We start from the raw sequence: 225,482 nt of genomic DNA on the forward strand, positions 1-225,482 counted from the left end.
GCGCCTGCCACAGCGCGCCGACCGCCGCCATCTCGAGCAGGCCGCCGATCGCGCCGCCATGCAGGAAGCCGGGGCGGCCGAGCACATCGGGGCCGAAGGGCATCACCAGCACCGGCGCATCCTCGCCCGGTTCGACCGTGAGGCCGAGCAGTTCGGCATAGGGGGGCAGGATCACCGATAGCCCTCCGTCGCCATGAAGGTACCGGCGACATGCGCGATCGGGTCGTCCGGATCGCCGTCATGCGCCTGGCCGCGCACGAACGCGATCGAGCGGGTCAGGCGGTAGCATTCGCCGCGTCCGATCACCGCGCGCCCGGGCGTTGCGGGGCGCAGATAGTCGATGCGCAGGTCGAGCGTCGCCTGGGGCACGAAGGCGCCGGCGCGCAGCCAGACCGAGACGGCGGTGGCCATGTCCATCAGCGCCAGGATCGGCCCCGACGCGAGCACGCCCGACGCCGGGTCGCCGATCATGTCCTCGCGGTACGGCAGCTCGAGCTCGGCCCAGTCCGGGCCATGGTCCCGGTAGCCGATGCCAAGCCGCGTGCCATGGCTGGCGAAGCGCAGCTCGAAGAAGCGCAGGGGATCGAAGGTGGAAGGGGCCGCTTGGCTCATATGCCCGGCCCTAGCGCGGCGGCGGATGGCACGCAAATGGGGGCAATTACACGCTTGTAAGATGCACCATATCGACCCGCCCCTAGCCTCCCCTTTGTCGGGTCCTTCCCGGAAGAGGGGGAAATATGGGGTTGCTGAAGATCGATCTCGGCGAGATCGCCGAGCTGGGTACCAATGTCGCGATGCACGGCACGCTGGCCGCCGTGGATCGCGACGTCGATGACCTGTTCGAGCTGATCGTCGGCATCGCGATCCTGATCTACGAGATGGTGCCCGACTTCGCATGAACGGGATCGACGCGGCCACCCGCGCCGCGATCGTCACCGCCCGGGCTGCGGCGCCCGGCACGGTACGGGCGTGGCGGGAGGGGCCTGCCTATCGCACACTCGCCGCCCGCTTCGCCGGCTGCGCCGCCGGCAATGGGGAAGCGGCGATGGCCCTTGCCGCGGAGATGCTATGCGACGCCGGCTGGGCCGATGCGCTGCTCCGCCCGCTGGTCGAGGCGCTTGAGGCCGACCCGCTGTTCGAGCCGCCCTTCCGGGTAAGCCGCGACCCGCTGCGGATCGGCGCGGTGCTGTTCGAATGCCCGGCGGTGAAGCTGTCCGCCAGCGTCACCAGCTCGACGGAGATGCAGCGCAGGCCCGCACCTACCAGCTGCACCTTCACCGGCCGGCTGGCAGTGACGCGCTATGTCCGCGCGGGTGGCGCCACGCTGCGGCGCTGGCGTACGGCCCCTGCCGAGGCTGAATTCCGCGCCGACACCGCTCCGCCCTGCCGGGAGGAAGCGCCGCTCCGCCTGGCCGACGGCGCAGTGGTGGCGATCGACGGACGCAGCGAAGCGCAATTGCTCGCCGATCCGACCCGCGACGTGGTCACGCTCGTCGCCACCGCTCGTGCCGGGGCGCCACTGATCCGGGAGCATGCGATCGCGGATGGCCGGTTGCTCCGTATCGCCAGCGGCGACGACCGCGCCTCGCGCACCGAGATGCTGCTCGCCTTTCTCCGCCTGGCCAACCGCGCCGATGCCGGCCCCTGCTTCGAGCAATCGACCCATGACCTGGCCTTCCACCTGCGCTGGGCGGCAATGCGCGAATGGCTGGCGCTCGACGCCCGCGCCGCCCTTCCGCGGCTGGGAGCAATGGCGGAAAGCGACCCCCATGCGGAGGTGCGGGAGGCAGCGGGCCGGACGCTGGCGAGAGTGCGCGCAAAGCAGGAAACGCCATGCCCCGTCTGATCGATCCCGGCACGGGCGATGCGATCGGCCTCGACGATCTGGTCGAAGCGCTCGACGCCAACCCGGTCGATGCCCGCGACGAAGACGCCTTCGCCAGCTGGGGACCGCTGCTTGCCCGACTGGGCCGCGACCCGGATTTCCTCGCCGATCTCGCCATCGCCGAGCTCAAGGCGAATTGCGCCGGGCAGGTCACAGGCAATGGTTATGGCGCCCAGGTCTTCCTGCTGCGCCCGCCCAATGGCCGCTATGTGCTGCGCGCCAATTTCTGGCCGGCACGCGAGGACCCGGTAACCCGCGCCAGCGGCCCGGCGGCGTTCTTCTATGATCTGCCGCACGATCACAATTTTCCATTTCTCACATGGGGTTATTGCGGCCCGGGCTATTGGAGCGACTATTATGAATATGATGTCGCGCCGCTGGCCGGATTGCCCGGGGAGGATGCGGGGCTGCGCTTCGTCGAACGCTCGCGGCTCGCGCCGGGCAAGCTGATGCTCTACCGGATGCGGCGCGACGTCCATGTCCAGCTGCCGCCGGACAGCATGTCGGTCTCGCTCAACATCCTCGGCGCCGATCCCGCCCAGCCCTGGCTCGACCAGTATTGCTTCGACACCGCACGCGGCACGATCGCGCGGGGCCTGACGGTGACCGCGGCCGAGGCGCTGGTCGGGATTGCCGTGCATCTCGGCAACGGCCTCGACCTGGCCGAGCGCTTTGCCCGCGACCACCCCTGCTCCCGGATGCGGGTGACAGCGCTCGACGCCCTCGCCTCCGCGCTGCCGAGCGAGGCGACGGCGCGCCTGGAGAAGGCGGCGGACGATCCCGACCGTCTCGTCGCCGGTCACGCCCGGGCGCGACTGGGTCCGTAACGGACATGATCGCCACGGAAACGGAGCTATCGCCGTTACCCTCGCACCGTGACCGCCATCGTCGCCTGTAATCTGGAGATGCCCGGCCTGGCCGAAGCCGCCGCCGCACGCGGCCTTGGGCTGGTGCGGTTCGTACCCGGCGTGGCCGCGGATGCGGCGCTGGTGAAGGGAAGGCCCGAGACAATCGCGCGCATCCAGGCGATCGGATGGCAAGGACCATTGCTGCTCCTGCTGGCCGACAGCGACAGCGTGGCCCTGGCGCTCGATGCCGGTGCCGAGGATGCGATGCCCGCCTCCGCCAGCGTCGAGGAGATCGCCGCCCGGCTTGCCGCGCGCATCCGGCGGCGGCCCGAGATCGTGCTCGGCGAACTGCGCATCGATCAGGTGGAGCGGCGGGTGACGCGGGCGGGCCATCTCATCCGGCTGCTGCCCCGCGAATATGCGCTGCTGCTCCATCTCGTCCGCCAGGGGGAACGGCCGAGCGGGCGAAATGAACTGCTGTCCGCGGTGTGGGGGCTGGGATTCGATCCTGGCACCAACGTTGTCGAAGTTCATGTCTCAAGACTGCGTGCAAAGCTCGATCGCGGCTTCGCGATTCCGATGCTGCGCACCGACAAGGGGCGCGGCTACCGGTTGTGCACGGCGTGATCGCGCCGCTATCGTGGTCCCCATATAAGGGAGAGAGCCAAGCCATGACCGAGCAGCGCGTCACGATCGAGATCCACGAAGGCGTCGCCGACGTAAGGCTGGCCCGGCCGGACAAGCTCAACGCGCTCGACCCGGCGATGTTCACCGGCATCATCGCCGCGATCGCCCGGCTGGAGCAGGAACCCGGCCTGCGCGCCGTCGTCCTTTCCGGCGAGGGGCGCGGCTTCTGCGCCGGGCTCGACATGGCGAGCATGGCGCAGAGCGGCCTGGGCGGCGCCAAGGACCTCGACATCGCCGCGCGCACCCACGGCCTGGCCAATGACTATCAGCAGGTCGCCTGGGGCTGGCGCACCCTGAAGGTACCGGTGATCGCCGCGCTCCACGGCGTCGCGTTCGGCGGCGGGCTGCAGATCGCCAGCGGCGCGGACATACGCATCGCCGCACCTGGCACCCGCCTCTCGGTGATGGAGATGAAATGGGGCATCGTGCCCGACATGGCCGGCTATGCGCTGTGGCACGGCAATGTCCGCGACGACGTGCTGCGCGAGCTGGCCTATACCGCCCGCGAGTTCGAGGCGGAGGAAGCCCAGCGACTCGGCTTCGTCACCCGCATCGCCGAGGACCCGCACGCCGAGGCGATGGCGCTGGCGCAGGCGATCGCCGGGCGCAATCCGCACGCGATCCGCGCCGCCAAGCGCCTCGCCAACCTGGAGGGCGATGCCGGCGACATCCTGCTCGCCGAGAGCCGCGAACAGGCCGCGCTGCTGCGCACGCCCAACCAGATGGAAGCGGTGATGGCGAACATGCAGAAGCGCCCGCCGGTGTTCAAAGACTGACGTCGATCGCCTCGACCCGGTCGGGATAGAAAGCGAGATGGCCGCGGATCGCCTCGACCGCGGCATAGGGCGCCTCATAGCTCCACACCGCATTCTCCACGCCGCCCACGATCGAATAATAGGACGCGTCGCCCTTGTACGGGCAGTAGCTGGCATGCGCGGTCCGCTCGAGCTGCGCCATGTCGGCATCCTCGCGCGGGATATAGAGGACCGGCGGATAGCTGGCCTCGCGCAGCTCGAGCGGACCGCGCGTATCCGCGATCACCTTGCCGGCGGCGCGGACCACGACATGCGCGTCCGAACGCGTGATCGTGATCGGATGATCGCGCCCGGGAATCAGGATCGGCTTGCTCACCATGCACCACCTCCGGCAGGCGATATGGGGCGGCGCGAAGCCATTGCAATCGCCCCGCCACGCCGCCATACCGCATCTTCGAAAAAGAACCGGGAAAGGGTGCCAGCATGCGTGAAGCAGTGATCGTCTCGACCGCGCGAACCGGGGTCGGCAAGGCGGGCCGCGGCTATTTCAACGACACCGAGGCCCCCGTTCTCGCCGCGCATGTGATGAACGCCGCGGTGGAGCGCGCCGGGATCGATCCGGCGCGGATCGATGACGTGTTCTACGGCATGGGCAATCAATGGGGCACCGAGGGCGGCAACATGGCGCGGATGGCGCTGTTCGCCGCCGGGCTGCCGCATAGCGTGCCCGCCTTCAGCCTCGACCGGAAATGCGGATCGGGGCTGACCGCGATCGCCCTCGCCGCGCGATCGATCATGACCGACGAGATCGACGTGGCGCTGGCCGGCGGCATGGAATCGATCAGCCTGACGATGAAGAACGCCCCGCGCTATGTGAACCAGTCGGTGATCGGCAAGGTGCCAGCGGCGTACATCCCGATGATCGAGACCGCCGAGATCGTCGCCGAGCGCTATGGCATCAGCCGCGCGGCGCAGGACGAATTCGGCGCGATGAGCCAGCAGCGTGCCGCGGCGGGGCTGGAGAACGGCGCCTTTGCCGAGGAGATCGCGCCGATCACGGTGGAGAAGGCGCTGTTCGACAAGGAAGGCAACCGCACCGGCAGCGAGACGGTGACCGTCACCCAGGACGAGGGCATCCGCGCCGGCACCACTGCCGAAGTGCTCGCCGGGCTCAAGACCGTCTGGAAGGACGGGCAGTTCGTGAAGGAAGGCAAGTACATCACGGCGGGCAATGCCAGCCAGCTTTCCGACGGCGCCGCCGCGCAGATCCTGATGGAACGCAAGACCGCCGAGGCCGAGGGCAAGGAGATCCTGGGCATCTATCGCGGCTTCCAGGCCGCCGGCTGCGAGCCCGAGGAAATGGGGATCGGCCCGGTCTTCGCGGTGCCGAAACTGCTCAAGCGCGCGGGGCTGACGGTCGAGGATATCGGCCTGTGGGAGATCAACGAGGCGTTCGCCAGCCAATGCCTCTATTGCCGCGACACGCTGGGGATCGATCCCGACAAGCTCAACGTCAATGGCGGCGCCATCGCGATCGGCCACCCGTTCGGGATGAGCGGATCACGGCTGGTGGGCCATGCGCTGATCGAAGGACGCAAGCGCGGGGTGCGCTATGTCGTGGTGTCGATGTGCACCGCCGGTGGGATGGGGGCTGCGGGGCTGTTCGAGATTGTTTGAGGTTTTCGCCACCCGCTGACCAAAGCCATCATCCCGATGTCCTGCTGCTCCCCGGCGAAGGCCGGGGCCCAGGGTCACAAGCGGAACGGCGGAGAAACCCTGGGCCCCGGCTTTCGCCGGGGAACTGAAGGAACCGATGCCGATCAGCCTATAACCCCACCGCGTCCGCCGCGCGCTTTTCCGCCGCCGCATGCAGATCCCAGAAATTGTCCACGGGCTCGCCGGCCAGGCGCCGCTGCAGCACTTCGAGATGGGCGCCCCAGCCGCCGCCGAAGTTGCGCGCATCCGCCGCCCCGCGCAGGCGATTATGGGTGAGCACCAGCCGGGTGCGGTCGGGGGCGAAGGCGAAGAGCTCGATCGTCACTTCGCCGGCATCGCCATTGTCCCAGGTGAAGGCGAGGAAATGGGGCGGCTCGAAGCGGGTGATCGTCTCCGACCAGGCCTTGCCCTGATTCTTCGCATAGCGCTCCGGATCGGGAACATCGCCGTCGGACAGGTTGCGATGGTTGAAGGTCATGCCGAGCTTGCCGCCGACCTGCGGCTCGGTCGGCCCGCCCATGAACCAGCGGGCGCGCAGCTCGGGATCGACCAGATATTGCCAGACGGTCTCGATCGGCGCGGCAAGGTCGCGCTCGAAGCGGAGCATCTGCGGGGTGATCGTGTCGGCGGCAAGCGTATCAACCATCGTGCTTCTCCGTGATGCGGCCCAGGCCTTCGAGGATCATCGTCCAGCCCTTGCGGGCCTGGTCCTCATAGGCGGCCCAGGCGGGGTCCATTGCGTGGGTGAGAGTGAGCGTGCAGCCGCTGTGGCTGGGCGCGATGTCGATCGAGACGCGGGTCCATTCGCTTTCCTCGGCCGGTCCCGCCGCGAAGCGGAAGACGAGGCGATGCGGGCGCTCGATGACTTCGAAGTGCAGCCGATGGGGCACTTCCCCGGTGCCGCGCCGCTCGACGATCAGCCCTTCGCCGCCGACCCGCGCGTCGATCTCGCAGCGGACCATCTCGCCGTCCGGCGTGGCGAAGAGGAAGCGCGCCGCATCGGCGGGATCGAGCCAGGCATCGAACACGCGCTCGGCCGGCGCTGCGAATTCGCGAGTGATGCTGAGGATCGGGGCGCTCATGCGAGGTTGACCTGCCAGGAGACACCGAACCGGTCGTTCAGCCAGCCGAAGCGGCGGCTCCAGCCGTAGTTGTCGGGCGGCATCAGTACCCCGCCCCCTTCGGACAGCGCCGTGAACTGCCGGTCGAACCCGGCTTCGTTCTCGACATCGAGGAAGAAGGACCAGCTCGGCGTGAAATCGAAGCCGTGCGTGATGAAGCTGTCATGGATCATCACCGCCTGGCCGGCGATCACCGCATGCGCGCGGAGGATCGTGCCTTCGGGTCCGGGCCCGTCGGGACCGAAGCGCTCGACCGACTCGATGCGGCTGCCGGGCACGGTCTCGATCCAGAAATCGAGCGCGGCCTGGGCCTTGCCGTGCTGGAACATCAGGAAGGGGGTGGCCCGGGTCATGAGCGGATCGCCTTCTGGTCCGCGGCGATGATCGCTTCGAGCGCATCGAGGCGGACGGTCCAGAACTTCTCCCATTGCTTCAGCCATTGCTCGGCTTCGGCAAGCGGCGTGGGCTTGAGTGCGCACATATAGCTGCGTCCCACCTTGCGCCGCGCGACCAGCCCCGCGCCCTCGAGCACCTTCAGGTGCTTGGACGCGCCGGCGAAGCTCATCGCGAAGGGCTCGGCCAGTTCGCCGATCGATTTCTCGCCGGCGGCGAGATGGGCGAGCATGCCGCGCCGCGTGGGATCGGCAAGGGCGTGGAAGGTGGCGTCGAGTCGATATTCAACCATGTGGTTGAATATCTGCCTGACGGACGAAATAGTCAACCACTTGGTTTAATGTTTTGCTTCACCTTCTCTACTCCCCTCCCTGCAAGGGAGGGGTTGGGGGTGGGTTGCGCCTCCGGTCTTCCGGAGGCGCCCGGCGAGACGGCATCCCGAAAAAGAAAAGGCCGGGCATCGAGCCCGACCTTTTCTAACCCACCCCTAGCCCCTCCCTTGCAGGGAGGGGAATGTCCGATGCCCGCTTACCCCTCGGCCGGCACCGGTGCGCGGGCGGCGCGGATGCTGTCCCAGGCGTAGAGCGCGCAGCCGGCCCAGATCAGCGGGAAGGCGACCAGATGGACCGTGCGCAGCGGCTCGCCCAGCGCCAGCGCGACGAAGAATTGCAGCGTCGGCGCGATATATTGGAGCAGCCCCATCATCGACAGCGGCAGCAACCGGGCGGCGGCGGCGAACATCAGCAAGGGCGTGGCGGTGATGACGCCCGCGGCGACGAGCAGCGCGTTCTGGCTGGTGGAGACACCGAAGCCGCTGGTCCCCTGCCCCGCCGTATAGGCCAGCCAGACAGCGGCGAAGGGAATGAGCAGGATCGTCTCGACCGTGAGCCCGCCGAGCGAATCGATCGCCACCACCTTGCGGACCAGGCCGTAGAAGCCGAAGCTCAATGCCAGAGCGAGCGAGATCAGGATCGCTCCCCCGCCCTCCAGCGCCATCACCAGCACGCCGGCCGCGGCGATACCGATAGCCACGCCCTGCCAGCGCCGCAGCCGCTCGCCGAGCACGAGCATGCCGAGCGCGACATTGACCAGCGGATTGATGAAATAGCCGAGGCTCGCCTCAAGCACATGGCCGGTCTCGACCGACCAGATATAGACGAACCAGTTGATCGCGATCAGCGCGGCGCTGGCGCAGAGCAGGAGGAGGGTACGGCCGCGGGCCGCGCGCCAGATGTCGCCCGCCCGGCCGAACGCGAAGACCAGCACGCCGAGCAGCAGCACCGACCAGACGATGCGATGGGCGAGGATCTGGAGCGCCGGCACGTTCGACAGGATGTGGAAATAGATCGGCAGGAAGCCCCAGATGCCATAGGCACCGACCGCAAGCGCAAGGCCGCGATTGGCGGAAGCGCGGGCGGGATCGGCGGACACGGGACTGGTGCTCATGCCGCCTCCTTGCGCGGACCTTCGACGGCGCGCAAGCAAGCCTCGCTTTGCCGTCGCAAAGCGATTGCACCGAAATGCTTCCTCGCTACTCTTGTCAGACAAGAGGGGGAATCATGTCTGACGAATGGGATCGGGAAGGCCCTTATGGCCATCCGGTAGTCGCGACTCTGGTGGGAGGCGCCATCTTGGTGCTGGCCGCCGTGCTGGGGCCGCATTTCTGCGAGCCCGTGCCGCTGCCGGCGCTGCTGGTGGGGGGTGCCGCCGCCGGGCTGGTGCTGTGGCTGATCGGATTCCTGGTGACGACGCGCCATGCCGGGCTGGGCTGGAAGCTGGGCTCGCTGGCGCTGCTGATCGGCGCGGGCGCCGGGGCGGCGCTGGTTGCGCATGGCCAGTTCCAGACGCGGTCGCGCGCCGATGCCAGCAGCTTCGCCGACATGGAGCTGGGCACCGACGGCACGCCGTCGCTGCCCGCCGGCGCGGCATCGCGCGGGCCGGTCTCGAGCCTCTATCTTTCGTCGATCAAGGAAGACCAGGCCGCGGTGCGCGCCTATGGCGAGGCGCTGGGCAAGTTCGGCGCGGGGGCGCTGACCAGCCCCTATATGCTCCAGCAGAACCCGCAGGTGATCGGCCATTGCGGCGATATCGCGCAGGTCCGCGCGCTCGCCGCCGAGCAGAGCATGGCGCGGCTCGCCCGGCGCAAGGCGCTGGCCGAGGCGATCGGCGGCGCGAGCCTGCCCAAGGCCGCCAAGCTGGGGATCGCGAAGATCGCCGGCGATGCGCAGGCCGACCCGCTGCTCGCCAACCAGCAGGCGATGCTCGATGCGACCGGCGAGCTCTGCACGCTGCTCGCGCGCAAGAGCTGGGGCAATGCCAATGGCTATTTCGGCTTCGGCAGCGGCAGCGATGCGGCGGCGTTCAAGGCATTGAGCGCGAGGCGCCAGGCGATCGCCAAGGAGGCCGAGGCGCTCGACCGGGCCGCGCGCGAGCGGATCCTTGCCGGGCGCGAGCAGGTGCGCACCGCGCTGAGCCGCTCGATCTACGCGGGGGAATAGGGCTCAGCCGCCGATCCGCAGCCAGAGCGCGGTCGCGTCGTCCGAGGTCTTGAAGCGCGGGAAGCGGGTGCAGACGGCATCGCCCTGCTCGATCGCGCGCAGCTCCTCGGCGATGGCGGCGAGGCCGCGGTTGCGGATCGCCTCGACGAGCGTGGTGTCGTCGTACGTGCCGTAGCTGTCGATCAGCGCGGCATAGCCGTCGCTCATCAGGAAGAGCTCGTCGCCCGGCGCACAGGCGATGCTGGCGCCGGCGACTTCCGACATATGCTCGGGATCGACGCTGAGCACGCGCATGCCGGGGCGGCCGCGGGTGGCGCGGAGATTGGCGAGGATCGGGGCGGAGCGCTTGGGGCTGCCTAGGCCGTGCACGGCAAGGCTGGCGGCGCGTTCGGCCTCCGAATCGCGGATCTCGCGGACCGGGCCGAGCCGGGTGACCGGGCCGCCGGACCAGAGGAAGCCGACACAGTCGCCGAGCCAGCCGATCTCGAGCACGCCCTCGCCGAGCCGGGTGGCGAGCGAGGAGGCGAGCGGATATTCCCAGCGATCCTCGGGATCGCGGGTGCGGTCGCGCTCCCAGCCGGCGAGGATCGCATCGCCGACATCGCCGAACAGCGCTTCGACCGACGCGGCCGGGGAGACGGTGAAGGCACCGTGCGCGATGCTCGCCAGCCAGGCCGCGCCGCCCTGGCTGCCGACCAGCCCGGGCGGGCCGAGATCGGTCGCGCCGTCGATCACCCAGGCATGGCCGCGCACGAAGCCGGCGCGGTCGTCATTGGGAACGGAGACATCGCCGGCAAGGCTGATCGACTGGAGGAGATCGAAGTGCATGATCCCCTCCTAGCAGGCCGGCATGACACCTGTCAGTCGCCTGGTGGCGGGCGATGCGCGATTTCGACGAGTATCTTGCCGGGCGCGATGAAATAGAAGGCGAAGGCGCCGCGCTGGTGGACGGGCGGATCGCCGGCCAGCCCCTCGGCGGCGAGCCCGGCGTGGAGCGCGGTCACCGCCGCCTCGTCGGCCAGGTGGAAGCCGATATGGAAGCCCTCCGGGAAACGCTGCGCGCCACCACGCTGGAGGCGGCTGAGCACCAGCACGAGGCCGGCGCCGTCGACAAGGATCGACAGGCCATTGTCGCCCAGGGTCTGGACGTGGCGAAAACCCAGCCAGCGCTCGAAAAAGGCGCGGGCCTCGGCGATGTCGGGGACGGGCAGGTCGAGATGGTTCAGGCGCATTGAGTCGTTCCTCAAGTTGAGGCCCGGCGCGTGCGTGGGATCGTTCAGGTCACACCCGCCGAGCCACCGGCGCGGAAGTGCGCCGGCGTCTCGTCGCGGGTCCCCTTGCGGGGTACAGGTTCTCCGCGGAGCGGAGCGACCGGGCTTACCTATCCGGTCCATGGCCCTTTATCGACGGGTGGATTTTGCGGGTTCGCGGCTGCCGCGTCAACCGGCGGGACGAACCATGTAGCGGGCGTCGGTGCCATAGCTGGCGAGCTTGGCGCGGAGTTCGGGGCTTTCCTGGGGCACGAAACCCTGGGCCTGCCAGAAACTGGCGGATTCGTTGACCGAGACCAGCGCGATCGGCGCATCGACCTGCGCGAACAGCAGGGCGAGACCGGCGCGGGCGTTGCCGCCGCCGCGCGCCTCGGGAAGCAGGGCGAGGTCGTGGAGGTACCAGCTCGCCCGGCTCCCGGGCAGCGCGCCGAGCAAGGTGTCGAGCGGCGGGATCGCCCCTTGCGGCCAGGGATAGGCGATGAGGTATCCGGCCACGCCGTGCGCGCCATCGAGCACGAAACAACTGTCCGGCGCGAGCGCGAGCCGCTCGGCGAAACAGGCCCGCCCCTCGGGATGGTCCGGGAAGGCGATGCGGGCGACCGCGACGACACCGTCGAGGTCCCCCGCCTCCATCGCCCGCCAGCGCATCAGTCGGCGAACAGCAGCACGGGAGTCTCGACCAGCTTCTTCACCGCCTGGACGAAGCTCGCCGCATCCCAGCCATCGACGACACGGTGATCACAGCTGATCGACAGGTTCATCAGCTTGGCACGGACGATCTCGTCACCCTGGAAGATCGGGCGCTCGACGATCTTGTTCGGACCGATGATCGCGACTTCGGGACGGTTGATCACCGGCGTCGTGGCGATGCCGCCGAGCGGGCCGAGCGAGGTCACGGTGAGCGTGGAGCCGGATAGCTCCTCGCTCTTCGCCTTGCCGGTGCGCGCAGCCTCGGCGAGGCGCGAGATCTCGCTGGCGAGCTGCCAGACATTCTTGTCCTGCGCATCGCGGATCACCGGCACCATCAGCCCGGCATCGGTCTGCGCCGCCATGCCGAGATGGACACGGCCATGACGGGTGACCACGCCGGCCTCATCGTCATAGCGCGCGTTGATCATCGGGAAGTCGGGCAGCGCCCGGCAGATCGCGACGATCAGGAAGGGCAGCATGGTCAACTTGGGGCGCTGGCCACGATTGTCGTTGAGGTCGGCGCGCATCGCCTCGAGCGCGGTGACGTCGATCTCGTCGACATAAGTGAAGTGCGGGATCTGGCGCTTCGATGCGGCCATGTTCTCGGCGATGCGGCGGCGCATGCCGATGACCTTGATCGGCTGATCCTCTCGCGCACGCGATGCATGCGGGGCGTGATAGCCCTGGGCGTTGCCGTAGCGCAGATAGGCGTCGAGATCGGCGTGGCGGACATGATTGCCGTCCGCCTTCACGCTGGCGAGGTCGATGCCGAGATCCTTCGCGCGCGCGCGGACCGCGGGGCTGGCGAGGACCTGCTTGTGCGGGGCCGGCTCGGGCAGGGCGACGGGCGCGGGTTCCGGAGCGGGAGCGGGCGCCGGAGCAGCCTCGGCAACTTCCTCGACGCCCGGCGTTTCCGCCTCGACCTGATCCTCGACCGAAGTCTCGGCAGCGGCGGGTGCGGCCTCTTCGGCATCGCCCTCGACTTCGATCACCATCAGGCCCGAGCCGATCGCGACCATCTCGCCGACTTCGCCGGCCAGCGCGACCACCACGCCGGAGACGGGCGATTCCATCTCGACCGTGGCCTTATCGGTCATCATGTCGGCGACCTGCTGGTCCTCCGAGACGCGGTCGCCGACCTTGACGTGCCAGGCAACGATCTCGGCCTCGGCAATGCCTTCGCCGATATCGGGCAGGCGGAACGTGAAGCGTGCCATGCGGATCAGTCCTTCAGGATCTTCTTGAGGGCGGTGCCGATACGGACCGGGCCAGGGAAATAGGCCCATTCCAGGCTATGCGGATAGGGCGTGTCGAAGCCGGTGACGCGTTCGATCGGCGCTTCGAGATGGTAGAAGCAGCGCTCCTGCACCTGCGCCGAGAGCTCGGCGCCGAAGCCCGAGGTGCGGGTCGCTTCGTGGACGATCAAGCAGCGGCCGGTCTTCTTCACCGATTCCTCGATCGTCTCGATGTCGAGCGGAACAAGGGTGCGCAGGTCGACGATCTCGGCGTCGATGCCGAGTTCCTCGACCGTGTTGGCGACGACATGGACCATCGTGCCATAGCAGAGGATCGTCACAGCCTCGCCCGGGCGGACGACCGAAGCCTTGCCCAGTTCGACGCGGTAATGGCCCTCGGGCACCTGGGCGCCGGGATGATCGGCCCAGGTCTTGGCCGGGCGGTCATAATGGCCGTGGAACGGGCCATTGTAGATGCGCTTGGGCTCGAGGAAGAGCACGGGATCATTGTCCTCGATCGCCGCGATCAGCAGGCCCTTGGCGTCATAGGGCGTCGAGGGGATCACCGTCTTCATGCCCGAGACGTGGGTGAAAATGCCTTCGGGCGACTGGCTGTGCGTCTGGCCGCCGAAGATGCCGCCGCCATAGGGCGAGCGGATCGTGATCGGCGCGGTGAAGTCCGCCGCCGAGCGATAGCGCAGGCGCGCCGCTTCGGAGACGAGCTGGTCGAGCGCCGGATAGATGTAATCGGCGAACTGGATCTCGGGGACCGGGCGCAGGCCATAGGCGCCCATGCCGATCGCGACGCCCATGATGCCGATCTCGGTGATCGGGGTATCGAAGGCGCGGGTCTTGCCGTACTTGGCTTGGAGCCCGGCAGTCGCGCGGAACACGCCGCCGAAATAGCCGACATCCTCGCCCATCACGACCACGTTCGGATCGCGCGCCATCATCACGTCCATGGCGGAGTTGATCGCCTGGATCATGTTCATCTGGGTGATCGCACCCGTCTCGGTGACCATCTCGGTCATGCCTGTGCCTTGCGAAGGGTCCAGCGGTCGCCCGCCGAAGGTTTCCATGTATCGAGCTTGCGGCGCGCGCCGGCATCGCCCAGGCCATAAGCCTCGACGAACAGCTTCACTGGCGCCTCGGTGCGCGGGAAGCGGACGGCATCGTCGACAAGCTGGTGATCGCCGCCCTCGACGACCAGCGCATAGGTTCCGGCCGGTGCGGTCTCCGCCGGGAAGAGATGCTCGCTCGCCGGGGTGGCATGGCCCATGACCGGCGGCAGCGCGTCCGCCGTGCCGGTCACCATCATCACCGGCACCTGGACGCTGCTATACGCACTGTCCGGAACCAGGCCGGGCTGCTTGCCGGGCGACGAGAAGCCGAGCACCGCCTTCACCGCAGGGATGCGTCCCTTGAAGTTCGGAAGCGCACCACCGAGGCACAGCGAGGTAAGCGTGCCGTAGCTGTGCCCCGCCGCGATCACCGGCAGCACGGGAAAGGCCCTGGCGGCATGGGCAGCGGTGGCGCGCATGTCGGCCAGCCGTTCGGTGAACGAGGACAGGAAGGTGAACTTCTCGCGCTCAGGATAGTGCATCGAATCGACATGCAGCGGGGCAAGCACGACAAAGCCCTCGCCAAGCAGCACCGAGATCAGCCGCGCATAGCGCTCGGGCCAGGAGCCATGGCCGGTCGAGAACAGCACCACGCCCCGGGGGCTGGCCGGCTTCCAGATCAGCAGCTTGGTCGAGCGCGTCGGCGAGACGGCGAGGTCGATCGTCTCGGGATCGCCGATCGGGGCGGCGTGGAGCAGGCCGGGCGGGAGCAGCGCAAGCGCGCCGAGCGCGCAGGCCCCCTTCACCAGCGCGCGGCGGGTAAGAAGCTGGTTCACAGGCCGGCCGCCTTCTGCTCGTCGAGCATCTGCTGCTGCTGTTCGCGGAGGTGCCAGGGGATCGTCTCGAACACGCCTTCGAACATCGATTCGAAGGGCTGGTGCATGCCGTGGCCGAGGATGCCGTTCTTCTCGGCTTCCTTCTGCGACGCCTTGACCAGTTCGGCGAGCTCGAGGTCCTGCGCGGCGTGGCGCTCCTCGTCCCATTCGCCGAGCTTGATAAGATGCTCCTTGAGGCGGCGGATCGGATCGCCGAGCGGCCAGGCATTGGGCTCGCCAGCCGAGCGATACGCCGTCGGGTCGTCCGAGGTCGAATGGCCTTCGGCGCGATAGGTGAAATGCTCGATCAGCGTCGGGCCCTGGTTGGTCCGCGCACGCTCGGCGGCCCACTGGGTCGCGGCATAGACCGCCAGCGCGTCATTGCCGTCGACGCGGAGCCCCGCGATGCCATAGCCGATCGCGCGCGCCGCGAAGGTGGTCGCCTCGGCACCGGCGAAACCAGAGAAGCTCGAGATCGCCCACTGGTTGTTGACGACGTTGAAGATGACCGGCGCCTTGTAGACAGTCGCGAAGGTCAGCGCCGAGTGGAAGTCGCCCTCGGCGGTCGAGCCCTCGCCGCACCAGGTGGCGGAGATGCGGGTGTCGCCCTTGGCCGCGCTCGCCATCGCCCAGCCGACGGCCTGGGGATATTGCGTCGCGAGATTGCCCGAGATCGAGAAGAAGCCATACTCCTTGGAGGAGTACATGATCGGCAGCTGGCGGCCTTCGAGCGGATCGGCCTTGTTCGAATAGATCTGGTTCATCATCGACACGATCGGATAGCCGCGCGTGATGAGGATCCCCTGCTGGCGATAGGAAGGGAAGCACATGTCGTCGCTCGCCAGCGCGCTCGCTGCGCCGATCGACACCGCCTCCTCGCCGGTGGACTTCATGTAGAAGCTGGTCTTGCCCTGACGCTGGGCGCGGAACATGCGCTCGTCGAAGGCGCGGGTGAGTGCCATCGCACGGAGCATCCGGCGCTTGGCATCGGCATCGAGCCGCAGATCCCAGGGGCCGACGGCATTGCCTTCGTCATCGAGGACGCGGACCAGCCCGTACGCCAACTCGTGGAAGCTGTCGGCACGGTCGGCGGTGTCGGGCCGGCGGGTGGCACCGGCGGGCGGCACCACGATGTCGCTGAAGTCCGCTTCGTCGCCCGGGCGGAAGCGCGGCTCGGGCACGTGCAGCGCAAGCGGGGGCAGGTTGGCGCGATCGCGCTCGCTCACATGGACTCTCCGGACATAGGTTCCCGTTGCCAAACGCTCGGGAATCACGTTTCGCACCTTTGTTATAAAATTTCAAAGCCCCGTGCAAGTAGGTCAGCGGTGCTGACCTGAAATGCCGGGTGGAAGGATGGGAATTCGGGACGGGCAGCACTGCCCAGAACGGTTCCCCGGCGAAGGCCGGGGCCCAGGGTTTCTCTGCCGTCTCGCTCCGTTACCCTGGGCCCCGGCTTCCGCCGGGGAACTGACCATATTCAGCTACGCGACCGGAAACCCGCGCCGCTTGAACAGCGCCGATACGTCCGGATCACGCCCGCGGAAGGCGCGGTATGCCAGCTTGCGGTCGGTCTCGTTGCCGGTGGAGAGCAGGGTGGCGCGGAAACGGTCGGCCGTGGCCTTGTCCCAGACATTGCCGGTTTCCTGGAACGCCGCCCAGGTGTCCGCGTCCATCGTCTCCGACCAGAGATAGGAGTAATAGCCGGCCGAATAGGCGTCCGACGAGAAGAGGTGGCTGAACTGCGGCAGCCGGTGACGCAGCACGATCTCCCTGGGCATGCCGAGCGCGGCGAGCGCTTCCTTCTCGAACGCGGCGATGTCGGTGACCGGCACTTCGCGATCATGCAGCTGCATGTCGAGGATCGCGCAGGCGAGATACTCGACCGTGTCGAAGCCCTGGTTGAAGGTGGAGGACTTCTCGATCTTGTCGACCAGCGCCTGCGGCATCGGCGCGCCGGTCTTGTAGTGCTTGGCGTATTTGTCGAGCACGTCGCGGGTGAGCAGCCAGTTCTCGTTCACCTGGCTGGGATACTCCACGAAGTCGCGCGGCGTGCCGGCGAGGCCCGGATAGGTGATGTTCTGGAGCAGGCTGTGGATCGCGTGGCCGAACTCGTGGAACAGCGTGGTCGCATCGTCGAGGCTGATCAGCGTCGGCTCGCCGGCGCCGCCCTTGACGAAATTGTTGTTGTTCGAGGCGAGCGTGTTGCGGGTGCCGCCGAACTTCTGCTGGCCGCGATAGCGCGTGGCCCAGGCGCCGGAGCGCTTGCCCGAGCGGGCATAGCCGTCGAAGTAGAAGATGCCGATATTCTTGCCGGTACGCGTGTCGGTAACCTCGAAGGTGCGCACTGCCGGGTCGAACACCGGCACGTCCTTCACTTCCTTGAAGCCCAGGTCGTAGAGCCGGCCGGCGGCGTAGAAGGCGCCCTGGAGGATGTTGTTCAGCTCAAGATACGGTTTCACTTCGCTTTCATCGAGGTCGTACTTCGCCTTGCGGACCTTCTCGGCATAGAAGCGATAATCCCAGGGCTCGATGGTGATCTTCGGGCCTTCCCCCCTGGTGCCTTCGGCGTCGGCCAGCGCCTGCATGTCGGCGACTTCTTCCGCTACGCGGGCGCGGGCGGCGGGCCAGACCGCCATCATCAGCTTCATCGCATTGGCCGGGGTCTCGGCCATGGTGTCGTCCATGCGGTAATAGGCGTGGTTCTTGAAGCCGAGCAGCGTCGCGCGCTGCTGACGCAGCTTGAGGATCTCGGCGATGCCGGCCTTGTTGTCGCTGGCATTGCCATTGTCGCCGCGCGAGACGAAGGCGCGCCAGACCTTTTCACGCAGGCCCCGGTTGGTCGAGTAGGTGAGGAAGGGCGAGACCGAGGAGCGGGTGTTGACCACCGCCCAGCCGGCGACCTTGCGCTCTTCGGCCGCGGCCTTGAGCGATGCCTTGAAGCTGTCCGGCAGGCCGGCGAGCTGGGCCTCGCTGTCGAGGACGATCCAGGTCTCCTCGTCGGCGAGCAGCTTGCGGCTGAAATCGGAAAAGGCCGAAGCGAGCGCCTGGTTGAGGCGGCTGACCTCGGCGCGCTCGGCATCGGAGAGCGCGGCGCCGCGGCGGACGAAGCCGCGATAGCTCCGCTCGAGCAGACGAAGCTGCTGGGCGTCGAGCTTCTGCCGGGCGCGCGTGTCATACGCCCCCTTCACCCGGGCGAAGAGCAGGGGATCGAGGAACAGCTCGTCATTCGCCTTGGTGAGCTTGGGACTCCACTCGCGGTCGATCGCCTGGACCTGCTTGTCGGCGAGGTTGCTGGTGTAGACGCCCCAGGCCGACAGGACCCGGTCCATCGTGTCCCCGGCCTTCTGCATCGGCTCGATCACGGTGTGGAAGGTGGAGGCGCTGCGCGCGTTGCGGATCGCGTGGATTTCCTGGCGCTGCTCGGCGACCGCGACTTCGAAGGCGGCGGGGAACATTTCGGCCTTGAACTTGTCCCAGGGGGGCACGCCGCCATAGCCGCCCGGCCAGGGCTTGAGCAAAGGCGATGCATCGACGGGTTCGGCAGCGTGGGCCATCAGGCTCCCCAGGAAAGGCGTTGCAAGTGCGGCACTGGTGCCGAGAAGCGCCTGGCGGCGGCTGAAGTTGCGGATCATCTGCGCAGGGTCCCCTGAATTCTGTGATTGCGGCAAGCTTAGGGGGCTCGCGCGGAATGGCAATTGACTCTGGACGAATAGGGAACACAATAGGAACATTCCGTTCCCCCGAGTCGTGAGGCCATGGCCGATCCTGCCGTCCTGAAGCAATTGCGCGAGAGCCTGAAAGGGCTCGAGACCGGCGGATTCCGCCGGCGCCCGGCATTGCCCTTCGGGATCCCGGCGATCGATTCGCGGCTGGCGGACGAGGGGCTGCGGCTCGATGCGCTGCACGAGGTTGCGGCCGGCACCAGCGACATGGCGGATGATTGCGCGGCCACCCTGTTCCTCGCCGGCATCGCCGCGCGCGCCTGGGGCCCGGTGCTGTGGGTGGTCCGGCGCCGCGACCTGTTCGCGCCGGGGCTCGCCCAGTCGGGCCTCGATCCCAAGCGCCTGATCTATGCCGAAGCCAAGGATGATGCCGAGCTGCTCGCGGTGATGGAGGAAGGGCTGCGCCATCGCGGGCTGGGTGCCGTGATCGGCGAGGCCAAGCGCGCGGACATGACCGCGACCCGCCGCCTGCAGCTGGCGGCCGAGGGCGGGCGGACGATCGCCCTGCTGATGAAGCGCGCGGCCCGCGAGGGCAGCGATCCGATCGCCATGCCATCGGCCGCGGTGACGCGCTGGCGGGTGACCTGCGCGCCTTCGACGCCGCTGCCCGTGGCCGGTGTCGGCCGGCCGCGCTGGAAGCTGGCGCTGGCACGGCAAAAAGGGGGAGAAGGTTTCGAGACAATCGTGGAGGCATGCGATGCAACGGGTCGCTGCGCTCTTCCTCCCGTTATGGCCGATCGAAAGGCTGTGGCGGGCGGAACGGCGCCCCGCCGCGCAGCCTGACGCGCGCGCCCTCCCCACGCCCCAGGCGCCGCTCCGCAAGCCAGCACAGCATGAGGGCCATTGGCGGCCGGGCGCGAAATGGGCGCGGGAGGATGCCCCCGCGCCGTGTGCGGCCGGAGGCGCAGGGTCGTCGAACGCCTTCACTCCGCTGGTCACCTCGATCCGCAACGGCAGCCGCATCGAGATCGCCGCCGCCTGCCCCGCCGCCCAGGCGCTGGGGCTGCGGCCCGGCATGGCGGTGACGCAAGCACGCGCGCAGGTACCCGGACTCGATATCCGCCCCGCCGATCCCGAGGGTGATCTCGCTTCGCTCACAAGCCTCGCCATCCTCGCCGCCCGGCGCTGGTCGCCCTGCGTGGCGCTGTCGGGCGAGGACGGGCTGTTCCTCGATCTCTCCGGCACCGCGCATCTGTTCGGCGGCGAAGCGAAGATGGCGCGACACATCGTCCGCCTGCTCGCCCGCGCCGGCTTCACCGCGCGGATCGCGATCGCCGACACGCCCGGCGCCGCCTGGGCATTGGCGCGCTATCATGGCCATTGCCTCTGCCCGCCGGGCGAACAGGCGCGTGCGCTGGCCGGGCTGCCCACCCCGGCGCTGCGCATCGATGAAGCCGCAGTGGAACTGCTCAAGCGATTGGGGGTCGACCGGATCGGTCAGCTCGCCGCCCTGCCCCGCGCGCCGCTCACGCGCCGCTTCGGCGCGGCGACGGTCCTGCGGCTCGACCAGGCGCTGGGCCGTATCGCCGAGCCGCTCGATCCGGTGACCCCGCCCGAAAGCATCGCCGTGCGGCAGCGCTTCGCCGAGCCGATCGCCAGCGCCGAGGCCATCGAGCATTGGCTGGGCCAGCTCACCCCGCGCCTTGCCGCCGCGCTCGAGGACGAAGGGCTGGGCGTGCAGGCGCTCGAATGCATCGCCGATCGGATCGACGGGGTCCCGCAACGCATCCGCATCGGCCTCGCCCGACCCAATCGCGATCCCGCCCACCTGCTCCGCCTGCTCAAGCGGCGGATCGAGGATGTCGAGCCGGGCTATGGGATCGATGCGATCACCCTGCATGTCCGCCGCGCCGCACCGCTCGGGCCCGAACCGGTGGTCGAACGGCTCGACGAGGAAGCGGCGCCCGACATCGCCACGCTGGTGGACACGCTGGCGACACGGATCGGCCAGGACGCGATGTGGCGGATGCGTGCCGTGGAAAGCGACATGCCCGAGCGTTCGCTGGCACGGGCGCCGGTGCTCGATCCTCCCATACGCAGCGGCGAGCGGCCGAAGGTCGACGATGTCCGCCAGCTCGATCGCAGCGCCACGCTCCATCCCTGGCATCCCGCCTGGCCCAAGCCCGCCCGGCTGCTGCGCCGGCCCGAACGGCTCGATCACGTCATTGCCGAACTGCCCGACCAGCCCCCCCGCCGCTTCACCTGGCGCGGGCGCCCGCACCAAGTGATCCGCGCTGACGGACCCGAGCGGGTGCAGGGCGAATGGTGGAAGCGCGATGCCGAGCGGCTGAGCGTGCGCGACTATTTCCGCGTCGAGGACGAGGACGGCCGCCGCTACTGGCTGTTCCGCGCCGGCGATGGCGAACGCGCGGTCACCGGCGACCTCAGCTGGTATCTCCATGGGGTGTTCGGATGACCTATTCCGAGCTCCAGGTGACGACGCATTTCTCGTTCCTGCGCGGAGCGTCCTCACCCGAGGACCTGTTCCGGCAGGCCGCCCTGCTCGGCCTGCCGGCGCTCGGCATCGTCGATCGCAATTCGGTGGGCGGCGTGGTGCGCGCGCTGGTGGCCGCCGAGCAATTCAGCGCGCTCGGCGTGCCGATCCGGATGATCGCCGGCTGCCGGCTCGACCTGGTCGATGGCAGCTCGGTGCTGGTCTGGCCCGAGGATCGCGCGGCTTGGAGCCGGCTCACCCGGCTGCTCACCCTCGGCAAGTCGCGCGCCGATGCGCAGAAGGGCGAAAAGGGCCAATGCTTCCTCCATTGGGACGATCTGGCCGACGCCGCGCAGGGACTGGTCGGCGCGCTGGTTCCGGGGCTGGCCGATACCGGTGATCCGGTTTCGCTCCGCTGGATGGCGGACATCTTCGGGGCGAGCGGCCATCTCTGCCTCACCCAGCATCGCCGCCCGGGCGACGCACTGCGACTGCACGAACTCAATCTTGCCGCCGAGCGCTTCGGGCTCACCCCGCTCGCCACCGGCGATGTCCTCTACGATACGCCCGACCGGCGGATGCTGCAGGACGTGGTCACCGCGATCCGCGAGAAATGCACGATCGACGAACTCGGCTTCCGCCGCGAGCGCAACGCCGACCGGCACCTAAAGTCGCCCGCGGAAATGGCGCGACGCTTTCGCGACTATCCGCAAGCGCTGGCGGCTTCGGAAGCGATCGCCGAGCGCTGCACCTTTTCGCTGCGGGACCTGAAACATCAATATCCCGAGGAAGAAGTCATCGATGGCCGCACCGCGCAGGAAGCGCTCGCCGCGCTCGCCTGGAACGGGCTCAAGCAGAAATTCGCGGGCAAGCCCTCGCAGGCGCATCAGGACCTGCTCCGGCACGAGCTCGGGCTGGTCGAGCAGATGGACTATGCGCCCTATTTCCTCACCGTGAATTCGATCGTCCAGTTCGCGCTCAGCCAGCAAATCCTCTGCCAGGGGCGGGGCAGCGCCGCCAATTCGGTGATCTGCTTCGCGCTCGGCATCACGTCGATCGATCCGATCGTCCACCAGCTGCTGTTCGAGCGCTTCATCTCGACCGAACGCAAGGAGCCGCCCGACATCGACGTCGACTTCGAGCATGAGCGACGCGAGGAAGTGATCCAGTGGATCTATGACAGCTATGGCCGCGACCATGCCGCGCTGACTGCCGTCGTCATCCGCTTCCGCTCGCGCAGTGCGCTGCGTGAAGTCGGCAAGGCGATGGGCCTTCCGGAAGACATGACCGCGGCGCTCTCCTCGCAGGTCTGGGGTTGGTCGAACGACGTCGACGACAAGCATGCCGACGCGCTCAACCTCGATCGCAGCGACCCGCGGCTGGCGCTGACGCTGGAACTGGCGCGCCAGCTGGTGAACACACCGCGCCATCTGTCGCAGCATCCCGGCGGCTTCGTGCTGACCCGCGACAAGCTGCACGACCTGATCCCGGTCGAGCCCGCGGCCATGGCCGAACGCCATGTCGTCGAATGGGAGAAGCTCGATATCGAGGAGCTGGGCTTCATGAAGGTCGATATCCTCGGCCTCGGCATGCTCGGCTGCATGCGACGCACGTTCGACCTGCTGGCGGAGCACAAGCGGACCTACCTGACATTGGCCTCGCCGAAGATGCAGGAGGAAGACCCCCTGACCTTCAAGATGATCCAGCAGGCGGACACGCTCGGCGTGTTCCAGATCGAGAGCCGCGCGCAGATGTCGATGCTGCCGCGAATGAAGCCGGTCTGTTTCTACGACATCGCCATCCAGGTCGCGATCGTCCGGCCGGGGCCGATCCAGGGCAACATGGTGCATCCTTATCTGAAACGCCGGCAGAATCCGGAGCTGGTCGATTATCCTTCGCCCAAGCTGAAAGCGGTGCTGAAGAAGACGCTGGGCGTGCCGCTGTTCCAGGAACAGGCGATGCAGGTGGCGATCGTCGGCGCGGACTTCACGCCGAGCGAAGCCGATCGGCTGCGCCGGGCGATGGCGACCTTCAAGTCGAGCGGCGACATCGGCGAGTTCGGCCCGAAGCTGATCGAGGGCATGCGCAGGAACGGGATCAACGAGACCTTCGCCGCGCAGATGGTCGAGCAGATCAAGGGCTTCAGCAATTACGGCTTCCCCGAGAGCCACGCCGCCAGCTTCGCCAAGATCGCCTATGCCTCGAGCTGGATGAAATGCCATCACCCGGACGTGTTCTGCACCGCGCTGCTCAATGCGCAGCCGATGGGCTTCTACGCGCCCGCGCAGCTGATCCGAGATGCCTGCGCCCACGGTGTCGAGGCACGCGCCGTGTGCATCAACGACAGCGACTGGGACACGCGGATGGTGCCCGAGGGACCGAACCCGCGCGAACAGGACCCACGTTTCTGCGGCACCGAGGCGGATTGGAAGAGCCTGCAGCCGATCCGGCTCGGCATGCGGATCGTGCAGGGGCTGGCGCAGGAAGATGCGCGGAAGGTCCTCGAAGCCCGTGCAGAAGCCCCCTTCACGTCGATCGAGGATATCTGGCGCCGCTCCCGGGTGAAGCCGGCCGCGCTCGAGCGGCTGGCGCGTGCCGATGCCTTCCAGGCGCTCGGCCTCAACCGGCGCCAGGCGCTCTGGGCGATCAAGGGGCTCAGCCAGGCACCGCTCGACCTGTTCGCCGCTGCCGATGCACGCGAGGGTGCAACCGTGGCCGAAGTGGTCGAGCCGCAGGTGGCCTTGCTGCCGCTGAGCGCCGGCCGCGAAGTGGTGGAGGATTATCGCGCGACCCAGCTCTCGTTGCGCGCCCATCCCCTCACTTTCCTGCGTGATCGCCTGGCGGCACGACGGATCGCGCAGTGCGCGGACCTGCTGAACATGAAGGATGGCCAGAGGGTGGAAGTCGCCGGACTGATCCTGGTCCGCCAGCGGCCGGGCAGTGCCAAGGGCGTGGTGTTCGTGACCCTGGAGGACGAGACCGGCATCGCCAATGCCGTGCTCTGGGCGGACCGGTTCGAGGCCAATCGCCGCACCGTGATGTCCGCCACGATGCTGGCGATCAAGGGCAAGGTGCAGCGCGAGGGGATCGTTATCCACCTGGTCGCCGAGCAGATCACCGACCTCACTCCGTGGCTGCGCGAAGTCGGCGAGCTCGAACTTCCCCGCATGACCATGCCCGGTGACGGCGCCACGCATGGCGGCGAGATCGATCCACGCGACCGGCTCAAGCTGCCGCGCCAGCGCGCGCTCGAAAGCTGGCCGCCCCGCCGCAGCCTCAAGACGCCGGACCTGATCCCGGTACGCTCAAGGGACTTTCACTGATGCCTGGAAACCGTTTCTTCTATGCGCTTCGTCCCTCGCCGCTCGCCCGCAACCTGATCGGGGTGCAGCGCGACCAGTTGGGGCTGGCCGAGACCATCGTCGAGAATGACCGGCTGCACATCACGCTCGGCATCACCGAGGATTATGCGCGCCAGCCCTATGCCGAGATGAAGCGGCTGATCGAGATCGGCGAGCAGGTCTCCGCCGCGCCGGTGCCGGTACGGCTCGACCGGGTGTCCGCCGGCAACGAGACGATCGCGCTCAAGCCCAGCCGCAGGATCGATGCATTGGCCGAACTGGGGCGCAAGCTGCAGGGCGGGCTACGCCACGCGGGACTGCTGCGCGGTGCCTGGGATTTCCACCCGCACGTCACTCTGCTCTACCGCAAGGGCCGGCCGTTCACGCGGACGATCGAGCCGATCGGCTGGGACGCGACCGACTTCGTGCTGATCCATTCGATTCTGGGCGCGCACCGACATATCGAACTGGGCCGCTGGCCGCTGATCGAACGGCAGGGCGGGTTCGGCTTCTAGAAACCCAATCCCAGCTGCGGAACGTCACGGGTGACCACGCCGTCCCGCACCTCCACACCCTCGATCGCGAGCATCTGCGCCTTGGAATGCGAACCGCCGGGCGCCGAGAAGCCGCCGATCCGCCCGTTCGCCGCCGTCACCCGGTGGCAGGGGATGATCAGCGGCACCGGATTGGCTGCCATCGCCTGGCCGACATCGCGGGCGAATTCAGGGCCGGCGTCGAGCAGCTTCGCGATCGCGCCATAGGTCGCCGTCTCGCCCCAGCCGAGGCGGCGGACCGCGGTGTAGACCCGCTCGAAGAAGGGCTGCTGCACGCCCAGATCAACCGGCACGTCGCCGAAATCGACGCGTCCTCCGGCGAAATAGCGCACCGCGCCGTCGATCACCGCCCGTACCGGCAGGGGTGGCGGCGCCGCCCCGGCATCCGGCAAACGCCGAAGCAGCGCCCGCTCCGCTTCCCGCGCGCTGCCGGCCGGCAGCCGGAAGCTGCAGACGCCCGTGCCGTTCCAGCCGATGGCGGCGAAGCCCGCCACGGTCTCGAACACGGTATAGAAGCACTCGTCGGCCATGCGATGGAGATCGGCACTCGTTCCGCCGTTCGCAACCGGCTCAGCGCTCGTTGCGACGCCAGGGGCGGCCACGCCCGATCGCGCGCGCATCACCAAAGGGTAGCCGCGTCTCGAAGCGATCGAGCTCCAACCCGGAATCGTTGTCGCCGAGCATCTGGGCCCGCCGCAGCCACAGGCGGTAGCCGTGCAAATCCCCGATGTTGAACCGGCTCATCGCAAGATTCTGCGCGGCAAGGCACGCATAAGGGCCACCCCGCATCCACACACGCCGGTAGAGCCAGGCCGGTGTTCCCGCCCGAGACATCACGCCCAGGTCCGCCGGATCGTTGCCCTGGCTGAACAGCCCGGCCAGTTCCAGCATCGCATGCGCATGACCGCGCCGAGCGAGATGGCGGAGGATCGGCCGGTAATGGCCATTGGCCCGCCGCTGCATGATCGCGCGGGCGCGCTCGAACAGCCGATCCTCCCGCGTCATTCAGCCCCCGACGGTCTGCTCGATCACGCCGAAGATCGGGTGGTGCTTGTCGTCCTCGGCCCAGATGCGAACCGTGTCGCCCTTCTTGAGGAACGGCGTGACCGGGGCGCCGCCGCGGATCGTCTCGATCGTGCGGATCTCGGCGAGGCAGGAATAGCCGACGCCGCCTTCGCTCACCGGCTTGCCCGGGCCGCCATCCTCGCCTCGGTTCGAAACCGTGCCCGAGCCGATGATCGTGCCGGCGCCAAGCTTGCGCGTCTTGGCGGCGTGGGCGACGAGCGTGCCGAAATCGAAGGTCATGTCGACGCCGGCATCGGCCCTGCCGAAAGCCTGGCCGTTCACATCGACCATCAGCTTGCGGTGCAGCTTGCCGTCCTGCCACCAGTCGCCCAGCGAATCGGGCGTGACGAAGACCGGCGAGAAGGCGCTGGCCGGCTTGGACTGGAAGAAGCCGAAGCCCTTGGCGAGCTCGCCCGGGATCAGGTTGCGCAGGGAGACGTCGTTGGTGAGGCCGACCAGGCGGATCGCGGCGAGCGCCTCTTCGCGCGAAGCCCCGAGCGGCACGTCGCCGGTGACGACCACCACTTCGCCCTCAAGGTCGCAGCCCCAGCTCTCGTCGGCGAGCGGGATCGCGTCGCGCGGACCGAGGAAGCCGTCGCTGCCGCCCTGGTACATCAGCGGATCATGCCAGAAGCTGTCGGGCATCTCGGCATTCCGCGCCTGACGCACCAGCGCGACATGGTTCACATAGGCCGAGCCGTCCGCCCATTGGAATGCGCGCGGCAGCGGCGCTGCGGCGAGCCGCTCGTGGAAACGCTCGCGCGGGATCACCTCATGATCGAGATCGGTCGCGAGGTTGCGCAGATCGGCTTCCACCCGGTCCCAATTGTCTAGCGCCGCCTGCAGGGTCGGGGCGATCATGTCGGCACTGGCATACCAGGCCAGGTCGGTGGAAACGACGACCAGCTTGCCGTCACGGCCGCTCTTCAGGCTTGCGAGCTTCATAAGTCTCTCCTTTGCCCCATCCATAGCCGTCCGCGCGGCCAAGTCGAGTTGATCCAGTCAGTTGACTCGGCCGCGCACGCCCCGCATCGAAGGGTCATGGGGGCTGCGTTGCGCTTTCTGGATCACGAAGGCGAGATGGCGGCGCGGATTCGTGCGTTCGACTGGTCGAACCATGTGCTCGGCCCGCCCGAAACCTGGCCCGAGGCGCTGAAATTCGCGCTCGACGTGGCACTGGGCTCGACCTTCCCCACCGCGGTCTATTGGGGGCCGGAGCTCTTCCTTCTCTACAATGACGCCTGGGCGCCGATCCCGGCCGAGCGGCATCCCTGGGCATTGGGCCGGCCCGGCGGCGAGGTATGGGCGGATATCTGGGATATCGTCGGCCCGCAGATGCGCGAAGTGCTCGACACCGGCCGCGGCTTCGCGATCTACGACCAGCGCCTGATGATGGCGCGGAACGGTCGCCCGCAGGAAACCTGGTGGAACTACAGCTTCACCCCGGTGCGCGATGCCGAAGGCCGCGTCGCCGGCATGCTCAACCAGGGCAATGAGACCACGCGCACGGTGCTCGCCGAGCGCGCACGGCTCGCCGAAGTGGCGCGTCTGCGTGACCTGTTCGAGCAGGCGCCGGGGGCGATCGCGCTGCTTCACGGGCCCGAACATCGCTTCGAATTCGCCAATTCCGAATATCTCGCGCTGGTCGGCGGCCGGCCGGTGCTGGGGATGACCGTCGCCGAGGCGCTGCCCGAGGTGGTCGACCAGGGCTTCGTCTCGCTGCTCGACAGCGTCTATGTGAGCGGCGAGCCGTTTCGCGCCGACGGCATTCCGGTACTGCTCCAGCGCCAGCCCGGCGCACCACCCGAAACGCGTTTCCTCGATTTCGTCTACCAGCCGATCAAGGACGCAAACGGCAACCCGACCGACATCTTCGTTGCCGCCAATGACGTCACCGAGCGGACCACCGCCGAGGAAGCACTGCGCCGAAGCGAGGAGCGCCTGCAGCTGGCGCTGAACGCCTCGCTCGGCGTCGGTACCTGGGTCTGGGACGTGCCCGCTGACCTGGTGACCGCCGATGCGCGCTTCCTGCGGCTCTACGGAGTGGACGAAGCGCTTGCCGGCAAAGGCACCCCGATCGAGCAGTTCTTCATCAACGTGCACCCCAAGGATCGCCCCAGGCTCGAGGCGGGAATCGCCCGCACGCTGCGGGAGCGCGTGCCGTTCAACGAGGAATATCGGCTGCTCCAGCCCGACGGCACCGCGCGCTGGGTGAGCGCGCAGGGGCGGGCGACCTTCGACGAGAATGGCGATCCGCTGCGCTTCCCCGGCGTCGCCTTCGACATCACCGAGCGCAAGCTGGCCGAGGAAGCCGCGCGCGACGCCGCCGAGGAGCTGCGCGAAGCGAACGAGGCCCAGGCATTCCTGGGCGCGTTGGCCGATCAGCAGCGCACGCTCGATACCGCCGATGCCGTGATGCGCTTCACCGCCGCGGCGCTGGGCGAGCAGATGGGGCTCGACCGGGTGAGCTTCTACCGGGTGCACGGCGCCGAAGTGCGCTTCGGCCCCTCCTGGGCCAGCGACCGGCTGGCGCCACTTGAAGGCACGCTGGCGATCGAGGCGCTGGGCGACAATGCCCGGGCCTATCGCATCGGGCACAGCGTCGTGCTGGACGACATCGCGAGACAGGCGCCCGGCCTCGCCCATTTCGCCGGTGCCGGCGTCGGCGTCCCGCTGCTGCGCGGCGGGCAATGGGTGGCCGTGATGTCGCTCAATACCGCCGAGCCGCGCCGCTGGTCGCCCGAGGAAGTCGCGTTCATCGAAGCGGTGGCAGAGACGACCTGGGATGCTGTGGAGCGGATCGAGGCAGTGGCGGCACTGCGTGAGAGCGAGGCCAAGTTCCGCGCCATCGCCAATTCGATCGACCAGATGGTGTGGTCGACCCAGCCCGACGGCTATCACGATTACTATAATGACCGCTGGTACGAATATACCGGCGTGCCGGCGGGCAGCACCGATGGCGAGGCCTGGAACGGCATGTTCCACCCCGAAGACCAGGAACGCGCCTGGGCCGTCTGGCGCCAGAGCCTGGCCACCGGCGCGCGCTACCGGATCGAATATCGGCTCAAGCATCGATCGGGCCGGTATCGCTGGGTGCTCGGCAGCGCCCAGCCGGTGCGCGACGAGCAGGGCGCGATCACCCGCTGGTTCGGCACCTGCACCGACATCCAGGACATCGTCGACGCGCGTGAAGTGCTCGCCCGGTCGCGCGAGGCACTGGAAGCAGCGGTGCGCGAGCGGACCGAGCAGTTGATGGCAGCCGAGGCACGGTTGCGCCAGGCACAGAAGATGGAGGCAGTGGGCCAGCTGACCGGCGGCATCGCCCATGACTTCAACAACATGCTCGCGGTTGTGATCGGCGCGCTCGACCTGCTCGAGCGCCGCGTGAAGCAAGGCAACCGCGACCTCGACAAATATATCAGCGCCGCCCGCGAAGGCGCAAACCGCGCCGCCACGCTCACCCAGCGGCTGCTCGCCTTCTCGCGCCAGCAACCGCTCGCGCCGATGGCGATCGATGCCAACGAGATGGTGCACGGGATGATCGAGCTGCTCGTCCGCACGCTGGGCGACGATGTCACGGTGGAAACCGTGCTGCCCGCCGGCGTGTCGCCGCTGCTCGCCGATCCCAACCAGCTCGAGAATGTCATCCTCAACCTGTCGGTCAATGCGCGCGACGCGATGCCGCATGGCGGCAAGCTGGTGCTTGCCACCGCCAATGCCCGGTTCGAGGCGGCCGAGGCGGCGGAGCTGGAACTGCAGCCCGGCGACTATGTCGAGATCGCAGTGACCGACAGCGGCACCGGCATGACACCCGAAGTGGCAGCCCGCGCCTTCGATCCCTTCTTCACCACCAAGGGGGTGGGCAAGGGGACCGGGCTGGGCCTGAGCCAGGTGTTCGGCTTCGTCCGCCAGTCAGGCGGCGCGGTGGGGATCGATACCGAGGAAGGGCGCGGCACCACCGTGCGGCTCTATCTGCCGGCCCATTCGGGCGCCGCGCTGCCGCCGCGCACCGAAACCCCGGCCGCCGCCCCGGCACGAGGACATGAGGGCGAACTGGTGCTCGTGGTCGAGGACGAGGAGCGGGTACGCAACTTCTCGCTCGAGGCGCTGCGCGAGCTTGGCTACCAGGTGATCGGCGCACGCGACGGGCCCGAGGCATTGCGGCTGATCGACACCGGGCTGCGCGTCTCGCTGCTGTTCAGCGACGTGGTGATGCCCGAGATGACCGGCCGCGAGCTGGCGGAGCATGCGCGCGCCAGGGTGCCGGGGCTCAAGGTGCTGCTGACCAGCGGCTATGCCCCGGAAACCGCCCGGGTGGCCGGCGAGACGATCCTCGCCAAGCCCTTCGACCTGGACCGGCTTGCCGCCGCGGTGCGCACCGCGCTGGACGCATAAGGCCTTGACCGAATCGCGCATGCAGGCCATGCGCGCCGCGGCTTCGGCGCCCTGCGCCCCCGCCCCCGTAACGCCCAGCCGCCGAGTCCTGTCGAAGGGCGGCTTGTGGCCCGCCCCGGCAGGCGGAGACGTGTATCCATGGCAAATGTAGCGGTTATCGGCGCCCAATGGGGTGACGAAGGCAAGGGCAAGATCGTCGACTGGCTCGCCGAACGTGCCGACATGGTCGTGCGCTTCCAGGGCGGCCACAATGCCGGCCATACGCTCGTCGTCGGCGAGAATGTCTACAAGCTCTCGCTGCTCCCCTCGGGCATCGTGCGTGGCACGCCCTCGGTGATCGGCAATGGCGTGGTGCTCGACCCCTGGGCGCTCAAGGCCGAGATCGAGAAGCTGCGCGGCCAGGGCGTGGAAGTGACGCCCGACACGCTGAGCATCGCCGATACCTGCCCGCTGATCCTGCCGCTGCACGGCGAGCTCGACGGGCTGCGCGAGGACGCCAGCGGCGCCGGCAAGATCGGCACCACACGCCGCGGCATCGGCCCGGCCTATGAGGACAAGGTCGGCCGTCGCGCGATTCGCGTCTGCGACCTGGCGCATCTCGGCGAGCTCGAGCCGCAGCTCGATCGCCTGCTCGCGCATCACGACGCGCTGCGCGCCGGCTTCGGCGTCGGCCCGATCGACCGCGCCGCGCTCGTCCAGCAGCTCGAGGAAATCGCCGGCTTCGTCCTGCCCTTCGCCAAGCCGGTGTGGCGCGACCTGAATGCCGCGCGCGAGCGTGGCCGCCGCATCCTGTTCGAAGGCGCGCAGGGCGTGCTGCTCGACATCGATCACGGCACCTATCCGTTCGTCACCTCGTCGAACACCGTGGCGGGCACGGCTTCGGCCGGATCGGGCATCGGCCCGGCAGCGGTCGGCTTCGTGCTGGGTATCGCCAAGGCCTATACCACTCGCGTCGGCTCGGGCCCGTTCCCGAGCGAGCAGGACAACGACGTGGGCGAGCGGCTCGGCACGCGCGGCCATGAGTTCGGCACCGTCACCGGGCGCAAGCGCCGCTGCGGCTGGCTCGATGCAGTGCTGCTGCGCCAGTCGGCAGCCGTGTCGGGCATCACCGGCATCGCGCTGACCAAGCTCGACGTGCTCGACGGGTTCGACGAGATCCGGGTCTGCACCGGCTACAGGCTGCACGGCGAGGAGATCGACTATTACCCGTCGAACGCCGCCGATCAGGCCGCGGTCGAAGCGGTGTATGAGACGATGCCGGGCTGGCAGGAAACCACTGCGGGTGCGCGCAGCTGGGCCGAGTTGCCGGCTGCTGCGATCAAATATATCCGCCGCGTGGAAGAGCTGATCCGCTGTCCGGTGGCGCTGGTTTCGACCAGCCCCGAGCGCGAGGACACGATCCTGGTCCGCGATCCTTTCGCGGACTGATCTGGCCTGGTCCGCGATCCTTTCGCGGACGGATCGAAGCAAGGCTATGCGCTACCCGTCCGGCCAGAGCGGGTAGCGCAACGCCCCGTGGCTTAGTTGGGCTTCTTCTTCTTGCCCTCATATTTGCGGTCCCGCTTGTCCGCTTCGGTGGATGCCGAAGCATCCTCGGCGGGAGCAGCGGGATCCGGGGCCGTCGTGGCCGTGCTGGCGTCCGGCGTGGATGCCGGCGCGTTGGCGCTCGGATCGGGCGCCGGCGCGGGGGCGGGCGTCTCGGTCGGCGTCGTCGTGGTGGACGGATCGGTAGGAGTGGTGGTCTGGGCGAAGGCCGCCGGAGCAGCAAGCAGCGCCGCGGCGCCGATCAGGGTTTTGAGCAACATAACTGGGCAATCCTCCTTCGGTTTTTGCCGAGGACCGTTGGAGCGGCAGCACATGTCTGGATTGTTTCCACGCATTTCAGCCAACCCTGCGAGGCACACGGCTGGGCAGTGAACAGAGCCGGAAGAGAGATGGGCCGAAATGTGGCAGACAAGTAAAAGCCGGCCGGATCCATCGATCGGGCCGGCTTTCAAAGCCTGAACCGGTTTCCGTCGTTACCGAACGAATCAGCCCACCTGGGCGCGGTGGAGCAGCTTCTGGTCGGCCAGGACCAGCGCCATCATCGCCTCGACCACAGGCACGCCGCGAATGCCGACGCAGGGATCATGCCGACCCTTGGTGCGGATCTCGGCCGCCTCGCCGGCGCGGTTGATCGTCTCCACTGGCGTCAGGATCGAGCTGGTCGGCTTGAACGCCGCGCGAACCCGCACCGGCTGGCCGGTCGAGATGCCGCCGGCAATGCCGCCCGCATGGTTGGCGAGGAACTCGGGACCATCGGCGCCGGGGCGCATCGGGTCGGCATTGGCCTCGCCCGTCGCCAGCGCGGCCGCGAAGCCGTCGCCGATCTCGATGCCCTTCACCGCGTTGATCGACATGATCGCAGCGGCAAGCTCGCTGTCGAGCTTGGCATAGAGCGGCGCGCCCCAGCCCGCCGGCACGCCGGTAGCCTCGCAGGTGACCGTGGCACCCAGCGACGAGCCGGCCTTGCGCGCCGCGTCGACCAGCGTCTCCCACTGGGCCGCTGCTTCGGCATCGGGGGAGAAGAAGGCGTTGCGGTCGATCTCGGCGGCATCGAAGCGCGAATAGAGGATCGGCGCGTGGCCGATCGCCTCGACCCAGCCGGTGATCGTCACTTCGGGAATGACCAGCCGGGCGATCGCGCCCGCCGCCACCCGCGCCGCGGTCTCGCGCGCCGAGCTGCGCCCGCCGCCGCGATAGTCGCGGAAGCCGTATTTGGCGTCATAGGCATAGTCGGCATGGCCGGGGCGATAGGCGACCGCGACTTCCGAATAGTCCTTCGAACGCTGGTCGACATTCTCGATCATCAGGCTGATCGGCGTTCCCGTCGTCCGCCCCTCGAACACGCCGGAGAGGATGCGGACCTGGTCCGGCTCCTGCCGCTGGGTGGTGAAGCGTGACTGGCCGGGGCGGCGCTTGTCGAGATAGGGCTGGATATCGGCTTCGGACAAGGCGATCCCCGGCGGGCACCCGTCGACGACGACGCCCAGCGCCGGGCCATGGCTCTCGCCCCAGGTGGTGAAGCGGAAGACGCGTCCGAAGGTATTGTAGCTCATCGCCTTGCTACTGTCCGATCCCACAAGGTTTTGAAAGCGAGAAGCACGGGGATGGCGACCACCAAAGAGAGCGCGAAAACGCCAAAACCCGCCAGTGAGAAGAAGGAGAGATCGAGCAAGTTCAGGGCGGCCCAAGGGAAGAGGGCCAGAATATACAATCCAGGCAGCCCTCTCGCGGCCTGCAGCAACGCCGGCCCTGTCGGCACCCGTGATTTGCGGCCCATAGCGAACCGATCCACCCCCCACGAGAGCGGCAAGACAAACAGGAAGAGGTTGGCATTCAGCTCAAACATCGCGGCTCAACCCTGTGAACGCCTGCGCATGCGTCGCGGCGCCGCGCACCCCGCACGGCATGGCGCCACCCTGAAGCGGCAGCGCCATCAGATACTCACCGGCATAGGGCGAGGCAAATCCCTGCGCCCATTCGGCCACGAAACCAAAGCGCTCATAATAGCCCGGCTCGCCCAGCACGAAGCAGAGCATCGCGCCGGCAGCCTGCAGCTGCGCGATCCCGGCCTGGACCAGCGCCTCGCCGACACCCTGCTGGCGCCAGGCCTTTTCCACCGCCAGCGGCGCCAGCGCGACGGCGGCGATGGCCTTGCCGGCGATCTCCACCTCCATCCGGCTGAACGCGACCATGCCGGCCAGCGCGCCGGTTTCCTCATCGTCGGCCACCAGCGTCAGCACCATGTCGCCGTCGATGCACAGCCGCTGGACCAGCCGCGCCTCGTCCTCCGCCGGGAAGGAACGGCGCAGCAGCGCGTCGATCGCCGCCACGTCCCCGCCGGTAGCGGGGCGCACGACGATGCTCACGAGAGCGCGATGTCCGGCGCGTCCTCGGCCTTCATGCCGATCACGTTGTAGCCCGCATCCACATGGTGGATTTCGCCGGTCACGCCAGCGGAGAGATTCGAAAGCAGGTAGAGGCCCGCGCCGCCGACGTCCTCGATCGTCACGGTACGGCGCATCGGCGAGTTCAGCTCGTTCCACTTGAGGATATAGTTGAAGTCACCGATACCGCGCGCCGCCAGCGTCTGGATCGGACCGGCCGAGATCGCGTTCACCCGGATATTCTCCGGGCCCATGTCGACCGCGAGATACTTCACGCTGGTCTCCAGCGCGGCCTTGGCGACGCCCATCACGTTATAGTGCGGGATCACCTTCTCGGCGCCGTAATAGGTCAGCGTCAGGATCGAGCCGCCCTCGGGCATCATCGCGCGCGCGCGCTTGGCGACGGCGACGAGGCTGTAGGCCGAGATGTTCATCGTCATCAGGAAATTGTCGAGCGTGGTATCGTAGAACTTGCCGCGCAGCTGCGACTTGTCCGAGAAGCCGATCGCATGGACGACGAAGTCGATCGTCGGCCACTTCGCCTTGAGCGTGTCGAACGCCACATCGAGCGCGTCCATGTCCGACACGTCACAATCGATCAGCGTGTCCGAGCCCAGCTGCTCGGCCAGCGGCTTCACGCGCTTCAGCAGCGCATCGCCCTGATAGCTGAACGCCAGCTCGGCGCCCTGCTCGCGCAACTGCTTTGCGATGCCCCAGGCGAGGCTCTTGTCATTGGCGAGGCCCATGATCAGCCCACGCTTGCCCTGCATCAATCCGGTCACGACGCGCTATTCTCCATTCTTACGCGGCTCCTCTAGACCCGTTTCGGGCGTTTCCGCCAGAGCCGCATTCAACTCGGCGCCGACTACCAGCCCCAGCCCAACGAGGAAGAAGAAGATCAGTGCGATCATCACGCCTGCAAGGCTTCCATAGGTCAGATCGTAATTTCCCAGCGTACCGAGGATTTTGGGCAACAGGGCGGTAACCAGCAACCACCAGGCCGCGGTGAACAGCGCGCCGGGCCATTTCGGGCATTTGCTCTTCCGGTAGCGGCTGGGCGTCAGCGAGTAGAACAGGATGTAGAGCGCGCCGAACAGCGCCACCGCCGGCGCGATCTTGGTGAGCGAGACGATGCGCTGCGCCTCCGACGCCCAGGGGAAGATCGTGTAGAGGAACTGCTCGACGCCGGTGAGGATCACCTGGAAGCTGAACGCCGCCATGGTGATGATCACCGAGGCGATGATCATCCCGATCGCCCCCAGCCGATATTGCCAGAAGGGCGTGCTCGAGCGGACGCCGTACGCCTGGCGGAGGATGCCGCGGATCGTCTCGATGAAGCCGGCGACCGTCCACAGGCCGACGATCGCGCCGAACCAGAGCAGGTTGCCCGTCCGCGCCATCAGCACGTCGGACACCGGCTTGCGCAGCAGGTCGGCGACGTCGGGCGGCACGGTGTGGAGGAACGCCTCCAGCGTGTGGATCCCCTCCGAGCTGCGGCCGAACAGCTGGGCGATCGCCGCCGCGACGATGAAGAAGGGGAAGAGCGTTACCAGGCTGAGATAGGCAAGGTTGCCGGCATAGGTGAAGCCGTCGTTGAACGTGCCGATCACCACACGCTTGGTGACATGCCAGAATCTGGGGCCCAGGCCGATGCGGGCGAGCAGGCCGAGGATGCGGGATCCAAGCCCCGGCTTCGCCTGCGCGGCGCCCGTATCTTCCCCTGTCGTCACAAGGCGTTAGACGCCCATGCGGCCACGCGGGTTCCCCTTGTCGGTCCAGCCCTGGGCGAACTCGATCAGCGCATCGTCATTTACCGGCAGCTCGACCATCAGCGTGACGAGCAGATCGCCGCGGCCGCCACCGGTTCCTGGCGCCTTCTTGTGGAAGCCGCGGCCCTTGAGACGGAGCACCTTGCCCGAGGACGAGCCCTTGGGAACCTTGAGCATCACCGCGCCGTCCGGCGTCGGCACGCGGACCTCGGCGCCGAGCACGGCTTCCGACAGGGTGACCGGCAGGTCGAGCCGGATATCGTCGCCCTGGCGCTCGTAGAAGCGGTGCGGCTGGATCTCGATCGTGACGATCGCATCGCCCGGCTCGCCGGCGCCTTCCTCGCCCTTGCCGGCGAGGCGCATCTGGGTGCCGGTCTCGACGCCGGCGGGAAGCTTTAGGTCGAGCGTCTTGCCGTCGCGCAGCGTGATGCGCTGGGGGGCGAGCTTCGCCGCATCCTCGAACGACACCGCGAGGCGATAGGCGACGTTCGCGCCCTTGGGCGCCGCGCGCCGGCCGAAATCGCCGAAGCCGCCCGAGAAGCCGCCGCCACCGCGCCGACCACCCATGCCGCCGAACAGCCCCTCGAAGATGTCGCCGAAGCCGCCGCCATCGCCGCCGCCGAAATCGGCGCGGAAACCGCCCTGGCCGGCGCCGGGATTGCCGCCGCCAAAGCCACCGCCGAAGCCGGCGCCGAACGGATTGACCGGATTGCCCTCGCCATCGATCTCGCCGCGATCGAAGCGGGCGCGCTTGTCCTTGTCGGTCAGCAGGTCATAGGCCTGGGTGACCTGGCTGAACTTCTCCGCCGCCTTGGGATTGTCCTTGTTGCGGTCCGGATGCAGCTCCTTGGCGAGCTTACGATAGGCCTTCTTGATATCGGCCTCGCTCGCGCCACGTGCGACATTCAGGACGGAATACGGATCAGCAGCCATCAAAACCCCTTTGGACGCGCCGTATTTCGGCGTGTCTGGTTCCTAACGCAAGAGTTGCGGATAAAACTCCCGCCAGCGAGAAAGCCGACTGTTCCAGCGCTTCCCCGGCGAAAGCCGGGGCCCAGGGCCGCAAGGGACATGGCTCCGTTACCCTGGACCCCGGCCTTCGCCGGGGAGCAGAGAAGGGAGGGGAATTAGGTGCCCGCTTCCTCCAGCGGCTCGACATCGACGGACACATGCATGTCCTGCGCGCCCGAGCCGAGCACGATGCCGTCGATCGGGGCGATCTCGGCATAGTCGCGGCCGATCGCCATCACGACATGGTCCTCGGCCATCCAGATGCCGTTGGTGGGATCGACGCCGACCCAGCCGAGATCGGGCCCGGCCCAGACCAGCACCCAGGCATGGGTGGCATCGGCGCCGACCAGCCGGGGCTGGCCCGGCGGCGGCAGGGTGCGCAGATAGCCCGAGACATAGGCCGCCGGCAGCCCGGCGGCGCGCAGGCCCGAGATCATGATCTGGGCGAAGTCCTGGCAGACCCCCCGGCGCTTGTCGAAGGCGGCGCGCGGCGGCGTATCGACCAAAGTCGCGCTCGGATCGAAATCGAATTCGCGCTGGATGCGGGTGGCGAGCGCATAGGCGGCTTCGAGCACGCCGCGATCCGGCGCGAGATCGGGGGCGCACCACTGCGCGATCGCGCCATCGAGCGGGATCTGCGGCGACGGGAAGAGATAGGATGCCGGGCTGGCCGGCGAGGCATCGCGGCTCTCGCGCGCCAGCCGCGCGATCCCTGCCAGCGTCGGATCGGACGACGACGGCACCGGGATCGGGCGCTCGACCCGGATGCGCGCGCTGCTCTCGATCGTCAGCGTGCTGGTGGCGTTCTCCATCACCAGCCGCACGACATTGGCGAGCCCGGCTTCGGCCCGCGCCGGAAAGGTGCGCCCGCCCGGCTCGACCGACAGCGCATAGTCGAGCACTTCCTGGCCCGACCAGAGGATCGGCTTGAGCCGCAGATTGCACCGCGCGAAGCCGACCGGCTGCGCATAGTCGAACCGGGTGACGTGGCGGATGCGGTAGAGCATCAGGCGAGGACGAGCCCGGCGGCGCGCAGCGGCTCTGACCCTTGCAGGAAATAGCGGCGCGCGATCGCGTCCGACAGATTGGCGAGGCGCTGCTCCAGCACGGAAAGCAGGGCGTCGTCCATCCGGGTCGCATGCGCGGTGACCAGGATGGCGGCCAGCTCGCGCGCCTGCTCCTGCTGCGGCTCGGCCAAGCCGTCATCGGACAGCACCGGCAGCTTGTTGAGATGGCCCGAGATCGCCGCGACCTGATAGGCGATGCCGCGCGGATTGCCCGGATCGAGCGTGACCAGATCGAGCACCGGCACCCGGGCGATGCCGGTCAGATAGCGCTGGCGATAGCTGATCTGGCTGTCCGCCAGGTCGAGCAGCGTGCCGAGATCGTCGCTGGTCGCATCCGGCCGGCCAAAGGCGCGCAGGAAGCCGAGCGTCGCCATCGCCCGCTCGACGCGCCGGCCCATGTCGTGGAAGCACCAGGCATCGGTGCGGCCCATATGCTCGGCGGCGAGCCCGGCCAGCGCCGAATAGCGCCGCTGCAGCGAGCCGGCTTTCTCCAGCAGCGTGCCGCGCGTCGGGAAAGGCGCGTCGAGCAGCCGGACCATGTCAGCGGCAAGGCGGTCGCGCGAGACCTGGCCGATCAGCCGGGCCTGGGCGTTGATCGAGGCGACGCTGTACCAGCCCTCGCCATCCTCCAGCGCGGCGCGGGCGAGATGGGTGAGGTCCGAGCGCTTGAGGCCGGCCGGCGCGGGTGCGGCGTTGCTGCTCACCAGGATGTCGGTCAGCTTGCGCACCGTATCGGCGGCGAGCGCCGCGCCGGTATCCGCGCTGATCGAATTGCCGAGCAGCACCCGGATCACCCCGAGCTGCGCCTCGCCGCGCTCGAGATAGCGGCCGAGCCAGAACATGTTGTCGGCCACCTGGCTGGGCAGGGTCCCCGGATTGCGGCGCAGCTGGGTCGAATCGCCCGAGGGCAGCAGCGACACCGGCTCGACCGGATCGGGCCCATGGACGCAGACGTCGGCGGACCACATGCCCTCGCCCATCACCGCGGCGCGGGCATCGGCATGCTCGCCGATCCGGGCGAAGCCGCCGGGCAGCACCGTCCAGGCGCCATCCGGCCCACGCGCCGCGAACACGCGCAGGGTGAAGGGGCGCGCGGCCAGCCGGTCCTCCGCGACCACCGGCATGGTCGAGAGATGGACGACTTCCTGTCCGACATAATCCTGCGGCCGGCGCGCCATGTCGGCGAGCAAAGCGGCGCGCGCCTCGCCCTGAATGGCGGAGCCCAGCACCGCCTTGGCCCCGGGCAGGCCGAGCGGCGGGACGCCGAAGGCGGACTTGACCAGCAGCCGGTCGAGCTCCGCCTCGACATGCGCGCGGGCATCGTCCTGCCCGCACCACCAGGTGGCGATATTGGGGAGCTTGAGCCCCTCGCCGGTCAGCAGCTCGGCGAGCCGGGGGAGGAAAGCGGCAAAGGCCGGCGCCTCGAGCAGCCCGGCGCCCGGCGCATTGGCGATGACGACATTGCCCGCGACCATCGCATCGACCAGCCCCGGCACGCCGATCGTCGAATGGCTGTCGAGCGCGAGCGGATCGAGCAGGCGCGGATCGAGCCGCCGCCACAGCGCATCGACGCGCTTCAAGCCGGCGATGGTGCGGACATAGAGCTTGTCGTCGAGCACCGCGAGATCGGCACCCTCGACCAGCAGCCAGCCGAGATAGCGGGCGAGATGCGCCTGCTCGGCATAGCTCGGGTTGAGCCGGCCGGGCGTGAGCAGCGCGATGCGCGGCTCGGCGCGGCGGCAGCGCGCGGCCAGCCCTTCGCGGAAGGCCGCGAAGAAGGGCGCGTGGCGGGCGATGTTGAGCCGGGTCTGGAGCCCGTCGAGCGTCTGCGCCATCGCCAGCCGGTTCTCGAGCGCATAGCCGGCGCCGGCGGGCGCGCGCAGGTGATCGGCGAGGACGCGCCATTCGCCGTTGGGCCCGCGGCACAGGTCGATCGCCAGCGCCTGGAGATGATAGCCGCCCGGCGGCACCGAATTGGCGAGCGGGCGCAGGAAGAAGGGGCTGCCGGTGACGAGCGCGGCCGGCACATGCCCGTCGGCGACCAGCCTGCCCGGGCCGTAGAGATCGGCGAGCACCTGCTCCATCACTTCGGCGCGCTGGGCGATGCCGGTGGCGATGCCGTCCCATTCGGCCTGGGGGATCAGCAGCGGGATCGGCGATAGCGGCCAGGGGCGCTCCTCGCCTTCGCCGGCGATGCGGAAGCCGGTGCCGATATCCTCGGCATGGCGATGCGCGCGTTCTCGGGCGGTCTCGAGATTGTCGCCGGCGAGCCCGGCCAGTTCCTCGAACACGGCGGACCAGGCGTCTCCGGCGGCGCCGCGCGCGCAGAGCACGTCGTCGCGCGGGGCGGACGCGCAATAGTCCGCGATCCACCGATCGGCGATCGTTCCCGCGTCGAACAGAGGTGCGGCGCTGCTCGCCAAGCTTTCGTCCCCAGCTATCCGGGGCGACTAGTGGGGCAATCGCTGCTGCGTGGCAACATGGGATGCGTACGTACGGCCATGCCGCATACGCATCCCGTTGCCGATCAGCGGACGAAGGTCAGCGTCGAGATGTGCATCACGCTGGCGACGTCCTGGCCGCTCAGCTTCGCCGGGGCGGTCTCGGTGTGCGAGGCGCTGACCAGATAGCGGCCGGCGCCGAGCTGCGGCACGGTGATGCGGCCCGCGGCATCGGTGGTGAAGCTCTTCTGCCAGCGATCGGGGGTGATGATCGACAGCTTGGCGTCGGCGAGCGGCTTGCCGCGGAAGAACAGGGTGAACTGGTCGCTGTTCGCCGCCACCGGCACCAGCTCGAGATCGAGCTTGTGGCTGGTCTCGCTGCGGCCGGCGCGGGCGTAGAAGATCGCGCCCTGCTTCGCGTCGCCGGCCTGCCAGGGCGCGAACACCGCATCGTCGCGCACCCGGACATCGCCGGTGCCCGGGATCGCGGCTTCGATATGGTTGGCGCGGCGGGTGAGCGCGCCCGTGCTGCCGACCAGCTGCGGCTTTTGCAGCTTGGGGAATTCGGGGTCGCCCTGGGCGGGCACCGCTTCGTTGGGCTCGCCCAGATAGATGCGCGCCGGGCCCTTGCCGTCATGCTCGACCCAGATCTCATGCGCCACGGCCGGCGCGGCGATCAGCATCGCGGCGGCGGCAAGCAGAAGCTTCTTCATCGTCACTCTCCTAGCCTGGGACGAGGGAGGCGCCGGACACGCCTCCCTGCCCCCTTATCAAAAGCGGTAGCTGGCGCCGACCGTGAAGTTGCGCGGCGCGCCGTAGCGATACTGGCTGAACGTGCCCATCTGGCTGTAATAGGTCTTGTCGAGCAGGTTCTCGACATTGGCCTGGACCGACAGATTGTCGCTCACCGCATAGCGCGCCATCAGGCTGACCAGCGCGAAGCCGCCCTGCTCGAAGCGGAAGGGCGCGCCGGTGACCGGGTTGGCCGCGACGGTATAGGCTTCGCTGCGATAGTTGACGCCGCCGCCGAAGGTCAGGCGATCGAGCGTGTAGGTGGTGAACAGCTTGAGCAGGCGGCGCGGCTGCTCGGTATTGGCGGCCACGTCGTTGCGGTCCTCGGCCTTGAACTGGCTGTAGCCGAAATTGATGTTCCAGCCGGGGAGCAGCTTGCCGGTCGCCTCGATCTCGAAGCCCTGGCTGGTCACGCCCTGCGCGGCGACATAGGTCTGCTGCGGCAGGCCGCCGCCCGGCGGGGTGACCATGATGTCGGGCTGGCCGACATTGTCCTGCTCGATGCGGAACAGCGCGACCGAGGTCTGCAGCGCATCGTTGAAGAAGGCGCTCTTGAGGCCGACCTCATAGGCCTTGCCCTCGAGCGGCGCGATCAGCTCGAGCGTGCGGGTGCGCAGGTTCTGGGGCTGGAAGATCCGGGTGTAGCTCGCATAGAGCCGGTGGTTCGAGGTGATGTCGAGCAGCGCGCCGACATAGGGGATGAACTCGTCGCTCTTGCCGTAGTTGCTCGAGCCGCTCCACGCGAAGCCGCGCTGGTGCCAGCTGGCGAGGCGGCCGCCGGCGATGATCTTGAGCGGATCGGCGATGTTGAGGCGGACCGCGCCATAATAGCCGGTCTGCTCGATCCGCTCCTGCTCGTTGCGCACCGCCGTGGTGCCGAATACCGGCTCGGGGAAGAGCGCGCCTTCGCGGCCCAGGACGGGCACGTTGGTGGCCCAGGAGTTCAGCCCGGTGCCCCAGGCCGGGTTATTCTCGGTATAGGGCGCCACGAAATTGTCGGTGTAGCGGTTGAGCACGCTGTGCAGCGCGCCGAGCACGACTTCGTGATCGCGGCCGAACAGCTTGACGCTGCCCTTGATCTGCCCGTCGAAGCTTTCCTGCGTGCTCACGCCCTTCGACTTGTAGGGGTTGCTGCTGGCGATCGTGCCGGTCGCGCGATCGGCAGTGCCGTACATGTAGAGCAGCTGGGTATCGCCGGTGTTGCGCAGCTGGTTGTAGTTGGCGGTGATGCTCCAGCGATCGCCGATCTCCTGGCGGATCGTGGCGAAGATGTTGCGGTTGGTCGAGTTCCAATAGGTCCAGTCGGCCGCGGTGGTCTGCGAGCGGTCCAGGTCGGTGGTGACCGATCCGTCATTGTAGAAGGTCGGCAGCGCACCCCAGGTCGCGCCCTTGGGCTTGGTGTCCTGATAGCTGATGCCCGCGCGGACCAGCGTGGTGTCGGTCACATCGGCATCGACCACGCCGTAGAGCACGTACTTCTTGGTGTGCAGCAGATCGGTGAAGTTCTTGCCATTCTCGTAGCGGCCCACCGCGCGAACGCGGATGCGACCATCCGCGTCGAGCGCGCCGCCGACATCGGCCGAGACGCGATAGGTGTTCCAGCTGCCGGCGCTGGCGTCGACATAGCCGGTCCATTCCTTCGCATCGGCATGCTTGCGGACAAGGTTGACCGAGGCCGAGGGATCGCCGGCACCCGAGAGCAGACCAGTCGCGCCGCGCACGATCTCGACGCGCTCATAGATCGACATGTCGATGCTGGTCTCGCCATTGCCGCCGGCGAGCGTCCAGGCGGCGGGAACGCCGTCCACCTGGGTATTCCGGATCTCGAAGCCGCGCGCGTAGAAGGTGTTGCGGACGTCATCGACTTCGTTGACCGCGACGCCGACCGCGTTGTTGATGACATCGGCGACGCTGATCAGATTCTGGTCGAGGATGCGCTGGGCGGTGACGATGCTCACCGATTGCGGCGTCTCGCGCACGGTAAGGCCCAGCCCGGTCGCGGTGTCGATCTTGTCGGGGATCGTATAGCGGCCGCTGACGACGATCTCCCCATCCTCCGCCGGCTTCTGCGCGTCCGCCGTCTGGGCGAAGGCGGGCGTGGCGAGCGCGCACAGCGCGGCACCGAGCGAGAGGGTAAGCTTGAACGTCAAGATTGCAGATCCCTTTTCCTGCGGATGGTGCGTCGCGCTTCCGGCGACGTCGCGCAGGGCCCTAATACTATTGAGAATCGTTTGCAATACATCTTCACTTCCTCGTGAATGCGCGTTGCGCAAGCGCGGTTGCGCGGCGGCAAACCTTTGGATGATTGGGAAGACCGGTTTCCGGGCGCATATCCGCGAGCATCCCGCCCTCCATTGGAGTTGCGCCCCATGCCCCCGATCCCGCTCGACCGCCGCGGCTTTTCCCGTGCCGCGCTTGCTTCGCTTGCCGTGACGCTGGCCGGCCCTGCGCTCGCTCGCCCCGCGCCCGTGAAGGCGCGCAACGTGGTGCTCGTCCACGGCCTGTTCGCCGATGGCTCGTCCTGGTCCGAAGTGATCCCGCTACTCCAGGATCGCGGGCTCAACGTCACCTCGGTGCAGAACCCGCTGACCAGCCTGCCCGACGCGGTGGCCGAGGCGACGCGCGTGCTCGATCGCCAGGACGGGCCGACGGTGCTGGCCGGGCACAGCTTCTCGGGCATGATCGTCACCGAGGCGGGCATGCATCCGAACGTGTCGTCGCTGGTCTATGTCGCCGCACGCGCGCCCGATGCCGGCGAGGATTATGCGGCGCTCGCCGCGAAATACCCGACGTCGCTGGCGAGCGCCGGCATCGTCTATGACGGCGACGAGGGCCGGCTGGGCGAAACGGCGTTCCTGCGCGATTTCGCCGGCGACCTGCCGCCCCGCAAGGCGAAGGCGCTCTTCGCGGTGCAGCAGCCCTTCCACAAGCTGCTGCTGACCGGCCGAACCACCCAGGCGGCGTGGCGCAGCAAGCCGAGCTGGTATGCCGTCTCGACCGAGGACCGCACGATCAACCCCGATCTCGAGCGCTTCATGGCGAAGCGGATGGGCGCGACGACGATCGAGCTCAGGTCGAGCCATGTCTCGCTGATCTCGCATCCGCAGGCGATCGCGCGCCTGATCCTGGAGGCGGCGGGGCAGGTTTAGGAGACATCGACGTTCAGGGGCTGTGGCGAGCGATTTCCGCAAATGCCGCGTCACCCCGGCCTTGTGCCGGGGTCCACCAAGTCTCCCGCTCTGCCGGGCGAGCCTCCTGTCCAGCACCTGCCTCCCGGTGGACCCCGGCACAAGGCCGGGGTGACGGTGGGCGTCTGAGCCCGGCGGCAATCGGGCTTGCGGTTTTCATCGAACCCCGACACCAATCCGCACAAACAGGGCGGAGAGGCTAGTGACGGAACGCGCAGGAACGCCGGCGGCAGGGGATGCCGCCGCGACCATCGACACGGAAACCCCCGACCGGACCGCCACCGGCAAGGAACATTTCGAAGTCCTGGACGGCCTGCGCGGGACCGCCGCGCTGATCGTGGTGATCTTCCACATCCAGGGCATCACCGTGATGTGGGACGGCGCCAAGGTGGTGCTGCACCACGCCCCGCTCGCGGTGGATTTCTTCTTCGCGCTGTCGGGCTTCGTGATCGGCTATGCCTATGACGATCGCTGGGAGCGGATGACCACCGGCCGCTTCATCGCGCTACGGCTGATCCGGCTGCACCCGCTGGTGATCCTCGGCGCCTTGCTCGGGCTGGCGAGCTATCTGTTCGATCCCTTTGCCGGCAAATTGCAGGCGGTGCCGCTGGCCTCGGTGCTGGGCGCCTTTGCGCTGTGCCTGTTCGCGCTGCCGAGCTGGCCGCTGGCCAATCGCTGGACCGACACCCACCCGCTCAATGGGCCGATCTGGACGCTGTTCCAGGAGTATATCGGCAACCTCGCCTATGCACTGGTGCTGCGCCGGCTGCGCGCGCGCTGGCTCGCGCTGCTGGCGGTGGCGAGCGGCGTGGTGCTGGCGGTCGGGGCGACGCTGCACGGCACGCTCGACCAGGGCTCCTATTGGGAGACCTTCTGGATGGCGCCGGTGCGGCTGTTCTTCCCGTTCCTCACCGGACTGTGGCTCTACCGGGTGCGCGACCGGCTGCCCGATATAAGGATCGGCTGGTTGCCGCTGTCGATCGCGATGCTCGCCGCGATCGCCGCGCCGACGCTGCCGCCGGTGGGCGGGATCAAGATCAACGGGCTCTACGAGGCGCTGGTGGTCATCCTGATCTTTCCCGCGATCCTCGTCGCGGGCCGCCATTCCGAGGCGGGGCGCGGCATGCTCTGGCTATGCAAGGCGAGCGGGCGCATCTCCTACCCGATCTACATCACCCATTTCCCGTTCCTCTATCTCTGGATGAACTTCGTCGCGACGGGGCATGCATCGACGGGCCAGCTGCTCGCGATCGGCACCGCGCTGGTGCCGTTGCTGCTGCTGGTGGCCTGGCTGGCCTATCGCTTCTGGGACGTGCCGATCCGCACCCGCCTGGGCGTCTGGCTGCGCGCGCGGGGCTGAGGATCGGCGACCCCCGGCCCCGCGCACCGGTTCAGCGGGTAGCGGGCGTCGCCACGGCGGGAGCAGGCGCCGGTGCCGCGACCGGCTGCGACGGCAGCTCGGGCAGGTCCTCGACGCCGGGCAGGTCCCAGCGATCCATGGTCATCGCCGAGCAGGCATAGGTGGCGCGATCACGCAGCGGCGCCGGTTTCAGCGACGCGGCGAGCGCGGGCTGGCCGGCGCTCAGCACGCCGCGCGCATCCTCGATGTGCGAGGTCCAGGCCATGGCGTTGAGCCATTCGCCGTTCGCCAGCCCCACGCCCATATAGGGCACGAAATCGCCCAGATAGACGGTGTCGCCCGCCTCGACATGGAAGGTCGGCGCGCCGAAGCAATAGGTGTTCGAGCTCGGCAGATTGCCCGCCGCGCTCGACGAGATCACATAATCGCCCGGCGTGATCCGCATCGCATGCACCTCGTACAGCGCCTTGCGATCCTTGGTCCTGGCGTTCAGCGTATAGGTCGTCGTGTCGCCGGTCTTCTTCCAGTCCTTGGGCCGGTAGAGCAGGTCGCGGACGTTCACGTCATAGCGGGTGATCGAGAAATTGCCCGACTTGCCGGCGCTGCCCTCGTCCGGGCGGCGGAAGCCGAAGACGAGCACCGCCTCGCCGGGCGCGACCACCACGGGCACCTTGGGATCCACCTTCTTGCCCAGATAGAGCGTGCCCGGCCCGCTGAGCGGCGCATCGAGCTTGAGCTTGCGATCGGGCCCGATCACGAAGCTGGTGCGCTCGGTGATCCCGCCCATCACCTGCTGCGCGCCGACGATCGAGTTGAAATAGTCGTTGCGCTGGGCATCGGTCATCGCGCCGACCTTCGCGGCGGTGTCCGACGGCACGTCTATCAGCCGCCAGCCCTTGATCAGCAGGCAGGCGCGGCGATTGGCGCGGCGCTGCTTGCCCTGCGAGATCGCGCTGCCGATCAGCCCGCCGATCAGCCCGCCCGCGCCCGCCGCGACCGGCGAGATGATCTGCGGATTGTAATAGACCGGGATCATCCCGCCCGGCGTGCGCGATCCGCGCGCGATCAGCCGGCAATCCTGCCAGTCGGCGTCATATTGCGCGCGGGTGGCGCCGGGCTTGTTGTAGAAGCGGGTATCCTTGAGGTCGCGCGCCGCGTCCTCGGCGATTTCCTCGGGCGTATCGTCGGTTGCGGCCGGTTTTTGCGGCACCGGCGCGGGCTTGACCTCATCGATATGGGCGTAGGTCACTGCCTGGCCATGGGCCGATTGCACGGTGAACGCCGCGGCGACGGCCGCGGTCACAAGAAGCCTTGAGCGCATACATCCCCCTATTTGCGCATTTTGGAATAGGGAGGATTAACCAGCTTTGGGACCTCGTCCAGACGGAGTTTCAACCAGTTGCGGGCTATCTCAAACGTCCGGCAGCACCTGGTCGGCAAGCCCCCAGCCCCGCAGCGCACGCCCGGTGGCACGCGCCAGCAGCTCGGCACTGTCCCGGATCGAGAAATGCCTGGGGCTGTCGATGTCGCGCAGCTCGCTCCACGTCACCGGCGCCGCCACCGGCGCGCCTTCGCGGGCGCGGGCGACATAGGGAAGCACGGCGGTGCTGCCGCGCTGGTTGCGCAGGTAATCGATGAAGATCCGGCCCTTGCGGCTCGCTTTCTTGAGGTTGGCGGTGAAGCGCTCGGGCTCCGCCTCCGCCAGCGCGCGGGAGAAGCGCTCGCAGAAGCTCTTCGCCGCGGGCCATTCGGCTTCAGGGGTCAGCGGCACCACGACATGCACCCCCTTGCCTCCGGAGAGCAGCGGCCAGCTGGTCAGCCCGAGCTCGGCGAGATGCTCCTTGATGTCCGCCGCCGCCTTCTTCACGTCCTCGAAGCCCAGCCCCTCGTCGGGATCGAGGTCGAACACCAGCCGGTCGGGCTTCTCGACATCGGCGACCAGGCTGCCCCAGCCGTGGAACTCGATCGTCCCCATCTGGACGCAGGCCAGGATCCCGTCGACATCGCCCAGATAGAGATAGGGTTCGACCGAGCCGTCCTTCTCGCGGATGTCGACATGGTGGACATGCTCGCCGAAGCTGCCGGCGTCGTGCTTCTGGAAGAAGCATTGCCGCGCCCGGCCCTGCGGACAGCGCACCAGGCTGATCGGGCGATTGGCGAGCCAGGGCAGGGTGATCGGCGCGGTGGCGAGATAATAGTCGGCCAGGTCGCCCTTGGTGAGATCGTCGCCGGGGAAGATCACCCGCTCGCGGCTGCTGATCTTCACGGCGGAGACGGGCGATTCGGGTAGCTTGGCGGGCCTCTCCGCCACCACGTCCTTCACCTTCTTGTCCTCGCGCAGGCCGATGAAGCTCGCATGGCGCACGACATTCTCGGCGGTGAATTCGGCAAAGGCGATCTCGGCGACCAGCTTGGGCTTCACCCAATGCGCGCCGCGCGCTTCGGCTTTCGGCACCGCGGCGGCCGGCTTGTCGGCGGCGATGCTGTCGAGCCGTTCGCGCAGCGCGTGCAGCGTGTCGGTGCTGAACCCGGTGCCGACCTTGCCGGCATAGACCAGCCCGTCCGGCCCGTTCAGCCCGAGCAGCAGCGAGCGGAAGCCGCGTCCCTTCGCGCTCGACGGCAGCCAGCCGAGGATGACGAACTCCTGGCGGCGGATGCACTTGGTCTTGAGCCAGGCCTTGGTGCGCGTGCCGCGATAGGGCGCGTCGGCGCGCTTGGAGACGACGCCCTCATAGCCTTCGCGACACATCGTCTCGAACAGCTTCTCGCCGCTCCCCAGCACATGCTCGGAAAACTGGATACGCGCATCCGCCCCCGCCAGCAGCGCGCGCAGCCGTTCCTTGCGGGCGAGCTGGGGCAGCCCGGCCAGGTCCTCGCCATCCGCCTCGATCAGGTCGAAGGCGAACATCACCAGCCCCTCCCCGCCGTTGGACAAGGCTTCCTGGAGCGAGGAGAAATCGGGTTTCCCGTCCTTGAGCGCGACGATCTCGCCATCGATCAGCGCCGGGCCGGGCAGGCTGGCCGCGGCTTCGGCGATGCCGGGGAAGCGATCGGTCCAGTCGAGCCCGGTGCGGGTGTAGATCCTCGGGCCCTTGTCGCCGAGGCTCAGCAGCGCGCGATAGCCGTCATATTTCACCTCGTGCAGCCACTGGTTGCCCGCCGGCACGGTGTCGACCAGCGTGGCGAGCTGGGGCTTGCGGAATGCGGGATTCTTGCCCTTGCCGTCACCCCGGCGAACGCCGGGGTCTCGTGCGCTGGCGCCAGCCGCCTGAGATCCCGGCGTTCGCCGGGATGACGGTTTGGAGGGGGCCTTCTTCCCCTCCGCGATCTCCTGCATCGTCCGCCCGGTCTTCACGCTGGTCAGCCCGGTCTCGACCAGAGCGTCGGTGGCGCCGGCATATTGGTCGTCGATCTTGCGGAGCAGCCAGTTCTCGTTCTTCTCGCGGCCGCGCGGCTTGAGGCGGATCAGCAGCCACTCGCCCCGCATCCGCTCGCCGTCGAGGGTGAAGTGGAGATGGCCCTTCTCCAGGTCCTTTTCGCTCTTGCCCTTGATCGGTGCCCAGGTCCCGTCGTCCCACAGCATCACCGTGCCGCCGCCATATTCGCCCTTGGGGATCACGCCTTCGAAATCGGCATAAGAAAGCGGATGGTCCTCGGTGCGCACCGCCAGCCGCTTCTCGTCCGGATCGAGGCTCGGCCCGCGCGTCACCGCCCAGCTCTTGAGCACGCCGTCGATCTCCAGCCGGAAATCCCAATGCAGGCGTGTCGCGTCGTGCTTCTGGACGATGAAGCGATGGCCCTTGCCCTTGGCGACCTTGCCCGCCGGCTCCGCAGTCTTCGCGAAGTCGCGCTTGGAATTGTATCTGGCGAGGGGGTCAGTCTTGTCGGCAGCCATATCTACCTCGTCATCCCCGCGCAGCCGGGGATCCAGAGCCAAGAGCGTCGCGCGAATTACCCTGGATCCCCGCCTGCGCGGGGATGACGGGAAGGAGGACCGTCACGCCCGCTTCTTCGCCGGGGCCTTGGCTGCCGGCTTGGCCTTCGCCGGCGCCCGGGTCTTCGCCTCGGGCTTCTCCAGCGACTTCTTGAGCGCCGCCATCAGGTCGACCACGTTCGAGCCGCTGCTCTCCTTGCCGTCGCCCGCATCCTCGATGATCTTCCTGCCCTTCGCCTTCTGCTTGCGCGCGATCAGGTCGCGGAGCGCATCGACATAGCGGTCGTGGAATTTCTTCGGATCGAACGCCGCGACCTTCTTCTCGATCAGGCTCTCCGCAAGCCCGAGCAGCTCGGGATCGGGCGCGTCATCGGGGATGTCGCGGAAATAGCCCTGCGCCTTGTTGACCTCATCGGCATAGCGCAGCGTCTCGAGCACCATGCCGCGCCCGCACGGCTTGAGGCTGACGACATATTCCCGCCCGCGCATCGCCAGCTGGCCCAGCCCCACCTTGCGGGTGCGCCGCAGCGCCTCGCGCAGCACGATGAACGCTTCCTCGGCCAGGTCGTCCGCCGGCACGACGAAATAGGGGCGTTCGTAATAGAGCACGTCGATCTCGTCGGCGTCGACGAACTGGGTGAGCTCGAGCGTCTTCTTCGATTCGAGCTTCACCGCATCGATCTCGTCCTGCTCGAGCAGGACATATTCGCCCTTCTCGACCTCGAACCCCTTCACGATCTCCTCGGGCTCGACCGCGCCGACACCGGGGGCGACCTTCTCATATTTGATGCGCTTGCCGCTCGGCTCGTGGATCTGGTGGAAGCTGATCTGCGCGCCCGATTTGGTCGCGGTGTAGATCTCAACCGGGATCGACACGAGCGCCAGCCGTATCTGTCCCTGCCAATAGGCGCGCGCCGCCATCTCGCTCTCCTCGTTGCGAAGCCGATTCAATGTGCCAGCAAAGGAGTCGTTCCTCGACAGCTATTCGGCGGAAGCGTAGAGCCCCGGGCCATGAGCACCGATCCGTTCGAACTGTTCGACAGCTGGTACCGGGAAGCGCGGGAGAGCGAGCCCAACGACTCCAACGCGATGACGCTGGCAACCGTGAGCGCGGACGGCCAGCCTTCCGCCCGCATCGTCCTGTTGAAGGGCCATGGGCCGGACGGTTTCGTCTTCTACACCAACCGCGAGAGCCGCAAGGCGCAGGAGCTGCACGAAGGCGCGAAGGTCGCCCTGCTCTTCCACTGGAAGTCGCTGCGCCGCCAGATCCGCATCGAGGGCGGTGTCAGCTTCGCCACCGATGCCGAGAGCGATGCCTATTTCGCCAGCCGCGCGCGCGACTCCCAGCTCGGCGCCTGGGCATCGGACCAGTCCCACCCGCTCGACAGCCGCGAGACGTTCGAAGCCCGTTTCGAGGAAGTGAAGGCGCGGTTCGCGGGCCAGGACGTGCCCCGCCCGCCGCATTGGGGCGGCTACCGCGTCACTCCGACGCGAATCGAGTTCTGGCAGGACCGTGCCCACCGCCTGCATGAGCGCCGGCTGTTCACCCGCGCCGGCGCCGGCTGGTCCGAGGGCCTGCTATATCCATGAGCTCCTGGCGATGAACAACCTCGCCCGCCGCGCCGCGCTCGCCAGCGTCTGCTCCGCAATCCTGCTGGGCGCGCTCAAGGCATGGGCCGCCTGGACGACCGGGTCGGTCGCCGTGCTCGCCAGCCTGGCGGATTCGGTGCTCGACCTGTTCGCCTCGCTGGTGACGCTGGGTGGCGTCCATTGGGCCTCGCAGCCGGCCGACGAGAATCATCGCTTCGGCCATGGCAAGGCCGAGGCACTGGCCGCGCTGTTCCAGGTCGTGGTCATCGCCATCTCGGCGCTCGCCATCCTGATCCGGGCGATCGAGCGGCTGCAGACCGGCGATGTCTCCGCCTCGCCCGAATCGGGCATCGTCGTCAGCATGATCGCGATCGTCGTCACGCTCGCGCTCACCCGCTACCAGCAGCATGTGATCGACCAGACCGGCTCGATCGCGATCGGCGCCGACCGCATCCACTATACCTCGGACCTGATGCTCAACGCCGCGGTGATCGCCGCGCTCGCGCTCGATGCCTGGGGCCTGCGCGGCGCGGACCCGGTGTTCGGCATCGCCATCGCCTTCTGGCTGCTGTTCGGCGCCTGGCGTGCTTCGGAGGCTGCGATCGACCAGCTGATGGACAAGGAATGGCCCGAGGAGCGCCGCCGCGCCTTTGTCGAGGTTGCCGCGCGCAATCCTGCGCTCAAGAGCCTGCACGACCTGCGCACCCGCTCCAGCGGCAATCGCGACTTCGTCCAGTTCCACATCTCGATGAACCCGGCGATGACGATCCTCCAGGCGCATGACGTGGTCGAGGCGCTGGAGACGGAGCTGGGCGCGGCCTTTCCGGGCACCGAGATCCTGATCCATGTCGACCCGGACGGCCATGTCGACGAACCCGAAAACCCGATGACCGAAGCCAATTTGTTGAAGGACGCCGAGTGACCCTGCCTTTCGCCCAGATCGATGCCTTTGCCGACCGTCCCTTCACCGGCAACCAGGCCGCGGTGATGCCGCTGGAGGCCTGGCTGCCCGACGAGACGCTCCTGGCGATCGCGGCGGAGAACAACCTTGCCGAGACGGCGTTCATCATTCCCGATGCGAGCGGCGAGGCCGATTTCGAGCTGCGCTGGTTCACGCCCGCCGTCGAAGTCGCGCTGTGCGGCCATGCCACGCTGGCGAGCGGCCATTTCGTGCTGTCGGCCGATCCGGCGCGCGAGGGCGTGACCTTCCGCACCCGCAAGGCCGGCATCCTCGAAGTGCGCCGCGACGGCGATGCCTATGCGATGGCGCTGCCCGCCTATCCGCCCGAGCCCGCCGAGGTGCCCGGCCTGCTCGAGGCGCTGGGCGTCGGCATCGGCGAGACGCTGCGCCATCCCAATGGCTATGACCTGACCGTGCTGGAAAGCGCCGAGGCGGTGCGCGCCCTCAAGCCCGATTTCCGCAAGCTCGCCGCGATCGGCGACACGCTCAACATCGTCACCGCGCCGGGCACCGATACCGACGTGGTCAGCCGTGTCTTCGCGCCGGCGGCGGGGATCGACGAGGATCCGGTCACCGGCTCGGCCCATTCGGTGCTGACGCCCTATTGGGCGAAGCGCCTCGGCCGCGACACGTTCAGCGCCTATCAGGCCTCGGCGCGCGGCGGCCACATCGCCTGCGGGCTTGCCGGCGACCGGGTGATCCTGGGCGGCAAGTGCGTGACGGTGATCGTCGGCGCGTTCGCGCTCGAGGGCGCCGGCTAGGGCCTAGCGCTTGCGCACGAACTCGGCGCGCAGGACGAGGCCCTTGATGCCTTCGTACTTGCAGTCGATCTCCTGCGCGTCGCCGGTCAGTCGGATCGACTTGATCAGCGTGCCGCGCTTGAGCGTCTGCCCGGCGCCCTTGACGGTCAGGTCCTTGATCAGCGTGACCTGATCGCCATCTTGCAGCAGGTTGCCGACCGAATCGCGGACTTCGACCGTCTCGGCGGCGCCGGCTTTTGCGGCGGCCTCGGCGGCGGGGATCCACTCCCCGCTCGCCTCGTCGTAGATATAGGCGTCGTCGCTCACTTGAAGGCCCTTGCGATCAGGGCGTCGGTCGAGGGATCGAATCCCTCCCCACCCGCGCCCGCCGCCTTGGCCATTTCCTTGCCCAGCTCGACACCGAACTGGTCGAACGCGTTGATGCCGAGCAACACCGCATTCACGAAGGTGCGCTGCTCATAGAATGCCAGGACCGCACCCAGCGTACGCGGATCGACGGTGTCGAGCAGCAGCGTCGCCGAGGGGCGATCGCCCGGATAGTCGCGTGCCAGGTCGTCATTCTTGCGACCGGCCATCAGCGCCGCGCCCTGGGCGAACATGTTGAGCAGCAGCTGGCGGTGATGCTCTTCCGCGAGGCCGTCGCCCGGCTCGATCGATCCGATGAACTCGAGCGGCACCAGCCGCGTGCCCTGGTGGAGCAGCTGGAAAACCGCATGCTGGGCATCGGTGCCAACGCCACCCCAGGTGATCGGCGCGGTCGGATAGGTCACCGGCTCGCCCTCGGCGGTCACGCGCTTGCCGTTCGATTCCATCTCGAGCTGCTGGAGATAGCTCGGCAGCAGCGCGAGACGCTCGTCATAGGCGAAGGTGGCACGCGTCTCGCAGCCGCGGACCTGCGTGTAATAGAGGTCGGCAAAGGCGGCGAGGACCGGCGCATTCGCCTCGAACGGGGCGAGGCGGAAGTGGCGGTCCATCTCGGCCGCGCCTTCGAGCAGTTCCTCGAACGCATCCCAGCCCAGCGCCAGCGCCGCCGGGAAGCCGATCGACGACCAGAGCGAATAGCGCCCGCCAACGGATTCGTTGAAGGGCAGCACGCGGGTCTCGTCGATGCCGAACGCAATCGCTTTTTCCGGCGCCGCGGTGAGCGCCACAAGCTTGCCGTACGGATCGGCGACGCCGCCCTGCATCAGCCACGAGATCGCGCTCTCGGCGTTGAGCATCGTCTCGGTGGTGGTGAAGGTCTTCGAGGCGATCGCGATCAGCGTGGTAGCCGGATCGAAGCGATCGAGCGCGGTCTCCAGCGCCACGCCGTCGACGTTCGAGACCACCGCCACTTCATACCGATCGGCGTCGCGGCCGAGCGCGTCGACCAGCAGGTCCGGACCCAGCGCCGAGCCGCCGATGCCGATATGGATGATGCTGCGCACCGGGCCAAACGCCTCGGCCTCGATCGCGTCGATCAGCGCGCGCATGCGGGCGTGATAGGCCTGGGCGCGGGCGACGCTGTCGGGCGAGCCTTCGCCGCGCTCGGCGGTGTGCTCTACGGCGCGGCCTTCGGTGACGTTGATCTTCTCGCCGGCGAACAGCGCGTCACGCTTGGCGACCAGGCCCATGTCGGCGGCGATCTTCGAGAAGGCGGCGATCAGCTCGGGCGTCAGGTGCGTCTTCGACCAGTCGAAGTGGATGCCGGCGACGTCGGCGGAAAGCTTGGCGACACGATCGGCGTCGCGCGCGAACAGCTCGGTCAGCGTCGAGGCTTCGAGCGATTTAACGGCGGACCAGTCGGGCAAGCTCATGTTCATCTCCAATTGCGACAAGCTGCCCCTATCGTCCCATTCTCTCCACCGCCACTCCATTCATCGGCTTGACCTCACCGCCCGGCCCAAGCAGAGCAGCACCCCATGGAAAACACGCCTGCCGATTCCCTCGACGACAAGCCCGCCACCCCCGCCAAGGCGGCCGTGGAGGACAAGCCCAAGAACGAGTGGAAGGAGCTTGGCGTCTTCCTCGTCAAGCTGGCGCTTATCGTGTTCGTGGTGCGCAGCTTCATCTTCTCGCCCTTCTCGATCCCGTCGGAATCGATGATGCCGCGGCTGCTGATCGGCGACTATCTGTTCATCACCAAGTGGAACTACGGCTATTCCAAGCACTCGTTGCCGTGGAGCCTGCCGCTGATCCCGGGCCGCATCTTCCCCGGAACGCCTTCGCGCGGCGACGTGGTGGTGTTCAAGGCGCCGGGCCATAATGGCGAGGACTGGATCAAGCGCGTCGTCGGCCTGCCGGGCGACAGCGTCCAGGTGGTCAACGGCCAGGTGATCCTGAACGGCAAGGCGGTGCCCAAGCAGAAGGTCGCCGATCTCGAGCTGCCGATCACGCCGAACTTCACCAACTGCCCCACCCTGTTCCAGAGCGTGAGCGCCAAGGGCGACGCGGTCTGCAAGCTGCCGCGCTTCCGCGAGACGCTGCCGGGCGGCAAGAGCTATGACGTGCTCGACCAGGGGCTGACCCCGCAGGACAATACCGAGGTCTATCATGTGCCCGCCGGCCATGTGTTCCTGATGGGCGACAATCGCGACAATTCGACCGACAGCCGCTTCTCGCAGCCGCCCGAGGGCCAGGGCATCTCCTATGTCCCGCTCGAGAATATCGAGGGCAAGGCGGTGCTGAGCTTCTGGTCGACCGACGGCAGCGCCAACTGGTTCCTGCCTTGGACCTGGTTCACCGCCGCGCGCTGGAGCCGCATCGGGGAAGGCTTTTGAGCGCTCCCGACCTCGGGGAGTGGATCGCGAAGACTTTCGGCCAGCGCCCTTCTGACCTGGCCCCCTATCAGCGCGCGCTGACGCATGGCAGCCAGGCGGCGGAGAATTACGAGCGGCTCGAGTTCCTGGGCGACCGGGTGCTCGGCCTTGCCATCGCCGAATGGCTGTACGAGCGCTTCGCCAGCGAACCCGAGGGCGCGTTGTCGCGGCGGCTCAACGCGCTGGTGACGGGGGCGATGTGCGCCGATGTCGCGCGCGAAGTCGGCGTGCCGGTGCTTCTCCGCCTCGGCAAGCAGGCGCGCGGCGATGGCGCTGCGGACAGCGACAATGTGCTGGGCGACGCGATGGAGGCGCTGATCGGCGCGCTCTATCTCGAATTCGGCTTCGCGCCGGCGCGCGACTTCGTCCGCAAGGCCTGGGCCAGGCATATCGACGCGCACGCCAGCGCGCCGCGGCATCCCAAGTCGGCGCTGCAGGAATGGGCCGCCGCAAACAATCGCCGCCCGCCCGAATATGTGGTGACCGACCGCTCGGGCCCCAACCACGCACCTCGCTTCACGGTGAAGGTGTCGATCGGCAGCTTCGCCGACGCCGAGGCCCAGGGCACGAGCAAGCAGGACGCGGAAACCGCGGCCGCGGCGGCACTGCTGGCGAAGCTCAAGGCTTGATCTCCCCTGCACAAGGCAGGCGCATTGGAAAACGATATGACTGATACCCCGGAAACCCAGCACTGCGGCCTGATCGCGATCGTCGGCGCGCCGAACGCCGGCAAGTCCACGCTGGTGAACGCGCTGGTCGGCCAGAAGGTCGCGATCGTCAGCCCCAAGGCGCAGACCACGCGCACCCGGGTGATGGGCATCGCGATCGAGGGCGACGCGCAGCTGATCCTGGTCGATACGCCGGGCATCTTCACCCCTGAGCGCCGGCTCGACCGGGCGATGGTCGCCGCCGCCTGGGAAGGCGCCGAGGGTGCGGACCTGATCGCGCTGATCGTCGACGGCAAGGGCGGCATCGGCCCCAAGGTGCAGACCGTGATCGAGAGCCTGAAGGGCCGGCGCGAGCGCAAGATCCTGATCCTCAACAAGGTCGACGTCGCCGACAAGCCGCGCCTGCTCGGCCATGCGGCGAAGCTCAACGAGCTGCTGCCGTTCGACGAGACCTATTTCGTCTCGGCCCAGACCGGCGACGGCGTGCCCGAGCTGAAGGCGGCGCTCGCCGCCGCGATGCCCGAATGCCCCTGGCACTTCCCCGAAGACCAGGTGAGCGACGCCACCGACCGCATGCTCGCCGCCGAAGTGACCCGCGAGCAGCTCTATCTCCAGCTCCACCAGGAGCTGCCCTATTCCTCCGCGATCGAGACCGAGCAGTACAAGGAGCGCGAGGACGGGTCGGTCGAGATCCACCAGCAGATCCTGGTCGAGCGCGAGACCCAGCGCGCGATCGTGCTCGGCAAAGGCGGCACCCGGATCAAGGAAATCGGCGCCCGGGCCCGCGCGGAGCTCTCCCGTCTCATGGGCGTAAAGGTTCATCTCTATCTTCACGTGAAAGTAAGGCCGGAATGGCAGGAAGACCGTTCGCTTTACCGTGAGATCGGGTTGGACTGGGTCGAGTGACGAAGAAGCTCAAGGTCGCCATCGTACAGGATTCGCCGGTTCCCCTCGCCATCGGCGCGGGGCTGGACAAGGCTATCGCGAAAGCACGCGAGGCGATCGAGAAGGGCGCGCGCGTCGTCGCCTTTGGCGAGGGTTTTCTGGGCGGCTACCCGGCCTGGCTCGACCAGGTCGCCCCGGCGCGACTCTGGGACCATCCCGGCACGCGCGAATTGCACGGCCTGCTGCTCGACCAGGCAGTCCGCGGCGAGGACCCGCGCTTTCAGCCGCTGCAATGGACCGTGGACATCGCCGACGTGGCCGTCTCGATCGGCGGCTATGAGCGCGTCCGCCAGAGCCTCTACGCTACCCAGTTCCTCTTCCGCCCCAAGGCGCCGGTGCTGCGCCATCGCAAGCTGATCCTCTCGCCGGCGGAGAAGCTGATGCTCGGCCAGGGCGACGGCTCGACCATGGGGCTGCACGAGGCCAAATGGGGCAGGATCGGCCAGCTCGCCTCCACCGAGCACTGGATGCCGCTCGCCCGCGCGGCAATGCATCATGAAGGCGAGACGGTGCACGTCGCCGCCTGGCCCGAAGTGGGCGACATCGCGATGCTCGCCTCGGCGCATTATGCCTTTGAAGGCCGCGCCTTCGTGCTGGCGGCGGGCACCATCCAGTACAAGCAGGAGCTGATCGCCGGCTATGAGAAGGCAGGTGGGGACGGATCGGCGCGCAAGCTGCTCGACCGGCTGCCCGACGGCCAGATCCAGCACGGCCACAGCGCGATCATCGCACCCGACGGCGTGGTGATCGCGCAGGCCGGCACCGCACCCGAGATCCTGATCGCCGAGATCGAACTGGACGAAGTCGGCCGTGGCCTGGCGACGATGGACGTAGATGGCGCCCAGGCGCGGCACGATGTGTTCGAGCTGTCGGTCGATCGCCGCGCCCGCGCCGGCATCATCGAGAAAGGGGACAGCGAGGCGGCCTGATCAGGCCAGCATCGCATCCACCCATTCCGGCACCAGCGTACCCGCCGGCCCCAGCCGCGTTTCGCCGAACCAGTGGCTGCCGGCGCTCGGGTCGAGGTTGAGTTCCAGTGTCTGCGCCCCGTGATAGCGCGCCGTCTGCACGAACCCGGCCGCCGGATAGACCGCGCCCGACGTGCCGATCGAGACGAACAGGTCCGCATCCGCCAGCGCCGCCTCGATCACGTCCATGTGATAGGGCATCTCTCCGAAGAAGACGATGTCGGGCCGAAGCGCCGGCGTGCCGCAATTGGGGCATTGGGTGCCGGGCGGCAGGTTGTCTTCCCACTCCACATTGTCCCCGCACGCCGCGCACAGCGCCGACTTCAGCTCGCCATGCATGTGGAGCATCCGGTTGGCACCGGCGCGCTCGTGCAGATCGTCGACATTCTGGGTGACGATCAGCAGCTGCCCGGACCACTCCGCATCGAGCCGGGCCAACGCGACATGCGCCGGATTGGGCGCGACCTCGGCAAGCTTGGCCCGCCGCGCATCGTAGAAGCGATGGACCAGCTCGGGATCGTGCGCGAGCGCCTCGGGCGTGCAGACATCCTCCACCCGATGCCCTTCCCATAGCCCGCCGGGGCCTCGGAATGTGGCGATCCCGCTCTCCGCCGAAAGTCCGGCGCCGGTGAGGATGACGATGTTCTGGATGTCGCGCATGGGGACAGGATAGGAGCGAAGTGCCCTGGCCGCTACCGGCTCAGCGCTGGTGCGATGCCTTGAACATCTCGTCGAGCGCGCGGTGCAACGCAATGGCGGCGGAACTCCAGCAGCCATAGTCTTGCGGTACCGCCCATGTGCCGGCGCCGCTGGTCAGCACCATGATCGGCGTGCCGCCATTGCTGACGATGATATCGCCACGCTTGCCGGCGCGGCAGGCATCGAGGCCCTCTTCCTGCGCGCGGCCATAGGCTTCGCGGATGGCCGAAAGGCGCGCCGCATCGACCTGGCCGTGCTCGATCGGACGCACCAGCTTCGGATCGCGGCACGCCGCTCGTGCCGCCCGCGGGGTGAGCGTGTAGTCGCCTGTGTGCAGATCGACCCGGACATTGCCGGCGGGGCACCATTCGGAATGGCCGATAGTAGCGAAGATCACGGGGATGCCAGTGGCATAGTCCGCAGGAGCGGGAGCCGGCGACGGCGCCAGGAGGAGCAAAGCTGCGGGGAGTCCCATCATGTAAAAATCCTCTCATCCCCAACCCGATTCGGCAACGCCGCCGCGCCGTCCGATTGTTCCGATCCCGTGCATTTGCCCCAAGCTCGCCGCAAATCAGGGTCTACCTTCCGCCCATGCTCGCAGCTCTCCTTCTCGTCGTCTTCACTGCGCAGGATCGCGCGCCGATCTTCCCCAGCCCCGATGATGCGGGCGACGCCGCGATGGTACCGAAACGCCCCTGTCGGCCAGGTGGCGATACGATCACCGTGTGCGGCAACGCCAACGGCAACCGCCTCCCTACGCTCGACGAGGCACGCTGGGCGGAGAAGCCGCTGCGGCCGGACTTCCGCCTGCCGGGCGGCGGCAGCGGCACCGTGGCCGCGGTGCAGCGCGAGCTGCCGGGCGCCAAGGGCGTGGGACTGATGGTCACCGCCACCATTCCGCTTGGCAGGAAGCCGAAAAAGCCGGACGAAGCCGCGCAATAATCCATCGCGCTTGAGCCCAGCCTGTGCCAGAGGGACGGGCATGACCAGCATCGGCATTTACGGCAGCCTCGGCCGGATGGGGCAGGCGATCGCGGCGGTGGCGCCGGAACTGAACGCGAAGGTCGCCGGCGGTGCCGATGCGCAGGACGATCCCGCGACGATCGCGGCGCGGGCGGACGTGCTGATCGACTTCTCCGCCCCCCAGGCGCTCGAGGCACATCTCGCCGCCGCGCGCGCGGCGGGCAAGCCGATCGTGGTGGGCACCACCGGCCTCTCGCCCCAGCATCACGCGCTGATCGACGAAGCCGCCAAGGATATCGCGGTGCTCCAGACCGGCAACACCTCGCTCGGCATCGGCCTGCTCCAGCGGCTGGTGCGCGAGGCGGCGGCGCAACTCGGGCCTGACTGGGACATCGAGATCGTCGAGATGCATCATCGCCACAAGGTCGATGCACCCTCGGGCACCGCGCTGATGCTCGGCAAGGCTGCGGCGGCAGGCATGGGTACGACGCTGGCCGAGGCCGAAGTCACCGATCGCGCCGGCACGGTGGGCGCCCGCGCCTCGGGCACGATTGGGCTGGCGAGCCTGCGCGGCGGATCGGTGGTGGGCGATCACAGCGTGGTGTTCGCGACCCAGGGCGAGCGGATCGAGCTCACGCACCGCGCGGACGACCGCGCGATCTTCGCCCATGGCGCAGTGAAGGCCGCGCTGTGGCTCGCCGGCAAGCCTGCCGGCCGCTATTCGATGGACCAGGTGCTGGGCGGGTGAAGCGCGAAGACGTCTTCGAGTTCTTCTCGCGTCTCGCCGCGGACAATCCGCACCCCGAGACCGAGCTCGAATATGTCAACGACTTCACGCTGCTGGTCGCGGTGGTGCTCTCGGCCCAGGCGACCGATGCCGGGGTGAACAAGGCGACGCGCGCGCTGTTCCGCGAAGTCGACACGCCGGACAAGATGGTCGCGCTCGGCGAGGACGGCCTCAAGCAGCACATCAAGACGATCGGGCTGTTCAATACCAAGGCGAAGAACGTCATCGCCCTGTCCGAGGCACTGATCCGCGATCATGGCGGCGCGGTGCCGGCGGACCGCGATGCGCTGGAGGCACTTCCGGGCGTCGGCCGCAAGACCGCGAATGTGGTGATGAACACGGCGTTCGGCGCGGAGACCTTCGCCGTCGACACGCATATCTTCCGCGTCGGCAACCGGACCAAGCTCGCGCCGGGCAAGACGGTGCTCGCGGTCGAAAAGAAGCTGGAGAAGGTGGTCCCCCAGCCCTTTCGCCTGCACGCCCATCACTGGCTGATCCTGCACGGCCGCTACACCTGCAAGGCACGCACCCCCGAATGCTGGCGCTGCGTCGTCGAGGACCTTTGCCCCTACAAGCCCAAGACCGCCGCGCCGAAGAAGCCGAAGACGGCGCCCGCGCATTGAGGGGCTGGCGCGGCCGCAAAGGCTTTGCTAGGCGCCCTGTTCCAGGCACCCGTAGCTCAGCTGGATAGAGCGCTGCCCTCCGAAGGCAGAGGCCACAGGTTCGAATCCTGTCGGGTGCGCCACAACAAACTATAAGACATTGTAATAACCCGCGTTATTGTTTGACCCTCATCTTTTCATAACATTTTCCCTAAGGCGGACTCCTGCTAGGTCGTGAACCCATAAAAGGCGGGCCGTGAATCGGCGGTCCCCGTCGCTCGCCTAACTCTGCGCGCGCTCGAACTGGCTCGCGAATTTGACATTGCAGGCATGCAAGTCGCCTTCGGGTGTTATCACCAGCTCAGTGATGTTGGCGCGTTGGAAGTCGTCCTCGGCTGCTTGATCATTTATCTTCAGGCTCAGCCCCTGCGGAAGCAGCTTGCCAACGGAACAATGTTTTCTTCTTGCTCCGAGATATAACGTTCGATTCGCGCCGCTTGGTCTTCCATGCGCTCTGTGTCCTAGAGGATCTGAGGCTTCTTCTCAGACTGTGCTATACTGCTACGCGCTCCTGGTAACTTCCGTGCCTTGGGGGACGGCTAGCGGTCTTCTTGCTCCGCGCGGGCATTTCCGCCAGCATTTGCACCGGGAGGGCAAATGCCGGAAGGAATAGAACAGAAAGCGATGCTGATCTTGGAGATCGGCTATTATGGGCTTCCTGACGCGCGGAGCGCAGGCACCGTAATCGAGCGTTTGGCAAATGCATTCGCCCAAGAGACGCGGAGTACGGCGCCGGGCAACCGACTTGAGATCGCATATCTGCAGATCGCAAGTCTGCACGCCTTTCTCGAGCTCGCGAACACGGTCGCCGACCTGTACGAGCAGCGCAAATTGCTTGGCAATTTTGTCCAAGGAATCGCTACCTCCATACAGTTGATACTCGCCACCGGGGTCGACCCGGTACCGCTGTCAGCCTCGGTGAGAACCTTTCTAAAAGCTCTGGTAGCGCCAATGAGCCGCGGGGAGGCCAGCCACGCAAAGGTCTACGTGCGCGGCAACAACAACACGGTAGTCTTCATCGACGGCGCGCAGGCTGAGCAAATCGCGCGCTTCCTCGAACCCGCAAAAAAGGCCACAGATAGCGCCCTTGTGGGGGCCGAGGTTCCCGAACCTGAAGGCGCACCTTCGACCGTTCGGCGGTTCGCAGGTGCGTACATGGATAGCCCACTGCTTGTCGTGCGTGAGCCGAACGAACAGCCCGCCCTTCCTGAGGCACCAACCCTGCGGGATGCAGAACCTCGTGTTGCTACGCTGGTCCGGATGGGCCCGGCGACCTATGTGCGCCCGCATGGATCCGGTGGGCTTATGGTACCTGTGGCAGGGCCGCAGCCACCATTCGATCGTGCTGAGCCCGGGACCATGGTTGATGGGGTACTTCATTTCTCCGGCACTACGCCGGCTTTGTTCGAGATCACCGGCTTCTACAGACCCAAGCTCCACATGCTTGAGGACGGGCTCGACATCGGCCGCCTCTCACGACGCCCGATCGTGTTCCAACCCGGACGGAAGGATTGGAACCGCGCTCGCCATGGAGTCGAGTTCAGCGGCTACGACGACACAGAGCAGGTACCATTTCTGATCAGCGTCGAAGCTCTCGGGGAACTGGGCGGAGTGCAGGGAGCGTTGCCGTCTCGCGAGGATGCCCTTCAGCTGTTTGACGATCACTCCGACGAGATCTTTGCGAACGCGGCAAAAGCCTATGCAGACGGGCGACCACTCAGCTCTGGCCACATCCTGCTCACAACCGCAGACTTCCTGCGGAGACCGCTATGACGCGACGCGGCACCCCGGGGATTGCCCGGGGCGCCTTCCATTAGGCCGTAGACTCATGAAAGCGGCCTGTCAGCAAACACCCAATCCCGGTCGTTTCGGTCCAAATTTGCGACGCCGAAACCAGTCTGGCAGCAAGCGCCCCAGTTGCTGACGCCGGCCAACGTTCAGTGCGCCGGTCTGTAGCGCTCAATTTCTCCCGCATCGATAGCGGCTCGAGTTCGCGATTTCAGCACGGACATGCCCTCACTGACTGTTGCTCTAATCAAGGCGGGTGGGCGCTCTTCCCGAGGCAACCGGACGAGCGCAACAAATTGCTCGCCGGTCTCCCGCCAACTGATTTCATATCCCCCGTAGAGTTCGCTGAAGACGACCATCGGAGTAGCATAGCCGGATGCGCGCGATGTCCGCTAGCCACCCAACGTCGGCCGTCCAACGGAAAAACGATCGATCCGAAACCGGACAGTCGGCAAACGCCCCGCTTGCGGCCGGTCGCACGCTGTATCGAAGCTGCTAGGCTTGACCCTGACGGCCGATGGATTTCATATGAAAGAAGCCCTGAACGACAACGCGACAGCTTTCACACCTTCCTAACGGGGTATTGGAATCAAATGGCCGACGAGCTGTACTCCAGCTTCGAAGAGGCTCTATTTGACTTCCGCGTTACCGAGGGCGATCTACCTTACCAACGCCTTATCGGCGAGCTTAAGGCTCTCCGCGCCGCCGGGCGCTTTCTGCCTGTCGCACGCGTTCAATCCGCATACGATAATCCATTTTGGAAAGGGTATGGGCGAATTGTCGTGCTGGAAGACCTAGCGACAATTGGCATCAAGCCTAACGACGGCATCTAACCACCCACTTCCGGACCTTAGTCAGCTAGACTAGGATGAGGTGATGGGTACGCGCTACACCATGTTGCGAGAGGCAGTTGCCAACCTAGCCGCATCGGCGGAGGCGCAAGTTTCATATCTTGATAGCAGCTTCTCAGGCCTAACAGGAGGCAAGAGCGCTGAGGCTTACGGCAACTTTGAGCTCGCGATGGAGTTTGACGATAGCTTTGTAGCTGTCGGTCACATGCTTGAGTTCGGCGAGATCAGTCAGGATGAGGTCGATGCCCTCCAAACTCTTGATGAGCTGTTGAGCTGTTGGAGCGGCCCGTCATACGAGGACTTCTGGGTGCGGGAAGCCTTATTTGAAGACCCGCGCTGGCAGGCGATCCGTTCAAGAGCTGCCGAGGTGCTAGCGCTCCTGCCCGATGAGGCGCGAGAAAGCGATTACACTCGCAGCCTGACTGTCGGCAAACCACCCAATCTCGGTCGTTTCGGTTCAAATTTGCGACGCCGATACCGGTCGGGCAGCTAGCGCCCCAAATCCAGCCGCGCGAGCTTATTGATCCGTATCCTGAAAGCCGCCGTTCATTGCGGTTTCCGGCCGCGCCCGCCAGACCTTGCCGGGATCGATTTACCGTGTTCGGCCCACCAAGTGGCGAGCGCTTCCATTGTGGGGCCTAGCCCGCGGGCCTTGGCCGTCATCTCATACTCGACGCGCGGGGGCACCTCGGCAAAGACTGTCCGAGAGATCAGCCCATCGGCCTCCAACTCGCGAAGTTGCGCCGTGAGCATATGTTGCGTGATGCCGGGGATGGCCTTGCGCAGTTCGCCAAAGCGGTGAACCCGCTGGTGGAGCAACCACATGATCTCCAGTTTCCATTTGCCCGAGAGCATCGCGAACGCGCGGCGCATCTCATCCTGCATGGTGAACGCACCGTCTTCCAATAGTCAGGTTCTCCATACTAGCTGTTGATAATTCATCCTACTTGTGGCGAATCATCCAATAGCCCATCTTCTATACAGCTAGCCGGCGTCGCTGAGAACGCCCGGCCACCAATCGTCATTCAACGACCCGACTTCGCGTGCCTGTGCCGCGGAAAGGAGGATCATGCCTGCGAGTTACGTATACTGGATCAGTACCGCGCTATTGTCGCTGCTCTACTTGTCGTCAGCCGCCTTGTATGTGTCGAAGCCAGCCTTTGTGCGCCAGGCACAGGCCGATCTCGGTTATCGTGCCGAGCATCTCGTTCCGTTCATGGTGGTGGTGAAGATCCTGGGGCCGGTGGCGATCCTGTCGCGTGTCAGCGTGCCGCTCAGCGACCTCGCCTATGCCGGCATCCTTTACCATCTGCTGCTGTCAGGCATGGCGCATCTGGGCGTCGGCAAGCCGAAGGGCGCCATCCCGGCCATCATCGGCCTCGCGCTGCTCGCGGCCTCGTTCACGACGCAGAACGCCGCCCGTGAAGCCGCTTCCCCCTATGCGCCGCAATCCGGCGCGCATCACCTCATCACGAAAGGATAACTCCCATGGGTCGCCTTGAAGGAAAGGTCGCGATTGTTACCGGCGCCAGCCGCGGCATCGGACGCGCTACCGCCAAGCTGTTCGCTGCCGAAGGCGCGAAGGTCGCAGTTCTGTCGCGCACCGCCGAAAGCATCGCCAAGGTGGTCGCCGATATCGAAGCCGCTGGCGGCATCGCTCTCGGTATCTCCTGTGACATCAGCAACGGGCAGCAGATCGAAGCCGCCGTGGCGCAGGTCGCCGCCGAATATGGCGGCGTCGATATCCTCGTGAACAACGCTTTCGATCCGTCCGTGGTAAGTTCACCGATCATCGATCTGTCGATCGAACAGCTGCAGCGAAACTTCGACACCGGACCGATCGCCCATCTTCGCATGATGCAGGCTTGCTTTCCCTACCTTAAGGCGAGCGGGGCCGGGCGGATAATCAACTTCGCGTCGGTGGCCGGCGTCATCGGAATGGTGCCGTACGGCCCCTACGCGATGGCGAAGGAAGCAATCCGCGCATTGACGCGCGTCGCCGCGCGGGAATGGGGGGCATATGGCATTACCGTCAACAACGTCCTGCCTGTCGCCAACACCTATGAAGAGATGACCGAGGCCGGTGTGCCGGCCCCCAGCACGCCTCTGCGCAGACTGGGAGACCCGGAGGAGGACGTCGCGCCGGTTGTCCTCTTCCTCGCCAGCCGGGATGCGCAGTTTCTCACTGGCTACAACCTATCGCCCGATGGGGGGATGATGATCGACAGCGCGCGATAGCACGTAAGCGGCTGGCAGCTAGCCGTGCGTTCCGTGCGATAGCTGCCAGTCCGAAATCCACCCATCGTCGGCCGTTCGGGCGCTGCATGGCGCCTACTGTAAGCGGCCAGGCTGGGAGCGCCCCAAAGTAGGCCGTTCCCAGCCTTGTAGTCCTTGCCCGAAAGCGGCCAATCCTTCAGCGTGGCTTGATGAAGAGTGATATCAAGCTGTGCGTGACGGAAAATCTGAAAGGGCACCTCGACCCATATATGGGTGCCAAGGGTTTCACGCGTGGGTCCAACAGCCTATTCTACAAGCGAAAAATCGGTGATGCAGCGCAGAAGCTGGATCTTCGGCTAGAGGTTCATCCGAAGGATCAGCCTACCGCGTCGGCGGCCCTATATCCATTCATGCAGATCGACATTCCTACCGTGGACGATGTGCTTCAGGACATGATTGGTGACGACCTAGGCCTTCTGGAAGGAGTGACTGCCGGCGTTACGCGGCAACCAATTGGCTTCACTTCGGCCAAGGCTGATCCGGGGCGCTGGTATATCTATCAGCGAGACTCCGTCGAGGAGATAGTCAGGGAGGCGCGCGCGTTCATCGAGCGATGGACAATGCCGGTTTTGGACAACTACGCATCTCCAGAACAAGTGGTGGCCGCTGACGAGGAGGGCGACGAGCGATTGGCGCGAGATCGAGCTCAGACGATGAGGATCGTTGCAGCGGCGCTCGTGATTGGCAGAAAAGACTATGCTCGGGAGGTACTGGAAAAGCGGCTCGGGGCGCCCGGCGCTCGGCGTCGTTTCCAACGGGTTTTTGAATACGTAGAGAGGTATCGCTAGCAGCAGCTTATGTGGCGAGCCGCTCAAAGGGCGCCGGTCAGCTTCCCACCCATTCGCGGTCGCTCAGCCGGGCATCAGCCCGTCCAAGAGCGGACAGGCGGCACGCGCCCCACTTGCGGACGTTCGCCTGTCACGTGCCAGTTAGGCGATCCACTCGCGATGCTGTTCAATCATGCTTTCCGACGCCCATTCTTCAAGTGAATTGAAAACGCCGGTTGCGGGCCACGCCGGATCGGGCTCTTCGCCCTGCGCCCAAGTTAGATGGACCTCGGCCAATCTGCCGTCAGACAGCTTGAAGAGCGCATCATCGCGGTCAAAGCGACGGGCCACAAGCTCACCTGTCAGGCCTCTGAGGATATGCTGGGGCCCAATCTCACGGACAAGCTGGCGCTCCCAGCCAGCCCGATACTCGGCCTTTTTCTGCTCAGGCCAATCCAAATCTGTGATTGCCACCCACGGCTCAAGCCACTCCATAACTCCGCCTTTTGGAGGAGCCGTCCGTCAGAGTCTATGACCGCTTTCCACCCAATAGCGGCCATCGAGCGAACCGTGCATAGTCGCGAATATGACCTGCGTAAGAGCACTTTCTATAGGGACCATCATTTTCGCGGCGGCTATCCTCGCGGCGGGCGGATGGGTCGCATTTGATCGATCCAGCGCGTTGTCGACCGCCTGCAAGATAGGGCTACCTAATTTTTCGCGCCCTGTGGAGGTGCCCGACTCCATGGTTGGCTGTGCGTTTGTTCGGAAACCTGAGCAACTTGCTGGAACGGTACTCCTAGACCATCACGGCGGCTCACTCATCATCAAAGGTGCAGACAAGGCCATAGCATTCGTTTGGAACGATGCCTTCCGACGCGAGCCACTTTATGGACGCTTTATAGCCGAGAAGGAACGCGCATTTTTGCGGGACTGCGTGACCGCCGTGTCGGTAGAGGCAGTGGGTCGCCTCGCGGACACTCCGGGCGATATGTTGGGCGACCGCAAATTCTTCGTCGAGCATCTGCTTGCAGTTGGGCCTCCCGAAAGGGACGTTATCGCCAGAGTGCCGAAGAATCTGCCACCGGAGCGATGTCCGCATGCGAACGGCAGCTAACCACCCAATCTCGGACGCTCGCCTCAAAAGCTGCCGTCTATGGGTTCGGGCCCGGATCACGCGCCCCACATCCCGGGATCTGGGTCCGGCACGAAATCGTCATTGGCGCCGCTTAGCTGTCGACGTGGCGGCAGGGTTGCCCTGCAGGCGCTCGTCGCCAGCGCTGGTGACATCGGTACAGCGGATGCTATCTCCCTCACATGAGGGAACGGCACCAGACGGCTCTGCGCATGCGCGAGGAGGGCGCAACATTCCAGGCGATCGGCGACGCGCTGCACGTTAGCGCCAGCCGGGCGAACGTCATCTATCAACGGGCGTTGGAGATCCAGGCGGAAGAGGCAGCCGGGATGAGCTTGGCGGCGATCCGGATCCTGCGCAACTATCGAGGCGACCTGCACGAGCTCGCCTCCTTTGCTGAGCGAGATCCGCATGGTGCGTGCACGCTGCTGATCCAGGAGCCCAATTGCCTCCGCCGGCACGCGTATCAGATCATCGCCTGGCTCACGGCCGGCAACCGCGAGAAGCCCTGATCAGGCGCGTGCGCGAGATCGCTGCCACCGCCAGGTGAAGTTGCGAGCAGGGCCACCGCTTACCATATTTCCGCGTCGCAGAGACTGCATAGCTCTACTTGAAGAAGGAGGGTGAACTCGATGCTAGTGGCGGCGCAACAGGCTATCGTGCGCAAGGCCGGAGCTGCGAAAGCCGTGGTCCAACTCGTCGGCCAATCCGAATGTCTGAACTTAATCGTCAAGGCAGCTGATGAGTTCGGTATTTCAGCCGAACCTGCTGCCGGGGATTTCCACATCATTGTTATTCCGTGGTCGGCGATCACAACGCTATCGTTCGACAGATGAAACTCGATGCGTCGCCGTGAGCGCCGCGGCGCTCTCCGGCGGCGCTTTCCAAAACCGGCCGTTCCGCTTTCACCCAATATCAGCAGATCGACCCGGTACGCCGAAAGCAGTCGTTTATGGGTTCACGACCTAGTTCCGCCTATCTCTCCCCAAACCCGAATCAGCGAAGGTTGCGGGAATAGCGTTGCGATGCCAGCTTGGCTCGCCCACCGAGCTTGGCGAAGTGAATCGGTCACCCCTCCCGCCGATACACGCCGCAGTCCATTGCCAGACATCGCGCTTGCGCGCCGTGGTCCGATTGCCATTTGCGTCATAACTATAGGCTTCATAGTCGTTGGCATTGACAGCGCCCGCAGTCGACATCGCCGTCGCAGGCGTTGACGGATTGAAGCCGGTCGGCGCCGTTGCGGATGGAAATTGCCACTGAGCCTGGCGATCGAATTCGTCCCAGGTCAGTCGGGCCTTATTGCCGTTGGCATCTACGACATATTCCTGCTTGCCGTTGGGCGTATAGCTGTAAGTGACATAGGCTTGCTCGACGCCCGTGGCTGTCGCCTTGCGCACCTGCACCAACTGGCCAGCATCGTCATAGAGGTTCTTCGTAATCCGGTCGATGGGATTGGAAGGGTTGCTCTGAGTGCAAGCACTCGCAGGCAGGCTGCCGAACGATCCCGGATCCATTCGAACCGCAGTACATTGCAGGCGGCCTACCACGTCGTAGCTGTATTGCGTGACCTGATAGACCGTGCCAGCAGCGGAGACGCTTTCCTTCACTTTGCGATCCAGCAGATCATAGCTGACATCTGTAACCTGTTGGACAGCAAATCCCGACCAACTCACCGGCGCAATCGTCTCTGATTGCCAGCTAGATAGCGCGCCTGCCTCCACCCTCACCAAACGGCCTTCGCTGTCATACGTATTGCGCACTGCCAGATGGTGCAGCGGGCCGGAGCCGTCGGGGTCCGGTGCGATCGTGCCGGTGACCCGATGCGCCAGGTTGTAGCGCGTCCCATTGGTGAAATCCGACGCCGCCGACTGCGCGAACGCCGTGATAGGTGTGAACAGAGCGGCCGAGCAAAGCAGCCGAGCGACAATCTTTTCCATGGTTGCAGCTCCCTGCGTGCGGATCACGAGCAGCTCGACAAGCCGGCACGCGGCTTGGTCTCGTAAATCTTGTTGCCGTACTGATGTAGCCGTAGCAGGTGCGCAGGCTGAAGCCCCCTTCGATGTGCCTAACAGATGCGAGAAATATTTCTAAAATATGTCCAGAACCGACAATGAGCTATTTTGAAGAGCCTAGTTAGAGACCGTCGATAGAGTTGAAATTTGTTTGGAGGTCCTATTGCAAGGACCGCACCGATTCGCTTGAAGCATAACTCGAATCGGGGGGACGGCTGATGATGTGGTCAAGTGCATTAAGGCTAATCTCGCGGGGGTTGCCGAGCGCCTTTGCGGCTCTGCCGCTAACGGCCGCGGCTCAAGAACTGAGTGGAGACCCAGCCGGCTCCGGCGTCATCGTCTCCGCAGTCAACTGGCTGCAAGGCACTTTGCTCGGCACCGTGGCAACTGTCGTCGCGGTGATCGCGGTCGCGTCGGTGGGTTTCCTGATGCTCACCGGCCGGATCAACTGGCGCTACGGCGCAACGGTGATCCTGGGCTGCTTCATCCTGTTCGGCGCCGCGAGCATCGTCGCGGGTATCCAGTCGACCGCACAAGCAGGTCTCTAAAGTGAACGGACTGGAGCGCGATCCGCTGTTCGTGGCGCTCACGCGACCGCAGATGTTCGCGGGCGTCACCTATAGCTATTTCGTCGCCAACGCGATCATCGCCACCGAGCTGTTCCTGATCTTTAAGTCCTTCTGGGCACTGGTCGCGGCACTCGTCATCCATCTGATCGGCGTGCTCGCCTGCCTGCGCGAACCGCGCTTCTTCGATCTGTGGCTGACGCGCGTGAGCCGCTGTCCGCGGGTGCGCAACTACAAGATCTGGCGATGCAATTCCTACCGGCCCTGACCCGCGATCCCAAGGTGATTGCAAAAGAGGCGCCGGCAGGAAAGCACCTGCCCTATGCCGCACAGATCGACGATCATACGATCGAGACGCGCGACGGCATGCTTTGCCAGGTCATTCACCTGCGCGGGCTATTGTTCGAGACCGCCGACACTGAGGAACTCAACTATCGCAAACTCCTGCGCGACGCGGTGCTGCAGTCGATCGGGTCATCGCGTTTCGCGGTCTATTATCATGTCGTCCGCCGTGCGATCGAACCCGAGCTTGACGGCACTTTTCCAGACGCCTTCTCGACCCGGCTTGACGCGGCCTGGCGGACGCGGCTCGCCCAGCGTAGGCTCTACACCAACGACCTGTTCCTGACGCTGGTCCGGCGCCCGCTCCAGGGCCGGATGGGCCTGCTAGACCGACTACGCGGCAGCTCGGCCGCTGCTAATACCGCACAAGACCTGCGCGCGCTCGATACGGCACGCGAAGCGTTGATCGCCGCGCTCGGCAGTTATGCGCCGCGCCTGCTCTCGGTCTACGAGACACCGCAAGGCCATTGCTCTGAACCACTCGAATTTCTTGCCTCGCTCTACAATGGCGAGGTCCGGCCGATGCTGCTGCCGACACAGGATCTGGGCGCCTATCTGCCCTGGCGCCGGATCAGCTTTGGCCAGGAGGCAATCGAGCTGGGTGCCGCCGGCCCCTCCCCGCGCAGCTTCGTCGCGATGGTGTCGATCAAGGACTATCCCGGACAGTCGGCACCGGGGATGCTCGACGAACTGCTCCGCCTGCCCTTCGAGATCACCATTTCGCAGAGCTTCGGTTTCGTCGAGCGCCGGGCGGCGCTGTCGAAGATGAACCTGGCGCTGCGGCGGATGCGCTCAGCCGAGGACGAGGCAGTCAGCCTGCGCGCAGATCTCTCCACTGCCAAGGACGAGGTTGCCGCCGGGCGTGCCGGTTTCGGCGAGCATCACATGACCATCGCGGTGCGGGGCGAGACGCTGGCCGAAGTCGATCAGGGCGTGGCCGAGGTCCAGGCGACGCTCGCCGATCTGGGCATCATCGCGGTGCGCGAGGAGATTGCGCTGGAGCCCGCCTTCTGGGCACAATTCCCCGGCAACTTCAAATATATCGCGCGTCGCGGCCTGATCTCGACAGCCAATTTCGCCGGCTTCGCCAATGGCCACAACCTGCCCCACGGCAAGGCAAGGGGCAATCACTGGGGCGACGCGGTGACTCTGCTCGAGACCACCGCCGCCGGCCCCTACCACTTCAATTTCCACCACGGCGACCTGGGCAATTTCACGGTCATCGGCCCCTCGGGCTCGGGCAAGACGGTGGTGCTTAACTTCCTGCTCGCCCAGGCCCGCAAGTTCGCGCCCAGGATCATCTTCTTCGACAAGGATCGCGGTGCCGAACCGTTCCTGCGCGCGATCGGCGGCCGCTACGACGTACTGCGACCGGGCACATCCTCTGGGCTCAACCCGCTACAGATCGAGGACAGCCCTGCCAACCGCCAGTTCCTGATCGACTGGGTGGCGCTGCTCGCCGGCGGCGCCGATATCGAGGATCTCGCCCGGATCAAGGACGCGATCGACGCCAATTTCGGCCAGCCTGTCGCGCAGCGGCGGTTGCGTCATCTGGTGGAGCTGTTCCGCGGTGGACACCGCCCGCACGGTGCCGATCTCTGGGCGCGGCTGCGCCCCTGGTGGGGCGATGGCGAGCGTGCCTGGCTGTTCGACAATGAAGAAGACCTGACCGACCTGTCCGCCGACACGGTGGGCTTCGACATGACCCAGATCCTCGACGATCCCGCGGTGCGCACCCCGGCAATGATGTACCTGTTCCACCGGGTCGAGGAACGGCTGGATGGAACACCGGCGATCATCGTGGTCGATGAAGGCTGGAAAGCCCTCGACGACGATGTGTTCGTCCGCCGGATCAAGGATTGGGAAAAGACCATCCGCAAGCGCAACGGCATCGTCGGCTTCGCGACGCAGAGCGCGCAGGATGCGATCGAGAGCCGCATCGCCAGCGCGATCATCGAGCAGGCTGCGACCCAGATCTTCATGGCCAATCCCAAGGCCCGCCATGCCGATTATGTCGAAGGCTTCGGGCTGACCGAGCACGAATATGATCTGGTCCGCACCCTGCCCGACAATGCACATTGCTTCCTGATCAAGCACGGCAATGAAAGCGTGGTCGCACGACTGAACCTGAGTGGCGAGCGCGAGTTGCTCACCATCCTGTCGGGCCGCGAGCGCACCGTGCGTCTGCTCGATCAGATACGTGCCGAGCATGGCGAGGATCCTGCCGACTGGCTGCCACGGCTGCTGGAGGTCGCATGAGCAGTTGTCCCGGCATCACCGATGGCGCCTATCTCCAGAGCGTCCTGACCTTTGTCGATTGCCAGGCACAGACGATTGGTGCCGCCGGCTACCAGGCCGCCGCAGCGCCGGGATCGCCGCTGTCTCTGCTGCTGACCGGGCTGGTTACCCTGTTCATCGCCTTTTACGGCTATCGGCTGCTGTTCGGCGACACACCCAATGTCCGCGAAGGCGTGCTGGCGCTGGTCAAGATTGGGGTGGTGCTGGCGCTCGCCACCAGCTGGGGCGCCTATCGCACCCTGGCCTATGACGTTGCGATGCATGGGCCTGCCGAGCTCGCAGCAGGCGCCGGTGGGCCAGCGGGGCTGCCCGGCACTACCGGCGGGCTGACCGAGCGACTACAACAGGTCGATAATGCGCTCGTCGCGCTGAACGCAGTGGGCACCGGTCCTGCCGGCGTCACCATGCGCCCTGCCCTGGATGCAAACGGCCAGCCGGCACTGGTCCAGCAAGGCAATCCGGAGCCTTCCAGCATTATCGGGCCCTTCGCGCTCGGTACCGCGCGGACCACCTTCCTGACCGCAACCATCGCCGCCTATGGCTCGGTCCGGCTGATCGCCGGACTGCTCCTCGCAATTGGCCCCTTCTTCATCGCGATGCTGCTGTTCGAGGGTACGCGCAGCCTGTTCGAAGGCTGGGTGCGCGGGATGGTCGCAGCGATCCTCGGCGCAATGGCCGTCACGATCCTGCTGGGCGTCGAACTCGCCTTGCTGGAGCCGTGGCTCACCACCCTGCTTGAGCGACGCCAAGGGGGGCTGCCCATTGGCGGCGCGACTAACGAGCTGTTCGTCACCATGCTGGCCTTTGGCCTGGCGCTGCTGGGCGGGCTCGGCATGGCCGCGCGCGTCGCCATGGCGTTCCGAATCGGCGCGGTATGGCGCAGCCTTGCCGAGCGCGTCGGCGCGGCCTCAAGCCTGCTCGATCGCACCCAACCAACACCGCTGCCCGAACGACGCCAGCCTCCTGCCGAGCAGCATTCGCGTGCGGCCGCTGTCGCCGAAGCCGTGGCGCGCATCCAGCGTCAGGAAGCCGCACTTGCCGGGGGTGGTGGCGCGGCACCGCGCACACCGCAGGCCGGCGGCCTGCGTGACCTGCCTTCCAGTGCGCCGACGCCACTCGGGCAAAGCCATCGCCGAACCCGCAGCCGGGTATCGGCCAGCGCCACACGACGGGACCGCAAGCAATGAAGAAGCAGGCGCGTGAAGCGCTCGACGCCTATTACCGCGAAGCAGGCAGCTGGGCCGAGGATAATCGGGCCGCGCTCGGCCGCTCGCGGCGCACCGCCTGGATCGTCGCCGGCGTCGCAAGCGCGATCGCGCTGATGGAAGCAGCCGCACTGCTCGCGCTGACGCCGCTCAAGACGGTCGAGCCCTATACGCTGCTCGTCGATAAGCAGACCGGTTATGTCCAGGTGCTCAAGCCGCTGGACGCGCAGCAGGTCAGCGCCAACGCAGCGCTCACCCAGTCCTTCCTCGTCCAATATGTGATCGCACGCGAAAGCTTCGACGACGCCACGCTTCAGGCGAATTACCGCAAGGTGTCGCTGTGGTCCGAAGGCGAGGCGCGCAAGGCCTATACGGGCTTCATGCAGGCCAACAATCCGGACAGCCCGCTCGTCCGCCTGCCGCGCACCACCGTGGTAGAAACGAGGGTGAAGAGCGTGTCGCCGCTTGGTAACAACGGCGCATTGGTGCGCTTCGAGACGATCCAGCGCGATGCCAATGGCGCGGTCCAGCCGGCGCGCGCCTGGGTCTCCGTGGTCCGCTATCGCTATTCGGGCGCGCCAATGAGCCTTGAGGACCGGTTCATAAACCCGCTCGGCTTTGAAGTGACCCATTACCGCCGCGACGCGGAAGCGCTGCCATCGACGGAACCCGCGCCCGCTACGCCCGCACCGGTCGTGGCGACCACGGCGCCGACTGCTCAGACGCCTCCCTCGGCCATGCCAACCCCACAGGCGCCTGCGCGATGAGGGCTCTGCTAGCCTCCGTTCTGTTGCTGATCCCGCTTGCTGCACAAGCGCAGGTCCGGCCGCAGCCGGGCATGGGCAACGCACATATCCAGACGGTGGACTATCGGCCCGAGCAGGTGGTGTGGCTGGAAGCCGCCCCCGGCTACCAGGTGACGATCGAGCTGGCACCGGACGAACAGGTCGAGAATGTCGCACTGGGCGACAGCGGTGCCTGGCAGGTGACCGCCAATCGCCGTGGCGACCGGCTGTTCGTCAAGCCGGTGCGCGAGGGCGTTTCCACCAATATGCTCGTCATCACGGACACCCGGACCTATAACTTCCAGCTCTCACCGCTCTCGGACCCGCGCCCCGACACCGCCTGGTCGATCAAGTTCCGCTACCCCGCTGCGCTCTCCGAAAGCCCTGTCTCCGCAAGCGAGGAGAAGGTAGTCGGACGCTACCGAGTGCGCGGCAACGCGGCGCTCCGTCCAAGTGCGATCCATGACGACGGTATTCATACCTATATCGAATGGCCCGAAGACCAAGCGCTTCCTGCCATCTACGCCCTTCATGGCCGTAGCCAGGAGACGCTGATCAACGGCATGATGCGCGACGGCCGGATGGTGATCGACAGCATCCAGGACCGGCTGGTGTTTCGCATCGACGACCGCCGCGCCGAAGCCGTGCGGGTGGTGAGCGAGAAATGAGCGGGACCACCCCTTCCTCGGTGCCCACAACGCCAGTGGACAGCAATGTGCTTCCCGTGATTGCGCGGCCACGCTCCGGCCCGCCGGTCTGGGTGCTGGTGCTTGTTGCGATCGGAATCGGCGTTCTGCTGTTCTCGGTTCTCGATGCGCGTCGCCGCGCGCTCAGTGCGCCTGCCATCCGTCCGCGGATCGCTGACGCAGTGTCGGCGCCTTCCGGGGTAGCCCCGCTTTATATCCCGCCAGTTGCAGAACCGCAGCTGGCCCCATTCCCGCTAGTCATGCCGACACCGGGCCCGATCACGCCACCGATCCAGCCGCGCCAGCAAGCACCGGTCATGCCGACCTATACCGCACCGCAGCCCAGCTATCAGATACCGTCGCAGGCCCAGTCGCCTGCTGCTCCGGCACGCATTGCCACCGAGCCGATGCTGGTGATCGACAACACCGCAGGCACCATCAAGGCCTCGGGTGAAGCGTCCGGCCAGGCAGCCGGGACACCCGGCCAATCAGGTGCGAAATCGGCGGTTGCCGGAACGCGTACTGGTGCGGGCGTCCTCTCCAACAAGGCGACGACCGTCCCGCAAGGCACCCTGATCCCGGCGGTGCTGGAAACCGCGCTCGATTCCACCAGTCCCGGGCTGGCGCGCGCGATCGTCTCGCGCGACATCCGGGGCTTTGACGGCAGCCGCATCCTCATCCCGCGCGGCAGCCGCCTGATCGGCGAATATGGCTCGGACACCGAGAATGGTCAGAAGCGCATGCTGGTCAACTGGATCCGGCTGATGCGCCCGGACGGCGCCACCATCGCAATTGGCTCGCCTGCCACCGATCCGCTGGGCCAGGGCGGTATCCGCGCCAGCGTCAACTCGCATTTCTTCGAGCGATTTGCCGGCGCGATCCTGCAATCGGCACTCGATGTCGGCGTCAACCTCGCCTCGCGCGCGGCTGACAGCCAGGTGATCGTGGCACTTCCCGGCAATGTCAGTGGTGCCGCGCGCGCCACCTCGCCTGCCACCATCAAGCCCACGCTCAAGGTCAAGGCAGCGAAGAGCATCTCGATCTTCGCTGCGCGCGACCTTGATTTCACGGGCGTCGAAAACCGGTGAGCAAGGCCGCGCCCGCAAACGACACCCCGGTCTATCTGCGAGCCTATCTCGCACCGCTTGCGCCCGTGCTGGCCCGGCCGGACGTGACCGACATCTATGTGAACCGCCCGGGCGAGGTCTGGGCCGAGACCCTGGGCGGCGCCGTCGAGCGCCACGAAGCGCCAGATCTCGATACCGCGACACTGGAACGGCTCGCCCGCCAGATCGCCGCGATCTCGCATCAGGGCATCAGCCGCGAACATCCCCTGCTTTCCGCCAGCCTTCCCGACGGCTCGCGCGTCCAGATCGCGGCGCCGCCGGCCACCCGCGGATCGATGGCGATTGCCATCCGCAAACACGTCTCGTCCGACCTGGCCTTGAGCGACTATGTTGCCGCTGGTGCCTTTGCTGACACCAGCAGGCGGACCGTCGCCGGCAAGTCCGAAACCGATCTGCGTCTCGCAGAACTGCTCGAAGCTGGTGACATCGCCGGCATGCTCGCGGCCGCGGTAAAGGCGCGCAAGAACATCCTCGTCTCCGGCGGCACCTCAACCGGCAAGACCACGTTCCTCAATGCCTTGATCCGTGAGATACCGGCAGAGGAGCGATTGATCCTGATCGAGGACACGCCCGAGCTGCACCAGCATCACGATAATCTGGTCGGCCTGCTCGCCGTGCGCGGTGCGCTGGGCGAGGCGCGCATCTCGGCAACCGACCTGCTGGCGGCATCGCTGCGCATGCGTCCCGATCGCATCATCCTGGGCGAGCTACGCGGAGAGGAAGCCTATACTTTCCTGCGCGCGATCAACACCGGCCATCCCGGCTCGATGACCTCGGTGCATGCCGACAGCGCCGAGCGCGCGATCGAGCAGATCGTGCTGCTGGTGCTCCAGGCCGGCACCCAGCTCAGCCGCGACGACGTCCGCCACTATGTGCGCAGTACCGTGGATGTCTATGTCCAGCTTGCCCGCACCCGCGGGCAGCGACGCGTGGCCGAGGTGTTGCTCGCATGATTACGCCTTCGCTTGCCGATCCGGCGGGATCGAGTCCGCTCGTTGCGGCGGTTCAGTGGATCGAAGGTGTGGCGGTAGGGACGATCGCGACCAGCATTGCGCTCATTGCGGTCGCGAGCGTCGGCTTCCTGATGCTGAATGGCCGCCTGCCTATCCGGCGCGGGGTGACCGTGATCACCGGATGCTTCATCCTGTTCGGTGCGCAGACAATCGCTGCCGGCATCCTGGGAGTGGTGCAGCTGGATGCTCCAACGGCATCTTACCGAGCGCAGGCAACCCCTTCGCTGCCTCCATCGATCCCGACACCCAAAACCGCACCCCCCTATGATCCCTATGCCGGAGCGGCTGTGCCGCAGAGATAGCAAGCGCGCCCTAAAGCCAGCGCTTCAAACACCGGCGGGCGTGTTTGCGACCCTGGTGAGAACTTGTCGGGTATCCGGCGCGAAACTGAGCAAGGAGTACACGGGTGAATCTCAGGCACCGCTGGTTATGATCCATACTCCGGGGCGATAGTCGCATCTTGGTGGGATGTGTTCTTTTCAAGGGTATCGGCAGCAGTCAGCTGCAACGCGCACCCGGCCTTACATGAGCCAAGCCATTTTCTTGCTGGGCAATTGACAATCGAAAAGCGTGCACAAATAGGTGCGACCTTTCCGGGGCGGGGTTACCATGACAAAATTTGTTCGTTTCCGTTCACTTCTGATGTGTTGCTCAGGCGTTTCGCTGTCTGTCCTTACAGCGTGTGGTGGATCCTCCTCGGGTTCAGTGACGTCCCCTGTAGTCGTGGCACCAACTCCGGCGCCGACCCCTACCCCAACTCCGACGCCACCGGTCGTCGGGATGAAGTCGGAAACCATAGCGGTGCTGGAGAACCCCTGGTCCCTGGCATTCCTGCCGGACGGCCGGATGCTTGTCACTTCGCGGCCACCAACGGGAAAAGTGAACAATCCGATCACGCCAGGTACGCTGCGGATTGTTACCCAAGCAGGTGTTGTCTCTGACTCGATCAGCGGGCTCCCGACCAATGTCGGCCTGCTCGATGTGGTTCTGGATCCGCGCTACACCAGCAACAAGCTTGTCTACATCTCGTTCATGGAGCGGGATCCGACAGCGCCTCGCGTAGGGCGCGCCGCAGCCGACCTATCCATTGATCCCGCGGGTCTCGCTGTGATGCGCGGGGCGCTGGTCTTCGGAAGCGATGGTATCGCAAAGCTTCAGGACGCCCAGGTCATCTGGCGCCAGATTCCAAAGATCGCGACGCCAGCCGGCTCGGGAGAGCCTGGTGGGCGTATGACCTTTTCTCCGGACGGCACCTATCTCTTCGTGGCGGCAGGCGATCGACAGGAAATGGAGGCGCCCCTGATCCAGACGCTCTCCAATACCATTGGCAAAATCATTCGGATCTATCCCGATGGCAGCATTCCAGCCGACAATCCTTATGTAGGACGCCCTGACGCCAAGCCGGAAATCTGGAGCTGGGGACACCGCAATCCTTACGGGCTCGCATTCAGTCCGTCAGGTCAGCTCTGGGAACATGAGATGGGGCCGATGGGGGGCGATGAATTCAACGCCATCGCCTCGGGCAGCAACTATGGCTGGCCGCTTGTGTCCTATGGTGATGACTATAGCGGAACTCCAATCCCGAAGCCGAGTGCCGGCGATGGATTCGCGGCCTCCGCCCTCTGGTGGGTTCCTGTCATCGCTCCTTCAGGGATGATCTTCTACACCGGAGGCCTTTTCGGCGATTGGAAGAACGACGCCCTTATCTCAGGGCTGCAGTATCACGGGCTCGTCCGCGTTCGCATCAATGGCTCCAAGGCGACCGAGATGCAGCGAATAGACCTCGGCAGCCGCATCCGTGGGCTCGCGCAATCAAGCGATGGAAGCATCTGGGTTGTGGAAGACCAGCCTAGTGGCGCGCTGCGCAAGCTGACCCCGATTTTCTAACTTGGCTGCTGATCCATTGATCTGATCGGCTGAAGAACGCCCTGCGCCTTCCTGAAGGCGCAGGGCACATATCAAACAAGCACCGCCCTTATTGAAGTCTTGTTCGATCCGCCCCTCGATCTCCATCATCATCTCGACGCCTTCCGAGGCATCGCCTGCCGTCGGCCCATAATGCGCGGTAAAGCCGCGTCGGGCGCTTACGGATAAGCGATTTGCAGTAGGGCGTCGGTGTTGGACATCGGAAGCTTAGAGGAAAGATGGGCGCGATCAGAAATGACTGTTCGTGGGCCGGCAGCAGACAGTCCGCTTCGGGGAGCCACGCGGCGATCGACGTCGAATAGAGGCTCTCGGTGAACCGATGTCCGGGATCTACGCCGGCTGCACACGTGCGCACTGATGCGCCAGTATCAAACCAATGGTTTGAATCAGCTTATCGTATGCACAGGCTATCCCGACATCGTTCGGCTCCAACCCGGAAAGGCCACTTTCAGCCGCTCGATCGTGTAACGCCACTTGGTCGTCTTCGGCGCGCAGACGGTGTTCTGGTTCGGGCGCCGCGGCCGGCGAAGCGGCTTGCTGGCTTCTCGCGCCATCGGCCGCCAAACCGGATGTGCAGCTGCGACAATTTTCTCCAAACTCATCCTACCATTTAACGCCCATTCCGCATATGGAATGAGTCGCTCGGCATTGGCATGCGATAAGGGGGTGTGCGTGCGGTATTTTAAGCGGCTGGCTTTGCCGGCCTGTTTTATTGTTCTCGGCATCACGACGCTTTCGGCCACGGCAGCGCCGCCACTGGGGAACGACCTGGGCAACTACGCTGGCCCGGGGCCAGTTCGACTTGGTGGCCCTGCCGGTACCTCCGCTTTGATGACTACCTCGTCATCCTCTGCGGGCGAGACGGTGAACTACACCTACGACGAACTTGGGCGCCTGATTAGCGTGAAGCAGGAAGGCACCGTCAACAACGGTGTTGAGAGCAATTACAGCCTTGATAAGGCTGGGAACCGCACGAACGTCAAGGTCACTGGCGTTCCCTGAGACACCCCGGGTTTCCGTCTCGATTTCCATTTGAACCTGCTCGCCAACGCGCGGGCAGCGCGGTCTTTTGTGGGGAATTTATGCGCAGTTTTCGCCGATATGCGGTTTCGGTCGTGGCGTTGTTGGCGAGCCAGGCGGCTCATGCTCAGAGCATGGCGCCGGTTGATCCGATTCCTCCGGTTGCGACGGTCGATGAGAATGGCGTCGATATGACGGCCGGTGTCGCGCGAATTCCGATCGAATTGTTACCCTTCACCATGTCGCCCAACGGAGCACCGGTATCGGTCAACATAACCGGCCCTGGCGGTGGGATTGCTAACGCAGCGTTTACAGCGGGAATGGGCGGTGCGGTAAATGCTGGCCTGTCGACCTCCTATGGGGCTGAGAACGGATCCTATCCTTTCGGCAACACAAAAATGCCCGACGCGAATGGGCTGGTGCCCCAATTGGATTGGAACGGCGGACTCTCCTCTGCGCCGCCTACGGCGCAGTCGGATGGCTCCTACATCTTCATGCCTGAGTCCCTGGAACGAGGGCAAGATAGTCCGCTGGCTATCATTCCTGCGGGAAGCGGCGGCAATCAGGCGAATACTCAGATATTCTCGATGCGCGGCACGCGCATGGTCGTCGGATCCTTGGGGCAGGCGACGCAGATTATTTTCCCCGACGGCGAGAAATGGGACCTCTACTACAATACGGTTACTTATGCGGGTGGCTCCGCATTTCCCGGATCGACCTTTCCGATTTTGCCCTCGAGGCCTGCTGCCCGCCTGAAGTTCCTGATCTCTTCGAGGGGTTATGGAATACAATATTCTTACCTTCGGGACAGCCTTGCTGGCACCAATTCTTACAATGAAATGGAATGGGCCGCGCCCACCCGAATTGTTTTCTTCAATCGGGCGAAGATTTTTTGCGATCCGAGCACGTTGGTGGACTGTGGTTCCCTATCTTCTCTGAATTCCTATGCGACGATCGAGTACAATAACGCCACTCCCTCCGTCATTTTCAAGACGCCAAAGAACAGAACTGGGGTGAAGATCGCCTTCACGGCCAGCGCTACGACCGTGGAGGATATGGCAGTTCCAGGCTCTGCCAGGACCTACACCGGCGGACAGATGACGCATAAGTTAGTCACGTCCGCCTATTCCGGTCCGAACGGAAATTTCCAGTATAGTTACGCATATTGGACGCAAGAGGGAGAACCATGCCCTTGTGATGGTGGCACCACCGCCGAAAGAACCGACCCTCTCGGTGGATCGATAAGCACTGGTGGTGACATCAATTATTCGATGCCGGGCTATTTGATCGATGCGGCCGGGCTAGTCAGCAATTACGAGTGGAGGCGCGGTAAGCCGGTCGGTTTGATTCGTAATTCCGCGTTCGGCGCGCCCTTCAGCTCTGTGGGGTTCCAAGCGGACAACCGGGGTAATATTAAGAAGCAGACGCTCATTCCGTCCGACACCAGCGCGCCGATCACACTATATACCAAGGTGTTTTCGTCTGAGTGCTTGAATCCCAAGACGTGCAACAAGCCCACTAGCATCACGGACGGCAAGGGCAACGTCACGGCGTATACCTATAGTTCGGATCATGGCGGCGTCCTAACTGAGGTCGCGCCCGCGGTCGGCGGCGTTTCGCCGGTCAGGCGTTACGCCTATGGGCAGCGTTACGCGTGGATCAAGAATGCCTCAGGTGGTTTTGTGCATGCTGGAGATCCAGTCTGGCTGCTGCTGAGCGAGAAAACCTGCCGGACCACCGCGACAAATGTAGCTGCCGATAGTTGCGCGGGCGGGGCCTCGGATGAGGTTGTGACCAGTTACGACTATGGCCCGGATACCGGCCTTGTCGGAAATAACCTTCTCCTTCGAGGCAGAGCCGTGACCGCCGACGGCGTGACGCTGCGGACCTGCTACGGTTACGACGATAACGGCAACAAGATCTGGGAAACGAGTCCGCGCGCGGGCTTGGCGACCTGTGACTAAACCCACCGCACAGAGGCTGGCGATATGAACAAGATCATTCGCGCGCTGATAGGCGCGGCAGCATTTGCTTCAATGGGTGCGGCGGCTCCGGCCCTGGCCCAGTCATCCCCGTCGGATTTTACCAGTGGAGCGCGATATGATGACGCTGGCCGCCTCACCGGCACGATCGCGCCAGATCCGGATGGCCCTAGCGGGGGCCTTCGCTACATGGCTGTTCGCAATAGCTACGACTCTGCCGGCCGCCTTATCAAGATTGAGAAGGGCGAGTTGGCGAACTGGCAGGGCGAGACGATTGCGCCCCAATCCTGGGCCAACTTCACCGTCTCCATGCAGGTCGAGACGACGTACAACGCGCTGAACGGGAAGCTGAAGGAGACGGTCTCCGCTGTTTCGGGCGTTACTGCCACCCCCTATCAGGTAACGCAGTACAGCTATGACGTGATGGGCCGTCTCGAATGTACGGCGATCCGCATGAACCCGGCGGCGTTTGCATCGCTTCCGGCTAGCGCGTGTTCTCTCGGCGTGGCCGGCAATCAGGGCCAGGATCGGATTACCAGGAACGTTTATGACGTAGCTGGGCGGGTTACTCAGATCCGCAAGGCGGTAGGGACAGGCCGTGAGCAAGCCTATGTCACCTATGGCTATCGCTACGACAGCAAACAGGAATATGTCGTCGATGCCAACGGCAACAAGGCACGGATGATCTACGACGCCTATGATCGGCAGTCCCAATGGCAGTTCCCCTCGGCGACTGCGCCGACGGGCTACAATCCTTCCACTCCGGCTAACGCGCTGGCGACATCGGGCGCGGTCAACACCAATGATCGCGAGGAATATGGCTATGATGCAAACAACAATCGCGCCTGGCTTAGGAAGAGAGATGGGCGCGTCTTCCTCTACGGCTACGATGCGCTCAATCGATTGACCTCAAAGGTTGTGCCGGACGCGTGTGTTGCGGGCTACGCCTGTACGAACGTGCCGGCTTCGATGACGCGAGACGTCTATTACAATTATGACCTGCGCGGCCTGCAGACGTCCGCACGCTTCGACAGCGCAAGCGGCGCGGACGCGGTGATCAATGCCTATGACGGCTTTGGGCGAATTTCCTCCAGCACCACGAGCATGGGCGGCACCAGTCGGACCTTGACCTACCTCTACAATGGGGACGGCAACCGGACGCGTATCACGCATCCCGACGGTGCCTATTTTTCGATGGACTATGATGGTCTTGATCGAATGAGCGCCGCGCAGTGGTGGGGCCCAAACAGTGGCGCCGTGCCGTTCATGGGGATCAACTATGATCCATTGGGCAGGCGTCTTTGGACAGCGCGGGCCAGCAGTGCCACCAGCTATAGCTACGACGGCATCTCGCGTCTTTCTGGCCAGAGCCAGACTTTCGCTGGAAGCGTGGGTAATTTGAATACTGGCTTCAGCTATAACGCGGCAAGCCAGATCACGAGCGTCAGCCGAGATAACGCAGCCTTCGTGTATTCCGGGCAAGCGAATGCCGATCGCAATTACACCGTCAACGGATTGAACCAATATGGTTCTGCGGGCGGCGTTGGATTTGGCTATGATTCTAACGGCAATCTGACCGCCAGCGGCGGTATCGCCTTCACCTATGATGCTGAAAATCGGCTCGTGGTGGCGTCAACGGGTGCGCAACTTACCTACGATCCGCTCGGGCGCCTCTACGAAACGTACAGCCCGACCACCGGGGTAACGCGCTTCCTATACGACGGGGACAGGCTTGCCGCGGAATATGATGGCAGCGGCGCGATGCTGCGGCGCTACATGTTCGGACCCGGTGTGGATGAGCCCATCCTGGTCGATGAGGGTGGTACTCTCAACTGCTCGGGAACGAAGGTGTTGCACACCGACCATCAGGGGTCGATCGTTGCGCAGGCCGATTGCTGGGGTAACCGGACCGCTATCAACACCTATGATGAATACGGCATCCCTAAGAACAGCGTGAATGGCAACAGGGAGCCATATGGGCGGTTTGCTTATACCGGTCAGGCTTGGATCCCCGAGCTTGGAATGTACTACTACAAGGCTCGCATCTATTCGCCTACACTTGGCCGCTTTATGCAGACCGATCCGATCGGTTATAAAGATCAAATCAATCTCTATACCTACGTATCCAATGATCCTTTCAATATGCGCGACCCAACAGGCATGTGTCCGCCATGTCTTGCGCCCGTCGCCTATGTCGCGGTGGCCGAGGTAACTCCAATTGTCGTTAGCCTCGCTGTGGTTACTGCCACGGCAATTGCGGCCAACAATTTTCCGGTACTGGATTACAAGGCTGGTGTGCTCCAGCACACAATGACAATTGGTTCGTACTGGATGGAGCAATCCGGTGAGGGGCGTGAGTCGGCGGAGTCTGACGAGTCCCCGACTGAACCGGATCGTACTGCTGAGGATCCTTTGCGTCAGGATAAGAATGGCAGGCCGGAAGTCGATCCCGAAGCTGCGGGAAGGGCCCACACACAGCTTGGCACAAGAAGCGGTCGGCGTACGGGGCCATATCGCCAAGGAAGGGAATTTGACGAAGAGGGTAATCCGGTTCGTGACGTCCATGTGTCGGATCACGGAAGGCCAGATACCCACACCAATCCGCACGAACACGTTTTTGTCCCAAATCCGACCGGCGGCACTCCTCAGCGCGGTCCCGCGCAGCCATTCTAATCCAGGATATCTTTATGCCTCTGTACGCCTTCAAAGTTAGAGAACTGGCTACGTCAGGGGGCGCAATTCAGCAGATCCTGCCCCTTATGATCGAATCCATTCCTGATGAAGTTCGGAAGCTTCAATGGTATATTTTTGACGACGACGTTGTAGTTTTAGAGCAAAGCACACTCCAAGATTTTAGACATAATTCTGATACTGCGATGAATTGGAGTGCGCTTGTGGATAAAATTTCAGTTATAGAAAGCGCGTTCAATATAATTATAGTTGGATACGGATTTAGCGCGCCAATTTCTGAAATTGAAAAATTATATGATACCTCGAATTTCGAAGGAAATTTTGTAAGCGTCAGTCTATTTGATGGATGTGAGTGGAGAGTTTCCTCTAACATACTTGACGTAATAAAAAATATTGTTGAGAAAGTATTATAATTTTATCTGCCATATTGGTACTTTTATAGTTAGGTATGCCGCGCCCTAATGACTGAAGAAATTTCAGTCCACTCGCGGAGGTGGCCTTTCTCGTTCAGGAACTGAGCCCTATCATACTGCTAGTCATTACTCGCGCGCGCCGACCGGTGTGCGACCAGTTCGAGGCGCTATGCTGCGAACGAACCGCGCTTTCTCGCTTGGTTCATGCGAAAAATGACGGACGCTACACCCGTGCGCATGGCTCAAGTCTCGCCCGCAACTCCGCGTAAGCGTCATCGTGAGAACGCATGAGTGGATCCCATTGATTCTCTTCGGAACTCGGTTCGACGCGACCTTGGAAGCAAGCGGTCTCGTTGTGAGGCGCACCGAACACATCCTCATATCGTGCGACAACTTTGATGGCGATGAAAGTCGCGCCCCGATCACAGCAGCGAGTTTGTCGCGTTCGCCGAAATTGATCCCTAAGGGATAAGTGTCCCAACTTTCGGCTGCTGCGATATCCTGACGCCAGTGCGACTTGCTCAGATCAGGCTCTTCTCCCACCATAATATACCGATCGGCCTGGCCTTCTGTGTAGGTTTGAACGATCGCGCTTGATAGCCAGGGGACACGTCGCGCTGGCGACTGGCCGGAATTTCGGAATATGGCCTTGGTGGCCAACGATCCCGCAAGAGTGAGTTCGCATTCAAGACTCTCGATGACCAAGTACGCACGCGCCTGCGCCCGCGCAACGTTCGTCCGTCCCGGCACCGCGTGGGCAGACGTGGCGAGGCTATGCCGTTCGGTGACGACGACGAGGAGGATGCGATCTACCGAACCGATATCCAGATCGCCGCGGTCAACTCGCTCAGCGCCGTGATGGCAGTGATGCGGTGGCAGCGCTGGATGAACTACTTTCGCGACGAACGCGGCGAGATGAACTCGGTTTACATGATCGAAGGTAATAACATCGCCAATCGGCCTGCGGCATGAGCAGGGTGGAAAGGCTCAAAACAGTCTTTGTGGACGAGATTCCAGAGATCCTCGAAGATGGAGTCCTGTATGTTTCTCGCGCATGCAAAGTCGCCCTGCATAACTGCGCTTGCGGATGCGGCGAGGAGGTGTCAACGCCACTCGTGGCAACCGAATACAACCTCACTATGGAGGGGAATGACGCATCTGTCTGGCCCTCGGTCGGCAATCACGATTTTGCCCGTGCCTCACACTATGTGATCCAGCAGGGTCGGATCGTGTGGGCAGGACAGATGAGCAGGGGGGCAATCGAGAAGGGACTTCAACGAGATCGCGAGCTGAAGCGTCCCAACGTGAGCGCCGCCCCGGTTCGTCCTCCTTCAATCACGATATGGTCACTTCGTCGGATCTGGAATTGGCTGAAGACGATGTGCAGTACGATATTCGGTTAAGCCCCCCCCCCCCAACGGATGACGGCTTTCAGGGTTCTCGATCTATCGCCTAAACGACCGATATTGGGGCGCTTTGCTGCCTGTCCGCTTTCGGATCGACCGTCTCACCGCCGAACGGCCGACTATGGGTGGTTAGCTGCCGCTGTGAGGCGTCGCCGCTTCCACGCGCCGCCGCTCTACTAATTCTGTTCTCGTCTGCCTTTCCAGCGTTCCATCCGGGCGCTGGATCTCCAAAGCTATCGTCTTCGTACGCTTTGTTGGAACTCCAGCATCGTCGGTCGCCCAGGTCACGGAAAGAGACCCTGATACCCGTTCCTTGCCCCGCTCGCGAAGAGCCGCCTCCAAGCTGATCGGTTTCTGCGTTATCGCTCCGACTGCGACATCGGATTCGGCGCGCTCGAGGCGGACCTTGTCGGGATCGACTTTGGCAACCACCTTGAAAGTCGCGCCGGCGGATTCACCTTCTATCCTGCTGATCGGCTGGGCCTCGACGGCCCATGCGTCCAGATACTGGGCGCCGGGATGAAGGTCTTGCGAGGTCAGATCGTACTTTGCCAGCAGTTCAATGACCGACTCCGGATCGCATTCAATGTGGAAGGCATTCCAAGTAAATATCCATTGTCCGCAGACCGTCCGGTCCCATTTGGCCGCCTTGAGCCAATGATCGAGACGGCGTTCTAGCTCACGAGTATTGAGCAGTTTTATTGGGCCATTTGAGGGCTTGAATACGCGTGCTGGGAACTGCCAGTTGCTGGCGCGGTCTTGGGATGTTGCGTCATCGGGCAGATCATATTCCAATTCGATGCCGCCGTCCCTTCGGGCGATCACGCTTTCGATCAGCCTAACCGTGCCTTTCGAATTTCCGGACGATCCGTCGCTCGCTTCCTCAGACGTCTTGTAGCTTTGCGTGATCAAGTAGGCTTCCCCCGCGCGCGAAGTTGTCGGGGAATCCTGCGCGAGGGAAGGAACTGTCGGCGAGAGCAGGAGCGCAATGGCAGCCGCTGTTATGCTCGGTTTCATGACGACCAAACTGCCCCGATCATATGCGGCCCGCAAGGTCTGCTAATGGGGCGTTTGCAGCCTGACCGCTTTCGGATCGACCGTCTCACCGCCGAACGGCCGACGAAGGGTGGAAAGCCGACGTAGCGTCTCGAAGGATTTCACAGTAAGCTCCAGCAATGACGCCGGAGCATTACCGAGTTCGGATTGAAGGCCAGCGCGTGCTTATTGCGGTCGCAGGCGATGAAGTGCTGGCTCGCATTCACGGAAATCTGCTCGAAGTCGGTGCCCGTGCAGTGGGGCCGTCAGCGTGGCTCTGCGACGGAGACGTCTCGGTGCAACGATTATCGGAAGCGATTGGCGAACTTGGCAAGGACGAGGTTGTTTATCTCGCCGCTAACGGAGCCGAGCGGATCGAGTTCGGCTTTCTGGTCGCCCCCAAGATAGACGGTGGCATCATCGTCACACCATAGTCAATGTCTGCAATTGGGGCGTGAGCAGCCTGACTGCTTTTGGATCGGCCGCTTCGCCGCCGAACAGCCGAAGATGGGTGGAAAACGCACGTTTCGACGGGCGACTTGATCGGTCGCCCCTCGGCCGGGTCCGGCGAAAACACCCGTTCGCGTTAGACAGGCCGTTTCCGGAGCCGGACGTCGTTCGTCGGGTCAGGAGCAGGGCATCGTCGATGCCCGCAAGCTCTTGTCGTGATTTGGATCCTGGCGGGACCGGGCGATATCGGAATCGCCCGGTTGATCGGCCTTCAGACCATCGCGGTGTCGGTCCTCATTTCTTGACCACGGGCGTGATTTCCAACGCGCCCGGTTCGACGATATTCACACCCGAGAAGACCATCATCCCGCCACGGAATTCGATAAGATCGTAATCCTTGTAGCGACCCAGAGTAAATCCCCGCCACTTCAAGGGCTTGCCGACAAACGGTAGCAAACCGTTGGTGGCGACCTTGGCCTCATCGCTGCGCGTGAAAGGCTGCGAACGATCGAGCAGCATCACATTGATGGCGGTGTCGAGCTCGGCCGTCAGGAGTTCCTTCAGGCGGGCGCCGTTATTTTCGGTCAGGCCCGCAAGCGGCAGCGCCTTACCTTCACAGCAGAAATATTTGATCGCCTTGCCAGAGTCGTCGCCGATCGCGACCTTCGTCTTCAGCACGATATAGGGGCGAACATCCTCGGTCTTCTTGACAAACGTAAGCACCACATACGGAGTCACGGTCATCGTGCGGCCGCCCGGCTGGGGCGTGAGCGTGAAGGCCGTCCGGAACTGGTCGCCCGCCATGATCGTGTTGGTCATCTCGATCGCCTTTGCCCGGACGTCGAAGCGCAAGTCATCCTCGACATTGCGGACCTTGCCTGTGCCGGCCTCGGCGTTGATCGAACTCTGCACCAGCATGCCGATCGGGCCGAACAGCGCCCCGATCCCGCCCTGATGTCCCGAGATAACGACGTTGCTGTCCGGGATGCGGTGGACACCCATGGGCAGATCGCCCAGCCCATTCGCCCCTTTTTCGGAGAAGACTATGGCCGTCGTGGCTGGCGATGATGCTGGCGCCGCGCCGGCCGGCCCTTGCGGGGCCGCCGTTTGTGCCATCAATGCGGGCGCGCTCGCGACCAGCGCGAGAATGAATATACGCTTCATGTTTATTCCCCCTAAACCCTGGCTCGAGATGCCGCCCCCGGCTTTTGCTCGGCCACCGCAGCGACTGTTAGCTCGCGGTCATGGCCCAGAACAACCCTGCAAAAGATGAAGTGCTGATGCTGTTCGCGCCCAATGTGTGAGGTGGACCCCCTTGCCGAGCGTTCGACCCGGATTACGGACGGCCCTGCGCGACGGAGACAATCCGGGGCAAAGCGGCCGCGGAACGAATGTCGGCAATTGGGGCGGTTGCTACCGATCGCGGCTGCGACCAATTAGTCGGCGCGTTCCCTCAACGGCCAATTACGGCCGTGGAGACGAACCATGGGAAATTCACATCATGATCCTGTCGTGCAGTGCCGGCCTGCGTGGAACGCGGGCAAGACTGTCGGGGCCAAGCGACCGCTGACACAGAAGCAAATCTGGGCCGTTCGCTTCTTTCTGGATCGAGAAGGCCGCGTTCGCGACAGGGCGCTGCTCGACCTGGCGCTCGACAGCAAGCTGCGCGGCTGCGACCTGGTGAAAACCAAGATTGGCGATCTCGTATCTGGAACCGACATCAGGACCAGAGCGATCGTCATCCAGCAGAAGACCGGAAAACCCGTGCAGTTCGAGCTGACAGCTGATGTTAGAGCAAGTTTGCTCGCCTGGTTCGAACATCGTGGCGGTACGATCCACGACTACGCGTTTCCGAGCCGAGTCGACCATGCCGGCCACCTCAGCACACGCCAATACGCACGACTTGTCGATGAGTGGGTTGAGGCAGTGGGACTTCGCCGTGCCGAGTATGGCACACACTCACTACGGCGCACCAAGGCATCGATGATCTACAAGGCCACCGGCAACCTTCGCGCGATCCAGATCCTGCTGGGTCATACGAAGATCGAGAACACGGTCAGATATCTCGGCGTCGACATTGAAGATGCTTTGCCCCTTGCTGAGCGAACGGAAATCTGAGGCTGGGCGGTCCATCCTCACTCAAGATGAGCCGCTCCGACGTCGGACGACTATGCGCCCTAATATCAGTCATTCGGCGGCGTTGCCGGCTTATCTTCTGGCCGTTCGAGAACAGCTTCATCGCGCGAACGAATTCGATGTGCTGCTTGACCGGCTGATCGCTGGGGAACGGCGTGCCGTCAGAATGCCAGGCACCCCTCGTACATCTGACCGCCTTTATGGGTTCACGGCCTAGACCGGCCCGAAAATAGCAGCGGCGAGGGCGGAGCAGCCCGGTTCGACAGCCTGGCCCTTGCGGGCGTCGGCATCCGATTGAGATTCGGCGCGCAATGGAGCAGCGGCTACTGAATATAGGCGCCTGAGAGGGAAGCTCAATTGTGAGCGTGGTGCGGGGAATGCGAAAAAGACAAGGCCCAGTCTACCCATTTACCACCGTCCCGCCATTCGGGTGCAGTACTTGGCCCGACATGTAGCTGGCGTCCTCGCACGCGAGGAACAGGAAGGCGGGCGCCACTTCATTGGGCTGGCCCGGCCGCTTCATCGGTGTATTCTCGCCGAAAGTCTCGAGCTTCTCGGGTGAAGCCCCGCCCATCGGGTTGAGCGGCGTCCAGATCGGCCCCGGTGCCACCGCATTCACGCGGATGCCTTCGCCGACGAGGTTCTCTGAGAGGCTTGGGGTGAAGGCCGTGATCGCGCCCTTGGTGCTCGAATAGTCGAGCAGTTCCTTCGAGCCCTGGTACATCGTCACCGAGGTGCAGTTGACGATCGCCGCGCCCTTTTTGAGGTGCGGGCGCGCGGCCTGGGTCAGGAAGAACATCCCGAAGATATTGGTCTGGAAGGTGCGGCGCATCTGGTCCTCGGTGATATCGGTGATGTCCTTGTCGGGATGCTGCTCGCCGGCATTGTTCACCAGCACGTCGATCCGGCCGAACGCCTCGATCACCTGGGCGACTGCCTGGTCGCAGAAATCCTTGTCGCCGACATCGCCTGCGATGGTCAGCGCCTCGCGGCCCTCGCTACGGACGATCTGGGCGGTCTTCTCGGCATCGTCATGCTCGCAGAGATAGACGATCGCCACATCGGCGCCTTCGCGCGCATAGAGCGCGGCGACGGCACGGCCGATGCCGCTATCCGCACCGGTGATCAGCGCGACCTTGCCCGCGAGACGCCCGGAGCCAGGGTAACGCGGCTCCCATTCGGGCTTGGGTTCGAGCGCGCTCTCGTGGCCGGGCAGCGCATCTTCGTGGATCATCTCGGCGGTATCGGACATTGCGGCTTCTCCTCGCCTTGGACAACCCGTCGGCGTGCGAAGAGTTCTTTCCTGCAAGTCAGATGCCGCGCTTTCGCGGGTCCAGCCCCCACGCCAGTCCGTCGGCTCTCGCGCCCGAATGTGTGAGGGCGAGGTCGGCTTGCCGCCCGCCCGTCATATCAGCGGGCGCTCCGTCGGATCGAGGCTGCCTATCCGAGGCCCGCACGTCCGAGGTCATGAGCTCCGAAGCCGGCGGTCGCCCGTGTTGCCTGGCGGACTCTCCACGCGCCTTGCTCACTGCCTGGCGGAGTTGCCGACAAATGGTCGGACCATCGAGATGCGAGGCGACGTTGGTATAGCCTTCGGCGTTCAATTTGCGCTCGATATGGTCGATCCGCGCATATTCGCCGGTGGCGTTCGCGCCGAAGTTGGCGGTCAGTGCGTAGCCGGGTTCGACCAGCTTCACCGCGATATCAAAATAGGCGAGCTCGGGGGCAAGGGAGCCGGTGAAGCTTTCGATCGCCTGCTTGCTCGTGGTATAGGCCACAGCCAAGGGAAACGCGGCTAGCGTTACGCTCGAAATCACGTTGACGATACCCGATCGTGGCCGAACGCATGGCGCTTGCAGGATCACCGCTTCATCTGCAGAGCTTCCGATATTTGGCGCAAGAGCGCTACGCCTCAACTACCCCAAGAAGAGCGCTTTTCCCCCCGCCTCGCCCGCCCACTTTTCGTGTCGCTTTTGATGCAATGGGCCGCCATTCATACCTCTCTCTTGAGGTGACGCCCAAACGTTGATGCGATCTGATGCACCTGAGGCGGTGTTTTCGGCGGTAGCAGGACGCAGTATGCGCTGGAGCGAACCTGGCCGGGAGCCATCGGGGAAACCCTAACCTTCGCAATATCGGCTGCGGATCACTGCTAACATGCTGAAAGAGCAGGAATAAGATGTTAGCTTCTGGAGCTACTCAAACTCTAACCACCATCACCGAAAGTCTGTAACAGGCTGTAATTATTATATTTTTCTATTTCCAGATATTATAGTTCGATAGGCCAATCTGGTCGGGGCGAGGTTAGCTAGAATGTTAGAGCAAAAACCGCAGAAATCCGCCGATGTTAGCCATGTTATAGTTTTCCCGCGCGCTATACCGATGCCCCACCAGCATCCGGATTTGTAAAGAGAATTTTTCTCTTTATTTGTTGAGTTCGTGCTGCGATTATAGGCGCATGACGTCTCCGCAGATTTCAATGACGCGCCCCTTTTCCCGCAAGCAATTGAGCGCCGCCACGGGTGTGCCTGGAGATTTACTCGCCTATTGGATCAAGCTCGGGCTGCTGCGGCCAATGGGAGGCGGCGACGGCAAGGGCAAGCATCGCCAGTTCGGTTTTCAAGCGGTCCATATCGCCGCCGTGCTGGCCGAGCTCGGTCGTTACGGAATGAACGGCGCCTCACTACGCAGAGCAGCTGCCACCTTGTGGGGCATTATCGATTTCGCTCGCCGGCGTCCTGACATCACCGAGCGGGATACCCTCGACTGCGCCGATCTGAAGTTGGCGCGGCAGGCCGGTGACTTTGAAGACTGGCTGGCGCTTCGCCAACAAGGCAAAGCCGCGATCGGAGCCCGCGCTTTCGAAATGGAAAGCTGGTTCGACGATACCGCGAAGCTCGGTTTCGAGCTCTACTTCGATATGTTCTCCGAGCGCAGCTTCACGGACCGCACCACGCGCTGGATCGTCGCGATCGAAGCCGACGCCCTGATGATCCTGCCGGAGGGCATGCTCATCGAGCTTCCGCAGCTCATGGGCCTGCCGAGCTACATTTCGCTCAATGTCTCGAACATCGTCCAGCTCGCTTGGGCGCGGCTTGAGGAACTTTCACCGGACCGGCCGGGTGCGGCAACGCACGACCGATCCTTACAACCGCAGACGGAAGAGGAAGACCATGACTGAAGATACGAATGCATCGATCCCCGCCGCATCGCAGCCCGTGGCGGCAAATGATCGCGGCCCCGCGCGCTTGACCGCCCCGAACGCGATCCTGCGGTTGCCGGCGGTACGCCATCGCACAGGCCTAAGCCGCGCGACTATCTATCGCAAGATGAGCGCGGGCGATTTTCCGCGTGCGCGACAGCTGAGCACTCAATGCGTGGGCTGGCTGGAATCGGAAATCGACAGCTGGATTTCAGAACGCCTGGCGATTTGACGGAGTATCCGTGCCTGTGACGGCAGGCACAGCCGCTCTTCTTGACGTTGGAACTAAAGATGCGAGATCGGCGCGAGCCCCCCGGCGAGGAAGCGATCCCAATCTGCCATGAGCGGCCGTCGGCGCTCGATGGCTGCTTCCCGACGATAGGCTCGCTCTGTCGCATCCCCGACCGCATGAGCCAGCGCCTCCTCGGCGAGCTCGCGCGGGTAGCTGGTGCTGGAGCCTGCCCAATCTCGGAAGCTCGATCTGAAGCCATGCACGGTCTCGCTCCGGCCCAGGCGTCGCATGAGCATCGCCGCAGCCATATTGGACAGCGGCTTTTCGCCGCCAAAAATAAAGGCGCCGTCGTTCGGCTCTTCCGGTCGCACCCGCCGCAATAGCGCCAAGGCGGAATCGCTGAGCGCTACCGTATGTTCGACCCCCATCTTCATACGCGCAGCGGGAACCGTCCAAGTACGCAACTCTAGATCGATCTCTGACCAGGTCGCATTGAGAACTTCCGAGGTGCGTGCAGCGGTTAGGATAATGAAGTCCAGGGCAATCCCTGCCAGCGAAGGTTTCTCTCTAAGCTTGGCCATGAATTCGGGCATCACGCGCCATGGCACCGCGGCATGGCCCCTTGACGACCGACGCACCGCACCCAGCAACGGCTCCAGATTTCCTGTCCAGGCTGCGGGATTTTCGCCCGCCCGCAGCTTGCGCGCCTTGGCAGCATCCAGCACCGCCTCGATATAGACGCGGACATTACGCGCAGTAGTCGCCTTGCTGTGCCAGATAGGACGCAATACACCGAGGACGTCGTCCACGCTGACCTTGTCGACCCGCATGCCACGCAGAGACTGCGAGTAACCATCCTTGGCCAGGGCGCGCTTCCATCGTGCAATCGACTTGTCACTGCGAACATTGGGTGTCTGCGCCTCGATCCATTGATCAGCCACCTCGCCAAAGGTCAGTATCGCACGCTTCGCTCGTTTCGTGCCGATGGGATCCTCGCCCCGATCCACGAGCTCGCGTACTTCGACCGCCTTCTCCCTCGCGCGTGCCAAGGATACGACGTCGGCGGAACCCAAGCCGATTTCCCTGCGCCGCCCGTCGAGATGATAGATAGCGAGCCACGAACGTTGCCTACCGCTCGAACCAACGCGAAGATAGAGACCCGCGCCGTCAGAATGCAGCCCTGGCTCCTTAAGCTTCTGACGAAGCTGGAGCACTGTTAACTGATTGGGACCTCGGTTTCCATGTTTTCGTGCCAAAGCGCGCCCTCCAATGCGCCCACTTTTTCATAACATTTTTCATAAGTCAAATGTATGCTTGGTAGAGCTGAGCTGAGAGCTGTCGAGATCATTTTCCGATTTAAATCAGATGCTTGCTTAGATCGCTGCGACACGTTGGGGAATGTAGATGACTGCTGAGACGGGGAGTCAGATCCTGTCGGGTGCGCCATTTTCTCCGAGAACCAGTCCCTTCGCGTCGCTAGCCAGTCAGGCGTGACGGATCGACCACGACGTGGCGAATCCGCCGCCGGTTCCAGGTATAGGTGATGTGCACCAGCCCGTCCGCGGACTGGATCACCGCGGGATAGGCATAGCCATCGGGCAGCGGCTCGGTTTCCAGGGTCAATGCCGGGCTCCAGTGCACGCCGTCGCGCGATATCGCGATGTTGAGCGGATAGCGCTTGCCCTTGCCCGGCGTCTCGGGCCGATGCGCGGCGTGATTGTAGACGATCAGCTGGCGCCCGTCCTGAAGCGTCACCGCATCGGTGCCCGAATTGGGGTTGGGGAGATCGACCGCGAACAGCTTGCCCCAGCTCTTGCCGTCATCGGCCGACTGGGTTGCCGCCAGCACGCCCTGGCGCGTGCGGGCGATCGCCTCCAGCTTGCCATCGGGCAGGAACAGGATGCTGGGCTGGATGGCATCGAAACCCGCCTCGGAATCGACGGGAACCGGTGCCGTCGCCGTCCAGCTCCTGCCGGCGTCCTCGCTGCGCTCGAAGTGCAGCTTCCACGCCCAGCTGGTGCCATCCTCGGTGCTCGACGGCGAAAGCCAGGCGCCGCTCTTCAGCACCACCGGCTTGTTCTTGATCGGGCCGAGGATGCCATCCGCCAGCCGCCGCGGCTTGCCCCAGCTCCGCCCGCCATCGGTGGAGGTGACGACCATGCCCCACCATGTCTGCGGGCTCGGGCCCAGCTTGTAGTAGAGATGCAGCGGCCCCGCCGGATCCTGGAACAGGACCGGGTTCCAGGTGGGCAGGCGCGTGCCGTCCGGCTGGATGCCGTTGGCGACCGATTTCGGCGTCTCCCACCCCTTGGCGCCACGCCGGGCGAACCAGATTTCCACATCCGGATTGCGCTCATGCGTGCCGCCGAACCAGGCGGCGGCGATCGCGCCGTCCCGGGTCTGGACGATCGTCGAGGCATGGCTCTGGGGATAGGGCGCACTCTCATAGATGAACTCGCGCAGCAGCACCGCACCCTGCTGCTCAGCCGCTTCCCGGGAAGCGGCGGGAAGCGTCGCCGGAATCGATAGTGCCAGGGCAAGCATCAGGACACGGATCATCGGGGAACTACCTTTGTGCGAGCGACAGGAGGCCTGTTCAGCATGGCACGGCAGCGCGGGGCAAGCCTTTTGGGCTCAATTAATCACATCAATCGGATGGCGAAGTGTCGCGCCCGCGCGGAACAGCCGCCTACCGCTACGGGTTCTGCCGTGCGGAGGCGCATATGGCGACGACGTTGCGGAAAGGGATGATCGCATTTGCCGGGATTGCCGTGATCGGCGGCGGACTGGCGGGTGTGGGCCTGGCCAGCTTTGCCCAGAGCGGCGCATTCGAATTCTACAAGCAGACGCTGCCGCCGACGCAAGGCGCTGTCGCCGCCGCTCCGGTGCGCGACGGCTATTATTCCGCCGCCAGTCCAGTGCCGGCCTATCCCGAGAATCCCTATCCGCCGCGCCCGCTGAATCCGCCGCGCCCGCTGACGATTGCCCGCCCCGCCGAACCGATCGACTATCAGCACGCCGCGCGGATCGATCCCGAGCCCGTTGTCGCCGAAGAGCAGGCCGCCTTGCCCGAACCGGGCCCGGTGATCGCGCCACGGCGCGGATCCTGGACGGCACCGATGGAGAACGAGCCGCTCCCAGAGACCGACAGAGTTGCGGACGAAGGCGCGTCCTGAGCGGCTTGCCCCGTTTCGTCCACAGGCGTAGCGCTGCCCCATGACCGACTCCACCAAGCCGCTCGACTATGTCGAGGCACATATCGATGACGCCCTGGACCGCCTTTTCGCGCTGATGCGCGTCCCCTCGGTCTCGACCGATCCGGCCTATGCCGAGCAATGCCAGCATGCCGCGCGGCTGCTGTCCGACGAGCTGAACGACCTGGGCTTCACCGCCCGTGTCGCGCCGACGCCGGGGCATCCCATGGTTGTCGCACATCATGACGGCGATGGGCCGCACATCCTGTTCTATGGCCATTACGACGTGCAGCCGGTCGATCCGATCGAGCTGTGGCGGCGCGATCCGTTCGAGCCTGTGATCGAGACTCGGGCCGATGGCGCGAAGCAGATCGTCGGCCGCGGCGCGTCGGACGACAAGGGCCAGCTGCGCACCTTTGTCGAGGCATGCCGCGCCTGGAAGGAAACCGAAGGCCGCCTGCCCTGCAAGGTGACGATCCTGTTCGAGGGCGAGGAAGAATCGGGCTCGAAGAGCCTCGAACCGTTCCTCCACGCCAATGCCGAGGAACTGAAGGCGGACTTCGCGCTGATCTGCGACACGCTGATGTGGGATACCGAGACGCCGGGCCTCACCATCGGCCTGCGCGGCATGGCCGCCGGCCAGGTGACGATCCGCGCGGCGTCGCGCGATCTCCACTCCGGCCTGTACGGCGGCGCGGCGCGCAACCCGATCCAGCTGCTCTGCACGATCCTGGGCGAGATGAAGGATGCCGATGGCCGGGTGACGCTGGACGGCTTCTATGACGGCGTGCCCGAACTGGATCCCGCCGTGCGCCGGAGCTGGGACGCGCTGGGCTTCGATCCGGCCGAGTTCCTCGGCGAGATCGGCCTGAGCGTGCCGGCCGGCGAGAAATGCCATGACGTGCTCGAGCAGATCTGGTCGCGACCGACCGCCGAGGTCAACGGCATCTGGGGCGGCTATACCGGCGAGGGCTTCAAGACGGTGATCCCGGCCGAAGCGCACGCAAAGGTGAGCTTCCGCCTGACCGGCAACCAGGACCCGGCCAGGGTCTGGGCGTCCTTCGAGCAACATGTCCGCTCGCGCCTGCCCGCCGATTGCTCGGTCGAGTTCACCGGCCGCGGCCCGGGCAGCCCGGCCGTCAGCGTCTCCAGCGACAGCCCGCCGCTGGAAGCCACGCGCGCGGCGCTCGATGCCGAATGGGGCAAGGCCGCGCTGATCGGCTGCGGCGGTGGCATCCCGGTGGTTACCTCGATCTCGAAGATTCTCGGCATGGACACGGTGCTGGTCGGCTTCGCGCTGACCGACGACAATATCCATTCGCCCAACGAGAAATACGACCTGAAGAGCTTCCACAAGGGCATCCGCTCCTGGGTGCGCATCCTCGCGAAGATCGGCGAAATGGCGAAGGTGCCGGCCTGATCCCGCTGGCCCGAATCGGCCGGTTCGGCTAGATTCGGGCAATGCGGACAGGGGCTCATATCATCGCGATGATGCTTGGCGGCGCGGCACTGGCGGCGTGCCAGCCCGATGCGGCCAAGCCGGTGCAGAAAGCAGAGGCACATGAAGCCCCGGCGCCGACGCCGGCCACACCCAAGGTCGCCGCCGCGGATGCGCCGCTGCACGACTGGCTGGTCGGCAGCTGGTCGTTCGAGAGCAGCTGCGCCAGCGACTTCATCGCGCATTATGCGGCGGACGGCAGCCTCGACAATAGCGGCGAGATGGGCGGCTGGGCGCTGGCCGGCAATACGGTGACCGAGACGATCCGCGAGCGCTACGACAGCGCGGCAAGCGACGGCGCCGAGAAGGTGAACCCGCCCGAGACCCGCAGCTACACGATCGAGCGCGCTGACAAGGATCACGGCACGATCACCTATCAGGGCCGCAAGGTACCGATGTTGCGCTGTTGACGACGCGGCCGCGAGGATCGATAGCGGAGGCATGGTTCCCCTTTCGTTCGCCGGCCACGACCTGATGGCGCTGCCCGAGGGCGCGCTCTACTGGCCGGCGCGCGAGGCGCTGCTGGTGGCCGACCTGCATTTCGAGAAGGGAAGCTGGTTCGCGGCGCGCGGGCAGATGCTGCCGCCCTATGATTCGATCGCGACGCTCCACGCAGTGGCGGCGCTGGCCGAGCGTACCCGGGCGCGCGAGCTCTGGTGCCTGGGCGACAGCTTCCATGATTCGGAAGGCTGTGAGCGGCTGCCCGCCGATGCGCGAGCCCTGCTCACCGATCTCACGACCCGGCTCGACTGGCGCTGGATCACCGGCAATCACGACAGCCTGCTGATCGACCATTGCGGCGGCACGATCCTCGAGGAAGCCGAGATCGACGGGCTGGTGCTGCGCCACGAAGCCGAGCCGGGCGATCCCCGGCCCGAGCTTTCTGGCCATTTCCATCCCAAGCTGCGGCTGCGCGTGCGCGGCCGGCAGGTGGCGCGGCGCTGCTTCGTGGCCTCCGCGACCAAGCTGATCCTGCCCGCGTTCGGTGCGCTGACCGGCGGCCTCGACGCGCATCATCCCGAGATCGTCCGTGCGGTGGGCAGCAAGGCCCAGGCGCTGGTCGCACTGGAGGATCGGCTGCTGCGCTTCCCGCTCGCCGCCTAGTCGACTCGAGTCGGCTCCAGGTCGGCGCATTCGACCGGCCCCTGGCCGATCACCGTGCATTTGGCGTTGCCGAGCACGCGAACGACGCCGCTCGACGTCGCGTTGATCCGGGCGTTGTAGCGCACGTTCATCGCCAGCATCCCACTGCTGCCCGAGATGAGCTGGGCATCGGCGGTGGTGAAGCCCGTCGCATCGAGGTTGCTCGCCCCATAGAGCCGCACCCGGGTGTGCAGCGCGGTGCCAGCCAGCGTGATCGTCCCCGAACCGGCGAGCGTCACGCCGATATCCTGCGCATCGACGGCGGCGAGCTCGATTCGCCCGTCGCCATTCTGCGACACGTCGAGCCGGTCGCCGCGCATCTCGGCGATCCGCAATCGCGTGCCGCCATTGGTCTGCACCACGCGCAGCCCCGGCACGGTCACGCGAATCCGCGCGCCGCCGGCCAGCTTGCCGGCTGTCGATTCCCAGCTGTTCAGGCCGGAGTTGAGGATCAGCGTACCGGCTTGGACGCGGACGCCGACCGCGTCGATCGCCGCGCGGTCCCCGCTGATCGTCACGCCGGCCGAACCCGGCACCACCTCCACCGCGAACGGACCGTCCACGCGGAGGCGATCGAAGCCGGTGACCATGACGACCCGCTCGTCGCCCGGCGCGGTGGCACCGAGCAGGAGCAGCATTGGAGCGAGGGCGAGCCGGTGCATGGCCCTACCCTCGCGCGGGTTCAGCGCCGAGGCAAGCTCAGGAGCAATGTGCCTCGCCCGGGCCGGTCGCGCTGATCGCGCATTTGGCGCCGCCGGTCAGATCGACATCGCCAGGGCCCGCGATCGAAATCGATGCGCCACCGCTCACATTGCCCCTCAGGCTGCCCGGCCCGAGGATCGAGATGCTGGCGCTCTTCGCCGCGAATTTCGCTGCATCAATGTCGCCGGTGCCGCGGATCGAGGCATTGAGCCGGTTGCCGCTTCCCGCAACGGTGATGTTGCCGGTGCCGGTGATCGAGAGGTCGGTATCGGTGGCAGCGAGCGCGGCAATGTCGATATCGCCGGTGCCGGTGATCGCGCCGTGGAAATCGCCTTCCGCCTTGTCGATCTTGATGTCGCCGGTGCCGGTGAGGTTCACGGCCGTGAGGCTGGGCAGGGTGACGCGCACTTTCACGCCATGATCCTCGTGATTGCCCCAGGAGAAGCCGTGCCGGTCCTTGCGCGAGACGAGCAGCGTGCCGTTCTCGACCCGGACCACCAGCTGGTCGAGCGCCGCGGTGTCGCCTTCGGCCGATACGGTGAACTGCGCGCCGTTGGTCACATCGATATCATCGGGACCGCGCAGCTCGATCTTAGTGAAGCCGCTCGCATCATAGCTGCGCTTGGCGATCACCCCGCTCGGCTTGGTGTCATGCCCTTCCTTGCCATCCTTCTCCCAGCTGGCATGGCAGGCGGCGGTGCCGGTGAGCGGCAAAAGGGCCAGGGCGATCAGGGCTGCACGCATCGAAACTTCCTCCCGAAACCATGTGTATTGCACAACCAATACACCATCGATCAGACAAGGAAAAGGGGCGGTTTTCAAGGCCGCCCCTCTCCGTGGTCCGATGCCTGGAAGCGATCAGGCCGGAACCTTGTCCTTGTTGTGGATCGCCGCGGCCTTGCGCAGGATCTCCAGGATCTTCTCGAGCGCGGCCGGCTCGTCGATCTCTTCCATCGCCGCGAGCTCGCGGGCGAGGCGGCTTGCGGCCGCTTCGAAGATCTGACGCTCCGAATAGCTCTGCTCGGGCTGGTCGTCGGCGCGGAACAGGTCGCGGACCACTTCGGCGATCGACACCAGGTCGCCCGAATTGATCTTCGCTTCATATTCCTGGGCGCGGCGCGACCACATGGTGCGCTTCACCTTGGGCTTGCCCTTGAGCGTGTCGAGCGCTTCCTTGAGCGTCTTGTCGCTCGAAAGCTTGCGCATGCCTACGCTCTCCGCCTTGTTGGTCGGGACGCGCAGGGTCATCTTCTCTTTTTCGAAACGCAGGACATAGAGCTCGAGCTGCATGCCCGCGATTTCAGACTTCTGGAGCTCGATTACACGGCCAACGCCGTGCTTGGGGTAAACGACATAATCGCCGACATCGAAGGACAGCGCCTTAGCAGCCATGTGCGAGGAACCTTTCGTGATAACCGGCCCCGACGGGCTCGGCGTCCACCCCGGCGAATGCAGGGCAGGCAGATCGGGGCGACTTCTCTTTGCTTCTCCGGGCGGAGGTGAGTCTTCCTCCGTCGCGCCCCATTTAACACGCTTGCAATAAAATTACCAGCCAAACGTCACCGTTTGTCTGCGCAAAAATGCGATTTCTCGCAGGTTTCTGAGGATTTGGCGGCCGGGACCGCCAAATCGGGTAAGCCTAGCTGCCCGAACCGGGCTCCGACGAGAAGAACTGCTCGAACTTGTCCGGCACGTCCTTCATCGCATCGGCATCGGCGGGCACATCGCCCTTCTGCGTGATGTTCGGCCAGGATTCGGAATAGGTCCGGTTCAGCTCGAGCCACTTCTCGAGACCGTTCTCGGTGTCGGGCAGGATCGCCTCGGCCGGGCACTCGGGCTCGCAGACGCCGCAATCGATGCACTCGTTCGGATTGATGACGAGCATGTTCTCGCCCTCGTAGAAGCAGTCGACCGGACACACCTCGACACAATCCATGTACTTGCACCGGATGCAATTGTCGGTGACGACATAGGTCATGGAAACGGCCCCTTGGAACGGAAAACTGCCGGTCCTGCTATGCCTGTGGTTTCGCTGCGTCAATCATATGGCGCTTCCTGCGAGACGTTCGCAGCGACACTGAGGTCCTGGTAGCAGGCGCGTCCTTCCGCCGGCGGCCCGCGCCGGGAGGGCAGTTGCTCCACCCGGACGACGCGCACCTTGCCGTAGAGCGGGAAGGCGATAACGCAGCCGACACGCACACAGGCGGAACTGCGCTCGATCCGACGCCCGTCGATGCGCAGCGTACCCTTCTCGGCGATCGCCTGTGCCGCCGAGCGGGTGCCGGCGAGGCGTGCCCACCACAGGAAGCGATCGACCCGCATGGTGCCCGCATCAGCCATGCTTGAGCTCCGCGAGCACGGCAAAGGCGTTGTCGCGCGGCGGCGCCTTGGGCTTGGGCGGCGCGACCAGCCCCTGCCAGATCCAGCGCTGCGGCTCGCCTTCCGGACCACGCGCCGTCCGGAAGCCGAGCTGCGCCATCAGCCGGCCCAGCGTTTCCGCAGTGAGGCCCATCGACGTGGCAAGCGCGGGATCGGGGGCGAAGGGCTTGCGCCCCTTGCGGCTGTCATGCGCGGCACGGGCGATGCGCTCGACCAGGTCGACGCGGACGGCCTGGGCGCCGAGCGGGCGGTAGCCATGGACGAGATCAGCGCCGGGCGCGGTACGCGGCAGCACAGCCGCGCCGTCGCGCGGAGCATCGGCAAGGGCCAGCAGCTCGCGACGCCATGCGGCAGCGGCGGGCTTGAGCAAGGCGGGCGCGAAGATGTCGAGCGTGCCGATGGTGACCCCGATCCTGCGCAGCCGCTGGCGCGCCGGCGGATCGAGCGCCTCGACCAGATGGGCGGCGGCACGGCGCGGGAGCAGGCCGCCGGCCTCCAGCAGCGCATTGGCGAGCGCGCGGAGCGGCGAACCGGCCTGCGGATCGCGCGTGACTTCGTCGAGCTTGCCTAGCACGGTCAGGCGCTTGCCGATCTGCTCCGCGAACCAGCGATCGAGGCGCGCCTGGACGGCGGTCTTGGCCTGCGGCTCGAGCACGTCCAGCGAACGATCGAGCCGGATGCGCGGCCGGGCGATATTGGGACCGGGCTCCAGCGTCGCGACGCCGACACCGCTCCACGTCAGCACCGAACCCGTGAGCGAGATCGCACCATCTTCGGCATCGATCAGCGCCTGACCGCGCCTGCGATATTCCTTGCCCAGCCGTTTCTCCGCCGCCGCGAGCAGCATGCGCTTGTCGGCCGCCCGCGCCTCGGGGGCAACGGTGAAGCGGAAGCCGGTGAGCGTGCCCAACGCATGCTCCTCGACGCTCACTTCGCCCTCGGGCCCGATCGTCACCGGCAGGTTCGAGGCATCGGCGCCGATCTGGCGGAGCAGCACCGTGGTGCGCTTGTCGACGAAGCGCTGGGTGAGGCTGGCATGGAGCGCGTCGGAGAGCTTCTCCTCCACGGCGCGGGTGCGCTCGGCCCAGTGGACCGGATCTTCCAGCCAGTCGGCGCGGTGGGCGATATAGGCCCAGCTGCGCGCCGCCGCGATGCGCCCGGCCAGCGTCTCGACATCGCCGCCCATATTGTCGAGCCGCTGGATCTCGTCGGCGAACCATTGGTGCGGGACATGGCCACGCCCTTCGGACAGATGCCCGAACAGCCGACCGACGAAGCGGCTGTGCGGCTCGGCGCCGAGCTTGCGGAAATCGGGCAGGCCGCAGGCCGCCCAGAGCCGCCGGACCATCGCCGGCGAGCGCACCCGCTGGCGCACCCAATCCTCTTCGGACAGCCGCTTGAGCACCGAGAGGTCGATCGCCTCGGGCGCGGCGCGCAGCACTTCGCTGGTCGGCTTCGCCTCGAGGCTGGCGATCAGTGCCTCGACGCTGGCGAAGTCGGGCTCGCCCTGGCGCCAGAACAGCTTTTCGAGCGGCGGCACCCGGTGCGCCTCGATCGCCAGCACTTCCTCGGGCGTGAAGGCATTGGGGCCGTCCTCGTGCAGTGCGCCGAAGGTGCCGTCGCGCTGGTGGCGCCCGGCACGGCCGGCGATCTGCGCCATCTCCGCCACGGTCAGCCGGCGCTGGCGACGACCGTCGAACTTGGTGAGCGAGGCGAAGGCGACATGGTGCACGTCCATGTTGAGCCCCATGCCGATCGCATCGGTGGCGACGAGATAGTCGACCTCACCCGCCTGGAACATCGCGACCTGGGCATTGCGGGTACGGGGGGACAAGGCTCCCATCACCACCGCCGCGCCGCCGCGCAGGCGGCGTAGCGCCTCGGCCACCGCATAGACTTCCTCGGCACTGAACGCGACGATCGCGCTGCGCCGGGGGAGGCGCGACAGCTTCTTGGCGCCGGCATAGCTGAGCGTCGAGAAGCGCGGCCGGCCGATCACTTCGGCATCGGGCACCAGCGCCTTGAGCATCGGTTTCAGGCTGTCCGAGCCGAGGATCATGGTTTCCGCGAAGCCGCGGGCGCGCAGCAGCCGGTCGGTGAAGACATGGCCGCGCTCGGGGTCGGCGCCGAGCTGCGCCTCGTCCAGCCCGACGAACGCCACTTCGCGCTCCAGCGGCATCGATTCCGCTGTGCACAGGAACCAGCGCGCCTTGGGCGGGCAGATCTTCTCCTCGCCGGTGATCAGCGCCACCTCGGCGTCGCTGCCCTTCATTTTCACAACGCGATCATAGACTTCGCGGGCGAGCAGGCGCAGCGGGAAGCCGATCATGCCGCTGGCATGACCCGCCATCCGCTCGACTGCGAGATGCGTCTTGCCGGTGTTGGTGGGGCCCAGCACGGCAGTGATCGGAGAACGCGCGAAACGACTCATTGCGGCTCCCAAGATCGTTCCGAGTCGTCCCTTAAGCAACTCCCCCGAGTTTGCGAATCGCCTTAACCATGTTGGAAACACTGGCGATTATAGTGAATGCCTCGCTTCATCCGCGCGGCGCCACAGCTCGCCGCACGATGCGGCCCCCAACAGGGTACTTAATTTGACTTTAAGTCCTGCCTTGCACACTGATTTCGTCGGTAGCCGGGGGTTTACGGCCCGACATCGACGACCTTTTGGGGGGCGTTACGCCTTGTACCTGCGTAGTGACCATGGAGAGGGCCTGACCGGCGGCGGCGCATCCGCGCTTGCCAAGGCACCCGCACATGGCTTCGCGGCCCGGCTGAGCGAGAAGCTCGCCGACTTCGAATTCGCCCCCGATCTCGGCTCGCGCATCGGCTCGCTGACCTGGTATCGCGGCGCCGCCACCTGCGTCGCCCTGATCACCGCGACGCTGCTGCTCGCACCCGGCTTCGAGAACCCGATCTACGGCTCGGTCCCCGCACCGGTCTCCGGCGCGGAGTTCGAGGCGACCCAGGCCCAGGCGATCAAGCCGCTCGGCATGGGCTCGACCACCGGCACGCGCATGGCCGCGACCGGGCTGGTCGCCCCGCTGACCGATACGCCCGAACGCCCGATCATCGAGCTCGACACCAAATATACCGGCTCGCTGCTCGGCTCGCTGCTGCGCTCCGGCGTGGGCAAGACCGACGCCAACATGGTCGAGCAGCTCGTCACCAAGGCGGTAGCCAGCGGCGACCTGCAACCCGGCACGATGCTCGACCTGACGCTGGGCCGCCGCGTCGACAAGTCGCAGCCGCGCCCGCTAGAGAAGCTGGCGATGCGCGCGCGCTTCGACCTGGCGATCGAAGTCGCCCGCAACGGCGGCGCGCTCAGCCTCAAGCAGATCCCGATCGCGATCGACCGCACGCCGCTGCGCATCCAGGGCACGATCGGCTCGTCGCTCTATCGCTCGGCCCGTGCCGCCGGCGCCCCGGCCAAGGCCGTCGAGAGCTATATCAAGACGCTGGCGACGCGTACCGCGGTGTCGCGGCTCGGCTCGGACTGCAAGTTCGACATCATCGTCGGCCAGGCCCGCGCCGCGACCGGCGAGGTCCAGCTCGGCAGCCTGATGTATGCCGGCGTGAACGGCTGCGCCAGCAAGGTGCAGCTCGCGCCGTTCGAGCAGGGCGGCAAGACCAGCTGGTTCGACGGCGGCGGCAAGGGCAACTCGACCGGCGCGATGGCGATGCCGGCGAACGGCCGCTTCTCCTCGGGCTTCGGCATGCGCCGCCACCCGATCCTGGGCTATACCCGGATGCACAAGGGCGTCGACATCGCCGCGCCCTGGGGCTCGCCGGTGTTCGCCGCGAGCGACGGCGTCGTCCAGATCGCCGGGCGCAGCAGCGGCTATGGCAATTTCATCAAGGTCAGCCACGGCAATGGCTATGGCACCGGCTATGGCCATCTCAGCCGCATCTATGTCCGCAGCGGCGAGCACGTGCGCCGCGGCCAGCGGATCGGCGCGGTGGGCAATACCGGCCTGTCGACCGGCCCGCACCTCCATTACGAGCTCTATCGCAACGGCGTGGCGGTGAACCCGCGCTCGGTGTCGTTCAATTCGACCCAGCAGCTCACCGGTGGCGACCTTGGCGCGTTCCGGGCGCAGCTCGGCCGCCTGCTCGCGGTGCCCGTGGGGCATGGCGCGGTGAAGGACGCCGAGGACTGAGGAGGCGCTGGCGTCCGGCCAATGCCGGCTGCCCGCCCGTTCCAACAGCGGATCCGGGACAACTCGCGAAAGTACACGAAGTACAGGCCAAGAGCGGGTTTTCGCCGCCGGAATTTTGACCTTCCCGACGGAAACCCGCCGCATCCCGTAACATTGTTGCGCGCGCGCGATCCTATTTCCCCTACAGGTTGAAGGAGCGGCCGGGTGGCGGCCCGGCAGCGCGAGCCAAGCAGGCGAAATCCTACATTGCAACCGCGCCGATCCTCCGGACGCGGATCGAGATGGCTTTTGCACTGCACCGCAAACGCGGTATCGCTGGCGCACAATGGATCTCTACCTCCCGATCGCCAACCTGTCGGTCAATGCGCTGGTCATCGTCGCGCTCGGCTTTGGCGTCGGGCTGCTTTCGGGCATGTTCGGCGTAGGCGGCGGGTTCCTGACCACGCCGCTGCTGATCTTCTACGGCATCCCGCCCACCGTCGCCGCGGCCTCGGCCGCAAGCCAGGTGACCGGTGCCAGCGTCTCGGGCGTGCTCGCCCATTTCCGGCGCGGCGGGGTGGACGTGCATATGGGCGCGGTGCTGGTGGTGGGCGGCGTGCTCGGCAGCATCGCGGGTGCGGGATTGTTCACCCTGCTCCAGAAAAGCGGCCAGATCGATGTGGTGATCGGCATACTCTATGTGCTGATGCTCGGCTCGATCGGCGGGCTGATGCTGCACGAATCGGTACAGGCGATCCGGGTGACGCGCGGCGCCCGGCCGCCGCGCCCGCGCAAGCGCCGCCACCATCCGCTGGTCGCGATGCTGCCCCTGCGCTGGCGCTTCTACTCCTCCGGCCTCTACATCTCGCCGCTCGCACCGCTGCTGCTCGGCTTCTTCACCGGCATTCTCACCGTCCTGCTCGGCGTCGGCGGCGGGTTCATCCTGGTGCCGGCAATGCTCTACCTGCTCGGCATGGGCACCCAGGTCGTGGTCGGCACCTCGCTGTTCCAGATCCTGTTCGTCACCGCCGCCGCGACCATGGTCCACGCCACCACCACCAAGGCGGTGGACATCGTCCTCGCCGCCCTGCTCCTCCTCGGCTCGGTGATCGGCGCGCAGATGGGCGCGCGTTTCGCGCTGGCGGTAAAGCCCGAATATCTGCGCTTCATCCTCGCGGTGATCGTGCTGCTGGTGGCGATCCGCATGTTGCTCGGCCTCGCCTGGCAGCCGGACGAGATCTACTCGGTCGAATTGCTGTGAGGCGATTGCTCCTCCTGGCACTCGCGCCGCTGCTGATGGGCCAGGCCAAGCCCAGGCTGGTGCCCGATGTTTCGCAGCGCGACATCGAGATCGCCTATTCGTTCACCGGTGCCGAGTTGCTGCTGTTCGGCGCGATCCTCTATCCCGGCGGCCGTGCTCCGGGGCAGGACGAGAAGCCGGCCGACATCGTCGTGGTGGTGAAGGGCCCCACCCAATCGGTGCAGGTGCGCGAGAAGGAAAAGGTGGCCGGCATCTGGGTGAATGCCGAACGCATGCGCTATCGTTCGGCCCCGAGCTTCTACGCCATCGCCTCGTCGCGGCCGATCGACAGGATCGTCGATGAGCGCACGCGCGCGATCTACGAACTCGGCGTCGAAAGCCTGCAGCTCTCCCCGGCGTCCAGCGCCGCCCCCGAAGTCCAGACGCGCTTCGACAAGGGGCTGGAAGACCTGCGCGCCCGCGCCGGCCTCTATTACCAGGCGCCCGGCGCGGTGGAGATCACCGACGGCGTACTCTACCGCGCCCGGCTCAAGATCCCGGCGCGTGTCCCGATCGGCAAGTTCACCGCCGAGACCTTCCTGATTCGCGATGGCCGCGTGCTCGCTGCCGCGGTGCGCCCGATCGAAATCCGCAAATCCGGCTTCGAGCGTTTCGTCGCCCATTCGGCCGATCACTATTCGGTGCTCTACGGCCTCATCGCCGTCGCCCTCTCCATCCTGTTCGGCTGGGGCGCCGGGGCGGTGTGGAAACGCTTCTGAAAGCTTCGAGACTCACCCAATATTTACCTCCCCGCGCGCATAGTTGAGAGCGGTAACGGGGAGCAGCCGAATGGACGGCCAGTTTGGCGCGCGCGGGTTCGATGGCGCGGCGTCGGTTTCATCTTCCGAGGGCATGCCCTCGCGGGCGCCGGTCGAGCCGATCGGCGCGGTGCTCGAGATCGCCGGCTCGTCGAGCCAGGTGCTGATCGATCCCGAAGCGCTGCATGCGCTCGAGGGCAATCCCGATCCCACTGTCGCCAATGCCGGCCAGGTCGGCAGCCAGGTGAAGGTGCGTGTCGGCGCGACCTGGCTGATCGCGAATGTCCGCTCGCTCAAGCTGCAGGGCGATCACATCGCCGCCTATATCGACTTCCTCGGCGAGGGCGATGAGGAGCGGCTGACCGGCAAGCTCTACAAGTTCCGCCGCGGCGTGACGCGCTATCCGACGCCGGGTGCGCCGGTGTTTCCGGTGTCGACCGCCGACCTCAAGCAGATCTATGCCGCCGAGGACCGCGCCCATATCGAGATCGGCAATGTCTATCCGACCAAGGACATCCGCGCCGCGCTCTATGTCGATGCGATGCTCGGCAAGCATTTCGCGCTGCTCGGCTCGACCGGTACCGGCAAGTCGACCGCGGCCGCACTGATCCTCCACCGCATCTGCGAACTCGCGCCGCAGGGCCATGTCGTGATGGTCGATCCGCACGGCGAATATGCCAGCGCGTTCAAGACCACCGGCGCGCTGTACGACGTCAGCAACCTGCAGATGCCGTACTGGCTGATGAACTTCGAGGAACATTGCGAAGTGTTCCTGACCAGCTCCGGCTCCGACCGGCAGATGGACGCGGACATCCTCGCCAAGTGCGTGCTCGCCGCCAAGCAGAAGAACCGGCTGGCCGCCGAGATCGGCAAGCTCACCGTCGATGCGCCGATCCCCTATCTGCTGAGCGACCTGACCCAGATCCTGCAGCTCGAAATGGGCAAGATGGACAAGGCGACCGACACGGCGCCGTTCCTGCGCATCCGTTCCAAGATCGACGAAATCAAGGGCGACCCGCGCTACGCCTTCATGTTCTCCGGCATGCTGGTGGCGGACACGATGGCGAGCTTCCTGTCGCGCGTCTTCCGCCTGCCGGGCGACGGCAAGCCGATCTCGATCATCGACGTGTCGGGCGTGCCCAGCGAAATCACTTCGGTGGTGGTCGCGGTGCTCAGCCGCATGGTGTTCGACTTCGCGATCTGGTCGCGCGGCGAGAGCAAGCGGCCGATCCTGCTCGTCTGCGAAGAGGCCCACCGCTACGTCCCCAACGAGCGCAACGCCGATGGTTCGTCGGTCGGCCGCATCCTCAGCCGGATCGCCAAGGAAGGCCGCAAATACGGCGTGTCGCTGGGCCTGATCACCCAGCGCCCGTCGGACCTGGCCGAAGGCGTGCTCTCCCAGTGCGGCACGATCCTGTCGATGCGCCTGAACAACGAGCGCGACCAGGCCTTCGTGAAGGCCGCGATGCCCGAAGGCGCGCGCGGCTTCCTCGATTCGATCCCGGCGCTGCGGAACCGCGAGTGCATCGCAGTGGGCGAAGGCGTCGCCACGCCGATCCGCCTGCTGTTCGATGCGCTGGAGGACAACAAGCGCCCGGCTTCGGACGATCCGCTATTCTCCGAACTGTGGCGCGATACCGGCGGCGAGGAGCAGATCCTCGAGCGCACGATCCGGCGCTGGCGCGCCCAGGGGAAGTAATCCTCAGAAATCGGCACCCAAGGTGAGCGCAAGGCCGGATCCCGGCCTTGCCTCGCCCGCCACGCGCTGGCGCCAGTCGAGCACCAGCCGCAGGTTGCGCATCGCCAGCGTCGCCGAGGGGCCGACATCGAGCCGTTGCGCATCGCGCTGGGCCGCGCCCCAGGCACCGGCGCCCAGCCCCAGCCGCACGGGCCCGCTCGTCTCGACCGTTCGCGTGCCGCGCGCAGCACCATCGGCATAGGGATCGGCGCGCCGCCGCAGCACCGCGCCCGCCTGGCCATAGACCTCCAGCCGGAAGCCGCGCCATTCGGTATCGACGCCCGTAATCAGGCCGAGCCCGGTGCCGCCCGGATTGCCGTCGAGCCCGAAACGGCGTTCGGCGATCAGCCGCACCGGCGCGCGTGACGGCTGCCATTCAAGGCCCAGCGCCGCCTCACGACCGGTGCCGGTCAAAGGCGTGGTGATCCGGCCATAGGCGGCGAGGCGATGGCGCGGCGAGACCAGCCATGCGACCCGCGCGCCCGCCTGCCCGCCGCCGATCTGCCCGCCGGGTGCCGCGCCGCTGCCGCCCGCGCCGCGCGCGACCATCCAGCTGCTTAAGGACCAGCGATCAGGCAGCGGATCGAGACGCTCGGGTGCAGCCGCGACACTTGCCGCGGAGCGGCCGGGCAGGGGGAGGAGCGGTGGCGGCACCGCATAGGCCTCGCCATATTGGGCAAGCGCCATCAGCGCGAGCTGCACCCTGGGGTTATCGTCCCCCAGGGGCGTTCGATATGCCGGCAGGGGTGCTGTTACCGCCGGCCGAAGTCGCACCTCGAAATGCCGGGCGGCCGGTCTGGGCACCGTGGGAGCGCGGACGGGGGCGGCACGCGCGATCGGGATTGCCGCCTCGATCGCTGCCGGCAAGGACCCGGTCTGCGGCCACAGGATCGCAACCCGCGCGCCCACCCAGGCGACCGCCACCATCGCCAGGAAGCGCAGCGGCCGGCCCCGGCCGTTCATCCGCCGCTAGCCGGAGCGAGATCGGGAAACTGGTGCGCGGTCTTGTCCCAGCGCGGCGGTGCCCCACGCAGCATCCGGACATAGGCGAACAGGGCGCGCCGTGCGGCAAGCAGCGCAACGGCATTGCTCGTCAGCACCCGCGGCATCGACCACAGCGCCTCGCGCCAGCCATAGGCCCGCCGGACAAACACGGCGCGGATGACCAGCCGCCAGGCGAGCAGCCCGAGATTGATCCAGAGCAGGGACTGGACCAGCGCGGAAGGCGCCGCGGCGCTGCCTCCCATCAGGAAATGCACGCCAAACGATGCTGCCCAGGCGAGGATCGAGAGATAGGCGAGCGCGAGCACCGGTATCTCCAGCGTCGCGCGCCGGTCGCGCATCCGCATCCAGTTGTCGCCGACCTGGCGCCAGCCGCCCCAGCCGGTGCGGTCCCAGCCAGCCAGCGCGATCCCGATCATCCAGCGCGACTTCTGGCGTACGGCCGCATCGAGCGTGGCCGGGAAATAGGCCCGCACCGCGACCAGCGGGCCGCCCGGCGCCTCGGCGATCCGGAGCAGATGCGCCGGCGCACCCATCGCCGCGAGCGTGAGGCCGAGCTCATAATCCTCGACCAGGCTCTCGGCATCGAACGGCCCGCCGCCGCGCAGATCCGCCAGCCGCGCCAGCACGTCGCGCCGAATCGCGCAGCCCACTCCGGCAAAGGGCAGGCCCGCACCCACGGTCTGCCGCACGACCAGCGCCCGGCCATGGGCTTCCGCGAATTCGTCCAGGTAATGCCCGGCGAAGAAGCGCGAATGGGCGTGCGCCAGCGGCAACACGGGCAGCTGCACGGCGGCATGCGCGATCAGCCCGTGCGCATAGGCGCGCAGCTCGAGCGGATGGACGACATCCTCGGCGTCGTGAAGCACCACCGCGCTGGCGGTAAAGCCTTCCGCTTCCTCATCCCGCAAAAGCGCCCGCCACAGGGTGTCGAGGCAATCCGCCTTGGTCGTCCCGCCCGGCCGCGGGCCGATCACCAGCCGGATGCGGGCATCCTCGAGCGCGACTTCGGCGACCGCCGCGATCGTCGCCGGATCATTGGGATAGGCGCCGACATAGATCCGGTAGTCGGGATGATCGAAGCGCGTGAGCGACGCCCGCAGCATCGCCCCGATCACCGCCGCTTCATCCCAGGCCGGCACGAACACCACGATCCGCCCCGGTGGCACCGGTCCGTCCAGTGCGGGAAGCCTCGCCGGCCGCCCCCGCAGGCGCTGCGCGAGATAGATCAGGTCGACGAGCAGATCATCGAGGCCACCCACCACGAACCATAGCGCGGCGAACAATGTCGTCTCACGCGCGACCGCATCGATCGCAATGAGCAGCCCCTCCCCCACCGGCGCAGTATCCCCCTCCGATTCGGACGGGGAATTTAGCCGTGCCGCCCTCGGAACGATCAAGGGCAATGGTGCATTTCCCTCCGAAACGGAGGCGGTTAATTCGTCGCTGGACTTGGCAAGGGTCACGGCTATCGTGCGCCCGCTGCCTGAGGGGGAAGTCATCATGAAGCTTGTTGCCCGGCTTGGCGTATTGGCTCTGGTGCTGGCACCGATCGGCGCGGTCACCGCGTTCGGCGACAATGGGCCCCAGGTGGAAATGGCGACGCCCGGCGTCGGCGACGGCGCGATCGAGCGCTTCACCACCCGCTTCAACGTCCCCATGGTGCCGCTGGGCGACCCCCGCGCCGAATCCCCCTTCAAGGTCGAATGCCCGGTCGGCGGCCAGGGCCGCTGGGTCGACCAGCAGACCTTCGTGCATGAATTCGCTTCGCCGCTCCCCGGCGGCGTCACCTGCAAGTTCGTGCTGCGCGACGGGATCAAGAGCCTGTCGGGCTATGACCTGCAGGGCCAGAAGGAATTCACCGTGGATTCGGGTGGCCCGATCGCCCGCGCGGTGCTGCCCAACCGCTATGGCAGCGAGATCGAGGAGGACCAGGTGTTCGTCGTCGCGGCGAACCTCGCGCCCGATCGCGCCTCGGTCGGCGCCAACGCCTATTGCGCCGTCGATGGCCTGGGCGAGAAGATCCCGGTCGACGTCCTCCCCGCCGATGTCGCGCCCAAGCTGCTCGCCGATCTCGGCACCGATCGCTGGGAAGTGCAGAGCTTCCTGAGCGAGGCCGGCCTGCCCCAGTCGCTCCCCGCCAAGGCCGAGGATCGTGCCAAGTCGCTCGCCAGCGTCGTCGCGGTGAAGTGCCGCCGCCCGCTGCCCGCCGGGCGCGACATGGCGCTGGTCTGGGGCAAGGACATCAAGAGCGCCTCGGGCCGCACCGCCGGCACCGACCAGCGCTTCGACTTCTCGGTGCGCAAGGAATTCAGCGCCCGCTTCGAATGCTCGCGCGTCAATCCGCAGGCAGGCTGCAGCCCGGTGCAGGACGCCTGGGTACGCTTCTCCGCGCCGATCCCCAAGGCGCAGGCGGAAGCGATCCGCATCAAGACCGCCGACGGCAAGGAACTGGCGCCGATCTTCGGCGATGACGACAAGAACAAGGCGGCGGTCGCCGACCTCAAGTTCAAGGCGCCACTGCCGGCCGAGACCACCGCCAAGGTCGTCTTCCCCGCCAACATCACCGACGAGAGCGGCCGCAAGCTCGCCAATGCCGAGCGCTTCCCGCTCGACGTGAAGTTCGACGCGCCGCCGCCGCTGGTGAAGTTCGCCGGCAATTTCGGCATCCTCGAAGCCAGGGAAGGCGGCGTCCTTCCGGTCAGCGTCCGCAATGTCGAGCCCGATCTCCAGGGCAGCCAGATGGCGGTCAACGGCCAGAGCCTGAAAGTCGAGGGCGGCGACGGCGAGATCGCCAAATGGTTCCGCGCACTCGCCGATGCGGCCGAGGACAAGTCGGACGAGATCAAGCGCGGCGAAGAGACGATCCGGATCAACCAGACCGGCGCCAAGCCGCTGCTCACCCCCGCGGTCGGCAAGCCGCTCAAGATCGGGTTGCCGGGGAAGGGGAAGGAATTCGAAGTTGTCGGCATCCCGCTCGGCAAACCGGGCTTCTACATCGTCGAACTGGCCAGTCCGCGGCTCGGCGAGGCGCTGCTCGGCCGCAAGGCGCCGCGTTACGTCGCCGCCGGCGCGCTCGTCACCAACATGAGCGTCCATTTCAAATGGGGCCGCGACCAGTCGCTGGTCTGGGTCACCGCGCTCGACAGCGGCAAGGGCGTCGGCGATGCCGAGGTGCGCGTCACCGACAGCTGCACCGGCCAGCTGCTCGCCAAGGGCAAGACCGATGCCTCGGGCCGCCTCGGCGTCCCCGCCGGCCTGCCCGAGCCCGAGACCTATTCGAGCTGCGAGAACGGCAATTCGAGCCCGCTGATGATCTCGGCGCGCAAGGCCGACGACTTCAGCTTCAGCCTCACCCAATGGGGCGACGGCATCCGCCCGTACGACTTCGACCTCAACTATGGCTGGTCGGCGCCGGAGGAGAAGTTCCACACCGTGTTCGACCGCTCGCTCGTCCGCCAGGGCGAGACGGTGCACATGAAGCACATCGTGCGCACCCCGGTGGCCGCGGGCTTCACCGCCTCGCCGGCCTTCAGCGGCACGCTGCGCCTCAGCCATCGCGGCTCGGACACCCAGTATGACCTGCCGCTCAGCATCGACCAGAACGGTGTCGGCGAGACCGAATGGACTGCGCCCCAGGGCGCCAAGATGGGCGATTACGACCTGACCGTCCTGACCAAGGACGGCGAGGGCAAGGAAAAGACGATCTGGACCGGCCAGTCGTTCAAGGTCGACGAATACAAGCTGCCGACGATGAAGGCGTCGGTCGCCGGTCCCAAGGACGCCGCGGTGCGCCCCTCGGCGCTGCCGCTCGACCTGTTCGTCGGCTATCTCTCCGGCGGCGGCGCGGCCAGCCTGCCGGTCGAGACGCGCATCGGCTATTTCGCCGACTTCAAGACCCCCGACGGCTATGACGGCTACACCTTCGGTGGCCGAGCGATGACCGAGGGCACCAAGCCGATGAACGGCGAGGGCGAGGACGAGCAGGTCCAGCTGCCGCCGACCCAGACCCTGCCCGCCACGCTCGGCGCCGACGGCACCAGCCGGATCAATGCCGAAGTGCCGCAATCGCTCGAGCAGAATACGACGATGCTGGTCGAGATGGACTATCAGGACGCCAACGGCCAGGTGCTCACCTCGTCGCGGCGCATCCCGATCTTCACCTCCGCGGTGCAGCTGGGCGTCAAGAGCGACGGCTGGCTGATGAAGCAGGACGATCTGCGCCTGCGCTTCGTCGCGCTCGACACCGCGGGCAAGCCGCTCGCCAACCAGGCGATCTCGGTCGAGCTCTACAGCCGCGAGATCCTGACCGCGCGGCGCCGGCTGATCGGCGGCTTCTACGCGTACGACAACCAGATGAAGACGACCAAGCTGAGCGCCACCTGCTCGGCGACCACCGATGCGCAGGGCCTGGCGAGCTGCCAGCTCGATCCGGGCGTGTCGGGCGAAGTCTATGCGGTTGCCACCACCAAGGATGCCAATGGCAATGTCGCCCGCGCGACCAAGTCGGTGTGGCTGGTCGGCGATGACGACTGGTGGTTCGGCGGCGACAATGGCGACCGCATGGACGTCATCCCCGAACGCCAAGAATACAAGGCCGGCGAGACCGCCAAGTTCCAGGTCCGCATGCCGTTCCGCGACGCGACCGCGCTGGTCACGGTCGAGCGCGAGGGCGTGCTCTCCAGCTTCGTCGTCGGGCTGACCGGCAAGGATCCGGTGATCGAAGTGCCGATGCCGGGCGATTATGCGCCGGACGTGTTCGTATCGGTGATGGCGGTGCGCGGACGCGTGTCCGGCTGGCAGAACTGGCGCTCGAACATGGCGCGCGAATGGGGCGCCCCCTGGTCGAAGGATGGCGGCGAGCCGACCGCGACGGTCGATCTCGCCAAGCCCGCCTATCGCCTGGGCATCGCCAAGGTGAAGGTCGGCTGGGAAGGCCATAAGCTCGATGTGGCGGTGAAGGCCGACAAGCCGAGCTACGCCGCGCGTGACGTCGCGCAGGTGGACGTCACGGTGAAGAACCCCGACGGCAAGCCCGCCGCGTCCGCAGACGTCGCCTTCGTCGCGGTGGACGAGGCGCTGCTCCAGCTCTCGCCGAACGACAGCTGGGATGTGCTGACGGCGATGATGGGCGACCGCCCGATCTCGGTGCTGACCTCGACCGCGCAGACCCAGGTGGTCGGCAAGCGCCACTATGGCAAGAAGGCGGTGGAAGCCGGCGGCGGTGGCGGCGGCGGGGACCTTTCGGGCCTCAACCGCGAGAATTTCCAGCCCGTCCTCCTCTGGAAGGGCAAGGTCGCGCTCGACGCCAATGGCCATGCCCGGGTGCCGGTGACGCTCAACGACGCGCTGACCTCGTTCAAGCTGGTCGCGGTCGCCACTTCGGGCCCGCAGCTGTTCGGCACCGGCAGCGCGAGCATCCGCTCGTCGCAGGACCTGACCATCTATGCCGGCGTGCCGCAGCTGGTGCGCACCGGCGACCAGTTCGGCGCGATGTTCACGCTGCGCAACGGCTCGAGCAAGGCCATGAAGGTGACCGCGACGGTGGCGCTGAGCCCGGCCTATGCGACCGGCAAGCCGCTGACCGTCGAGATCCCGGCGGGCGGCGCCGCGCCGGTGGTGTGGAACCTCACCGCGCCGCCCAAGGACGGCAAGCTGAGCTGGACGGTCACGGCGAAGACCAGTGACGGCAAGTCGAGCGATCGGATCACCGTTGCCCAGCAGGTGGCGCCGGCGGTACCGGTCGAGACCTGGGCGGCGACGCTCGGCCGGGTCGGCGGCGGCACCCAGTTCACCATCGCCCCGCCGGCGGGCGCGCTGCCCGGCTTCGGCGCGGTCGAAGTGAGCCTGACCGACAGCCTCGCCCCGCCGCTCTCCGGCGTGCGCGAATATATGTCCGCCTATCCGTATAACTGCCTCGAGCAGCGCACCTCGCGCGCGATCGCGCTGGGCGACACGGGGATGTGGAACCTGATCGCCAGCGACATGCCGGCCTATCAGGACGGCGACGGGCTGCTGCGCTACTGGCCGGGTGACTGGCCCGGCTCGGAGGCGCTGACCGCCTATATCCTTTCGGCCAGCGGCGAGGCGGGCCTGCCGCTGCCCGAAGGCCCCAAGGCCAAGATGCTCGAGGCGATGAAGGCCGTGCTCGACGGGCGGCTTCGTCATGAGGATTATGGCGATGTCCGCCTGCAGCGCGTCGCCGCCTTCACCGCGCTGGCGCGGCAGGGCGCGGCAACCTCGGCGATGCTCGGCCAGATCGGCATGGCCCCGGCCGAGATGCCGACCGCAACGCTCTCCGACTATGCGATGGCGCTGGGCAAGGTGCAGGGCCTGGCCAATGGCCAGCAGCTCCGCGTCACTGCCGAGCAGGAACTGCGCAAGCGCCTGGTCTATGAAGGCACCCGCGTCGATATCTCCGACAAGGGCCGCATGGCCTGGTGGCTGATGTCGTCGGACGACGAAGCGGCGATCAAGGCGCTGCTCGCCACGCTCGGCCGCCCCGGCTGGGAAAATGACTCGGCCAAGCTGATGGTCGGCATCGCATCGCGCCAGCAGCGCGGGCATTGGGACACCACCACCGCCAATGCCTGGGGCACGATCCTGGCGCGGCGCTTCATGGGAATGTACCCGGCCGAGGCGATCGCCGGCGTCACCACGGCGAGCTTCTCGAGCTTCAGCCCGGTGAGCCTCAGCTGGCCGCTGGCCGAGCCGCAGCGCCAGTTCAGCTTCCCGCTGCCTGCCGCAACCGCACCGCTGGTGATGAACCAGACGGGCGGTTCGGGTCCCTGGGCATTCGTCCGGGTGAAGGCCGCCGTGCCGCTCACCCAGCCGCTGATGGCTGGCTACAAGGCGACCAAGAAGGTCGAGGCGGTCAAGCAGGCGGTGCCCGGCAGCTGGTCGCGCGGCGACGTGGTCAAGGTGACGATCAGCGTCGAGGCTTCGGCCGAGCGCAATTGGGTGGTGGTCAACGATCCGATCCCGGCGGGCGCGACGATCGTCGGCAATCTCGGCGGCCAGTCCGAGATGCTCGCCAAGGACGCAGGCACCAGCGAGGGCGTCTCGCCCAGCTATATCGAGCGCGGCAATGACAGCTGGCGCGCCTTCTATGGCTGGGTGCCGCGCGGCAGCTTCACGATCTCGTACGTGATGCGGCTGGATGCGGCGGGCAAGTTCAACCTGCCCTCCACGCGGATCGAAGCGATGTACTCGCCCGAGATCCGCGCGCAGCTGCCCAATGCCGTGATGACCGTGGCGCAGCGGTGACGGCGAAGGAGGCTTTTACCCACCTCCTCGCCTTCGCCCGCCGCTGGACGAAGCGCATCGATGATGCCCCCGAGGCGCTGCACGCATGGGCGGGGCGCGAGCGGGCGGCATGGAAGGAAAGGGGGTGGCGCGGTGTCGTCACCCCGCCCCGTGTCACCGGCACGATCCTGACGCTGCTGCTGGCCGGCTCGGCCGGCTTCTGGTGGGTGACGCGCCCGCCGGCGCTGCCCGATTACGGTGCCGTCCGCGCCGGCTGGCATCCGTCCGAGGCCTGGCTCTACGATCGGCACGGCGTGCTGATCGATTCGAGCCGCATCGATTTTCAGGCGCGCCGCCTCGCCTGGACCCGGCTCAAGGACATATCGCCGGTGGCGCGCGACATCCTCGTCGCCGCCGAGGACCGGCGCTTCCGCGAGCATGGCGGCGTCGACTGGATGGCGCTGAGCGGCGCGGCGCGCGACCGGATCGAAGGCAAGCGCGGACGCGGCGCCTCGACCTTGTCGATGCAGGTCGCCGCCTATCTCGCGCCGGATCTCGCGGCACCAGGCAGCCGCGGGATGCGCGAGAAATTGCGCCAGATGCGCGCGGCCTGGAGCCTCGAATCGCGCTGGACCAAGGACCAGATCCTCGAGGCCTATCTCAACCTGGCCGGCTTCCGCGGCGAGGCGCAGGGGATCGGCGCCGCCGCGCTCGGGCTGTTCGGCAAGACGCCGGCGACGCTGACCCGCGACGACGCGCTGCTGCTCGCCGCCCTGCTGCCCAATCCCCAGGCCAACCCGAGCGAAGTCGCCCGGCGTGCCTGTGCGCTCAGCCGCGACAAGGATTGCACGCGCTTCGCCGGTGCCGCCGCCTCGATGCTCGGACCGGCGCGCAGCCTTGCGCTCGATCCGGGGCTGGCGCCGCATCTCTCGGCCGCCTTGCTGACCAAGCCGGGCGCCAGGATCACCAGCACGCTCGATGCCCGCATCCAGCGCGCCGCGATCACGGCGCTCCGCCGCCAGCTCCAGGGGCTGGGCGGCTCGCGCGCCCGCGATGGCGCGGTGGTGGTGGTGGATAACGCATCGGGCGACGTACTGGCCTATGTCGGCGGGATCGGCGGCGAGAGCACCGCGCCCGCGGTGGACGGTGCCTCCTCCTATCGCCAGGCGGGATCGACGCTGAAGCCGTTCCTCTACGCGATGGGCATCGAGAAGGGCTATCTCACCGCCGCCTCGATCCTCGACGATTCGCCGGTCCAGCTCGACACCGCCTCGGGCCTCTATGTCCCCCAGAACTACGACAAGGCGTTCAAGGGTCCGGTCTCGGCGCGGATCGCACTGGCCGGATCGCTCAACGTGCCGGCGGTGCGCACGCTGCTGCTCACCGGTGTCGATGCCTTTCGCGACCGGCTGTGGGATACCGGTTATCGCGGGCTGGTCGAGGACGGCCAATATTATGGCTATTCGCTGGCGCTCGGCTCGGCCGAAGTGACGCTGATGGAGCAGGTCGCCGCCTATCGCAGCCTCGCGCTCGAAGGCCGCTGGTCGCCGCTGCGGCTGACACTGGACGCGAAGACCGACGCGCTTCGCCGCACCACCAGCCCCCAGGCCACCTGGATCGTCGCGGACATGCTCGCCGACCCCAATGCCCGGGCCGGCACCTTCGGCGTCGATTCGGCGCTGCGCCTGCCCTTCTGGGCGGCGGTGAAGACCGGCACCTCCAAGGCGATGCGCGACAATTGGTGCGTCGGCTTCACCGATCGCTTCACCGTCGGCGTGTGGGTCGGCAATCTCGAAGGTGATCCGATGCGCGCGGTGTCGGGCACCAGCGGTGCGGCGCCGGTGTGGCGCGACGTGATGCTCGCGCTCAACGAAGCCGATCCGGGCAAGGCGCCGCCGCGTCCGCAGGGGATCGAGGAGCGCCAGATCCGCTTCGCCGCCGGGATGGAGCAGCCGCGCCGCGAATATTTCCTGAAAGGGACGGGCATGGACCGCATCGCCTATGCCCCCGCCGAATCGCGGCGGCCGCGCATCACCAATCCGGTGGCGGGCAGCGTCTATGCGCTCGATCCCGACATCCCGGTGGACAATCAGCGGCTGGCGATTTCGGTGTCGGGCCAGGCGCTTGGCCACCGGCTGATCCTCGACAAGCGCGACCTCGGCACCGCCGATTCGAAGCCGCTGATCCTCGCCCCGCCGGGCAAGCATCGCCTCGCGCTGGTCGACCTCGACGGCAAGGTGATCGACCAGGTGCTGTTCACCATAAGATAGCGCGGAAACGGGTGAACGGTTCGGGAGCGAAACGCTTGCTTGTGCGTTTCACCCGGCGGTCCCAACCCCTTTCGGGGCCGTGTCTACGGGCACCGGCCGCGCGGCCTGAAAGGGCAGCGCGGCCGAAGCCTTTGATCTGGCGCGATTACCAGTAGAAGCTGGGGATCGTGCGGATCACCACGCCGCGGCGGGTGTCGATCAGCAGCACGTCGTTATAGTGGCGTACCCAGCTCTGGTAGCGGCCGGCGCGGGGCAGGTGGTAGCGCCACGGATCGGCGATCACATAGCGCGGGCCGTAATAGCTCGGCCCGATCCGGCCGCCGACGCGGAACGAAGTGTAGCGGAACGGCGCGTTCCAGCTGCCGCGGCCATAGAGCGCGCGGTTGCGGTCGCGGTTGAAGCGCCAGTCGTCGCGGCCCCAGGCACGGTCACGGTCGCGCAGGTCCTCGCGATATTCGCGGTGCGCATCGCGCACGTCGCGTCGCTCGTCCCGGATGTCGCGGCGATCGCCGCGGCGCTGGGCGTCACGCAGCTCGCGCTCCTCGTGGCGGATGTCCTGGCGGTCGCGGCGCAGCTCCTGGCGCGACTGGGCGCTGGCCGCGCTCGGGATCGCCACTGCGGGCAGCGCAACGGCGGCGAGCAGCAGGGCGGTTGTGAACTTCTTCATGTCTTCCTCCAAACCACTGTCCGGACTTGTTTTCCGGTAGAGCGCCTGTTTGGAGCAGCCACGCTGAACGGCCCGGGAACGGAGCCGTCAGCGAAATGAAAGGCTGGGAAGCCCAGCCCGGAGACTAGGGGCCGTTGCCGCCGCCGGCCGGACCGCCGGTGCCCGGCGCGCCGACCGTACCGATATTGCCGAACAGGTCCTCGAAGAAGCCGCGCTTGTGACCCAGCGTCGGCGTGGTCTTGCCGTACGGATCGACCGAGGCGATCAGCTCCTTGCCCATGCGATCGACCGCCGCGACATTGCCCTTCGCATCGAAGGTGATGCGCAGCGTCGTCTGATCCTTGGCCTTGAGCGACTGGTAGCCGAGGTTCGCGCTCTGGCGGGAGATGTAATACCACTCGCCTTCGTTGAACTGGCTGGTGAAGGTCGGGCGGCCGAGCGTCTGGAGCACCGATTCGCGCGTGTCGATGCCGGGCTGCACCGAATCGACCAGTTCCTTGTCGATGATATAGCCCTGGTGCGTGCGCACGGGCACGCAGGCGGTGGTGCCAAGCGCGGCTGCCAGCAGGGCGGCGCCAAGCGCACGGGCGGGAATCGGCATTCTGGTCTCCAGGCAAACGCGTACCGGCGCCCGATGCACTTGGTTGCATCGCGGGCCGTTCGCCTCAATATGCGGCAAAATGCGGCCAAACAAGGTCGCGACCCCATATTGCCAGAACCATAGCAGGACCGAACCGGCACATGCGCTTGCTCAAGCGGCTTTTCCAGGCGCCCGACCGCGGCACCGCCCCCCTTCTCTACGCCGCGATCGTCGCACGCGGCCGCCAGCCCCATTGGTATGAGGCTGGCGCGGTGCCCGACACGATCGACGGCCGGTTCGACATGATCGCCGCGGTGATGAGCCTTGTCCTCCTCCGCCTCGAGCAGGACGAAGCGGCGGTGCCGTTCAGCACCCATCTCACCGAAGTGTTCATCGACGACATGGACGGGCAGCTCCGCCAGATCGGCATCGGCGACATCGTCGTCGGCAAGCATGTCGGCAAGATGATGGGGATGCTCGGCGGACGCCTGGGCGCCTATCGGACCGCGCTGGCGGACGGCACGCTGGGCGACGCGCTGGTGCGCAACCTCTATCGCGGCGAGGCACCCGGGCCGCAGGCGCTGGCCCATGTCGAGAGCGAGCTCCGCGCCCTCCATGCGAAGCTGGGCGACACCCCGATCGCGACCTTGCTCGCCGGAGACCTCGCATGATCCAGAGCGAATTCAACCGCCCCCAGCGGCTCGACACGATCGGCGCGGGCGAGAGCCAGGTCCAGGTGCAGGCCGAGCCGAACGAGCGGATCGCGCTGGCCGAGCGGTTCGGGCTCAAGTCGATCGACAGCCTGGCCGCCGACTATCGCATCCGCCGCGACGCGCAGGGCATCATCGCCACCGGCCATCTTTCGGCCAGGGTCGTCCAGGCCTGCGTGATCACCGACGAGCCGGTGCCCGCGAACATCGAGGAGGATTTCGCGATCCGCTTCCTGCCCGAGAGCGAAGGCGATGCCGGCGAGGAGGAAATGGAGCTGAGCGAGGACGAGTGCGACATCGTCTTCTATTCGGGCGGCGCGATCGACCTGGGCGAGGCCGCGGCGGAAACGCTCGCGCTGGCGCTCGACCCCTATCCGCGCAGCCCCAGCGCCGAGACGGCGCTGCGCGATGCCGGGGTGATCAGCGAGGAGGAAGCAAAGCGCCTGGCCGAGGAAAGCGGCCCGTTCGGCGGGCTGGCCGGGCTGCGGGACAAGCTGGGCAAGGACTAAGGCGCATCGCTATTTGATACGCTGCAGTTCCCCGGCGAAGGCCGGGGCCCAGGGTTTCTCTGCTATCTCGCTTGTGACTCTGGGCCCCGGCTTTCGCCGGGGAACTGCCAGACCGGGAGTCTAAGCGTGCCCCACCACATGCAGATGTGGCGCGCGGCTGTTCACGAACACCTCCTCGCGCGCCACCGGTGACCAGGGCAGCCAGCGGAACCAGGTGTAGATCGTCCGCCACACCGCATCCTCGCCATTGCCTTCGGCGCGCTGGAGCAATGTCTTGTAGGGGCGCGCCGCGCGCGGCCAGTAGAACAGGTGCAGGCGGATCTCGCCCTCGACCAGCCCGTCGAACGTCTCGATGAACTTGGTCTCCGCATCGGCATCGGCATCGAGATGGAATTCGGCGGTGAACAACTCGCTGCGGATCATCAGCAGGTCGCGCGACCAGACCAGCTTGAGCGCGATGCGCAGCCCATATTGGACGGGCAGCTCGAGCGCGAGATAGTCGGGCCCGGCATCGGCGCCGCGCATGCGCAGCGCATGCCGTTCGGCAAGCACCGTGAACAGCGCCCGTGCCCGCGCAACATGCCAGTCGCTGAAATCCATGCCGCCTAGATGCGGCACCGATGGCCGTATCGCAATGGTTGGGCGCCTTGCGTTATCGTATTAGCCAAGCAATACACCGCCTCGATAACGAGATCCGGGGAAATATCTTGGGAAAATCCGCGCGCCTGCCGTTCAGCGTATTATTGGTGGTGGCGATCCTGGTCCTGTCACAGCAGTGGCGCGACCTCGCCAGGGCGATCGGCCATCCGGTCGCGGCGCTGAAGATCCCCTATGGCGGCGCGATCCTCGACAATGGCGTTGCGGTGCTGATCGTGCTGGTCGCGGCGCTGCTGATGCTGCGCGGCGGCGGGCTGTTCGACCGGATGGGCCTGCGGTCGAACGGCTGGCGCGGACCGGTGCTGGTCGCCGTCGCGACGATCCCCGCCTGGGTGGGGCTCTTCATGCTCGGCGGGCTGTCGCATGACTGGCGCTGGCTCGACCTGGCGATGCTCGCCCTCGCCTTCCCGCTGGCCGAGGAGATCGTGTTCCGCGGCTTCGGCTTCCTCTTCACCCACCGCGCGCTCGGCTGGCCGCTCTGGCTCGCGGTCGGCGTGCAGGCGCTGCTGTTCGGCCTGGTCCATTGGTGGGGCATGGGCGGGCCGGCGGGTGGCGACATGGCGCTGCAGGTGCTGATGATCACCGGCATCGGCGGCGTGGTGATGGCATTGCTCGACCGGCTCGACGGCAACACGATCTGGAGCGGCGCCGTGCTCCACATCTCGCTCAACGCCGCCTGGAACGTCTTCACCGTGCCTGACGAAGCGATCTTCGGCTGGACCGGCAACGCGCTGCGCATCGGCGCCGCGGTGCTCGCGCTGCTGCTGGTCTGGGGGTTCGGCTCGGGAAAGCGGGGGCGGCGCTAGCGCCTTCACCGCGCGTCGGCTCCCCGGCGAAAGCCGGGGCCCAGGGCCACGGGCGGCACGGCAGAGAAACCCTGGGCCCCGGCCTTCGCCGGGGAACCAAAAGGGCTATCAGCCCCCCGTCCCGATCCCCCGCGCCAGCATCTGCGCGACGATATCGGCGATCGCCTCGGGATCCACATCCTCCTGCCACACGCTGTAGCGTAGGCCGAGGAACACGTTCATCCCCATGATCGCCCAGGCATGGACCTCGTTGACGTCCTCGCGCACCTCGCCGCGTGCCGCCGCCGCCTGAAGCCGCTTGGCGATGCGCTCGGCGGTGCTCGCATAATGGAGCCGGAAGCTCTCGGGATCGACGAACTCGGCTTCGTCGATGATCCGGTAGATCTCCTTGTGCGCCCGGGCGAAGCGGATGAAGGCGAGCAACGCCGCCTGCTCCGCCGCGATCTGGCCGCCGGTCGCGCCCTTGATCGCCGGGGCGACATGCTCGCGCACCTGGTCGCTCATGTCGCGCACCAGCGCGCGGAACACGTCGTCCTTCGAATCGAAATAGGTGTAGAAGCTGCCCAGTGCCACGCCGGCCCGCCGCGTGATCCCGCTGATCGAGCCTTCGTGGAATCCCTTGGCGCCGAACTCCTCCGCCGCCGCATCCAGGATCAGGCGCAAGGTGCGCCGCCCGCGCGCGGTGCGCGGTTCCTTGCCGGCGCTCGCTTCGCTGCCGCCGACCCCCGGTGCTGTGGCGCTCATGCCACGCCCCTCCGCCATTCTGGTTCCTCTTCCCATTTATCCAAGTTGAAACCCGGTTCAGGTTTCAGTATAGCGTCGGGCGACCACGTGCAACCCGCGTTGAATGACGGGTTAGACTGATGGGGAGGAAGTCTGGATGTCACGCCTGAATTGTGCCCGTTCGATTCTGTTCGCGGGCGCTGCGCTCGCCGCACTCGCCACCAATTCCGCCTTCGCGCAGGAAGCCGCCGCGCCGGCCGCGCCCGAGGCGCAGGATAGCGCACTCGACAATACCGGCGAAATCGTCGTCACGGCCCGCCGTCGCGAGGAGAAGCTGCTCGACGTGCCGACCGCGGTCACCGCGCTCACCTCGGCCCAACTCGACCAGGCCGGTGCCGTTGACCTCACCGATCTCCAGATCGCGTCGCCCAACACCACGCTGAAGGATGCGCGCGGCACCAACTCGACGCTCGCCGCCTTCATCCGCGGCGTCGGCCAGCAGGATCCGGTCCCGGGCTTCGAGGCCGGCATCGGCATCTATCTCGACGACGTCTATCTCAACCGCCCCCAGGCATCGGTGCTCGACATCTATGACGTGGAGCGGATCGAAGTGCTGCGCGGGCCGCAGGGCACGCTCTATGGCCGCAACACGATCGGCGGCGCGGTGAAATATGTCACCAAGAAGCTCGACGATCGCCCGACCGCGTCGATCCGCGGCAATTACGGCTCGTACAACCAGGCCGATGTGATCGTCAGCGCATCGACCCCGATCGGCTCGATGTTCAAGATCGGCTTCTCCGGCGCCCGCCTCACCCGCGACGGCTTCGGCGAGAACCGCAATCTCCATATCGAGAACTACAACAAGAATGTCTGGGCCGCGCGCGGCACGCTCGAGTTCGAGACGCCGGACAACCGCATGTCGATCCGCATCACCGGCGACTATACCCATGACAAGTCGAACGCGCGCAACGGCCACCGCCTGTTCGCGGGCCTGCTCACCGGCTCGCCGGTGCTGTCCAATGTCTATGACACCAATGCGGGCCTCGCGAACCCGAAGAACGATGTCGAGGCCGGCGGCATCTCGATGACGATCAACGCCGATGTGAGCGACCACATCACGCTGCGCAGCATCAGCGCGTACCGCGAGGATACCTCCTGGACGCCGATCGACTTCGATTCGACCCCGTCGGTCGACGTCGACGTGCCCGCCTATTACAAGAACAACCAGACCAGCCAGGAATTCCAGGCGCTGATCCATGGCGAGAAGCTCAACGGCATTGTCGGCTTCTACTATCTGGGCGCCAAGGCGACGACGGGCTTCGGCGTGCTGCTGTCGACCACGCTGCCGGGCTTCAACGCCTATACCGCCGGCGACGTGCGCACCGAGACCAGCTCGATCTATGGCGACTTCACCTTCGACTTCACGCCGCAGCTGAGCCTGACGCTCGGCGGCCGCTACACCTGGGACCAGCGCAAGAGCTATGTGTTCAAGGCGAGCTATCTCGGCCTGACTCCGGATTTCGGCGGCACCCCGGTGCCCGTGGGCGCGCCTTCCACCGATTTCCGCGGCACCGCCAATTTCAAGCGCTTCACCCCGCGCGCGACGCTCAGCTTCAAGCCGAGCGCCGATCACATGGTCTATGCCTCCTATTCGGAAGGCTTCAAGGGCGGCGGCTTCGATCCGCGCGGCTCGGGCACCTCGGCGCCGATCAGCAATCCCTCGGCCGGGCGCACCTATCTCGACATCTACAACTATCTCTCCTTCGATCCGGAAACGGTGAAGAGCTATGAAGTGGGCTGGAAGGGCGCGGCATTCGATCGCCGCCTGAACTGGTCGCTCGCCGGCTTCTATTCGGACTATTCCAACGTCCAGATCCCGGGCTCGGTCGGCTGCCTGATCAACAACGTCCAGAGCTTCTGCGGCATCACCACCAACGCGGCGAAGGCCGACATCAAGGGCATCGAGCTCGAGACCAACGCAGTGCTGGCGCGCGGCTTTGCCGGCCCGGGCTCGAGCTTCTTCTTCAACGGCGCGCTCGGCTATATCGACGCCAAGTACAAGCGCTTCATCGGCCCGACCGGCGTCGACGTCTCGGCGGTCCGCGTCTTCCAGAACACCCCGGACTGGACGCTGGCCGGCACGCTCGGCGCCACGCTGCCGGTGGCGAGCGGCGATCTCTCGGCGACCACGACCGTGTCGTATCGCGGCCTGACCCACCAGTTCGAGACGGCCAGCCCGTTCCTCGACCAGCCGGGCTACACGCTGCTCGACGCGCACCTCGTCTACACCTTCGGCGACGGGCGCTACTCGATCGGGGTCCACGGCAAGAACCTGACCAACGTCCATTACAAGACCGCCGGCTACCAGTATATCAGCAGCCGGATCGACGGCACGCCGATCCTGACCCCGGCGGGCGGCTACACGCCGACCCTGGGCAAGGAAGGCGTCGCCACTGCCTTTTACGGCAATCCGCGCCAGATCTTCGGGTCGTTCAGCCTCAAATTCTGAGTATGGTGCACTGCACCTAAATTCCGGAGCCGGGCGTCGCTTGACGTCCGGCTCTTTTGATGTCGAGGTATGGCCATGAACGCTCCCGCTTCAAACCCCGCAAGCCGCGCCGGCTATCCCGGCCTGGTGCTGGCGATGCTCCTGCTCGTCTACACCTTCAACTTCCTCGACCGGCAGATCCTCGGCATCCTCGCCAAGCCGATCATGGAGGATCTCCAGCTCACCCGCACCGAGTTCGGCGCGATCGGCGGGCTCGCCTTCGCGGTGCTCTATTCGGTGCTCGGCGTGCCGCTCGCCTATCTCGCCGACCGCACCAGCCGATCGGGCGTGATCGCCGGGGCGCTGGCGGTGTGGAGCCTGTTCACCGGGCTGTGCGGCGTCGCCACCGGCTATTGGCAGCTCTTCCTGTTCCGCCTCGGCGTCGGCGTCGGCGAAGCGGGCGGCGTCGCGCCGTCCTATGCGGTGATCGCCGATTACTTCCCGCCCGAGAAGCGCGCCCGCGCGCTCGCCATCTATTCGCTCGGCATCCCGATCGGCCTGGCGCTCGGCACCCTGCTCGGCGCCTATATCGCCGCGCTGGTGAACTGGCGCGCGGCGTTCATCACCATGGGCGTGATCGGCATCCTGATCGCACCGATATTCCGCTGGGTGGTCCGCGACGTGCCGCGGCCGGTCGTCGCCAAGGGCGATGCGGCGCCGGTGAGCGCGGTGTTCGGCATCCTCGCGCGCAAGCCCGGCTTCTGGCTGCTGGCCTTCGGCGCCTCATGCAGCTCGTTGTGCGGCTATGGCCTGGCGCTGTGGACGCCGCTGGTGCTGATGGGCAATTTCGGCTTCGACCTGGTGACCACCGGCCAGTTCATGGCCTCGCTGCTGCTGATCGGCGGTACCGCGGGCGTGTTCGCCGGCGGCTGGTTCGCCGACCGGCTCGGCAAGGGCGACCGCGCCTGGTACGCCTGGTTGCCCGCGATCGCCTGGCTGATCACAGCGCCGCTGTTCGCGGTCGGCTTCCTTACCTCCAATCCCTGGATCGCCTGGCCGCTGCTGGTGATTCCCAACGGGCTCAACATCCTGTGGCTCGGCCCGGTGACCACCGCCGTGCAGCACATGGTGCCGCAGCACATGCGCGCCACGGCCTCTGGCAGCTTCCTGATGATCAACAACCTGATCGGCATGGGCCTCGGCCCGCTGCTGATGGGCTTCCTCGGCGAGGCGCTGAAGGCCAGCTACGGCGCCGAGGCGCTGCGCTACGGCGCGGTCTTCTGCCTCGGCTTCTACGTGCTCGCCGGCATCCTCGCGCTGTTCGCGGCCAAGCATGTCCGCAGCGGCTGGGTGGAGCAGACCGCCTAGGTAGTTTCCCGACTCGGCGCTTTCCTGAATCGCGAACGAGTCGCAAATCGGCGAAAAGCAACGCGCGTTCCGAGGGGAAGCCTTACCGGGACGGCCGGGCGGGGATGGGACCGCCCGGCCACCCCTCGGGTTTCATCAACGCTCGCGTGTCGCCGCGAATTTCACCCTGGGATAGCGATCGGCAACATAGCCGACCTCCCAGCTCGACTTGGCCATGAACACCGGATTGTCGTCGCGGTCCTTCGCCATGGCGCCCCGGTTCAGGCTCATGAACTCCGCCAGGTCCTTGGGATCCTCCGCCGAGATCCAGCGCGCCGTCTCGAACGGCGCCATCTCCAGCCCCGCCGCCACCTTGTACTCGGCATCGAGCCGCGAGATCAGCACGTCGAGCTGCAGCTGGCCGACCACGCCGATGATCCAGTTCGAGCCGATCTCCGGATAGAAGACCTGGGTCACGCCTTCCTCGGCCATGTCGTCCAGCGCCTTGCGCAGCTGCTTGGTCTTGGTCGGGTCCTTCAAGGCGACGCGGCGCAGGATTTCCGGCGCGAAGTTCGGCAGCCCGGTGAAGCGCACATCCGCCTTCTCGCTCAGCGTATCGCCGACGCGCAGCACGCCGTGGTTGGGGATGCCGATGATGTCGCCCGGGAACGCCTCGTCGGCCAGTTCACGCTGCTGCGCGAAGAACAGGATCGGCGAGTGGATCGCGATCGGCTTGCCGTGCCCGGTCGGCGTCAGCTTCATGCCGCGCTTGAAGGTGCCCGAGACCAGCCGCATGAACGCGATGCGGTCGCGGTGATTGGGATCCATGTTCGCCTGGACCTTGAACACGAAGCCGGTGACCTGCCCGGCATCGGGCGCGACCGGCGCCGGCTCGGCGGGCAGCGCGTGCGGCGGCGGCGCGTGCGTCGCGATCGCCTCGATCAGCGAATCGACGCCGAACTCCTTGAGCGCCGAGCCGAAATAGACCGGAGTCAGGTCGCCGTGGCGATAGGCCTCGCCGTCGAACGCCGGATAGCCGGCCTGGGCCAGCTCGACATCCTCGCGCAGCCTGGCGAGGTTCTCAGGCGAGATGATCTGGTCGAGCTGCGGATCGTCGAGCCCGGAAGTCTGCACCACCTTGCCATGGAACTCGCGGCTGTCGCCCTCGGGCAGCAGCAGGCGGTTGGTCGCCAGGTCGAAGATCCCCTCGAACGTCCCGCCCATGCCCACCGGCCAGGTCATCGGGCACACGTCGAGCGCGAGCAGGTCGGCGATCTCGTCGAGCGTCTCGAACACGTGGCGGCCTTCGCGGTCGACCTTGTTGACGAAGGTGATGATCGGCACGTTGCGCAGCCGGCAGACCTCGAACAATTTCCGGGTCTGGCTCTCGATGCCCTTGGCGACGTCGATCACCATCACCGCCGAATCGACCGCGGTGAGCGTGCGATAGGTATCTTCCGAGAAATCCTCATGGCCCGGCGTGTCGAGCAGGTTGAAGGTCACCCCGTTCCGCTCGAACGTCATCACGCTCGACGTCACCGAGATGCCGCGCTGCTGCTCGATCTTCATCCAGTCCGATCGCGCGCGCCGCGCCTGGCCGCGCGCCTTCACTTCGCCGGCGAGATGGATCGCGCCGCCGAACAGCAGCAGCTTCTCGGTGAGCGTGGTCTTGCCAGCGTCAGGGTGCGAGATGATCGCGAAGGTACGGCGGTCGGAGGGAGAAGGCATCGCGGCCCTCTAGTCGTCGCGCGGCTTTACGGCAACGTCTGCGATAGGGTGCAGGAGGAGAGGTCCGGGACACCGCCCATCTGTTCCCCGGCGAAGGCAAACAGCAGGGCGATTCTTATCGAGTGATGCGCAACGCCACCTACATTCCTCTCCCGGAGGGGGAGGATTTGGACACCCTAGACCCGCAGCGAAACCCGCATCGTGAAGGTCCGCGCCTCGCCCGGCGCGAAGCGCAGCATCAGCGGCTTGTCCCAGATCTCGCCGGTGAAGCCGTACGGATCGGCGATGCCGTGCCAGGGCTCGATGCACAGATAGCGCGCGCCCGGCTTCATCCACAGCCCCAGCGCCGGCGTATCGGGGAAATCGCAGGCCAGTTGCGGCCCGCCCAGCGCGCCATAGCTGAGCGACTGGCTGCGCACAGGATTCCACACCAGCGCATCGCGTTCGAACAGCTCGTCATACAGCTCGAGCACCCGGTCCTCGACCGGCGTCTCCCAGCTGTCGGCGTCCATCCAGCCGCCCCTGACGATCGCCGCCAGCTCGCCCGGCTCCTCGTCGGCGAAGGTGATCTGGTGCTCCTCCTTGCTCGAGCCATAGGGCAGCGGCCAGGCAAAGGCGGGGTGGAAGCCGAAGCTCGCCGGCATGTCGACATCGCCGGTGTTGGTCACCGTGATCTCCATCAGCAGCGATGCGTCGATCAGCGTGAACGCCGCATCGAGCGCGAAGGCGAACGGATAGACCGCGCGCGTCTCCGCGTTGTCGACCAGCCGGAACACCGCCCGGTCCGGCGCCTGCTCGACCAGCGCGAAATCTTGGCGTCGGGCGAAGCCGTGCTGGGGCAGCGCATATTCCTTGCCGTCCAGCCGATATTTGTCGTCCATCAGCCGCCCGACGATCGGGAAGAGCAGCGGCGCCCGCCCGCTCCAGAAGGCGGGATCCGCATCGGTCATCAGCTCGCGGCCATCCGCATCCCGCAGCGAGGAGAGCTCGGCGCCGAACGGATTGATCACGGCGGACAGCGACTCGGACTGAATAGAGATCATTCTGGACCTAATAGATCGTGGGGAAGACGGCGGCGGATACTATAATCCGGCGGCACAGGGGCAAGAGGGGGCAGCCTGGAGGCCAGGCCGCCCGGGAGGAGACACCATGAACAGCCAGACAATCGATGTCATCGGCGATCCCGCGCTGATCGCGGCGATCGCGGCGCTTGCACGGCAGGAGGGCTATGCCGCCTCGGAGCCGATGCTGACCGAGTCGATCAGCGACGCGCTGGACGCGCCGTTCGGCGTCGACGAGATCCGCCAGGTCTGCGAAGTCGTCACGATCATGATGGGAGCCGGCACCTCGGTCGTCGGCTTCCTCGCCGCGGTGAAGGCGCTGCTCAAGCGCAGCGAGCCAAAGGGCGGCGGCGAGACCGCGGTGATCGTCAACGATACCCACAGCCAGGCCCGGATCACCAAGCTGACGCCCGATACCGACATCAGCCAGATCGGCGGCTAGCCATGCTCCCCATCATCCAGTTCGATCCGGCCACGATGTCGTTGTTGTACGACGCCCAGCTGGTCGGCGGACGGGATGGCGGCGGGCCAATCCAGCAGGCGGTCGCCGCGGTCACCCAGGGCAGGTCCGACGAGGCGATCGCCATTCTGGCATCCATCGACGACGACAAGACCTTCAACCGCGGCCTGCAGATGGTGTCGGCGATCTGGCACGAGAAGCGGCATTTCCTCGATTTCGTGCTCAGCAATTACGGCGCGTTCCGCTTCCGCCAGTTCGTCGAAATGTACGCGAACATGCCTCTCATCCTTCGCGAGGGACAGGAGACGGGGAAGATCCATGTCCCTCTCGAAATCTATGCCGATCCCGTTCGCAGCGCGGTCGCGAAGGTCGAGAACCCATCCGCCCACTTAGCCAGCCTGGCCTCGGTACTGACCCGTCGGCGAAAGATGATCGAGAGGGACCGGGCGCAGGAACAGACGCGTTTCGGGAGGCTCGAGCTGGGCGGCGAGGCACAGCTCGAGTGCATGGCCTTCCTGGCGCAGCTCGATTTTGTCGGTACCTATTTCGGCGAGGAGGGCATGCGGCGCTTCTACGGCTCGCTGTTCGATGCCGGGCAATTCGCCGCCAAATATCTCTCGCTGATCGAAACCGCCGGGCGGCTGGGGGTGGTGCAGGGAGATGTCACGGCCGAGGATGCGATCACGATCGATCCGTCGCTGCTCGAATGCATCCTGTTCGCGTCGCTGCAGACCGACTATTTCGGCGCCTCCGCCCCCGGCTATGCGGCGACCTCCTACCCGGCGGAACGCTTTGCCGCGATTTCGGTGGAACTCACCCAGTCCGGCAAGCTGCCGCAACCCGGCGCGGCGCCGCTCACGCCCGAGGATTGCTGGGAACTCGTCGATCAGGCGTGCCGCACCATATTTGGCGAAAGCATCGAGGGGGCCATCGCCCGGGACCTTGCCCGGTTCCGCGCGCAGACCGTCGACAAGATGCGGGGCAACATCCCGCCAGCGCTCGAGACGATGATGGAGGACTATCTCGGCCTGCGGGAACGCATGCTCGAGGAGTTTCGCCAGGACCCCGGCAAGTTCATCTTCTCGGCGAGATTCACCTCCGACCTCGCCGATCGCCTGCAGCCGAATTACGTGATGGCGGCAAGCGGCGGAGATCTCGGTGATCCGCCACGCGGCTACCACCTCATCATGGGCTATGAGCATGAGAAGGGAACGGCGGGCGGCAAGGACCTCCCCTATCGTAAATGGTGGTGGGCCTGCGCGCCGACGCATCAGGGCGCAGCCCCGGACCGGCTGGGATTTGCCAACCCCTCGGTCTGGTACTCGGTGATGGACTTCTACGCGCCCACCGCCAAGCTGCTCATGAACGGACGCCGGCTCAGGACGCTCATCGGGCCCGAACTGCTCTTCGCCCAGCAGCGGCTGAAGAATGATTTCCAGATCGAAATCGAGATATATCCGAGCTTCGCCTTTCCCGACGAGACGCTGCCGGTGGAGGTCTTCTATTATTACTACGGCACCGACCGGCTGAAATGCGACCTGTCCTCCGTCCCGCTCACGCGCCCGGAAGGCGTGGCGATAAACCCCTGGACGCTACGGCGCTGGCCGGGGCTCGCCAGGCACATGATCGCCGCGCTCGGGGATCATGACTTTGCCTATTTCACCTTTGTGCGCGACTGGTCGCCCTGGGTGATATCCAGCGCCGCCTATGACGAGATCCGGCCCTTGATGGCGTGAGGGGGCTCAGCCTTCGCGATGGATCGCGAAGGCCTGCCAGCTCTGGTTGACCGGCATCAGCTCGAGGCTGTTGATGTTCAGGTGCGGCGGCAGCGTCGCCACCCACAGGATCGTCTCGGCGATGTCCTCGGCGGTCATCGGGTTCACGCCGCCATAGAGCTTGTCCGAGGTTTCCTGGCTGCCGGTGCGGACCAGCGTGAACTCGGTCTCGACCATGCCCGGCTCGATCGAGGTGACGCGCACCCCGGTGCCGTGCAGGTCGGCGCGCAGGTCGAGGCTCAGCTGGCGGACGAACGCCTTGGTCGCCGCGTACACATTGCCGCCCGGATAGGGATAGGTCGCTGCGACGGACGACAGGTTGATGATCGCGCCCTTGCGCGCCACCAGCATCGGCAGCAGCTTGTGGGTGATCGAGACGAGCGCGGTCACGTTCGTGTCGATCATCGTCTTCCACTTGGTGAGCGACGCCGCCTGCGCGGGCTCGAGGCCCAGCGCGAGCCCGGCATTGTTCACCAGCAGGTCGAATTCGCGGAAGCCCTCGGGCAGCGAGTCCAGCGCCGCGTCGCGGGCTTCCTCGTCGCGGATGTCGAAGGCAAGGGTGCGGACATTGTCGCGCTCCAGCGGCGCCAGCCGCTCCGCCCGCCGCCCGGTCGCGACGACATTCCACCCCGCATCGGCAAAGGCCAGCACGCAGGCCTCGCCAATCCCCGAAGTGGCGCCGGTGATGAGTGCGGTTGGCATGGCGAGTCTCCTGTGGTTTCCTCGCTCCTTGCCGCGCGGCGTGGTGCCGTCAAGCGCGCGCAGGAGGTGCGCTGAACGGAAGCGTCAAGCGAAAGCCCTCCCCCTTGATGGGGGAGGGTTGGGTGGGGGTGAGCTCTCAGTTACATTGCGCACATGAAGCGAGTGCCACCAAGCGGCAGCACAGCCCGATCCCGCCAGTTGCGCGCAAATGCGACGGACGCGGAGCGGGCGCTCTGGCGATTGCTCCGCGAGGCTTTCCCGGACGAACGCTTCCGGCGTCAGGTACCGATCCGGCAGTATACCGTTGATTTCGCGAGTCACCGCGCCAAGTTGGTGATCGAAGCCGATGGCGGGCAGCACACCGAAGAAGTCGATGCGCATCGGACTGCGGCCATCGAAGGTGACGGCTACCAGGTCCTGCGCTTCTGGAACAACGACATACTCGCGAACCCCGAAGGCGTGGCGCGCCAGATAGGCGCCGCACTAAATAGCCCTTCTCCCTTGATGGGAGAAGGGAGGGGCCCGCTCGCGTAGCGAGTGGGAGGGATGAGGGTGCGCGCGCCTCAGGCGACGTCGCTAGCGGAGAGCTCACCCCCACCCAACCCTCCCCCATCAAGGGGGAGGGCTTTTAGATTGCCACCACTAGAGACTCAGCCCCGCAACACCGCGCCCTGCTTGGCCGCGGCGGCGACCACCTTGTCGGCGACCGCCTTCAGCTCCTCGTCGGTGAAGCTCTTCTCGCCCGGCTGGAGCGTGACTTCGATGGCGAGGCTCTTCTGTCCCTCCGGCACGCCGGTGCCGGTGAAGACGTCGAACAGCCGCGCATCGACGATGGTCGCCTTGTCCGCGCCCTTGACGGTGCGCACCAGGTCCCCCGCCGCCAGCGCCGTCGGCACGAGGAAGGCGAAGTCGCGCGTCACCGCCTGCAGCGCGGGCGGCGTATAGGCCGTGCGCATGAAGCCGGACCCGCCGCGCTTGCCGGGCAGCGCATCGAGATAGAGCTCGACCGCGGCGACATCGCCGTCGAGGTCGAACGCCTTGAGCACGCTCGGGTGGACCATACCGAACGCCGCGAGCACGGTCTTCGGACCCAGGCGCAGCGTCGCAGACTGGCCCGGGTGCCAGACGTCGCCCGCCTCACCCATCACCTGCAGGTTGGCCACCGGCGCGCCGGCGGCCTCGAGCAGCGCCAGCGCCTCGGCCTTGGCGTCGAAGGCGGTAAAGGGCTGGGCGCGGCCACCCTGCCAGCCGCGCGGCGTCTTCGCGCCCGCCAGCAGCACGCCGAGCGTCACCCGCTCGCCGTCCGCCAGATAGCGGCGGCCCAGCTCGAACAGGCGGACCGACGTCGCGCCGCGCTTGAGGTTGCGCTCGGCAGCCCCCAGCAGGCCCGGCAGCAGCGACGGGCGCATGACCTTCATGTCCTCGCTGATCGGATTGGCCAGCGTCCAGGCACCGCCGCCGAAGGGCGCCGCCTCGCTCTCCGAGACGAAGCTCCAGGTCACCGCCTCGTTGAGCCCGCGCGCCGCCGCCGTGCGGCGCAGCTTGCGCTCGAGCTTCTGCTCGGGCGTCGCGGTCGGCCTGGCCACGCCCGGCACCCGCGACAGCGGCGTGGACGGCACATTGTCGATGCCCTCGATCCGGATCACTTCCTCGACCAGGTCGGCCGGCCCGTCGACATCGCGGCGCCAGCTCGGCGCGGTGACGCGCAGCGCGTCGAAGCCGTCGGCCAGCTCGACCGGATCGCCATTGCCGTCGAGCGGCTGGACCGTGAAGCCCAGGCTCTCGAGGATCTCGACCTGCCGCGCCGCCGGCACCGCCAGCCCGCCGAGCGTCTCGGCCAGCCTGGGATCATAGCCGGTGGTCACGCCGACCTTGGGCAGCGTACCCGCACGCGTAACCTCGCTCGCCGAACCGCCGCACAGCTCGATCACCAGCCGCGTCGCGATCGCGATGCCGTCCTCGAGGAACTGCGGGTCGACCCCACGCTCGAAGCGCGAGCGCGCATCGCTGGTCAGGTTGAGCTTCTGCCCCGCCCGCGCGATATGCTCGGGCTCGAAATAGGCGCATTCGATCACCACGTCGGTGGTCGCCTCGGACACGCCGGTGTCCTCGCCGCCCATGATCCCGCCGATATCGTGCACGCCGTTGGCATCGGCGATCACCGTGATCGTCTCGTCGAGCGTATAGGTCTTCTCGTTGAGCGCCAGCACCTGCTCGCCGGCCCTGGCCTTGCGCACGGTCAGCGCGCCCGACAGCTTGGCCTTGTCGTACACATGCAAAGGCCGGCCGAGATCGATCATCACATAGTTGGTGATGTCGACCAAAGCCGAGATCGGCCGCTGCCCGATCGCCTTGAGCCGGCGCTGCATCCACTCCGGCGAGGCGCCATTGGTCACGCCCGAGACGGTCTGGCCATAATAAGCCGGGCAGCCCTCGGGCGCCTCGATCTTCACCTCGGGGCCCGCGCCCGCACCGGCAACCGGCTCGGCATCGAGCGGCTTCAGGACACCCAGCCCCGCCGCCGCCAGATCGCGCGCGATCCCGCGCACGCCCATGCAGTCCTGGCGGTTCGGGGTGATCGAGATGTCGAACACCGGGTCGTTGAGATCGGCATAGTCGGCGAACGCCGTGCCCACCGGCGCATCGGCCGGCAGCTCGATGATCCCGTCATGATCCTCGCCCAGCTCGAGCTCGCGCGTCGAGCACATCATGCCGTTCGATTCGACCCCGCGCACCGCGGCGACCTTGAGCGCCATGCCGTTCGCCGGCACCACCGCGCCCGGCGTACCGAGCACGCCGACCAGCCCGGCGCGCGCATTGGGCGCGCCGCAGACCACCTGCAGCACCTGCTCGCCCGTATCGACGGTCAGCACCTGCAGCTTGTCCGCCTGGGGATGCCGCTCGGCGGTCAGCACCTTGGCGACGCGGAAGCCGTTCAGCTTCTCGCCCGGATTCTCCACGCCTTCCACTTCGAGGCCGACGCGCGTCAGCGCCTCCTCGATGTCGGTCAGCGAGGCAGTGGTGTCGAGATGCTCCTTGAGCCAGCTCAGGGTGAACTTCATGCGCCCACTCCCCCGCTCAGCGTGGGCACGTCGAGTGCCGAGAAGCCGTAATGCTTGAGCCAGCGCAGATCGCCGTCGAAGAAGGCGCGCAAGTCGTCCATCCCATATTTGAGCATCGCCAGCCGGTCGACGCCGGTGCCGAAGGCGAAGCCCTGCCATTCGTTCGGATCGAGGCCGCAGCTCTCGATCACCTTGCGGTGGACCATCCCGGAGCCGAGCACTTCCATCCAGCCGCCATTGTCGCTCTTGCGCGGATCGCCGCCGATCACACGCTTGCCGTTCTGCCAGGTGAAGCCGACGTCCACCTCGGCCGAAGGCTCGGTGAACGGGAAATAGCTCGGGCGCAGCCGCAGCACGATGTCGTCGCGCTCGAAGAACGCCTTGAGGAAGGTCTCCAGCGTCCATTTGAGGTGGCCGAGCGTGATCCCCTTGTCGATCACCAGCCCTTCGATCTGGTGGAACATCGGCGTGTGCGTCGCGTCGCTGTCCGAGCGATAGACGCGGCCCGGCGCGATGATCCGGATCGGCGGCTTGTCCTTGACCATCGTGCGGATCTGCACCGGCGAGGTGTGGGTACGCAGCAGATACTTCTGGCTGCCGTCTTCCTCGCGCGGGAAATAGAAGGTGTCGTGCATCGCCCGCGCCGGATGCGTCTCGGGGATGTTGAGCGCGGTGAAATTGTGCCAGTCGTCCTCGATCTCGGGACCGGTGGCGACCGCGAAGCCGAGATCGGCGAAGATCTCCGCCAGCTCGTCCATCACCTGGCTCACCGGATGCACCGAACCTGCGGCCACGCTGTCGACCGGCAGCGTCATGTCGATCGTCTCGCTGGCGAGGCGTGCATCGAGCGCCGCCTTCTCCAGCCCGGCCTTGCGGCTGGCAATCGCCTCGGTCACCGCCTCGCGCAGCCCGTGGATGCGCGGGCCGGTTTCCTGGCGCTCTTCGGGAGTCATCCCGCCCAGCGTCTTGAGCAGGCCGGTGATCGCCCCCTGCTTGCCAAGCGCATGCACGCGCACGGCCTCAAGCGGCTCGAGCCCCGCCGCGGCATCGATCGCGCCGAGCAGGTCGGTGCGGAGCTGGTCCAGATCGGTCGTCATCAAATCCTCACTTCGTCGAGGGAGCCTCTAGCGGCCAGCGACACAAAGAAAAAGGGCGCCGGTGTTGCCACCGGCGCCCCATTTTCTCTTGCTCGCGCAGGTCGCCTTAGGCGGCCTGGGGCAGAGCCGCCTTCGCCTGCGCGATGATGGCGGTAAAGGCTTCGCCTTCGTTCATGGCGATATCGGCCAGGACCTTGCGGTCCAGCTCGATACCGGCGAGCTTCAGCCCGTGCATGAACTGCGAATAGGTCAGGCCTTCGGCGCGGACACCGGCGTTGATGCGCTGGATCCACAGACCACGGAAGGTCCGCTTCTTAACCTTGCGGTCGCGATACGCGTACTGGCCGGCCTTTTCGACGGCCTGACGGGCGATGCGGATCGTGTTCTTGCGACGACCGCGATAGCCCTTTGCCTGCTCAAGAATGTTCTTGTGCTTGGCCTTGGTGGTTACACCACGCTTAACTCGTGCCATTTGTCAGGCCCTCCTTACTTCAGACCGTAGGGCGCCCACGCCTTGATGTGTGCAACATCGGCGTCGGCGAGCACGGAGGTGCCGCGGTTCTGGCGGATATACTTCGCGTTGTGCGAAATCAGGCGGTGGCGCTTGCCGGCGACTCCATGCTTCACCTTGCCAGTGGCGGTGAACTTGAAGCGCTTCTTTACGCCGCTCTTCGTCTTGAGCTTGGGCATTTTCGTCTCCTTATAGTTCGACGATTGCGGACACGCGCGGCAGCCCATTCAGCCGGCGCATCCCTACGATCGCGGAAAGCGGGGCCCCTAGCCGAAGAGTCGGGAGAGCGCAAGGTGAGTCTCCGATCCACCTCCTCCCTTAACTCCCCTCCCTGCAAGGGAGGGGTTGGGGGTGGGTGGCGAGCGCAGCGAGCTCAGCCAGTCGGCCCGCGAAAGAAGAAAAGCTCGGGTATCGAGCCCGAGCTTTTCTAACCCACCCCTAGCCCCTCCCTTGCAGGGAGGGGAATCCTGAATGGGAAGGCACCCATGAAGGGAACGGGAACCCCTTGGCATCACCGGGCTTTCTCCCAGCATGGCCGATCGCGAAGCCCCGATCTCCGCCGCCGCTCCGGCACAAGCGCCCGCCGACGCGCCCGCGCACCCGATTCGCGCGCTCGGCTTGCCCGGAGCCGGCGCCATCGCGGTCGTCACCACGCTCCTCGGCCTGGTCGTCCTCGCCTGGACGATCCTGTTCGTCACCAAGGGCCGCTTCCTCAAGCACAGCTTCGAGCGCATCGTCGCCCAGCAGACCCAACGCGAGGTGAAGGTCGCCGGCGACTTCCAGCTCTATTTCAATCCGCTCAACGTGAAGTTCGTCGCCGAGGGGATGACGATCTCCAACCCCGCATGGGCCGGCAAGGGCAATTTCTTCGAAGCGAAGCGCATCGATTCGCGCATCTCCACCTGGGGCCTGATCACCGGCCGCCGGCGGATCAACTGGCTGGGCCTGGAGGACGGCCGGATCGACCTGCGCTGGGACAAGGACGGCAAGCGCAACAGCTGGACGTTCAGCGAGGAAAAGGGCGAGCCGCTCGACCTGCCGGTCATCCGCCGCGCGCTCGTCCAGGGCACGATGATCCGCTACATCGATCCGCGCATGCAGGTCGAGGCCGGGATCCGCATCCACACGGTGGAAGCGAAGGACACCCAGTTCGCCTCGTCGATCGGCTTTGACGGCGCCGGCACGGTGCGCGGCACCCGCTTCGTGATGAACGGCGCGCTGCTCACCCCCAATGCCACCGTCTCGGGCGGCAGGAACCAACTGCGCCTGCACGCCGAGGCGGTGCGCACCCAGGTCGATGTCTCGGGCACGCTCCCCGGCGCCACCGAGATCGAGGGCGCCGACCTCCACATGAACATCCGCGGGGCGAACCTGGCGGACGTCTTCATGCTCGCCGGTATCGCCGTGCCCGATACGCGCAGCTATCGGCTCACCTCGGCGCTCACCAGGCGCGGCGACGAATGGCGCTTCACCGGGCTGAAGGGCCGCTTCGGCGACTCCGACCTTGCCGGCAAGATGACCGTGAAGATGACGCGCCCGCGCATGCTGCTCACCGCCGAGCTCGCCACCGACACGCTCGACATCGTCGATGCCGGCCCGTTCATCGGCTACAACCCGAACACGCTGGCGGCGAAGGGTGCGGCCGGTGCGATCACCCAGGTCTCGGGCACGCCGCGCCTGCTGCCCGATGCGAAACTCCGCATAGATACACTTCGCAACTTCGACGCGAAGGTCCACTGGACCGTGCGCGACGTCCGCGCGCCGAGCTTCCCGGTGTCGAACATCGAGCTGGGGCTCGATCTCGACAACATGCTGCTCAAGCTCAGCCCGCTCAATTTCAGCATGGCGCGCGGCACGGTCAGCTCGGACATCAGCATCAACGCGCGCAGGCAGCCGGTCTTCACCGACTATGACATCCGCCTGTCGCCTACGCCGATGGGCACGTTGCTCGCCGGCTGGGGCGTCGAGCAGAGCGGCACCAGCGGCACGGTCAAGGCGCGGGTGCAGATGACCGGGCTCGGCGACAGCGTGCGCGAATCGTTGGCCAATTCGAACGGCCGCATCGCGATCATCCTGCCGCGCGGGTCGCTTTGGACGCGCAACGTCCAGCTCTCGGAGATCGATATCGGCACCTTCGTCCAGAAGATGTTCGAGAAGAAGCTGAAGGAGCCGGTGCAGATCAATTGCGGGCTGATCGGCTTCACCGTGCGGAACGGCGTGGCGGCGGCGGACCCGATCCTGATCGACACGCAGAAGAACGTCATCCTCGGCCGCGGCGGCTTCAGCTTCCGCAACGAGAGCATCGATCTGGCGATCCGCGCGGACAGCAAGAAGTTCAGCCTGTTCTCCGGCCAGTCCCCGGTCGGCCTCAACGGCTATTTCGCCCGGCCGGGGCTCAACGTCATCTCCCCCGAGCTGGTCGCCCGCGCCGGGGTCGGGCTGGGGCTCGGCGTGATCGCCAGCCCGTTCGCGGCGATCATCGCGTTCGTCGATGTCGGCGACGCCAAGGCCGCCGCCTGCGGCCCGGTCCTCGAAGGCGCCCGCGCCGCCGCCCAGCGCACCACCAAGGGCAAGCCCCGCGACGATGTCGGCAGGGGGACGACGAGCAAGTCGGAGAATGGCGGGCGCGGGCGGGACTGAACGCTTTCCCCCCTCACCCCAAACAGATCCCCGGCGAAGGCCGGGGCCCAGTTTCGACGAATCCTCGATGGCGCCGGAACCTCTCGAACGACATCGCAACAGGCCCCGGCCTTCGCCACGGAACCGGGACCAGGCCGCTCCTCCAAACCGGATTGACGCCACCTCCACGATGCCGGACCCTCTCCCCCACAAACCGCCATCGGAAGGGGAACGATGCGCATCCACCTGCTGCTCGCCGCGACTGCCGGCTTGTTCCTGACCGGCGCGCCGCCCGCCGTACTTGAGACACGCGCGTCCACCGCGCCCTATTGCGGGGCGGCTATCGTCGAAATTTCGATCTGCCTCGACTGGTGGATGAAGCGCGCCGAACACGATTCGCTCGTTGCGAAAGCGCGTGGAGGCGATCGCGATGCCGCCGCTACACTCGCCGAGTTCCATATGATGGCGGGAGAAGACCGCATCTCGCACGGCTGGGCGGTTCTCGCCGCCGAGCGCGGGCATTGTCCGTCGATCGGAGGGCTCCTGTCCCGAGCCGAAGATCGGCGCGATCACGCCGCGAGGCGCAAATGGAACCAGCGCTTTCGCTGGAACAAGTGCGACCGGTCAGGCGCCCGGCTTGCAAAGTAGGATTTCGCCTGCTTCGCTGACCCGGCGGGCCGGCCCCCGCCGCTCTTTCAACCGTCGGAAATCGCTCAATGGTCGTGGTGGTGATGGCCCTGCCCGCGGCAGGCCAGCGCCTCGAGGATCTCCTCGATCCGCGCCGGGTCGCCGGCGGCGATCACTTCGCCGTTGCTGCCGGCGTGGAGGGGGTCGCCCTGCCAGTCGCACATCCGCCCGCCCGCGCCCTCGACGATCGGCACCAGCGCGGCGAAGTCGTGGAGCTTGAGGCCGGCCTCGACGACGATGTCGAGCCAGCCGCTGGCGACGCAGCCATAATTATAGCAGTCGCCGCCCAGCACCACGCTCGCCACGGCGCTGTCGAGGTGCTCGAAAGCGTGGAGCTGGTCGTCGTCGAACAGCGCCGGGCTGGTCGTGGCGAGGATCGCGTCCTTGAGGTCGCGGCAGCGGCGCGCCTCGGCGGGCTTGCCGTTGAACAGGGTCGGGCGGCCGGCGACGCCGAGCCAGCGCTCCCTGGTCACCGGCTGGTCGATGATGCCGAGCAGCGGCCAGCCGTCCTCGATCAGCGCGATCAGCGTGCCGAAGATCGGGCGGCCGGCAATGAACGCGCGGGTGCCGTCGATAGGGTCGAGAACCCAGGTCTTTCCGCTGCTCCCCTCCCGCGTTCCGAATTCCTCCCCCTGCACGCCGTCCATGGGCCTTTCGGCGATGATCAGCTTGCGCATGGCCTCTTCCGCGGCCCGGTCGGCCAGGGTCACCGGGGACTGGTCCTCCTTGGCCTCCATGCCATGGGCACCCCGGAAGTAGGGCAGGATGGCGGCGCCGGCCACATCGGCAAGGCGTTCGGCAAGGGCGATATCGGCAGCGGTCACGGGCATGGGGAAGCCCTAGCGTTCCGATTTTGACTCGCCAAGGTCACAAACCTTTGTCACTCCACCCGCCGATGCGCCGCCTGCTGATCCCGATCGCGTTCCTCGCCGCCACCCCCGCCGCCGCGCAGACCCTGCGCGCCGTGCCCGCCCAGCCCGCTTCCGAAGCCGATGCGCTGCGCGGGGTCGAGGTGTTCCTGATCAATGAAGGCGAAGCGCCGGTCACTGATGCCGGCCCACGCCAGATCGAGATCACCGCGGTCGACGGCACCCGCCTGGTCCTGGAGCGCGCGCCGGGTCCGCTGCCGACGGTCGCCCCGCACGGCTTCGCCAAGGCACGCTATGTGCCGGTGGGCATCGCCGGCCGCGCGGTTCCGCCGACCGAACAGCACGCCGCCGCCGACATGCCCGAGGGCGAGACGGTGGTGCAGAGCTCGACGGGCAGCTCGGCGGCCTTTGTCGACCGGTTCGAGCCGCATGAGCCGGTCTATGGCGCATTCGGCCTCAAAGATGCCGGCGGCAAGCTGCAGGTGAGCCTTGCCTTCCGCCCGTTCAGCGAGAATGCCCCGCTCAAGCTCGGCAACCTGCGCTTCGCCTATACCCAGACGATGTTCTGGGCGCTGAACCAGCCCTCGGGCCCGTTCCGCTCGACCAACTACAGCCCCGAAATCTACGCCGACATTCCCCTGGACGACACCACCAGGGTCGCGCTCGGCTACCGGCACGATTCGAACGGCCGCGGCGCGCTCGATTCGGTCGATCTCAACCGCGCCTACCTCCGCGCCGAGAAGACCTTCGACCTGGGTGGCGACTGGCATGTCGATATCGCCCCCCAGGCCTGGTTCTATGTCGGCCAGATCCGCACCGCACCCGACGTGAAGGACTATTTCGGCTATACCAGCCTCACCGCGGCGATCGGGCAGCGCGACGGCATCAAGCTCTCGCTCACTGGGCGCGGCAATTTCGAAACGGGCAAGGGCGCCGCCGAATTGTTCGTCTCCTACCCGCTCGCGCGGATTGCGAAGGGCGTGGGCTTCTATATCTTCGGCCAGGCCTTCACCGGCTATGGCGAGGCACTGGACGACTATCGCAAGAACGACACCCATGCCCGGATCGGCATCGCACTGACGCGGTAAGCCGGGGAGAGGATCTAAGGAGGATCGCCATGCGCAAATTGCTGATCACTGCCGCCGCCGCCCTGTCGCTCGCCATGCCGGCCACCGCCGCGCTCAAGACGGGCCAGGTCGCGCCCGACTTCACCGCGCCCGGCGCGATGGCAGGCAAGCCCTTCACCGTGCACCTCAAGGCCGCGCTCAAGAAGGGTCCTGTCGTCCTCTATTTCTTCCCCGCCGCCTTCACTGCGGGCTGCAACGCGGAAGCCCATGCATTCGCCGAGGCACTGCCCGACTTCCAGAAGGCCGGCGCCACGGTGATCGGCATGACCGCCGGCAATGTCGAGAAGCTCGAGGCCTTCTCGGCCGAGAAGTGCGCCGGCAAGTTCGCCGTCGCCGCCGCCAGCCCGGAGATCATCAAGGGCTATGACGTGCTGCTCACCGGCAAGGACGGCAAGCCGACGACGGTTACCAGCCGCACCTCCTATGTGATCGCGCCGAACGGCAAGGTGCTGTTCGTCCATTCGGACATGAGCCCCGCCGATCACATCCGCCTGTCGCTCGCCGCGGTCCAGAAGTACAAGGCCGCGCACAAGCATTGATCCGCGGCCTCGACATTTTCACGATTCCGCATGCTTTGCTCACCGGATGTTAGCAGTTGCACCGTAATTCCGTGTCCAGACGGCATTGAGGGTTGATGCCGTCGGACCAATTTTCTGGTGAGGCATTGAAGCAGATGGGCGCGGCGAAGGCCGTTCGGGTGGCAAGCGGTTCCCAGGCCGCGCGTAACCTGTACGACCGAATCGGTGAGTTCCTGGTGGATCAGCGGCTCGACCCTGATCCCGCGAACTATGCCTTTGCCTATCAGCTGCTCGCCAATCCCGACGGACCGCTCGCGCGCGCGGTGCACGCGCTCACCGACGGCGGCGTCCGCCTCACCCGGCGCGACATCGAGACGCTTGGCTGCGACACCCAGCCCGTCGCCGGCAATCCGACCGCGACGATCGAAAAGGCCCAGGGCCTGGTCGCCCAGACCCAGATGCAGGTCGAGGGCTTCCAGGACATGGTCACCGCGATCCATGCCGAGACCGTCGATTTCGGCCGCGACCTGGCTGCCAGCGCGCGCGCGATGCGCAGCTCCGGCGCCGACAATGTCGAGGTCGAGCGCCTCACCGCGACGATGCTCGAGCGCGTGCGCTCCGCCGAGGAACGGCTGGAAAGCGCCAATCGCGAAGCGAACGAGCTGCGCACCAAGCTGGAGGAAGCGCGCGACAACGCCCGCAAGGATCCGCTGACCGGCCTGCCCAATCGCCGTGCGTTCGAGGAAGCCTATGCCGCCCAGGCCGCGGCGGGCACCCGGATCTGCATGGCCGTGTGCGACGTCGATCACTTCAAGTCGGTCAATGACCGGTTCGGCCATGTCGTCGGCGACCGGGTGCTCAAGGCGCTCGGCGAAGCGCTGTCGGACACCTGCAAGGGCCATCTCGTCGCCCGCTATGGCGGCGAGGAATTCGTCGTGCTGTTCAGCGGCGTGGATATCCGGACTGCCCGCGAGATACTCGATCGCGCCCGCATCGCCGTGTCGGCCAAGCGCTACCGCCTGCGCGAGACCGACGCCCCGCTCGGCGAGATCACCTTCTCCGCCGGACTGAGCGCCGCGGCGGAAGGCGAAGTGTTCGGCACCGTGTTCCACCGCGCCGACCAGCTCTGCTACGCCGCCAAGAATGGCGGGCGGAACTGCATCCGCATCGATTGACCGGAATCGGACAGTGACTGTCCGCCTTTGATTGGGAAAATACACCATTGCTTGGTGTGAAATTTCCCAACAGCGCGTAACTTTCTAACGCTGCCTCAATGAAATCAACCACTTAGAAAATTGGCACGCTCCCTGCAATCCATCTGGCATCGGCAAGGCCGGATGGTCCGGCAGCCGAAACACAGGGAGTAAGTTAAAATGGCCGTACGTATCAGCTCGTTCCAGCACAGCGTTGCAGTCATCGGCGCCGTCGTTCTCAGCTATGGCATCCTGCTCTTCTCCTCGTCCGCGCTTCCGATCGCATGATCGGCGCCGGACACGACGGAAGGGAGAGGATAAGCATGACGCGTAGCCTGATGATCGGTGCGGCATCATTCGCCATCACCGCAATGACGATCGCCACGGTCGGCCTGCAGGGTTTCAGCCACTTCGGCTGAACCCTGCGAGCCGCCCGGCGGCGGCCACCAAAAGGCGGAAGTTCGGTCCGCCCGAACACCCGAGACTCAGCGGCCCGGACAGAGCCCCCAGCCCGGCGGCGGCACCATCCGGAAGGGATGGAACACCCCCGGCTTCAAGATACCCTCGTCGAACAGCATCGCCAGGAACGCCTCATGGCGGACATAGCGGCGAAAGGCGTGAAACGGCTCCGGCTCACGGAAGCCATAGCCGAGCATCCCGCAATAGCGGCCCTCATCCCGAACGGCCTCGCCCACTTCGGCCTTGAGCCCGAAATCGGTGGGATTGAGCTTGCCACTCAACCCGATGAACTTGTCGAGCACCGGATCGCCGCGGTTGACCGTGTAGCGCAGGCTCGCCAGCTGCGGCCCGAGGTCGCGCAGCTTGCCGCAGGGCTGCTTGTCCACAATCGCCGCCTGCTGACCCTGATCGCAGAAATCGATCCGGCCGATCGCCGGCGCCAGCATCAGCGCATGGATGCGATTGCCCCGGTCCGGCAAGGGCGGCGGCGTGAGCAACGCCGAATAATCGCCATGCCAGCGCGCCGAGACTTCGCGCGCCCTGGCAATGAAATCGCGATGATAGACCGGATTGCCCAGCGCGCTCAGGATCACCGAGGCGCCGCGGCTATGGCTGATCAGATAGACCTGCTTGCCCTTGATCCGCGCCAGCACCCGGCGCAACCCGCGCGAACCGGCAAGCTGGCTGGTCGCCGTGGCACGGAACCAGATCTTGCCCGCACCGAGCAGCTTGCCGGTGAGCCCGTCCCAGTTGAAGCGGATCACGCCGTCGTCCGGCCCGAGGTCGAGCTGCGCCTCGATCGTGTCGAAGGGCGGCTCACTGTCGTCGATCTCGCTGTTGAAGCCATGGATCAGCACGAAGATCCGTTTCTTGTCCCGCGCGAACGCCTCGATATCGGCGAGCTGCCGTGCTTCCTCGCGCGCGATCAGGGCGTCGAGCCCGGGCTTGCCCAGCGCTTCGTCGAGCAGGCTGCCGGCCTTCAGCTTGCCGCGATCGGCATAGCTGCGCCAGCCATCGGGATAGAAGGTGCCGTTCATGTCGACGAACAGCTCGGCCCGCCTGGCGGCCGCCGGATCGAGATCGGCCGGTGCCAGGAAGCGTTCGCGCTGCGGATAGGCATGCGACCAGCAGCCGCCCAGCAGGACGGCAAGCGCCAGTAGAAATACGCGCGCAAACCCTTGTCGCATGATGCTCCCCGCGAGGCGAGCATCAGGTGGCAGGCGCGCGCGATCGCGGCAAGCGGCTTTCGAGCCGGGCCGCTGTCAGGCGGTGGCGCTTGCCCCGACCGGGCCGATTGGCGCTTCCTCGCCGCGGGAATAGGTGCCGGTGAGCAGCCCTGCGGCGATCACCCTGCCTTCCATCGCCCGCAGCACGGCGCCACGGCCCGGATTCTCGCTCGGCTCAGGCCCTTCGGTCAGCGCGAAGATCTGGAAAGCGTAGCTATGCTCGCCATGCCCGTTGGGCGGATCGGGCGGCAGCCAGCCTTCGACGAACACGCTGTTGCGCCCGACATCCTCGCCCTCGGCACCGCCGGCGCCATCGGGCGCGATCTCGCCTTCCTTGAGGTCGCCGTCGATCGGCAGGCCCCAGACGATTCCGTGCACCACCGGCTGCGGCGTCGGTGCATCGGGATCCTCGACGATCAGCACCAGCCGCGCCGTTCCCTCGGGCACCCCGGTCCAGAACAAGGGCGGCGACACGCCTTCGCCATCGGCGGTGAAGCGATCGGGCAGGCGCCCGTCATTGGCAAAGGCCGGGCTGGCGAGATGGATCACGCCTTCGCCGGCCAGTTCGGGCCGGACGATCGCCAGCTTGTCGGCACCGGCACGAAACGGGCTCAGCGCCTTGCCGAGCCAATGGGGAAGATGTTCGAGCATCGCTTTCTCCTCGGCTGCTGAACCGATGAGAAGGCGGGAGGCTCCCATCCGTCACGTCATCCCGGCCCTGAGCCGGGATCCCGCTTCTCCTTCGCCAGCCCGAGGCAGCGGACCCCGGCTCAAGGCCAGGGTAGCGATGAGAGCTACAGGTCGAGCTTCTCGTAATCGGCGGGCGGCGGGATGCCTTCCATGCGCTCGCTGAGCAGCGGGCGGAAGCTCGGGCGGCTCTTCATCCGGATATACCAGCCCTTGGCCTGCTCATGGCTCTTCCAGTCGATGCCGCCGAGATAATCGGCGATCGAGATCTGCGCCGCCGCCGCGAGATCGGCCAGGCTCATCGTCGGGCCGGCCAGCCAGGTGCGGTGATCGAGCAGATAATCGATATAATCGAGATGGTTGACCGCCGCCTTCATCGCATTGCGCAGCGCCTGGCCATCGGGCGACTGCTTGTAGACGATGCGCTTGAGCATCCGCTCGTGGAGCAGGGGCGCGGTGATCTCGGCATAGAAATTGGTGTCGAACCAGATCGCCAGGCGGCGGATCTCGGCGCGATCGGTGGCGGTGCCGTTGAGCATCGGCGCCTTGTTCACCGTCTCCTCGAAGAACTCGCAGATCACCTGCGAATCGATCAGCGTCACACCGCGCTCGTCATCGACCATCACCGGCACCTGCCCGGTAGGGTTCAGGTCGAGGAACTCGTCGCGCCGCAGCCAGGGCGATTCCCGCACCGGCTCATAGCCTACGCCCTTCTCGCCCAGCAGCAGCCGGACCTTGCGCGAGAAGGGACAGAGCGGGAATTGGTAAAGCTGCCACATCCAGTCGCTTTAGGACTCGGCACGCGCCCGCGTAAAGCGATTGCCGGGCAAAAGCGCTTATTTGGTCGTAAGCGCCCCACGCAGCGGCGCCAGCGCGGCGCGCAGGCGGGCGGCGGTCTGGTCGAGCGAGTCCTGCATCTGCAGCGCGCCCTCGGTCAGCTTGCCGGCAATCACGACGGCACTGCGGGCGTCGTTATGGAAGTTCTTCTCGAAATTCGGATCGCGGCGGCGCTGGATGTCACGCAGCGTGTCCTGCTCGCCGATCGTCGGATCGATATAGCGCGCGGCGGGGCCGACGCGGGTGTCGAGCACGATGCCGGCCAGGTTGGTGAGCATCGCCGCGGCGCCTTCCTGCACTATCGGATTGTTGAGCGCGCGGGCGAGCGCCTCGGTCTTGTCGCGGGTGCTGGGCTCGGGCTGGGACTGGGCAAGCGCCGGCGTGGCGGCGGCGCAAAGCAGGGCAGCGGTCAGGGCAAGACGCATGTTACGCTCCGGAGGGCGGACTCGGATATGCGTGCTTTATATCACAAAGGCTTGGCAGATATGCAGGGGCTTGCGACGAGCCGTTCAGCGCGGATTGCCGCCGCAGGAATCCGCCTTCAGCGCCCAGGCGAATTTGCCGCGATCATTCTGGTATCGCGTGAGGGTGACCGTATCGCCGCGACGGCATCGATCGAGCAGGTTCGGGCCGCCGGTGAAGCGTTGCACGCCGCCGCCCGGCATCGTGACTTCGATCACGGCGACCGGACCGTGCGCCAGCGTGTACTTGCCTCCCGACGGCACGCCTTGCCGAAGGTCACGGATGGTCCCCGTTGCCACGATCTGCATGCCCTCGCGGCGCGGCAGCCCCTCCCAGCTCGGCCAGGCGAAGAATGCCCCGACCGCGAGCAGCACCAACGCCGCGACCCCTTCGCGCCAGTACTCCCGGATGGGATGACGGGCGGGCCGGGCCGTCACGTCATTCCGCCGCCACGGCTTCGGCGGTGTCGTCGTTGAGCGGCACCGGCAGGCGAGTCAGCATTTCCTTCGGCACGACCTGCCAGAAGCTGCCGAGCACACGGTCCCAGTCCTCGAGCAGTCCGGCGGCCCATTTGCTGTCGGTCGCGGCGACATGCGCCTCGACCAGCGCGCGCAACCTGGCTTCCCAATGCGCGGAGGACAGGCGCTGCCAGACGATGCTTTCCGGATTGGCGCGCGAGGCGAAGCTGTCGTCCGGATCATAGACGAAGGCCATGCCGCCGGTCATGCCCGCGCCGAAGTTCATGCCGACATCGCCGAGCAGCACCGCGGTGCCGCCGGTCATGTACTCGCAGCCGTTCGCGCCGCAGCCCTCGACCACCACTTCGGCGCCCGAATTGCGCACCGCGAAGCGCTCGCCCGCCTGGCCGGCGGCGAACAGCTTGCCGCTGGTCGCGCCGTAGAGGACGGTGTTGCCGATGATCGTGTTCTTCCAGCTCTCCACCGGCGAGCTGACCAGCGGCCGCACCACGATGGTGCCGCCCGACAGGCCCTTGCCGACATAGTCGTTGCTGTCGCCGAACACTTCGAGCGTCACACCCTTGCACAGGAAGGCGCCGAGCGACTGGCCGGCCGAGCCGCGCAGGCGGACATGGACATGCCCGTCGGCCAGCGTCGACATGCCGTAGAGGCGGGTAATCTCGGACGAGAGCCGGGTGCCGACGGCGCGGTGGGTGTTCCGCACATTATAGGTCAGCTGCATCTTCTCGCGGCGCGCGAAGACCGGGGCGGCGTCCTTGATCATCTGCGCATCGAGGCTGTCGGGGACTTCGTTGCGGAAGGTCGACAGGCTGAAGCGGCGCTCGGCATCGTCGGCATCGACCTTGGCGAGGATCGGATTGAGATCGAGATCGTCGAGATGCTCGGCGCCGCGGCTGACCTGGCGGAGCAGCTCGGTGCGGCCGATCACTTCGTCGAGGCTCTTGAAGCCCAGCCGCGCGAGGATCTCGCGGACTTCCTCGGCGATGAAGGTCATCAGGTTGATGACCTTCTCCGGGGTGCCGACGAACTTCTGGCGCAGCTTCTCGTCCTGGGTGCACACGCCCACCGGGCAGGTGTTCGAGTGGCACTGGCGGACCATGATGCAGCCCATCGCGACCAGCGACAGCGTGCCGATGCCGAACTCCTCGGCGCCCAGGATCGCGGCGACGACAATGTCGCGGCCGGTCTTGAGGCCGCCATCGGTGCGCAGCTTCACCCGGCCGCGCAGGCCGTTGAGCGTCAGCGTCTGGTTGACTTCGGTCAGGCCCATTTCCCAGGGCGTGCCGGCGTACTTGACCGAAGTCTGCGGCGAAGCGCCGGTGCCGCCGACATGGCCGGCGACCAGGATGACATCGGCATGCGCCTTGGCGACGCCCGCCGCCACGGTGCCGATGCCCGCCGAGCTGACCAGCTTGACGCAGACCCGCGCCCGCGGGTTGATCATCTTCAGGTCGTAGATGAGCTGCGCCAGATCCTCGATCGAATAGATGTCGTGGTGCGGCGGCGGCGAGATCAGCGTGACCCCCGGCGTCGCATGGCGCAGCTTGGCGATGAACTCGGTGACCTTGAAGCCGGGCAGCTGGCCGCCCTCACCGGGCTTGGCGCCCTGGGCGACCTTGATCTCGATCTCGTCGCAGGCGTTGAGATATTCGGCGGTGACGCCGAACCGGCCCGAGGCGATCTGCTTGATCGTCGAGTTGGCATTGTCGCCATTCTCGTACGGCGTGTAGCGCGCCTTGTCCTCGCCGCCCTCGCCCGACACCGCCTTGGCGCCGATGCGGTTCATCGCGATCGCCAGCGTCTCATGCGCTTCGGGGCTGAGCGCGCCCAGCGACATGCCCGGCGTGACGAAGCGCTTGCGGATCTCGGTGATCGCCTCGACCTGGTCGATCGGCACGCCTTCGTTCGGGAAGTTGAACTCAAGCAGGTCGCGCAGATAGACTGGCGGCAGGTCGCGCACCCCGCGCGAGAAGGCCATGTAGGACGAGTAGCTGTCGGTCGACACCGCCGTCTGCAACAGGTGCATCAGCTGCGCCGAATAGGCATGCGTCTCCCCGCCGTGGCGCTGGCGATAGAAGCCACCGATCGGCAGCGTCGCGGCGCCGCGGTCATAGGCCAGCTCGTGGCGCATCATCGCCGAGAGGTGGAGCGAGGCATAGCCCTCGCCCGAGATCTTGGCGGGCATGCCCGGGAACAGATCGTTGACCAGCGCGCGGCTGAGGCCGACCGCCTCGAAATTGTAGCCGCCGCGATAGGAGGAGATCACCGCGATCCCCATCTTCGACATGATCTTGAGCAGGCCCTCGTCGATCGCCTTGCGGTGGCGCTTCAGGCACTCCTCGATGCCGATGTCGCCGAACAGGCCGCGGGCATGGCGATCGGCGATCGAGGCCTCGGTCAGATAGGCGTTCACCGTCGTCGCGCCGACGCCGATCAGCACCGCATAATAATGCGTGTCGAGGCACTCGGCCGAGCGGACATTGACGCTGGCATAGGAGCGCAGACCCCGGCGGACGAGATGCGTGTGCACCGCCGCCGCCGCCAGCACGCCGGCGATCGCCGCACGATCGGCCGAGACATGCTCGTCGGTCAGGAACAGCTCGGTGCAACCGGCTCGGACCGCCTGCTCGGCCTCATAGCGGATGCGCTTGATAGCCTCGCGCAGGTCCTCGGGGCTGCCGCCCGCCGGGAAGGTGCAGTCGATTTCGGCCGACTGGCTGCCGAAATGGCCGCGCAGCCGCTCCCAGTCGCCATTGGTCAGCACCGGGCTTTCGAGCACCAGCACCTTCGAGCCGCCGCCATCGGCGTCGAGGATGTTGGCGAGATTCCCGAAACGCGTCTTGAGCGTCATCACCTGGCGCTCGCGAAGGCTGTCGATCGGCGGGTTGGTGACCTGGCTGAAATTCTGGCGGAAAAACTGGCTGATCAGCCGCGGCTTGTCCGAGATCACCGCCAGCGGCGTGTCGTCGCCCATCGAGCCGATCGCTTCCTTGGCGGTCTCGACCATCGGAGCAAGGATCAGCTCCATGTCCTCGAGCGTCTGCCCTGCCGCAACCTGGCGGCGCGTCAGCTCGGCGCGATCGAAGCGCAGTGGCGCAACCTCGGGCTCGGGCAGGTCGCCCACGGTCATGAACTCGCCGATCATCCCGGCATAGTCGTGCTCGCCGGCGACCTGGTCCTTGATCGCCTTGTCAAAGAGCAGCACGCCCTGGTCGAGATCGACGGCGATCATCTGGCCCGGGCCCATCCGGCCCTTGGCGACGACGGTCGATTCGGGGATCTGGACCATGCCGGTCTCGGAGCCGACGATCAGCAGGCCGTCGCTGGTCTGGGTGTAGCGCAGCGGACGCAGCGCGTTGCGGTCGACACCGGCAACCGCCCAGCGGCCATCGGTCATCGCCAGCGCGGCCGGGCCATCCCACGGCTCCATCACCGAGGCGAGATACTTGTACATCGCCCGGTGCCCCTCGGGCGTGGTCTCGTCCCACGCCTCGGGCACCAGCATCAGCTTGGCGGTCGGCGCGTCGCGGCCCGAGCGGCAGATCGCCTCGAACACCGCGTCGAGCGCGGCCGTGTCCGATGCGCCCGCCGGGATCACCGGCTTGATGTCTTCCGAGCGCTCGCCGAACGCGATGCTCGCCATCTTGATCTCGTGGCTGCGCATCCAGTTCTTGTTGCCGCGGATCGTGTTGATCTCGCCGTTATGGGCAAGACAACGGAACGGCTGGGCCAGCCACCATTGCGGGAAGGTGTTGGTCGAATAGCGCTGGTGGAAGATCGCGACGCGGCTGGTGAAGCGCTCGTCCTTGAGGTCGGGATAGAAGTCCGACAGGCTCTCGGCGAGGAACAGCCCCTTGTAGATGATCGAGCGGGTCGACAGCGAGCAGATGTAGAATCCGCTGATCTGCGCGGCGATCACCGCCTTCTCGATCCGGCGGCGGACGAGATAGAGTTCCTTCTCGAACTCGGCGGCATCCATCGCATCCGGCTGCGGGCCGGCGATCATGATCTGCTCGATCTCGGGGCGCGTCGCCTGCGCCTTCATGCCGATGACCGACACGTCGACCGGCACCTGGCGCCAGCCATAGATGGTGTAGCCCGCCTCGATGATCTCGGACTCGACGATCGTGCGGCACGCTTCCTGCGCGCCCAGATCGGTGCGCGGCAGGAACACCATGCCCACGGCGAGGCGGTTCGGCAGCACGCGGTGCCCGCCCGCGGCGATCGCGTCGTCGAAGAAGCGCACCGGCAGATCGACATGCAGGCCGGCGCCGTCGCCGGTCTTGCCGTCGGCATCGACCGCGCCGCGGTGCCACACCGCCTTCAGCGCATCGATCGCCGACTGGACGACGCGGCGCGAGGGCTGGCCGTCGGTCGCGGCAACCATGCCAACGCCGCAGGCATCGCCCTCGAACTCGGGACGGTACATGCCCTCGCGAGCCAGCCGCTCACGTTCGGTGGAAAGGGTGCTGATCATTGCTGCCTCGAACTGCTCGTTGCCGTGCGTACTGCCTGCCGCACCTTGGGAAGAATTGCCTGGGCCACGCGCTGCCCGGTTGTGACGCTGTTGTTGACCACCGCGGTCGCCAGCGCCCCGGTGAGCGCATGTTCCTTCGTGCCGACGGGCGATGCCCGATAGGCCACCACCACGGGATCCGCCTTGGCCGCGGCCACTTCGGCGCCGCCGCCCGGCGAAGAGAAACTGCGGAGCACGCGCGCCGATTGCGGGCTGGCATAATAGCGCTCGATCTCGACCAGCTCGGCGAGCGAGAAACGCTCCCGATAGAATGTCGCGACGGTATCGGTCAGCGCGGGTGCGAAGACCGCATCATATTGCTCGCCGGCGCCCTGCTGCGCCGCGCGCAGCGCCGCATCGCGTGCCGCCGGGTGCTGCTTGAAAAGTGCCCGGCTCCCCGCGTCGCTCTCAAGCCCCTCGGCGAACTTCTTCACAAAGGAATCGACAAATGCCTGCCGTGCGTCGGCACTGGGCGCGAAGGTGAGGTTCGCGATACGCTGCGCGAGCGCGGCAGCGGGCGATGCCTCGGCCACGCCCTGCGCAAGCAGCGGCGCCGGCGCCAGGAGCGGCGCGAGCAGCAGCGTCGCGGCAAGGCGCCACGCCTTCACTGGCCGCCCTTCTTCTTCGCCAGATACTCCGCCGCAGCGCGGGTCGCGAAACCTTCCATCTGCGGGCGATTGGCGGCGACCAGCTTGAGCGCCCAGGCCTGGCTGGCTGCGGCGATCTTGGGGTTGAGGCTGCCCATCTTCTGCGCCGCGGTGCTGCCCGCGAACGCCATCAGCGCCGGATAATCCTCGGGCGTCATCTTCGCCATCACCGCCGCCATCGCCGCCTGCTGCATTTCCTGCGGCGACTGGCCCGGCGCATTGCCCATCGCCTCATAGACTTCGGCGCGCACCTTCTGGCCCGTCGGGCTGGCGAAGAAGGTCAGCGTGTCGGCGATCTCGCCCGGGGTGAGCTCGGCCTTGAGGATGGTCTCGATCTCGCCGCGCAGCGACGGCAAAGCCGCGACCAGGATGCGCGTGAACTGGCCGCGCAGCTGCCCGCCGACCTGCTCGCGCAGCCCGGGATTGGCGTCATAGGCCGCCTTCATCTTCGGGTCGGCGGCCAGTTGCTGGTCCATGCCGAGGTCGAAGGCGCGGCCGGCGATGCGCCCGATCGAATCCTCGGGCGCCATCAGCGCGACGAGCTTCTGGAGATCGCCTTCGGCCACAGGTGCGCTAACCGGCGCGGCGGCAAAGGCCGAGGCCGGGAGGGCGGCGACACCAAGGGCAAGGGCGGCAAGCAAGGGCTTCATCGGGACGACTTCCTCAGGCAGCCCGCGCGGTATCGGCGCGGGCGCGCATCCAGGCATGCATGTGCGCCGCGACATCGCGGCCGTCGCGAATCGCCCAGACGACGAGACTCGCGCCGCGGACAATATCGCCCGCCGCGAAAACCCCGTCGAGGCTGGTCATCATCGTGCGCCCGTCGGTGCGCAGCGTGCCCCAGCGGGTGACGCCGAGCTCCTCGGCGCCGAACAGGCGCGGCAGGTCCTCGGGCTCGAAGCCGAGCGCCTTGACGACGAGATCGGCCTTGAGCTGGAACGCGCCGCCCGGATCGACTTCCGGCGCGCGGCGGCCCGAGGCGTCGGGCGCACCAAGGCGCATGCGGCTGGCGCGCACGCCGGTGACCGTGTCGACGCCATCGAACGCTTCGGGGGCGGAAAGCCAGACGAACTCGACGCCTTCCTCCTCGGCATTGGCGGTCTCGCGCTGCGAACCCGGCATGTTGGCACGGTCGCGGCGATAGAGGCACTTCACCGAGGCAGCGCCCTGGCGCACGGCGGTGCGCACGCAGTCCATCGCGGTATCGCCGCCGCCGATCACCACGACATGCTTGCCATTGGCATCGAGGCTGCCGTCGTCGAACGCGGGCACGGCATCGCCGAAGCCCTTGCGGTTCGACGCGGTGAGATAGTCGAGCGCCTCGACGATGCCCTTGGCGCCGACGCCAGGCGCCTGGATGCCGCGCGCCTTGTAGACGCCGGTGGCGATCAGCAGCGTGGTGTGGCGCTTGCGCAGCTCGTCGAGATTGGCCTCGCGGCCGACTTCGAAGCCGAGATGGAAAACCACGCCGCCCTGCTCGAGCCGCTCGATGCGGCGCATGACGACATGCTTTTCCAGCTTGAAGCCGGGGATGCCATAGGTGAGCAGCCCGCCGGCGCGATCATGCCGGTCATAGACGTGCACGTCATAGCCATATTCGCGGAGGTATTCCGCGGCGGCGAGCCCGGCCGGGCCCGCACCGATGATGCCCACCGACTGGCCGCGCGCCGGGCCGACCGCGACCGGCTCCACCCAGCCTTCTTCCCAGGCGGTGTCGGTGATGAACTTCTCGACCGAGCCGATGGTGACCGCACCATGCCCCGAGAACTCGATCACGCAATTGCCTTCGCACAGCCGGTCCTGCGGGCAGATGCGGCCGCAGATCTCGGGCATGGTCGAGGTGCTGTTCGACAGCTGATAGGCTTCGCGCAGCCGCCCCTCGGCGGTCAGGCGCAGCCAGTCGGGGATATGGTTGTGGAGCGGACAGTGCACCGAGCAATAGGGCACGCCGCATTGCGAGCAGCGGCTCGACTGTTCCTCGGCGCTGGGCACCGCATAGCGATCCGCGATCTCGCGGAAATCCTCCGCACGCAGTTCCGCCTCGCGCTTGCCGGGATAAGCCTGCGCCGTTCCAACGAATTTGAGCATCGTTTCCGCCATGCAGCGCGCCTAACGCCGCAAGCGAGTCGATAAAAGTCAGTAAAGCTGACCTATATTGTGTTTTTCGGCGGTTTCGGCACAAAATTGAAAGATTATTGCGCCATTTTATGGCCGATCCGGACCTTATCGCATCGAAAGCCAAGCGATCGCGCCGATACCGGCGATGATTCGGTACCAGGCAAAGGGCGCGAAGCCGTGCTTGGAGACGATGCCGACGAACAGCTTGATGACCACGATCGCGACGACAAAGGCCGTGACGAAGCCGATCCCGATCTCGTCCCAGCCGACCCGGGCCGATGCGATCGCGTCGCGATTCTTGGCAAGCTCGAGCACGGTCGCGCCGAGCATGGTCGGGATGGCGAGGAAGAAGCTGAACTCGGCGGCGGTGCGCCGCTCGACGCCCAGGCTGAGCGCGCCCATGATCGTCGCGCCCGAGCGGCTCACGCCCGGGATCATCGCGATGCACTGGATGAAGCCGATGCCGATCGTGCGGACCAGCGGGATCTCGGCGATGCCGTGGATCGTGGCGGTCTTCGCCAGCCGCTCGATCGCCAGGATGGCGATGCCGCCGATCACCAGCGCCCAGGCCACCACCATGGGCTGGCCGAGCAGCGCCTCGATATGCTTGTGAAGCGCGAGGCCGATCACCGCTGCCGGGATGAAGGCGATCAGCAGGTTGCGCACGAAGCGGATCGAGACCGGGTTCAGCTTGATGAGCCCTTCGGCCACCGCCCAGAAGGTCCGCCAGTAGAGCACGACCACCGCCAGGATCGCACCGAGCTGGATGACGACGTTGAACATCCCCCAGGTCGCGGAATCATAGCCCATCAGCTCGGAAGCGAGGATCAGGTGCCCGGTCGACGAGACCGGCAGGAATTCGGTGATCCCCTCGACAATGCCGAGGAGGATCGCAACGAGGGTTTCGCTCATGCGAGATCAGGCTCCGATGCGCCGACGGGCGCGGATAGAAAGGGTCAGGCGGCGAGCTTGCCGAAGCGGCCATGGCGCCGGTAGCGCACCAGCCAGGCCGGCGCGGCGGTGGCGAGCGGCGTCGGCACCACGCCCAGCGCGGCGAGCCCGGGCAGGTCGCCCGCGACATTGTCCGCCTGGAGCATGCGCCACTGGTCGCGTGTGATCGGCGTGCCCGGCAGCGCCGCGATCAGCGCGCCGATCGGATCGGGCAGCTCGGCAAAGGTCGGGTTGTGGCCGGTCGCCCCGGCCAGCCAGCGGAACAGGCCCGCCATGGTCAGCGTGTCTGCACCGGCCAGCGCATAGGTCTTGCCCGCATGCGCTTCCGGATCGGCGAGCGCGGCGGCGACTGCCCTGGCGACGTCGACGACATAGACCGGCTGGAAGCGCACGTCCGCGCGCAGCACCGGCACCACCGGCCCCATGCCGACCATCGCGGCGAAGCGATTGGTGAACTGGTCTTCGCGGCCGAAGATGAAGGACGGGCGCAGGAGGATCGCGTCCGGAAACGCCTGGCGCACCGCCGCCTCGCCCGCCGCCTTGGTCCGGCCATAGGCGGAGGCGGAATCGGCCTCAGCGCCCAGCGCGGAGAAATGGATCAGCGTCCCCACCCCGGCCGCCTTGGCGGCTTCGGCGACATTGCGCGCGCCACCGGCGTTGACGGCGTCGAAATCGCCCTTGAGCACGCCGACCAGGTTGATGACCGCATCCGCCCCGGCAACCGCGGCGGCAACCGTATCGGGCCGGGTCACATCGGCGGCGACGAACTGGGTCTGGCCGAGATCGCCGAGCGGCTTGAGGAACCAGGCGTCGCGCGGACGGCGCTGCGCGATGCGCACCCGGGCGCCCGCGGCAAGCAGTTCCTGGGCGACATAGCGGCCGACGAAACCGCCGCCGCCGATCAGCACTACGAGTTTGTCCTTCATGCCCTTTTCCCGGCTTCCCGCCTTGTAGAATATGCCTCGCGGCAGACCCCTATCCCATGCCCCGCACCGGGCGGGGAGGCAAGCACCACATGGTTTGGGTGGGCCGTGCCTGCGACCGGCGGTGGCCTAGACTTTCCGCGAAACGCAGCGAAAGCCGATATGGCTGGTCGCGCTGTCGATCTGCTGCGGATGGCGCGCCGCCGGACGGTAGCGCTGGCAATAATTGACCGCGCACAGATGCGAGCCGCCCTTGAGCACCCGCCGCCCGATCTTCGATCCCGGCGCATGCGACTCGAAACTGTCGCCGATCGTGGCGCCGCGCGGGTTCACCGCCTCGCAGCAGCTGCCCTTGCCCGGCTGCGGTGCGCCATACCAGTCGCGCGTCCACTCCCAGACATTGCCGATCATGTCGGACAGGCCATAGCCATTGGCCGGGAAGCTGCCCACCGCCGTCGTGCGATACTGGTCGTCGGGCTTGAGCGTCGCGAAGGGGAACATGCCCTGCCAGTAATTGGCGAGGATCGCGCCGTCCGGCGCCAGCACGTCGCCCCAGGCATATTCCTTGTCGACCAGCCCGCCGCGCGCCGCGAACTCCCATTCGGCCTCGGTCGGCAGCGCCTTGCCCGCCCATTTGGCATAGGCATCGGCATCCTCGAACGCGACATGGACGACCGGATGGTCCTCGATCCCCGCGATGCTGCTGTCCGGCCCGGTTGGATGCCGCCAGTCGGCACCGGGCACGAACGCCCACCACTGGCCATGATCGTCGAGCGACACCGGCTGGGGCGTGCGCTGGAACACCAGCGAACCCGCCACCGCCAGCGCCGGGTCCATCCCCGGATAGTCCTTCGGATCGGGCGCCTTCTCGACAAAGGTCCGGTACCCCGTTGCCGCGACGAACTCGGCGAACTGCGCATTGGTGACCAGCGCCTCGTCGATCCAGAAGCTGTCCACCCGCACCCGGCGGAGCGGACGCTCCTCCTCGTAGAATTGCTCCGATCCCATGGTGAAGCTGCCGCCGGGGATCAGCTTCATGCCTTGGTGCGAGACCGGGCGGGCGGCGGAGCGAGGCGCGACCTTCTTCATCGCCCTTCCTATGCGGGCCCGCCGCCCCGCCGATCAAGCCCGCGTGTCAGCCGCCCGTCGATCAGCCGATCGTCATCAGGCTGGCATTGCCGCCGGCCGCGGTGGTGTTGATCGAGATCGACACTTCCTCGAGCAGCAGGTCGAGCGGATAGCCCGAGGCCCCCGCTGCGAAGAGCGAGACGATCGGCCCATCGCGCCCGGCCAGCTCTGCCGCCAGCGCACCGGCCTCGCCCTCGACCAGCGCGGCGGCAAGCGGCTCGGCGGCATCGGGCGCAAAGGCAGCGGCGACATCCGCCGGCAAGCCCTGCGGCAACGCCACGCCCTCGATCGTCCCGCGATTGCCGGTGGCCAGCACCGCCGCCATCTGCTCGTACAGTCCCGCCAGCGTCGCCGCGCGCAGCAGCAGCCGGCCGCGCGGATGCAGCGCATAGAGGTTGCGCTCGCCCACCGGCCCCGGCAGCTCGCGCTCCATGCCCAGCGCCGATTCCGCGCCATAACGCCGCGCGATTGCCGCCGCCTTGTCCTCGCCCCGCGCATCGAGCCAGCCGATGAACCCGGCGAGCGGCGCCGGCGCCGCACTGGCCGATTCGACCGCGACCGGCGCATCCGCGATCATCCGGCCAAGGTACAACGGCCCGCCAGCCTTGGGCCCGGTGCCCGAAAGCCCGCGCCCGCCGAAGGGCTGCACGCCGACGATCGCGCCGATCACGTTGCGGTTCACATAGAGATTGCCCGCCTTCACGCGCGCGGTGACTTCGGCGACCGTCTCGTCGAGCCGGGTGTGCAGACCGAAGGTGAGGCCATAGCCGGTCGCGTTGATCGCATCGATCAGCGCGCCCAGGTCGTCGCGACGATAGCGCAGCACGTGCAGCACCGGGCCGAACACCTCGCGCTCGACATCGGCGATGGCATCGATCTCGATGATCGTCGGCGGCACGAAGGTGCCGTGCCCCGCGGCGGCCGGCAGGTCCTGCTGCTCGATCCGGTGCCCGCGCGACCGCATCCGGGCGATATGATTCTCGATATTGCTCCGCGCCTCGGCAGTGATCACCGGGCCGGTATCGACATTGAGCACGTCGGTCCGCCCGATGCGCAGTTCCTTGAGCGCGCCCTTGAGCATCGCCAGCGTGCGGTCGGCGACTTCCTCCTGCAGGCAGAGGATGCGCAGCGCCGAGCAGCGCTGCCCGGCGCTGTCGAACGCCGAGGCGATGACGTCCGCCACCACCTGCTCGGCCAGCGCCGAGCTGTCGACGATCATCGCATTCTGCCCGCCCGTCTCGGCGACCAGCGGGATCGGCTTGCCGGCCGCTGACAGCCGCGTGGCAAGCTGGCGCTGGATCAGCCGCGCGACTTCGGTCGAACCGGTGAACATCACCCCCGCCGTCTCCGCCGCGCCGACCAGCGCCGCGCCGATCGGGCCATCGCCCGGCACGAGCTGCAGCGCGTCCGGGGGCACGCCCGCGTCATGGAGCAGCGCGACTGCCTGGGCGGCGATCAGCGGCGTCTCCTCGGCCGGCTTGGCGAGCACCGGATTGCCCGCGACCAGAGCCGCGGCAACCTGGCCGGTGAAGATCGCCAGCGGGAAGTTCCACGGGCTGATGCACACCACCGGGCCGAGCGGCACCTGCGCGGCCCCGAAGGTCGCCCGCGCCTGCGCCGCATAATAGCGCAGGAAGTCGATCGCCTCGCGCACTTCGGCGATCGCATTGGGCAACGACTTGCCCGCCTCGCGCACGATCAGCCCGAGCAGCACCGGCATCCGCGCCTGCATCGCATCGGCGGCGCGCTCCAGCATCGCGGCACGCTCGGCAACTGGCGTGGCGGCCCAGTTCGACCCAGCCGCACGCGCAACAGCCGCCGTCGCCGCCTCGGGCGAAACCTCGATTACCACCCCGACTTCGTCGCGATGATCGGCCGGATTGAGCACCGTGCGCGCTGTGCCCAGGCCATCCGCCGACGCCGAACGCCAGTCGATCGCGGCACTCTCGCGCAGCGCCTCGCTAAGCGCCGCCAGCACATCTTCATCGCTCAGGTCGAGCCCGTCCGAGTTGCGGCGATCGGGATAGAGCGCATGCGGCAGCGCGATCTGGTCGTGCGGCGCACCCGGCTTCGCCATCGCCAGCACCTGCTCGACCGGATCGGCGACCAGCTCGGAAACCGGGATCTCCGGATCGGCGATCCGGTTCACGAAGGACGAATTGGCGCCATTCTCCAGCAGGCGGCGGACCAGATAGGCAAGCAAGGTCTCATGCGTGCCGACCGGCGCATAGATGCGGCACGGGCGGTCGAGCTTCGCGCTGCCCACCACCTGTTCGTACAGCGGTTCGCCCATGCCGTGCAGGCACTGGAACTCATACTTGCCCACCGCAAAGTCCGGCCCGGCCAGTTCATAGATCGTCGCCAGCGTCTGGGCGTTGTGCGTGGCGAATTGCGGAAAGATCCGGTCGGTCGCCGCCAGCAGCTTCCGCGCGCACGCCACATAGGCGACGTCGGTGTGGAGCTTGCGGGTATAGACCGGGAAGCCCGGCAGCCCGTCGACCTGGGCGCGCTTGATCTCGGCATCCCAATAGGCGCCCTTGACCAGCCGCACCATGATCCGGCGGTTCGCCCGCCCGGCCAGATCGATGATCCAGTCGAGCACGAAGGGGCAGCGTTTCCCGTATGCTTGAACGACAAAGCCGAGCCCGTCCCAGCCGGCCAGGTCCGGATCGAGCGCCAGGCTCTCGAGCAGGTCGAGCGACAGTTCGAGCCGGTCGGCTTCCTCGGCATCGATGTTGAGGCCGATGTCATAGTGCCGGGCCAGCGCCGCCAGCGTCTTCACGCGCGGCAGCAGCTCGCCCATCACCCGGTCGACCTGCGCACGGGCATAGCGCGGATGCAGCGCCGAGAGCTTGATCGAGATGCCAGGCCCTTCATAGATGCCGCGCCCGGCGGACGCCTTGCCGATCGCATGGATGGCATTCTCGTAATCGCGGTAATAGCGCTCGGCATCGGCGCCGGTGGTCGCCGCTTCGCCGAGCATGTCATAGCTGTAGCGGAAGCCCTTCGCCTCTTCGTGCCGGGCGCGCTTCAATGCCTCCGCGATCGTCTCGCCGGTGACGAACTGCTCGCCCATCATCCGCATCGCCAGATCGATCGCCTTGCGGATCACCGGCTCGCCGGCGCGCGCAACCACGCGCATCAGCGCGGCGCCCAGCCCGCGATCGTCGGCGCTGTCGACCAGCTTGCCCGTCACCACCAGCGCCCAGGTCGCCGCGTTGACGAACAGCGACTTGCCGCCGAGATGCGCGCGCCAGTCGCCATCGGCGAGCTTGTCGCGGATCAGCGCGTCGCGGGTTGCATCGTCGGGAATGCGTAGCAGCGCCTCGGCCAGGCACATCAGCGCCACGCCTTCCTCGCTCGACAGCGCATATTCCTGCACCAGCGATTCGACCGCGCCGCTGCGCTTGCGGGCGCGCAGGCCGGTGACCAGCTGCGTTGCCGTCGTGCGGATCGCCGACCGCGTGCCCTCGTCGAGCGTCGCCGCCGCAATCAGCGGGGCCAGCGCCTCCGCCTCGTCACGCCGATAGGCGGCGGTGATTGCCTGGCGGAGCGGGGTCTGCTCGCGAACGGGCGGAGCGAAGGCGGCGAAGGGCGCGGGCTGGGTCATGCGCCCAATATAATCGCTTCGCGCAGGTCGATCCGACTTATCAGCGCCACTTCACAGGCAGGATCGCCATATTATCGGCCATCTGCTAGGCGGAAATCATGAAAAGGCCTGCCCCCGCAGTCGAATTGGACGAGTTCGACCGCAAGATTCTCGCCGCTTTGGCCGAAGATGGCCGGATGACCGTCACCGAACTCGCCAAAAGGGTGGGACTGTCCAAGACCCCGGCGCAGGTCCGCCTGAAGCGGCTGACCGACAGCGGCGTGATCCGCGGCTTCCGCGCGATCATCGATCCCGCCCGGCTCGGCCTCGATCATATCGCCTTCACCGAAGTGAAGCTGGCCGATACCCGCGAAAAGGCGCTGCAGGAGTTCAACGCCGCCGTTCGCCGCATCCCCGAAGTCGAGGAATGCCACATGCTGGCGAGCAATTTCGACTATCTGCTCAAGGTCCGCACCGCCGATATCCGCCGCTACCGGATCGTGCTCGGCGAGAAGATCTCCAGCCTGCCCCATGTCGCCAGCACCTCCACCTATGTCGCGATGGAGACGGTGAAGGACTGAGCCGCTTGCAATGTAGGATTTCGCCTGCTTGGCTCGCGCTGCCGGCACCATGGCCGGCCGCTCTTTGAACCGTCAGGCAAATAGGATCCCATACGCGCAACAATCTTTCGAGACGCAGCGCGCTTCCGAGAAAACAGGGCAAATAACGGCCCGAAAAAACTGCTCTTGGTCTGTACTTTGTGTACTTTCGCGAGTCTGGGTCGGGCACCTGTTGGCGCAAAACAAGTGCGACGCTCAACTCTTCTGTTCCCCGGCGAAAGCCGGGGCCCAGGGTTTCTTTGCCGAATCGCTTGCGACCCTGGACCCCGGCTTTCGCCGGGGAACAGCCAATCCTACCCCAAAGGCCGGCGGCCATCCGGCCCGAAATTCAGCCGCCGCGTGACGTTATAGTCGAGCACCGCCATCACGAAATACGCCGCCGCCTGCTTGATCCGCGTCCAGGGGCCGGTGCGCGCCTTGTAGAGCTCCGGCGTGATCCGCTCGGACTGCGCGATTTCGCCATCGATGAAGCCGCGGATATAGCCGGCGAAGGCCTTGTCCTCGATCCGGAACATCAGCTCGAGGTTGAGGAACATCGATCGGATGTCGAAATTGGCCGAGCCGATGTTCACGACATCGTCGATCAGGAACAGCTTCGCGTGCAGCTTGGTCGGCTGGTACTCGTAGATCTGCACGCGCTTGCGCAGCAGGCCCGCATAGGTGAAGCGCGCCGCCCAGATCGCCGCGCCGTGATCGAGCTTGGAGGGCAGCACCAGCCGCACCTGCCCGCGCTTGCCCGCCCGGTCGAGCCGGCGGAGCATCGCCGGGTTGGGCGCGAAATAGGCGGCAATGATGTCGATCGACCTGGCCTGCTCCATGTCGCGCTTGACCACCCGCGCCCAGGGCGAGAGCCGCCGCATCGGCCCGCCGAGCAGCCAGCGGGTCTTGCCCTCGGGCTCGCTCCAGGCACGCAGCGTGCGGCCGAGCCGGCGCAGCGACGGCCGGGGCTGCTTGGCCCAGTTCGACAGCGAATCGAAATAGCCGACCAGCCGCCGCGCCGCCAGCCCCTCGACCACCAGGCCGAGGTCGCGCCACGCCGCTTCGTCGATCGTCCCGAAATAGCTGTCTTCGATGTTGAACCCGCCGACGATGACGCGCTCTTCATCGGCCAGCGCCAGCTTCTGGTGGTTGCGCAGCAGGTAGCGCCGCCCCCAGCGCGGGACGAAGCGGCACACATCCACCCCGGCCGCGTGCAGCGGATCGAAGAAGCGCCGGCTCTGGGCATGCTCGCTGCCCAGTCCGTCGACGATCAGGCTGACGCGCACCCCCCGCGCCGCCGCGTCGATCAGCGCCTGGCGCACCGCGGCGCCGGCCTCGTCATCGACATAGATGTAATAGAGCACGCGCAGCGAGCGTTCGGCGCGGCGCATCAGGTCGAGCAGCGCTTCCAGCCGCTCGGGCCCGTCGGGCAGCAGCGTCAGCCGGTTGCCCTCGACCTCGAAGCTCGGCTGGGAAAATTCCATCGGGCCGTGATGCGGGAGCGGCGGGACGGGGGCAAGGGGGGCGAGCGCTTCCATGCGGTTCCACTGAACGTTGCGATAGCGTTCCCAACGCGCCGCACCCGATTCGGTTCGGCACCCCGGGGCCGCAAGCCCATTTTCTTGACTTTTCCACAGCCAGGCCCTAGATCGCCGCCTTTCCCGGACACTCCGTTTTTCAAGGAAGCGTAGATGGCGCGCGTCACTGTCGAAGATTGCGTCGACAAGGTTCCCAACCGTTTCGATCTCGTGCTGTTCGCGGCGCAGCGTGCCCGCCAGATCTCGGGCGGCGCCGAGCTGACCCTCGATCGCGACCGCGATAAAAACCCGGTCGTCGCACTGCGCGAAATCGCCGAAGAGACCGTGCGCCCGACGCACCTCGAGGAAGCCGTGGTGTCGAGCCTGCAGCGCGTCCAGATCGACGACGAGGAAGCCCCGGACGAAGTCGGCTCGATCGCCGCATCGGCCGAAGCGCTCCGCCTCACCGCCGCGGCGCCGCCGCGCAACCAGAATCTGGGCGGCGACTACGACGGCTGAGCCGACGAATCGCTGAACAAAAGCAAGGGGCCGGGGGCAACTCCGGCCCTTTTGCTTTGGCGGTTCGATTAAACGGACCGGCCCCGACGAGGCCGACGGGACTTACCCCTCGTCCGCTTCCGCCTTCCGTCCCTTGAAGCCCTGCGCCACCACGAACCATTCCACCGAGCCCTTGCGGCTCGACGGCGGCTTGGCGTGCTTCACGGTGGCGAAGCTGCGCTTCATCGCGGCGACGAACTGCGAATCGGCACCGCCGGCGAACACCTTGGCGACAAAGTCACCGCCCGGCTCGAGCACCTGGATCGCGAAGTCGAACGCGGCTTCGACCAGGCCCATCGTCCGCAGCGCATCGGTCTGGGGATGGCCGACGGTGTTGGCCGCCATGTCCGAGATGATGAGATCGGGGTTGCCGCCCAGCTCCTCGATCAGCCGGTCGGGCGCGGCATCGTCCATGAAGTCCATCTGGAGGATGATAGCGCCGTCGATCGGATCGACGGGCAGCAGGTCGATGCCGACAAGCGGCGCCTTGGGCAGACGCCGCCGCACCACCTGGCTCCAGCCACCCGGCGCCAGGCCAAGATCGAGCACGCGCTTCTTGCCCTTGAGGAACCCGAACTTCTCGTCGAGCTCTATCAGCTTGTAGGCCGCGCGGCTGCGATAGCCCTCGGCCTTGGCGCGCTTGACGTACGGATCGTTGAGCTGGCGCTCGAGCCAGCGCGTCGATTGCGCGGTGCGCTTGCGCGCCGTCAATACGCGCGTATGGCCGCGTGCGCCGCCTCTGCTCACAAGATTCTCCCGTTGATCAGGCGGCGGAGGATGCCCTCGCGAATGCCGCGGTCGGCGATCCCTAGCCGCTCCGCGGGCCAAAGGTCGAGGATCGTTTCGAGAATCGCGCAGCCGGCAACGACCAGGTCCGCGCGTTCCGAGCCGATGCACGGCACCTGGCTGCGCTCGGCCATGCTCATACCCGAGATTCGCTGGCTCACCTCGCGCATCGCCGGCGCGGGCACGATCAGGCCGTCGACCACCGAGCGATCATAGGCCGCAAGCCCCAGATGCACGCTGGCGAGCGTGGTGACGGTGCCCGAGGTACCGAGCAGCCGCCGGGTGCCACGCGGGGTGCGCAACCGGCTGGCGAAAGGCGCGAAGCTCTCCGCCACCCGCGCGCGCATGCTCGCATAGAGCGCGGCGCGATCCTCGGCGGTCTCGGCGCTGCCCGAGGCCTCGGTAAGCGAGACCACGCCCCAGGGCGCGCTGTGCCAGTCGAGGATGCGCGGCACGTCGCCGCCGCGCGAATCGACCAGCACCAGCTCGGTCGAGCCGCCGCCGATGTCGAACACCAAGGCCGGGCCGTCGCCGGGCTCGAGCAGCGCATGGCAGCCGAGCACGGCGAGCCGCGCCTCTTCCTCGGCGGTGATGATGTCGAGCGCGATGCCGGTCTCGCGATAGACGCGCTCGATGAACGCCGATCCGTTCGAGGCCTGGCGGCACGCCTCGGTCGCCACCGATCGCGCGAGGATCACATGGCGGCGCTTGAGCTTCTCGGCGCAGATGCGCAGCGCCGCGATCGTGCGCTCGATCGCCGCATCGGACAGCTTGCCGCTGGTCGCCAGCCCCTCGCCCAGCCGGACGATTCGCGAAAAGGCATCGACGACCGCGAAGCCCGCCCCTTGCGGACGCGCGATCAACAGCCGGCAATTATTGGTGCCCAGGTCGAGCGCCGCATAGTGGCGCGCTTCTCCCGGTCGGCCGCGCACCGGGCGTTCCCGGGGCCGCTCCATCGGCGGCGGTGCCCTCCGGATTTTTCCGGAGCCACGGCCGCGGGGCATCTTGGCAGTGCCATCCCCCATCATATCACTCGCTTATGTTCTGTTCCGTCACGGCTTTTCTGCCGCCGGTGCTTGAAAGCGAGGCTAGCGGAGAGCGAAGGCGGGAGCAAGAAGCCGACGGTACCGGGGCCGTTGACAGCGCCGGATCAGCACCGTATTGCGCCCCGCCTGCCGGCAGTGATGCCGCGTGATGCCCCGTCGTCTAAAGGTAAGACTACGGACTCTGACTCCGTCAATTGAGGTTCGAATCCTCACGGGGCATCCAATTTTCCTTCTGAATGAAGATCTTGCGCGAGAATGCGCCCCGCATCCGATTGCATCGGTGCCGACGGAAGCACATGCAGTGCTCCGAGAGCAGCAGAATAGATCCGAGGCCAACAAACAGCCCTCAAGGATATTTCGGCATCTCCGCCGATATGGCTATTCATTATTCTTATATATCCATAGCCAAGACTTAGAATACTTCCGCTAGCCTTGGCTGGATTCGGCATACCCCTCTGCCGGCATCTTGCATCTTCTGAAATGCGCTTTGCCCTACTCGTCGCAAAATTCGCTTAATGACCGACTTGGTCTTCTGAATAGCCGGCTATGTCGCAAAATGCGGGCCGCATCGCGCCCGAGCCCCCACCGGAAACACCGCCGCGCCGTGTCCGCGCCCGGCCATCCGAACCAGTAAAGAGGGGCTTATCTCGTGAAATCGACCCACAGCTTGAAGAATCGCACGTCCGCGCGCCGGTTTCAGGGTCGCGCGGGGCTCCTCCTGGGCAGTGCGCTGCTGCCGCTCATCCTGGCCGGGACCGCGCACGCCCAGAGCACCGAGCCGGTGATCCTTGAGGAAGGCCAGGCGCCGCGCGAAGTGCATCTGGGTGCCGGCGACGACCGGGTCGTAGCCGATATCGGCCGTGTCAACGCGAATACCGGTGTGCTCGACCTGAGCGGCCTCGTCACCGGCACGGTCACCGATGCCGGCGGCCTCGACACCATCTGGCTGCGCGCAACCGGCAGCCGGACCGCGAATCTGATCTTCACCACGCCGGCGAGCGGCACGAGCCGGCAGTTCGTCACCGCGGACGGCACCCCGTTCGACGGCGGCATCGTCTATGAAGCCTCGGGCAACGACACGGAGCTGCGGCTCGAGAATCGCTCGCGTTCGGATCCGCCCGGCACTAATGCGAAGATGAAGCTCAATCACGAGCCTGTGCGGCTTGCAGGCGACGGCACGATCTTCATCGGCGCCAGCCTCGACGCCCAGGATCAGGGCGGTGCCGCCGCAACCGATCAGAAGGCGATCCATGTCGAGCCCGGCTCCACCCTGGCCCAGCAGGGCGGCGATGGCGACGGACTGCTGACGGTCGTGATCGCCGCCGACATGGACGGGCGCCACTCGGCTACAGGCCTTGTCGATGTTGCCTATGCCCAGGAGCTCCGACTGATCGACAGCGCCCGCGTGCGCTTCCAGCAAGGCCTCGGCATCGCCGGTGGAACCGCCGACATCTTCCTGGAAGCTAACTCCACTGTCGCCTCGACCAACGCAAGCGTCGGGGATGTCCGGCTGATCCGGAGCAGCGGACGGGTCTTCAATTCGACCAGGATCACGGTGGGCTCGGTGAATGGCGGCACGACCGCTGGCGGCATCGGCATCGAGCTCATCGGCGGCAAGCTCTACAACACGCTCACCGAGAACAGCACGCGCAACGGCGTGGCGAGCGGCGGTCTCGGCATCGTGCTCGCCAGCGGCAGCGCGGTGCTCGCCAGCGAGGGCGAGAATTATATCGAGAATGTCGGCCGGCTCGAATCGGTGGTCGATGCCACGATCCGCAACGAGGGCCAGGTGCTGGTCACCCGCAACGCGGTCAGGCAGTTCGCCAATGGCGGCTCGCAGGCGGGCGTGATCGTTGGGGGCACGCGCTACATCCCTTTCGCACCTTCGCTCGCCCCAACCGACAAGCTCGCCTATCAGAGCACGGGCTATGCCACCGACGTCCTGGTGAATTCGGGCAGCATCGAAGGCGATGTCCAGTTCGACTCCGGCGAGAGCATGTTCCTCTACACCGGCGCCACCAACGGGGTGAACGGCCAGATCGACGGCGGCTATGGGATCGACGGCTATGGCAAGTCGTTCGGCGCCTCGGCGACCTACACCGCCAGCAATGCGATCCTGAGCCAGCCCGGCATCATCAATTTCGAGATGCACGGCGTCGAGGCGAATGGCGCGGATACGGTTGTCACCTTCGCGAGCGCGGAGACGCTCGGCAATGGCCTGATGGCCATTGGTGACGGCACCGTGGTGAACAGCGCCAACATCGACACCGACGGCTTCGGCGCGTGGATCCGCGATATCGCGGGCGTCGGCAGCAATATCGACTTCATCAACCAGGGCAGCATCCGGTCCAGCGAGAATATCGGTGTCTACGCGGAGAACCTGGCCAGCTTCCGCAACGAAGGCTCGATCCGAGCCGAGACCCCGCTCGCAGTCCTGGTCAGTGCCTTTGCCAAGGGGAGTGGATCGACTTTCCAGTTCACCAACACCGGCCTTATCGAGAACAGCAGCAGCTATGAATCGGCTGCGCTGGTCCTGTTCGAGAACCAGGCGACGACCGAACTGATGGGCGACATCGTCAATTCGGGCACGATCCGTACCACGGGCCATGTCGGCCCGACCGGTGACGCCCAGTACGCGCTCGCGGTGCAGAGCCGCATGGATTACGGCTTGGGCGCCAATTATCTGATGCGCGTGACCAATAGCGGCACGCTCGAAGCCACCGGCCAGGGTTATTCGGGTCTCTTGCTGTCCGGGCACAAGATGGAAGTGGTCAACGACAGCATCATACGCGGCACCAACGCCGCCGGCGGTGGCGTCCGTCTGGCTACCGGCAGCGACGGCCCGCGTCCGCGCACCGCCGCCTCGCTGACCAATCGCGGCACGATCAGCGGTGGCTCAGGCGCGATCGCGGATGACGAAATGGGCACGATGATCTCCTATGGCGTGCTGTTCGATTTCGCTGCGGCGACCCAGGGCGGTGATGCCAATGCCGTCAATCTGGGCACGATCGAGGTCGGCGCCGAAGGCGTCGCGATCGGCGTCAATGGCGGCAACGACCTGGAAGCGACCTTCACGCTCGACAATCGCGGCACGATCCGTGGAGGCAGCGGCTATACGCTGGGCGAGGACGATTATCTGGCCACTATCCGCCTGCTCGATGACGGCGAGCGGACCATCGCCGGTGCGATCCACACCCGGAACTCCACCGATCTGATCACCAATCGCGGCACGATCATCGGCAGCATCCACCTGGGCGATCTCGGGGATTCCCTCACCAATTACGGCACGCTCAACGGCACGGTCGATCTCGGCAGCGGCCACGACTATTATGTCACCGGCTCGGGCGCCGTGATCATCGGCAGCGTCGATGGCGGCGACGGCATCGACGGGATCGCGGTCGACCTGACCGGCAGCGATGCCAAGAAGCTCGACATGAGCCAGTTCCGCAATTTCGAGGGGCTGACCAGGCAGCAGAACAGCTTCGGCACCGGCTCGGTCTCGATCTTCGGTTCGATCGACCAGATGTCGATGCGCCTGAGCGACATCGCGCTGCGGATCGATGCCGGGGACACGATCGGCTCGGCCTCGGGCAGCACTGGCTACACCTTCGACAATGCCGGCGCGGACAGCGTTGAATCGCTGACCAACAACGGCACGATCACCGGTGGCGTCGCGCTGGGCGGCGGCGATGATACGCTCGTCAACAGCGGCACGATCGGCTTCGACGTCGACATGGGCAATGGCGACGACAATGTCGTCAACTCGGGCACCATCCATGGCAACCTGAACCTTGGCGCCGGCAACGACCGCTACGAGGCACTTGGTGGCGGTCTGGTCACCGGCGCGATCGACGGTGGCGACGGTACCGACACGTTCGTCTTCCGGATGCACGGCAACAGCGGCTCGATCCCCGGCGGCTTCACCAATTTCGAGTCGTTCGGGGCTTATGGTCCCGGGACCCTTACCCTCGGCCTCGACCGCAATTACGAGACGATCGAACTGTGGGAGCAGGCGAACCTCACCCTGCTCGACGGAACCGGCGCGGTCGACCTGATCAAGGGCGACGACACCGCGCAGGTGGTGACGATCCAGGATGCCGATTTCACCGGCGGCGTGTCGCTGGGCGGGGGTGACGATACGCTGTCGATCGCGCTTTCCGGCGTGCTGCGCGGCGCGCTGGACGGCGGCTCGGGCACCGACACGCTCAACCTCAACCTGACCGGAGCCGCGTCGATCAACGACCTGTTCGGCTTCGAGATCGTCAATGCCGCGGGCGCCGCGCCGCTGACGCTCACCGGGCATCTCGGCGCAGGCCAGCAGATGAACTTCGACGGCGCGGACAGCCACTTCATCATCGACACCGGCGCAGTGTTCGAAGGCAGCGCCAATGGCGGCGATGGCACCGACACGCTGGAGATCAACACCGGCACGGCGAGCAGCCGCACGATCGTGGCAGGACAGCTCACTTCGTTCGAAAAGCTGGTGGCCGGTGGTGCAGGCACGCTCTCGCTCCAGGGCGAAGCCTATCATTTCCAGACCGCGCAGGTTGAGGGCAACCTCTCGATCGGAAACGGGGCCTCGCTCACCGCGACGGACGGCGTGCATTTCGGCGCCGGCGACAATCGCCTGACGCTGCACGGCACCGGCACGGTCGGCAGCCCGGTCGATGGTGGTGGCGGCACCAACACGCTCGCCTTCGAGCTCGATGCCAACAACAGCCGCAACCTGAGCACAGCCGGCACCTTCACCAATTTCCAGCAACTGTCGACTTCAGGCACGGGCGCGCTGGTGGTCGACAAGGACGCGACCTACCAGCAGGTTCTGCTCGAAGGCGGCAACCTGAACATTGCCGGCGGCGCGACGCTCACCGCGCCGGTACTCGGCAATGCGCAGGTCGACAGGCTCGGCCTTGCCGCGGGCGCCACGCTGAACGGTTCGGTCAATCTCGGCGGCGGTGACGATACGGTGAACAATGCCGGCACGATCCACGGCGACGTACTGCTCGGCGACGGCGACGACCGCTATATCGCCCGCTCGGGCAGCACGGTCACCGGCACGATCGACGGCGGCACGGGGAACAACACCTTCATCTTCAACCTCGCCGGCGCGGACGGCAGCATTCCGGGCTCGGTCACCAACTTCAATTCGTTCGGCGTCTATGGCCCGGGCACGCTGACGGTGAACCTCGACCACGGCCAGACCTATCACAATATCGAGATCCTGGAGAGCGCGAACCTGGTGCTTTCCGGCACCAACGGCTCGGTCGCCAATGTCATTGGCAGCGACGACAGCCAGCTGGTCACGATCGACGGCAGGCTGACGGGCGGCGTCTCGCTGGGCGGCGGGGACGACAGCCTGACCATGCACCTGTCGGGCCTGCTCCAGGGTGCGCTCGATGGCGGCGCGGGCACTGATACGCTCAACCTGACGCTCGACGGCGCCTCGTCGATCGCCGGCATGTTCGGCTTCGAGGTGGCGAATATCTCCGGCACCGCGCCGCTGACGCTGGCCGGAGACCTGGGCGCCAACCAGCGGGTGAACTTCACCGGCGGCACCGACAACGAGCTCATCATCGCGGCCGGCGTGCAGTTCCAGGGCAGGGTCGATGGCGGCGCGGGTAGTGACACCCTGCGCGTCCAGTCCGGCACGGCGGACAGCCGCACCGTGGTGGCATCGCAGATCGTCTCGTTCGAGAAGCTGATCTCCGAGGGCGCCGGATCCCTGGCGCTCACCGGCGGCGACTACAGCTTCGATTCGGTGACCGTGGCCGGCGGCAATTTCGAACTGGGCGCCAACACCCGGCTCAGCACCGCGACCGGCGTCACCTTCGACGGGGCGGACAATCGCTTCACGCTGGGCGCCGGCGCGACCGTGGCCGGCGGCGTGGATGGCGGCGCAGGCAATGACACGCTCGTGCTGCATCAGGCCGACAATACGGTTCGCCTGCTCAGCTCCGTACATCAGACCAGCTTCGAGCGACTGGAAGCGTCGGGCGGCATCTCGGGCGAGTTGAGGATCGACCAGAATGCCAGTTTCGCCAACGGCGTCGGTATCGATGGCGGCGTGTTCAACGTGACGGCGGGCAACACCCTCACCGCCAACGTGGCCGGTGGCGCGAACCGCGACATCGTAACCGTCTCCGGCCGGATCGAAGGCAATCTCGACCTGGGCGCGGGTCATGACTTCCTGACCATTTCCGGCGCGGGCACGATCAGCGGCTCGCGGAACGGTGGGGACGGCACCGACACGCTGACCTTCAACACCAGCGGCACCTATGCGGCGCCGACGCTGCTCGATCCCAATGCCTATACCGGCTTCGAGGCGCTCAACGTCGATGGTGGCGTGATCTCGACCACCGGCACCAGCAGCTGGGCAGCGATCACCCTCACCGGAGGGCGGCTGATCGGACAGGCGGGCAGCGTGATCACCGCGACCAGCGGCGTCCTGATCGCCCGTGGCGCCACTTTCGGCACCGCCGGCACGGTGAACGGCAACATCCTGGTCGACGGCACCCTTTCCCCGGGCGCGTCGCCGGGCACGATGACAGTGAATGGCGACGTGCTTTTCTCCAGCGGCTCGAACCTGCTGCTTGAGCTCTCGCCGACGGCAAGCGACCTGCTCAACATCTCGGGCAAGCTGGTCATCGCCAATGGCGCCGGGATCGACATCACCGGCACGCTCCGCAACGCACCGGGCGCGCGACTCGATCTGGTGGTTGCGCAGGGCGGCATCACGGGCCGTTTCACGACGATCAACAAGTCGAACGACATCTTCGGCTTCGTTGTCGTCAACGGCAACCGGCTGCAGCTGCAGAGCGAGTTCCAGAACAGCGACGCCTATCCGCTCAACACCCGCGCGAGCATCGCCTACGCCAATGCGACGCTGGGAGCGGGCAAGAGCGTGCAGGCCTATACGGCGGCGCTGCCGGCGCTGGTCAGCGCAACCGGCAGCGTGGACCAGCAGGCCTTCGCCCAGTTGACACCGGAAGCCTATGCCTCGGTCATCCAGCTCGGCATCGAGAACAGCCTGTCGCTGTTCGACACCGTGTCCGCAGACAGCGCAGCCAATGCCGGGCGCCGTGGCTTCTTCGCCTTTGGCCGCTTCACCGGCGGCACCGCGGATGTGGACGGCGATTCCTACACGGGCGCCGTGAAGACCCATGGCTCGAGCCACGGTTTCCAGGGCGGGTTCGGCTATGGCTTTGATGAGGATATCCAGGTTGGCGCCTTCTTCGGCGGCGGCACCAGCCGGCAGACCATGGCCTATCTTGGTGCGAAGACCGAATGGGACCAACTCTCGGGCGGCATCTTCGCCGATGCGCGACTGGGCGGCTTCGGGCTGCACGGTGTCGCGGCGCTGAGCAGCGGTACGGCGGAAACGAAGCGCCAGCTGCTCGCGGCCCCGACCGCCGCCAAGTCGAGCTACAATCTGAAGAGCTGGCTCGCAGCGGCGGGCGTCGACTACCAGCTTCGCTTCGGCAAGCTGGCCGTCACCCCGCGGGCCGACCTGATCTACATCCATGCCGGACGCGAGGGGCTGAGCGAGCAGGGCGGCAATGGCTTCGCGCTCAATGTCACACGGCTCAACAAGAACAGCCTGTTCGGCCGCGCCTCGCTCGCCGTTTCGGGCAGCTTCCAGGCCGGCGGCGTCGGGATCACGCCCTATGCCGAACTCGGTGTGCAGCAGCGGCTCGGCAGCGGGACCCTATCCACCTGGGGTGGGCTGCAGGACACGACCGAAGGCATGTACGCCTTTGGCGTCGAGCGGAAGGCGACCGCAGGCCGGGCCGCACTGGGGCTTGGGCTGGACGTCACGCCGGGCGTGCGCGTGCAGGGCGGCTACACCGTCGAATTCTCCGGTACCAAGCGCCAGAGCTTCACCGGAGGGCTCTCGATCCGCTTCTGATCCGCGACGCGTTCACGCGGCATCGGAAAAGGGGGGGCGGTCCGGATTGTCCGGGCCGCCCCTTTTCGTTCCAGATCAGTAGAAGGCGCCGCGGATCACATCGACGACGCGGCGGGTGCGGATGTTCACCAGCAGCAGGTCCGGACCGTAGCGCACCCAGCGATAGCCCGGGGGCGGCGCGCCGAGGCCGAGATCGTACCAGCTGTCATAATAATAGTTGTTCGACAGGAAGAGCAGCGGCAGCAGCCCGCCGATCGACCAGCGCTGGTAGCGATAGCCGGGCGGATAGCGGAAGGGCGGGCGGTGGATCGGCCGGAACTGCGGCGGACGGCCGGCGCCGGGCCGGTGCGGCGGGCGGGCGACCGGCGGACGCGGCGAAGGCGGACGCACCACCGGCGGGCGCGGCGCGGGCGGACGGGTCCCCGGATGCCCGGGATTGGGCCGGCCAGGACCGCCCGGTCCACCGGGGTCACCGTGGTTCCCTCCCGAAGGCGGGCGCTGGCCGGATTGGCCGGGGCGATCGCCGCCCGGACGGTGCTGCTGCGCCTCGGCAAGCGCCGGGGCCAGGAGGATCGCCATTGCGGCGAGGGAAGTCAGCTTCTTCATGCTACTCTCCGACTTCGAGAAAAACCCACCCCCGAAACGATCCACCCCCGGAAAAGCTGCGCCGGATCAACCCTTCTGCCGGCTCTTCATCAGCGGCTGGATGCGGGTGCCGAAATTCTCGACGCCCTCCAGGAAGTCGTCGAAGGTCAGCAGCACGCCGCCGGTGTTCGGCACTTCGGCCATTTCGTCGAGCATCCGCGCGACGCTTTCATAGCTGCCGACCAGCGTCCCCATGTTGATGTTCACCGCGCCCTCCGGCGCCGCGAGCTGGCGGACATTGGTCGTCGGGTTGTTCTTGTCGGCCGCGCCCTGGTCGATCAGCCAGCGCACCGCATCGATATCCAGGCCGTCGCGGTACGACTGCCACTTGGCCATCGCCGCCTCGTCGGTCTCGTCGGCGATCACCATGATCAGCACGAACACCTTCACGTCGCGCCCGGTCTTCGCGGTCGCCTCGGCGAGGCGCTCGTTGTTGAAGGCGAAGGCGGTCGGCGTGTTGACGCCCTTGCCGAGGCAGAAGGCATAGTCCGCCCATTTGGCCGAGAAGGCGAGGCCTTCGTCCGACGAGCCGGCGCAGATGATCTTCATGTCGCCCTGCGGCGTGGGGCGGACGAGGCAATCGTCCATCTGGTAATATTCGCCCTTCAGATCGCTGCGCCCGGTCTCCCACAGCTCGCGCAGGATCTGGGCGTATTCGTCGAGCATCTGGTAGCGATTGCGGAAATGCTCGTCGCCTGGCCACAAGCCCATCTGGCTGTATTCGGGGCGCTGCCAGCCGGTGATCAGGTTGAGCCCGAAGCGGCCATGGCTGATCGAATCGATCGTGTTGCACATCCGCGCGGCAAAGGCCGGCGGGATGATCAGCGTGGGGCAGGTGGCATAGATCTTGATCTTCTCGGTGACGGCGGCGAGGCCGGCCATCAGCGTGAAGCTCTCCAGCCCATATTCCCAGAACTCGGTCTTGCCGCCGAACCCGCGCAGCTTGATCATCGAGAGCAGGAAATCGAGGCCATGCTCCTCGGCCTTGAGCGCGATCGCCTTGTTCATGTCGAAGCTCGGCATGTACTGCGGCGCGTTCTCGCTGATCAGCCAGCCATTGTTGTTGATGGGAACGAAGACGCCGACTTCCATGTGATTAGCTCCCCAGAAATGCGAGCACGCGGGCTTCGAAGCCCGTCGGATCGGTAACGTTGCAGGCGTGCCCTCCCCAGGGCATCCGGACAAGTTGCGCCCCCGGAATGGCTTGCGCAAGCCGCTCCGAGCAATGCGGCGGGACCAGCGCATCGTCGTCGCTGGCGAGCAGCAGCACCGGTGTCGCGAACGCCGTCGCCTCCAGCCGATCGATCAGGTCGAACGCAAGCGCCTCGAGGATGCGCGCCTCGACCATCTCGACCGGGAAACCGGCGACATGGTGCCTGGCCTCTTCGTCCAGCCGGTCGCTATTCTCGGAGATCCATTGCGGCGGGAACAGGAAGATCGGCTGGGCATCGACATATTTGCCGGCGCCGTACGCGCGCAGCAGCGCCAGCCGGGCATCGAAGCAGCGCCTGGTATAGGGATCGAGCCGCCCCCAGCCATTAACCACCACCAGCCGCCCGACCCGCTCCGGCGCGTCGAGCGCGAGGCTCAATCCGCCCATGCCGCCAATCGCATGACCGAGGATCGAGGCCTTCTCGATCCCGAGTTCGTCCATCAGCAGCCGGATATCGTCGCCGATGCTTTCCAGCTTCGGGGTGACCGTCCGGTCCGAGCGGGCGGTGCCGCGGTGATCGTAGAGGATGACGCGGAAACGCGCGGCGAGCGCGGGCAGGTTGAGCCGCCAGTAATTGCCCGATCCGCCCATGCCGGCGGAGAGGATCAGCGGCGGTCCGCTGCCATGTTCCTCATAATAGAGACCCGCCGCCTCAGGCATCAGCCGATATGCGCCACCGAGGCGATCTCAACCAGGCAATCGGGCTTCACCAGATCCGCCTTGATGCAATAGCGCGCCGGCTTCGCACCGGGGAAATACTCGGCATAGATCTGGTTGAAGACGGGGTAATCGGCGAAATCCTTGAGGAAGATGTGGTTCATCGCCACGTCCTCCAGGGTCGCGCCAGCCGCCTCAAGCGTGGTCTTGATGACTTCGAGGATGTGCCGGGTCTGGCCCGCGGCATCACCGACATGGAGGACGATGCCGCCCTCGCCGAGCGCGAGCACGCCCGAGACATAGACCGTGTTCCCGGCCTTGGCGCCCGCCGAATAGGGGGCGATCGGCGTGGGGAACTGGGGCGGGTTGATCGGCTCGAACGGCATCGCTTGCTCCTTAAGAATCCTGGCCGGGCAACTGGCCGAAGCTGCCGCAGAAATCGGCGGTGGTGGAGACCCAGCCGAAGAACTTCTCGACATTGTAGACCGTGGCTTCCTGCATCATCGGCGGGCCGAGATGATGCGTCGCATCCTCCAGCATCACCCCGAAATATTCGAGGTGGAAGCCGTCGCGCAGCGTGCTCTCGACGCAGACATTGGTGGCGATGCCGACAAAGACGATGTTGCGGATCCCCCGCGCGCGCAGCGTCGAATCGAGCTGCGAGTTGAAGAAGGCGCTGTAGCGGGTCTTGTGGAGGCGGATGTCGCCGGGCTTCGGCGCCAGCGCATCGACCAGCTCGTAGTCCCAGGTACCGCGCGCCAGCAGCTTGCCGCTGAGCTCGGGACGCTGGCGCATCGTCTTCAGCGCATTGGACTTGTGCCAGTTGGGCGAGCCGGGGCCGCCCGCCTCGACATAATCGGGGTCCCAGCCATTCTGGAGGTAGACGACCGGCATGCCGGCGGCACGGGCGGTGTCGAGCACCGCAGCGATCTTATGAATCGTGCCCGCCGATCCCGATATGTCGAAGCCGGCCTGGTCGACATAGCCGCCGGGCGAGGCATAGGCGTTCTGCATGTCGATCACGACGATCGCCGTTTCATCGGCATGCACGCGGATCGGCTCGGGCCGGGCGGGAAGCGTGACGATGCGCGGCCCCTGGAGGTCGCGCCCGACGGTAGGTTCGCCTGTCATTTCGAGGAGTGTTCCCGAGAATGGCGCGGCGCACAAGCCCCCTACATCAGGGGCCGGCCCGCCTCGCCAAAGTACACGAAGTACAGGCCAAAAGCGGATTTTGCGGGCCGCTATTTTCCCTATTTCCTCGGGAAAGCGCCACATCTCGCACGATCATTGCGCGCGGCTGATCCTATCTTTCCTACAGCGTCAAGGAGCCACGGCACGGGGAGCCGGGCGCTCGAGCCGAGCAGGCGAAATCCTACATTGCAAGGTGCAGCATGCCGTTTCGTTTCCCCGGCGAAAGCCGGGGCCCAGAACCAAAAGCGATACGGCAGAGAAACCCTGGGCCCCGGCTTTCGCCGGGGAAACGGGGAGGGCAATACTAGCTCGCCTCGGCGAGCAGGGCCGCCGCCTTGGCGCCCGCCCAGTCCATCTCGCCCGCCAGGCGCCAGACTTCCTTGCCGGCCGAATCATAGAGGATGGTGGTAGGCAGGTTGGCGTTCATGCCGAGGCTGAACGCCATGTCCGGGTCGGTCCAGGGCTTGAGGTTCTTGAACCCCGCCTTGGCGAAATAGGGATCGACCAGCTCGCGGCCCTTCAGGTCCTGGCTGAGCGTGATCACCGGCAGCGCATCGCCCTTCTTCCCGGCCAGCGCATCAAGCGTCGGCATCTCGGCGCGGCAGGGAATGCACCAGGTCGCCCAGAGGTTGAGGAGCACCGGCTTGCCCTTGAACGCCGCCAGCGTGACCTTCTTGCCCATCGGATCGACGAACGCGAAGTCCGGCGCGGCCTCACCCTTGTGGCTGCGATCGAGCTGCCCCTTGTCGGCGACGGCAGCGGCCGGCGCCGCTTCCGATGCCGCATTAGCGGCGGAGATAGTTTCGTTTGCTTGGCTTCCGGGCCCGGAGCGCTTATCGCACCCCGCGATCATCAGGGTGCCGAGCAGGAGAAGTGAGATAGCCGAGCGCAAGGACAGCTCCAATGCCATGTGGGGTGGGCGCTTCGCCGAAGGCCCGTCTGCAGTCATGCGCGAGATTAACGCATCCATTCCCTTCGACAAGCGGATGTGGCGTCAGGATCTGCGCGGCAGCCAGGCGCATGTGACCATGCTGGGTGCGCAGGGCATCGTTGCGGCCGAGGACGCAGCGGCGATCCATGCGGGCCTGAGCGAAGTCGCGACCGATTTCGAAGCCGAGGGCGTGCCCGAGGACCTGGCCCTCGAAGACATCCACATGCTCGCCGAATCGCGGCTGGCGCAGAAGATCGGCCCGACCGCGGGCCGCCTGCACACCGCGCGCTCGCGCAACGACCAGGTGGCAACCGACTTCCGCCTGTGGGTGCGCGACGCGGTCGACCAGGCCGAAGCGGCGCTGGGCGCGCTGCAGGACGCACTGCTGGCACGTGCCGAGGAACATGCCGACAGCGTGATGCCGGGCTTCACCCATCTCCAGGTCGCCCAGCCGGTGACGCTCGGCCATCACCTGATGGCCTATTTCGAGATGTTCGCGCGCGACCGCTCGCGGCTTCGCGATGCCCGTGCGCGCCTCAATCTCTGCCCGCTCGGCTCGGCGGCGCTGGCCGGCACCGGATTCAACCTCGACCGCGAAGCGACGGCAAAGGCGCTCGGCTTCGACGGGCCGACGCGCAACTCGCTCGATTCGGTTTCCGACCGCGACTTCGCCATCGAATATCTCACAGCCGCGTCGCAGGCCGCGCTGCATCTCAGCCGCCTGGCCGAGGAATTCGTGATCTGGGCAAGCCAGCCCTTCGGCTTCGTGTCGCTGAGCGACCAATGGTCGACCGGCAGCTCGATCATGCCGCAGAAGCGCAATCCCGACGCCGCTGAACTGGTGCGCGGGCACAGCGGCCGGATCACCGGCGCGCTCGTCTCGCTGATGATCACGATGAAGGGCCTGCCGCTCGCCTATTCGAAGGACATGCAGGACGACAAGCCGCCGGTGTTCGAGGCGCATGACCTGCTCGGCCTCAGCATCGCGGCGATGACCGGCATGGTGGAAAGCGCGACCTTCCGGCTCGACCGGATGCGCGCCGCCGCCGAGGCCGGCTTCTCGACCGCCACCGACCTGGCCGACTGGCTGGTGCGCGAGGGCGGCATCCCGTTCCGCGAGGCGCACCACATCACCGGACGCGCGGTGGCGGCGGCGGAAGCGGCAAGCATCCGTCTCGATCAGCTATCGATCACCCAACTCAAGGAAATCGACGCACGGATCGATGAACGCGTATATGACGTTCTGAGCGTCGATGCCTCGGTATCGAGCCGGACGAGCTTTGGCGGCACTTCGCCGAAGCGGGTACGGGAAGCCATCGCGGCGGCGCGCAAGAGCCGCGAGGAGGAAGCGTGATGAAGCGACTGGTGCTGCTGACCCTGGCCCTGGTGGGCGGACTTGCCCTGGCGAGCTGCGGCAACCGTTCGGCGCTCAAACCCGCGGCGACGGCGTCGCTGCCGGCAGCGCCCTATGGCGCGACTGCGACGCCGTCGCCCGGAGACCTGCTCAACCCGCCCGTCCAGACGCGCCCGGCACGTAGCGACGACCTTATCCAGAGTTCGGACCAGCGGCGCAGCGACGCCTACGACCTGCCGCCGCGCTAAGCCCAATAGGAAGTTTTCCCGTGTCCCATTTCGAAGTGATCGGCGGCACCCTGCACGCCGAGAATGTTCCGCTCGCCCGCATCGCCGAAGCAATCGGCACGCCCGTCTATGTCTATTCGACCGAGGCCTTTCGCGAGGCCGCCCGCGCCTTCCGCAAGGGGCTGGAACCGGTCGGCCGGCACCATGTCGCCTTCGCGGTGAAGGCCAATCCGAACCTCGCGGTGCTGCGCCTGCTCGCCAATGAGGGCTTCGGCGCCGATGTCGTCTCGGGCGGCGAGCTGTCGCGCGCGCTCGCGGCGGGCATCCCGGCCAAGGACGTGGTGTTCTCCGGCGTCGGCAAGACCCGCAAGGAACTCCACCAGGCGCTCGACGCCGGAATCGGCCAGTTCAACCTCGAGCTCGAGGAAGAGGGCGTCGTCCTTGCCGAGATCGCGCATAGCAAGGGCATGGTCGCCCCGGCGGCGCTGCGCGTGAACCCGGACGTCGATGCCGGCACGCACGAGAAGATCTCGACCGGCAAGGCCGAGAACAAGTTCGGCCTGCCGATCGACCAGGCCCCGGCGATCTTCGACCGGCTGGCGAAGCTGGAAGGCATCAACCTGCGCGGCGTCGCCGTGCATATCGGCAGCCAGCTGCTCAGCCTGGCGCCGCTGGAAGCCGCGTTCGAGCGCGTCGGCAAGCTCGTCGCCGAGCTGCGCGCCGCCGGCCACACGATCACCCATGTCGACCTGGGCGGCGGCCTGGGCGTGGCCTACAAGCCGGAGGACGTGCCGCCGACCTCGGCAGCGTTCGGCGAGATGGTCGCGCGGGTGACGAAGGACTGGGATGTCGAGCTGATGTTCGAGCCCGGCCGCCACATCTCGGCCAATGCCGGCGTGCTGCTCACCGAAGTGCTGTGGGTGAAGCCGGGCGTGACCAATCCCTGGGTGGTGGTCGACGCGGCGATGAACGACCTGCAGCGCGTCGCGCTGTACGACGCCTATCATGGCTTTGCCTCGGTGACGCCGAGCGGCGAGACCATGGTCGCCAATGTCTGCGGCCCGGTGTGCGAGAGCAGCGACGTGTTCCTGAAGAATCGCGAGATCGACGCACTGAAGAGCGGCGACCTGGCGGTGCTGCAGAGCGCCGGCGCCTATGGCGCGACCATGGCGAGCACCTACAACAGCCGCGCGCTGGTGCCCGAGGTGCTGGTGTCGGGGGAGCGATTCGAACTGGTCGCGGGGCGGATCACCGCCGAGACGATCATGGGCGAAGAACAGGTTCCGGACTGGCTGAAGTAAGATGACGCTGACCGCCCTGCCGATCTTCGTGAAGCTGGCAGGGCGGCCGGTGATCCTGATCGGCAGCGGTGAGGCCGCGGAGGCCAAGCGCCGGCTGCTCGAACGCGCGGGCGCCGAGATCGTCGGCGAGGAAGCGCAGGCATCGCTGGCGATCGTCGCGGCGGACGAGCCCGAACCGATTGTCGCGCGGCTGCGTTCCCGCGGGGTGCTGGTGAACACCGTCGACCGCCCGGACCTGTGCGACTTCACCCTGCCCGCGATCGTCGAGCGCGATCCCGTGCTGGTGGCGATCGGCACCGGCGGCGTCTCCGCCGGGCTCGCCGCAGCGCTGCGCCAGAGGCTGGAGACCGAGCTTCCCGCCGACCTGGGCGAGACCGCAAAGGCGCTCCATGCAGCGCGCACGGAGCTGCGCGCACGCTTTCCCGACATCGCCGATCGCCGCCGCGCGATCGGCGCGGCGCTGGCGGAAGGACTGGGCAGCGACGTGGTTGCGCGCATGCGGGCGCCGGAAGACGCCCGGCTGGTGCGCATCACGCTTGCCTCGGACGATCCCGACGATCTAACGCTGCGCCAGGCGCGCGCGCTTGCGCAGGCCGAGCGGGTGTACCATTTTCCCGGCGTGCCGACCGCCATCCTGAACCGCGCCCGCGCCGATGCGCCGCGCATCGCCTGCTCCGCCCCACCCGAAGCGCCCGGCCCCGGGCTCTCGATCTGGCTGGAGCCCGGCGCATGAGCGGCTTTGCGTATATCGTCCATGACGGGAAGGTGGAGCAGCCGATCCTGAAGGAAGCGCTGGGCAAGGATGCCGCGCTGAGCTGGATCCATCTCAATACCAATGACGAGCGTGCCCAGCTCTGGCTGAGCGGCGAGGCCAAGCTCGCCCAGCCGGTGATCGAAGCGCTGACCGCGATGGAAACCCGCCCGCGCTGCGACCTGTTCGGCCCGGCGGCGCTGATCAACCTGCGCGGCATGTCCTCCGATGCGCTCGACACCTCCGATCCGCTCGCCTCGATCCGGATGTACGCGCATGGCGGCTGCGTCTTCTCGGTCTCGCGCAAGCAGCTCAACGCGGTGCAGCCGGTGCGCAAGCTGGTCGAGGACGGCAAGGTCCTCGATCCGGGCGACCTGATCGCCGCGATCGCCCAGGCGATCACCGAGGAACTCGATCCGATGGTCGCCGAGCTGGGCGATTCGCTCGACGATTGCGAGGAGCAGATCTCCCGCCACCGCGCCTTCGACCTGCGCCGGCTGGTCAACGAGACCCGGGTCAAGGCGATCGGCCTGCGCCGCTTCCTCTATCCGCAGCGCGCCGCGCTGGAGAAGCTCGCGGGCCTGCCGGTGGAATGGCTGGCCGAGGACGACCGGCTCCATCTCGCCGCCGCCGCCGACCGCGCCGCACGCATGGCGGAAGAGCTGGAGAGCATCCGCGAGCGCGCCGCGCTGACGCACGAGACGCTGACCGACCTGCGTTCGGAACTGATCGACCAGCGCTCGCTGATGATCGCGGTGGTGGCGATGGTGTTCCTGCCGCTGACCTTCATCACCGGCCTGCTCGGCATGAACGTGGCCGGCATTCCCTGGGCGCATGAGCCCTGGGCGTTCTGGGGCGTGGTGGCGCTGTGCGTTGCCGTCGCGGTGCTGATCACCGGCTATTTCCTCCGCCGGCACTGGTTCGAACGCTAGGCGCTCAGGCGCGCTGGAGGCGATCCAGCTCGGCACGGGCGGCCGCAAGCTCGCTGCGCGCCTCGCCCAGTTCGATCGCGCGCGCGGCGATGCGGGCATCGAGCGCAAGGTTCGACCGCTTGAGCTCTTCCATCCGGTCCGAGCGCGTCATCGTGCGCTCGATGCGGGCGGCCAGCTCCTCGAAGCTGTAGGGCTTGGCGAGATAATCGTCGGCGCCGGCCTGCAGCGCCTCGACCGCGCCGGCGGGATCGTCCTGGCCGGTCACCACGATCACCGGCATGTCCGAAGTGTCACGCGTGCCGCGGATCTCCTGCAGCACGTGCAGGCCGGAGACTTCGGGCATCACCCGATCGACCAGCACCATGTCGAAACCGCGTGCGGAGATCAGCTCGAGCGCCTGGGTGCCGCTGTCCGCCAGCACGACGAGATAGCCGAGCTGGCCGAGCCGATGCGCGAGGACATGCAGGTTGGTCCGGCTGTCATCGACCGCCAGAATGGTGCGCGTGGCACGTCGGCGATTGCCAATGCCTTCCTGTGCCGAAGCCTCGTCCATGGCCGGTAATATAGCGCTGCAACAATCACGAAACAGTTAAGCGGCGCGCAACCAGCCCGATCAGCGCTCGAGGAAGCTGAAGATCTGGCCGACCATCACGTCCATCGGGCCGCTGCATTTGTCGAGCGCGTCGCCCGGCTCGATCGTGTTGATCGCCAGGCCCATCGGCGTCGGCCAGCCGCGCAGCGCATGGGTGATGGTGCGGAGCGCCTGCAGCGTCGAGACCGCCGCCTGCCAGCCCGCCGCGGTGGCGATCAGGCCGACCGGCAGCCCGTCGAAATAGGGGCGATCGTCCTTGCTCATCGCCTCGACATAATCGAGCGCGGTCTTGACCAGCCCCGACAGCGTGCCGTGATAGCCGGGCGAGCCGACGATCACCGCATCGGCCGAGCGCAGCGCCTCAAGATAGCGCATCACCGCCGGATTGCCCTCGACATTGCCCGGCTCGTAATGCGGGAAGGCGATCGCCTCGCCGGTGAGCAAGGTGGTGCGGGCGCCCCGCGCCTCGGCCTTGGCGAGCGTGACCGCGAGCAGGCGTCCAGTGGCGGATTCGGGTCGCAGGGTGCCGCCCAATGCGACGATATGAGGTGCCGACATGGCTTCCCGCTAGCCCAAAGGCTCGGCAAGCGCCAGCGTGGACCTGAGGTGCGGGCTGCGGCTATGCATCGGCAGAATCGCGCATGGGGGAGCCAAATGGTCGCAGCAACGCACGGTCCGCTGGCGGGGCTGCGCATCGTCGAACTCGATATGCCGGGTACGGTGCTATTCGCCGGCATGCTGCTTGCCGACCTGGGCTGCGACGTGATCCGGATCCGCCGTCCGGGCAGCGAGGGCAGCACCGTGGCCGCGCCGCTCTATCGCGGCCGATCGCAGGTGCTGCTCGACCTCAGCCAGGCGGCGGGGCGCGAGCAGGCGCTGTCGCTGATCGCCGAGGCCGATGGCGTGATCGAGGGCTATCGCCCCGGCGTGGCGGAGCAGATCGGCCTCGATCCGGCGCGCTGCCTCGCGCTCAATCCCCGGCTGGTCTATGCCCGCACCAGCGGCTGGGGCCGCGAGGGACCGCTTGCCGGCACGCCCGGCAACGACATCAACCATCTCGCCTTGTCCGGCGCGCTCCATGCGATCGGCCCAGCCGCCGCGCCGGTGCCGCCGCTCAACCTGATCGGCGAATATGCCGGCGGCGCGCTGTATCTCGCGCTCGGGCTGGTCTCCGGCATCCTCGCCGCCCAGGCCACCGGGCGCGGCCAGGTGATCGAAGCGTCGCAGGTCGACGGCGTCGCTTCGATGATGTCGCTCTATTATGCGCTCCACGCCTCGGGTCGCTGGGTCGATGCGCGCACGGCCAACATGGTCGATGGCGGCGCGCCCTATTATCGCTGCTATGCCTGTGCCGATGGCCGCCATGTCGCGGTGGGCGCGCTCGAGCCCCAGGCCTTCCGCGCGCTGTGCGCCGGGCTGGGGATCGCGGCGGACCGGTTCGACCCATATGACCGCGCCGCATGGCCGGCGCTGACCGAGGCGCTTGCCGCCGCCTTTGCTTCGCGGGGGCGCGACGAATGGGCGGCACTGTTCGAGAGCGGCGATGGCTGCGTGACGCCGGTGCTCTCGCTGACCGAGGCACCGCTCCATCCGCAGAACCGCGCGCGCGGCACCTTCGCGGCGCTGGACGGCGGCCTGCAGCCCGTGCCGACGCCGCGCTTCTCGGCAACGCCCGCCGAGGCGCTGCCGCCGGTGGACGAGAGCGTGGAGGAGGTGCTGGGGCGTTGGGGGGCGGCCTAGGGCGGCCTGCATTCAGGATTGGTTGGGCTCGTGGCTCCCCGGCGTTCGCCGGGGAACTGAAAAGGTTGCGTGTCGGCCCCTAGGCCGCCGGGCCGGAGGCGGTCTTCAGGCTGCTCCAGGCGCGGGCGATCTCGTCGAGGCTGTTCGCCGCGTCGCGGAACGGCGCGGGATCGGTGCCGACCGCAGCCTGCAGGATCTGGCCGCGCAGGCCGTGATAGAAGGTGGCGAGCGTCTTGGAGACATCGCCGCCCTTCTCGAAATCGAGCCCGGCCTCGAGCGCGAACAGGATCGCCGTCGCCCGCGCGACCCGCTCGCCGCGCACGGCGTAATTGCCCCGCTCGACCGCCCAAGCGGCGGTGCGCAACGCAGCGACGCCTTCCTCATAGAGCAGGCCGACCAGCGCGTGCGGATCGCCGCCGGCGGCACGGCCGACAATGTCGATCTGGCGATAGGTTTCCGCGGGGTTGGCGGCGAGAACCGAGGCGTAGCGCATCAGCTGCTGCTGTTCCACGCGGCGATCTGCTGCGTCAGGAAGCTCTGGGTCGACTTGTAGGCGGCGACCTTGGCGTCCATCGCGGCGAATTGCTGCGTCATGCGCTCGCGCATATTGGCGGTGTCGCTGACGATCTTGTCCTGCTGCTCGGCAAGCTTGTCCAGCTGCTTGGTATAGGTCTTGTTGCTGGACGTGAGGCCGGTTTCCTTGCCGGCCGTGCTGCTGCCGATCGCGGTGGCGACCAGGCTGGACAGCGCCTTGCTGATCCCCGCGCCTTCCGCGAAGATCGCCTCGACATCGTCCGGATAGGTGGAGAGCACCTTGGACAGGCGGGTGCTGTCGACCGAAAGCGTGCCGTCGCGATTGGTCTTGATGCCGATATCCGCGAGCTTGTGCGGCACATCGTCGGTGGCACCCGGCACGAGCTCGGCGAGCGACAGGCTCTTGAGCTGGCGCAGCAGGTCCTTGGCCGCCGGATCGGTGCGCAAGGGGCCGGTGATCGGATCGGTGGCGTCCTGTACCGACTTCAGCACCTGGTTATAGGTATCGACGAAGTTGGTGACCGCCTGGCTGATCGCCGCGGTGGGCGTAGCCGCGCCGATCGCCACCTTGGTGCCGACCTGCGCCGCGACGAGATCGAGCCGCGCGCCGGGGATCAGGCCCGAGATGCTGTTGGTCGGATACTTCGCCTCGACCCCGTCCATCGCGACGCGCGCGTCCTGCGCGACCTGATTGACCGACGCACTCGCGCCGACGCCGACATTGAGCGCCGACAGATCGCCGGTGCCGCTGAGCGTGAAGGCCTGCGACGCGCCGGTCGCGCTCTTCAGCACCAGCCGCGCGCCATTGTTGTCGCTGAGGATCGAGGCGGTGACGCCCGCCTTCTTGGCATTGATCGCGTCCGCGATGCCCTTGAGCGAGGAATTGCCCGAGCCGATCGTGATGTCGATCGAGGCGGCGGGCCCCTGGGTGAAATCGGTCATCGCGCCGTCGGTGACCGTGGCGGTGCCGAAGCTGAGCGTGAGCGTGCCGGTGCCGATCGTCGTCGCGCTGCCGCCCGAGAAGAGCTGCGAGCTGGTCACCTGGCCCTGGGCGAGCTGGCGTACCTCGACGGTGGCGCTGAGCCCCGACAGGTCGGCGCCGGGCAGACGGGTGATGTTGAGGATGCCAGTGTTCGAGCTGGTCGGCTGGGTCGACAGCGAGCCCGAACCGGTGAGCGACGTGAGCGCCGCCGAGAAGTCGCTGATGTTGCTCTTGATCGTGCTGATCTGCGAAATCTGCGCGGTCAGCGCGTCATTCTTCTGGGTGAGCATCGCGTTCTTGTTGGTGAACGCGTTGGTGACCAGCGAATTGACCAGCGCGGTGATGTCGATCCCCGATCCCGTGCCAAGGGTGGTCGCGATCGAAGGCGTCGGAGTCGCAGTGGTGGCCGTTGTCGTGGTCATGTCTACCTCTCCCCCGGTAAACGGCCGGCGCCGCGCCGATTTTAGTGCGCGCGTGCCTGTTTGCGGCCGTTTTCGTCGAAAAGTGCGGTGTCGGGCACGGTGACCGGCGGCATCACCGCATTGGCGCGCTTGCTGAGCTGGAAGACGAAGGCGAGCACGGTGGCGACCGCCATGTAGAGATCGTCGCGGATCTCCTGGTTTTCCTTGCTGGTGTAATAGACCGCACGGGCGAGCTGCGGGATTTCGAGGATCGGCACGTCGAGCTCGCCGGCGAGCTCGCGGATCGCCAGCGCGGTCGCGCCGCGGCCCTTGGCGACGAGCACCGGGACCTGGTCCTTGCCCTGTTCGTAGCGCAGCGCGACGGCGAAATGGGTCGGATTGGTGATGACGACGTTCGCCGTGGCCACGGCCTTGCGGAAGCCGCCCTTGAGGATCTGGCGCTGGCGCTGGCGCTGGGCCGCCTTGGCCTCGGGCGAGCCTTCGCTCTCCTTGTGCTCGTCGCGCACTTCCTGCTTGGTCATGCGCAGCTTGGCCATGTGGCGCAGGATCTGGATCGGCAGGTCGACGCCGGCGATCAGCAGCAATCCGCCCGCCATGACGAAGAGCAGGGTGAGGAACTCGCCGCCCATCGCCCCGATCGCGCCGTGCAGGTCCGCCTCGACCAGGCCGAGCGAGCGGCGCGTCATCGACCACAGCAGCCAGGTGCCGATGCTGCCGAGCAGCACGACCTTGAGCAGGCCCTTGCCCAGCTCGATCCAGCCATTGGGGCCGAAGATGCGAGCAAGCCCCGAGGCCGGGTTGATCCGCGACGCCTTGGGCGCGAACAGCTTGGAGTTCCAGCGGATGCCGGCAAGCCCGGCATGGCTGAGGATCGCGCCGATCACCGCGAGCAGGAGCAGCGCGAGCATCGGGGTGGCGAGCTTCCACCCCGCCTCGGCGATCGGGCGCCAGGGCTCGAAATCCTCGACGTCCGCAACGCCGAAGGTGAAGCTGCCGACCATCACTTCCTTGCAGGCGCGGACCAGCGAGGGGCCGAAGAACATCATCCAGCTGCAGCCGAGCAGCACGATCAGCGCGGTGCCGAAATCCTTCGAGCTGAGTATTTGCCCGTCGTCTATGGCCTTGCGCTTGCGCTTGGCTGTTGGGGCTTCTGTCTTTTCGCCGCCGGACTCCGACATCAGCCGAGCACCAGCTGCGGCATCATCGTGAGCGCTTCACGGACGATGACGACAAGGTAGTCCCCCATGGCAGGGAGCGCGAGCAGCATCGCGACGACGCCGAAGAGCAGGCTGGCGGGCAGGCCCACCGCGAACAGGTTGAGCGCCGGCGCGGCGCGGCTGAGCATGCCGACGATCAGGTTGAGGCAGAGCAGCAGGAAGCCGATCGGCAGCGAAAGCAGCAGGCCGGCGAGGAAGGTATAGCCGCCGAACATCGCGATGCCGAGCAGCCGCTCGGGCGCGATCCAGGCGCCGGGGGGCATGACGTCATAGCTGCGCACCACCAGCTCGACGAGGACGAGGTGCCCGTCGAGCGACAGGAAGATCAGGGTGAGCATCAGCGACAGGAAGGTGCCGATCGCCGGGGTGGCATGGCCGCTATTGGGATCGACCGTGTTGGCAAAGCCCAGGCCCATCGACATCGAGATGACTTCGCTGGCCACCATCGGCGCGGAGAAGGCGACCTGCAGGACAAAGCCCATGGCGAGCCCGGTCAGCGCTTCGGCGGCGATCGCGAGGAAGGTGGTGAGCGAGAAGATCTCGGCCGGCGGAGTGACGTGCGCGACGTTGAGCACCAGCACGCCGATCGCGCCGGTAAGCGCGATGCGCGCGGGCAGCGGGATCGCCATTGCACTGAACACCGGCGCCGCGATGAAGGCCGCGCCGATCCGCACCATGGCGAACAGCAAGGCCCAGAGCTGCGGCTCGATCGAGAGGCCGAAGCCCATCAGCATGGCGGCGTTACTTCACCAGATCCGGAATGCGCTCGAAGATGCTGACGGTGAAATCGCCGAGCAGCCCGAGGATCATCGAGCCGAAGATGATCAGGCTGATGCCGACCACGATCAGCTTGGGCACGAAGGTGAGCGTCTGCTCCTGGATCGACGTCGCGGCCTGGACCATGCCTAGGACGAGGCCGGCGAGCAGCGCGGGCACCAGGATCGGCGTGGCGGCGAGCGCCAGCACCCACATCGCCTCGCGCCCGACGGTGAGGAAATATTCGGCGTCCATCGCGCTAGCTCACGAAGCTGGAGGCGAGCGAGCCCATCGTCAGCGCCCACCCGTCGACCAGGACGAAAAGCAGCAGCTTGAAGGGCAGCGAGATGATCGTCGGCGACATCATCATCATGCCGAGCGCCATCAGCACGGTGGCGACGACGAGATCGATGACGATGAAGGGCAGGAAGATCAGGAAGCCGATCTGGAACGCGGTCTTGAGCTCCGAGGTGACGAAGGCCGGGAGCAGCACCGAGAAGGGCACGTCCTGCGGCTTGGCATAGGGCCCGCTCTTGGCGAGGCCGGCGAACAGGGTGACGTCCTTGGTGCGGGTCTGCTTGATCATGAAGCCATGCAGCGCCTCGCCCGACCTGGAGATCATCTCGGTCGCGCCGATCTTGCCGGCGGAATAGGGCTGGATCGCATTGGTGTTCATCGTGTTCAGCGTCGGCGCCATCACGAAGAAGCTCAGGAACATCGCCAGGCCGATCAGCACCTGGTTGGGCGGGGTCTGCTGAAGACCCAGGGCCTGACGCAGCAGCGCCAGCACGATGATGATCCGGGTGAAGCTGGTCATCATCAGCAGGATGCCCGGCAGCACCGTGAGCAGGCCCATGATGATGAGCACCTGCAGCGACAGGCTGAGCGGCGCGTTGCCGCCGCCCAGGTCGCCCAGCGCGCGATCGACCGCATCGCCCACGCCCGGGGTCGCCACCGGCGTCGGCACAGCCGGCGCCGCGCCCTGCGCGAAGGCCGGGAAGGCGAACAGCACCAGGAAGGCGAGGATGCCGATGAACAGCGCGGCGCGCCCGCCCATCGTGCGCGGGGCATGGACGATCGCGCGGGTCATTGCTGCTTGTCCACCAGGGTGACGCCGCTGCGGCTCACCGAGACGAGCAGCTTCTGCCCCTCGAACTCGATGACGGCGAGGCGCAGGCCCGGGGAGAGCATCATCGTCTCCTTGAGCTGCACCATCCGGGTCGTCTGGTTCTTGGGCAGGCGCGATTCGAGCTTGCGCCAGGCATAGAGGCAACCGACCAGCAGACCGCAGACGAGCGGCAGCAGCACGATCAGCTTGATGATGTACCAGGTCATGGGATCAACGCGCCGCGCGCTTGTCCGGGCTGACCAGCTCGGTCATCCGCACGCCGAACTTCTCGCCGACCGTGACCACTTCGCCGCGGCCGATCAGCGTGCCGTTGACGAACACGTCGAGCAGCTCATTGGCTTCGCGATCGAGCTCGATCACGCTGCTTTCACCGAGCGCGAGCAGCTCGCGCAGGGTCAGCCGGGTCGAACCGATCTCGACGGTGAGCTTGACGTCGACATCCTGCAGCAGCCGGAAATTGGCGGCGACGGCAGTATCGACCTGGAGGGAGGCCGTCATGTCGTTCATTGGAAGTCCTCTGCGTTGAGCGGTTCGAGCGAAGTGAGGCGGACCGCGGCGCGGCCGTTGGCGGTGCCGACAAGGCCGGTGCCGAGGCGGCGCTTCGCCACCATCACCGGAACCTCGGGGCCGAAATCGATCGGGATGACGTCGCCTTCCTTGAGCTCGAGCAGGCGGCCGAGCGGCATGATCGGTTCGGCAAGGACCGAGCGCACGGGCAGCGTCACCGCCATCACCGCGCGGGTAAGGCCGGAACGCCATTCGGGCTCCACCTCGTCCTTGTTGCCGTGGACCTTGACCATCAGCGCGGCGCCATGCGGCTTCAAAGCGGCGACGGGATAGAGAATGTCGAAGAAATGCGGACGGTCCTCGCCGGCCGCGAGGCCAAAGCGCGTGACCACCACCGGATCGTCGGCGCCGAGATCGGGCGCGGCGGCGAGATTGGATGCGCCCTCGGCCCGGAAGGCGATGCGCGACAGCGGCTCCCAGGCCTTGTCGAGCAGCAGCGCGCTGGACTGGGCGAGCCGGGCCACCAGGGCTTCGGCCGCGGGGGTGAACTCATTCGGCAACGGATTGGGTGCTTCGCCGTCGCCACCGAAGAATGCGTCGAGCATCTCGAAGACCAGCCCGGCCTCGAGCACGAACTGGGCGCGGGCGCGGGCATTGCCCATCACCATCGGCTGCCAGGCGGAAAGCACCCCGCCCCGCTCGGCCTTGTAGTCGGCGAAGCGCTGGACGGAGAGCGGCTCTGCCCAGGCCCGCAGGTCCTTGCGCAGCAGCCCTTCGAAACTGCCCTTGAGGGACTTGGCCAGGCGCGCGCTGAGATGCTGCAGCGTGACCAGGTCGCCGAACGGATTCAGGTTGGCCGTCCCCAGCACCGGCGCGTGTTCCGCGCTGGTCCGGGGGCGTTCCCGCCGATCGGCCGAGCCGTCTGGTGAAGGGCTGTTAACCATGCCCGTTCACTGAACGATGAAATTGGTAAAGTAGACGTTACTAACCCCGCCAAAACCTTCCTTTTCCTTCAAAACACCGTTGATTGCCTTGGCCAGCCGGTCCTGGATGTGGCGCTTGCCCTCGGCCGTGAACACCTCGTCCTCGGTCGTCTCGCCCAGCGCCATCAGCACCGCCGAGCGAATCGCGATCTCATGCGTCTTGATGTTCTCGAGGACGCGCTCGTCATAGGGCGTCGACACCGCGATGCCGACCTGGACGAAATGGACGCTGTCCTGGAGGTTGGAGGTGAACTCCTTCTCCATCGGATAATAGCTCGACGCGTATTTGTCGCCGCCTTCGCCCTTCGGCGTCGGCTTGCCGCCATGACCGGGGGCCTCGCCACCCTCCTCACCGCCATGGCCGCCCTCGCCGCCTTCCTTCATCGAGGCGCGCTTCTCGTCGCTCTTGGGCACGAGATGCGGCTCGTCCTTCTCCTCGGCATGCGCCGCGGCGCTGAACCAGCCCGCCTGCATGCCGTAGAAGGCCGCGCCACCGCCACCGCCGAGCAGCACCACCGGCAGGCCGACGAGCAGCAGCAGATTCTTCTTTTTCTTCTTCGGCGCCTCGGCAGCGCCCGCATCCTTGATATCGGCCATCATCTATCTCCGCGGGCCTCAGGCGACCCGTTCATCCTGACTGGTGGAAGAGGAAGCCTCGCGCCGCTGACCGGACAGCGGCGCCGAAGGCTGGTTGCGCTGGGGCTGCGCATCCTGGCGCTGCCCCTGGTTCATCTGCGAGCTGGCGGTGTTCGTACCGGTGCCCCCGCCATTGGAGCCGGCCGTATTCGTATCGACGCTGGTCGAGCCGATGCGGATGCCGCGCTCCTGCGCGATCTCGGCGAGCTTGGGCTGGGCGTCGGCGATCAGCTGGCGCGCCGACGGGGTATCGGTGCTGAACTGGACATGCAGCCCGGCATCGTCCTGGCGGATCGCGATATCGACCTTGCCGAGCCCTTCGGGCATCAGGCTGATCTTGGTCTCGCGAACGGGCGCGGCATCGCGCAGCGCCTCGATCCGATCGAGCATCTTCGCCGTCCATTCCTGATGTTGCGTGTCGAGCGGTGCGTCCTGCGCCTGACCGGCCGCTGCAACGGCGGAAGTGGTCTGGGTGCCGGTCGTCGGCGCGGCGAGCGTGGAAAGCGTGGATTGCGGATCGCCTGCGGCGGTCGCACCGCCCTGCGTGCGCGGGCGATCGAAGACGGCGAAGATCTGATCCGCGACCGAGGGCGATGCGATGGCAGCGCCTTGCGGCTGAGCCGGCGTGACATCGGCGATCGACAGCGTCTGCGGCACCGCCGGCTTGTCGAGCGTGATCCGCACTACCGGCGCCTCTGCCGCGGCCTGGCGCAGCTCGCGCGGGGCCTGGGGCAGCGGAACCTGGGATACCGGCCCGGCATTGGCGGGCGCGTCCTCAGTCGTAGTCGTCACGGCAGTGGCCATGGCAGCTTCGACGGCGGGATCGACCGGCACGGCGCGCGCGGCTTGCACGGCGGGGGCCGTAGCAGGCGCGGGCACTGCGGCGACGACAGCGTCGGCGCCGGGCTGGCGCGGCGCAGGCGCGGCGGGGCGTGCTTCGGCTACCGGCTTCGCTTGCGGCACTCGCGGCGCCGCCGGCGCGGCCACCTGCCGGGCGGGCACTTCGGCACCGGCCGTCTTCACCGACGCATCGCCGGTTTCGGCAGCCGGCATTTCCGGCAGCGCAACCTCGGCCCGGGCACGGCGCTTGCCGCCTCCCTCGACGGTGATCGCCGGCGCGACCTCGGCCTGCGCCTCGGGCTCGGCAGCCGGTGCGGGCGGGGGTGCCGCGGCGAACCAGGCGAAGGGCGGGGGCGGCGCATCCTCGGTGCTCGCATCCTTGTCGTCGCCATCGGCCTCGGCGCCGGCCTGCTCCTCGCTGCGGCCCTCCAGGCCCAGCACGGCATCCGGCAATTCCTTGCCGCCCTCGGCAACATCCTGCCGGCCGGGCAACAGGACCGCCGCTTCGCCCGGCTTGCCCTGAGGAGCGGCGACAGGCGCGGCGATCTTGGGCATCAGCGCTCCCAGGGCCAGCGCAAAGCCGCTCATATCCGCGGAAAGCGCGGCGTTCGGCTTGACGGGCCCTACGGTTACAGTGGGAAGCGCGGTGGCGAGCTGGATCAACTTCTGGTCCCCGTGAAACTGGTTCACGGCGTACTCAGCAAATATCGTGCCGGTTTTTGCCCATGGGCGGCAGCTGCTCGAGCTCGCGCAGCGCCTTGAGCGCGGCATCGGCTTCGGCGCGGGTAATCAGCTTCTCGATCGCGTTCTGGTCGCGTCGCGCCTCACGCGTGGCGGCACGGGCCATTTCCAGGCTCTGCTCGGCGACTTCGACCCGCTTGTCGGCGGCAAAGGCGGACTGGTGGAGACGGTCGCGGAAATGCGCGGCGGCGGCGAGGTTCGATGCCGATTCGGAAGCGCTGGGCGCGGGCGCGACGTTCGCGGCGAGATTGGCGATACGCTCGCGCAGCTTCGCTTCCTGATCGACCTTGGCGAGCGCACGAACCTCGTCGGCACGGACCAGATCGAGCTGGAGCGTGCGGACGCGTAGCAACCGGTCGAGCTTCTTGACGGACCTAGCCATGGCCGAAGACGCCGACCAGCTCGGTCACGGCATCGGGCAGCGAAACGATCTCGTCGGATGCCTGGCGGATATACTCCATCACCGCCGGGTGGCAGGCGATCGCCGCGTCGATCTCGGGATCGGCGCCGGCGCGATAGGCTCCCATCAGGACGAGGTCGCGATTCTCTTCATAGGTCGCGAGATGGCGGCGCAGCACGCGGGCGGCGGCGACATGGTCCTTGGGGACGATGTCCGTCATCACGCGGCTGACCGAGGGGCCGAGATCGATCGCCGGATAGACGCCGCGCTCGGCCAGTGCCCGGCTGAGCACGATATGGCCATCGAGGATCGAGCGGGCCGAATCGACCACCGGATCGTTGCCGTCATCGCCATCCGCCAGCACCGTGTAGATCGCGGTGATCGACCCGCCGGTATGAACGTCGGTGCCGGCACGCTCGATCAGGCTGGGCAGCATCGCGATGGCCGAGGGCGGATAGCCGCGCGCGGATGCCGGCTCGCCCAGCGCCAGGCCGATCTCGCGCCCGGCATGGGCGACGCGGGTGAGCGAATCCATGATGAGCAGCACCTTCTTGCCCTCGGCGCGGAACGCCTCGGCAATGGCGGTGGCGCGCAAGGCACCGCGAATGCGGAGCACCGGCGAGTGGTTTGCGGGCACCGCGACGACCACCGAGCGGGCACGAGCGGCGCCGGCGACCTTGGTCTCGAGGAAATCGGCGACTTCGCGCGAGCGTTCGCCGATCAGGCCGATGACGATCACATCTGCTTGCGCTGCCCGGACCATCATGCCGAGCAGCACCGACTTGCCGACGCCCGAGCCGGCCATGATGCCGACGCGCTGGCCCTGGCCGATGGTGAGCAGCCCGTTGATCGCGCGCACGCCGACATCGAGCGGCTGGAGCACGCGGCCGCGGTCCAGGGGCGACTGGAGCTTGCCGGCGAGCGGCCAGCTGCCGGCGCCGCGGATCGGGCCGAGCCCGTCGATCGGCTTGCCCGAGCCATCGACGACACGGCCGAGCATCGCCGCGCCGACTTCCGCCTCGCCCGGCGCGCCGATCGGGCGGACCGGGGCGTTGGGCAGCAGCGCGGCGGGGCCGCCCAGGTTCATCAGCAAGGTCTTGCCGGCGCGGAAGCCGATCACTTCGGCTTCGACCCGGCTGTCGCCATCGCCGATCGCGCAGACCGTGCCGACGGGAAGCTGGAGACCGACCGCCTCCATCAGCAGCCCGTCATAGGAGGACAGGCGCCCGGAGATGCGCGGGCGCGGGGCGAAATCGCTGCCGCCCAGCCCCTGCAGATAGTCTTCGGCGAACAGGTTCAGCATGCGGGCGGAATCGGCACGCGGTCGATCGCGTGGGCGAGCTGTTCGAGCCACAGATCGGGGCCGTCCTCGACGATGGTCGAGGCGCTTTCGATGACGAAGCCGCCGCGCTGGACATGCGGATCGCCGACCGGGAAGACGCTGGCGGGCAGCTTGCCCTGGACGAAGGCGACATCGTCGGGATTCAGGCGGAGCAGCGCCGATTCGGCGCTGTCGGCGAGCAGGTCGACCGCGGCGTTGATCCGGGCAGCGAGCACATCGGGCGCGACGCCGACTTCGCCGACCAGCCGGGTGACGAGGTGGAGCACGGTCTGACGGAGCTGGCCGGCCATGCGATCGCGATCGAAATGGGCACCGCTGGCGAGCGCGGCCGAGACCTGATCGAGCAAGGCCGTCTCGCGCGCGCGGACGGCATCGGCCTCGACCAGGGCGGCGGCATGGCCTTCCGCGAAACCGGCATCGTGCGCGGCGGCGATCGGATCGATGAACGGGCCCGGCTCGACATGGTGCTGCGTGTCGGCGGCGAAGGGATCCCAGCCTTCGGTGGGATTGGCCTGGGGATTGGCGGGCGCGAAGTGGCGCGGCTGGGCCGGTGCTTCCTCGAACACGCGGCGGCCGATCTGGTCGACCTCCGACGGTGCGAAGCCGATCCCGTCGCCAAAGGCGCGGGCCAGGACATGTTCGGCGGCGCGGATCCGCCCGGAAAAGCCCGGTGCGAACTCAGACATAGTCGTCGTCCCCACCCTTTGACGGCATCTGCAGCGTGCCGTCCTTCACCAGGCCGCGCGCGATGGCGATCATCGCCTTCTGCGCATCGAGGACATCGGCCATCTTCATCGGGCCGAGGGATTCCATCTCGTCTCGGATGCCGTCCGCCGCGCGGCTCGACATGCAGCCCAGGAAACGCTCGCGGACCTCTTCCTCGACGCCCTTCAGCGACTTGACCAGGATCGTGGTGTCGATGTTGCGGATCAGCGTCGACAGGTTCTTGTCGTCGAGCTCGAGCAGATTGTCGAAGACGAACATCGCCTCCTCGATCGCGCGGGCGACCTCGCGGTCGATCTTGGCGAGCTTGGGCATGACGCGCTGCTCGGTGATCTTGCGGGCACCGGACAGGATCTTGGCCGCCTCGCGGGTACCGCCCAGCTGGAGCCCGCCGCTCGACTTGCGGCCGCCCATGCCGGCACGGCCCTGGAGCATCGTCTTCAGCGTCTCGATCGCCTCGGGCGGGATCGGGCCGAGCTTGGCAATGCGACGCAGGATCTGCGGTTGCGCGGCTTCGGGCAGATGCTCGAACACCTTGGCGGCGATATCGGGATCGAGATTGGCGAGCAGCACCGCTGCGATCTGCGGATGCTCGTTCTCGATCATCCCGGCGATCTCCTCGGGCTCGAACCAGTCGAGCCATTCGATCGAGGCCGCCTGGCTGGCAGGCATGACGCGGGCGAGCACGCCCGAGGCACGCTCGGGGCCGAGCGCCTTGTTCATGATGCTCTCGATCCGGGGCGCCGGATCGAAGGTGACCCCGGTGCGCTCGCGTGCCTTGAACACGAAATCGTCGAGGACGATCTCGACCTCGGCTTCGCTGACATCGGCGACGTTGAACATCGCCTTGCCGAGCGAACGCACCTCTTCCGGGTCCAGCTTCTGGAGGATGGCCGCAGCCTCCTCCTCGCCGACCAGCATCATCAGGACCGCGGCGCGCTCGACGCCGTTGAAGCTGCGGATGGCGTTCATTGCGCGTCTGCCTTGATCATGTCGCGCACCGCCAGAGCGGCGCGGGCCGGATTGTCGCGCGTGAAGCCGCGGACCAGGCCGACGCGCTCGTCATAGCTGTTGCCGGCGCTTTCGAGCATGTCGATCGAGACCGGCGGGGCGCCCGGGCCAGCTTCCTCACCGGACGGACCGCTCATCGACAGCGCCGGGCGATTGCCGGCGCCAGCGGGCTCCTCGCGCTTCTTGAGCAGCGCCTTGGTGAGCGGGCGGACACCGAGGAAGAGGACCAGCAGCGCGATCACCAGCGCAGTGGCGTTGCGCGCGGCGAGCGGAACCCAGGGCGCGTCATACCAGGCCGGCCCCTTGTCGGCGGCATCGGCGGTGGTAGTGAACTTGCGGCTGATCACGGTGACCTGATCGGCGCGGCCCTGATTATAACCGACCGCGGCCTGGACCAGCTGGGTGACCTGCTGGATCTCGACCTGCGAGCGCGGCTTGCCCGATTCTTCGCGCAGCAGCACCGCGACCGAAAGGCGCTTGATGCCGCCCGGGGCCTGGCGGGTGACCGAGACCTGCTTGCCGGTCTCATAGGTGCGAGTGAAGCTGTCGCTCTGCTTCTGCGGCGTCGCCTGGCTGGCGCCGGCAGCGGTGGTGGCACCGGGCGCGGCAGCGGCACCGGGCGTCGGCTGCGCGTTTGGCGCGGTGATCGTGCTGGCGGGCGGCGGCGTGTTGGAGAGCGCGCCGGGGATGCCGCCGGGAGCCTGGCCATCCTTGGAGCCGGTCCAGGCGCCCTGCTCGGCGGCGAGGACGGCGCCTTCCTTGTCATAGCTTTCGCGGGTCGCCTGGTTCTCGTCCAGGTCGACATCGGCCTGGACTTCGGCGGTAAAGTTGCCGGCACCGACCAACGGGGTCAGCAGCTGGACGAGCTGCTCGCGATACTTGTCCTCGATGCGGCGCTGATAGTCGATGCGGGCGTCGCCGGCAGCATTGGCCTCATTGCCCTTCTTGGAGAGCAAGGCACCCATCTGGTCGACGATGGTGACGCCCTCGGGCGCCATGCCGGGGACCGACGAAGCGACGAGGTTGACGATCGCGCGGGTCTGCGCGTCGCCCAGCGCGCGGCCGGGCTGGAGCTTGAGGACGACCGAGGCGGTGGGCTGAGTCTTGTCGCGGACGAAGACGCTGGCCTCGGGCGTGGCGAGATGGACGCGGGCCTCCGCGACCGAATCGATCTCCTCGATCGAGCGGGCGAGCTCGGTCTCGCGGGCCTGACGCAGGCGCTCGCCCTCGACAGCGCGGGAAACGCCCATCGGGAGCTGGTCGAGGATTTGGTAGCCGCCGGGTGCCGCCTTGGGCAGGTTCTGGCTGGCGAGCAGCATCCGGGCCTTGTGGAAATCATCCTCGGCGACGGTGATCGAGCCGGAACTGTCGATGCTCGACTTGATGCTGGCGCCGTCGAGCGCCGTGGTGATCGCCGCCTTGTCGGCATCGGTCACGTTGGCGAACAGGATCCGCTGCGGCGGGGTCGAGACCAGCGACCAGGCGAGGAAGCCAGCGGCGACCAGGCCGATCAGGAAGATCAGCGGCATCGCGCGCTTCACGGCGGGCTGGGCGAGGATGCCGCGCATCTGGGCGAGCGGCGCGCCGAAACGGCCCGCGGAGGCAGGCAGGAGGGGCGCATCGGTGGGGGTGAGGGCGTTGCTCATGGATTACACCGGCATGCTCATGATGTCCTTGTAGGCGGACAGGAGTTTGTTGCGGACCTGCAGGGTCGCCTCGAAGCCGACCGAGGCCTGCTGGCGAGCGAGCATCACCTTGGCGATGTCCACGGTCTCGCCGCGTTCATAGGCCTCGGACAGCGCACCGGCCTGGGCCTGGGACTGGTTGACCTGCTTGAACGCCTCTTCCATCGACGAGGTGAAGCTGGTCGACTTGGTGCCCGAGGCGCCGGTGATCGTGCCGGCCGGCGTCTCATTGGCCTTGGCGAGCGCGGCGTTGCGCTCGAGGATCTGGGCGCGGAGCGCCATGACGCGATCGACGCTCATCGCGCCGCCGCCGATACCGTCCACGCCGCTCATGCCGAAGCCCTCGCCTTACCGAAGTCGATGCTCTCGCCCTGCTCGCGTGCCTTGGCGAGGCGGTAGCGCAGGGTGCGCTCGGAGATGCCGAGCCGCTTCGCCGTCTCGATCCGGCTGCCGCCGCATTCGGCGAGCACGTCGCGGATCGCGGCGAATTCGTGGATCTGGACGATGTTGGACAGCGTGCCCGCAGTCTCGACCTCGATGCGGCGCACCACGGGGCGATCGAAGATCAGGTGCTCGGGATCGATGGTGCGGCCGCCGCAGAGCAGCAGCGCGCGCTGGATGACATTCTCGAGCTCGCGGACATTGCCGGGCCAGTCATGGCCGAGAAGCGCGTCGAGCGCGGCGTTCGAGATCCACGGCATCGCGCCGCGGCCGCCGGCATGGCGCACGACCATCGCGGCCGACAGCGCGGCGATGTCGCCGGGGCGCTCCGCGAGCGCGCGGGTGGCGAGCGGAAAGACCGAGAGGCGGTAGTACAAGTCGGCGCGGAAGCGACCGGCGGTGACTTCGCCCTGCAGGTCGCGGTTGGCGCAGGCGATGACGCGGACATCGACCTTCTCCGGCATGGTCCCGCCGATCGGCACGACCTCGCGCTCCTGCAGCGCGCGGAGCAGCTTGGCCTGGAGGTTGAGCGGCATCTCGGCGATCTCGTCGAGCAGCAGGGTGCCGCCATGCGCGGCGCGGAAGAAGCCCTGGCCGCCCGAGGAGGCACCGGTGAAAGCGCCCTTCTGGTGGCCGAACAGCATCGCCTCGAGCATCGTCTCGGGCAAGGCCGCGCAGTTGATCGCCACGAACGGCCCGTCCTTGCGGGCGGAGTTGTTGTGGATCGCGCGGGCCAGCACTTCCTTGCCGGTGCCCGTCGGGCCGTTGATCAGCACGGTGATGTCGGACGCGGCGACGCGCTCGGCCAGCGCGAGCAGCGCCAGGCTCTCGGGATCGGCGGCGACGGGCTCGTGCGGGCCGCGCAGCAGCGCGGTAGCGAAGCCGGCACCGACGGCGGCGTCATCCGAGGTATAGGAAAGGCGGGCGGGGTTGCCGTCGCCGAACGCGATCGCCTGGCGGCCTTCGTCGCCGAGGATCAGCGTGCGCGCGGCGGCCGGGGGCACTTCGCCTTCCGCCACCAGGAACAGGTCATGTGCGCCGGGGCGGCCGTCCTCGCCCGCGCCGATCGCAAAGCCCTGGGCCCGCAGCGACGAGACGAGCGCATATTTCTGGCGAAGCACGGCGGCCGACGGAAGGATGGATCGCATTGTTACCCCCTGAGACACATCCCCTTTTGAGACTAATCTGGTTAACGACGCGTAAAATTGCCCATTTCGAGACCGCTTCGGTCCGGGCGCGTCTACGCGTGCGCACGTAGAGCCGAAATTTTTCGCTTAAGCCGGGCGCAAGCCGGCCGTTCCTTGCCTTGGCGGCTCCGAGCTCCCGTTCAGGGGGGTACGCGGGAAGCCGACGAGCATGGAGTAACGAACATGACTGTTATCGCGACCAACACCGCGGCGCTGCGCGCCGCCAATGCTTCGAGCGGCGCCAACAAGGCGCTGAGCACCGCCATGGAGCGCCTGTCGACCGGCAAGCGCATCAACAGCGCGAAGGACGACGCCGCCGGCCTGGCGATCGCCAACACCATGACCGCATCGATCCGCGGCATGAACCAGGGCATCCGCAACGCCAATGACGGCATCTCGATGGCGCAGACCGCAGAAGGCGCGCTGAGCGAAGTCACCAACATGCTGCAGCGTATCCGCGAGCTGGCCGTCCAGTCGGCTTCGGGCACCTATTCGGACGATGACCGCAGCAACCTGCAGACCGAAGTGACCGCGCTCACCACGCAGATCACCAACATCCTGAGCAACACCACCTTCAACGGCGTCGCCCTGTTCGACGGCACCGCGGGTGATTCGGGCTCGGTCTCCATCCAGGCCGGCGCCAACGCCGCCGACAAGGTGACCCTGGACTTCAGCGACATCGACCTCGACGACGCCGTCGCGGTCGACATCTCGGACGCGGACGGCGCTGAAGACGCGCAGACCACGATCGACGACGCACTGAAGACCGTGAACACCGCCCGCGCCAGCCTCGGCGCCGGCCAGAGCCAGCTCGAGTCGGTGGTGAACAACCTGCAGTCGAACGTGGCGAACCTCAGCGACGCCCGCAGCCGGATCGAGGACACCGACTTCTCGACCGAAACCGCGGCACTCGCCAAGGCGCAGATCCTCTCGCAGGCTTCGACGGCGATGCTCGCCCAGGCGAACCAGAGCCAGCAGACGGTTCTTTCGCTTCTCCGATAAGCGCGTGCCGGTCGGGGTGTCACCCCCCTGACAGGCGCCGCGGCCGGTCACCCCTTGCCATACCAAGGGGGCGCATGGGGAACCCCGGTGGTCGCGTACCACCGGGGTTTTTCCTTGTTCTGCGACGCCTCAGCGATCAATCCGTTCCCCGGCGAAGGCCGCGGCCCAGTTGCAATGTCGCTCGAGAGGTTCCGGCGCCATCGATAGTGCGCCGAGACTGGACCCCGGCCTTCGCCGGGGAACTGCAAGAGACGAATGCCTGTCCGGCTTACTTCTTCTCCGGCCGGCCGCCCGGCTTCCATTCAGGCTTGGCGGCGCTGTTGGCCAGCGACTGGAGCGGCGCGACCAGCGACTGGATCGCGCGGGTCATGAACGCGATGTCGAGATTCTCCAGCGTGTCCTGCGCGGTGTGATAATTGGGCGTGACCGCCCAGCCCGAGATGGTGTGCGCCACCACGCCGCGCACCGCGAGCGAATAATTGTCCGAACGCTCGAAGAAATGCTGGTCCGGATAGGGATCGGAGGTGACCAGCGCGCCGTGCGCCTTGAGCGTCTCGCCCAGGGTCGAGCGCTCGAAGCCGGTCATCATCATCGTGCCGGCGGGAAGCTTGGGATCCTGCGCGCCGATCATCTCGATCTCGATATTGGCGACGATCTGGTCGAGCGGCACCGGGGGGTGATCGCCGAAATAGCTGGAGCCATAGCCGCCGATCTCCTCGCTGCCATAGGCGACGAACAGCAGGCCGCGCCTGGTCTGCTTCGCCGCGGCCATGGCGCGGGCAAGCTCGAGCACCGCCGTGGTCCCCGACGCATCGTCATTGGCGCCGTGCATGATCGTGCCGTCGGGCCGCACGCCGAGGTGATCGAGATGCGCGCTGACCAGGATCACGCCCGCCTTGGGATCGCTGCCCGGCAGCCAGCCGATCGCATTGGTGGTGATCGCTTCTTCCTTCACCACCGGCAGCACGAAGCTGACCGGCGCGCCGGCCTGGGCGATCGCCTTGTCGAAATCGGCCGAGGGCAACGTCGCGAGCGCGGCGTAGCTCGGCGGCGCCTTGCCCTCGAGCCCGGCGGGCAGGCGCGGCTTGCCGCCCAGGCCCTTGACCATGTTCTGGGTCATTTCGCTCTCGCGGACGATGACCAGCTTGACGCCCGCGGCAGTGGCGGCGCGGACCAGCGCCATCGGCGAGCCCTTGCCGCCGGTGACGAACAGCACGTCGACATGCGGGACCTTCGCGGGGTCCTCGCCGTCGAACACCGCCGAAGTGCCCGAGACCGGATCGACCGAGCCGACCAGCACGGTGGGTGCCGCGGTCGCCTTGCCGCCGACCGTCAGCGTCGCCGGGCCGCCGGCGGCATAGCGGATGATCTTCGCGGGCTGGAGATAGCCGGGCATGCCCGGCGCCGGCTTCAGCCCATAGCCTTCGAACTGCGAGGCGACATAGGCGGCGGCGATCGCCTCGTCGCGGGTGGCGCTGCCGCGGCCCTGCAGCGCGTCGCTGGCAAGGAAGCTCTCATGCGCTCGGACCCATTCGGGGCGGACGGTCCATTTGTCCTGCGCGAGCGCCGGCGAGGCCGTCATTGCGAACGCCATCGCGCCGGCCAGGAACAGATGCTTGGTCACGTGAAATCCCCCGAATTGTTCGGGGCGGATGTGTGCGGCATGCGCCGGGGCCGCGCAAGCGGGGCGCGGGCGGAAAGTTTCGAAAGTTACGATTCAGGGCTGTCGCTTCTATCCCAGCCTGCGCGCGAGACCCTTTTTCAGCCTGGCATGCGCGCTCGCCTTGATCTGGCAGATGCGCGCGGCGCCGACGCCGAGCACCTGGCCGATCTCCTCGAGGTTCAATTCCTCGACATAATAGAGCTGGATCACCTGCTGCTCGCGCTCGGGCAGCTCGGTGATCGCGGCGATCAGCGCCTGGCGCTGGTCGCTTTCGGCGAGCTGGTCGAAGGCATTGGGCTCGTCGGACATGAACCAGGGGCTTTCGTCCGAATAGGTGTCGTCGATCGAATCGAAGCGCACCGCCTCGGCATTGGCATAGTCGGTGCGCAGCTTCTCGGCCGTGACGCCGAGCTTCGCGGCGACCTGCTCGTCCTCGGGCGCATGGCCCAGTTCCTGGGTCAGCACCGATACCGCCTCCTGATAGGCCTTACGCCGGCGCATCGCCCCGCGCGTGGTCGTCGCCTGGCGGCGCAGCTCATCGATCATCGACCCGCGCAGCCGGGTGGCGAGATATTGCTCGAAGGTCACCTGCCCGCGATCCTCGAAGCTTCCCGCCGCCTCGATCAGCGCGACCAGCCCGACCTGGATCAGGTCCTCGACCTCGACCAGCGAGCTCATCGAGCCATGGATGTGCCAGGCGATGCGGCGGACCAGCGGCAAATGCTTGCGCACCAGGGCCTCCGGATCGCGGTGGGGCGTGGTCGGCGTATAGACTAGGGGCGAGAGAGCCAGTGATGCCATGGCGTCAAGTTTCCCTGGGGTGAAAGCGTTCATGCGGGCAGCGCCTCCGGCGCGCCGATCACGGCGATGACTTCGACGGCCTTGTCCTCCGGCACTTCGAAGAAGCTCATCACCGGCGTGTCGGGCAGGACGTTGCGGACCAGCTTGCGGATCGCGATGCGGATCGAAGGCTGGACGACAAGCGCGAAGGGCTTGGCTTCGGCGATCAGCGGTTGGGCGGCGCGCTGGAGCGCGTCGGCGATCCGGCGGCCGAGATCGGGCTCGATCGTGTGGCGGCGCGACGGATCCGAACGGACGGCCTGGCCGAGCAGCGCCTCGAGCTGGCCTTCGAGCGTCATCACGCGCAGTGGCTCGCGCACCCCGCACAGGCGCTGGATGATCAGCGGGCCGAGCTCGGGACGGATCAGCTCGATCAGTTCCTCGGCATCGAGCGTGCGCTGGGCAGCGACGGCGATGGCGGCGGCGATGCGACGGAATTCCTTGAGCGGGATGCTCTCGGCAAGCAGGCCGCGCAGGATCTGAGTGAGCGTGGTGAGCGGCACCGGCGCCGGGGTGAGCGCCGCGACCAGCTGGGGCGAGCGCTCCTTGAGCCCTTCGAGCAGCGACTGGACCTCATCGGCGCCGAGCAGATCGGACGCGTTCTGGATCAGGCACTGGTTGAGGTGCGTGGCGATCACCGTGCCGGGATCGACGACGAGATAGCCAAGGCCGATCGCGGCATCCGAATCGCCCTGGGCGATCCACATCGCGTCGAGCCCGAAGGTCGGGTCCTTGACCTGCTTGCCCTGGAGGCGGCCGGCGGCCTGGCCGGTGTCGATCGCCAGCACTTCGTCGGGCGAGACATTGTCCTCGGCCATGACGACGCCGCCGATGACGATGCGATAGGTGAAGGGCGCGAGGTTGATGTCGTCGCGGACGCGCACCTGGGGCACGACGAAGCCGAGCTCCTTGGAGAGCTGGCGGCGCACCCCGGTGATCCGGCCCATCAGCGGGCCGCCGCGGCGCTCGTCGACCAGCGGCACCAGGCCGTAGCCGATGTCGAGCATCACCTGCATGTTGTCGGTGACTTCGTCCCAGCCGATCTTCGACAGATCGGTGGGCTCGGCCGGAGGCGCGGCGACGATCTTCGGACGGAGCGAAACCTTGCGGAGATGCCAGGCGGCGAAGCCCGCGCCGGCGGCGGCCGGCAGCATCAGGAAATGCGGCATGCCCGGGAAGACGCCGAGAAGGCCGAGGATGACCGCGACCGGGGTCCAGGTCTTGTGGCTCGCGAACTGGTTGCCGATCTGGCCGGCGAGATCGTCGCTCGACTTGACGCGGGTGACGATGGCGGCGGCGGCGATCGAGAGCAGCAGCGCCGGAACCTGGGCGACCAGCGCATCGCCGATGGCAAGCAGGACATAGGTCGAAGCCGCCTCGCCCACCGCCATCTGGTGGCTGGCGACACCGAGGATCAGGCCGCCGACCACGTTGATCGCGAGGATCAGCAGGCCGGCAATCGCATCGCCCTTCACGAACTTGGACGAACCGTCCATCGCGCCGTAGAAATCGGCTTCGGTCGAGACTTCGAGGCGCTTGGCGCGAGCGTCGTCGGGGGTGATCAGGCCGGCATTGAGATCGGCGTCGATCGCCATCTGCTTGCCCGGCAGGGCATCGAGAGTGAAGCGGGCCGACACTTCGGAGACGCGGCCGGCACCCTTGGTCACCACGATCATGTTGATGATGACGATGACGGCGAACACGACCAGGCCAACGACATAGTCGCCGCCGATCATGAAGGTGCCGAACGCCTCGATCACATGGCCCGCTGCGCTCTCGCCCTCATGCCCGTGGACCAGCACGACGCGGGTCGAGGCGACATTGAGGCCGAGGCGGAACAGCGTGGCGAACAGCAGCACGGTGGGGAAGGCGGAGAAGTCCAGAGGCTTCTGCGCGTTCAGCGCCACCATCAGCACCGCTAGGCTGATCATGATGTTGAGGATGAAGAAGGCGTCGAGCAGGAAGGCCGGGATCGGCACCACCATCAGCGCGACGAGCAACAGGATCGCGCCGGGCAGCGCGAAGCTCTTGGCGGCGGGCACCGCGCCCGCGGGAAGCGAGATTGCAGACACTAGGGGTTACGCTCCCAGGTTCGCGAGCATGAGATAGGCGAGGCGGGCATTTTCCGGCGTCGGGCGCAGCGGATCGATGCGGCGGCCGAGCGGATCGCTGGCAGTGGCGCCCTGCGAAACATTGAGCTGGGCGAGCGTGTTCTGCACCCAGTGCCGGTCGCTATCGACCGCGCCATTGCCGAGCACGACTTCATTGTCGCCGTCGCTCCAGGCGCGGGCGGCGGCGCTGAAACCGCCATCCAGGCCGTCCGAGGCGAGGCCGCTGGCGCCGCCCGCGGCAGCGCCCTGGTCGAGCTTGCCGGCGAAGCGGCTATAGATTTCCGAAAGCGTGCGCGGCTGGCCGTTCGAGGCGTAGAACACGCTGCGATTGGCGCGCGCGGCGGCGGGGAACATGCTGGCGCCGGTGCGGCCCGGGCTCTCGGCCATCGCGCTCAGGAACTTGTCGGCGCCGCCCAGGCCCAGGAAGTGCGCCATATAAAGGTCGGTGCCGGTGGCCGGGCGGCCGAGGCTGTCCTCAAGCGACGCCTTGTTGTCGGCGGCATGTTCGGCGGCCATCAGCGAGGCGGTCTGCGGATCGCTGCGCAGGTTGAGGATCGCGCTGCGGGCGGCGGGATCGCTCACCACATAGCGGCCGGTGCTGGTCTGCTTGATGCTGTCGGCGGCCCAGGACAGGCCATGCTCGGCGCCGTGCTGCTTGACCACGCCGAGCCAGCTCTGCTCGATGAACTGGTAGAGGCCGGTCGCCGAGGAGGTGCCGGCGCGCGCGTCCGCCTTCAACCCGCTCTCGACCTGTGCCTGGCCGAGCAGATAGTTGAAGTCGATGCCGGTCTTGCGGCTCGCCGCGGCGATCGCCGTCTGGACGCTTGCCCTGGTATTGACCGAAGTGACGCTCATCTGGTCCTGATCCGGATTGCCCTTATTCGGGGCTATCGGAGCAAGGACCGTGCCAGTTCTGGTTAATGGGGGTCAGGGACGCCTGCTCAGGCGAGGGCGTAGCCGCCGGCCTTGTAGGAAGGCGCCTGCTGACCGGAAAGGATTTGCAGGCGGCGGCGAACATTTGCCGCCATCAAGTTCACATAGATTCGGCAGGTCTCGTTGAGCTTGTGCGCTTCGGCCGCCAGCTCACGGATCTCCGGGCCCGGTGCCTCGCCGTCATAGAGCGCGACCGTGTCGATCGCGGCGAGCTTGGCCTGGGTAGCCCTTTCCAGCCCGGCGACGTCGCTCGCCTTCAGTGCCGTAATCTCGGCATGAAGGCATTCGATCACCTGGATGAGCGCATCACGCCGGGTCATTGGTTCGGCTTCCATTCGAGCTTGTAGGCGAGCAGGCGGTCGGCGATCTCTGCCGGATAGAGCGGGAAGCGCTTCTCCTGGATCGCCTTGCGGATCCGGGCGACGCGCTCGCTGTCGACCGGCGGCTGGGCGGCCTGGTCGCTTGCCATTGCCGCCGCGGCGCTCTGCACCGCCGGGCTGTCGCTTGCCACCGGACGCACCGAAGCGACCCGGGCGGCAGGTTCAACGGGCACAGTGCGACGGTCGCCGACCGCGCCTGCCTTCGTGCCGATTGATTCCACCATTGCCTGCAATCCTCGCTATGCCTGCAGCCCTTCAAACGGCCGCCGCACGCGAAACTTTACCGAAAAATTTCAGCCGCCCTCGGCATAGCCCGGCAGGCGCGCGCGGCCCGGCTCGATCGCGATCGCCTGGATCGGCGGCTGCTTGTCATCGACCTTCACGCCGAGCCGGCCGCCGGCGGGCGCATCATTCTGGGCAATGCCCTGGCGCGAGATCGAAAACCCCTCCGACCCGGCCTCGACCGTGACGGAATCGCCGCGCTTGATCACCGGCTCGGCCTTCACCGCGACCGGCGGGCGGACGACGATATTGGCAGGCATCGGCGCGGGCACCGCAGCCTTGGGCCGGGGCACCGCGGCGACCGGCACGAAGATCTTCCAGGCCGGCGCCATGCAGCGGACCACGACCGCGTCATGCCCCTCGCTGCGCCATTCGAGCTGGGGTGCGGCGCAGCGGGTGAGCTTGAGCCGCGTGTCGATCGGCGCGATCGCGCCGCCCTGCTCACCGACCGACTTGCCGGTGAACTGGGCGACGACCGTGTCGAGCATGGCGGTCGACTGGAAATCCTGTGCGCCCGCGGGGGCGGCAACGATGAAGGCAAGTGCGAGGAGCATCTTCTTCTCCTGGTGGAAAGGCCGGCAAGGGGCGGCAATTGCCGGGCGGCAAATCATTGCCGCCCCCCTTCGAAGCCGAGGGTGAGGACGGCACGGCGCTGGCCGCGGCCGGTGGAAATCACGATCCGCGAGGGATCGATCGCGTGCTGGTGAATGAGCAGGGCGGCGACTGCACGGGCGCGATCGGCAGCCAGGATTGGCCCGCTACCGGTGGCGGGATCGACGTCCGCCGCCGATCCATCGACCTCGCCGGTGATCCGCAGGCGGGTGCGCGGATCGCGCGCGGCACCGCGTGCCCATTCGAGCGCCGAGGCCGTGACGACCGGCACGGCCGAGCCTGGCACGAAGCCGGTGGCAGTGGCGATATCGACCGGCATCGGCGCCGGCGCAGCCGCGCTTTCACTCGCGCCGAAACCCGAGCGGATGCCCGCGGCGAGCTTCATGGGATCGACCTGGCTCGCCTGTAGGAAGACGAAGAAACCGACGAGCAGCAGCGACAGATCGGCCAGGGTGACCAGCCAGGGCGCGCGCGCGGGTTCCTCGTCGTCGAACGCAGTCACGCCGCGATCTCCTTGAGCGTGCCGCTGCCGGGTTCGATGCCGGCAAGCGTGGCGAGCGCGGGCTGGAGACGAAGCCGCTCCTGCGCCTCGTGCCGGGCACGGCGCTTGAGCCGCGTTGCGACCGGCAGCAGCGCGAGATTGGCGAGCAGCGCGCCATAGAGCGTCGCGAGCAGCGCCACGGCCATCGCGCCGCCGATCGCCTGGGGATCCTTCATCGCGGCGAACATGCCGACCAGGCCGATCAGCGTGCCGACCATGCCCATCGCCGGTGCCAGTTCGGCCGCACCGGACCAGACTTCCCAGCCGCCGCGATGCCGCTCGAACCGGGCGCAGCGGCGCTGCTCGAGCAGGATCTCGACATCCTTCGCACCGGCACCGTCGACGATCGCGGCGACCGCGGCAGCGATGTCCGGGTCCTCGATCTTCGAGCGATCGAGCGCGATGACACCGTGGCGCCGCGCGATCCGGCCGAGCGCCGAAACCTGGGCGACCAGCGGCTCGACATCGAAACGGCGGCGCGGCAGCTGGCCCAGCGCGACAACACCGCGGGCAAGGTCACCCGATGCGTTGCGCAGCACCGTGCCCGCCACCACGCCCCCGCCGACAATGGCGAGTGCGAGCGGATCGAGGAAAGTCCCGAGCGCGGGAAGCACATTCATATCCATGCCCGCATGGGTGCAAGAGACGGGCCAATTGCGCGCGCCTCAGAGCGCAGCAACCCGCCCGGCCCCGACCGGCAACGCCCTGCCGACACGCCGGCAAAACCTTGCCGCCCGTTGCCGATCCCGAGAGGAATCGCAGTTTTTTGAGCCCTTCCGACAAACTGGCACGACGGTTGCAGAGAACCCGGCGAACTTTTGTGCGGGAGACGTGCAATGCCCAATGACAACCTCTTCGGCGTACATGGCACAGCGCTCGCCGTGCGCTCGCAGCGCATGGGCATGCTGGCGTCGAACATCGCGAACGCCTCGACGCCGGGCTACAAGGCCAAGGACGTGGATTTCCGCGCCGCGCTCAACAGCGCGACCAGCGGTACCGGTTCGATCGACACCGCGATCGACGCCAACACGCTCTACCGCGTGCCGCTCCAGCCCTCGGCCGACGGCAACACGGTCGAGCTGACCACCGAGCAGACCGCCTTCGCCGAGAATGCCGTCGCGTACCAGACGACGCTGTCGTTCCTGAACGGCCGCATCAACCAGATCACGCGCGCGCTGAAGGGAGAATAAGCATGGGCGACCAGCCGCTTTCGATCTTCCAGGTCTCCGGCCGCGCGATGAGCGCGCAGCTGGTGCGGATGAACACCACGGCTTCGAACCTGGCCAATGTCGGCACGGTCTCGTCGAGCCCCGACGCCGCTTACCGCACGATCAAGCCGGTGTTCCGCACCGCCTTCGACCAGGCGAGCGGCATGTCGACCGTCGATGTCGAGCAGGTCGTCACCGCGGGCTCCGAGCCGACCAAGCGCTACGATCCCGGCAACCCGATGGCCGACAAGGACGGCAATGTCTGGGAAGCCGCCGTGGATGAGACCCGGGAGCTGGTCGACATGATGGAGACCGCCCGGAACTACCAGAACAACGTCGAGGTGATGCAGACTGCCAAGTCACTGATCATCGACACCCTCAAGCTGGGCCGCTGATCATGAGTGACTTCGATACCACCCTCGCGAACCTGGGCGTGCCGCGGTACAACGCGGGCACGACCTCCACGACGGGGACCACCCTCAACAACAATACCGACACGTCGCAGCTCGGCACCACCGACATGGACGTGTCCGACTTCCTGGCGCTGATGACGGCCCAGCTGAAGAACCAGGACCCGTTCGAGCCGGTCGACAACAGCCAGATGGTCGCCCAGATGGCGCAGTTCTCGTCGCTCTCCGGCATCACCGAGATGAGCTCTACGCTCAAGTCGATCTCCAGCCAGCTGAGCACCTCCACGCTCAACGACGCGATCGGCTATGTCGGCAAGACCGTGCTGGTCCAGGGGACGACCGCCTATCCGCGCACCACCGGCGGCCTCGCCGGCGCCGTCGCGCTGGAGAAGGACGCAACCAACGTCACCGTGTCGATCAAGGATGCCAACGGCAACGCGATCAAGACGATCGAGATGGGCAAGGAGACCAAGGGCGCGGTCGCCTGGGACTGGGACGGCAAGACCGATGCCGGCGAAGATGCCGGCGACGGCCCGTTCACCGTCAGCGTCACCGCCACCGACGGCACCGGCAACGTCAAGGCCTACCCGCTGGTCTGGGCACCCGTCACCGCCGTCTCGATGGGATCCGACGGCAAGCCGCTCCTGACGCTTCCGGGCATCGGCAACGTTTCCACCGACGCCGTCTGGCAGGTCGGCTGAACCAATTTTTCCAAGGAGTAACGGAAAATGTCCTTCTTCACTTCGCTCTCCGGACTGCAGGCAGCGCAGACCGACATGTCGACGATCTCGCACAATCTCGCGAACGTGCAGACCAACGGCTTCAAGAAGAGCACCACCCAGTTCGCCGACGTCATCGCGTCGACCGCCAACATGAACCCGACCCAGATGGTCGGTTCGGGCGTGGTCGTGAAGGCAGTGCGCCAGCAGTTCGGCCAGGGTGGCTTCACCCAGTCGTCCTCGGCGCTCGACGTCGCGATCTCGGGTGACGGCTTCTTCATCGTCAAGGGCGACGAGAAGAGCGGCAACGGCGTTGCATACACCCGCAACGGCAGCTTCCAGGTCGATGCCGATCGCTATGTGGTCGACGCGCAGGGCAACAAGCTGCAGGTCTATCCGGTGGACGGCTCGGGCGCGGTGGTCGCGACCGGCCTTTCCTCGACCGTCAGCCTGCGCCTGCCGCAGACCAGCGGCACGCCCGAGGAGACCGAGAACGTCAAGCTCGGCCTCAACCTCAATGCCGGCTCGGCGATCCCGTCCGAAGCGGCGAAGTTCGACGATACCGAGTACAAGTTCGACCGTTTCGACCCGACCACCTACAACCAGTCGGTCCAGACGACGATCTATGACGCGAACGGCAACGCGCTGACGCTGACCAACTATTTCGTCCGCGAGACCAAGCCGACCGGCACCGACGCGACCAGCAGCTGGAAGGTCTATTCGTTCGTCGGCGACCAGCAGCTCAACGCCGGCGACGATCCCGACACGATGGCGCAGTTCGAACTGAAGTTCGACAGCACCGGCAAGCTCTCCGAGCCGACCACGCCGATCACCTTCATGGGCTTCCTGGCACCAGGCGCGACTTCGGAGCAGGTGGTCAAGCTCGACCTGACCAGCGGCACCACCCAGGTCAGCTCGCCGTTCAGCCTCAACTCGACCAGCCAGGACGGTTCGCCCGTCGGCCAGATCGAGGGCGTGACGATCGGCGACGACGGCACGGTGACCGCGAGCTTCTCGAACGGCGACACCCAGGCACTGGGCAAGGTCGTGCTGGCCAGCTTCACCAACAATGCGGGCCTGCGCCAGCTCGGCAACTCGACCTGGGCCGCCACTGGCTTCTCGGGCGATGCGCGCCTCGGCGAGCCGGGCACCAACGGCTTTGGCGGCCTGATGTCAGGCGCGATCGAGCGCTCGAACGTCGACATCACCGAAGAGCTGGTCAACCTGATCGCGGCACAGCGCAACTTCCAGGCGAATGCCAAGGCGCTCGATACCGCAAGCCAGATGTCCCAGACCATTTTCAACATCCGCAGCTGATCTGATCGGCTGAGGAGGAGCAACCCATGGACCGGCTTGTCTACACCGCGATGTCTGGGCTCAGGAGCCAGATGCAGTCGCAGGCGACGATCGCGAACAACATCGCGAACGCCTCGACTATCGGCTTCCGCGCCGAGCGCGTCAGCTTCGACCGGCTGGTCCTCCAGGGTACGGGTATGGATTCGCGCCAGCTGGCGGCGGAAGAAGTCAACGACATCGACCGCACCAAGGGCACGATCGTCCAGACCGGCAACCCGCTCGACGTTGCCGTGAACGGCGATGCCTGGATGACCGTCCAGGCGACCGACGGCAGCGAAGCCTATACGAGGCGCGGCGATCTGAAGATCGCGCCCTCGGGCGTGCTGGAAACCGGCGACGGTTTCCCGGTGATGGGGTCGGGGGGCCCCATCACCGTGCCGCCCGCCGACAAGGTTTCGATCTCCGAGGACGGCACCGTCTCGATCGTGCCGCGCGGCGGCGATCCGACGCAGCCGCAGGTGGTCGACAAGATCAAGCTGGTCAGCACCGACGGTTCGCAGACCGTCAAGGGGCTGGACAATCTCCTCCATGTGAAGGGCGGCGGCGTGCTGCCCGAGGACATGGACGCCAAGGTGACCTCGGGCTCGCTCGAGCAGTCGAACGTCAACCTGACGCAGGCGCTGGTCGACATGATCGAGAACCAGCGCGCCTACGAAGTGCAGGCCAACCTGCTCAAGGAAGCGAAGAACATGGACGAGAGCACCGCATCGCTGATGCGGATGCCGTCCTGATAGGGAGTAAGACCGATGGGTTCGGCAGCATTGCACATCGCGCGCACGGGTCTCGACGCCCAGGATACGCGCATGCGGGTCATCTCGAACAACCTCGCGAACGTGAACACCACCGCGTTCAAGAAGGACCGCGCCAGCTTCCAGACGCTCGCCTATCAGGTGGTCACCGCGCCTGGCGCCGCCTCGACGGCCGAGACCAAGTACGCGACCGGCCTCAACCTCGGCACCGGCGTGCGCGTGCAGGGCACGCAGCGGCTGGAGACCCAGGGATCGCTGCAGACGACCGGCAACGGCCTCGACATGGCGATCGACGGCAATGGCTATTTCCAGATCCAGCTGCCCGGCGGCGGCCTGGGCTATACCCGCGCGGGCAATTTCTCGCGCTCGGCCGAGGGCCAGCTGGTCACCTCCGAGGGCTATCAGGTGATGCCGGGCGTCACGATCCCCGAGGGCGCGATCTCGGTCACCGTCGGCACCGATGGCACCGTCTCCGCACAGATGCCGAACCAGACCGACCTCACCCAGATCGGCCAGATCCAGATCGCCAGCTTCCCCAATCCGGCGGGCCTGCAGGCGGTGGGCGACAACTATCTGATCGAGACGCCGGCAAGCGGCACGGTCGCGCTCGGCAATGCCGGCGTCGATGGCCGCGGCACGATCCGCCAGGGCATGCTCGAAGGCTCGAACGTCAACGTGGTCGAGGAGCTGGTCGACATGATCGAGACCCAGCGCGCCTATGAGGTGAACTCGAAGATGATCTCGGCGACCGACGAGATGCTCAAATACGTCAACCAGAACATCTGAGGCGACGGATCATGACGCATCTCACTCGCATCGCCGCCGCCGCGCTGACCGCCGCCGGGCTCGCCTTCGCCGCGACGCCGGCCCAGGCGCAGTTCCTCGGGATCGGCAAGAAGAAGCAGAAGGAGGATTTCTCCGTGACGCTTCCCAGCGCCGCACCCGCGACGCCGGCGCCGGCCAATGGCGGCATCTTCCAGGCGAACGACGGCTATGCCGCGCTCTACGAAGGCCAGCGCGCGCGCCGCGTGGGTGACCCGCTGTCGATCCTGCTGGTCGAGAAGACCGCGGCGTCCAAGTCGGCCGGTACCAAGCTCGACAGCTCGGGCGGCTTCGGCCTCACCCCGCCGAGCACCGGTGCGCTGTCGCTGTTCAAGGAAAGCGATGCCAGCGTCAGCGGCAAGCGCAACTTCAACGGCACCGGCACTGCCGACCAGGCCAATGCGCTGTCGGGCGAGATCAGCGTCACCGTAGCGGCAGTCTATCCGAACGGCACGATGCTGGTGCAGGGCCAGAAGCGCGTGACGCTCAACCGCGGCGACGAGTTCGTCCAGATCAAGGGGATCGTGCGCGTGGCGGACATCGACGCGAACAACCGCGTGCTTTCCACGCGCGTCGCCGATGCCCGCATCGCCTATACCGGCAAGGGCGATGTCGCCCGCGCCAGCCGCCAGGGCTGGCTGAGCCGGTTCTTCTCCGTGATCAGCCCCTTCTAAGCCGGAGCAGAATGATGATCCGCCGCTTCCTCGCGCTCGCTGCCCTCGCCGCTTTCTCCCTTGGTCTCGCTGCCACCCCGGCGCACGCCCAGCGCGTGAAGGACCTGGGCGGGTTCCAGGGCATCCGTACCAACCAGCTGACCGGCTATGGCGTGGTCGTTGGCCTCCCCGGCACGGGCGACGACAATCTGGAATATACCGTCCAGTCGATGAAGGGCGTCACCTCGCGCTTCGGCCTGCAGCTGCCCCAGGGCGTGGCGCCGGGCCTGAAGAACGCGGCGGTGGTGATGATCACCGCCGAGCTGCCCGCCTTCGCCAAGCCGGGCCAGAAGCTCGACATCACGGTCTCGTCGATGGGCAAGGCCAAGTCGCTGCGCGGCGGCACGCTGATCCTCACGCCGCTCCAGGGCGCCGACGGCCAGATCTATGCGATGGCACAGGGCAACCTTGCCGTGGGCGGGCTCGGCGCCGAGGGGGCCGACGGCTCGAAGATCGTGGTCAACACGCCGAGTTCGGGCCGCATCCCGGAAGGCGCCACCGTCGAGCGCAGCGTCGATACCGGCTTCGACAAGTCGCCCTTCATCACCTTCAACCTCGCCCGCGCCGACTTCACCACGGCGCAGCGGGTGCAGGATGCGATCAACCTGCGCTTCGGCCCCGGTCGCGCCCGCGCGATCGACGGCGTGTCGATCGCCATCCAGGCCCCCGAGGGCCGCGATGTGCGCGCAGAGCTGATGAGCGAAGTCGAGAACCTGAAGGTCGAGGCGGCCGAGGCCGCCGCACGGGTGATCGTCAATGCCCGCACCGGCACCGTCGTCATCAACTCGGCCGTCCGGGTCAGCCCCGCTGCGGTAACACATGGTAAACTGACCGTTCGTATTGATGAGAACCAGCGCACCAGCCAGCCCGCGCCGTTCAGCAAGGGCGAGACGCGCACCGAGCAGCACAGCACGGTCGGCGTCGAAGAGGAGAAGCACCCCATGTTCCTGATGGACCCGGGCCCCAAGCTCTCGGACGTCGTCAAGGCGGTGAACGCGATCGGCGCGTCGCCGGCGGACCTGGTCGCCATCCTCGAGGCACTCAAGGAAGCCGGCGCGCTCAAGGCCGAGCTGATCATCCTGTGAGCAACGTGCTTGGCCCCATCGGCAGCCCGTCGGGCGGCGTGTCGACCGACACGTCGCGCCTGGCGAACAAGGAGAATCTCGAAGCCGCCGGCCAGCGCTTCGAGGCCGTCTTCACGGGCATGATGCTGAAGTCGATGCGTCAGGCCAAGCTCGGCGACGGGCTGTTCGACAGCAAGGGCGAGGATCAGTTCCGCGACATGCAGGACCAGCAGCTCGCCCAGAGCATGGCCGTGCACGCTCCAATCGGCATCGGCAAGGCGATGACCGCCTTCCTGGCCAAGAGCATGAAGACCGAGACGGCTGCCGAGCCCGGCGCCGCGCCCACCGCGACAGAAGGAGGTACCGTCAAATGACCGACCTGCTTTCCATCGGCGCCAGCGGCGCACGCGCCTATCAGTCGGCACTCGCCACCACATCGGACAATATCGCCAATGCGGCGACCACCGGCTATTCGCGCCGCGTCGCCACGGTGCGCGAAGTCGTCGCCACCGGCGGCAATACCAGCGCGATCAATTCGGGCCTGGGCGCCAATGTCGGCGGTGTCACCCGCGCGGCCGATGCCTTCAAGGCGACCGAGGTGCGCACCGCGAGCTCGGATCTTGCCCGTACGCTCACCGGCGCGACCTGGTTGAGCCGCATCGATACCGGCCTGACCCAGAACCAGCTCGGCAGCCAGCTGACCGCCTTCTTCACTTCCGCCAAGGCGGTGGCGGCAGATCCGACCGCCTTGCCCGCACGCGCGACGATGCTCGAGAATGCCGCCAGCGTCGCCGCCGCCTTCAGCGCGACCGGCAAGGCGCTCGACGGCGCGATGACCGATCTCAAGGCCTCAGCCGACACGGCGGTGACCCAGCTCAACAATCTTTCCGCGAGCCTCGCCAAGGTGAACGCCGGGCTTGCCCGCGCGACCGACGGCACCGCCGGCCAGGCCGCCCTGCTCGACCAGCGCGACCAGATGCTCGAGCAGATGAGCGCGCTCACCGACGTCAATGTAAGCTTCGACGCCTATGGCCGCGCTTCGGTGCGCGCCGGCGGCAGCTCTGGCCCGGTGCTCGTCGATGGTGCTCAGGCAGCGATCGTTTCGCAGACCAGCAACGACGAAGGCGCCTTCGCCTTCTCGGTACGCCAGCCGACCGGCGAAGTGCAGATCATGTCGCCGAACGGCGGCGCGATGGCCGGCATTGCCGAGAGCGGCAACCGCATCGCGACGGCGCGTGACCAGATCAGCCAGATGGCGCAGGATTTCGCCGAGGGCGTCAACGCCGTTCAGGCGGCGGGCAGCGACCTGCAGGGCAATGCCGGCCAGCCGATCTTCGCGGTCGGCGATCCCGCCTATCAGCTGAGCGCGGTGATGAGCGATCCGCGCGGCATCGCCGCCGCGGCGGCCGGCGGCGGCACCCGCGACAACAGCAACCTCGCCGGGCTCGAGACGCTGCGCACCAGCGGCAATTTCGAGCAGGGCGTGACCGATCTCACCGCCGCCAACGGCGCGGCGCTCGCCGGCCGCAACAGCGTCGCCGATGCCCAGTCCTCGATCCGGGACGCCGCCGTTTCGGCGCGCGATTCGATCAGCGGGGTGAACATCGACGAGGAGGCCGTCGATCTGATGCGCTTCCAGCAGGCCTATCAGGCGTCTACCCGTGTGATCCAGGTCGCGCGCGAAACGCTCCAGTCGATCCTCGATATCAGGTAAACGATCATGCGCATCTCCACTTCGCAGATGTACAGCCGCCCGGTGTCGCTGATGACCCAGCTCACCGCCGAGGCCGACAAGACCCAGACCCAGATCGCCACGACCAAGCTGGGCGTGACCGCGGTCTCGGACGCGGCCGCCTATGTGAAGCTGCAGCAGATCCAGCGCGCCACCACGGGCGATTCGACCTACAAGGCGAATATCAACGTCGCCCAGGGCGTGATCGCTCAGACCGACCAGACGCTCGACAGCGTCGAGACGCAGCTCCAGCGCGCGCTCGAGCTTGCCACCCGCGCCGCCAACGACACGCTATCGGATTCGGACCGTGCCGCGATCGGCGAAGAGCTGAGCGCGATCCGCGACACGCTCTACGGCCTGGCCAACACCAAGGACGATATCCGCGGCCAGCCGCTGTTCGGCGGCGCGACCGGCGATACCGCCTATGTGAAGAACGCCGACGGCTCGATCAGCTTCGCCGGCACCGGCGATCCTTCGGGCATCCCGGTAGCCGATGGCGAGAGCATCCAGCCGACGATCAGCGGCGCGCGCGTGTTCACCACCGGCGATGTCGACATGTTCAAGACGATCGGCGACCTGGCCGATGCGCTCAAGTCAGGCACCAATGTCCATGCCGCCGGCGACACCGCGCTGGCCGGCATCAACGCCTCGCTCGACCAGGTGACGCTCGCGCGCGCTTCGGTGGGTGCACGGGCGGCACGGCTCGATCTCGAGGCGGACCGGCTGACCGCCGTCGCCGAGACGCGCGAGAGCACCCGATCGGGAATCGAGGATACCGATATCCCGACTGCGGTCGCCAATCTGCAGAAGACGCTGACCGTGCTGCAGGCGACCCAGGCCAGCTTTACCAAGCTGACCAGCGTCTCGCTGTTCGACTACCTCAAGTAAACTACCGAGAAGACGCGATTTTCCGGCCGCTAGACGGCCCGCGCGCAAATCCAAAGCGAAAGCGCGAAATAATTGGCGCCGGTAACGAATTAACCATGTTTTTCCGCTGAATATCACGGCGAAACGGTCGTTAACCGAGACGACAAATCGGGGGTTTCGCGCACATGTTTCCGGCAATCGGCCTCGTCATCCTGCTGGCAATGGTCTTCGGTGGTTTCGCGATCACCGGCGGCGCGCTCGGCCCCGTGCTCGAAGCCATCCCGCATGAGATGCTGATCATCGGCGGCGCCGCCGCCGGCGCGCTCGTCATCGGCAACTCCACCAAGGAGCTGAAGGCGCTCGGCGGCGGCCTGGCCAAGGTACTCAAGGGCCCGAAATACAAGAAGCAGGACTATCTCGACACGATCTTCCTGGTCTCGAAGCTGATGAAGATGCTGCGGACCGAAGGCCCGATCGCGCTCGAGCCGCATGTCGAGGATCCCAAGTCCAGCGCGATCTTCGCCGAATATCCGCGCCTGCTCGCCGATCACACGCTGATCAACCTCATCACCGACACGCTGCGCCTTGTCGTCGTCTCTTCCGGCACGCTCGACGTGCACGCCGTCGAGGAAGTGATGGATAACTCGATCAAGACCCATCATCACGAAGTCCAGGGCCCGCAGACCACGCTCCAGTCGCTCGGCGACGCACTGCCAGCGCTCGGCATCGTCGCCGCCGTGCTCGGCGTGGTGAAGACCATGGGCTCGATCGACAAGCCGCCGAGCATTCTCGGCGCGATGATCGGTTCGGCGCTGGTCGGCACCTTCATGGGCGTGCTGCTGGCATATGGCATCGTCGCGCCGCTCGCCGGCCGCCTGCAGCAGGTGATCGATGCCGATGCGGCGATCTATCACGTCGTGAAGCAGATCATTATCGCTTCGCTCCACGGCCACCCGCAGCCGCTGGTGATCGAAGCGGCGCGTTCCAGCATCGCGCACGCCAACCAGCCGGGCTTCGGCGAAGTGTTCGACGGGCTGAGGGGCCGGTAAGTGGCTGCGCAGCGCGCACCCCATGGGAACCAGCTCCAGCCGAAGATCATCGTCAAGAAGATCATCGTCGAGGGGCATGGCGGCCATCACGGCGGCGCCTGGAAGGTGGCCTATGCCGACTTCGTGACCGCGATGATGGCGTTCTTCCTGCTGCTGTGGATCCTTGGCGCCACCACCGAGAAACAGCGCAAGGCGCTTGCCGACTATTTCGCGCCGACCCTGGTCGAACTGAAGCAGAACAGCGCCGGCTCGAACGGGCTGTTCGGCGGCGAGGCGATCAACCAGCGCGACAATTATCCCGGCAAGGCATCGCAGACCGGCACCAAGTCGCTGACCGTGCCGGTGGGCGGCGCCGGCGGCAAGGACGTCGGCACCGGCAGCAAGGGCACGCTCAAGGACCAGCGCGCGCTGACCCAGCAGGACCAGAAGAATTTCGAGGAAACCGCCAAGCGCATCCGCCAGCGCATGCGAATG

General features: G+C 66.7%; 217 protein-coding genes and 2 tRNA genes (2 of these 219 running past the window's edge). 101 read left to right on the forward strand and 118 right to left on the reverse strand.

All coding sequences use genetic code 11. The annotated features are described in order from the left end of the window. Positions 1–175, reverse strand: the start of a protein-coding gene (locus HNP52_RS03555; protein ID WP_311768390.1) for a PaaI family thioesterase. 200 nt of this gene lie to the left of the window's left edge; the window shows 175 of its 375 coding nt (coding positions 1–175); it begins with the start codon at positions 173–175; its stop codon lies beyond the left edge, outside the window. Further along, the gene (locus tag HNP52_RS03560) at positions 172–612 is read right to left on the reverse strand and encodes a PaaI family thioesterase (RefSeq protein ID WP_184162552.1); all 441 of its coding nucleotides are present in this window, start codon (positions 610–612) and stop codon (positions 172–174) included. The genes HNP52_RS03555 and HNP52_RS03560 overlap by 4 nt, the downstream gene beginning before the upstream one ends. Positions 613–737: 125 nt before the next feature. Between HNP52_RS03560 and HNP52_RS03565 the strand changes: the two genes are divergently transcribed. From HNP52_RS03565 to HNP52_RS03585, 5 genes are read left to right on the forward strand one after another with little or no spacing between them, the layout of a single operon-like run. Then, positions 738–899: a hypothetical protein gene (locus HNP52_RS03565; protein ID WP_184162555.1), complete on the forward strand. Its 162-nt coding sequence runs from the start codon at positions 738–740 to the stop codon at positions 897–899. Beyond that, positions 896–1,846: a hypothetical protein gene (locus HNP52_RS03570; protein WP_184162558.1), complete on the forward strand. Its 951-nt coding sequence runs from the start codon at positions 896–898 to the stop codon at positions 1,844–1,846. Before HNP52_RS03565 ends, HNP52_RS03570 begins: the two co-directional genes overlap by 4 nt. Then, complete coding sequence (locus HNP52_RS03575; protein ID WP_184162561.1) at positions 1,834–2,712, forward strand: transposase; 879 nt, start codon at positions 1,834–1,836, stop codon at positions 2,710–2,712. The genes HNP52_RS03570 and HNP52_RS03575 overlap by 13 nt, the downstream gene beginning before the upstream one ends. A gap of 48 nt (positions 2,713–2,760) precedes the next feature. Further along, a complete protein-coding gene (locus HNP52_RS23270) occupies positions 2,761–3,360 on the forward strand; it encodes a winged helix-turn-helix domain-containing protein (RefSeq protein ID WP_184162563.1) in 600 nt (199 codons plus the stop codon). Positions 3,361–3,404: 44 nt separating this feature from the next. Further along, positions 3,405–4,196, forward strand: coding sequence for a crotonase/enoyl-CoA hydratase family protein (locus tag HNP52_RS03585; protein WP_184162566.1), 792 nt, complete (start codon positions 3,405–3,407; stop codon positions 4,194–4,196). On the opposite strand, the gene HNP52_RS03590 is transcribed toward HNP52_RS03585, so the two are convergent. Next, on the reverse strand, positions 4,186–4,554 hold the full coding sequence (locus tag HNP52_RS03590) for a DUF427 domain-containing protein (protein WP_184162569.1): 369 nt from the start codon (positions 4,552–4,554) through the stop codon (positions 4,186–4,188). The genes HNP52_RS03585 and HNP52_RS03590 overlap by 11 nt on opposite strands. A 104-nt stretch (positions 4,555–4,658) precedes the next feature. On the opposite strand from HNP52_RS03590, the gene HNP52_RS03595 reads away from it, so the two are divergent. Then, positions 4,659–5,852, forward strand: a complete 1,194-nt coding sequence (locus HNP52_RS03595; RefSeq protein ID WP_184162572.1) for a thiolase family protein — start codon at positions 4,659–4,661, stop codon at positions 5,850–5,852. Between the two features lie 148 nt (positions 5,853–6,000). Here HNP52_RS03595 and HNP52_RS03600 read toward each other — a convergent pair whose 3' ends face one another. The 5 genes from HNP52_RS03600 to rarD all read right to left on the reverse strand — a co-directional run bounded on the left by HNP52_RS03600 (position 6,001) and on the right by rarD (position 8,851). Further along, positions 6,001–6,537 carry an SRPBCC family protein gene (locus HNP52_RS03600; RefSeq protein ID WP_184162575.1) on the reverse strand — a complete coding sequence of 179 codons (537 nt, stop codon included), beginning with the start codon at positions 6,535–6,537 and terminating at the stop codon, positions 6,001–6,003. Next, complete coding sequence (locus HNP52_RS03605; RefSeq protein WP_184162578.1) at positions 6,530–6,973, reverse strand: SRPBCC domain-containing protein; 444 nt, start codon at positions 6,971–6,973, stop codon at positions 6,530–6,532. Before HNP52_RS03605 ends, HNP52_RS03600 begins: the two co-directional genes overlap by 8 nt. Then, a complete protein-coding gene (locus HNP52_RS03610) occupies positions 6,970–7,365 on the reverse strand; it encodes a VOC family protein (RefSeq protein ID WP_184162581.1) in 396 nt (131 codons plus the stop codon). Before HNP52_RS03610 ends, HNP52_RS03605 begins: the two co-directional genes overlap by 4 nt. Beyond that, positions 7,362–7,697, reverse strand: a complete 336-nt coding sequence (locus HNP52_RS03615) for a helix-turn-helix transcriptional regulator (protein WP_184162584.1) — start codon at positions 7,695–7,697, stop codon at positions 7,362–7,364. The genes HNP52_RS03610 and HNP52_RS03615 overlap by 4 nt, the downstream gene beginning before the upstream one ends. A gap of 236 nt (positions 7,698–7,933) precedes the next feature. Beyond that, entirely contained in the window at positions 7,934–8,851 is a 918-nt protein-coding gene (gene rarD, locus HNP52_RS03620) for an EamA family transporter RarD (RefSeq protein ID WP_184162586.1), read from the reverse strand. Positions 8,852–8,964: 113 nt separating this feature from the next. On the opposite strand from rarD, the gene HNP52_RS03625 reads away from it, so the two are divergent. Further along, entirely contained in the window at positions 8,965–9,903 is a 939-nt protein-coding gene (locus tag HNP52_RS03625; RefSeq protein WP_184162589.1) for a hypothetical protein, read from the forward strand. A gap of 3 nt (positions 9,904–9,906) precedes the next feature. Here the strand turns inward: HNP52_RS03625 and HNP52_RS03630 are convergent, their stop codons facing one another. The 8 genes from HNP52_RS03630 to HNP52_RS03665 form a co-directional block, all read right to left on the reverse strand. Continuing rightward, positions 9,907–10,731, reverse strand: coding sequence for a hypothetical protein (locus HNP52_RS03630; RefSeq protein ID WP_184162592.1), 825 nt, complete (start codon positions 10,729–10,731; stop codon positions 9,907–9,909). A gap of 32 nt (positions 10,732–10,763) precedes the next feature. Further along, entirely contained in the window at positions 10,764–11,135 is a 372-nt protein-coding gene (locus tag HNP52_RS03635; protein ID WP_184162594.1) for a VOC family protein, read from the reverse strand. Between the two features lie 207 nt (positions 11,136–11,342). Beyond that, positions 11,343–11,822, reverse strand: a complete 480-nt coding sequence (locus HNP52_RS03640; RefSeq protein ID WP_221416087.1) for a GNAT family N-acetyltransferase — start codon at positions 11,820–11,822, stop codon at positions 11,343–11,345. Continuing rightward, positions 11,822–13,081 (reverse strand): dihydrolipoamide acetyltransferase family protein, encoded by a 1,260-nt coding sequence (locus HNP52_RS03645; protein ID WP_184162597.1) that lies wholly within the window; start codon positions 13,079–13,081, stop codon positions 11,822–11,824. Before HNP52_RS03645 ends, HNP52_RS03640 begins: the two co-directional genes overlap by 1 nt. A 5-nt stretch (positions 13,082–13,086) precedes the next feature. Further along, positions 13,087–14,091 carry an alpha-ketoacid dehydrogenase subunit beta gene (locus HNP52_RS03650; RefSeq protein ID WP_184164977.1) on the reverse strand — a complete coding sequence of 335 codons (1,005 nt, stop codon included), beginning with the start codon at positions 14,089–14,091 and terminating at the stop codon, positions 13,087–13,089. Positions 14,092–14,126: 35 nt separating this feature from the next. Further along, positions 14,127–14,996, reverse strand: a complete 870-nt coding sequence (locus HNP52_RS03655) for an alpha/beta hydrolase (RefSeq protein WP_184162600.1) — start codon at positions 14,994–14,996, stop codon at positions 14,127–14,129. Further along, on the reverse strand, positions 14,993–16,261 hold the full coding sequence (locus tag HNP52_RS03660; RefSeq protein ID WP_311768391.1) for a 3-methyl-2-oxobutanoate dehydrogenase (2-methylpropanoyl-transferring) subunit alpha: 1,269 nt from the start codon (positions 16,259–16,261) through the stop codon (positions 14,993–14,995). Before HNP52_RS03660 ends, HNP52_RS03655 begins: the two co-directional genes overlap by 4 nt. A 255-nt stretch (positions 16,262–16,516) precedes the next feature. After that, the gene (locus HNP52_RS03665; RefSeq protein WP_184162603.1) at positions 16,517–18,667 is read right to left on the reverse strand and encodes a M3 family metallopeptidase; all 2,151 of its coding nucleotides are present in this window, start codon (positions 18,665–18,667) and stop codon (positions 16,517–16,519) included. Between the two features lie 123 nt (positions 18,668–18,790). Between HNP52_RS03665 and HNP52_RS03670 the strand changes: the two genes are divergently transcribed. From HNP52_RS03670 to HNP52_RS03685, 4 genes are read left to right on the forward strand one after another with little or no spacing between them, the layout of a single operon-like run. Continuing rightward, positions 18,791–19,540, forward strand: a complete 750-nt coding sequence (locus HNP52_RS03670; RefSeq protein WP_184162608.1) for an ImuA family protein — start codon at positions 18,791–18,793, stop codon at positions 19,538–19,540. Next, on the forward strand, positions 19,455–21,173 hold the full coding sequence (locus tag HNP52_RS03675) for a DNA polymerase Y family protein (protein ID WP_184162611.1): 1,719 nt from the start codon (positions 19,455–19,457) through the stop codon (positions 21,171–21,173). Before HNP52_RS03670 ends, HNP52_RS03675 begins: the two co-directional genes overlap by 86 nt. After that, entirely contained in the window at positions 21,170–24,514 is a 3,345-nt protein-coding gene (locus HNP52_RS03680; protein ID WP_184162614.1) for an error-prone DNA polymerase, read from the forward strand. The genes HNP52_RS03675 and HNP52_RS03680 overlap by 4 nt, the downstream gene beginning before the upstream one ends. Next, positions 24,514–25,047: a 2'-5' RNA ligase family protein gene (locus tag HNP52_RS03685; RefSeq protein ID WP_184162616.1), complete on the forward strand. Its 534-nt coding sequence runs from the start codon at positions 24,514–24,516 to the stop codon at positions 25,045–25,047. The genes HNP52_RS03680 and HNP52_RS03685 overlap by 1 nt, the downstream gene beginning before the upstream one ends. Here HNP52_RS03685 and HNP52_RS03690 read toward each other — a convergent pair. From HNP52_RS03690 to HNP52_RS03700, 3 genes are read right to left on the reverse strand one after another with little or no spacing between them, the layout of a single operon-like run. Then, complete coding sequence (locus HNP52_RS03690; RefSeq protein WP_184162619.1) at positions 25,044–25,616, reverse strand: methylated-DNA--[protein]-cysteine S-methyltransferase; 573 nt, start codon at positions 25,614–25,616, stop codon at positions 25,044–25,046. The two genes, HNP52_RS03685 and HNP52_RS03690, sit on opposite strands and share 4 nt — an antisense overlap. 40 nt (positions 25,617–25,656) lie before the next feature. After that, positions 25,657–26,091, reverse strand: a complete 435-nt coding sequence (locus HNP52_RS03695) for a hypothetical protein (RefSeq protein WP_184162622.1) — start codon at positions 26,089–26,091, stop codon at positions 25,657–25,659. Further along, the gene (locus HNP52_RS03700) at positions 26,092–27,096 is read right to left on the reverse strand and encodes a fumarylacetoacetate hydrolase family protein (RefSeq protein WP_184162625.1); all 1,005 of its coding nucleotides are present in this window, start codon (positions 27,094–27,096) and stop codon (positions 26,092–26,094) included. It abuts the gene before it with no gap. 96 nt (positions 27,097–27,192) lie between these two features. On the opposite strand from HNP52_RS03700, the gene HNP52_RS03705 reads away from it, so the two are divergent. Continuing rightward, entirely contained in the window at positions 27,193–30,546 is a 3,354-nt protein-coding gene (locus HNP52_RS03705; protein WP_260395894.1) for a PAS domain-containing protein, read from the forward strand. Positions 30,547–30,684: 138 nt separating this feature from the next. Beyond that, positions 30,685–31,974, forward strand: coding sequence for an adenylosuccinate synthase (locus HNP52_RS03710; protein ID WP_184162628.1), 1,290 nt, complete (start codon positions 30,685–30,687; stop codon positions 31,972–31,974). 92 nt (positions 31,975–32,066) lie between these two features. On the opposite strand, the gene HNP52_RS03715 is transcribed toward HNP52_RS03710, so the two are convergent. The 11 genes from HNP52_RS03715 to HNP52_RS03765 all read right to left on the reverse strand — a co-directional run bounded on the left by HNP52_RS03715 (position 32,067) and on the right by HNP52_RS03765 (position 43,705). Further along, entirely contained in the window at positions 32,067–32,351 is a 285-nt protein-coding gene (locus tag HNP52_RS03715; protein ID WP_184162631.1) for a hypothetical protein, read from the reverse strand. Positions 32,352–32,576: 225 nt separating this feature from the next. Continuing rightward, a complete protein-coding gene (aroC, locus tag HNP52_RS03720; RefSeq protein WP_184162633.1) occupies positions 32,577–33,644 on the reverse strand; it encodes a chorismate synthase in 1,068 nt (355 codons plus the stop codon). Further along, positions 33,641–33,937, reverse strand: a complete 297-nt coding sequence (locus HNP52_RS03725) for a hypothetical protein (RefSeq protein WP_184162638.1) — start codon at positions 33,935–33,937, stop codon at positions 33,641–33,643. Before HNP52_RS03725 ends, aroC begins: the two co-directional genes overlap by 4 nt. Next, positions 33,930–34,457: a GNAT family N-acetyltransferase gene (locus HNP52_RS03730; protein ID WP_184162640.1), complete on the reverse strand. Its 528-nt coding sequence runs from the start codon at positions 34,455–34,457 to the stop codon at positions 33,930–33,932. The genes HNP52_RS03725 and HNP52_RS03730 overlap by 8 nt, the downstream gene beginning before the upstream one ends. Continuing rightward, entirely contained in the window at positions 34,454–35,257 is an 804-nt protein-coding gene (gene fabI, locus HNP52_RS03735; RefSeq protein ID WP_311768392.1) for an enoyl-ACP reductase FabI, read from the reverse strand. The genes HNP52_RS03730 and fabI overlap by 4 nt, the downstream gene beginning before the upstream one ends. Positions 35,258–35,263: 6 nt before the next feature. Then, positions 35,264–36,205, reverse strand: a complete 942-nt coding sequence (locus tag HNP52_RS03740; RefSeq protein ID WP_184162643.1) for a YihY/virulence factor BrkB family protein — start codon at positions 36,203–36,205, stop codon at positions 35,264–35,266. 6 nt (positions 36,206–36,211) lie between these two features. After that, positions 36,212–37,177, reverse strand: coding sequence for a DnaJ C-terminal domain-containing protein (locus HNP52_RS03745; protein WP_184162646.1), 966 nt, complete (start codon positions 37,175–37,177; stop codon positions 36,212–36,214). 194 nt (positions 37,178–37,371) lie between these two features. Next, positions 37,372–38,262 carry a transglutaminase family protein gene (locus HNP52_RS03750; protein WP_184162649.1) on the reverse strand — a complete coding sequence of 297 codons (891 nt, stop codon included), beginning with the start codon at positions 38,260–38,262 and terminating at the stop codon, positions 37,372–37,374. Beyond that, a complete protein-coding gene (locus HNP52_RS03755) occupies positions 38,262–40,745 on the reverse strand; it encodes a circularly permuted type 2 ATP-grasp protein (RefSeq protein WP_184162652.1) in 2,484 nt (827 codons plus the stop codon). Before HNP52_RS03755 ends, HNP52_RS03750 begins: the two co-directional genes overlap by 1 nt. Before the next feature lie 104 nt (positions 40,746–40,849). Then, on the reverse strand, positions 40,850–41,476 hold the full coding sequence (locus HNP52_RS03760; protein WP_184162655.1) for a DUF4198 domain-containing protein: 627 nt from the start codon (positions 41,474–41,476) through the stop codon (positions 40,850–40,852). A 57-nt stretch (positions 41,477–41,533) separates the two neighbouring features. Next, entirely contained in the window at positions 41,534–43,705 is a 2,172-nt protein-coding gene (locus HNP52_RS03765; protein ID WP_184162657.1) for a TonB-dependent siderophore receptor, read from the reverse strand. 219 nt (positions 43,706–43,924) lie between these two features. Here HNP52_RS03765 and HNP52_RS03770 point away from each other — a divergent pair, with 219 nt between their 5' ends. Both HNP52_RS03770 and HNP52_RS03775 read left to right on the forward strand, forming a co-directional pair. Further along, positions 43,925–44,704 carry an alpha/beta fold hydrolase gene (locus tag HNP52_RS03770; RefSeq protein WP_221416088.1) on the forward strand — a complete coding sequence of 260 codons (780 nt, stop codon included), beginning with the start codon at positions 43,925–43,927 and terminating at the stop codon, positions 44,702–44,704. A 241-nt stretch (positions 44,705–44,945) separates the two neighbouring features. After that, a complete protein-coding gene (locus HNP52_RS03775; protein ID WP_311768393.1) occupies positions 44,946–46,103 on the forward strand; it encodes an acyltransferase in 1,158 nt (385 codons plus the stop codon). Between the two features lie 31 nt (positions 46,104–46,134). On the opposite strand, the gene HNP52_RS03780 is transcribed toward HNP52_RS03775, so the two are convergent. The 3 genes from HNP52_RS03780 to HNP52_RS03790 form a co-directional block, all read right to left on the reverse strand. Beyond that, positions 46,135–47,406: a hypothetical protein gene (locus HNP52_RS03780; protein WP_184162659.1), complete on the reverse strand. Its 1,272-nt coding sequence runs from the start codon at positions 47,404–47,406 to the stop codon at positions 46,135–46,137. Between the two features lie 108 nt (positions 47,407–47,514). Then, complete coding sequence (gene ligD, locus HNP52_RS03785; RefSeq protein WP_184162661.1) at positions 47,515–49,998, reverse strand: DNA ligase D; 2,484 nt, start codon at positions 49,996–49,998, stop codon at positions 47,515–47,517. A gap of 102 nt (positions 49,999–50,100) precedes the next feature. After that, positions 50,101–50,958, reverse strand: coding sequence for a Ku protein (locus tag HNP52_RS03790; RefSeq protein ID WP_184164995.1), 858 nt, complete (start codon positions 50,956–50,958; stop codon positions 50,101–50,103). Between the two features lie 24 nt (positions 50,959–50,982). Between HNP52_RS03790 and pdxH the strand changes: the two genes are divergently transcribed. The 3 genes from pdxH to HNP52_RS03805 are packed head-to-tail and all read left to right on the forward strand — an operon-like array spanning position 50,983 to position 53,349. Beyond that, complete coding sequence (pdxH, locus tag HNP52_RS03795) at positions 50,983–51,627, forward strand: pyridoxamine 5'-phosphate oxidase (RefSeq protein ID WP_409372611.1); 645 nt, start codon at positions 50,983–50,985, stop codon at positions 51,625–51,627. Between the two features lie 10 nt (positions 51,628–51,637). Further along, the gene (locus HNP52_RS03800) at positions 51,638–52,549 is read left to right on the forward strand and encodes a cation diffusion facilitator family transporter (protein ID WP_184162665.1); all 912 of its coding nucleotides are present in this window, start codon (positions 51,638–51,640) and stop codon (positions 52,547–52,549) included. Beyond that, complete coding sequence (locus HNP52_RS03805; protein ID WP_184162667.1) at positions 52,546–53,349, forward strand: PhzF family phenazine biosynthesis protein; 804 nt, start codon at positions 52,546–52,548, stop codon at positions 53,347–53,349. Before HNP52_RS03800 ends, HNP52_RS03805 begins: the two co-directional genes overlap by 4 nt. Positions 53,350–53,352: 3 nt before the next feature. On the opposite strand, the gene HNP52_RS03810 is transcribed toward HNP52_RS03805, so the two are convergent. After that, on the reverse strand, positions 53,353–53,655 hold the full coding sequence (locus tag HNP52_RS03810) for an alkylphosphonate utilization protein (protein WP_184162669.1): 303 nt from the start codon (positions 53,653–53,655) through the stop codon (positions 53,353–53,355). Beyond that, positions 53,652–55,145, reverse strand: a complete 1,494-nt coding sequence (gene pgi / locus HNP52_RS03815) for a glucose-6-phosphate isomerase (RefSeq protein ID WP_409372590.1) — start codon at positions 55,143–55,145, stop codon at positions 53,652–53,654. Before pgi ends, HNP52_RS03810 begins: the two co-directional genes overlap by 4 nt. Positions 55,146–55,250: 105 nt before the next feature. Between pgi and lepB the strand changes: the two genes are divergently transcribed. The 4 genes from lepB to HNP52_RS03835 are packed head-to-tail and all read left to right on the forward strand — an operon-like array spanning position 55,251 to position 58,689. After that, the gene (lepB, locus tag HNP52_RS03820) at positions 55,251–56,108 is read left to right on the forward strand and encodes a signal peptidase I (RefSeq protein WP_184162674.1); all 858 of its coding nucleotides are present in this window, start codon (positions 55,251–55,253) and stop codon (positions 56,106–56,108) included. Continuing rightward, the gene (rnc, locus tag HNP52_RS03825) at positions 56,105–56,776 is read left to right on the forward strand and encodes a ribonuclease III (protein WP_260395897.1); all 672 of its coding nucleotides are present in this window, start codon (positions 56,105–56,107) and stop codon (positions 56,774–56,776) included. The genes lepB and rnc overlap by 4 nt, the downstream gene beginning before the upstream one ends. A gap of 36 nt (positions 56,777–56,812) precedes the next feature. Next, the gene (gene era / locus HNP52_RS03830; RefSeq protein ID WP_184162677.1) at positions 56,813–57,721 is read left to right on the forward strand and encodes a GTPase Era; all 909 of its coding nucleotides are present in this window, start codon (positions 56,813–56,815) and stop codon (positions 57,719–57,721) included. Next, complete coding sequence (locus HNP52_RS03835) at positions 57,718–58,689, forward strand: nitrilase-related carbon-nitrogen hydrolase (protein WP_184162680.1); 972 nt, start codon at positions 57,718–57,720, stop codon at positions 58,687–58,689. The genes era and HNP52_RS03835 overlap by 4 nt, the downstream gene beginning before the upstream one ends. On the opposite strand, the gene HNP52_RS03840 is transcribed toward HNP52_RS03835, so the two are convergent. Further along, positions 58,690–59,388, reverse strand: a complete 699-nt coding sequence (locus HNP52_RS03840) for an NAD-dependent deacylase (RefSeq protein WP_184162683.1) — start codon at positions 59,386–59,388, stop codon at positions 58,690–58,692. It abuts the gene before it with no gap. A gap of 40 nt (positions 59,389–59,428) precedes the next feature. Then, positions 59,429–59,905: a hypothetical protein gene (locus HNP52_RS03845; RefSeq protein WP_184162686.1), complete on the reverse strand. Its 477-nt coding sequence runs from the start codon at positions 59,903–59,905 to the stop codon at positions 59,429–59,431. Positions 59,906–60,018: 113 nt separating this feature from the next. Here HNP52_RS03845 and HNP52_RS03850 point away from each other — a divergent pair, with 113 nt between their 5' ends. The 7 genes from HNP52_RS03850 (at position 60,019) to HNP52_RS03880 (ending at position 64,971) form a co-directional block, all read left to right on the forward strand. Then, complete coding sequence (locus HNP52_RS03850; protein WP_184162689.1) at positions 60,019–60,369, forward strand: hypothetical protein; 351 nt, start codon at positions 60,019–60,021, stop codon at positions 60,367–60,369. 40 nt (positions 60,370–60,409) lie between these two features. After that, positions 60,410–61,138, forward strand: a complete 729-nt coding sequence (dapB, locus tag HNP52_RS03855) for a 4-hydroxy-tetrahydrodipicolinate reductase (RefSeq protein ID WP_184162692.1) — start codon at positions 60,410–60,412, stop codon at positions 61,136–61,138. Continuing rightward, on the forward strand, positions 61,135–61,800 hold the full coding sequence (nth, locus tag HNP52_RS03860) for an endonuclease III (RefSeq protein ID WP_184162695.1): 666 nt from the start codon (positions 61,135–61,137) through the stop codon (positions 61,798–61,800). Before dapB ends, nth begins: the two co-directional genes overlap by 4 nt. Positions 61,801–61,845: 45 nt before the next feature. Further along, positions 61,846–61,922 (forward strand) — tRNA-Arg (locus tag HNP52_RS03865). 514 nt (positions 61,923–62,436) lie between these two features. Beyond that, a complete protein-coding gene (locus HNP52_RS03870) occupies positions 62,437–63,612 on the forward strand; it encodes a DUF1488 domain-containing protein (RefSeq protein WP_184162698.1) in 1,176 nt (391 codons plus the stop codon). Between the two features lie 608 nt (positions 63,613–64,220). Beyond that, positions 64,221–64,460 (forward strand): hypothetical protein, encoded by a 240-nt coding sequence (locus tag HNP52_RS03875; protein WP_184162701.1) that lies wholly within the window; start codon positions 64,221–64,223, stop codon positions 64,458–64,460. A gap of 43 nt (positions 64,461–64,503) precedes the next feature. After that, positions 64,504–64,971 (forward strand): hypothetical protein, encoded by a 468-nt coding sequence (locus tag HNP52_RS03880; protein ID WP_184162704.1) that lies wholly within the window; start codon positions 64,504–64,506, stop codon positions 64,969–64,971. 53 nt (positions 64,972–65,024) lie between these two features. Here HNP52_RS03880 and HNP52_RS03885 read toward each other — a convergent pair whose 3' ends face one another. After that, positions 65,025–65,363 carry a helix-turn-helix domain-containing protein gene (locus tag HNP52_RS03885; protein ID WP_183996754.1) on the reverse strand — a complete coding sequence of 113 codons (339 nt, stop codon included), beginning with the start codon at positions 65,361–65,363 and terminating at the stop codon, positions 65,025–65,027. A gap of 184 nt (positions 65,364–65,547) precedes the next feature. On the opposite strand from HNP52_RS03885, the gene HNP52_RS03890 reads away from it, so the two are divergent. From HNP52_RS03890 to HNP52_RS03900, 3 genes are all read left to right on the forward strand, one after another. Further along, positions 65,548–65,961 (forward strand): DoxX family protein, encoded by a 414-nt coding sequence (locus tag HNP52_RS03890; RefSeq protein ID WP_184162706.1) that lies wholly within the window; start codon positions 65,548–65,550, stop codon positions 65,959–65,961. A gap of 5 nt (positions 65,962–65,966) precedes the next feature. Next, positions 65,967–66,716, forward strand: a complete 750-nt coding sequence (locus HNP52_RS03895) for an SDR family NAD(P)-dependent oxidoreductase (protein ID WP_184162709.1) — start codon at positions 65,967–65,969, stop codon at positions 66,714–66,716. 188 nt (positions 66,717–66,904) lie between these two features. Further along, positions 66,905–67,543 carry a hypothetical protein gene (locus HNP52_RS03900; RefSeq protein ID WP_184162712.1) on the forward strand — a complete coding sequence of 213 codons (639 nt, stop codon included), beginning with the start codon at positions 66,905–66,907 and terminating at the stop codon, positions 67,541–67,543. Between the two features lie 141 nt (positions 67,544–67,684). Here the strand turns inward: HNP52_RS03900 and HNP52_RS03905 are convergent, their stop codons facing one another. Further along, positions 67,685–67,996: a hypothetical protein gene (locus HNP52_RS03905; RefSeq protein ID WP_184162715.1), complete on the reverse strand. Its 312-nt coding sequence runs from the start codon at positions 67,994–67,996 to the stop codon at positions 67,685–67,687. 343 nt (positions 67,997–68,339) lie between these two features. Continuing rightward, a complete protein-coding gene (locus HNP52_RS03910; protein WP_184162718.1) occupies positions 68,340–68,546 on the reverse strand; it encodes a hypothetical protein in 207 nt (68 codons plus the stop codon). Between the two features lie 293 nt (positions 68,547–68,839). Between HNP52_RS03910 and HNP52_RS03915 the strand changes: the two genes are divergently transcribed. Both HNP52_RS03915 and HNP52_RS03920 read left to right on the forward strand, forming a co-directional pair. Continuing rightward, positions 68,840–69,169 carry a hypothetical protein gene (locus tag HNP52_RS03915; RefSeq protein WP_184162721.1) on the forward strand — a complete coding sequence of 110 codons (330 nt, stop codon included), beginning with the start codon at positions 68,840–68,842 and terminating at the stop codon, positions 69,167–69,169. Positions 69,170–69,289: 120 nt separating this feature from the next. After that, complete coding sequence (locus tag HNP52_RS03920; protein ID WP_184162724.1) at positions 69,290–69,493, forward strand: hypothetical protein; 204 nt, start codon at positions 69,290–69,292, stop codon at positions 69,491–69,493. 129 nt (positions 69,494–69,622) lie between these two features. On the opposite strand, the gene HNP52_RS03925 is transcribed toward HNP52_RS03920, so the two are convergent. Continuing rightward, positions 69,623–70,597, reverse strand: coding sequence for a hypothetical protein (locus tag HNP52_RS03925; protein WP_184162726.1), 975 nt, complete (start codon positions 70,595–70,597; stop codon positions 69,623–69,625). 296 nt (positions 70,598–70,893) lie between these two features. Between HNP52_RS03925 and HNP52_RS03930 the strand changes: the two genes are divergently transcribed. From HNP52_RS03930 to HNP52_RS23355, 16 genes are all read left to right on the forward strand, one after another. Further along, complete coding sequence (locus HNP52_RS03930; RefSeq protein WP_184162735.1) at positions 70,894–71,220, forward strand: TrbC/VirB2 family protein; 327 nt, start codon at positions 70,894–70,896, stop codon at positions 71,218–71,220. Between the two features lie 52 nt (positions 71,221–71,272). Next, on the forward strand, positions 71,273–71,506 hold the full coding sequence (locus HNP52_RS03935) for a VirB3 family type IV secretion system protein (protein WP_221416146.1): 234 nt from the start codon (positions 71,273–71,275) through the stop codon (positions 71,504–71,506). Next, positions 71,485–73,839, forward strand: a complete 2,355-nt coding sequence (locus tag HNP52_RS03940; protein WP_184162741.1) for a VirB4 family type IV secretion/conjugal transfer ATPase — start codon at positions 71,485–71,487, stop codon at positions 73,837–73,839. Before HNP52_RS03935 ends, HNP52_RS03940 begins: the two co-directional genes overlap by 22 nt. After that, on the forward strand, positions 73,836–75,065 hold the full coding sequence (locus HNP52_RS03945; protein WP_184162744.1) for a type IV secretion system protein: 1,230 nt from the start codon (positions 73,836–73,838) through the stop codon (positions 75,063–75,065). Before HNP52_RS03940 ends, HNP52_RS03945 begins: the two co-directional genes overlap by 4 nt. After that, positions 75,062–75,850 (forward strand): virB8 family protein, encoded by a 789-nt coding sequence (locus tag HNP52_RS03950; protein WP_184162747.1) that lies wholly within the window; start codon positions 75,062–75,064, stop codon positions 75,848–75,850. Before HNP52_RS03945 ends, HNP52_RS03950 begins: the two co-directional genes overlap by 4 nt. A 71-nt stretch (positions 75,851–75,921) precedes the next feature. Then, complete coding sequence (locus HNP52_RS03955; RefSeq protein WP_184162750.1) at positions 75,922–76,536, forward strand: TrbG/VirB9 family P-type conjugative transfer protein; 615 nt, start codon at positions 75,922–75,924, stop codon at positions 76,534–76,536. A 278-nt stretch (positions 76,537–76,814) separates the two neighbouring features. Next, the gene (locus HNP52_RS03960; RefSeq protein ID WP_260395898.1) at positions 76,815–77,642 is read left to right on the forward strand and encodes a TrbI/VirB10 family protein; all 828 of its coding nucleotides are present in this window, start codon (positions 76,815–76,817) and stop codon (positions 77,640–77,642) included. Next, entirely contained in the window at positions 77,639–78,634 is a 996-nt protein-coding gene (gene virB11 / locus HNP52_RS03965) for a P-type DNA transfer ATPase VirB11 (RefSeq protein WP_184162753.1), read from the forward strand. The genes HNP52_RS03960 and virB11 overlap by 4 nt, the downstream gene beginning before the upstream one ends. Then, positions 78,631–78,996, forward strand: a complete 366-nt coding sequence (locus HNP52_RS03970; protein ID WP_184162756.1) for a TrbC/VirB2 family protein — start codon at positions 78,631–78,633, stop codon at positions 78,994–78,996. Before virB11 ends, HNP52_RS03970 begins: the two co-directional genes overlap by 4 nt. A 478-nt stretch (positions 78,997–79,474) precedes the next feature. Then, on the forward strand, positions 79,475–80,581 hold the full coding sequence (locus HNP52_RS03975) for a PQQ-dependent sugar dehydrogenase (protein ID WP_184162760.1): 1,107 nt from the start codon (positions 79,475–79,477) through the stop codon (positions 80,579–80,581). 711 nt (positions 80,582–81,292) lie between these two features. Beyond that, the gene (locus HNP52_RS03980) at positions 81,293–81,622 is read left to right on the forward strand and encodes a hypothetical protein (protein WP_184165189.1); all 330 of its coding nucleotides are present in this window, start codon (positions 81,293–81,295) and stop codon (positions 81,620–81,622) included. Positions 81,623–81,702: 80 nt separating this feature from the next. Next, a complete protein-coding gene (locus HNP52_RS03985) occupies positions 81,703–83,604 on the forward strand; it encodes a hypothetical protein (protein ID WP_184162762.1) in 1,902 nt (633 codons plus the stop codon). 24 nt (positions 83,605–83,628) lie between these two features. Continuing rightward, positions 83,629–86,295, forward strand: coding sequence for an RHS repeat domain-containing protein (locus HNP52_RS03990; RefSeq protein WP_184162764.1), 2,667 nt, complete (start codon positions 83,629–83,631; stop codon positions 86,293–86,295). Between the two features lie 14 nt (positions 86,296–86,309). Beyond that, entirely contained in the window at positions 86,310–86,726 is a 417-nt protein-coding gene (locus HNP52_RS03995) for a hypothetical protein (protein ID WP_184162766.1), read from the forward strand. Positions 86,727–87,500: 774 nt separating this feature from the next. Beyond that, positions 87,501–87,698: a hypothetical protein gene (locus HNP52_RS04000; RefSeq protein ID WP_221416089.1), complete on the forward strand. Its 198-nt coding sequence runs from the start codon at positions 87,501–87,503 to the stop codon at positions 87,696–87,698. Continuing rightward, positions 87,695–88,129 carry a DUF6527 family protein gene (locus HNP52_RS23355; RefSeq protein ID WP_221416090.1) on the forward strand — a complete coding sequence of 145 codons (435 nt, stop codon included), beginning with the start codon at positions 87,695–87,697 and terminating at the stop codon, positions 88,127–88,129. Before HNP52_RS04000 ends, HNP52_RS23355 begins: the two co-directional genes overlap by 4 nt. A 132-nt stretch (positions 88,130–88,261) precedes the next feature. Here HNP52_RS23355 and HNP52_RS04005 read toward each other — a convergent pair whose 3' ends face one another. Then, entirely contained in the window at positions 88,262–89,149 is an 888-nt protein-coding gene (locus HNP52_RS04005) for a hypothetical protein (protein WP_184162768.1), read from the reverse strand. A gap of 158 nt (positions 89,150–89,307) precedes the next feature. On the opposite strand from HNP52_RS04005, the gene HNP52_RS04010 reads away from it, so the two are divergent. Further along, on the forward strand, positions 89,308–89,601 hold the full coding sequence (locus tag HNP52_RS04010) for a hypothetical protein (protein ID WP_184162770.1): 294 nt from the start codon (positions 89,308–89,310) through the stop codon (positions 89,599–89,601). A 310-nt stretch (positions 89,602–89,911) separates the two neighbouring features. Here the strand turns inward: HNP52_RS04010 and HNP52_RS04015 are convergent, their stop codons facing one another. Then, a complete protein-coding gene (locus tag HNP52_RS04015) occupies positions 89,912–90,781 on the reverse strand; it encodes a hypothetical protein (RefSeq protein WP_184162772.1) in 870 nt (289 codons plus the stop codon). 321 nt (positions 90,782–91,102) lie between these two features. Here HNP52_RS04015 and HNP52_RS04020 point away from each other — a divergent pair, with 321 nt between their 5' ends. Continuing rightward, positions 91,103–91,735, forward strand: coding sequence for a tyrosine-type recombinase/integrase (locus HNP52_RS04020; RefSeq protein WP_184162774.1), 633 nt, complete (start codon positions 91,103–91,105; stop codon positions 91,733–91,735). A 418-nt stretch (positions 91,736–92,153) separates the two neighbouring features. Here HNP52_RS04020 and HNP52_RS04025 read toward each other — a convergent pair whose 3' ends face one another. Together HNP52_RS04025 and HNP52_RS04030 are read right to left on the reverse strand one after the other, a co-directional pair. Further along, on the reverse strand, positions 92,154–93,005 hold the full coding sequence (locus HNP52_RS04025; protein WP_184162777.1) for an SDR family oxidoreductase: 852 nt from the start codon (positions 93,003–93,005) through the stop codon (positions 92,154–92,156). Between the two features lie 58 nt (positions 93,006–93,063). Beyond that, a complete protein-coding gene (locus tag HNP52_RS04030; RefSeq protein ID WP_311768395.1) occupies positions 93,064–93,618 on the reverse strand; it encodes an SDR family NAD(P)-dependent oxidoreductase in 555 nt (184 codons plus the stop codon). A 593-nt stretch (positions 93,619–94,211) separates the two neighbouring features. On the opposite strand from HNP52_RS04030, the gene HNP52_RS04035 reads away from it, so the two are divergent. After that, a complete protein-coding gene (locus tag HNP52_RS04035; RefSeq protein ID WP_184162785.1) occupies positions 94,212–94,934 on the forward strand; it encodes a hypothetical protein in 723 nt (240 codons plus the stop codon). Beyond that, positions 94,927–95,187 (forward strand): AlpA family transcriptional regulator, encoded by a 261-nt coding sequence (locus tag HNP52_RS04040; protein WP_184162788.1) that lies wholly within the window; start codon positions 94,927–94,929, stop codon positions 95,185–95,187. Before HNP52_RS04035 ends, HNP52_RS04040 begins: the two co-directional genes overlap by 8 nt. Before the next feature lie 53 nt (positions 95,188–95,240). Here HNP52_RS04040 and HNP52_RS04045 read toward each other — a convergent pair whose 3' ends face one another. Beyond that, complete coding sequence (locus tag HNP52_RS04045; RefSeq protein ID WP_184162791.1) at positions 95,241–96,401, reverse strand: site-specific integrase; 1,161 nt, start codon at positions 96,399–96,401, stop codon at positions 95,241–95,243. Positions 96,402–96,663: 262 nt separating this feature from the next. Beyond that, a complete protein-coding gene (locus HNP52_RS04050; RefSeq protein WP_184162794.1) occupies positions 96,664–97,746 on the reverse strand; it encodes an exo-alpha-sialidase in 1,083 nt (360 codons plus the stop codon). Between the two features lie 164 nt (positions 97,747–97,910). On the opposite strand from HNP52_RS04050, the gene HNP52_RS04055 reads away from it, so the two are divergent. The 4 genes from HNP52_RS04055 to pdeM are packed head-to-tail and all read left to right on the forward strand — an operon-like array spanning position 97,911 to position 100,983. Beyond that, a complete protein-coding gene (locus tag HNP52_RS04055) occupies positions 97,911–98,363 on the forward strand; it encodes a hypothetical protein (RefSeq protein ID WP_184162797.1) in 453 nt (150 codons plus the stop codon). Between the two features lie 40 nt (positions 98,364–98,403). Further along, a complete protein-coding gene (locus HNP52_RS04060) occupies positions 98,404–99,801 on the forward strand; it encodes a M20/M25/M40 family metallo-hydrolase (RefSeq protein WP_184162800.1) in 1,398 nt (465 codons plus the stop codon). Between the two features lie 41 nt (positions 99,802–99,842). After that, positions 99,843–100,289 (forward strand): hypothetical protein, encoded by a 447-nt coding sequence (locus HNP52_RS04065; RefSeq protein ID WP_184162804.1) that lies wholly within the window; start codon positions 99,843–99,845, stop codon positions 100,287–100,289. A gap of 31 nt (positions 100,290–100,320) precedes the next feature. Then, positions 100,321–100,983, forward strand: coding sequence for a ligase-associated DNA damage response endonuclease PdeM (gene pdeM / locus HNP52_RS04070; RefSeq protein ID WP_184162807.1), 663 nt, complete (start codon positions 100,321–100,323; stop codon positions 100,981–100,983). Here the strand turns inward: pdeM and HNP52_RS04075 are convergent. The 6 genes from HNP52_RS04075 to HNP52_RS04100 all read right to left on the reverse strand — a co-directional run bounded on the left by HNP52_RS04075 (position 100,980) and on the right by HNP52_RS04100 (position 106,534). Beyond that, entirely contained in the window at positions 100,980–101,684 is a 705-nt protein-coding gene (locus HNP52_RS04075) for a GIN domain-containing protein (protein WP_184162810.1), read from the reverse strand. The genes pdeM and HNP52_RS04075 overlap by 4 nt on opposite strands. Before the next feature lie 37 nt (positions 101,685–101,721). Next, positions 101,722–102,468 (reverse strand): head GIN domain-containing protein, encoded by a 747-nt coding sequence (locus HNP52_RS04080; RefSeq protein ID WP_184162813.1) that lies wholly within the window; start codon positions 102,466–102,468, stop codon positions 101,722–101,724. Positions 102,469–102,582: 114 nt separating this feature from the next. Then, entirely contained in the window at positions 102,583–103,116 is a 534-nt protein-coding gene (locus HNP52_RS04085) for a CarD family transcriptional regulator (protein WP_184162816.1), read from the reverse strand. A 247-nt stretch (positions 103,117–103,363) separates the two neighbouring features. After that, a complete protein-coding gene (gene fdxA, locus HNP52_RS04090) occupies positions 103,364–103,702 on the reverse strand; it encodes a ferredoxin FdxA (protein ID WP_184162819.1) in 339 nt (112 codons plus the stop codon). Between the two features lie 59 nt (positions 103,703–103,761). Then, complete coding sequence (locus tag HNP52_RS04095) at positions 103,762–104,064, reverse strand: S4 domain-containing protein (RefSeq protein WP_184162822.1); 303 nt, start codon at positions 104,062–104,064, stop codon at positions 103,762–103,764. Further along, positions 104,057–106,534 (reverse strand): helicase-related protein, encoded by a 2,478-nt coding sequence (locus tag HNP52_RS04100; RefSeq protein WP_184162825.1) that lies wholly within the window; start codon positions 106,532–106,534, stop codon positions 104,057–104,059. Before HNP52_RS04100 ends, HNP52_RS04095 begins: the two co-directional genes overlap by 8 nt. Positions 106,535–106,787: 253 nt before the next feature. Here HNP52_RS04100 and HNP52_RS04105 point away from each other — a divergent pair, with 253 nt between their 5' ends. The 4 genes from HNP52_RS04105 to HNP52_RS04120 all read left to right on the forward strand — a co-directional run bounded on the left by HNP52_RS04105 (position 106,788) and on the right by HNP52_RS04120 (position 111,999). Further along, positions 106,788–108,263: a M23 family metallopeptidase gene (locus HNP52_RS04105; protein ID WP_184162828.1), complete on the forward strand. Its 1,476-nt coding sequence runs from the start codon at positions 106,788–106,790 to the stop codon at positions 108,261–108,263. Between the two features lie 325 nt (positions 108,264–108,588). Continuing rightward, positions 108,589–109,503, forward strand: coding sequence for a sulfite exporter TauE/SafE family protein (locus HNP52_RS04110; protein WP_184162831.1), 915 nt, complete (start codon positions 108,589–108,591; stop codon positions 109,501–109,503). Between the two features lie 35 nt (positions 109,504–109,538). Further along, positions 109,539–110,261, forward strand: coding sequence for a TIGR02186 family protein (locus HNP52_RS04115; protein WP_221416148.1), 723 nt, complete (start codon positions 109,539–109,541; stop codon positions 110,259–110,261). 133 nt (positions 110,262–110,394) lie between these two features. Continuing rightward, positions 110,395–111,999 (forward strand): ATP-binding protein, encoded by a 1,605-nt coding sequence (locus HNP52_RS04120; RefSeq protein ID WP_260395989.1) that lies wholly within the window; start codon positions 110,395–110,397, stop codon positions 111,997–111,999. 3 nt (positions 112,000–112,002) lie between these two features. On the opposite strand, the gene HNP52_RS04125 is transcribed toward HNP52_RS04120, so the two are convergent. Together HNP52_RS04125 and HNP52_RS04130 are read right to left on the reverse strand one after the other, a co-directional pair. Further along, positions 112,003–113,001, reverse strand: coding sequence for a hypothetical protein (locus HNP52_RS04125; RefSeq protein ID WP_184162841.1), 999 nt, complete (start codon positions 112,999–113,001; stop codon positions 112,003–112,005). Next, positions 112,998–114,377: a glycosyl transferase family protein gene (locus tag HNP52_RS04130; protein WP_311768396.1), complete on the reverse strand. Its 1,380-nt coding sequence runs from the start codon at positions 114,375–114,377 to the stop codon at positions 112,998–113,000. The genes HNP52_RS04125 and HNP52_RS04130 overlap by 4 nt, the downstream gene beginning before the upstream one ends. Before the next feature lie 166 nt (positions 114,378–114,543). Between HNP52_RS04130 and HNP52_RS04135 the strand changes: the two genes are divergently transcribed. Together HNP52_RS04135 and pbpC are read left to right on the forward strand one after the other, a co-directional pair. Beyond that, positions 114,544–120,306, forward strand: a complete 5,763-nt coding sequence (locus tag HNP52_RS04135) for an alpha-2-macroglobulin (RefSeq protein WP_184162844.1) — start codon at positions 114,544–114,546, stop codon at positions 120,304–120,306. Between the two features lie 164 nt (positions 120,307–120,470). Then, positions 120,471–122,555, forward strand: coding sequence for a penicillin-binding protein 1C (gene pbpC, locus HNP52_RS04140; protein WP_184165007.1), 2,085 nt, complete (start codon positions 120,471–120,473; stop codon positions 122,553–122,555). A 145-nt stretch (positions 122,556–122,700) separates the two neighbouring features. Here pbpC and HNP52_RS04145 read toward each other — a convergent pair whose 3' ends face one another. Together HNP52_RS04145 and HNP52_RS04150 are read right to left on the reverse strand one after the other, a co-directional pair. Then, the gene (locus tag HNP52_RS04145) at positions 122,701–123,222 is read right to left on the reverse strand and encodes an RcnB family protein (RefSeq protein WP_184162847.1); all 522 of its coding nucleotides are present in this window, start codon (positions 123,220–123,222) and stop codon (positions 122,701–122,703) included. Positions 123,223–123,346: 124 nt separating this feature from the next. After that, positions 123,347–123,823 carry an outer membrane protein assembly factor BamE gene (locus tag HNP52_RS04150; RefSeq protein WP_184162850.1) on the reverse strand — a complete coding sequence of 159 codons (477 nt, stop codon included), beginning with the start codon at positions 123,821–123,823 and terminating at the stop codon, positions 123,347–123,349. Positions 123,824–123,963: 140 nt separating this feature from the next. On the opposite strand from HNP52_RS04150, the gene HNP52_RS04155 reads away from it, so the two are divergent. Continuing rightward, complete coding sequence (locus HNP52_RS04155) at positions 123,964–124,473, forward strand: ubiquinol-cytochrome C chaperone family protein (RefSeq protein ID WP_184162853.1); 510 nt, start codon at positions 123,964–123,966, stop codon at positions 124,471–124,473. Beyond that, positions 124,470–125,021, forward strand: a complete 552-nt coding sequence (locus HNP52_RS04160) for a DUF177 domain-containing protein (protein WP_184162856.1) — start codon at positions 124,470–124,472, stop codon at positions 125,019–125,021. The genes HNP52_RS04155 and HNP52_RS04160 overlap by 4 nt, the downstream gene beginning before the upstream one ends. A 120-nt stretch (positions 125,022–125,141) precedes the next feature. Here the strand turns inward: HNP52_RS04160 and HNP52_RS04165 are convergent, their stop codons facing one another. Then, positions 125,142–125,621, reverse strand: coding sequence for a hypothetical protein (locus HNP52_RS04165; RefSeq protein ID WP_184162859.1), 480 nt, complete (start codon positions 125,619–125,621; stop codon positions 125,142–125,144). Between the two features lie 107 nt (positions 125,622–125,728). Between HNP52_RS04165 and HNP52_RS04170 the strand changes: the two genes are divergently transcribed. Next, a complete protein-coding gene (locus HNP52_RS04170; protein WP_260395902.1) occupies positions 125,729–126,484 on the forward strand; it encodes a CPBP family intramembrane glutamic endopeptidase in 756 nt (251 codons plus the stop codon). Positions 126,485–126,592: 108 nt separating this feature from the next. Here HNP52_RS04170 and HNP52_RS04175 read toward each other — a convergent pair whose 3' ends face one another. After that, positions 126,593–127,228, reverse strand: a complete 636-nt coding sequence (locus HNP52_RS04175) for a TetR/AcrR family transcriptional regulator (RefSeq protein WP_260395903.1) — start codon at positions 127,226–127,228, stop codon at positions 126,593–126,595. Between the two features lie 136 nt (positions 127,229–127,364). Between HNP52_RS04175 and HNP52_RS04180 the strand changes: the two genes are divergently transcribed. Next, the gene (locus tag HNP52_RS04180) at positions 127,365–129,716 is read left to right on the forward strand and encodes a TonB-dependent receptor (RefSeq protein ID WP_184162867.1); all 2,352 of its coding nucleotides are present in this window, start codon (positions 127,365–127,367) and stop codon (positions 129,714–129,716) included. A gap of 75 nt (positions 129,717–129,791) precedes the next feature. Next, positions 129,792–131,063 carry an MFS transporter gene (locus HNP52_RS04185; protein WP_184162870.1) on the forward strand — a complete coding sequence of 424 codons (1,272 nt, stop codon included), beginning with the start codon at positions 129,792–129,794 and terminating at the stop codon, positions 131,061–131,063. A gap of 135 nt (positions 131,064–131,198) precedes the next feature. Here the strand turns inward: HNP52_RS04185 and HNP52_RS04190 are convergent, their stop codons facing one another. Next, positions 131,199–132,770: a peptide chain release factor 3 gene (locus HNP52_RS04190; protein ID WP_184162873.1), complete on the reverse strand. Its 1,572-nt coding sequence runs from the start codon at positions 132,768–132,770 to the stop codon at positions 131,199–131,201. Between the two features lie 176 nt (positions 132,771–132,946). Beyond that, complete coding sequence (locus HNP52_RS04195; RefSeq protein WP_184162876.1) at positions 132,947–133,813, reverse strand: aldose 1-epimerase family protein; 867 nt, start codon at positions 133,811–133,813, stop codon at positions 132,947–132,949. A 106-nt stretch (positions 133,814–133,919) separates the two neighbouring features. Between HNP52_RS04195 and HNP52_RS04200 the strand changes: the two genes are divergently transcribed. Then, a complete protein-coding gene (locus HNP52_RS04200; RefSeq protein WP_184162879.1) occupies positions 133,920–134,273 on the forward strand; it encodes a hypothetical protein in 354 nt (117 codons plus the stop codon). A 2-nt stretch (positions 134,274–134,275) separates the two neighbouring features. After that, positions 134,276–136,027, forward strand: a complete 1,752-nt coding sequence (locus HNP52_RS04205) for a hypothetical protein (protein ID WP_184162881.1) — start codon at positions 134,276–134,278, stop codon at positions 136,025–136,027. 6 nt (positions 136,028–136,033) lie between these two features. On the opposite strand, the gene HNP52_RS04210 is transcribed toward HNP52_RS04205, so the two are convergent. Next, positions 136,034–136,768 carry an SDR family NAD(P)-dependent oxidoreductase gene (locus tag HNP52_RS04210; RefSeq protein WP_184162884.1) on the reverse strand — a complete coding sequence of 245 codons (735 nt, stop codon included), beginning with the start codon at positions 136,766–136,768 and terminating at the stop codon, positions 136,034–136,036. A 153-nt stretch (positions 136,769–136,921) separates the two neighbouring features. On the opposite strand from HNP52_RS04210, the gene HNP52_RS04215 reads away from it, so the two are divergent. Then, positions 136,922–137,302, forward strand: a complete 381-nt coding sequence (locus tag HNP52_RS04215; protein ID WP_184162887.1) for an endonuclease domain-containing protein — start codon at positions 136,922–136,924, stop codon at positions 137,300–137,302. A gap of 116 nt (positions 137,303–137,418) precedes the next feature. On the opposite strand, the gene pheT is transcribed toward HNP52_RS04215, so the two are convergent. From pheT to rpmI, 4 genes are all read right to left on the reverse strand, one after another. After that, positions 137,419–139,830 (reverse strand): phenylalanine--tRNA ligase subunit beta, encoded by a 2,412-nt coding sequence (gene pheT / locus HNP52_RS04220; RefSeq protein ID WP_184162890.1) that lies wholly within the window; start codon positions 139,828–139,830, stop codon positions 137,419–137,421. Beyond that, positions 139,827–140,927, reverse strand: a complete 1,101-nt coding sequence (pheS, locus tag HNP52_RS04225) for a phenylalanine--tRNA ligase subunit alpha (RefSeq protein WP_184162893.1) — start codon at positions 140,925–140,927, stop codon at positions 139,827–139,829. Before pheS ends, pheT begins: the two co-directional genes overlap by 4 nt. 106 nt (positions 140,928–141,033) lie before the next feature. Continuing rightward, positions 141,034–141,399: a 50S ribosomal protein L20 gene (rplT, locus tag HNP52_RS04230; protein WP_116839693.1), complete on the reverse strand. Its 366-nt coding sequence runs from the start codon at positions 141,397–141,399 to the stop codon at positions 141,034–141,036. A 14-nt stretch (positions 141,400–141,413) separates the two neighbouring features. Next, entirely contained in the window at positions 141,414–141,617 is a 204-nt protein-coding gene (gene rpmI, locus HNP52_RS04235; protein ID WP_184162896.1) for a 50S ribosomal protein L35, read from the reverse strand. A gap of 352 nt (positions 141,618–141,969) precedes the next feature. On the opposite strand from rpmI, the gene HNP52_RS04240 reads away from it, so the two are divergent. Further along, complete coding sequence (locus HNP52_RS04240) at positions 141,970–144,078, forward strand: AsmA family protein (RefSeq protein WP_184162899.1); 2,109 nt, start codon at positions 141,970–141,972, stop codon at positions 144,076–144,078. 213 nt (positions 144,079–144,291) lie between these two features. Next, positions 144,292–144,705: a hypothetical protein gene (locus HNP52_RS04245; protein WP_184162902.1), complete on the forward strand. Its 414-nt coding sequence runs from the start codon at positions 144,292–144,294 to the stop codon at positions 144,703–144,705. A gap of 65 nt (positions 144,706–144,770) precedes the next feature. Here the strand turns inward: HNP52_RS04245 and hisN are convergent, their stop codons facing one another. Further along, positions 144,771–145,574, reverse strand: coding sequence for a histidinol-phosphatase (gene hisN, locus HNP52_RS04250; protein WP_184162905.1), 804 nt, complete (start codon positions 145,572–145,574; stop codon positions 144,771–144,773). A 65-nt stretch (positions 145,575–145,639) separates the two neighbouring features. On the opposite strand from hisN, the gene HNP52_RS04255 reads away from it, so the two are divergent. The 3 genes from HNP52_RS04255 (at position 145,640) to HNP52_RS04265 (ending at position 148,433) form a co-directional block, all read left to right on the forward strand. Next, positions 145,640–146,701, forward strand: a complete 1,062-nt coding sequence (locus HNP52_RS04255) for a phospholipase A (protein ID WP_184162908.1) — start codon at positions 145,640–145,642, stop codon at positions 146,699–146,701. 29 nt (positions 146,702–146,730) lie between these two features. Further along, positions 146,731–147,279: a peroxiredoxin gene (locus HNP52_RS04260; protein ID WP_184162911.1), complete on the forward strand. Its 549-nt coding sequence runs from the start codon at positions 146,731–146,733 to the stop codon at positions 147,277–147,279. Between the two features lie 158 nt (positions 147,280–147,437). Continuing rightward, positions 147,438–148,433, forward strand: coding sequence for a diguanylate cyclase (locus HNP52_RS04265; RefSeq protein WP_311768397.1), 996 nt, complete (start codon positions 147,438–147,440; stop codon positions 148,431–148,433). Between the two features lie 503 nt (positions 148,434–148,936). Here the strand turns inward: HNP52_RS04265 and HNP52_RS04270 are convergent. The 13 genes from HNP52_RS04270 to putA form a co-directional block, all read right to left on the reverse strand. After that, positions 148,937–150,097 (reverse strand): alpha/beta hydrolase, encoded by a 1,161-nt coding sequence (locus tag HNP52_RS04270; protein WP_184162914.1) that lies wholly within the window; start codon positions 150,095–150,097, stop codon positions 148,937–148,939. A gap of 75 nt (positions 150,098–150,172) precedes the next feature. Next, positions 150,173–150,787 carry a YbhB/YbcL family Raf kinase inhibitor-like protein gene (locus HNP52_RS04275; RefSeq protein WP_184162917.1) on the reverse strand — a complete coding sequence of 205 codons (615 nt, stop codon included), beginning with the start codon at positions 150,785–150,787 and terminating at the stop codon, positions 150,173–150,175. Between the two features lie 143 nt (positions 150,788–150,930). After that, positions 150,931–151,602, reverse strand: coding sequence for a glutathione S-transferase family protein (locus HNP52_RS04280; protein WP_086127617.1), 672 nt, complete (start codon positions 151,600–151,602; stop codon positions 150,931–150,933). Positions 151,603–151,659: 57 nt separating this feature from the next. Further along, positions 151,660–152,085: a hypothetical protein gene (locus HNP52_RS04285; RefSeq protein WP_184162920.1), complete on the reverse strand. Its 426-nt coding sequence runs from the start codon at positions 152,083–152,085 to the stop codon at positions 151,660–151,662. A gap of 84 nt (positions 152,086–152,169) precedes the next feature. Next, a complete protein-coding gene (locus HNP52_RS04290) occupies positions 152,170–152,499 on the reverse strand; it encodes a hypothetical protein (protein WP_184162923.1) in 330 nt (109 codons plus the stop codon). Positions 152,500–152,560: 61 nt separating this feature from the next. Beyond that, entirely contained in the window at positions 152,561–157,078 is a 4,518-nt protein-coding gene (gene gltB / locus HNP52_RS04295; protein ID WP_184162928.1) for a glutamate synthase large subunit, read from the reverse strand. Beyond that, positions 157,075–157,725, reverse strand: a complete 651-nt coding sequence (locus HNP52_RS04300) for a hypothetical protein (RefSeq protein WP_184162930.1) — start codon at positions 157,723–157,725, stop codon at positions 157,075–157,077. Before HNP52_RS04300 ends, gltB begins: the two co-directional genes overlap by 4 nt. Continuing rightward, complete coding sequence (locus tag HNP52_RS04305; protein ID WP_184162933.1) at positions 157,722–158,414, reverse strand: DUF2059 domain-containing protein; 693 nt, start codon at positions 158,412–158,414, stop codon at positions 157,722–157,724. The genes HNP52_RS04300 and HNP52_RS04305 overlap by 4 nt, the downstream gene beginning before the upstream one ends. A gap of 13 nt (positions 158,415–158,427) precedes the next feature. Beyond that, entirely contained in the window at positions 158,428–159,864 is a 1,437-nt protein-coding gene (locus tag HNP52_RS04310) for an NAD(P)-dependent oxidoreductase (RefSeq protein ID WP_184162936.1), read from the reverse strand. 123 nt (positions 159,865–159,987) lie between these two features. Next, positions 159,988–160,794 (reverse strand): undecaprenyl-diphosphate phosphatase, encoded by an 807-nt coding sequence (locus HNP52_RS04315; RefSeq protein ID WP_184162939.1) that lies wholly within the window; start codon positions 160,792–160,794, stop codon positions 159,988–159,990. 44 nt (positions 160,795–160,838) lie between these two features. Next, positions 160,839–161,759: a complex I NDUFA9 subunit family protein gene (locus HNP52_RS04320; protein WP_184162942.1), complete on the reverse strand. Its 921-nt coding sequence runs from the start codon at positions 161,757–161,759 to the stop codon at positions 160,839–160,841. Between the two features lie 126 nt (positions 161,760–161,885). Next, positions 161,886–162,794, reverse strand: coding sequence for a formylglycine-generating enzyme family protein (locus tag HNP52_RS04325; RefSeq protein WP_184165013.1), 909 nt, complete (start codon positions 162,792–162,794; stop codon positions 161,886–161,888). A 112-nt stretch (positions 162,795–162,906) separates the two neighbouring features. Next, positions 162,907–166,494 (reverse strand): trifunctional transcriptional regulator/proline dehydrogenase/L-glutamate gamma-semialdehyde dehydrogenase, encoded by a 3,588-nt coding sequence (gene putA / locus HNP52_RS04330; protein ID WP_184162946.1) that lies wholly within the window; start codon positions 166,492–166,494, stop codon positions 162,907–162,909. 98 nt (positions 166,495–166,592) lie between these two features. On the opposite strand from putA, the gene HNP52_RS04335 reads away from it, so the two are divergent. Further along, the gene (locus HNP52_RS04335; RefSeq protein ID WP_184162949.1) at positions 166,593–167,054 is read left to right on the forward strand and encodes an Lrp/AsnC family transcriptional regulator; all 462 of its coding nucleotides are present in this window, start codon (positions 166,593–166,595) and stop codon (positions 167,052–167,054) included. A 332-nt stretch (positions 167,055–167,386) separates the two neighbouring features. Here HNP52_RS04335 and HNP52_RS04340 read toward each other — a convergent pair whose 3' ends face one another. Beyond that, positions 167,387–168,556 (reverse strand): phosphatidylserine/phosphatidylglycerophosphate/cardiolipin synthase family protein, encoded by a 1,170-nt coding sequence (locus tag HNP52_RS04340; RefSeq protein ID WP_184162950.1) that lies wholly within the window; start codon positions 168,554–168,556, stop codon positions 167,387–167,389. 207 nt (positions 168,557–168,763) lie between these two features. Between HNP52_RS04340 and rpoZ the strand changes: the two genes are divergently transcribed. Continuing rightward, positions 168,764–169,108 (forward strand): DNA-directed RNA polymerase subunit omega, encoded by a 345-nt coding sequence (gene rpoZ / locus HNP52_RS04345; protein ID WP_184162953.1) that lies wholly within the window; start codon positions 168,764–168,766, stop codon positions 169,106–169,108. 102 nt (positions 169,109–169,210) lie between these two features. Here rpoZ and HNP52_RS04350 read toward each other — a convergent pair whose 3' ends face one another. Continuing rightward, on the reverse strand, positions 169,211–169,894 hold the full coding sequence (locus tag HNP52_RS04350; RefSeq protein WP_184162956.1) for an RlmE family RNA methyltransferase: 684 nt from the start codon (positions 169,892–169,894) through the stop codon (positions 169,211–169,213). Beyond that, positions 169,891–170,889, reverse strand: coding sequence for a Ppx/GppA phosphatase family protein (locus HNP52_RS04355; RefSeq protein ID WP_260395907.1), 999 nt, complete (start codon positions 170,887–170,889; stop codon positions 169,891–169,893). Before HNP52_RS04355 ends, HNP52_RS04350 begins: the two co-directional genes overlap by 4 nt. 239 nt (positions 170,890–171,128) lie before the next feature. On the opposite strand from HNP52_RS04355, the gene HNP52_RS04360 reads away from it, so the two are divergent. Together HNP52_RS04360 and HNP52_RS04365 are read left to right on the forward strand one after the other, a co-directional pair. Beyond that, positions 171,129–171,202 (forward strand) — tRNA-Gln (locus HNP52_RS04360). 444 nt (positions 171,203–171,646) lie between these two features. Next, positions 171,647–178,885, forward strand: a complete 7,239-nt coding sequence (locus HNP52_RS04365; RefSeq protein ID WP_184162962.1) for a hypothetical protein — start codon at positions 171,647–171,649, stop codon at positions 178,883–178,885. Positions 178,886–178,960: 75 nt separating this feature from the next. On the opposite strand, the gene HNP52_RS04370 is transcribed toward HNP52_RS04365, so the two are convergent. From HNP52_RS04370 to HNP52_RS04395, 6 genes are all read right to left on the reverse strand, one after another. Next, positions 178,961–179,491, reverse strand: coding sequence for an RcnB family protein (locus HNP52_RS04370; RefSeq protein WP_184162965.1), 531 nt, complete (start codon positions 179,489–179,491; stop codon positions 178,961–178,963). Positions 179,492–179,557: 66 nt separating this feature from the next. Then, complete coding sequence (gene rutA / locus HNP52_RS04375; protein ID WP_184162968.1) at positions 179,558–180,622, reverse strand: pyrimidine utilization protein A; 1,065 nt, start codon at positions 180,620–180,622, stop codon at positions 179,558–179,560. Between the two features lie 4 nt (positions 180,623–180,626). Continuing rightward, on the reverse strand, positions 180,627–181,403 hold the full coding sequence (gene rutD / locus HNP52_RS04380) for a pyrimidine utilization protein D (protein ID WP_184162971.1): 777 nt from the start codon (positions 181,401–181,403) through the stop codon (positions 180,627–180,629). Then, entirely contained in the window at positions 181,403–181,786 is a 384-nt protein-coding gene (gene rutC / locus HNP52_RS04385) for a pyrimidine utilization protein C (RefSeq protein ID WP_184162974.1), read from the reverse strand. Before rutC ends, rutD begins: the two co-directional genes overlap by 1 nt. A gap of 10 nt (positions 181,787–181,796) precedes the next feature. Continuing rightward, entirely contained in the window at positions 181,797–182,531 is a 735-nt protein-coding gene (rutB, locus tag HNP52_RS04390; protein WP_221416092.1) for a pyrimidine utilization protein B, read from the reverse strand. Positions 182,532–182,895: 364 nt separating this feature from the next. Then, positions 182,896–183,483: a TlpA disulfide reductase family protein gene (locus HNP52_RS04395; protein ID WP_311768398.1), complete on the reverse strand. Its 588-nt coding sequence runs from the start codon at positions 183,481–183,483 to the stop codon at positions 182,896–182,898. A gap of 16 nt (positions 183,484–183,499) precedes the next feature. Between HNP52_RS04395 and argH the strand changes: the two genes are divergently transcribed. Genes argH through HNP52_RS04420 form a run of 5 tightly spaced genes read left to right on the forward strand, consistent with a single transcriptional unit; the run spans position 183,500 to position 188,087 of the window. After that, positions 183,500–184,876: an argininosuccinate lyase gene (gene argH, locus HNP52_RS04400; RefSeq protein ID WP_184162980.1), complete on the forward strand. Its 1,377-nt coding sequence runs from the start codon at positions 183,500–183,502 to the stop codon at positions 184,874–184,876. After that, entirely contained in the window at positions 184,876–185,124 is a 249-nt protein-coding gene (locus HNP52_RS04405; protein WP_184162983.1) for a hypothetical protein, read from the forward strand. The genes argH and HNP52_RS04405 overlap by 1 nt, the downstream gene beginning before the upstream one ends. Before the next feature lie 20 nt (positions 185,125–185,144). Beyond that, on the forward strand, positions 185,145–186,404 hold the full coding sequence (gene lysA / locus HNP52_RS04410; RefSeq protein ID WP_184162986.1) for a diaminopimelate decarboxylase: 1,260 nt from the start codon (positions 185,145–185,147) through the stop codon (positions 186,402–186,404). Between the two features lies 1 nt (position 186,405). Next, entirely contained in the window at positions 186,406–187,137 is a 732-nt protein-coding gene (locus tag HNP52_RS04415) for a bifunctional precorrin-2 dehydrogenase/sirohydrochlorin ferrochelatase (protein ID WP_184162988.1), read from the forward strand. Further along, positions 187,134–188,087 carry a CorA family divalent cation transporter gene (locus HNP52_RS04420; protein WP_184162991.1) on the forward strand — a complete coding sequence of 318 codons (954 nt, stop codon included), beginning with the start codon at positions 187,134–187,136 and terminating at the stop codon, positions 188,085–188,087. Before HNP52_RS04415 ends, HNP52_RS04420 begins: the two co-directional genes overlap by 4 nt. Positions 188,088–188,091: 4 nt before the next feature. On the opposite strand, the gene HNP52_RS04425 is transcribed toward HNP52_RS04420, so the two are convergent. After that, positions 188,092–188,640: a response regulator transcription factor gene (locus HNP52_RS04425; RefSeq protein ID WP_184162994.1), complete on the reverse strand. Its 549-nt coding sequence runs from the start codon at positions 188,638–188,640 to the stop codon at positions 188,092–188,094. 60 nt (positions 188,641–188,700) lie between these two features. Then, on the reverse strand, positions 188,701–189,237 hold the full coding sequence (locus tag HNP52_RS04430; protein WP_184162997.1) for an NADPH-dependent FMN reductase: 537 nt from the start codon (positions 189,235–189,237) through the stop codon (positions 188,701–188,703). A gap of 96 nt (positions 189,238–189,333) precedes the next feature. Here HNP52_RS04430 and HNP52_RS04435 point away from each other — a divergent pair, with 96 nt between their 5' ends. Further along, complete coding sequence (locus HNP52_RS04435) at positions 189,334–190,419, forward strand: CaiB/BaiF CoA-transferase family protein (protein WP_184163000.1); 1,086 nt, start codon at positions 189,334–189,336, stop codon at positions 190,417–190,419. Between the two features lie 79 nt (positions 190,420–190,498). On the opposite strand, the gene fliS is transcribed toward HNP52_RS04435, so the two are convergent. The 18 genes from fliS to HNP52_RS04525 form a co-directional block, all read right to left on the reverse strand. After that, positions 190,499–190,930 carry a flagellar protein FliS gene (gene fliS, locus HNP52_RS04440; protein ID WP_311768399.1) on the reverse strand — a complete coding sequence of 144 codons (432 nt, stop codon included), beginning with the start codon at positions 190,928–190,930 and terminating at the stop codon, positions 190,499–190,501. Continuing rightward, a complete protein-coding gene (gene fliD, locus HNP52_RS04445; RefSeq protein ID WP_184163003.1) occupies positions 190,912–192,357 on the reverse strand; it encodes a flagellar filament capping protein FliD in 1,446 nt (481 codons plus the stop codon). Before fliD ends, fliS begins: the two co-directional genes overlap by 19 nt. 41 nt (positions 192,358–192,398) lie before the next feature. Continuing rightward, on the reverse strand, positions 192,399–193,535 hold the full coding sequence (flhB, locus tag HNP52_RS04450) for a flagellar type III secretion system protein FlhB (protein WP_184163006.1): 1,137 nt from the start codon (positions 193,533–193,535) through the stop codon (positions 192,399–192,401). Continuing rightward, a complete protein-coding gene (gene fliR / locus HNP52_RS04455; protein ID WP_184163008.1) occupies positions 193,535–194,308 on the reverse strand; it encodes a flagellar biosynthetic protein FliR in 774 nt (257 codons plus the stop codon). The genes flhB and fliR overlap by 1 nt, the downstream gene beginning before the upstream one ends. 7 nt (positions 194,309–194,315) lie before the next feature. After that, a complete protein-coding gene (gene fliQ, locus HNP52_RS04460; protein WP_184163011.1) occupies positions 194,316–194,585 on the reverse strand; it encodes a flagellar biosynthesis protein FliQ in 270 nt (89 codons plus the stop codon). 4 nt (positions 194,586–194,589) lie between these two features. Continuing rightward, on the reverse strand, positions 194,590–195,420 hold the full coding sequence (gene fliP, locus HNP52_RS04465; protein ID WP_184163014.1) for a flagellar type III secretion system pore protein FliP: 831 nt from the start codon (positions 195,418–195,420) through the stop codon (positions 194,590–194,592). Beyond that, a complete protein-coding gene (locus HNP52_RS04470; RefSeq protein ID WP_184163017.1) occupies positions 195,417–195,665 on the reverse strand; it encodes a flagellar biosynthetic protein FliO in 249 nt (82 codons plus the stop codon). The genes fliP and HNP52_RS04470 overlap by 4 nt, the downstream gene beginning before the upstream one ends. A gap of 4 nt (positions 195,666–195,669) precedes the next feature. Beyond that, complete coding sequence (gene fliN, locus HNP52_RS04475) at positions 195,670–195,966, reverse strand: flagellar motor switch protein FliN (RefSeq protein WP_184163020.1); 297 nt, start codon at positions 195,964–195,966, stop codon at positions 195,670–195,672. Continuing rightward, a complete protein-coding gene (locus HNP52_RS04480) occupies positions 195,963–196,835 on the reverse strand; it encodes a flagellar motor switch protein FliM (RefSeq protein WP_311768400.1) in 873 nt (290 codons plus the stop codon). Before HNP52_RS04480 ends, fliN begins: the two co-directional genes overlap by 4 nt. 81 nt (positions 196,836–196,916) lie before the next feature. Beyond that, positions 196,917–197,546, reverse strand: a complete 630-nt coding sequence (locus HNP52_RS04485) for a flagellar basal body-associated FliL family protein (protein WP_184163026.1) — start codon at positions 197,544–197,546, stop codon at positions 196,917–196,919. 18 nt (positions 197,547–197,564) lie between these two features. Further along, the gene (locus HNP52_RS23275) at positions 197,565–199,115 is read right to left on the reverse strand and encodes a flagellar hook-length control protein FliK (protein WP_184163030.1); all 1,551 of its coding nucleotides are present in this window, start codon (positions 199,113–199,115) and stop codon (positions 197,565–197,567) included. Between the two features lie 7 nt (positions 199,116–199,122). After that, positions 199,123–199,548, reverse strand: coding sequence for a hypothetical protein (locus tag HNP52_RS04495; protein ID WP_184163033.1), 426 nt, complete (start codon positions 199,546–199,548; stop codon positions 199,123–199,125). Continuing rightward, positions 199,541–200,869, reverse strand: coding sequence for a FliI/YscN family ATPase (locus tag HNP52_RS04500; protein WP_184163036.1), 1,329 nt, complete (start codon positions 200,867–200,869; stop codon positions 199,541–199,543). The genes HNP52_RS04495 and HNP52_RS04500 overlap by 8 nt, the downstream gene beginning before the upstream one ends. After that, the gene (locus HNP52_RS04505; protein ID WP_184163039.1) at positions 200,863–201,594 is read right to left on the reverse strand and encodes a FliH/SctL family protein; all 732 of its coding nucleotides are present in this window, start codon (positions 201,592–201,594) and stop codon (positions 200,863–200,865) included. The genes HNP52_RS04500 and HNP52_RS04505 overlap by 7 nt, the downstream gene beginning before the upstream one ends. Then, on the reverse strand, positions 201,587–202,603 hold the full coding sequence (fliG, locus tag HNP52_RS04510) for a flagellar motor switch protein FliG (protein WP_184163042.1): 1,017 nt from the start codon (positions 202,601–202,603) through the stop codon (positions 201,587–201,589). The genes HNP52_RS04505 and fliG overlap by 8 nt, the downstream gene beginning before the upstream one ends. Beyond that, complete coding sequence (gene fliF / locus HNP52_RS04515; RefSeq protein ID WP_184163045.1) at positions 202,600–204,288, reverse strand: flagellar basal-body MS-ring/collar protein FliF; 1,689 nt, start codon at positions 204,286–204,288, stop codon at positions 202,600–202,602. The genes fliG and fliF overlap by 4 nt, the downstream gene beginning before the upstream one ends. A gap of 3 nt (positions 204,289–204,291) precedes the next feature. Next, positions 204,292–204,660: a flagellar hook-basal body complex protein FliE gene (gene fliE / locus HNP52_RS04520; protein ID WP_184163048.1), complete on the reverse strand. Its 369-nt coding sequence runs from the start codon at positions 204,658–204,660 to the stop codon at positions 204,292–204,294. Beyond that, positions 204,657–205,916: a sigma-54-dependent Fis family transcriptional regulator gene (locus HNP52_RS04525; protein ID WP_184163052.1), complete on the reverse strand. Its 1,260-nt coding sequence runs from the start codon at positions 205,914–205,916 to the stop codon at positions 204,657–204,659. Before HNP52_RS04525 ends, fliE begins: the two co-directional genes overlap by 4 nt. A gap of 222 nt (positions 205,917–206,138) precedes the next feature. Between HNP52_RS04525 and HNP52_RS04530 the strand changes: the two genes are divergently transcribed. Further along, entirely contained in the window at positions 206,139–206,957 is an 819-nt protein-coding gene (locus HNP52_RS04530; protein WP_184163056.1) for a flagellin, read from the forward strand. 268 nt (positions 206,958–207,225) lie between these two features. Here HNP52_RS04530 and HNP52_RS04535 read toward each other — a convergent pair whose 3' ends face one another. The 9 genes from HNP52_RS04535 to HNP52_RS04575 all read right to left on the reverse strand — a co-directional run bounded on the left by HNP52_RS04535 (position 207,226) and on the right by HNP52_RS04575 (position 214,939). Beyond that, a complete protein-coding gene (locus HNP52_RS04535; protein ID WP_311768401.1) occupies positions 207,226–208,581 on the reverse strand; it encodes a M28 family peptidase in 1,356 nt (451 codons plus the stop codon). Between the two features lie 108 nt (positions 208,582–208,689). Then, on the reverse strand, positions 208,690–209,421 hold the full coding sequence (locus tag HNP52_RS04540; RefSeq protein ID WP_184163059.1) for a sigma-70 family RNA polymerase sigma factor: 732 nt from the start codon (positions 209,419–209,421) through the stop codon (positions 208,690–208,692). Positions 209,422–209,450: 29 nt separating this feature from the next. Then, positions 209,451–211,532, reverse strand: a complete 2,082-nt coding sequence (gene flhA / locus HNP52_RS04545) for a flagellar biosynthesis protein FlhA (RefSeq protein WP_409372592.1) — start codon at positions 211,530–211,532, stop codon at positions 209,451–209,453. A 6-nt stretch (positions 211,533–211,538) separates the two neighbouring features. Beyond that, positions 211,539–212,426 carry a lytic transglycosylase domain-containing protein gene (locus tag HNP52_RS04550; RefSeq protein WP_184163061.1) on the reverse strand — a complete coding sequence of 296 codons (888 nt, stop codon included), beginning with the start codon at positions 212,424–212,426 and terminating at the stop codon, positions 211,539–211,541. A gap of 86 nt (positions 212,427–212,512) precedes the next feature. Next, on the reverse strand, positions 212,513–212,824 hold the full coding sequence (locus HNP52_RS04555; protein WP_184163064.1) for a flagellar protein FlgN: 312 nt from the start codon (positions 212,822–212,824) through the stop codon (positions 212,513–212,515). After that, the gene (flgM, locus tag HNP52_RS04560; protein WP_184163067.1) at positions 212,821–213,108 is read right to left on the reverse strand and encodes a flagellar biosynthesis anti-sigma factor FlgM; all 288 of its coding nucleotides are present in this window, start codon (positions 213,106–213,108) and stop codon (positions 212,821–212,823) included. The genes HNP52_RS04555 and flgM overlap by 4 nt, the downstream gene beginning before the upstream one ends. A gap of 69 nt (positions 213,109–213,177) precedes the next feature. After that, on the reverse strand, positions 213,178–213,720 hold the full coding sequence (locus HNP52_RS04565; protein WP_184163070.1) for a flagella basal body P-ring formation protein FlgA: 543 nt from the start codon (positions 213,718–213,720) through the stop codon (positions 213,178–213,180). A gap of 53 nt (positions 213,721–213,773) precedes the next feature. After that, a complete protein-coding gene (locus tag HNP52_RS04570) occupies positions 213,774–214,280 on the reverse strand; it encodes a flagellar motor protein MotB (RefSeq protein WP_184163073.1) in 507 nt (168 codons plus the stop codon). Further along, positions 214,277–214,939, reverse strand: a complete 663-nt coding sequence (locus HNP52_RS04575) for a MotA/TolQ/ExbB proton channel family protein (protein ID WP_184163076.1) — start codon at positions 214,937–214,939, stop codon at positions 214,277–214,279. Before HNP52_RS04575 ends, HNP52_RS04570 begins: the two co-directional genes overlap by 4 nt. Before the next feature lie 216 nt (positions 214,940–215,155). Between HNP52_RS04575 and flgB the strand changes: the two genes are divergently transcribed. The 13 genes from flgB to HNP52_RS04640 form a co-directional block, all read left to right on the forward strand. After that, a complete protein-coding gene (gene flgB, locus HNP52_RS04580) occupies positions 215,156–215,509 on the forward strand; it encodes a flagellar basal body rod protein FlgB (protein ID WP_184163079.1) in 354 nt (117 codons plus the stop codon). Between the two features lie 2 nt (positions 215,510–215,511). Continuing rightward, positions 215,512–215,922, forward strand: coding sequence for a flagellar basal body rod protein FlgC (gene flgC / locus HNP52_RS04585; protein ID WP_184163082.1), 411 nt, complete (start codon positions 215,512–215,514; stop codon positions 215,920–215,922). Positions 215,923–215,924: 2 nt separating this feature from the next. Further along, entirely contained in the window at positions 215,925–216,638 is a 714-nt protein-coding gene (locus tag HNP52_RS04590) for a flagellar hook assembly protein FlgD (protein WP_221416093.1), read from the forward strand. A gap of 27 nt (positions 216,639–216,665) precedes the next feature. Continuing rightward, the gene (locus tag HNP52_RS04595; protein WP_184163085.1) at positions 216,666–217,973 is read left to right on the forward strand and encodes a flagellar hook protein FlgE; all 1,308 of its coding nucleotides are present in this window, start codon (positions 216,666–216,668) and stop codon (positions 217,971–217,973) included. A gap of 26 nt (positions 217,974–217,999) precedes the next feature. Then, positions 218,000–218,743 carry a flagellar basal-body rod protein FlgF gene (gene flgF / locus HNP52_RS04600; protein ID WP_184163088.1) on the forward strand — a complete coding sequence of 248 codons (744 nt, stop codon included), beginning with the start codon at positions 218,000–218,002 and terminating at the stop codon, positions 218,741–218,743. A gap of 15 nt (positions 218,744–218,758) precedes the next feature. Next, positions 218,759–219,547 (forward strand): flagellar basal-body rod protein FlgG, encoded by a 789-nt coding sequence (gene flgG / locus HNP52_RS04605; protein ID WP_184163091.1) that lies wholly within the window; start codon positions 218,759–218,761, stop codon positions 219,545–219,547. 11 nt (positions 219,548–219,558) lie between these two features. Continuing rightward, positions 219,559–220,257 (forward strand): flagellar basal body L-ring protein FlgH, encoded by a 699-nt coding sequence (locus tag HNP52_RS04610; protein WP_184163094.1) that lies wholly within the window; start codon positions 219,559–219,561, stop codon positions 220,255–220,257. A gap of 14 nt (positions 220,258–220,271) precedes the next feature. Further along, positions 220,272–221,381, forward strand: a complete 1,110-nt coding sequence (locus HNP52_RS04615) for a flagellar basal body P-ring protein FlgI (protein WP_184163098.1) — start codon at positions 220,272–220,274, stop codon at positions 221,379–221,381. Then, complete coding sequence (locus HNP52_RS04620; RefSeq protein ID WP_184163101.1) at positions 221,378–221,734, forward strand: rod-binding protein; 357 nt, start codon at positions 221,378–221,380, stop codon at positions 221,732–221,734. Before HNP52_RS04615 ends, HNP52_RS04620 begins: the two co-directional genes overlap by 4 nt. After that, positions 221,731–223,074, forward strand: a complete 1,344-nt coding sequence (gene flgK, locus HNP52_RS04625; RefSeq protein ID WP_184163104.1) for a flagellar hook-associated protein FlgK — start codon at positions 221,731–221,733, stop codon at positions 223,072–223,074. Before HNP52_RS04620 ends, flgK begins: the two co-directional genes overlap by 4 nt. Positions 223,075–223,080: 6 nt before the next feature. Further along, on the forward strand, positions 223,081–223,980 hold the full coding sequence (locus HNP52_RS04630) for a flagellin (RefSeq protein WP_184163107.1): 900 nt from the start codon (positions 223,081–223,083) through the stop codon (positions 223,978–223,980). Between the two features lie 164 nt (positions 223,981–224,144). After that, the gene (motA, locus tag HNP52_RS04635; protein WP_184163112.1) at positions 224,145–225,008 is read left to right on the forward strand and encodes a flagellar motor stator protein MotA; all 864 of its coding nucleotides are present in this window, start codon (positions 224,145–224,147) and stop codon (positions 225,006–225,008) included. Beyond that, positions 225,009–225,482 carry the 5' end (the start) of a flagellar motor protein MotB gene (locus HNP52_RS04640; RefSeq protein WP_184163115.1) on the forward strand. The gene runs 498 nt beyond the window's last position, so the window shows 474 of its 972 coding nt (coding positions 1–474); its start codon is at positions 225,009–225,011; the stop codon falls past the right edge of the window.

Origin of the sequence: Sphingomonas kyeonggiensis (assembly GCF_014204495.1) — a bacterium.
Lineage (GTDB): Bacteria > Pseudomonadota > Alphaproteobacteria > Sphingomonadales > Sphingomonadaceae > Sphingomonas > Sphingomonas kyeonggiensis_A.

What these genes read in the sequence shown, in the direction of transcription:
- HNP52_RS03560 (WP_184162552.1), bottom strand. Translation starts at nt 612, where the DNA reads ATGAGCCAAGCGGCCCCTTCCACCTTCGATCCCCTGCGCTTCTTCGAG.
- HNP52_RS03565 (WP_184162555.1), top strand. Translation starts at nt 738, where the DNA reads ATGGGGTTGCTGAAGATCGATCTCGGCGAGATCGCCGAGCTGGGTACC.
- HNP52_RS03570 (WP_184162558.1), top strand. Translation starts at nt 896, where the DNA reads ATGAACGGGATCGACGCGGCCACCCGCGCCGCGATCGTCACCGCCCGG.
- HNP52_RS03575 (WP_184162561.1), top strand. Translation starts at nt 1,834, where the DNA reads ATGCCCCGTCTGATCGATCCCGGCACGGGCGATGCGATCGGCCTCGAC.
- HNP52_RS03585 (WP_184162566.1), top strand. Translation starts at nt 3,405, where the DNA reads ATGACCGAGCAGCGCGTCACGATCGAGATCCACGAAGGCGTCGCCGAC.
- HNP52_RS03590 (WP_184162569.1), bottom strand. Translation starts at nt 4,554, where the DNA reads ATGGTGAGCAAGCCGATCCTGATTCCCGGGCGCGATCATCCGATCACG.
- HNP52_RS03595 (WP_184162572.1), top strand. Translation starts at nt 4,659, where the DNA reads ATGCGTGAAGCAGTGATCGTCTCGACCGCGCGAACCGGGGTCGGCAAG.
- HNP52_RS03600 (WP_184162575.1), bottom strand. Translation starts at nt 6,537, where the DNA reads ATGGTTGATACGCTTGCCGCCGACACGATCACCCCGCAGATGCTCCGC.
- HNP52_RS03605 (WP_184162578.1), bottom strand. Translation starts at nt 6,973, where the DNA reads ATGAGCGCCCCGATCCTCAGCATCACTCGCGAATTCGCAGCGCCGGCC.
- HNP52_RS03610 (WP_184162581.1), bottom strand. Translation starts at nt 7,365, where the DNA reads ATGACCCGGGCCACCCCCTTCCTGATGTTCCAGCACGGCAAGGCCCAG.
- HNP52_RS03615 (WP_184162584.1), bottom strand. Translation starts at nt 7,697, where the DNA reads ATGGTTGAATATCGACTCGACGCCACCTTCCACGCCCTTGCCGATCCC.
- rarD (WP_184162586.1), bottom strand. Translation starts at nt 8,851, where the DNA reads ATGAGCACCAGTCCCGTGTCCGCCGATCCCGCCCGCGCTTCCGCCAAT.
- HNP52_RS03625 (WP_184162589.1), top strand. Translation starts at nt 8,965, where the DNA reads ATGTCTGACGAATGGGATCGGGAAGGCCCTTATGGCCATCCGGTAGTC.
- HNP52_RS03630 (WP_184162592.1), bottom strand. Translation starts at nt 10,731, where the DNA reads ATGCACTTCGATCTCCTCCAGTCGATCAGCCTTGCCGGCGATGTCTCC.
- HNP52_RS03635 (WP_184162594.1), bottom strand. Translation starts at nt 11,135, where the DNA reads ATGCGCCTGAACCATCTCGACCTGCCCGTCCCCGACATCGCCGAGGCC.
- HNP52_RS03640 (WP_221416087.1), bottom strand. Translation starts at nt 11,822, where the DNA reads ATGCGCTGGCGGGCGATGGAGGCGGGGGACCTCGACGGTGTCGTCGCG.
- HNP52_RS03645 (WP_184162597.1), bottom strand. Translation starts at nt 13,081, where the DNA reads ATGGCACGCTTCACGTTCCGCCTGCCCGATATCGGCGAAGGCATTGCC.
- HNP52_RS03650 (WP_184164977.1), bottom strand. Translation starts at nt 14,091, where the DNA reads ATGAACATGATCCAGGCGATCAACTCCGCCATGGACGTGATGATGGCG.
- HNP52_RS03665 (WP_184162603.1), bottom strand. Translation starts at nt 18,667, where the DNA reads ATGATCCGCAACTTCAGCCGCCGCCAGGCGCTTCTCGGCACCAGTGCC.
- HNP52_RS03670 (WP_184162608.1), top strand. Translation starts at nt 18,791, where the DNA reads ATGGCCGATCCTGCCGTCCTGAAGCAATTGCGCGAGAGCCTGAAAGGG.
- HNP52_RS03675 (WP_184162611.1), top strand. Translation starts at nt 19,455, where the DNA reads ATGCAACGGGTCGCTGCGCTCTTCCTCCCGTTATGGCCGATCGAAAGG.
- HNP52_RS03680 (WP_184162614.1), top strand. Translation starts at nt 21,170, where the DNA reads ATGACCTATTCCGAGCTCCAGGTGACGACGCATTTCTCGTTCCTGCGC.
- HNP52_RS03685 (WP_184162616.1), top strand. Translation starts at nt 24,514, where the DNA reads ATGCCTGGAAACCGTTTCTTCTATGCGCTTCGTCCCTCGCCGCTCGCC.
- HNP52_RS03690 (WP_184162619.1), bottom strand. Translation starts at nt 25,616, where the DNA reads ATGGCCGACGAGTGCTTCTATACCGTGTTCGAGACCGTGGCGGGCTTC.
- HNP52_RS03695 (WP_184162622.1), bottom strand. Translation starts at nt 26,091, where the DNA reads ATGACGCGGGAGGATCGGCTGTTCGAGCGCGCCCGCGCGATCATGCAG.
- HNP52_RS03700 (WP_184162625.1), bottom strand. Translation starts at nt 27,096, where the DNA reads ATGAAGCTCGCAAGCCTGAAGAGCGGCCGTGACGGCAAGCTGGTCGTC.
- HNP52_RS03705 (WP_260395894.1), top strand. Translation starts at nt 27,193, where the DNA reads ATGGGGGCTGCGTTGCGCTTTCTGGATCACGAAGGCGAGATGGCGGCG.
- HNP52_RS03710 (WP_184162628.1), top strand. Translation starts at nt 30,685, where the DNA reads ATGGCAAATGTAGCGGTTATCGGCGCCCAATGGGGTGACGAAGGCAAG.
- HNP52_RS03715 (WP_184162631.1), bottom strand. Translation starts at nt 32,351, where the DNA reads ATGTTGCTCAAAACCCTGATCGGCGCCGCGGCGCTGCTTGCTGCTCCG.
- aroC (WP_184162633.1), bottom strand. Translation starts at nt 33,644, where the DNA reads ATGAGCTACAATACCTTCGGACGCGTCTTCCGCTTCACCACCTGGGGC.
- HNP52_RS03725 (WP_184162638.1), bottom strand. Translation starts at nt 33,937, where the DNA reads ATGTTTGAGCTGAATGCCAACCTCTTCCTGTTTGTCTTGCCGCTCTCG.
- HNP52_RS03745 (WP_184162646.1), bottom strand. Translation starts at nt 37,177, where the DNA reads ATGGCTGCTGATCCGTATTCCGTCCTGAATGTCGCACGTGGCGCGAGC.
- HNP52_RS03750 (WP_184162649.1), bottom strand. Translation starts at nt 38,262, where the DNA reads ATGCTCTACCGCATCCGCCACGTCACCCGGTTCGACTATGCGCAGCCG.
- HNP52_RS03760 (WP_184162655.1), bottom strand. Translation starts at nt 41,476, where the DNA reads ATGAAGAAGCTTCTGCTTGCCGCCGCCGCGATGCTGATCGCCGCGCCG.
- HNP52_RS03770 (WP_221416088.1), top strand. Translation starts at nt 43,925, where the DNA reads ATGCCCCCGATCCCGCTCGACCGCCGCGGCTTTTCCCGTGCCGCGCTT.
- ligD (WP_184162661.1), bottom strand. Translation starts at nt 49,998, where the DNA reads ATGGCTGCCGACAAGACTGACCCCCTCGCCAGATACAATTCCAAGCGC.
- HNP52_RS03790 (WP_184164995.1), bottom strand. Translation starts at nt 50,958, where the DNA reads ATGGCGGCGCGCGCCTATTGGCAGGGACAGATACGGCTGGCGCTCGTG.
- HNP52_RS03800 (WP_184162665.1), top strand. Translation starts at nt 51,638, where the DNA reads ATGAACAACCTCGCCCGCCGCGCCGCGCTCGCCAGCGTCTGCTCCGCA.
- pgi (WP_409372590.1), bottom strand. Translation starts at nt 55,145, where the DNA reads ATGAGCTTGCCCGACTGGTCCGCCGTTAAATCGCTCGAAGCCTCGACG.
- lepB (WP_184162674.1), top strand. Translation starts at nt 55,251, where the DNA reads ATGGAAAACACGCCTGCCGATTCCCTCGACGACAAGCCCGCCACCCCC.
- era (WP_184162677.1), top strand. Translation starts at nt 56,813, where the DNA reads ATGACTGATACCCCGGAAACCCAGCACTGCGGCCTGATCGCGATCGTC.
- HNP52_RS03840 (WP_184162683.1), bottom strand. Translation starts at nt 59,388, where the DNA reads ATGCGCGACATCCAGAACATCGTCATCCTCACCGGCGCCGGACTTTCG.
- HNP52_RS03845 (WP_184162686.1), bottom strand. Translation starts at nt 59,905, where the DNA reads ATGATGGGACTCCCCGCAGCTTTGCTCCTCCTGGCGCCGTCGCCGGCT.
- HNP52_RS03850 (WP_184162689.1), top strand. Translation starts at nt 60,019, where the DNA reads ATGCTCGCAGCTCTCCTTCTCGTCGTCTTCACTGCGCAGGATCGCGCG.
- dapB (WP_184162692.1), top strand. Translation starts at nt 60,410, where the DNA reads ATGACCAGCATCGGCATTTACGGCAGCCTCGGCCGGATGGGGCAGGCG.
- HNP52_RS03870 (WP_184162698.1), top strand. Translation starts at nt 62,437, where the DNA reads ATGCCGGAAGGAATAGAACAGAAAGCGATGCTGATCTTGGAGATCGGC.
- HNP52_RS03875 (WP_184162701.1), top strand. Translation starts at nt 64,221, where the DNA reads ATGGCCGACGAGCTGTACTCCAGCTTCGAAGAGGCTCTATTTGACTTC.
- HNP52_RS03880 (WP_184162704.1), top strand. Translation starts at nt 64,504, where the DNA reads ATGGGTACGCGCTACACCATGTTGCGAGAGGCAGTTGCCAACCTAGCC.
- HNP52_RS03885 (WP_183996754.1), bottom strand. Translation starts at nt 65,363, where the DNA reads ATGCAGGATGAGATGCGCCGCGCGTTCGCGATGCTCTCGGGCAAATGG.
- HNP52_RS03890 (WP_184162706.1), top strand. Translation starts at nt 65,548, where the DNA reads ATGCCTGCGAGTTACGTATACTGGATCAGTACCGCGCTATTGTCGCTG.
- HNP52_RS03895 (WP_184162709.1), top strand. Translation starts at nt 65,967, where the DNA reads ATGGGTCGCCTTGAAGGAAAGGTCGCGATTGTTACCGGCGCCAGCCGC.
- HNP52_RS03900 (WP_184162712.1), top strand. Translation starts at nt 66,905, where the DNA reads ATGAAGAGTGATATCAAGCTGTGCGTGACGGAAAATCTGAAAGGGCAC.
- HNP52_RS03910 (WP_184162718.1), bottom strand. Translation starts at nt 68,546, where the DNA reads ATGCTCGACGAAGAATTTGCGGTCGCCCAACATATCGCCCGGAGTGTC.
- HNP52_RS03915 (WP_184162721.1), top strand. Translation starts at nt 68,840, where the DNA reads ATGAGGGAACGGCACCAGACGGCTCTGCGCATGCGCGAGGAGGGCGCA.
- HNP52_RS03920 (WP_184162724.1), top strand. Translation starts at nt 69,290, where the DNA reads ATGCTAGTGGCGGCGCAACAGGCTATCGTGCGCAAGGCCGGAGCTGCG.
- HNP52_RS03925 (WP_184162726.1), bottom strand. Translation starts at nt 70,597, where the DNA reads ATGGAAAAGATTGTCGCTCGGCTGCTTTGCTCGGCCGCTCTGTTCACA.
- HNP52_RS03930 (WP_184162735.1), top strand. Translation starts at nt 70,894, where the DNA reads ATGTGGTCAAGTGCATTAAGGCTAATCTCGCGGGGGTTGCCGAGCGCC.
- HNP52_RS03935 (WP_221416146.1), top strand. Translation starts at nt 71,273, where the DNA reads ATGTTCGCGGGCGTCACCTATAGCTATTTCGTCGCCAACGCGATCATC.
- HNP52_RS03940 (WP_184162741.1), top strand. Translation starts at nt 71,485, where the DNA reads ATGCAATTCCTACCGGCCCTGACCCGCGATCCCAAGGTGATTGCAAAA.
- HNP52_RS03945 (WP_184162744.1), top strand. Translation starts at nt 73,836, where the DNA reads ATGAGCAGTTGTCCCGGCATCACCGATGGCGCCTATCTCCAGAGCGTC.
- HNP52_RS03950 (WP_184162747.1), top strand. Translation starts at nt 75,062, where the DNA reads ATGAAGAAGCAGGCGCGTGAAGCGCTCGACGCCTATTACCGCGAAGCA.
- HNP52_RS03955 (WP_184162750.1), top strand. Translation starts at nt 75,922, where the DNA reads ATGGGCAACGCACATATCCAGACGGTGGACTATCGGCCCGAGCAGGTG.
- HNP52_RS03960 (WP_260395898.1), top strand. Translation starts at nt 76,815, where the DNA reads ATGCCGACACCGGGCCCGATCACGCCACCGATCCAGCCGCGCCAGCAA.
- HNP52_RS03970 (WP_184162756.1), top strand. Translation starts at nt 78,631, where the DNA reads ATGATTACGCCTTCGCTTGCCGATCCGGCGGGATCGAGTCCGCTCGTT.
- HNP52_RS03975 (WP_184162760.1), top strand. Translation starts at nt 79,475, where the DNA reads ATGAAGTCGGAAACCATAGCGGTGCTGGAGAACCCCTGGTCCCTGGCA.
- HNP52_RS03985 (WP_184162762.1), top strand. Translation starts at nt 81,703, where the DNA reads ATGCGCAGTTTTCGCCGATATGCGGTTTCGGTCGTGGCGTTGTTGGCG.
- HNP52_RS03990 (WP_184162764.1), top strand. Translation starts at nt 83,629, where the DNA reads ATGAACAAGATCATTCGCGCGCTGATAGGCGCGGCAGCATTTGCTTCA.
- HNP52_RS03995 (WP_184162766.1), top strand. Translation starts at nt 86,310, where the DNA reads ATGCCTCTGTACGCCTTCAAAGTTAGAGAACTGGCTACGTCAGGGGGC.
- HNP52_RS04000 (WP_221416089.1), top strand. Translation starts at nt 87,501, where the DNA reads ATGCCGTTCGGTGACGACGACGAGGAGGATGCGATCTACCGAACCGAT.
- HNP52_RS23355 (WP_221416090.1), top strand. Translation starts at nt 87,695, where the DNA reads ATGAGCAGGGTGGAAAGGCTCAAAACAGTCTTTGTGGACGAGATTCCA.
- HNP52_RS04005 (WP_184162768.1), bottom strand. Translation starts at nt 89,149, where the DNA reads ATGAAACCGAGCATAACAGCGGCTGCCATTGCGCTCCTGCTCTCGCCG.
- HNP52_RS04010 (WP_184162770.1), top strand. Translation starts at nt 89,308, where the DNA reads ATGACGCCGGAGCATTACCGAGTTCGGATTGAAGGCCAGCGCGTGCTT.
- HNP52_RS04015 (WP_184162772.1), bottom strand. Translation starts at nt 90,781, where the DNA reads ATGAAGCGTATATTCATTCTCGCGCTGGTCGCGAGCGCGCCCGCATTG.
- HNP52_RS04020 (WP_184162774.1), top strand. Translation starts at nt 91,103, where the DNA reads ATGGGAAATTCACATCATGATCCTGTCGTGCAGTGCCGGCCTGCGTGG.
- HNP52_RS04025 (WP_184162777.1), bottom strand. Translation starts at nt 93,005, where the DNA reads ATGTCCGATACCGCCGAGATGATCCACGAAGATGCGCTGCCCGGCCAC.
- HNP52_RS04035 (WP_184162785.1), top strand. Translation starts at nt 94,212, where the DNA reads ATGACGTCTCCGCAGATTTCAATGACGCGCCCCTTTTCCCGCAAGCAA.
- HNP52_RS04040 (WP_184162788.1), top strand. Translation starts at nt 94,927, where the DNA reads ATGACTGAAGATACGAATGCATCGATCCCCGCCGCATCGCAGCCCGTG.
- HNP52_RS04050 (WP_184162794.1), bottom strand. Translation starts at nt 97,746, where the DNA reads ATGATCCGTGTCCTGATGCTTGCCCTGGCACTATCGATTCCGGCGACG.
- HNP52_RS04055 (WP_184162797.1), top strand. Translation starts at nt 97,911, where the DNA reads ATGGCGACGACGTTGCGGAAAGGGATGATCGCATTTGCCGGGATTGCC.
- HNP52_RS04060 (WP_184162800.1), top strand. Translation starts at nt 98,404, where the DNA reads ATGACCGACTCCACCAAGCCGCTCGACTATGTCGAGGCACATATCGAT.
- HNP52_RS04065 (WP_184162804.1), top strand. Translation starts at nt 99,843, where the DNA reads ATGCGGACAGGGGCTCATATCATCGCGATGATGCTTGGCGGCGCGGCA.
- pdeM (WP_184162807.1), top strand. Translation starts at nt 100,321, where the DNA reads ATGGTTCCCCTTTCGTTCGCCGGCCACGACCTGATGGCGCTGCCCGAG.
- HNP52_RS04075 (WP_184162810.1), bottom strand. Translation starts at nt 101,684, where the DNA reads ATGCACCGGCTCGCCCTCGCTCCAATGCTGCTCCTGCTCGGTGCCACC.
- HNP52_RS04080 (WP_184162813.1), bottom strand. Translation starts at nt 102,468, where the DNA reads ATGCGTGCAGCCCTGATCGCCCTGGCCCTTTTGCCGCTCACCGGCACC.
- HNP52_RS04085 (WP_184162816.1), bottom strand. Translation starts at nt 103,116, where the DNA reads ATGGCTGCTAAGGCGCTGTCCTTCGATGTCGGCGATTATGTCGTTTAC.
- fdxA (WP_184162819.1), bottom strand. Translation starts at nt 103,702, where the DNA reads ATGACCTATGTCGTCACCGACAATTGCATCCGGTGCAAGTACATGGAT.
- HNP52_RS04095 (WP_184162822.1), bottom strand. Translation starts at nt 104,064, where the DNA reads ATGGCTGATGCGGGCACCATGCGGGTCGATCGCTTCCTGTGGTGGGCA.
- HNP52_RS04100 (WP_184162825.1), bottom strand. Translation starts at nt 106,534, where the DNA reads ATGAGTCGTTTCGCGCGTTCTCCGATCACTGCCGTGCTGGGCCCCACC.
- HNP52_RS04110 (WP_184162831.1), top strand. Translation starts at nt 108,589, where the DNA reads ATGGATCTCTACCTCCCGATCGCCAACCTGTCGGTCAATGCGCTGGTC.
- HNP52_RS04115 (WP_221416148.1), top strand. Translation starts at nt 109,539, where the DNA reads ATGGGCCAGGCCAAGCCCAGGCTGGTGCCCGATGTTTCGCAGCGCGAC.
- HNP52_RS04120 (WP_260395989.1), top strand. Translation starts at nt 110,395, where the DNA reads ATGCCCTCGCGGGCGCCGGTCGAGCCGATCGGCGCGGTGCTCGAGATC.
- HNP52_RS04125 (WP_184162841.1), bottom strand. Translation starts at nt 113,001, where the DNA reads ATGAACGGCCGGGGCCGGCCGCTGCGCTTCCTGGCGATGGTGGCGGTC.
- HNP52_RS04135 (WP_184162844.1), top strand. Translation starts at nt 114,544, where the DNA reads ATGAAGCTTGTTGCCCGGCTTGGCGTATTGGCTCTGGTGCTGGCACCG.
- HNP52_RS04145 (WP_184162847.1), bottom strand. Translation starts at nt 123,222, where the DNA reads ATGAAGAAGTTCACAACCGCCCTGCTGCTCGCCGCCGTTGCGCTGCCC.
- HNP52_RS04150 (WP_184162850.1), bottom strand. Translation starts at nt 123,823, where the DNA reads ATGCCGATTCCCGCCCGTGCGCTTGGCGCCGCCCTGCTGGCAGCCGCG.
- HNP52_RS04155 (WP_184162853.1), top strand. Translation starts at nt 123,964, where the DNA reads ATGCGCTTGCTCAAGCGGCTTTTCCAGGCGCCCGACCGCGGCACCGCC.
- HNP52_RS04160 (WP_184162856.1), top strand. Translation starts at nt 124,470, where the DNA reads ATGATCCAGAGCGAATTCAACCGCCCCCAGCGGCTCGACACGATCGGC.
- HNP52_RS04165 (WP_184162859.1), bottom strand. Translation starts at nt 125,621, where the DNA reads ATGGATTTCAGCGACTGGCATGTTGCGCGGGCACGGGCGCTGTTCACG.
- HNP52_RS04175 (WP_260395903.1), bottom strand. Translation starts at nt 127,228, where the DNA reads ATGAGCGCCACAGCACCGGGGGTCGGCGGCAGCGAAGCGAGCGCCGGC.
- HNP52_RS04180 (WP_184162867.1), top strand. Translation starts at nt 127,365, where the DNA reads ATGTCACGCCTGAATTGTGCCCGTTCGATTCTGTTCGCGGGCGCTGCG.
- HNP52_RS04185 (WP_184162870.1), top strand. Translation starts at nt 129,792, where the DNA reads ATGAACGCTCCCGCTTCAAACCCCGCAAGCCGCGCCGGCTATCCCGGC.
- HNP52_RS04190 (WP_184162873.1), bottom strand. Translation starts at nt 132,770, where the DNA reads ATGCCTTCTCCCTCCGACCGCCGTACCTTCGCGATCATCTCGCACCCT.
- HNP52_RS04195 (WP_184162876.1), bottom strand. Translation starts at nt 133,813, where the DNA reads ATGATCTCTATTCAGTCCGAGTCGCTGTCCGCCGTGATCAATCCGTTC.
- HNP52_RS04200 (WP_184162879.1), top strand. Translation starts at nt 133,920, where the DNA reads ATGAACAGCCAGACAATCGATGTCATCGGCGATCCCGCGCTGATCGCG.
- HNP52_RS04205 (WP_184162881.1), top strand. Translation starts at nt 134,276, where the DNA reads ATGCTCCCCATCATCCAGTTCGATCCGGCCACGATGTCGTTGTTGTAC.
- HNP52_RS04210 (WP_184162884.1), bottom strand. Translation starts at nt 136,768, where the DNA reads ATGCCAACCGCACTCATCACCGGCGCCACTTCGGGGATTGGCGAGGCC.
- HNP52_RS04215 (WP_184162887.1), top strand. Translation starts at nt 136,922, where the DNA reads ATGAAGCGAGTGCCACCAAGCGGCAGCACAGCCCGATCCCGCCAGTTG.
- pheT (WP_184162890.1), bottom strand. Translation starts at nt 139,830, where the DNA reads ATGAAGTTCACCCTGAGCTGGCTCAAGGAGCATCTCGACACCACTGCC.
- pheS (WP_184162893.1), bottom strand. Translation starts at nt 140,927, where the DNA reads ATGACGACCGATCTGGACCAGCTCCGCACCGACCTGCTCGGCGCGATC.
- rplT (WP_116839693.1), bottom strand. Translation starts at nt 141,399, where the DNA reads ATGGCACGAGTTAAGCGTGGTGTAACCACCAAGGCCAAGCACAAGAAC.
- rpmI (WP_184162896.1), bottom strand. Translation starts at nt 141,617, where the DNA reads ATGCCCAAGCTCAAGACGAAGAGCGGCGTAAAGAAGCGCTTCAAGTTC.
- HNP52_RS04240 (WP_184162899.1), top strand. Translation starts at nt 141,970, where the DNA reads ATGGCCGATCGCGAAGCCCCGATCTCCGCCGCCGCTCCGGCACAAGCG.
- HNP52_RS04245 (WP_184162902.1), top strand. Translation starts at nt 144,292, where the DNA reads ATGCGCATCCACCTGCTGCTCGCCGCGACTGCCGGCTTGTTCCTGACC.
- hisN (WP_184162905.1), bottom strand. Translation starts at nt 145,574, where the DNA reads ATGCCCGTGACCGCTGCCGATATCGCCCTTGCCGAACGCCTTGCCGAT.
- HNP52_RS04255 (WP_184162908.1), top strand. Translation starts at nt 145,640, where the DNA reads ATGCGCCGCCTGCTGATCCCGATCGCGTTCCTCGCCGCCACCCCCGCC.
- HNP52_RS04260 (WP_184162911.1), top strand. Translation starts at nt 146,731, where the DNA reads ATGCGCAAATTGCTGATCACTGCCGCCGCCGCCCTGTCGCTCGCCATG.
- HNP52_RS04270 (WP_184162914.1), bottom strand. Translation starts at nt 150,097, where the DNA reads ATGCGACAAGGGTTTGCGCGCGTATTTCTACTGGCGCTTGCCGTCCTG.
- HNP52_RS04275 (WP_184162917.1), bottom strand. Translation starts at nt 150,787, where the DNA reads ATGCTCGAACATCTTCCCCATTGGCTCGGCAAGGCGCTGAGCCCGTTT.
- HNP52_RS04280 (WP_086127617.1), bottom strand. Translation starts at nt 151,602, where the DNA reads ATGTGGCAGCTTTACCAATTCCCGCTCTGTCCCTTCTCGCGCAAGGTC.
- HNP52_RS04285 (WP_184162920.1), bottom strand. Translation starts at nt 152,085, where the DNA reads ATGCGTCTTGCCCTGACCGCTGCCCTGCTTTGCGCCGCCGCCACGCCG.
- gltB (WP_184162928.1), bottom strand. Translation starts at nt 157,078, where the DNA reads ATGATCAGCACCCTTTCCACCGAACGTGAGCGGCTGGCTCGCGAGGGC.
- HNP52_RS04305 (WP_184162933.1), bottom strand. Translation starts at nt 158,414, where the DNA reads ATGAAGCCCTTGCTTGCCGCCCTTGCCCTTGGTGTCGCCGCCCTCCCG.
- HNP52_RS04310 (WP_184162936.1), bottom strand. Translation starts at nt 159,864, where the DNA reads ATGGCGGAAACGATGCTCAAATTCGTTGGAACGGCGCAGGCTTATCCC.
- HNP52_RS04315 (WP_184162939.1), bottom strand. Translation starts at nt 160,794, where the DNA reads ATGAGCGAAACCCTCGTTGCGATCCTCCTCGGCATTGTCGAGGGGATC.
- HNP52_RS04320 (WP_184162942.1), bottom strand. Translation starts at nt 161,759, where the DNA reads ATGAAGGACAAACTCGTAGTGCTGATCGGCGGCGGCGGTTTCGTCGGC.
- HNP52_RS04325 (WP_184165013.1), bottom strand. Translation starts at nt 162,794, where the DNA reads ATGAAGCTGATCCCCGGCGGCAGCTTCACCATGGGATCGGAGCAATTC.
- putA (WP_184162946.1), bottom strand. Translation starts at nt 166,494, where the DNA reads ATGACCCAGCCCGCGCCCTTCGCCGCCTTCGCTCCGCCCGTTCGCGAG.
- HNP52_RS04335 (WP_184162949.1), top strand. Translation starts at nt 166,593, where the DNA reads ATGAAAAGGCCTGCCCCCGCAGTCGAATTGGACGAGTTCGACCGCAAG.
- HNP52_RS04340 (WP_184162950.1), bottom strand. Translation starts at nt 168,556, where the DNA reads ATGGAATTTTCCCAGCCGAGCTTCGAGGTCGAGGGCAACCGGCTGACG.
- rpoZ (WP_184162953.1), top strand. Translation starts at nt 168,764, where the DNA reads ATGGCGCGCGTCACTGTCGAAGATTGCGTCGACAAGGTTCCCAACCGT.
- HNP52_RS04355 (WP_260395907.1), bottom strand. Translation starts at nt 170,889, where the DNA reads ATGGAGCGGCCCCGGGAACGCCCGGTGCGCGGCCGACCGGGAGAAGCG.
- HNP52_RS04370 (WP_184162965.1), bottom strand. Translation starts at nt 179,491, where the DNA reads ATGAAGAAGCTGACTTCCCTCGCCGCAATGGCGATCCTCCTGGCCCCG.
- rutA (WP_184162968.1), bottom strand. Translation starts at nt 180,622, where the DNA reads ATGGAAGTCGGCGTCTTCGTTCCCATCAACAACAATGGCTGGCTGATC.
- rutD (WP_184162971.1), bottom strand. Translation starts at nt 181,403, where the DNA reads ATGCCTGAGGCGGCGGGTCTCTATTATGAGGAACATGGCAGCGGACCG.
- rutC (WP_184162974.1), bottom strand. Translation starts at nt 181,786, where the DNA reads ATGCCGTTCGAGCCGATCAACCCGCCCCAGTTCCCCACGCCGATCGCC.
- rutB (WP_221416092.1), bottom strand. Translation starts at nt 182,531, where the DNA reads ATGACAGGCGAACCTACCGTCGGGCGCGACCTCCAGGGGCCGCGCATC.
- argH (WP_184162980.1), top strand. Translation starts at nt 183,500, where the DNA reads ATGTGGGGTGGGCGCTTCGCCGAAGGCCCGTCTGCAGTCATGCGCGAG.
- HNP52_RS04405 (WP_184162983.1), top strand. Translation starts at nt 184,876, where the DNA reads ATGAAGCGACTGGTGCTGCTGACCCTGGCCCTGGTGGGCGGACTTGCC.
- HNP52_RS04415 (WP_184162988.1), top strand. Translation starts at nt 186,406, where the DNA reads ATGACGCTGACCGCCCTGCCGATCTTCGTGAAGCTGGCAGGGCGGCCG.
- HNP52_RS04420 (WP_184162991.1), top strand. Translation starts at nt 187,134, where the DNA reads ATGAGCGGCTTTGCGTATATCGTCCATGACGGGAAGGTGGAGCAGCCG.
- HNP52_RS04425 (WP_184162994.1), bottom strand. Translation starts at nt 188,640, where the DNA reads ATGGACGAGGCTTCGGCACAGGAAGGCATTGGCAATCGCCGACGTGCC.
- HNP52_RS04430 (WP_184162997.1), bottom strand. Translation starts at nt 189,237, where the DNA reads ATGTCGGCACCTCATATCGTCGCATTGGGCGGCACCCTGCGACCCGAA.
- HNP52_RS04435 (WP_184163000.1), top strand. Translation starts at nt 189,334, where the DNA reads ATGGTCGCAGCAACGCACGGTCCGCTGGCGGGGCTGCGCATCGTCGAA.
- fliD (WP_184163003.1), bottom strand. Translation starts at nt 192,357, where the DNA reads ATGACCACGACAACGGCCACCACTGCGACTCCGACGCCTTCGATCGCG.
- flhB (WP_184163006.1), bottom strand. Translation starts at nt 193,535, where the DNA reads ATGTCGGAGTCCGGCGGCGAAAAGACAGAAGCCCCAACAGCCAAGCGC.
- fliR (WP_184163008.1), bottom strand. Translation starts at nt 194,308, where the DNA reads ATGCTGATGGGCTTCGGCCTCTCGATCGAGCCGCAGCTCTGGGCCTTG.
- fliQ (WP_184163011.1), bottom strand. Translation starts at nt 194,585, where the DNA reads ATGGACGCCGAATATTTCCTCACCGTCGGGCGCGAGGCGATGTGGGTG.
- fliP (WP_184163014.1), bottom strand. Translation starts at nt 195,420, where the DNA reads ATGACCCGCGCGATCGTCCATGCCCCGCGCACGATGGGCGGGCGCGCC.
- HNP52_RS04470 (WP_184163017.1), bottom strand. Translation starts at nt 195,665, where the DNA reads ATGACCTGGTACATCATCAAGCTGATCGTGCTGCTGCCGCTCGTCTGC.
- fliN (WP_184163020.1), bottom strand. Translation starts at nt 195,966, where the DNA reads ATGAACGACATGACGGCCTCCCTCCAGGTCGATACTGCCGTCGCCGCC.
- HNP52_RS04485 (WP_184163026.1), bottom strand. Translation starts at nt 197,546, where the DNA reads ATGGCCGATATCAAGGATGCGGGCGCTGCCGAGGCGCCGAAGAAGAAA.
- HNP52_RS04495 (WP_184163033.1), bottom strand. Translation starts at nt 199,548, where the DNA reads ATGGCTAGGTCCGTCAAGAAGCTCGACCGGTTGCTACGCGTCCGCACG.
- HNP52_RS04500 (WP_184163036.1), bottom strand. Translation starts at nt 200,869, where the DNA reads ATGCTGAACCTGTTCGCCGAAGACTATCTGCAGGGGCTGGGCGGCAGC.
- HNP52_RS04505 (WP_184163039.1), bottom strand. Translation starts at nt 201,594, where the DNA reads ATGTCTGAGTTCGCACCGGGCTTTTCCGGGCGGATCCGCGCCGCCGAA.
- fliG (WP_184163042.1), bottom strand. Translation starts at nt 202,603, where the DNA reads ATGAACGCCATCCGCAGCTTCAACGGCGTCGAGCGCGCCGCGGTCCTG.
- fliF (WP_184163045.1), bottom strand. Translation starts at nt 204,288, where the DNA reads ATGAGCAACGCCCTCACCCCCACCGATGCGCCCCTCCTGCCTGCCTCC.
- fliE (WP_184163048.1), bottom strand. Translation starts at nt 204,660, where the DNA reads ATGAGCGGCGTGGACGGTATCGGCGGCGGCGCGATGAGCGTCGATCGC.
- HNP52_RS04525 (WP_184163052.1), bottom strand. Translation starts at nt 205,916, where the DNA reads ATGCGATCCATCCTTCCGTCGGCCGCCGTGCTTCGCCAGAAATATGCG.
- HNP52_RS04530 (WP_184163056.1), top strand. Translation starts at nt 206,139, where the DNA reads ATGACTGTTATCGCGACCAACACCGCGGCGCTGCGCGCCGCCAATGCT.
- HNP52_RS04540 (WP_184163059.1), bottom strand. Translation starts at nt 209,421, where the DNA reads ATGGCATCACTGGCTCTCTCGCCCCTAGTCTATACGCCGACCACGCCC.
- HNP52_RS04550 (WP_184163061.1), bottom strand. Translation starts at nt 212,426, where the DNA reads ATGAGCGTCACTTCGGTCAATACCAGGGCAAGCGTCCAGACGGCGATC.
- HNP52_RS04555 (WP_184163064.1), bottom strand. Translation starts at nt 212,824, where the DNA reads ATGACCCGGCGTGATGCGCTCATCCAGGTGATCGAATGCCTTCATGCC.
- flgM (WP_184163067.1), bottom strand. Translation starts at nt 213,108, where the DNA reads ATGGTGGAATCAATCGGCACGAAGGCAGGCGCGGTCGGCGACCGTCGC.
- HNP52_RS04565 (WP_184163070.1), bottom strand. Translation starts at nt 213,720, where the DNA reads ATGCTCCTCGCACTTGCCTTCATCGTTGCCGCCCCCGCGGGCGCACAG.
- HNP52_RS04575 (WP_184163076.1), bottom strand. Translation starts at nt 214,939, where the DNA reads ATGAATGTGCTTCCCGCGCTCGGGACTTTCCTCGATCCGCTCGCACTC.
- flgB (WP_184163079.1), top strand. Translation starts at nt 215,156, where the DNA reads ATGCCCAATGACAACCTCTTCGGCGTACATGGCACAGCGCTCGCCGTG.
- flgC (WP_184163082.1), top strand. Translation starts at nt 215,512, where the DNA reads ATGGGCGACCAGCCGCTTTCGATCTTCCAGGTCTCCGGCCGCGCGATG.
- HNP52_RS04590 (WP_221416093.1), top strand. Translation starts at nt 215,925, where the DNA reads ATGAGTGACTTCGATACCACCCTCGCGAACCTGGGCGTGCCGCGGTAC.
- HNP52_RS04595 (WP_184163085.1), top strand. Translation starts at nt 216,666, where the DNA reads ATGTCCTTCTTCACTTCGCTCTCCGGACTGCAGGCAGCGCAGACCGAC.
- flgF (WP_184163088.1), top strand. Translation starts at nt 218,000, where the DNA reads ATGGACCGGCTTGTCTACACCGCGATGTCTGGGCTCAGGAGCCAGATG.
- flgG (WP_184163091.1), top strand. Translation starts at nt 218,759, where the DNA reads ATGGGTTCGGCAGCATTGCACATCGCGCGCACGGGTCTCGACGCCCAG.
- HNP52_RS04610 (WP_184163094.1), top strand. Translation starts at nt 219,559, where the DNA reads ATGACGCATCTCACTCGCATCGCCGCCGCCGCGCTGACCGCCGCCGGG.
- HNP52_RS04615 (WP_184163098.1), top strand. Translation starts at nt 220,272, where the DNA reads ATGATCCGCCGCTTCCTCGCGCTCGCTGCCCTCGCCGCTTTCTCCCTT.
- flgK (WP_184163104.1), top strand. Translation starts at nt 221,731, where the DNA reads ATGACCGACCTGCTTTCCATCGGCGCCAGCGGCGCACGCGCCTATCAG.
- HNP52_RS04630 (WP_184163107.1), top strand. Translation starts at nt 223,081, where the DNA reads ATGCGCATCTCCACTTCGCAGATGTACAGCCGCCCGGTGTCGCTGATG.
- motA (WP_184163112.1), top strand. Translation starts at nt 224,145, where the DNA reads ATGTTTCCGGCAATCGGCCTCGTCATCCTGCTGGCAATGGTCTTCGGT.